Origin of the sequence: Candidatus Rickettsia barbarica (genome assembly GCF_041477405.1) — a bacterium.
GTDB classification, from domain to species: domain Bacteria; phylum Pseudomonadota; class Alphaproteobacteria; order Rickettsiales; family Rickettsiaceae; genus Rickettsia; species Rickettsia rickettsii.
Genome location: NZ_JBEWYL010000003.1, coordinates 1 through 230,686 on the forward strand (window position 1 = coordinate 1; position 230,686 = coordinate 230,686).

The window sequence follows — 230,686 nt, forward strand, 5'->3', positions numbered from 1 at the left end:
CAATAACGACTCAGTATCCACACAACAATGCCAAGTGGGAATGACATAGAACAAGAACAGTCCGGTACTAAGATTTTACGTACATTCCTTTTTATTGCAAAAGATAAGTATAATAGGGCTTTTTTTTAATCTTTATTAATCGTTATTAAGCTCTCGCGGCATTTAGATTTATAATTGAGATTAATATGAATTTCAGCTTTCTCACAATGATTATCTTTATTAATGACAATTTTTTGTCCGTAGTTGGTTAAAAAATATTATTCTCTAAAGGTAACACCATACTATCTTTTTGTCCAAACCAATTAGCCCAGTAAGTTCTATTGAAAGCAGGTATTTTATCAGCATGTATTACTAGTTTTTTTTCTCTATCTTTAACGCCTACCGCCATATGATTTGCATCAAATATTAATTCCGGCTTTGGGGAGTAGGACATAAATTGAAATTATATGCCAAATAATTTGAAAGATTTAATAAAAATCTTGTAGTAAGGAAAATAATCATCACAACTAAAGATAGATGCAATCCTGAAACACAAAGCACGTGTGATATACCGGTTTTGCCTCATATCCTGCATTATTTGCCTGTTTAAACCTTTTGTCTTGCCAAGTAATATTGCAGCTGCAAAATTCCCTTTATCTTTTCTATTAAATTATTATAAATATAGGAACGCACTCTATAAATAAAACTATCAAAATTTGTTTCATTACGTTCTATAATTTGCGGCTCAGACATCGCATAGTCGTTTGCTCCAATATCCGATAGATAAGCGTAAAAACCAAAATCATAACCCTCGGGTAGTATACTATTTTGCGGCTTATAGAGCTTAGCAAGCAAAGTAATTCGGTTATTTACCCTAATTTCTTGTATATATTTTTTCGGTATACTAATTTTTTAACTTTTTGTAAGTTACGATTAATTTTTTCTATCTTTATGCGACTTAATACTACTTATCCTCCTATAATAGTCGGTTTTATCGATTCTATTTTACCTCTAATTTTAGTGATGATAGCTTTATAAAGCATTTTGCTATATAAATTTGTTACACGATATTTAGAGATGAATATGCCAAAAATAAAAGCAATAATCATTCAGTAAGTAAACTGTAAAAATATATTAGAATTTCTAGTAAAGGTTAATATTAAAAAACACAAAAAATGAAAAAAATTGTTGTAAATGAAAGCTCAAAATCAAGCGAAAAATAAACAATAATACCGTAAATAAAACTAACAAAATACCAAATATTTAAATTATTATACTCTGTTTCCAAAGTTATTTTAAAATATCTCAGTGTTTTCTATCAAAAGTTAAAAATCATTATACGTTATATCTGTTATATTTTCAATAATTAAAACAAAATTCTCTTATAATTATAAGTTAAGATAAATTAACTTATATATTGCTTTTTATTAACTTATTTGTTATAATGCCCAACGTTATGTATATGAAATTTTAATTTAAATTGAGATATTTGTAATGAATAAGTTAACAGAACAACATTTACATTTACTAAAAAAATCAAGATTTTTAAAATATTCTCTGCTTGCCTCTATTTCAGTAGGAACTGCAATACCTTTTGAGGGTATGGCGATGAGTAAAGAAGCATTTCGTATCGATCTCAGTAATAAATTGTTGAATCACGTGTCACAATTAAACGGACACAAAGATACGACAAGTACCCCGCAACAACAGGCAGTGCAATCTAGCTCACAGGTTAAATCAGAAGTTCCTCCGAAGCCGACATTTGTACCGTTGCCTATAAAAAAAAGCAGTACTGAAATTGTAGCAGGAAGGGTAAGTAATATATCACGAGTTAATGAGATGATAGGAATCAAGTTAGCTGAAGTAACACAGGCTATTAAAGATACCACAGATAAAAAAGATAAAAAACGATTGCAGAAGTTGTATACGCAGCTAACTTCAACACAAGAAACAACAGAAAAACTCAAGTCAAAAGTTGAAGAGATAGAAACAAAAATCAAAATAGGTGAAAATAAAGATGAAATAAAGAAACTTAAAGAAAAGTTAACAAGTAAAAACAATAAAGCAGATAGATTATTTCAGAAAATAGAAAAAATAGATATTCCAGCAAATAAAGTTTCGATAAAATCGCAGGAAACAGTTCCGGTTACAACGGCATCAACCGAAGTTAGTGCGTTTCAAGCACAGCAAGCAAGAATTAATGAGGCTCGGCAAAGTGTATTTAATAAAAATAAATCAAGCGGAGCTAATGCAAGAAAAAGTAGTGCTGGAACAAAAGGAGAAAAGAAAAAACAAGAAGCACAAAAGCAGTTATTAGAAATAAAGAAACAAGAAAAAGCTATAAAAACGGCATCAGATAAAGCTAAAGAAGTAGCTGCTAGTGCGAAAAAAGAAACAAGTAGAACGGTATTACGAGCCATGCAAGATAAAATGAATGGTGATTCTGAACAATTAAATAAGATAGAGGAAAATCTAAAGTTATTAACTCCTGTTGTTTATAATAGTTCTACCGGTCCTACTTATAAGCAGTTGCCAAAAGCAAAGCCAACTATACCATTAAGTCAGGGGGTTCAGAGAATTTTAGGTGAACAACCAGAGGATGAAGGGAGGTACTTAGTGCCAATAAAAGTTCAGCAGCAACCTTATCAAGAAATAGAGGACCCTATTCCAAGTCATTCAAAAGATATTTATGAGGATAAGGTTTCACAATACATTAATTATTTGAATAGCATACAGCCAAATCAGTCAAATCAAGCTCAAATAGATAGTGTAATAGATAGTTTAGCAACAGAAATGAGAAAGTTTAGTGCGGATCAATTTAGTCAAAAATTAGGTGCGATTGCACATCTTGCCAGTATAAAGACATATGAAGATTTGTTCGAGAAGTTATATGAAATTCAGCAAGCTAAAATTCTAGACACTCAAAAAGTATATGAGCAAGCGGAAATATCTCAGTCTTATGCAGAGTATGAAGAGAATTCAAGAAAAAGCAGTACTCCAGTATTATCACGCTCGTCTTCAGCTAAAAGTGTAAATTTTGAAGAAAAATCAGCATTATTACAAACCACAACTACAGATGAAAGCTTGAGATCTGACAACAATTGGAAAAATTCTGCACCATATTCTTCAAGTCCAAAGCTTGATAAAAGAGGATTAGAATATTTAGATTTAGCTGGCGACGCGTTCGTTCAGAATCTAAAACAACCTGATACGTTAACCATAGAAACTCTTGGTTTAATAACGCCAACACAAAATACAACTGTTGCTAGAAGTGACTCATCGAGGAAAAATAATGTAAGCAGAGCAGATAAACACTTTAATAATATAGAAATAGATGTAGATGTTGGATTTAATCCAAATGGGGGAAATAGTCATTCTATGCCGACTGCTAATATGGATAGCTTACCAAAAAATTTAGCTGTAACCCCACCTATAAATGTAGGGTCACTATATAACTCTCCGCAAGCTCAACAATTTCGAGAAGATCATAAAAATATTATAATAAATGATAGATCACAAGGTAGACTAAATTTGGTTGATAGTACTATTAAAAAAGGTACACAGCCATTATCTAATTTATCTACTATACATGAGTCGGTTAGTTATGAGAATTTAGCATCAGAAACAATATATAAGACAGAGCAACCTAAGCCATCTATAAGTTACACGAATACTAGTAAACGAAAATTACCTATACCATTATTCAGAAGTGCCGAGCTTGACAAGAAATTAGAGTATTTGGATTTAGAAGATAAACTATTAGAAGTAGAGGCAGCTAGAATAGTTCAGGAAAAACAAACTATTGCCAAATTGAATCAATATCAAGATTCAGAAAACCTAGAATTTAAGCGGTTAGCTATGGAAGCACTAGACTTATCTTCAAAAGAATCACAATTAAAACAAAAAAGGAAAGCCATAGAAGCAGAATTTTCTTTAAATGAAAAGTCTTCAAGCACAGATGTATCAATATTACGTTCCTGTTCAATTGATGACATAAGCGGTGTACTTAGTGATGCAGAATCAAATCTATCCCGTTCACCTTCGGTTAGTGGCTTAGAGGATTTAAATAATTCTAATGTTATGCAATTAGGGGAATTAAAATCTAAACATGAAAAAATAGCCAATGAAAAAATAGCCAATGATTATAATAAGGAATTGGAGTTAGATACTTTAAATAAAGAAAAGATTTTGTTAGAAGGGAAGATAAAGCATCTAGATACTGAATCTAAACCTAAGGTAACTGAGAGTAAGCCGGTATTTTCATGTTCATCTTCAGTTGGTAGCATAAACAGCTTCTCTAATGATGATGATTTGAGTAGTCGTGATGTTGTAACTCCGGTAGATACTCTAAATATAGAAATTAATAAAGATTATGTAGATACCTATATAAGAGTATTAAGCAATAAAATACAAAAAATAGAAGAATTGTCTGGCTCAAATTCTAGAAGTGAGGAACTTAATCATATTAAAGAAGCAATGGCTTATATAAGTAATCGTATACAGGATGTAGAGGAATTAGATGAAAAAATGCTTTTAGCAATAAATGCACAATTACAAGAACATGATGAAAAAATTTCTTCGTTACTTCGCGAAGGAGCTATAGATATTCTTGCTCAGTTATTGCTACAAGAAATGTTAGTGTCGGATGGTAAATCAGAATCTACCTTACCTGCAGGAGATGAAGAACAAGAAGATACAGAAGTAAGTAGACAATTATCTTCATTACCTGCACTTGCATCAAGTAATGAGAGTGCATTAGCATTAAGTGACGATAGAGAAAAGGAATGTTTAGTATTAGGCGATAGTAGCGAAGATGAAGAAAGTTATGATTCAGAGTTTGAAGAGGAAGAAGAAACAATAGGGCAATTATCCGATTCCGATGGGGGTAATCTTAAAATAACGGAAGTTGATATGGTTATTCCTCTTGAACAGGAAGCAAAAAAAGAAATGCAAACGCAAATTTCAGAAAACGCTCCTACTTTAAATCAAGTGAAAGTTGTTAATACTATTGTAAATAATATGATTCGTAACAGATTAGATGCATCTATGAATATGTCTAATAATATGGTATCAGTGGGAGCCGGTGATGAAGAAGAGTCTCATATAAAAAGAGGTTTGTGGATGCGTGGTATGTACGGCACTAGTAATCATGGACGCGTTGAGAATATGACCGGTTATAGAGGTACTAACAAAGGTGCTACTATCGGGTTCGATGCTGAAATCGACAATAATATCGTAGGTATAGCTTATAGTAATGTTCATTCAGTATTTAAATTTAAAAATAGTAAAAATAATGATAAAGAACTTATTAATAGTCATGTGGTTTCTATTTACGGACAAAAAGAATTACCGAAGAATTTTGCACTACAAGCTTTAGTATCTGCTTCTAAAAACTTTATTAAAGATAAAACAACTTATTCATATGGTGATACTAAAATTAAAAGTAATGTAACACATCGTAATCATAGTTATAATGTGGAAGCATTACTGCATTATAATTATCTTTTGCAGAGCAGGTTCGTTATTACCCCGAATATCGGCTTAAGATACGGGAAGTCACGAGACGGGGTATATAATGAAACCGGTGTTAACGTACAAGAAATAGCTCTTACAATGAAAGAGAATAATATATTGTCCGGAATTGTCGGTATTAAAGTCACAGTACCTTTAAAAGACGCTCTAAAATTTAATAATTTAGGTCTAACATTCCAAGGAGCGGTAGAACATAATTTTAAAGAGACAACCCAAAGAATAAATAGAGTTGTTAAAATATTTGATAATACATTCAAACATAATTATCTAATACCGAAGCAACCGAAAACATCCTATAATTTAGGAACGGGTATTATAGGCAGTATCAAAAATACTACTATTTCGTTGGATTATAATTATTATCTAAATAAACATTATAGAAGTCATCAAGGTAGTGTTAAGCTTAAGGTAAACCTATAATTTTTATACTTGCAATATTTGCAAAGGTGTTATATAAAACTTCTAACTTAATGTCATGCTGTGGTCATAGCCACGGTATGACTAACTATAGTGCTTACTTTAAAATTAAGGCCCCTTCGTCTAGCGGTTAGGACACCACCCTTTCACGGTGGGAACACGGGTTCAAGTCCCGTAGGGGTCACCATTCTATATTTTCCTATAATATAAGATCTTAAATAATCAAAACTATAAAGCACCACCCTACCGACTTTATCCATGGGTTATTTAGTTTACGTGCTTATATGGATTCTACGGAAAATTATATTGTAGAGTTTGCTGTAGAAAAAGAAAATAATGAAAAGGTCAAAACCCGAAATGAACAATTAAAAGACTGGAGCCTGAAATAGGTAGATATTACGCAGTAGCATATGTAAATGAAAAAGTAAAACAAATTGTACTTACCTATCGAGGTACTACATTTGAAAAATTAGATTTGCTCAAAACTAATTCACCGTTTAAAGCTCATTTTAAAAGTATTTTAGGTGGACAGATAGTGGCACAGCGGCCGCATATGAAGCTACAAAGGAGATTACCAAATATGCTGAAGAGAATAATTATAATTTATCTTTCACAGGTCATTCTTTAGGTGTATGGCTCGCAGAGCTTAGTGTATATTTTGCTCATAGAGATTTTCATTATCCAAAAGCAAAGGTAATCACATTCGATAGCCCGGATTTAGCTACAGAAAATCTTTAGCCGCAGATGTATAGCCATGAAACTTACCTTTGATGTAAAAATTTTAAATATAACAACTTATTTATCAGCTCCAAATTTTGTAAATGTCTGTAATCCGCATATTAATAAAAGCACTTGATATTTATTACCCTTAGCAAGTAATCTAATATATAAAAATGCTACTGCAACGACATTTGGAAGCTTCTTAGAGGTAATCGATCAGCCTATAAGCGGGGTAATATTGCAACCGGACAATTTTTAGAGGTTTATAAGCATTTAGAAAATAATGCCGCACAAGGTTGCCCATCAAAAGAGATCATAACCCCTGAGGGAACATTTGAATTTTCTTACAAAGGTCATTATCGTATAAAAGAAGTAAATTTGTCTGTAGATATAGCAAATACAAATAATAAGGGCAGTAGTGATTGGTATCTAGCACAGTTGAGCAAATTGAGTATAGATAAAAAAGAAATACCACATTTAATAAAACAATAGTTAAAAGTAATAAAAAAACTATATGAACCTCAATATGGCAAATATATCTTTACAAACTTACCTAAAGTTAAAGTAGATGATTTAAGAGAGCAAATTTTAAGGTTAATTGAAGTAAGTTTATCAACTTATAATTTGATTGTCCATAATGAAATATTACAACAAATAGAAGAAACTTTAAACGAAAAACGATTTGTAACAATTAGTGCTTTCGCTGGAGCCGGTAAAACCACTCTAGCTATAAAATATGGAGATAGACAAACACAAGCGAAAAAGAAAATAGTACGTTTTATTAACGTAGATTCTGCAGACAAAGTCCTTGAAGCATATAGACAACTTTACTATTTACGTAATAGATGAAAAGGAAGAAAACATAATAAGATTAGTCCATGAAAGGATTGCTAATTTAAATTCAGCTATATTATTTATTTTTGATAATGTTGAAGATCATAAAGATATAGAGCCTTATCTTAACAGTATAATTAATATACTTAATGATAAGGCACAAGTGATAATTACTACTAAAAATAATAATTTAGTGATGATATAGAAAATATTATATTAGTAGAGTCTTTTAGTAAAAAAGAAGCGATATTATATTTAAAGAAATCTCTAAAAAATAGATTAAACAAGAAAGATATTGATAAATTAGTAGAAGACTTTGGTAGTAACGATGCTGCATCACCTTATAGGCTATCTAAAGCAGTAGCATATTTAAAAGCAAATAAATTACTTAAAGTAAATGATTAACATTAATTACTTTAAAAATAGCAAAGATGATCATATAGAAACCGTTTTATTACTACAATTATTAGAAAAATCACCTTTAGCTTGGCAGATATTTTACAATATTCTGCAGATTTAGACCCTGAGTTTATCAGTATAGAGATTTTCGAAGAATTATTTTTAATAGATGAAGAAAAGCTACAAGAACCTATAAAAAGGTTATAGAAGCATTATCGGTAATGAATCTAACATACCAAAATAGACAAGCCGGCTTACAATTACATAGATTAATGCAATTTATAACAAAGCAATATATAAATAAAATAAAGAACATGCAATAGATAAAAAAGAGATTTATACAAGACTAGCAGAAATCTTAGATGATTTATTTCCAATATTAACAGATGTTCCAAGTGAAGACTGGGAAAATTCTAAAATATTTTATCCCCATGTAGTAAAAATATTAAATGATGATATTGAAATGGATAAATGTAGAAAGGCAAATTTATATCAAAAAATGGGTTATTATAATGAATATATTATGTAAATTTGAAGAATCGTTAAAATATTATAAGAAAGCTTTAAAAATCGATCAAGAATTAGTTCATCCTTCTTTTATTGCTAGCTCTCTTAATAATATCGGAGTGATTTATGAAAATTAGATAATACATACGAAGCTATAGAGTTCTATGAACAATCTTATTTAATGTACGTCAAACTTTAGGTTTAGGCCACTACAAGGCTAAAAACTTATCTCAAAAAAATTGCACCAGAATTTATAAAAAATAATGAAACTAGGGAGTTTATATTATAAAGAGGCGATTTTGAGGAAATTACATTAGAAATTAAACAAAAAATACAAAAGAATGTTTTAAATAAAATATATATTAATGTTGCTAAAGATAAGTGGAATAATAAGTTCTCAATCTTAGGAAATTGGGGGTGCAAGGCTATTTAGGTGATAGATATTTATAGCAAAACAACTAGGAGTTTTATCTGACCTTAAAAATACAGAAATAGCTAAAATGTTATGTTTTGAAGCGATTTGCTTAGGAGCGATTAACAACTCTAGTAAAAACTTCACTTGTGTAAAAGAATTTGTTAGAGCCTATCCTGAATTAACAAATAAGATAACAAATGAACATCCTGAATATTTTATTGATGGCTCAATATTACGGGTATGTGTTAATGATGAAGCAATTTTAAATAAATTGCTAGCTAGTGGTTAGTGTGGCTATGTAGCTTTACCCTCATCCTGAGGAAAATCAGATTTATCCATTAAATTTTTAGCAATGTTGCTTTCTGAAAGCTTAACTGATTGAAAATATTCGGATACAAGTTTTATCACTTCATCACAAAATTCATCGTGTAGCTTTTTACTTGCGGTTGATTTTTGGTTTTGCATTAACTGTATAGCATCAGATTTTTTATGCTCTAAAAATTCTTCAATTTCTTTAGTTTTTTCTTGAATGATTTTCTTGGTAACTTCATTACTGTCTTCTATAATTTGAGAGCGTAAAGTTTCTAATTTCTTTATTTGTGCGTTGGTGTGTTTAAAGAGCAAAGCAGCATCTTCTTTTAACTTTTCAGCTTGTAGAACTTTTTCTTGGACTTCTAAAATCTTAGTATCTAAAGAATTTAAAATGGCTTTTTTTGCCGGTCTATAAACTAAATATAAAAAAATTACAAAACTAACGGCAAGCCAGAAGCTCTCATCTAGGAAATTCATTATTTTACTTTTATATTTTGTAGTAAATTCATATCTGCTTTAGTGCCAGCTATTTTTTCAATAATATTAACTGCAAGCTTTATGATTGCTGCGCTTTTATTAGTTCTAAATTGCTTAGCAGCTAAATTTATATCTTCAATGTTTTGATTTATAGCGTTTTTTAAATCTTGCTCTAGATTCTTTTTTTTTATTAAAAATTCTGATTCTAAAGAGTCTATTTTTTCTTTTTTTAGTCTATCTATTTCAGCATTTGTTTTGTCTATTTCCTCGTTATAATATTTATTTAGCTTTTCTACTTCTATGGTCAATGTATCGGCTTGCGTAATATTATCTTGAATATATGTCTGTCTATTATTAAAAATTTCTTCAGCTTTTGGAGTTATAAATTTATAAACAAAGATATACAATAAGCCGAAAGTAATGATAAGCCAAAAAATTTGTGAATAATAGGTAGCAATATCAAATTGAGGCATCTTATTTAAAAATGAATTTTAAGAAAAAATAAGTAACATAGCAATTACAAAGGAAAAAAGTCCCATTGCTTCAGCAAGACCTGCACCGATCAGAGCCATTCTTTGTAAGTTTTCTGTAGCCGAAGGGTTTCGTGCTATTGAACTAAGTAGAGAGCTAAATATATTACTAACGCCTAAAGCTGCACCGTACATGCCGATAGCCATAAGTCCTGTACCAATAAATTTTAAAGAAACCATGTCCATAAAAAAACTCACTTTTAATTAATCAAAAAATTTTATCTAATTATCTGTATAATAGGCTTTTTGCACAACGAAGCTAATAAAGAGGAATTTGCAGGAAACACGAAGCACAGAACTGCAGAGTACAAAAAAGTACGTGAGGATTCAAGCATCGGATTGACGTACAAATTATCTTTAGAAGCAAGTTGTGCAAAAAGCCTAGTGTAAATTAATAACATCATTAAGATACATACAAGATAAAATAGTAAAAATATAAGCTTGAAGTATTGCAACAAAAATTTCAAACCCAATTAGTATCACCATAATAGGGATTGGCAGAAATTTCAAGTAAATCATTAATGACACGGTAAAACCGGCTATTACTTTTAATAAAACATGTCCTGCCATCATATTAGCGGCAAGTCGCAATGATAAACTAACCGGTCTTGCTAAATATGTAAATAGTTCAATTACTATCATCAACGGTGCTAACCATAAAGGAGTACCATGCGGTAAAAAAAGGGTTAAAAAACGTAAGCCGTGTTTTACAAAACCGACTATAGTTACCATTAAAAATACTAGAATTGCCAAGGTAAAAGTAACGATAATATGACTAGTAGTAGTAAAGCTATAAGGTGTCATACCAAGTAAATTACAGAATAAAATGAAAATAAATAAACTAAAAATTAACGGAATAAAGTTACGTCCGTTTACTCCTATATTCTGATTTAACATATCAGCTACAAGATTATAAACTATTTCAGCACTCACTTGTAATCTAGAAGGTACTAATTTCCGGTTATGAAAAGCTAAGTAAAAATAAGTTAGAGCTAAGATGCTAGCAAGTAACATATAGATACTCGAATTAGTAAAGCTGACGTCAAAACCGAACATTTTGATGTCTATTAATTTTTTGATATCAAATTGTGCTAAAGGGCTATGAGTCATTTCCTTACTTTTTATTATTTACTTTTTTCCTTATAATGTTAAAGCCGGCAATCATTCCTATTGTTGTAAATATAATAAGAAATAAAGGTTTAGAATTAAAAATTTTATCCGTAAATATTCCAATTACGACACCTACCATTGTACCTGAAACTAAATCTACAGCGATAGTGAAGGGGCTAATTTCTTGCCGAATTTTAGGATTAGAAAACTTAGGGGTTGTTAAGTCTTTAATTCTGGCTTTGATATCTTTTAGTTTTTCCGTATTCATTAGTTTATCTCCGTCATTGCAAGAAGACGCCATAGCCGCCGACGAAGCAATCTCAGGATATTTAACGAGATTGCCGCACAGTCTACGACTGCTCGCAATGACGATCTAAATTACAAGCTCATTTCATTTTTTGCTTTTTCTTTCTGCTCCTCTAAAGCTTTATCAACTGCTGTGGAAATAGTATCTATGCTATAACTTCCTGTTTGTACTCCGTTAACGAAGAAAGAAGGAGTACCTATAAATTGGGGTGCTTTTGCTACAAAATTGGTATTAGCAATTAGTATTGCAGTAATTTTATCATTATTTAAACATTGTTTATATTCTTCCGGAGAAATACCGCCAAGTTGTCCTATATCAGTTAATAATTCTCTGTATTTATTGCTATATGCCCACTTATCTTGTTGTATTAATATGATATTATGAAGTTGTGTAAAACTATTTGTATCCCCCTTGCAGCGGGCTAAAATTGCAGCATCTAAATCTTGTTTAGTAGCAATAAATTCACGAACCACATATGCAATTTTGTTAGTATCAATATATTTTTTCTTAAGTTCCGGAAAAATTGTTTGATGATAATAAGCACAATGCGGACAGGTAGGAGAAAAATACTCGACTACTATAACATTTGATTTTTTGTTACCAAGAACCATATCATTATCATCAACTTTAAAAGTGACTTTAACAGGTTTTGTTGCAGGATTTTTTTGTTTTTGTGAAGCCGGCGTTGATACTTCATCAGTCTGATTATTATCATTAGCAGGAACTATTGATTCAGCCGTATTTTCAGAATTTACGGCTTCCTGATTCGTTGCTTTAGAAGTTTCGTTATTTTGAGTTTCGTGCTCTATTATTTGTTTTTCCTTATGGTTCTTATCTTGTGCTTTTTCTTCTGAACAGCTACTCAAAAATAATAAAAATATTAGTATAATAAAAATACTTCGCATATTTATTCCTTTAACTTATTAATATTATCTACAATAAGATCGTATCAATTTTATTTCAATAAAAATCTCTACTTTATAATAAAAGCAAAATGTGCTATGCTATAGAAAATAATAGTCTAACATTAAGTTCTTAGGCACTAAAACCACTACGGAGGAATTAATAATGGCAAATACAACACAATCCGAACAAAAATCTGAGTTTAAAATAGGGCAGAGAATCGTCTATCCTGCACATGGAGTTGGTGAAATAACAAATATAGAATATCATACTATTGTAGGTACTAAAATTAAAGTATACGTAATTTCCTTTTCGCAGGATAAAATGACATTAAAAGTGCCTGTTAGTAGAGCTACGGTTGTTGGTCTTAGAGCGGTTGCAAGCAGAAAAGATTTAGATGTCATATATTCAACTCTTCAAGGTAAACCAAAACAAGGAAATAGAATGTGGAGTAGAAGAGCCCAAGAATATGAAGGCAAAATTAACTCAGGTAATATTGTAGCTATAGCCGAAGTATTACGGGACTTACATAAAAATGTTGATAATGATCGTTCTTACAGTGAAAGAACACTCTACGAATCAGCTTTAAATAGACTTGCAGGCGAGCTTGCTATCCTTGAAAACATCCACCCAACCGAAGCAATTAATAAGTTAGTTGAAGTATTGCGTGAAAAATTAGTAGCATAGTTATACTCGTTCAACTTGAAAAATTGACTGTGTCGTCTTTGTAAGTCCTCGGATGCTCACGTATTAAAAGTATACGCTCTGCTCCTCGGCTTACAGGCTCCTTGCTCTTTTCCAAGTTGAGCTTCGTATAGCTTATCCTTCATTTACTCGGATTATATTTTTATGGATTGGCTGTAGTCTACGACTACTCGCAATAACGACAAAGCTGATCCATGCAATAAAGCAGACTTGATCACGAACATTTTAATTACTCTACTAACAGATAATTTATCCGGAATTTCTCAAGGGATGTATTAACTACATAGTCAACAAATTCTTTTAATAATTTTGGATCTGTTACTTCCTGTCCTTTATCGTCACGAGCAGTTAAAAGTTTTGAATTAATTTTTTCAAGAACACCTTTCTTAATATCATCAATATTATGCGTACCGTCTAACATTTCTAAAATATATTTTTCATGTATCGGTATACCTACCATATCGTTAAGTCTATTAGTGACGCTAAACACGCTAGTTACATTATTAAAATATGCTTGTTTTGCTTGGTATCTTGCAAATTCGCTAGTTTTAGGTTTTTCGGTGATAGTTGCTATAGCATGAGGTTTTGTCTCAAATATTTTGAGATAACCTTGAAAAATGAATATGATAAAATGCTGTTCTAATGCTGCTAAGAAATTTTGTAATTGATATTTACCAAGCTTTTTAAAAGCTTCTGTTGCTACTTGTTCTAAGCTTATCGGATTGCTAATATTTTCGGCATATACATATAAAATAGCTTTCATGATCGGTGAAGTGGTTGAAATAAAAGGCTCAGGTAAATTTTCGTAATAGAAGCTAACATTTTCCTGTTCGTTAGTTAAATCAACAGCTTTTTCTAGAATTACCGGTCTAATATTAAGGCTAGTAAAAAACTCTTTTAAATTATTAAATTCAATTTTTCTGTTTATAGGTATGTTTTGATGACATAATAATGTCGAGCGGAACTTTCTATTAGTGATAAAATCCATATATTGCTCAGTACGAACAATATCATTAACGGCTTGTAGCTTTTCTGCTGCCTGAGTAGGTAAATTACCGATAAACATTGCAGTAAGCGACGTATCACCTAAGTAATTTAGATGATTTTTTTGAGCTTTTTCTATGAATTGGTGAAAATATATACCTGTATTAATTTCGCCTAAATATTCATGTAATACATATGAGTCCGTATATGCAGATAATAATTTTGTTTCATCTCGTAAGAAATTAGAATAAGGCGTTGTGGAGCTTTCTAATGAGTCATTGATGAACTTTAAAAGTAATTTAGCTTGCTGTAATTTATCATGGCTAGTATTAAATAGCTCTGAATGGAACATAATCATTTCACGTATTGTTCTCTGCATATTCCAGCCCGGGAGCGTATTATAGCTTACAAAAGCTATGCCGTTCGGATTTAGCAGTTTATTACAGACTTTGAGTATTTTATCTTGTACTTCTTCAGGTACCCATGAATATACGCCGTGACAAACTATGTAATCAAACTTACCGTATGACTCATCAAGGTCCAATATAGATAATGCCTTTAGTTCGGCATTTTTTATTTTCAAATCACTGATAATTTTTTTACCTAATTCTATTTGTGTTTTGGATAAATCAACACCTAGAGATTGTGATTTAGGATATGTTTCAGCAAAGTTAAGCAGATTAACACCGATTCCACAACCGAGTTCAAGTATTTTAGCAGTTTCAAGAGGTGGAGGGTTTAGCCCGAATAGCTTGCCGATAGTTCTTAAATAAGGTGGGGAGGTATAACTGAAAGTAAATGGAGAATAAGGTACTTCATCATAGGATATTTTATTAGCTTGTTTTGTCATAGTATTTACATAAATTAAAAATCAATTTTAAGCAGTTTCAAAAGATTAAGCAATATATTTATATACAAAAAACTTTAAATTTAACTAATAATATGTAAGTGAAGTGTAATTTTATTTTATGAAAAATAATAATAGTTATTTTGGTTTTTTAAGAGGTGCGATAAAAATCAAGAAGGATGAAATTTTTCTTGTGAATCTGATTGGGATAGTACTTTATTGTGTGGATCAGAAAATACACTTGATGTCATTCCCGCTTTTAGCGGGCGTTGTTACATGGTGTGAGAAAAGTGTTCAATGTCATTCCTGCGAAAGCAGGAATCCAGAAAAAAAGTATTAAATACAGCAAATTTTTGAAATTAAAAGCTTGATTTATCTCGCTTTATGCTGGATTCCTGCTTTCGCAGGAATGACATTATTAAACAAACTATAACTTAATCAATTGTGCTTTAGTTGCAAAATTTTCTATTCCCTCTAGATTGGTAGTGGTAACCCATAGTTGCATGTTTAAGCCGGTCAAAAATTCGATTAAATATTGACGTCTTTTGTCGTCTAAATGCACAAAGACCTCATCTAAAAGTAAAATCGGTGCTATTTTAGTTAGCTTTATAGCATAATTCATTTCAGCAAGGATTATTGCAATTAATATAGCTTTTTGTTCACCGGTAGAACAGAATTTGGCTAAGATATTTTTCTTTTGATGCTTTACTAAAAAGTCACTTTTATGAACTCCAAAACTAGTGCGACCAAGTAGTTTATCTTTGCTTCTTGTTTGATAAAGTTCTGCAGTAATAAAACTAGCAATATTTTTTTTGCCGTTTAATATTTTTTGTTCAACAATGCCGTCAATCGATAAATCGGCTTTTGGAAATTCATTTTCAAGGTCATCTATTGCTTGCTGCATAAATTCTAAGGTTTTTAAGCGATTATTAGCAATATGGTTAGAAATATCAGCCATCTTTTCTTCAATAATTTTAAGCCAATTATCATCTCTTATATCTTCTACTAGAATTTTATTTCTCTCATGCATGTAATATTCGTATTTACTAACTAGCTCTGCATGCTTTGGATCAAAATTATAAACTATTCTATCAAGAAATTTTCTTCTATCACCGCTACCGCTTGTAAAGATTCCTTCCATGTGTGGAGTCAGCCATATCATGCTAGTGAATTTACTTAACTCATTATTGGCTATTTTACTTTCGTTATACTCAGTTATCCTTCTATTAGAACTACGTTTAAATTGGGTGGTAAATTCTGCAAGTCCTAGCTTACTTTGCAATAGAGCTTTAACTAGACAATGATCTTCTGAAGTTTTGCATACATTGGCAAGTTTTGCTGATCTCAGCCCTCTTCCTGGATAAAATAGCGATATAGCTTCTAAAATATTAGTTTTACCGCTACCGTTTTCACCTATTAAAATTATTGGTGTATTATCTGTTTTTAGTTCAAGATTTTTAAAATTACGATAATTCTCAAGACTTAAGGAATGTAGGAAGATATTTTTCATTTTATGAAAGAATAATAGTTAAATTATTGATACGTTGCATTTATACCCTCTAGAAATTGCCATAGTAGTTTTGCTCCTTGATGTGCTAATGTTTGTTCTTTTAAGCTTAAATTATTAATCAAATTTGCACATTCTTGTGTATGTCATTGATCAACTTTACTATGAACAATGAAGGACTGTAAAGTTCTGTAATCTGAATTTCCATAAAATTTTTGTAATCCTTGAATTTTAGAGTCAGATACTTTAGGAGTCTGACACTCATAAGCATAAAGTACTCCAAGACCTATAGAAAAAGATTCCTCTGTTAATTTAATAACCTTGAACAAGTTTTTGAGTTGAGTCTAATTTAGGTTCTGAAGTGCGTTGGTTTCTTAAACATCCAAGTCCTTTAGCAAAACGTTTCCATAGTTCCGGGTGATTTTCTTCACCTTGTTCTTCTTCTATAAGATTACCAAGTAATATTTGTCTAGCTTGTATATCACTACATTTGGAATGTATTGCACTTAATATAACGTGGGAAAGCTGTAACGTGATGATAATATTCTTTTGTGTAAATTTGTAAAGTAGAATGAGTAAGTTTTCCCATATGCCATAATTGAAAAATGGATGATTTAAGAGGTTATATTGCTCAAGATTTTTATATTAAGCTGTTCTAAAAATTTCATCTTACCTCCTCTTAGTAAATTTATAAATCTGATAATTGTTTGTTTTATCTATTATTACAGAATGCCATTCTGCTAAAAGATTAAGAGGCAAAAAAGTATCTCCATCATAATTTTTATTTATTTTTGTAAGTAAAAATTCATCAATAAGATTTTGTTCTAGGAAAAGAGTTGCTATTTCTGTCCCTCCAACCATAAAAATTTTTTTATCAGTAAAAGGTTTTATTACCTGCCAAAAATCATCTAAGGATTTAATAAAAAATATATTATTATAAGATTGTAATGGTGTATTTCTTGAAAAAACAATACAAATACAATTTTTTAAAATCTTTGTAGGTATAGAGTCAAAGGTTTTTCGTCCCATGACTATAATATTATTTTTTACCGTCTGATAAAAATATTCAAACTCCTTAGTATAAGACCAAGGCATCTGACCTTTATTACCTATCACCCCTTGTGGGTCACATGCCATTATACCGATGATTTTTCTATTTTTCATAAGATATAGTTAATCATATGGTCTGCTACAAAAAATTTTTGATGCTCTATAACATTATGCACTCGTAAATAATCAACTACGTTTTCCATTAAATAGTTTGATATTGCTATTATTTCTAAGTTTCTTTCCGATGCTTTGGAATTATAAAAATCGGAAATATAAGATTTTCGTGAGTGTCCTAACAATATCTCACATCCTAGATTTTTAAATTCTTTAATATATTGTAATATATAAATTTTGATAAACGGATTTTCCAAAACCAATGCCAGGATCAAGAATGATATTTTGTCTATCAAATCCACATTTTTCTAATTTTGTTATTTCTTGCTCTGTCCATATATTTAAGTTAGCAAGCGGAGATTTATCGAAATCAAGACATTTTTGTTTTTGCGGTGGAACGGTTAATGAATGCATAGTAATAATTTTACGATTATAATCGGCAATTAATTGTAATGTATAATCATCTAGATTATTTTTAACCAAGTTGATACAGGAAATAGGGTATTTTTTTAAAACACGTTTAATTACTTCAGGAGTAAAACTATCAATACTGACTATAACTTTTTTTCCTTTATAACTTCCTTAAGCTCTTCAAGAACATTATTAAGCCTTGCATATTCTTCATCTTCATTAATAATTAAAGCAGAAGGACGTGTTGATTGTGATCCAAGCTCAATTTATTGTAGCCCCTTCATTTATCAAGCGTACAAAATTTCTAACGGCATCTTCTTTATGAAAACTCAATCCTCCATCAGAAAAAGAATCAGGAGTAATGTTTAAAATACCGACAAATTGAGGATTTAAAACAAGAGAGCGTATAACTCCTTGATGTTCAATTAAATGTGCTATTTCTGCAAAGGTTTTATTGTTGTAAAAATTATTGATCGGACATGAATAACGACATTCCAAGCTTAAACCTGCAATTAGATGAATAAGAAATGGTCTGTTTAATACTTCAGGATGCGGTATCGTTAAATCAGGTAAATCTATATGGCAATTATTCCAAAGTAGGATATCTAAGTCAATAACTCTTGGAGACCATTTATCGTAAGAGCTTGCTCGACCTAGTTGTTTTTCAATCTTTGTTAAGCTCAATTAGAAGTTTACTAGGCGTTAAAGTACTTTTGCCCTGTACCACCATATTTAAGTATGATTTATCCCAAGCTTTATCTGCATTAGGTTGTAGAATAGCTTGTGTTTCAAAAATAATAGCTTGCTTAAGCGATATAAAATTACAACTTTTTAGTGAATTTAGAGCTTTTTTAATATTTAAAAGTTTATTACCTAAATTACTGCCTATAGAAATATAAATCATGGTATCTCCTTTCCTGAATAAGAAAAAGAAACGCCGCCATGCACTCCTGAAACCGGTGATTTTAATTTAGTAACGGTTACGTTTAGAAAAATCTTTTCTAATTTAGATTCGATAAAATTTTGATAAATAATATCACATATATTTGTGCGGCTAAATACTCGATAAGATTAAAGTGATTTTCTTGAGAAAGTTTTTGTACTAGCCGTACGATTTTTGTATAACAAACAGTATCGTTTATATTATCCGTTACATAGCAAGGGGAGGAGTTGAGAGAAAGAGTTTTATGTTAATTTTTACAGGTTGAGCGTGGTGTTTTTCTTGAGTACTGCAGCCAAGATGTACCCAAGTTATTAGTTCCGCAATATTAAGTTTACATAATTTAAGTTGAAAGCTTGATACCTATCATAATATTAATGTTAGTTTAGTATAAGCTCTTTATAAAAATTTATAAAAAGATACAATAGTTAAATTGATATACCGCCACTTTTTTTAAAGCCGACATGAGCTTTTTCAAGTTTTTTAATAAGTCTAGGTGAATATGATTTAATTTCTTTTTCCTTGCCGCCTTCATATTTTTTAGCGAGTTTCATGCCCCCTTTGATCATATTATAGGCGAAGTTCATTAGCCTCGTTTCGCCTGCTATTCTTTTTGGGTTCATAAACATATAAATTTGGTAAACGGCAAAGCTTTTTAATAAACGTTTTAAGTCTATTCTAGCTTGTTTGGTTAAACCTTGTAATTTGTCTTTTGGGTTTGTAAGGTTTTTATTAGCATCTCTAACTATTTTAGAATGCTGATGCATTAAATAATTACTGACTTCGGCAACATTCTTGTTAATGAGTTGCTCATCCATTTTAAGCATTTTAAGCTTTAAGTTTTTAGTTTTACCTAAATACTTACGGATTAATAAGATAATCCGACTTTGCAGTTGAGTTAAATCCATAGTTTGTTCATTTAAGATAGAAAGCATTCGTTCCATCTCATACTCAAATTCTCCATTTTGGCTTAATTCTTCAAAAATTTCCTCTACCTCTTTACTTTCAAGTACAAGATCGTCACTAATACCCATTAATGCATCTTTTATTTGATCAGCAATTTTTTTGGTATCTTCGGAAAATTGATTATTTGTCATAATCTAATTCATCGTTAAATATAGCTATTTTTATACTAGCACCACATTTCTGCTTGTCTATAAAAATTGTATTAAGAGATAGTAAATTTTTCTCATTGAGGCTAACTCTGAGGAATTATAACAAGCACCTAACATATTGCTAGAATCTTCATTATTATCATAATATGGTCTAAATGAAGAATTAAGGTGTAAATCATCGAACTTCAGTAAAGGTTCTTTAAAGTATGAATCATGTGACCGACTTGTCGTAATATTCGTATAATTAGTTTCTAGTTTTTCTTCTTTAAATTTTTCTGTTAAATTTTTATATTTTTCAGTTTTTTGTATAAATTTAAGTTGACTACACGGTGAAGAAATTATTGATGTTAACTCTTTAGACAAATCATATAATATTCCATAAGGTTTAGGTCTTCCTTGTTCTTTTATGAGAGCTTTCGTATTAAGACAAAATACTTTTAGTGAATCTTGCAGACTTTTTTCTGATATATCTAGATTATATTGGTTATAAAAATCACCTTGGCTTGAATATAATTCAATTATTTCTGATGCTAATTTAGCTTCTTTTGCTGGATTTTCTTTTTTAGTTCTGATTCTTTTAGATGTAATAATTCATTAAAAGCTTCTTTTGCATAAGATATATGAGTAGTATTTTTAAAATATTCTAAAGCTTTTACATAATTTCTGCTCTTAAATTCAATCTTCCCAAGTTTTATATTTGCCTCTTCAGAACCAAGGTTAGCAGCGTTTTCATACAATCCTATTGAGTCTTTAGATAGTTTTGTTGAGCCATTAGGTGTACAGATTTGTCCTTGTTGACAATAAATTTTTGCTAATTGATGTTTATATAAGTTTTCGTTTTTATAACAATCATTAATAGATTTGTGAGTTTCTTTTAGTAATTTTTCTAATAAATTATAAATAGGTAGCGCTTGATCAGGTAAACACAGGCTGATGTAAAAGCTTATCACATATATTACTTTATAGAGATTTTGAGATATTTCTGTAATAGATTTAGAGGCGGTAATATACTTCCAAAGAGATTTAGCTTCTTGTTTGCTGACTGAGCCTATTAGTTTTTCTAAATTACTAATTCTATTATTTATAGTTATACCTAATATATTATTAAAATTTTTAAAGCTCTTTGTTAAAAATAATTTAATATTATCTAAATTTTCAACATCAGTGCTAGAATTGTTAATATGCTGTAAAAAGTTTTTATATATATTATTGATTGCTTTTAAGTCTAAAACATCGTTATTTTTGATATCTTCATAAAATTTTTCAATAGTCTCATTTAATTTGTTATAAAATGAATCTTTATCTTTGCATATTGTATGCTTAAATGATTCTAATAACTTTTCTTTTATATTATATGCCCCGAGGTAAATAAATCGTTAAACCATTTTGCAGAATTAAGTGTAACCAAATTTTCTTTTTCGGAAAATTTGATGCTAGATAAATATATTTAAGGTAATTTAGAAGATGCTCTAATTTATTTTCTGATTTCGGTGTTTCTAAAAGCTGATTTAATTTTTTAACGGTTTCTAAGAAATTTCCTATAGTTTTGGCATTGTCTTCTAACTGTTTATAATAATTTACTATATCTATTAATTGTTTCAATTTGTCTGTTTTAGGCAAAACATCTTCAAAACTTTAAATTATTTTCTATATATGTTTTAAGCTCATTGATACTAATTGGTACTTCTTTATTAATTATATTTATAGAATTTAAAATATATGTTAAATTTTCGCCGTCGATTGTTATTTTATTATATTCATCTAGAATGATAAAATTATCATCTCTAATATTTAATAGCTTTGTATAGTCTTTTGCTTGTTTGCTAGTTTGAAGTAAAACTAGAATCTTTTATTTTATTAATGATACTCTTTTGTTCATCGCTAAAATTACCGAGTTTTATAGTTTCATCAATAATTTTAGATATACGAGTATGATTATTGCTTGTTTGGGCTATCAGTCACTACTATAGATAAATTACCTGCATTTATATCAATATAATTTAGTAAATTGTTCAAGTATACCGACATTGGCTTTGATAAGGGAAAAGTTAGAATTTTTTGTAGGAAAAATTTGTCAATAGTAGATTCAGAGGATGAATTAGCCGCATCCAAATAAGAACTGTTATATATTAAATATTTTGCGTTTTTTATATAAAAACTATCTAAAATATTTGAACTTGTGGTTAGACTTTTTTTGAGCAGTCCCAATCTCCATACTCATTACTTTCTAATATTAATTCACCGTCTTTAAGAAAATTAGCTATGAGCTTTAAATCTTCTTTCTCTTGCCCTAATATAATTATAGCTTTATTACTCCTATCAATAATAGATTCATATTTCTCATTATCTTTATTAATTAAGTCGATAAAATTTTTATCCTTTACATATTGGATATAAAATGTTCCATTTCTGCTTCCTTTATTTCTTCTTTTTTCAACATCATTATATCCCTCATATTTTCTGCTTTATTGTGTTCAATATTATTTGTTATTTCAAACGAATTTTGATTTAGGAGTGTGTTTGTATCGGTTGAGTTGCATTGTTGTTGTCATTTAGTATTTGAAATAGTACTATCTACTATTTCCGTATGTTCTTGTTTTTTAAATTTATCATTTAAACGTTTTACATAAACGGTATAATTGTACATAATTAATCCGTTTCTTAGTTGTTATTTATTTAATAATCTTAACTCAAAAAATTTCAATTTAGTTAATAAATTAATTAATTTAACTAAAAATATCACAATTTAGATGTTACGATATTTAAATATACTGAAAGATGATTTTTATTGCATATATGATAAGAATAAGTTTTATTATAAATGAATATTAATAATAAAACTTATGGTTATGAGAAATAATAAAAACCAAATGTATATTATAAAAATTTTTATAGCCCTAGCTATGATTACGGGCATAATATTTTTATGTTTATTGTATTCTTCATTAACTCCGTCTAAGCTTAAGATTGGTGCGAAAACTAGTAATATGGACGATTCGCCTAAAATTAAGTTTACTCTTATAGATCAAGAAGGAAAGAAATTTGATAGTACCCATTTGCAAGGTCATTTAAGTTTGATTTATTTTGGTACTACCTATTCCTTATATGACAATCAAACACTAAAAAGAGTAGAAGATATTATTAAGATTTTGAAGAAAGAGAATATTTTAGTACAAGTAGTTTTTATTACTCTAGATTCTGAGCATGATACAAGTGAAGTATTAAAAAAATATTTAGAAAAAATAGATGATAATTTTATAGGTTTAACAGGGAGAGCCCAAGATGTTGAACAATTAGCAGATCAATTTAAGGTCTTCTATACATCCAAAATATTTGATGTAAAAACAAACAAATATGAATTACAACATTCTAATTTTGTGTATTTAATTAGCAGTCAGGGAAAATTTTTAAAGCATTATTACTTAGGCTTACCGAAAAATGGTTAACAGATAATCTCTAAGCATTGCCTATTTGTGATGAGAAATGTATTTCATCAATGCCTAAGTGTTTTAATGCATTATGCCATTTACTTTCAGGATTATCGGCAAAAATAAATTCTTTATTACAATCCATAACCAGCCATAGATTTGTCTCTAATTCTTCTTCAAGCTGCCCTGGTTTCCATGCTGTATAACCGACAATGAATAAGCTATTTTTAGGTCCTTTACCGCAAGCTATATCTTCTGAAATTTCTAAATTAGAGCTTACTGCTAAATCATTATGGAAATCCAATAACAAGTTTTTATTATAATCGTTAGAATGAAGAAAAAACCCTTTTTCATGTTCTACGGGTCCGCCAAGATATATAGGAACCATAACCGGGGTTGTTATTTTGTCATTTTTTATTTTAAAAAACGATTTTAAATCTATATGATTTACTAAGTGGTTAAATATTAATCCTATTGCTCCTTCTTCCGTGTGTGATAACATATAAATTAAGGATTTATGGTAAATGCCTTTTGTAATTACATGCGGTGTAGCAACTAGTGTTTTACCGGATAAGTTATGAAAAATTTTATCGCCCATAAATTAAACTTTAATTATATAATATATAAGATTTAAACCCAATTATTCAATAGAAGTTAACAATAATGATCACATTTTTTGATATTACTATTTTTGCTATTATTACTCTTTTCTCATTTTTCGGCTTATATCAAGGCATAATCGGGTTTACAACTAGAATACTCGGTTTTATTACTTCTATAATGTTAGGATATTTTTTATATCCATATATTTCTGACCTAATCGGGAAATATATGGATAATGAGGTTATAAGAATAATTATTGCCGGTGTTATATCTTATGTTATTGCTTTAATTTTATGTGTTTTTATAGTTTATAAATTTCTTGCTATAATTTCATTTATGAGAAACGGTTTTATTGACAGATTCTTAGGGCTATTAGCAGGATTTGCCGTAGGTACTACTATCTCGTTAGTACTATTTTTTATAACAATGATCTTTACTTCTGAAAACTATTTTAAAAGTAAATCTTTAAAAGATTTTGTAGTAAGTAGCAAACAGAGCAAATATGGAGGAGTACTGAAAGTGGCCGTTACCACTGATTATTTAGATGAATTAAGTAAAAATATTATAGTTATAATTCCAAACGAGACTTTAAAATCTATTGAAATATTTGAAAATAAAGACCTAAATAATTTCAAAAACTCTCTTAAGAAATCGAATGATTCTAACGATGATGAGGATGTATTTTCTCGAGAATTACAAGATGAGCTTTGTAATATAGATGATGAATAGGATGTTATTTTGACGTCATTGCGAGGAAATTACGACATTAATTGTGCGAATTGAAAAACACACTCGGTGTCATCCCGTGGTCAAACCACGGGGATGACAACGGAAAACTGATCCACACGGGCAATGCCTGCTCGTAATGATGATTACCTACCAAACAAACACCATAACCCCTACCTTTCATTAAACCAGCCTATTTCCCTTAAATTTCATAAATCACGCCATCGTAAATAATTAATAAATATTAACTAATAGTAAATTTATTCATTAATTATTGTGTGTTGTAAATAAACAGTGTATAATGACCGATAAGTTAAGTAGTAAAATCATTAAAAGCAATAAGTTATAGGGGAAATTATAACTAATAAGAACAAAATTTTTTTTAATAAACTTTTACTAGCAACCAGTAGTATTATTGGGCTGCTTGCAAGCATGGGAGGCTTTGCAGCGGATATTATTCCCGGCGGGAAATCCATCTTCTAATATAGGTACGATGAATGATTGAAGATATAATCACAACTGTTATCTTCCACAAGATAATGACAATATTATTATCGCAGAAAATAACCATATGGTTAATTTTGCCCAAAAATTAATATTATTAATATTAATCTTTATGGTTTTAATGGGGTATTTACTATTATTGAAGGCAATCCAACTACAAGAGTTAGTATTAACAATATAACTAACGTTGACAATCTCTAAACTCAAAGGGCAGTTCAAAATGCTTTAGGAGCACCTCTTGCATATGGCGCCAATAATAATGCAAAAGCAAAGCTAAAGCTTATAAGCAGTAATGGAACAGGTTCTGAGCTAACCATTACCGGTAATGATATTAGTGCCGTTGAATCTATTAAGCTTGTATTTAAAGAAAAAGTTGATATGAAACATCGCAACGGCAGTGTAATAGATACAGGGAATTTAGAGTTTATAAGTTTTGGGAAGGTAAGGGTTAATAAAGGTTTTACCGGTAATATTACTAATACTAAAACTATGAGAGGAGAGGTAACTTTCGTAAAGATTCCTGATATTTATGAAATCGGCTCACAAACCAAACAAGTTTCTAAAGTGATGTTTGAAGGTAATCATGAACACAAATTGCATAATGATATTCATTCTAGACAAACTAATTTTGATTCGGGAACTTATAATATTTGCACGCAGGACATTACAATTAACGGTAACGTTAATGGCTCGACATTCGATCTTAGACGTAACGTAATTCTTACCGGTGATGTAGTACTTGAAGGTAATATTACTATAAATGCTTTAGGAGAAAGCGATATAGTTTTTCAAAATCTTCCTACGGTATTCGGTACAAATATTGTGATTAATATTAATAGGGTTCACACGGCGAATGATGTAGCCGCCCTATCAATTTTGAGGATGAGTAATGGAGATGGATTTGTTCCTAATGGATATACTTATACTGCAGCAAACCGGTACAGGTGTGAATAATATGTATGTCGCTGGTAAGTCCGGTAACTTAACTACAGGGATTGCAGGCATAAAATTAACCGCTCCTAAGAGATTATCAAACGATACTCAAAATAGTACCGGGACTACATGCTTCTGTAGAAAATAGCTTTAGCAATAAGCAACCTAAGGTGAAAGCTAGATTTATTTGGGCAGATAATTACTTTGAGAACACTACAAGTAGCAGCACACCGAAAGTCGGCTATAATGTAGGTGCAAGTTTACTTACCGCTCATTAGAATATTGAGCTATTTGCAACGTATAACTGTAATTTACACAGCAAATATACTAGCCACTAAAGGTTCATAAAGTTAAAGATATTGTTCTAAAAATATCATTCCTGTGTGGGATACCAAATCGTCATTGTGAGCAGCCGTAGGCTGCGTGGCAATCTCATGAAATAATAACAAACTCCTGAGATTGCTTCGTCAAATTACTTTGTAATTTTCCTTGCAATGACGAAAAAACAATATCTACGCAGCAATGCCTCATCGCCTTGTGAATTCCTTGCTCTTTTTGAAGTTAATCTTCGTCTACCATTCTTCATTTCACATCAGTATACTCATAATTCCCTAACCGGTTTTAGTACTAACTTTTTGTTACTAAAGATATTGATTTTAGAAAAGAAATTACTTTTTGGCTTTTTAAAATCACGTTGATAATTTTCACCGGTGATAGCATTATAGCTAGTAATTAAAGAAGGTATAACCTCGTTATAATATATTTTATAAAGGTCATGCATAGTTTCTTTGGTAGTTAAATATCCCCATTTTACGGTTTGTTGCGGTACTCTTGCTAAGGCTTCAATGCAGGCTATCGCTTCTTCAATTTCAGGGTTTTTATTTTTATACACGTCAGCTGCCGGTGATAAATTAGCTTGCATATCTTTAAACATAGCATCAATCATTAATGCCATATATTCATCGGTTTTAAATTTTCTTACAAATATTAGATTATTCCTACTGCTATAATTTAGAAGCTGAAATTTATATATAAAAATCATGAATTTTATAGCATAAACTTTTAAGCCGCTAACTTTATTTGCATTATAAAATTTAAGTTTCGTTTCATAATCTAATTGCTTTTTCATACCTGCTTTAAGGAGCTTACTCAGCAAATTATGACAATGTATTATGTCATTTTTTCTAGCAATTCGTACTTTATCGGTAGCTTTAGTACCGGAAAAATTAGCCGAATGGCGAGTTATTTGCCTGCCTTTATCATCTCTCTTTATATCGGCAAAATGCCCAAGCTCTTGGGCTGCGATAATCTGAAGTCTTGCTGCCGCAGCAAAGCCGTTGCCGTAAGTCGGATGATCTTTATTGTTTTCAGCAAAAGGATTACCGCCGCATGAAACAAAAATAGCTACGTCCTTGCCGTTAGTGCTTTGCATACCGCTATTACCGCCTACTCGTTGCCAGCTAACCATATCCATCATATCGCCGATATTATGTGAGTAGGTAAGAAATACTTCCGTCTTATTAAGAAGAAGCCACCTTATTACGATCGGATGAGCCGACTGAACAAAAATACGTGCTAGCATTTCGGTTACTTCTTTCTTAACCGGCTGTAGCTTTTGTATTTGCTTTTTTAAATTATCGAAAATTGATTTTATTTTCTGATCTGAAGCGGAATTTTTGTATAAATTTTGAAAAAGCTTGGTAGTTTCAGGGATTAAATGCGGGCTTGTTAGCTCTTCTTGACTAACCATTAAGCTTATATTAAGAGCAGGTTCGGTAAACCTTGCAAAATTGCAGCAATCATCGGTATCTATCCGTAATTTACCGGACTTAATTAATTGCATAGCCAAATGCTCATACTCTATTTCCATGTCCTGCTTATAAATAGCAGGAACACGGTCAAGAATGTGATATATGCTAGTCATTTTAAAAATTTAGTGGTTATTTTCTACATTACTTGTTGGTAGTACATCATCATTTTCGTCTATATTTAAAAGTATGAGCTCTAAGTTAATACAAGCTCAGGTTCATTAGGTACGTGCTTCGGTTTAGGTTCTTCTTCAAATATGAGGTTTACAACAATATCTACCTTAGGGAATACTGTATCAAAGCAATCTTTAAAAAATTTATTTGACGATTTTAACTTTATTGCATCTAATGCTTTTTGTCTACCATCTTTATTTTTAATACATATGTTAATTGCCTCTCTCCTAAAAAATAAATGAGGATAATCATCGAAAATTTTTGTAATTAGCTCCGGCTGTTGCTCGCTAAAATATTTGAGACATACCTTATTACCATATCTAAATATTTTATATGCTAAGAATAAGACAAAACAACCTTGTTCTTCTTCAGTAAATTTATCAGCAAAATATTTTTGATTAAGAAAATCTTCAACTCCTCTTCTGATACCGGTTGAAGAAATCGCTATTTTTTTAAAGTGGTTTTGAGCAATCAACCGAAAAGCAAGATATCTTTATACTTCGCAGCTGTCCGCTTTTTGCTTTCTCAGTTATTATTTCAGATTCAGGTACTTGCTTTTCCATTTGCCATAAATCGTACTCTACATTGCCGGAAGTAGTTTTCTTTATATCATTCCATGATGTGCTTAATCCTTCTTTTGTAGTAGTTAAAATTTGATTTAACAACGATTTAGAACTCTTTAATATATCCTCTGCATGATGATCCATATAACTAATCAAAGAAATAGAATCTTGAAACGCTAATTTTTCCATAGGATTACTATTCATTTCTTTGATATTATTTGGTATCATAACGAAAAAATTTATTGTGCATTGGCAATTTAGTCGTAAAGAAATTACTGAAATCTGTCTCATTATTTTTTTGATTTCTACACTCCTTAAATTAGCAAAAAGTAAAGCTAATCTCTGTAGATCTTGTCCTACAGGTACGGTTATATCAGATTGTTTATTAATCATTTTACAAAATTTAGTAAGTACATCTACTAGCTTTTTTCCTTAGAGTTAAACATATTATCACCGGCATCATGCAGAACTGCTATTAGAGCAGTGGCAATAGAATTTAAAAAACCGGACGCTGCTATGTCGCCAAGATAACAAACCCATTTTATAAGAGAAGAGGCACTCACACGTTAAATGCCCTGCATCAGGAACTACTAGACCGCTACTTACAGCACTAGCAGCAATACATACATTGTTGTAAAGCCATATTAAAACATTTATAATATTCTTCTAATTTAGGGTTAATGATTTTCAATTCTTTAATTTGGTTGTTTATATCTGCAGTATACCCAACATTTGCAGATTGTAACATTTTTTTATGTCTGCAATTGCTTGCGCATGTCGAGCTATATCGTGGTCATGTTTAGCTATTATGCTTATTAATGCATTTAATGTTTGACTCACTTCTATTATATCATGCGAATCTTTATTATTAAACGAAGTTACTTGACTACTATCTCTCGATAACATCGGTGAATTATTAGTTTTATTAAGTTCTGGAGTTATTCGACTGAGAATTTCCTGAAATTCTTCCTCATTCTCTGGACAAGATATATATATTTGTTAAGTACAGTACCAGCTTCGCTTAATTTGCCTGCTTTATAAAAAGCTTTTCCTAATAAAATATCAGTATCTTATAGAGCTGTTTGTCGTAATGAAGCTACTGCCTTAAGGTAAAGGTCTGTTTGTTCAACATTATTATAATACTCTCCCCAACACAAGTAAGTGATGTCTTCGTAATAATAGATATGTAGAAAACCTTTATATTGTTTAATTTAAGGTAAATATATTAAGTGCTTCTTTATATTCATTTTTACTTAAAAATTCTCTTCCTTTAGAGATTAATTGGTTTACGATCTCTTTCATATTCTAATCTATTATTAGTTAATTGTTTAAATCATATTATGGCCGCTGTTGATAGAAATAGTCTCACCTGTGATAAATCCGGCATTTTTATCAACTAAAAATGCCACGGCTCTAGCTATTTCTTCCGGCTGTCCTAGTCTTTTTTTGGGGATACTATTAACGATTTTAACAAGCACGTCTTCGGGTACTGCTCCTACCATTTCGGTTGCAATATACCCTGGAGCTATACAGTTAATGGTGATATTTTTAGAAGTAGTTTCACGGGCAAGGGCCTTAGTAAAGCTGATAATTCCAGCTTTAGCAGCAGAGTAATTAGTCTGCCCAACCTGTTTTGCTTGAGCATTAATTGAACTGATATTTATTATACGACCGTAATCTTGGTTTCGTATCTGCTCCATTACGCTACTAGACATATTAAAGCAAGAATTGAGATTAATGTTAATCACATCATTCCAATCTTGATGACTTGTTCTATGTAGCATTTTATCTTTGGTAATACCGGCATTATTTACAAAAATACTTACCGGTTTTTTAAACTCCTCTTCAATTTCCTTTACTGCTTTTCTACATTCTTCAAAATCCGCAATATTCCAGCGTTTGGTTTTTATACCGTATTTTTCTTCTATTTCTTTAGCAGTGTCGTAATTGCTGAAAAAATTAGCAACTACCGGTAAGACCCTTATTTTTTAATTCTAAAGCGGTAGTTTTACCTATTCTTCTAATACCACCTGTTACAATTGTAAGTTCTGACATTATTTCTCCATACCTATATTTTGACTTTTATTAAATTTAACCGGTGGGGTTATACTTAGTTTAAGCTGTGATACCGATTTAGTTAACGGTTTAACAACTTTCCTATCACTGCGTATTGCGATAGATTCTCTAGGGTGATTTTTTTCATATTCTGCATCTATCTTTTATCCATTTTTTTTTGTCTGCAATTTTATTAGTTTTAGCAGTTAATGCCATTATAGCAGCAAGTGTTTCTTTTCTACTTTTTGGAATGACTCTTTTATTTTCTTTTTTATAGTGCCGTAACAACCTATTGTTGCACCGCCTGCATAAATACTACATCTTTACCGCTGGCACACATTGTGCATATTTCTTCCTGAGGTAAATTTATTAAACTAGTGGTTTTAGTTTCTTGTTTATTTTGTCTTATTTTCGCTGTTAAATTACTTAAGACATCTGATATATTTAGATTAATATTTTCTTTATCAAAAGATATAAAAGGAAGTTTTGTCTCGAAGGATACTCTAAAAGGAATATCTGCTTGTTCAATATTTTTTCTTAATGTTACAGCTTTTTTTAATATTTCTTTTTCCTGATCCGTTAAATTTGCATTGTTAATTGTTTCTGCTGCATTTCCTTTAGGTTTATTTATCCTAAAAAAATGTTCAAATTTGCTTCTCGGTTTAATATGTGCTGTTAATTCATCAATTCCTTTTTCAGTCGGTAAATTTTTTGCTATTTTGTTTAAAGTATCACTCACTCCTGCAAAGTTATTTGTTACTCCTATAAGCCTAAATAAATTAAGAGGAGTATTAGTATTTTTCCCACCGACATTTTCCATAGATTTTTTTGTCTGATCAGCAATTGTGGGATCATTGCTAGCTCCTATAGGACCTGAGTTTAATGTATTAGTATGAAGAATAACGCCGTCTTCAAGCCATTCTTGAGCTTGGCGTGCATTTAATTTGGTAATTTTTTGTCTAGAATCTATATCATTTGAAATCGAAGCTAATGTACCTGCATGTTTAGATGTAAGCAATGTTTCAAAATTTTTACCGTCTTTGTTGGTTATTGCCCCAATTTTCTCAAAGGCGTTTTTCATGCCAACAATTTGTCGTAACTGGGTTGGGATAACATGCCTACCGTTTTAAATTGTATCAGTATACTGATCAACAAGCTTCCTCTCGCATGCAGGCATTACATTATACCAGTTTTTACCGTCTCTATTTTGATATTCTTGCTTTTGTTCTTCTGTCAAGTCTTTAAAAGCTACTTCCGCTTCAACTACAATATGCTCTTTTCCCTCATCATTGATGACTTTTGACAAAGTGACTATATTACAATGCTCATCATTGAAATTTTGAAAATCTTTAGCAACATTTAATTTTTTATAAGCATTTTTAATATCATTTTTTCCTAGCAATTCAGCAACACTGTCAATTTCAGCTTGCCTATTTTTGATATGTTTTCTTGTGATTTTTCCATATTCAAAGCATTAAAACTATTAATAAATTTTACTGTTTTTTTATTTAATTTCAGCACAAGCTCAGGTTTATTTTTGCCCTTTGCTATGTTTATCGCTCCTCTGATAGCATTTAAATATTGCATTTCAAAAGCTTTAGTGCCTAAAACAATTTTTTCGTTGGGATTGTTACGACCGTCACGTATTAATATTGGAGTTTCACCGTTTTTTCCTTCAATTTTCGCTCTATTTGTTTCTAAAGTAACGCCTACTCCGGGTGTGGTTAAAAATTCTTTTGTATGATTTAATAAAAACTCCTTATCGTTATCAAATTGTTTTTTTTATGATGAAAGCATTATAAAATTCTATATATAGTTGTACATCTCTTGTTATTTTAATTAAAAATTATTATATAAAAATAGTCTAGTTAAAAATATTTAACTTTATTAATTAAAATATATTATTTATATGAATATTGATAAATTTACTGCACATGCTAAATCAGTGATAGCTAGTAGCCAATCACTTGCTGCTAAAAATGATCATCAGCAAATATTACCTTTGCATTTATTATCTAGTCTTTTAAGTGAAGAAACAGGTATAATTCAAACCCTTATTAATAATACTGGCGGTAATATAAACTTATTAAAAGATCAAGTTCAGCTAGAACTAAATAAAATCCCAAAAGTTCAGGTTGAGGGAGGGGGACAAGTTTATTCTTCTGCTGAAGCTCTTAAAGTTTTAGAAAAAGCTAGTAGCATTGCTAAAGACAGTGGGGATAGCTTTGTAACCATAGAGCGTATATTTGAAGCATTAACGTATGATAATACTATAGCCGGTAAAATTTTAACGAATAATGGAATTAATAATAAAAAAATAGCAACAGCTATTGTACAGTTTCGTAAAGGCAAAAAAGCAGATACCGAATCGGCAGAAAATAGTTACGATGCTTTAAAGAAATACGGCAGAGACGTAACAGAGCTTGCCGAAAGCGGTAAGCTTGATCCGATAATCGGACGTGATGAAGAAATAAGAAGAACGGTGCAGGTACTATCACGACGTATGAAAAATAATCCTGTATTGATTGGAGAACCTGGAGTCGGTAAAACTGCTATAATAGAGGGGCTTGCACAACGAATATTTAGTAAGGACGTACCTGAATCGCTTATTAATTGCCGTATTATTGAGCTTGATATGGGAGCTTTAATAGCGGGAGCTAAATATCGAGGCGAATTTGAAGAACGTCTTAAAGCAGTGCTTAGCGAAATCAAAGAATCAAGCGGTGAAATTATTTTATTTATCGATGAATTGCATCTATTAGTCGGTACGGGAAAAACCGACGGTGCTATGGATGCCTCGAATTTACTAAAGCCGATGCTTGCTCGTGGTGAGCTGCATTGTATCGGTGCTACTACTCTAGATGAATATCGTAAATATATCGAGAAAGATGCGGCACTTGCTCGTCGTTTTCAGCCTGTTTACGTGAGTGAGCCGACGGTTGAGGATACTATATCAATACTTAGAGGAATTAAAGAAAAATATGAGCTGCATCATGCAGTGCGAATTTCCGATAGTGCAATAGTTGCAGCAGCGACGTTATCAAACCGTTATATTACCGATCGTTATTTACCTGATAAAGCTATTGATTTGATTGATGAAGCTTGTAGCCGTATGAAAATAGAGCTATCAAGTAAACCAGAAGAGCTTGATGAGCTGGACCGTCGTATTATTCAGATAAAAGTAGAGCTTGCAGCACTTAAAAAAGAAAATGACGAGCATTCTAAAAAGAAAATAGAGCATTTAACTACAGCATTAGAAAAATTAGAGTCTCAATCCTATGATATGGGAGCTAAATGGCAAGCTGAAAAGTCTAAACTACAGCAAACACAAAAGCTCAAAGAAGAACTAGACCGTAGCCGAAACGAGCTTGAACGTGCCGAACGTGATGCTAATCTCGCTAAAGCTAGTGAGCTAAAATACGGAATTATACCTGAGATTATGAAAAAGATTCAGGAAGCCGAAAGTAAGGATAATAAAGGGCTGTTAAAAGAAATTGTATCGGAAAGCGATATAGCAAGTATTATCTTTCGTATTACTGGTATTCCAATTGATACGATGCTATCAAGTGAACGTGAGCGTCTGCTTGTGATGGAGCAGAAATTACGAGAATCGGTAATAGGGCAGGATAAGGCAATTAAAGGTGTTAGTGATGCGGTAAGAAGATCACGTGCAGGGATTCAAGATATTAACCGCCCGCTTGGTTCGTTCTTATTCTTAGGACCGACCGGAGTCGGTAAAACCGAGCTTACCAAAGCCTTAGCTGGTTTTCTTTTTGATGACCGTAATGCAATACTTCGTATAGATATGTCGGAATATATGGAGAAGCACGCTATTTCTCGCCTGATAGGAGCTCCTCCCGGCTATATCGGATATGATCAAGGCGGAGTGTTGACGGAGGCAGTAAGACGCCGTCCTTATCAGGTAATATTATTTGATGAGGTTGAAAAAGCCCATCCCGACATATTTAATATTATGCTGCAAATATTTGATGAGGGAAGATTAACAGATAGTCAAGGTATAACGGTTGATTTTAAGAATACTATAATAGTTTTAACGTCTAATTTAGGTGCTGAGATACTCGTTAATCAGAAAGAGGACGAAGATACATATAAAGTAAAGGATGAGGTTATGGAATATGTAAAAGCAGTATTTAAACCTGAGTTTTTAAACAGACTAGACGAGATTATATTATTCCATCGCCTAAATCGTAATAATATTCATGATATAGTTAAGATACAGCTTGAAAGTTTAAAGAAAATTTTACTAGCACAAAATATTATTCTTGAATTTGATGAATCTGCATTAAATTATTTAGCCGAAAAAGGTTATGATCCAAGCTTTGGAGCAAGACCCTTAAAACGTCTTATCCAGCGGGAAATACAAAATAATTTAGCCAAAATGATTTTAGCAGGCGAAATAAGTAGCGGTAAAACGGTTAAAATAAATTCAAAGGATAAAGAATTGAAGGTAACAATGAGTTGATTAATTTTTTCCGAATAACGAATTATCGCATAATCCACTATTCTTGTTAAAGGCACTGTTTAATAATTATTGATTTTGTCATTGCGAGCTATTAAAAGATTTGTTACATAGCTCAAAAAACGCGTTTGATGTCATTCCTGCAGGAGCGGGAATGACACAAAACGAAAATTCTATAAATTAGTATTAATAATATTCAATTTCAGCTAATGTTATACTTTCAGTACCTGATAATTTATAATAATCACTACTAGTAGAGTTAGGAATTTGTAAGTCAAATAATAGTGCGTTTTCTTCTTTATACGGATCAACTAAGTAAGAATTTGTAATATCTGTAACTATTGGTGATAAATAGGTTGTTGTTTCAATAAGCTTATCAATAGCATTCTGTCCGTCTTTTAATATTTTATCGACTAGTTTTTTATCTTTATAAAAAGTATTTACGGCCCCTATTAAGGCTGTTGATATATCATATATAATAACACCGTTTTTAATTATATTGGTTATATTAGCGTCTAATGTTGCTGTTTTAGAAAAAATTAAAGAAATAACAGTAGGATATTTATTAACTACATTAGGTAGTTCTAAAAAAGTATTTACAGCTGAATAGGCAGAATTGGTTGCTTCTGAAAAACAATAAAATGCTTTATATATGTTTTCATAATTGCTATTGCTCATAAACTTACCTCTTTTTTATATATGTAATTGCCATGTTTCATGGTAATTACATATCATACTACTAAATTAAGAAGTGTCAATATTAAAAAATTATATTTCTTCTTAGAGGATATTAGTAAATAAAATTTATTTACTAATATCCTCTAAACTCCACCTAGCTTTTGGACAGAAATTCAAAGGAGTAAATAACTTATTATTGTAACGCTCAAGTCCTGCATATGCAATCATTGCAGCATTATCGGTGCATAAGTGGATAGGTGGATAAATAAGCCGATAACCATATGTTTTAGCACAGCTACTTAATATTTTTTGTAAATATTTATTAGCAGCGACACCGCCGGCAATAACTATATTCTTCTTATCAAAATTATTTGTTATTTGTTCGTATGCTCTAATAGCATCTTGTACCTTACTACTTAGAATTTCTCCTATAGTAAATTGAAAACTTGCTGCTATATCATTGATTACAGTGTCATTAATTTCCTTTAAATTCATTATTAAAGTACGCACGGCAGTTTTAAGTCCTGAAAAGGACATATTGCAATTACCGCTGTTAATTATAGGTTTTGGAAATTTATATTTATGAGGATCGCCAAGTTTTGCTCTTTTCTCAATTTCAGGTCCTCCGGGAAAAGCTAAGTTTAGCATTTTCGCTACCTTGTCAAAGGCTTCGCCTACAGCATCATCTATAGTAGATCCTAGTATTTTATATTTTCCGAGACCTAAAACTGCTACAAATTGGCAATGTCCGCCCGAAGCTAACAAGAGTAAATAAGGATAAGGAATATTATCGGTTAGTCTTGCAGTTAAAGCATGACCTTCTAAATGATTAATTGCAATAAAGGGTGTTTTTAAAGCACTGCTTAGTGATCTTGCAAACATTGAGCCAACTATAACACCGCCGATTAAACCTGGACCGGAAGTTGCAGCAATTGTACTAATGTCCGTTAATTTAGTGTTGCTTTCTTTTAAAACATTTTTTAATGCTTTATCTAGATGCGATAAGTGAGAACGTGCAGCAATTTCAGGTACTACCCCTCCAAAAACTGCATGTTCTGTATTTTGTGAAATGATTATATTAGATAAGATTTCTCGATTTTTGGTGATTATAGAAACAGCTGTATCATCACAGCTTGATTCTATACCTAAAATTTTTATCATTCAAATTGAAACTAATTAGAGGAGTTGTTAAGTAAAAAATGATAGTTTGCGTCATTGTGAGAAGGTGTTGTCCACGTGGATACCGATGTCATTCCCGCGTAGGCGGGCATGACATAACAGGATCCATGTGACAACACCAACACCCGCTTGCAATCACGATATCTATCTTTATTTAATAATGCCTAATTAGATACCTTTAAGGTATTTAATTGATTATACAGCTTATAAATAGATTGTTCGGTATCAATAATTTTTTTATTAACTATTTTTAATAGTTTTTCCGAAGATTTTTCTGTTATTTGCGTTGCAGCACTTACTTGCTCCGCTAAATTTTTAAGTGATTCTTGTATTTCTACAAAAGATTTTTTAAATTGTTCTTTGATAGTAATAGATGATTCTTCAAGCTCTTTAATTTTTAAGCATAGATTTTCTAATAAATGATCTATTTTAGTTTGCATTAAAGTCAATTTTTGCTTTTGTTTTTCACTAAGATAGCTTAAAGTTTCTTGCATTTTTGCCTGTATACGTACTTTTGTAGTACGTTCAAGTTCTGAAGCTAAACCGATTTTACTCATTAAAAATATTATCCATTTGTGAACGTCCAAATGATACCATTTTGCACCGTTACGATAATCTGAAGGAAAAGCATGATGGTAATTATGCCAATTTTCACCGAGTAAGAATAATGCCATCCACCAAATATCTCCAGCAGTGCCTTTGTAATATTTTTTACTACCGGCAAAGTGGCATAAAGAATTAACGCAGAAGGTTGCTTGCTGCTGTAGGAATCTACCGAGCCCCATAAATAAAAATCCTGCATATGCCGATTGCATAGTACCACCGACTAAGTAACCGATAAATAAAGGTACGATAATATTCATAAAACCTGCTGTTTGCCAATAATATTTTAGCTGCCATTTTAATAAATTGTTTTTCCCGTGCTTAGCCCAAGTAATGCGATCAATAGACTTATAGCTACCGCTTCCGACTAGCATCCATCCTATATGAGACCACATAAAGCCTAAAAATTTATTATCAAATTTTAAAGGAGTATGTGGATCTTGGTCTTGATCCGTATATCTATGATGTTTATAATGATTCGATGCCCAAGATAAAGCTGGTCCTTGTAATGTTCCTGCAGACAACATAATTAAGACAAACTCGGCATATTTATTTATTTTATAGGCATTATGAGACCATAACCTATGCAGACCGATCCCAACGGTAATATTATTAATATAATAACTAGTAATTATAAAAATAACTTCAGTTAGCCCTATTCCATAATCAAACGAATATTTAACTACAAGAGATATAATAAAAATAGGATAAAATATTAAAGTAAATAAAGCGGGCTTATTTAGTTTACTTAACATAAAATTTACAGTTTTTAGTTATAAAATATATAAATCGGCAACGAATAAAATCTTAATTATATTATACATCAATATTAATAGAGATTAACATACTTAATGCATAAATACAAAGAAAATTTTGACAATAAAATTCTAGTCATCCTTTATTTAGACAATAACCGATAAACGAATGGTTGTAATAATTAAATTGTCTTTCCCTAAGACCTCTCTAATCCTATTTATATGAACATCTATGAGATGTTCATTAAAGGTCTCTTCACTTTCTCATAAATATTTTATTTCTTGACGCAAAAATACTTCATTTGGAACCTGAAAAAAAAGTTGTAAAATTTTAAACTCAGTAGGACCTAGGGGAATATTCAGTCCGTCTTTGTATACTTTTTCAGTATTTAAATCAATATTTAGATTCTTAAATTTAATAATATTATCTTGTATAACTGACTTGAAACGTCTCAATAAGCTCTTTAAAGTACCTACTATTTGTTCAGATAAGAAGGGCTTATAAAAAAATCGTACGTTATATTTCTGTTAGTTATTTATTATTATTAAAGGATTTTCTTGTAATTCTGCACTAATAATCATGATAACAAGCAGCTGACTAAAAAAAATAAGTTAATACTTTTTCTAGAGTTGAAGCCCTCATTATATTAAATCCTGCTTTCTCTTATATCATTACTTAAAGAAATACTAACACTTTTTTATTTTTTTCTTCTATAATTAAAACTTCAGGTAATAGCTTATCAAACACTGAATTAATCTTCATTAATATTTAGTTAAATAATTAAAAATTTTTGTAATAATTTTCTAATTTATTAGGGTTTATAGCAAACTTTTTATAAAAAGAAACAAAGAAATAATAATTTTTTAAAGATAATACTTGAATTTAATAGTTTTAGTTGCTATAAATAGATTTATTTTAAAGTTTGTTTGTTGGAGATTCTTATATATCATGAGCTTTTATGAATCAGTTTTTATTATACGTCAAGACGTATCATTAAACGATATAGATAAAATCGTTGATAATTTTGCTAAAATTATTAAAGATAATAATGGCACTATCATAAAAAAAGAATATTGGGGCTTAAGAACTTTAGCTTACAAAATCGGTAATAACAAAAAAGGACATTATTATTTTTTAGGTCTAGATATTACTGGTAATGTAAAAGAAGAGCTAGAAAGAAAAATGAAGCTTAACGAAAATATCATTAGATTTCTTACAATGCAAGCAGATTCAATTAGTAGTGAACCTTCACCAATATTAAAAAATCAAAGTACAGAGAATACTCCGGTAATTGACGTAACGATTAATAATTAAATTTGTAAGAATTAAGGTTAAAGAATGTTAAAAAGTAATAATGCTAGTGAAACAGCTGCTCACAAGGTAGGAGATAAAACTGCTAAAAAAGTATTTTTTAGAAGACGTAAAGGATGCCCTCTTTCTGTGCCTAATGCACCTGTTATTGATTATAAAAACCCTGAGCTTTTAATAAAATTTGTCTCTGAAGGCGGTAGAATGTTACCAAGCAGGATCACAAATGTTTGTGCAAAGAAACAAAGAAAGCTAAATAATGCTATTAAAATTGCAAGAATTTTAGCGTTATTACCTTTTGTATTTCAAGCTAAATAAAGGCATAGTACATGGAAATTATATTAATAAAACCCGTAAGAAAATTAGGTAAGATTGGCGACATACTCAAAGTAGCAGACGGGTTTGGTCGTAATTATCTTTTACCGCAAAAATTAGCTATTAGAGCTACTGAGCCTAATAAAGAGCTAATAGTTAAACAAAAACACGAATTTGAAGCAAAAGATAAGCAAATAAGAGAAGAAGTAGAAAAAATTAAGGCTCTTATTAAAGATCAACAATTAGTTTTTATCCGTCAAACATCAAATGACGGTAAACTTTTCGGTTCGGTTACTAATAAAGAAATAGCCGATAAATTATCTGAAAATATATCTTATAATATTTCTCATTCAAATATTATTCTTGATAAACAAATTAAATCTACCGGAATTTATACAGTTGAAATCAGACTCCATGCAGAGCTTAATGCTATAGTTACGGTTATTGTTGCAAGATCAGAATCAGAAGCACAAGATTATTTACGCGAACAAAAGACTGAAACTTCAGAAGATTTAGCTGAGTCAGCATAAATTGTTTTTATCATCTAATTGTGTAGTTTTTTGTTACCATTGCAAAAGTAGAGCATTGTTGTATGGATTGAGAAACTTGCTCGATGTCATTCCCGCGTAGGCGGGCAATCCCAGCATAAAGCGAGATAAATCGAGCTTTTAATTTCAAGAATTTGCTGTATTTATACTTTTTTCTGGATTCCTGCTTTCGCAGGAATGACATAAGAGCCATGCAACAACGCCCCGCCTACGCGGAAATGACATACTACTAAGTTTGACCACAATATCCAAACACTTTACAATACTAACATTTTTCAACCATGCTATATGAAAAATTTGAGTATAATATCAATAATCTAATAGGTAATTTTGGCTTATCTAAAATATCGATTGCAGTATCTGGTGGGAGCGATTCGATAGCACTTCTTTATCTTGCTAATATTTGGGCAGAGAAAAATAATATAGAATTATTTGTTATATCGGTTGATCATAACTTACGGGAACAGTCGAAGCAAGAGACCCATTATATCCAAAATATCAGTAATAGTCTAAATCGCAAGCATTATAGTTTATCTTTTGACCATCAAAATAATTTTTCCAATTTACAAGAAAGAGCAAGAGAAGGACGCTATGATTTGATGACAAATCTATGTCTAGAACTCGATATATTAGTACTTTTAACTGCTCACCATGAAGATGATTACGTAGAAAATTTTTGTTTAAGATTAGAGCGTAATAGCGGTATATTTGGACTTAGTAACAGTAACATCAATTGGTATAATAATATACAAATAATTAGACCGCTATATAATATTCCAAAAAGTGAATTAGTAGAATATTTAGTCAGGCATAATATAAAATGGTTTGAAGATGAGTCAAATTCATCTAATAAATATAGACGAAATGTTATTAGGCAAAAATTAGCTAAAGGTGCAGATTATATTAGACATCTTTCCAAACCAGTTTATAGAGAGGAATTTAAAGGAGACACGGAACGCAGCACCGCAGCGTACACTTTAGTACGTGAGGATGCGAGTACCGGAACGGTGTCTAAATTATCTCTAGAAGCGAAGTGTGGAAAGATGTCTAAAGCCGCAATAATCTCACAACAACTTAAAACCAACAAACTTATAGAAAACGAGTTTAAGCCTGAATTAATATCGGCGATAGCTGAAGCGGTCAAGATTTTTGAATATGGCTTTGCTTTTCTTGATTTAGTTAAATTTGATAAGTTTTCAAATGAGGTGAAAGTACAAATAATTAATTTTTTACTGATAATAATTAGTGGACAATCTAGAGCAGCTCGTTTTTATTCGGTAGAACTTATTTTGAAATTAATTACTCAAGACGTAAACTTTAAGAATACACTTCATGGCTGTATAATTAAGCGCATACAAAACGAGTTACTTATATACAGGGAATTCGGTAAAAAATTGCCTGAGAGTAAAATATTACTAGATAAATCCGTTATTTGGGATAATAGATTTTGTATCACAAAAAATCAAGAAACTCCAAATTGTTTTGTAACTCATCTATCGTTAGAAAATTATAAAATAATAAAGAAACAATTAGATTTAGAACCTTTGAAAAATCTATCCTGCAAAAACCACAATGCAGTTTTATTGACCTTACCTATCATTAAAATACTTGAAAAAGTTATAGCAATACCACATATATCATATTATGATAACGACATGTGGAACTTTGAAGTATCTTTTTCTCCAAATTTTGTATCTCGTTTCACCCATTTTTGCTAACACCGGTATTTAAGAGGTTATCTGTAAATAAATTTTATCGTTAAAATTTATTTACAGATAACCTCTTATACCAATAAAAATTTTTATTAGGTTTTATATCGATGAATAATCAAGGTAGAAGTATTTTAGCTTGGGCAGCACTTTTTATTTTTGTAATATTACTTTTTAATGTGTTCCAATTTGACAGTTTACTTGGTAGAAGAAATAATATAACTTTCTCGGATTTTTTAACACGAGTTGATGAAAAGACCGTTAATTCGGTAAAAATTCAGGGTAGAGTAATTGAAGGCACTTCAAATGACGGCTCTACTTTTAATACTTATGCTCCTGATTATCCTGATTTAGTAAATCGTCTTACTAGCAATGACGTTAATATTGAAGTAGTGCCTCTTGAAACAAGAATGAATACCTTTTTAGGCTTTTTAATTTCTTGGTTTCCTATGCTTTTATTGATAGGTGTTTGGGTTTTTTTCATGCGTCAAATGCATGGAGGTGGGAAAGCCATGGGGTTTGGAAAATCTAAAGCTAGGTTGCTATCAGATAAAGGACCAAAAATTACCTTTAAAGATATAGCAGGTATCGATGAAGCAAAAGAAGAATTAACTGAAATAGTAGATTTTTTAAGGGATCCAAGCAAGTTCCAAAAGCTTGGTGGTAAAATACCGAAAGGCTGCTTACTTATAGGTCCTCCCGGAACCGGTAAGACACTTCTTGCTAAAGCAATTGCAGGTGAGGCTAATGTTCCGTTTTTTAGCATATCCGGCTCTGATTTTGTTGAAATGTTTGTAGGTGTCGGTGCAAGCCGTGTGCGTGATATGTTTGAACAGGGTAAACGTAATGCTCCTTGTATTATCTTTATCGATGAAATTGATGCGGTAGGTCGTCATAGAGGTATCGGTATGGGTGGCGGCAATGATGAACGTGAGCAAACCTTAAACCAAATGTTAGTCGAAATGGATGGATTTGAAGCAAACGAGGGAGTTGTGATCATTGCAGCTACAAACCGTCCTGACGTTCTTGATCGTGCATTACTGCGTCCCGGTAGGTTTGATCGTCAAATTGCCGTTGCAAACCCTGATATAAACGGTCGTGAGCAAATTCTAAAAGTACATTTAAAGAAAATTAAATATAATAGTACGGTACTAGCACGAATTATTGCTCGTGGTACCCCGGGCTTTTCCGGTGCTGAACTTGCTAACCTAGTTAATGAAGCTGCTCTTATTGCTGCAAGGCTTGGTAAGAAAGAAGTAGATATGCACGACATGGAGGAGGCAAAAGATAAGGTGCTGATGGGAGTTGCACGTCGCTCCATTGCAATGTCGGAGAAAGAAAAAAGGTTGACTGCATATCATGAAGGCGGACATGCATTAGTAGGACTTTATTGTCCTGCAGCATCGCCTATTCATAAGGCTACGATTATACCGCGTGGTAATGCTCTTGGGATGGTGCAAAGACTTCCTGAAACTGATGAATATTCTCAGAATCGTGAACAGATGGAATCATCTATAGCAGTTTATATGGCAGGAAGAGTAGCGGAAGAAATTATTTTCGGTAGAAATAAAGTTACCTCAGGAGCTTCGTCAGATATAAAAGGTGCAACTAATATTGCCAGAGCGATGGTTACAAAAGCAGGTTTAAGTGATTTAATAGGACCGATATTTCACGGTTCAAGTGGTGACGATATGTATGGTAGACAACCTAATAATGAAACCTCGGAAGCTACTGCAGAGTTAATTGATGCTGAAGTTAAAAGAATTATTACGCAAGGATATGAATTTGCAAAAGATATTTTAACAAAACATATAGATCAACTTCATACTTTAGCAAATGCTTTAATTGAATATGAGACATTGTCCGGTCAGCAAATTAAAAATTTACTTAGTGGTAGAGCTTTAGATTCAGAAGAGGAGAATAAATTTCCTTTTAATGATTCATCTACTATAAAAATAGATAAAGAAAAATCACCTGAGAAAACAAAAACAACTAAAGCTAAAAAAGAAAATTACGCTTCCTAAGTTTAGTAGTATAATTTATGTATAAATTTATACATTTATTTTGTGGTATCGGTGGTTTTAGAAAAGCCTTGGAAATAAAGGGTCTTGAATGTGTTTTTTCATAGACAAAGACGTACAAGAAGCATATAAAAGAAATTTCGGTGATAAGCCCATACGGTGATATTACGGGAATATCAGAAACCAAAATCCCTAAACATGATATTTTATGTGCCGGTTTTCCTTGCCAATCTTTTAGTATTTCAGGTAAGAGGCTTGGGTATAGGAGATGTAGACTTTTGTATGAAATAATCAGAATAGTACAATATCACAAACCCTATATATTATTGCTTGAGAATGTTAAACATATTCTGAATATTAATAATGGCAGTGTAATTGAAACTAAAAAATTAGATGAGATTATAAAATATATATGACTCAATAAAAGAGCAGTTTAATGGATAATGGAATATACTCGATTAACTTCAAAAATTGGCTAAGTCGTTCTACAAGTACTGCGGTACTCACGTATTAAGTATATGCTGCGTTCCTCGTCTTGTGAACTCCTGGCTCTTTTTGCAGTTGATCTTCGTATATGGATTGCTAACTATAAATATCGTCATTGTGAGTAGGCGTTGTTGCGTGGACCAGTAAATGCTTTTGATGTCATTCCCGCAGAAGCGGGAATCCAGTAAAACCTACAAAAAATTTGTTTTTTTAGTAGTACTAAGACTATTTTTTCTGGATTCCTGCTGTTGCGGGAATGACATCGGTATCCACGCTGGCAATACCTTATGAGTAACTGTAAGTAGCATGGCAACCTAGAGACATTAATGTCATCCACGTAACAGGTATGAAAGATTGTGAATTAGCTAATTATTTTGTATAGTTCTAAAAACAAATTTTAAGAGAGTACTTAAAATGGCAGAGTTAAGGTTACCGCCAAATTCAGTAGTAAAAAAAGGTAGAGAGCATAAAGAACAAGAGGAAATGCTTAAATCTAGAAAGATAAAAATTTATAGGTATGACCCTGATCTTGATAAGAATCCTACTATCGATAGTTTTGAGATAGATTTAAGCAAAACCGGACCGATGGTTTTAGATGCTTTAATTAAAATCAAAAACGAAATCGATTCTACTTTAACTTTTAGGCGTTCTTGTCGGGAAGGAATTTGCGGTAGTTGTGCAATGAATATTGACGGTACAAATACTTTAGCATGCATAAAACCAATAGAAGATATATCAGGCGATATCAAAATCTATCCGCTTCCTCATATGAAAGTAGTGAAAGATTTAGTACCTGATATGTCGCATTTTTATGCACAATACGAATCTATAGAACCTTGGCTCAAAACCGATAGCCCTACCCCTTCAAACTCTGAAAGGTTACAGTCGATTAAAGACCGAGAAAAGCTTGACGGTTTATATGAGTGTATATTATGTGCTTGTTGTTCTACTGCTTGTCCTAGCTATTGGTGGAACGGTGATAAATATCTGGGTCCTGCGATTTTACTACAAGCATATAGATGGATTGCCGATTCAAGGGATGATAATACCGGTGAACGTCTTGAAGCTTTAGAAGACCCATTTAAGCTTTACCGTTGTCATACGATTATGAACTGTACTAAGACCTGCCCGAAAGGCTTAAATCCTGCTAAAGCTATCGGTAAAATAAAAAGTTTAATTGCAGAACGTCACGGTTTGTAATTCTTAATTAATTATTTTTAAAAATGATAAAATAATTAATTAAGCAATTATTTTCTGTTGATTGTAATAATACCATGATACAAGGTGATATGAATTATTGTGTCGCTGCAGAATATAAGACAGTTGATAAGAAACTAAATCAAATATACCAAGAAATATTAAAACATATTTCAGACAAACGAGAACAAGTTAATTTACTTAAAAAATCCCCAAATTTATGGCTTAAGTACCGAGATACTGATTGTGAATTTCGAAGTTTTGGGGTTTATGGCGGTTCCGTATATCCAATGATACTTCTTATGTGTCTTACATCTTACAGGAAAAATCGAAGAGCGTATAAAAAAGAATTTGAAGCCATGCTGAAATGTGAAGAAGGGGACTTAAGTTGTCCATTTATAATCAAGACTCAGAACCTAGGTTTTTTTGTGGACATTTTTAGTTGATTTGCTATTTTGAAGTATTTTGTAACAAAAATTAATAAGATTTTTGCGGAATAGTTAGTCATATTTCAAAAAAATCTTATAATTTGCAGCAACAAATAGCCAAAATTAAATCTTTTTAGAAATGTCCACAAAACCTAAATTAATTCATAATTTGTAATACTTTAAATAATTCTCCCATTTGTTTCGGTGATAGTAGTCTTTCTACCTGTCTTTCTATTATTTGTGCCTGCTCAGACATCTTGCCAAACTCTACTTCTAGAGGTAATTTATACGTCGATCCGATACTCGCATCCTCACGTACTAAAGTGTACGCTTTGGTGCTGCGTTTCGTGTCTCCTTTAAATTCCTCTCTATAAGCGAATTTGGCAAGATGTCTATCATTAAGCTTGTCTTGCAATGTTTGTTTGCGTAATAAGATTCCATTTTCTATTAAAAAATCTCGTTGCGATATTGTATCTATTACGTTTATTTTGCTGTTTTTAGCTACCGTCTTTAATGCATAAAAATCCACATGTGCCGATAAATCAGCTTCTCCAAGATTTTCAAGGATGGGGCAATATTTATGGTTTTTAACAGCTTGTAATGTTTGATTATATTGATATCTAGTTCTACCATTCGGAGCTATATCATAGCCGTAATCTATTATTAAGCCACTGCCGCTTAGTCTTTTTAGATGCTGCGCTATAAATTTTATAATTTCTATCGATTTATAAGATTCTTCAAGTACTGCCCCGTCTTTTGCTTCAATATGAGTACACAGCAGATATTCTTGTAGTTGCTTATTAACGCTTATTTTATCGTATTTAATTCTTTCGTCTACCGGCTGCACTACAAATATTCTTTCATACCATAATTCCTTGACTTTAATATATTGCTTTATCGGTATAGCATCAAAGAATTCGTTAGCTATTATTATAGTAGGTTTTTTTGCTATGTCTTCTACAAATGATTGATGACTAATCGGTAAATTAATATCTTGTAAATTAGCCTTTTGATAAGCAATAAAATTTTTATTAATTTCTATTAGTTCAATTGATAAGGCTTTATAAAATTCCGGTACTAATTTTGCAGTACGTAGTAAATCACGCATTAATAGACCTCGACCAGGACCAAGCTCTACTAAACTAAGACTTTTTGGGCAGCCAATTCTTTGCCACTCTCTGATACACCATAAGCCGATAATTTCACCGAATAGCTGTGAAATTTCAGGAGCCGTAACAAAGTCACCTTCATTAGCTAATGATTTTACTTGCTTATAATAGGAAGTAGGATTTAAGTTTAATACCTCCTGCATGAGGACATCGCAAGTAATATAACCGTTTTGATCAATTAATTGTCTTATTTTGGATTCGATTGACATATTAAATAACCTCCTAAAAGTAACATAGGTACAGATAAAATCTGTCCCATAGTTAAGCTATCTAAAATAAACCCGATTTGTATGTCGGGTTCTCTAAATATTTCAATAGTGATTCGGAAAAGACCGTAAAATGTGAAAAATATTCCTGAGTTTAAACCGCACTTTTTAAGAGTTTTGTGCTTAAATGTTGTATATGCTAAGATACTAAATAATACTAAACCTTCAAAAAAAGCTTCATATAATTGACTAGGATGTCTTGGCATCAAATCGCTATTCGGAAAAATCATACCAAAAGAAGAATTTGTAATACGTCCGTATAGTTCGCCGTTAATAAAATTAGCGATTCTACCTAAAAATAATCCGATAGGTACTACAGGGGCTATTATATCCGTGAGACTTAAAAAATTAATTTTATATTTTCGGCAAAACAAATAAGCAGTAATAATCCCCCCTAAAGCTCCGCCATGGAAAGACATCCCACCTTCATAAGTTTTTAAGATATCTATTGGATTTGAAAAATATCTAGAAGGATTATATAATAAAACAAACCCTAGTCTGCCTCCGACTATTATGCCTATAACGGCATAAGTAATGAAATCTTCTAGATTTTTTTTGGTAATTTGAGGCTTAAATTTTTCTATAATTTTATTTGCATAGAACCAGCCTAGCAAAATTCCTATTACATATGAAAGAGAATACCAAGAGATAGCAAGTGGACCTATAGAGAAAATAATTGGATTGATATTAGGACATGTCATAGATAAATAAGTTATTTAATTCATTTAACGTCTGAGTTACGGAAAATTATGTAAGTAATTGACTAGGCAATTCAGTTTTTTATTATTTTTATAGGTTGCCGCAGCTGCTGCGTGGCTTTGCAATGACAGTATCTATATTTGCTTAGCAATACCAAATTCTTTTGAGTTAAAATTATTGATAAAAATAAAATTCTTAGTAATAATAAAAAAGATTTATATTTATAATAATAATGATAGGTAAAATATGCAATATTTAATGGATCTATATCATACCTCAAGTACTGAGTTAGTATTATTGTTTGTTATGTTAGTATCTCTTATACCGGTGATATTTCTAATTAAAAGATTAATTTTTATTCCGGTAAAAAATTATTTAACTAGACATCATTATGATGATTATGAAAGGATAAAAAAATATCCTATATTTTGTTATTTATTACATACTTTATTAGCACTTTACTTTGTATGTTGGGGAAAGATTTTTCATTCTACTTCTTTTAAAGCACATGTATTACTGGGAATCAAAGATACTATAGTAATCTTATATACTGGTATATCTGTGACGATGTTATTATTAACGCTTATAGATGCTTTTGCAGATCTGTATCACAATAGAATCAAAGCCGTTACAAAAAATGCACCGCTTAGCTTATATTTTCAAATATTAAAAATTGTTGTCATAGTTATTGCAGCAATGGTAACTATTTCATATATATTAAATATTTCGCTTAGTACATTCTTAACAAGCTTAGGTGCAGCCGCAGCTCTTTTAACATTTGTTTTCAAAGATACCGTTTTAGGATTACTTGCAAGCTTGCAACTAACTACTCAAGAAATTATTAATATTGGAGACTGGGTACGTATAGGCACAATTGAAGGAACAGTTGAAAAAATTACTATTTCCGTAGTAACAATTAGGAATTTTGACCAATCTATTTCCACAGTTCCTACTTACAGCATTTTAAATTCTAACGTAACTAATTATAGAGGAATTAGTGAATCAGGAGCAAGAAGGGTAAAGAGAGTATTTAATATTAATATGGCAACTATTAACTTCTGTGATGCTACTATTTTAAAAGCACTAAAAAAATCTCCTTATATATCAAAGGATGTAATAGATAAAATCACTCTTGATAAAGAAGAGAAAGATTTAACCAACATTAAACTATTCAAATTATATATTCAGGAATATCTAAAAAATAATCCAGCAGTTTATACCGAAGGGTTTACTTTTCTAGTAAGACAGCTTGAACCTACGATTAATGGGTTGCCTATAGAAATATATATCTTTGTTAAAGAAGTAAATTTAGTAGGTTATGAAAATATACAGGACAATATTTCTGAACATTTCATTTCCATACTTCCTGAATTTAAATTAAAAATATTTCAGAATGTAGGAGTGGTATAATATATCCGAAGTAAAATGAAAAGTAGTAAAAATAAATTAAATTTGTATCCAAGCTGGAAGTTGTCTTTCAGCTTGGATACAAATTTAATTTATTTTTACTACTTTTGAAAGCAAAGAAGTATATTATACTACTTGATTATTTGCTCTAAATGCTTTAAAACTTAAAGCTTTAAAAATATTAAAATTTAAGACCTAGGAATGAATAATAATATAATTAATTTAATAGCCGCTATTATACTGTCTTTAAGTATAATTTTCGGTTGGCAGTATTTTGTTGTAAAACCTGAACAAAAAAAACAGCAACAGCAAATAGCAGTGCAGAAAGCAGAAAATTTAAAGAAACAACAGTTAAAAGCTTTAGTCGAACCTGCAACTGGTATTGTTGTGCAAGAAGAAAGTCAAGTACAGCGTATTAAAATAGAATCTGAATCACTTACCGGTTCTATTTCATTAAAAGGACTTAGATTTGATGATTTAATATTAAAGAAATATAAACAAGATTTATCTAAAAATAGTCCTGAAGTGAGATTATTTTCACCGGCTAATACAGAAAATGCATATTTTGCTGAAGTTGGTTTAGTTAGTAATTTATCTAGTGTAAAACTCCCTAACAACGATACTATATGGAATAGTGATAGTGAAATATTAAGCCCTGAAAAACCTGTGCATTTATTTTGGGTTAATGAAGACGGAGTTAAATTTTTAGTTACTATTACTGTCGATGAAAACTATTTATTTACTATAGAGCAAACCATCGTTAATAATAGTGATAAAGAACTTCCTGTGCAATCTTACGGTTTAATAAATCGTAAATATATTGCCGTAGAGAAAGCGGTGAATATATTACATCAAGGACCTATCGGGTGTATAGACGAGAATCTTAAAGAATATTCTTATGATGATATTAAAGATAAGAAAAGTGAAAAATTTGCAGCAAGTAAGGTTGATTGGATAGGGATTACCGATAAATATTGGTTATCTTCCTTGATTCCGGATAAATCAAGTAATTACAGCTCAAATTTTAATTATGCTCTTAAGCAAGGGACTGAAAGATATCAGGTAGATTTTATTTCACCGGTACAAATAATAAAGCCTGGCGAAAATTTTTCAATTAAAAGCAGAATTTTTGCTGGAGCAAAAAAAGTAGACTTGCTTGATAAATATGAAAAGCAATATGATATTAAATTATTTGATAGAGCTATTGATTTCGGCTGGTTCTATATAATTACCAAACCGGTTTTCTACGCCATGAATTTTTTCTATGGCTATGTCGGTAATTTCGGTGTTAGTATATTAATTGTTACGGTTATAATTAAGCTATTAATGTTTACTTTAGCCAATAAGTCTTATCGTTCGATGAAAAAAATGAAAAATTTACAGCCGGAAATCGATAGGATAAAAAATTTATACAGTGATGATAAAGCACGTTTAAATCAAGAAATTATGGCTTTATATAAAAAAGAAAAAGTAAATCCGGTAGCTGGTTGTTTACCTATACTTGTTCAAATTCCGTTATTTTTCTCCATTTATAAAGTATTGTATGTAACTATTGAAATGCGGCAAGCGCCGTTTTACGGCTGGATTAAAGACTTATCTGCATCTGACCCTACTACTATTTTTAATTTATTCGGCTTATTACCGTTTTCGCCGCCGTCATTTTTAATGATTGGAGCATGGCCTATTTTAATGGCTATTACTATGTTCTTACAGCAAAAAATGAGTCCTGAACCTGCGGATCCGATGCAAGCTCAAGTAATGAAATTTATGCCGCTAATTTTTTTATTTATGTTTAGTAGTTTTCCTGTGGGACTTTTAATATATTGGTCTTGGAATAATATTCTATCCATCATTCAACAATATTATATTAATAAATTTAATTAATGAGAATAGATAAAAATTTACCTAATTATTTAACTATTGCTCGAATAATGGTAATTCCAGTTATTATACTGGTATTTTATATAAATAATTCACTTGCACGTACACTTGGGGCATTATTATTTGTTTTAGCTAGTATTACGGATTTTTTTGACGGTTATATTGCAAGAAAATATAATTTAATTACAAGTTTCGGCAAGATGTTTGACCCTATAGCAGATAAGCTACTTGTAGGTTGCGTTATTATCATGCTACTAAAAAAAGATAATGTAGATGAGATACCTTGCTTATTAATTTTAGCACGAGAATTTTTAGTTAGCGGTCTTCGGGAATTTTTAACTCTAGTAAAGGTTAGTGTGCCTGTATCGAGACTTGCTAAGGTAAAAACGTTTTTACAAATGTTTGCTTTATCGATATTGATACTAGGCTCAAAAGGTTCAGGAATTATTTATTTAGATATAGTAGGGGAAATAATTTTATGGATTGCCGCTTTTTTAACAATCATTACAGGTTATTCTTATTTTAAAGCCTGTAAGAAATATTTTTAAATAGGAGAATTTTATGATACATGTAAAATATATAATTATTAGGGTTTATTATGGTGTCTAGTTTAAATCTTTACGCTGCTAACAATGATATAATTGCCAATAAGAAAGTTGTGAAGGTAGAAGTAAGTAATGAACATTTAAAAACATTAAATGAAGCTTCTACTCTTTTAATTAGTTGTGTAGATTTTAGATTAATAGATGAAACAGATAAATTAATGAAGCAATTAGGATTAGAAGATAATTTTGATAAAGTATCACTGCCCGGTGCATCGCTTGCTCTCATTAACGACAAATATACTTATTGGGGAAAAACAATAGAAGATACTATTGAGATTTTGCAAGAATTACATAACATAAAACAAATTGTTTTTCTTGATCATAGAGAATGTGGAGCTTATAAAATACTTATAGGTCAGGAACAGCTAAATACCAAGGAAAAAGAAACGGCAGCACATGCAGCAATTTTAAACAAGGCCCGTGATATAATAAAAGAACAATTCCCCCAATTAAAAGTTTATACTTTTTTAATGGGTCTTGATGGTGTAGTAGAGCAGATTTATGAAATACCTAGCTAAAAGCGGAGTTGTTGTATGGATAGGTTTATCCGTCATTGCGAGGACATTGCGTAGCAATTGACGAAGCAATCTCAGGAGTTTGTTATTATTTCATGAGATTGCCGCCACAGCCTACGGCTGCTCGCAATGACGATTTTTGACCCGTACAATAACGGCTAAGAAAAGTAATTTATTTTATATTTTTGCTCTTATTATCATTAGAATCAGCAGTATTATTCTTTTGGTCGTTTTCTACCGATAGCTTAGAGATAGATAGTTTTTGTTTATATTTTTGTTGCTCTGCTAAAAAATTTTGAGCCTCTTTGGAAAGCCTGTTATATAGTTCACGTTTCTTCTTATTAATCTTGACTATTGCTACTCTATATTTTTGTATTTCCTTCCGTACTTCCGGTTTTATAGTACCGGCGTAAGCAGAAAAATCATCTATAATTTTTTGTGTTGTAATATCGTTAGTTTTTGCTGCATCTTTTTTTGAGCCGTCAGAAGTTGTACTATTGGCAAAGCAGCTTGTACTAAGTAAAATAGCTATTCCAAATATTATTTTTTTTATCATATAAACCTTAAGCCTTATTCTTGATAAGTAGACCATTTTTAAGTCTAATAGTCAATAGACTTCTTTTGGAACTCTACTTCTAGGGGTAATTTATACGTCAATCCGGTACTCGCATCCTCACGTACTTTTTTATACGCTGCGGTGCTGCGTTTCGTGTTTCCTCCAAATTTCTCCCTACAAGCGAGTTCGAAAAGAAGTCTATTATATAATAGAAATTATATGTGTTTTCTATTTGTATGTTATTGTTTGGTGAGTATAAATATACTAATAGTTGGGAAAAATATACAATAATAATAACGCTCAAGAGTTTTATAGCAGAACAATCAATGCAGATTTGTCTAATAACTATAAAGCATTTACTAGCTATTTACCTGAACAAGCTCATATTTTAGATGCAGGTTGCGGAGTTGGTCGTGATACACGATATTGTTTAAGTCAAAGATATCAAGTTACTGTTTTTGACGGTTCAACCGAAATGGTTAAATGAGCTACAAAAGCAACCGGAATAAGATGTACTGCACTCCACTTTTCAAGATATCGATTTTAAGGAGTCGTTTGATGGTGTTTGGGCTCAAGCAACTCTCCTTTATGTACCTTATAATGAAACAATCAATGTGTATAAAAAATTCATGCTGCATTAAAGCCGGAAGGCATTTTTTATGTTTCTTACGGATACGGTTCAGATATTATACAACGTGATGATCGTGATTTTTACAATATGCATGAAGATACAATAAAACCTTATTTTAACAGGCTTTTTGAAATAGTTAAAATATGGACGGACAAGAGTAAGAGATTCTCTCCAAGTAAAGAGGCATTATGGTTAAATTTTATAATTTTATTTCATTTCTTTTGAGAAAAATCAATAAGTTTGACTTTTCTAACATATTCTAGTATAATATTTATCTTCAAAATAAATAGAAAAATTTAATTTATGAATACTCCCAAAAATGACAATTATCTCTCGGAACTAAGCAAGGTAATTTGGCCTATAGAAAGATATGAAAATAAGAAGTTTCTTCCTATGGCGTTTATGATGTTCTGTATTTTATTAAACTACTCAACGCTTCGTTCAATTAAAGACGGGTTTGTAGTAACGGATATAGGAGCAGAAGCAATAAGTTTCTTAAAAACATATATAGTACTCCCTGCTGCCGTAATCGCTATGGTAATTTATGTTAAGCTCTGCGATATTTTAAAGCAAGAAAACGTGTTTTATGTTATTACTTCATTTTTCTTAGGGTATTTTGCATTATTTGCGTTTGTTCTTTACCCTTACCCTGATTCAGTTCATCCTGATCCTGAAACCATAGAATCTTGGAGTGTAGCTTATCCTAATTTCAAATGGTTTATAAGAATAGTTGGGAAATGGAGTTTTGCATCTTTTTATACTATGGCAGAGCTTTGGGGAACAATGATGCTTAGTTTATTATTTTGGCAATTTGCTAACCAAATTACTAAAACCGATGAAGCTAAACGTTTTTACTCAATGTTTGGTTTACTTGCTAATTTAGCATTGCCTGTAACATCCGTAATTATTGGATATTGCTTGCATGAAAAAACTCAAATAGTTGCAGAACATCTAAAATTTGTGCCTTTATTTGTTATAATGATAATAAGTAGCTTTTTGGTAATATTAACATATAGATGGATGAATAAAAACGTTCTAACCGATCCTAGACTTTATGATCCGGCATTAGTAAAAGAAAAGAAAGCTAAAGCTAAAATGTCATTAATAGACAGTTTTAAAATGATCTTTACTTCTAAGTATGTAGGTTATATTGCATTGTTACTTATTGCTTACGGTGTTTCAGTAAATTTAGTTGAAGGTGTTTGGAAATCCAAAGTAAAAGAATTATATCTGACGAAAGAGGCTTACACTATATATATGGGGAAGTTCCAATTTTATCAGGGTTGGGTTGCAATTGCTTTTATGCTTATAGGTAGTAATATTTTAAGAAAAGTATCATGGCTAACTGCAGCTATGATAACTCCATTAATGATGTTAATTACCGGTGCAGCGTTTTTTGCATTTATCTTTTTTGATAGTGTTATTGCTATGCATTTAACAGGTATTCTTGTTTCAGGTCCTTTAGCACTTGCTGTTATGATCGGTATGATTCAAAATGTTTTAAGTAAAGGTATAAAATATTCTTTATTTGATGCCACTAAAAACATGGCGTATATTCCGCTTGATAAGGATTTACGAGTAAAAGGGCAAGCTGCTGTTGAAGTTATCGGAGGAAGATTTGGTAAATCAGGTGGTGCTATTATTCAATCTACATTCTTTATTTTATTTCCTGCATTTGGTTTTGTAGAGGCAACTCCTTATTTTGCTTCTATATTCTTTGTAATAGTAATATTATGGATATATGCCGTTAAAGGTTTAAATAAAGAGTATAAAGTTTTGGTAAATAAAACCGAAAATAGAATTTGTTAAAATTTAATTTTATAAAAAAACACGCTTAAGAGTCTAGCAGAAATTTATTTACTGCTAGACTCTTAAGCTTGCTTTTTTTATAGTCGGAGAGTTTATAATATGACAAATACAAGATCCAAAATTAAAATTCCAAGATCGCCATATGTAAAAAAATATAATAGTTGGCGAGTAAGGATTTTGTATTCTATTATTATAGGTTACGCAACTTTTTATTTTTGTCGTCAGAATTTTAATATAGCAACTCCTGCTATAAGAGAATATTTTGGGGTTACTAAAACGCAAATTGGCTGGATATTAACTGCTTCATCTATTATGTATGGAGTTAGTAAAGCGTGTAACGGGTTTATTAGCGATAAAGTTAATGCTCGGATATTTATGGTTTTGGGTCTTTTATTTGTCGGGATCATTACTATGCTAATAGGTTTTTCAGATTCTTTATGGCTTATAGGAATTTTATGGATAGCCAGTAACTGGTTTCAATCTATGGGCTGGCCTCCTGCAACAAAGATGCTTACTCACTGGTTCGCTTCAAAAGAACTTGGAACTAAATGGGCTATGGGTGCAACTTCTAATCAAATAGGTGGTGCCCTTGCTATGATAAGCTGCGGTTATTTAATCGATAAATTTGATTGGAGAGCTGCCTTTTTTGTTCCAGGTGTAGTTGCTTGTGTAGTATCGCTTTTTTTATATAATAGGCTTCGTAATACTCCAAAAGAAGTAGATTTATCTACCGTAGAGGAATATAAAGAATATCCGCTTGAAGCTATAGGAGATTATGAGAAGCTATTAACTCCACAATTACTTAAAATGGTCTTTTGTAATAAGCTAATATGGTATGTTTGTTTAGCAAACATGTTTGTTTATATAATACGTTCTGGAGTAATTTATTGGGCTCCAACATTTTTAAAAGATTTACGTAATATAAGTCTTGTAAATGCAGGCTTACAAATCGGTTTATATGAAATGATAGGTATCCCAGGGGCATTAATAGCAGGTGTTTTATCTGATAAACTATTTCAAGGTCGTCGAGGTCCTGTTGCATCCATATGTATGGTATTGCTTAGCTTATTGTTAGTCTTGTTTTGGAAACTTCCTATTCACAGTGAATTATTAAGTATAGTAATTCTTTCTTTAATAGGCTTTTTTGTTTCAGGACCTCAGCTCCTTGTAGGTATAGCAGCTGCTGATTTTAGTACCCGTCAGGCTGTCGGTACGGCTAATGGATTATCAGGATTATTTGGTTATTTAGGAGCGGCTATTGCGGGAGTCGGCGTAGGATGGATTAGCGATAATTATGGTTGGAATGGGGTATTTATATTTTTCAGTATTTCTGCTCTTTTAGGAGGAGGATTATTTGCTTTAATATGGAATCATTCAGCTACAAAATATATTTAATAATTATAATAAATAGGTTACAAAATGACAATACAATATACTTTTTCAATGATTAAGCCTAATGCTATCAAAAGGAATAAAATAGGGCAAGTTAATACTTACTTAGAAAATGCCGGTTTAAAAATAGTGGCTCAGAAAATGAAATTTTTAACTAAATATGAAGCTGCATGTTTTTATGATGAGCATAGAGCAAGACCATTTTTTAAGAGCTTAGTTGAATATATTACTTCAGGAGCGGTAGTGCTTCAAGTGCTTAAGGGGGAGGATGCTATAACTTTAAACCGTACCGTTATGGGTGCAACTAATCCTGCTGAAGCTGAAGCAGGCACTATTAGAAAAGATTTAGGCGAATCAATTGAGGCTAATAGTATTCATGGTTCAGATAGTGAAAATAGTGCGAAAAGAGAAATCGAATTTTTCTTTAATAAATCTGAAATTATAGAATAATTAATGCTAAAATATGACGTAATAGTTATAGGCGGTGGACATGCAGGCGTAGAAGCAGCCGCTGCTTCTGCACGTCTTGGAGTTCCTACTCTCTTAATTACGTTAAAACCGGAAAATTTAGGCGAAATGTCTTGCAATCCAGCAATCGGTGGCATTGCAAAAGGCACATTAGTTAAAGAAATCGATGCACTTGATGGGTTAATGGGTTATGTTATAGACCAAGCCGGTATACATTATAAAATGCTGAATGAGACTAGAGGACCAGCAGTTTGGGGACCTAGAGCTCAAGCTGATCGAAAGCTTTATAAAAAAGCAATGTATCAAATATTAACAAATTATCCTAATCTAGATATATTATATGGAAAAGTGGAAGATATAGAAATTAAATCTTCTAAAATTGAAGCGGTTATTTTAAATAACGGTAGCAAAATTCTTTGTCAAAAAATTATATTAACTACAGGTACTTTCCTATCGGGTCTTATTCATATTGGACAAAAAAAAATTCCTGCAGGTAGAGTAGATGAAGAGCCTTCGTATGGATTATCAAATACATTAAAACAAATAGGTTTTAAACTGGCTCGTTTAAAAACAGGTACACCGCCTCGCATTGATGGACGTACTATTGATTATAGTAAAACAATTTTACAACCCGGTGATAAAATTCCTCGTCCTTTTTCTGAATTAACAAATATTGTTAATGTTTCTCAGATAAATTGTTTTATCACAAACACAACCTCAGAAACTCATGATATTATACGTGAGAATCTTGATAAATCCGCAATGTATTCAGGGCAAATAGAAGGAATAGGACCACGATATTGTCCTTCTATTGAAGATAAAATAGTCAGATTTAGTACAAAATCAGAACATCGTATATTTTTAGAACCTGAAGGGTTAGATGGTTATACGATTTATCCAAACGGTATTTCTACTTCTTTGCCTGAAGATGTGCAACATAAATTAATCAAAACAATACCAGGATTAGAAAATGTAAAGGTTTTACGTCCAGGTTATGCTATAGAATATGATTATGTTGATCCACGTGAAATAAGTGTTACGCTAGAGACAAAAAAAATAGCTGGATTGTATTTGGCCGGGCAAATTAACGGTACTACAGGATATGAGGAAGCCGCAGGGCAAGGTATAATAGCCGGTATAAATGCTGCTTTAGCAGTAAAAGATCAAGCACCGTTTATGTTAACAAGAGCAAACAGTTATATTGGAGTAATGATTGACGATTTAACAACATTTGGTACTATAGAACCTTATCGTATGTTTACTTCTCGCTCAGAATATAGATTATCTTTAAGAGCAGATAACTCTGATTTACGTTTAACGGAATTAGGGATGAACATTGGAGTCGTATCAGAAAAACGTAAAAAAATATTCACAAAAAAATGTGAAGACATAGAAAAAATAAAATCATTATTAAATACCTTGTCTTTAACTACTAGTAAACTTGCTAAAATGGGTATACAGGTTGCACAGGATGGTACATATAAAACAGTATTAGACTTATTTAAAATACCTAATTTTAATGTTGAACAAGCTATTAAAATTTTTCCTATGCTTAAAGAAACACAAAATAATAACATTTTGCAATTACTCTATATTGAAGCAAAATATGCTTCATATTTAACTAGACAACACGCAGATATTAATTTATTTCAAAGTGAAGAGGCGCAGTTCATACCTAAAAATATTGACTATTTTAAAATACCAAGTATATCATTAGAGATACAGGAAAAACTTTCTTCCCATAAACCTACTACTATTGGTGTAGCACGTCGAATTCCAGGGGTTACACCTGCAGCAATTACGGCTATTATAATTTATTTAAAAACTAAATATAGTGATGGAAGTTCCACGTGAAATAATTGAAAAGTTAGAAATTTTTCAACAGTTAGTTAAAAAATGGAATAAATCAATCAATCTTGTATCGGATAATACTATACATAATTTTTGGCAACGTCATATATTAGACTCATTACAATTAATACAATATATTGATAATAAAGAAATACATTTGGTTGATATAGGAAGCGGTTCCGGTTTGCCTGGTATAGTATTATCTATAGCGGGGGTAGCGCAAGTAAGTTTAATAGAAGCTGATTTACGTAAATGTATATTTTTAGAAAAAGCATCAAAGATATCAAATAATAACATACAAATAATCAATCAAAGAATAGAAAAAGTAGAAATAGATTGTAGTATATTAACTTGTAGGGCTTTCTCTAACTTAAATACAATATTTAATTGCATAAAAAATATTTCAGTACGAGGAAAATTTTTGTTATTAAAAGGAAAAAATTATTTAACTGAAATAGTAGAAGCTAAAGAGAGATGGTTATTTGGTTATTTAATACATCAAAGTATTACTTGTGAAGAAGGGAAAATTCTAGAAGTTAGTAATTTAACAAAAATGATATGAAAGTAATTGCTATTGTTAATCAAAAAGGAGGGGTAGCTAAAACTACAACTACTGTGAATTTAGCTACAGCTTTTGCTGCTGTAAATAAAAAAATTTTAGTTATAGATCTTGATCCTCAAGGGAATAGTAGTACCGGTTTTGGAATTAATCAGCAACAACGCAAAAATACTATATACCAAGTATTAACAAATTTAATAGAATTGCAAGATGCAATAATTTCTACAGATATACCAAATTTAGAAATAATTACTTCAAACACTAATCTATCTGCGGCTGAATTAGACTTAACAAAATTAAAGGACCGAGAATATATTTTAATGAGGCTATTGGCAGAAATAAAAATATTATATGATTATATAATTATTGATTGCCCTCCTTCATTAAATTTATTAACGGTAAACGCTTTAGTTGCAAGCGATGAAGTACTGATTCCAATGCAATGTGATTTTTATTCTTTAGAAGGATTAAGTCATTTGTTAAAAACAATTGAAATTGTAGAGAAAAAATTAAATCCTAAGATAAAGATTACAGGTATATTATTTACAATGTATGATAAGCGTAATCGTTTAACGGAACAAGTAGAAGATGATGTTAGAAAATGCTTAGGAGCATTAGTATTTAAAACCGTTATTCCAAGAAATATTAAACTATCTGAAGCTCCTTCATATGGAAAACCGGCTATTATATATGATTATAAATGTTCGGGAGCAGTTGCATATATAGAACTTACAAAAGAAATCTTAGAAAGATATGGCGAAAAATAAAGGACTAGGAAGAGGATTATCTTCATTACTTGGAGAAGAAGTTATTTCTATAGAATCAGAAATAGTACAAATAATAAATATTGATAAAATAAGACCAAACGAGAATCAGCCTAGAAAAAACTTTGAATATGATAAAATAAAAGAATTAGCAGATTCTATATTGAATAATGGTTTATTACAGCCTATTATTGTTGATAATAATTTCCAAATTATAGCAGGAGAGCGACGCTGGCGTGCATGTAAATTAGCAAAAGTTTTAGAGATACCGGTAATTATAAAAAATTTAGATGCTAGAGAGAGTATGGAAATAGCATTAATTGAGAACATACAAAGAACTGATTTAACAGTGATGGAAGAAGCTCGTGGCTTTAAATATTTAATAGAAAATTTTAATTATACGGCAGAAAAATTAGCTGAAAGGCTTGGTAAAAGTCGTAGTCATATAGCTAATTTATTAAGGCTTAATAATTTGCCGCAGTCTATTCAAGATAAAGTAAATGAAAATATACTAAGTATGGGTCAAGCTCGGTGTTTAATAAATCATGAACATGCAGAAGTAATAGCCGATTATATTATAAATAATGATTTAAATGTACGTCAAACAGAAGAACTAGTAAGACAATGGTATAAAAATGAGTATATAAAATCCCCGAACAATAATAACAAAATAGGAAAGCGTTTTTTAAAGGACAACGCTACGGATAATGATCTAGAATTATTAGTAAAAGCTTTATCAGAAAAATTTGGTATAAAAATAACAATAGAAAATTATCCATTAGGTGGAAAATTAATATTTCATTATAAAGATTTGGAAGAATTAGACTTGATATTGTTAAAATTAAATTAAAATGCATATGGAAAAATTATCAATAAGCTTGAACGAAAAATTATAAGTATAAAAGTATACACAATCCTCAAGCTGCTAAAATTAAAGTATATATACAGCATTTTATTTCTTAAAATAAATATCTAAACGAGAAACACAATGATAGAAATTACAATGTCTAATTTTGAATTATATGATCATAGAGCAATAAATTCATACAATACAGTAGTAAATAATTATATATCGGTGTAAAAATAATATAAGGAAATAAGTAATTTATGTCATATCAATATGTTTATGCAATGGTTGGTTTAAGCAAAATTATAAATGGTAAACGAATTTTAAAAGAAACAAATTTATCATTTTTACCAAAAGCTAAAATCGGTATAATAGGTCCAAATGGAGCAGGCAAATCGACTTTATTAAAAATAATGGCAGGTATTGATAAAGAGTTTGAAGGTAAAGCAACAGCTAAAATTGGTATAAAAGTAGGATATTTACCTCAAGAACCGTATCTTGATGCTAGTAAAAATGTTTTTGATAATATCATAGAAGGTCTTCATGAAAAGAAAAAACTTATTGATGAATTTAATTATATAAGTAACAAATTTGCTGCTGAAATCGCTGATGAAGAAATGCAAAAGCTTTTTGATAAACAAGCAGAATTGCAAGAAAAAATAAACAATTGTGATGGATGGAATCTAGAACGTGAAATAGAGATCGCAATGCTTGCTTTACGTTGCCCACCAAAAGAAGCAGATATTACAAAAATTTCCGGTGGAGAAAAAAGAAGAGTGGCTTTATGTAAATTGCTTTTAGAGAAACCTGATATGTTGTTACTTGATGAACCTACAAATCATTTGGATGCAGAATCAGTTTCTTGGCTTGAGGATTATTTAAAGCATTATGAAGGTACTGTAATAGTAATTACCCATGATCGTTATTTTTTAGATAATGTTACAGAATGGATATTAGAAATAGATCGTGGAAATTGTATACCGTGGGAATCAAATTATAGTTCTTGGCTTGAGCAGAAGCAAAAAAAATTAGCTTTAGAAAGTAAAGAAGACGATGATAGAAAAAAACAATTGAATCGTGAACTTGAATGGATTCGTCAAACTCCAAAAGCTAGACAATCAAAAAATAAAGCACGTATTACAGCATATCAAGAGTTATTAAATAAACAACAAGAACAAAAAACTGATCCTACTCAAATAATTATACCTAACGGACCTCGTTTAGGTGATTTTGTTATTGAAGCAGAACATATAGCTAAAAAATTTAATAATAAAATATTATTATCAGATTTTAGTTTTAAAGTTCCACGTGGAGCTATTGTAGGAATTATTGGACCGAATGGAGCAGGTAAGTCTACTTTGTTTAATATTATTACAGGTAAAATAATGCCAGATAGTGGTTCTATTAAAATTGGTCAAACGGTCAAATTAGGTTATGTCGATCAATCACGGGATCATTTAGATGATAATAAGACTATATGGGAAGAAATTTCAGAAGGTCTAGATGAATTACAACTTGGTAATAGAATAATTAAAAGTAGAGCTTATTGTGCAGCTTTTAATTTTAGAGGCGGTGATCAACAAAAAAAAGTTGGACAACTTTCAGGTGGAGAACGTAACAGAGTACATTTGGCAAAATTACTAAAAGCAGGAGCAAATGTTATATTATTAGATGAGCCGTCTAATGATTTAGATATTGATACGTTAAGAGCACTTGAAGATGCTATTTTAGATTTTGCAGGTTGTGTATTAGTGATTAGTCATGATAGATGGTTTTTAGATAGAATAACCACTCATATTATATCATATGATAAAGAAAATAATGCTATATGGTTTGAAGGAAATTATCAAGATTATCATGAATATATGCTAAGTACTAACGGGGAAAGTATTTTAAATCCAAAATATAAACATAAGAAATTAATATAAATATGTCTTTAACACAAATATTATTAATTTTGTTTGTAGGAATATTGGTAACAAAACCGCATGATATTTTTATAATTATTAAAGAATTAAAAAAAATAAAAGCATATTTAATTAATATTAAGTCATCTATTGTAAAAAATATAGATGAACAGTTAGAAACAGAGCAGGTAAATTTTTATTTAAACAAAATTATTAACCTAGAAGGTTATTATCATGGTAGTTATGATTTAACGACAATAAAAGAAAAATATTATACACTAATAATTAATAATGACTTAATAGAAAATGAATCAGTACCTGATATAACAGAGAAACACTAATCCGTACCTCGTTCAATTAATTAAATCTAAGAATTATGCAAAAAGTAGTAAAACTTAACAATATCAAAATAGGAAATGATTTACCGTTTGTTCTAATTACAGGGCCTTGTCAGATTGAAGGAAAAGATCATGCGTTGTTTATGGCAGAAAAACTTGTTAAATTAACTAGCAAGCTTGAGATTCCATTTATTTATAAATCTTCTTTTGATAAAGCTAATAGAACTTCCGTATATGGGATTAGAGGAGTTGGTATTGAGAAAGGTTTAGAAATTTTATCAAAAGTAAAATCTGAATTCGATTGCCCTATTGTTACTGATGTTCATTCAGAGAGTCAATGTACTGAAACAGCCGAAGTAGCAGATATTTTACAAATTCCGGCATTTTTATGTAGACAAACCGACTTGCTTCAAGCTGCAGCAAAAACAGGTAAAATAGTAAAAGTAAAAAAAGGACAGTTTCTAGCTCCGTGGGATATGAAAAATGTACAAACAAAACTAGAAGCTTTTGGAGTAAAGGATATATTATTTACAGAGCGAGGAGCATGTTTTGGCTATAATAACTTGGTATCTGATATGCGTAGTCTTGCAATAATGGCAGAGTTAAATGTACCTGTAGTTTTTGATGCCACACATTCCGTTCAGCAACCGGGCGGGCTAGGAGGCAGTACCGGCGGAGAAAGAAAATATGTAGAGTTACTTGCAAAGGCAGCAACTTCTGTAGGTATCGCCGGTATGTATATGGAAGTACATCAAGACCCCGATAACGCTCCAAGCGATGGTCCATGTATGATGAAGTTGGATAATCTAGAGTCTATTCTTATCAAACTAAAAAAATATGATAAAATTACAAAAGAAAAATAACTTCAAATTTTACCTTTCAAAATATATATAAATATCCCCCCTATTAATTCAATTTTAAAATAGAAGTAATAATTTTTTACAATATAAAAAAATAGAACTTTCTTATCGTTAGAATTTCACAAATGCGCCTTTAAATCTTTGTTGTAAATTTACTTATTTAGAATTTTTTTAAATAGTATTAATATTAATTTATTCAGCTTATAGATCAAAAATGTTTTTATTTGTATAAATGCAAATAACTTATAGGTATAATTATTATATGGAATCAAATAAAAGCAGTTGGCAGTACACTGCTTGGTAGTCCTAAACAGAAAAATATAAATGATTTTTTGACGGAGTAAATAATAATATAAAATTAAAACCTTATCAAGTAACCGATAATGTAGAATCTAATAAAGAACAAAAAAAATATTATAAAGAAGCATTAGAATAGCTTGATAAACTTACGGGATCGCAAGCTGAGCGTATTATTATATCTATAAATGAAATAAAAGCCAATGCTCATTATTATTTAGGTATGATTTATGAAAATAGTAAATCGGAATTAGATTGGTTTAGAGCAATAAGAGAATATATTAGTACTCTGGAAATTGAGAAAGATTTTAACTTTCTCTATAACCATGATACAATTCCGTACATTTTTTTAGCAATATTTGTAAAAAAATAGGTGGATTATTTTAAATTTAGGGAGATTCTATAAGGACGAAAATAAAAGCGAAATAGTAATTAAATTGCTTCTTGAAGCAATAAAATATTTCAAGGTAAGTTTAAGTATAGACCCGATAGAAGAGTATAGTTTTATTCTTAGAGAAATTTTTAACATCCCTAAGAATAAAAAAGAAGTAGAGAAGTAGCTATCTTTAAAAAAAGATCTTTATATATCTTTAGAAGAATTTTTATTTAAATTAAATTTAATATCGCTAGCTGCTTTTGAATATTTAAAGGCTGCAAGTATAGCTAGCCCTCAGGAAGAACAAAAATTATTGTTAAAAGTTCATAAAGTTTATAGTACGGAGATGGAGGAAAATACTGTTTTTATACGCTCAATGCTTGACAAAGGTAAGATGGAAGATCTGAGTATAGTTACTAAAGAGGCTGACAGAACAAAATTTTTAAGTGATACACAGACTATAATAAATGATTTTGTTTCACTGCCGGAGCTGCAAGCCAAGGAGTGGTCAGAAGTACAACAAAATCAAAATGAGCAATTGACTAATAATCAACAAGAAGTAAACAAATGCCAATTAATACAGGACATAGGCATTGGGTAAATATGAGATAATGATACAAATAAGATAATATTTACTTATAATGATCCTTTGGGCAGATCATTAAATGATCGTCCTGACTTAGTAAAACTTATTACCGAGGTTTGCTCTGATGCAGAAATAATGGATTTAAAAACTCAACAACAAGAAGAAGGAAATACTTAGGACTACGGAGTTTTGGTATGCAATGATTTAATAAGACAATCTCAAGCTGAAACATTAAAACAAAGTTTAATAGCTCTCAACAAGTCCAAGAACAACATGTTTATATTAACATTAGATAGTAATACTTCAGATAACGAAGAAGATAAAGATAATAACGTTAATAGTAATGAAGTAGAACGTCCTCCTTATGATAATAATGACGAAGTTGAGGTAGGTGGAGCAATTATGCAACTTAATGATTAACATTAAAAGTTTGACGTTGCGATGTCATTCCTGCTGTTGCAGGAATGACATCGGCATTCTAATAACAATGTCCACTCGCAATACTTGCATTTACACCGAGAAAGAATTACCGCAGCCGCATTTTGCTTTAGCTTGCGGATTACTAACGTTGAAATATGAACTGCCTAGTTCTTCTATAAAATCAAGAGTGCAATCTAGCATAAATTTTTGAGAGATAGGATCAATAATAATTGTAGCATTATGTTTAGTAATGACATAATCATCTTGCTCTATATTATCTTTTGAGACTAGTTCGTAATTATACATAAGTCCTGAGCAACCGCCGCTATCAACCGAAATGCGTAGTACTAAATTCTTATCTTTTTCTAGCTTTACTAACTCGCAAACCCGTTCAAAAGCTCTATCCGTAATTGTTATCGTCACTTAAAATTACCTTGTAAAAGTCTCATAAACTATATAGTATATCTTGATATTTTTCAAGTTGGCTTTGTTGTGTGGATACCCAATCGGCATTGCGAGCAGCCGTAGGCTGCATGGTAATCTCATGAAATAATAACAAACTCCTGAGATTGCTTAGTCAATTGCTATGCAATTTCCTCGCAATGACGAAAAGTTAGAACCACAACAACGTCTTTCAAAATAAAGGATAATGATGCTTGCTTCATACGCTTCTGATCCTCTTAAAAGTAGGGGAAGATTATATAAGGAAATCCCGACCTCTTATAGAAACGAGTTTGAACGTGATCGTGATCGTATTATACATACTAATGCATTTAGGCGTTTGCAATATAAAACTCAAGTTTTTATTAATCACGAGGGAGATCATTACAGAAATAGGCTAACTCATTCTCTAGAGGTTGCGACTGTTGCACGTTCGGTCGCTAGTACTTTAAATTTATCAAATGATTTAGCTGAGACAATAGCACTTGCTCATGATCTTGGGCATACGCCTTTCGGTCATGCGGGAGAGCGAGCTTTAAATGAATGTATGAGAGAGTATAACGGCTTTTCTCATAATGCTCAATCTTTAAAGATACTAACATTACTTGAAAAAAGATATGCGGCTTATAATGGAGTAAATTTAACATGGGAAGTTTTAGAAGGAATAGTAAAACATAACGGTCCTATACTAGGCGAGATAAATGAATATATAGCAGAGTATAATAAGCAAAATGATTTAGAACTTAGTACCTATGCATCAGCAGAGGCTCAAATAGCAGCTCTTGCCGATGATATTAGCTATATTTCGCATGATTTGGAAGATAGTATCGGTGCTAAAATTATCGATTTTCATAGTCTTGCTGAACTTAAATATATTGATCAACATGTTGTTGAACTCAAGTCAAAATTTAAAAATATTAGTTCCTCATGTCTGATTTATGAGGTAGTACGTAAGCTAATACATGAGTTAATTACCGATTTATTATGGCAAACAAAAGAAAATTTAAATAAAGAAAAAATTACTAACATAGATGAGATACGTAACTTAAATTATCAGATAGTGGATTTTACGGACAAAACTAATAAAAATATTAAGGAAACTAAGAAGTTTCTTCATGAGCGAGTTTATAAAAGTAATAAAATTACGGCCATCAGCCTTAAATGTACTAAAATCGTACAAGGGCTGTTTAAGGTTTATATGGATGATATTAATTTATTGCCGGTTAATTGGAAAATGCTAATAGACTCTAATGAAACATATAGTAAAGCTAGAGTTGTTGCTGATTATATAGCAGGGATGACTGACCGTTTTGCCATTCAGGAATATAATCAGCTCTGCTCGACTTCCTACATAACTTGCTTCTAAGGGTAATTTGTGCGTCGTTCCGGTACTCGCATCCTCACGTACTAAAGTGTACGCTGCGGTGCTGCGTTCTATGTCTCCTACAAATTCCTCCTTATTAGCAAGCGTTTGTAAGAAGTCTATTCGCTGAATTTTAATAACATTTAATAATTATGAATATATTTAATCAATTGAAACAAGATATAATTGTGGCAAGCAGGCAATTATATAATAATCAAGAAATAGCAAATACTGCTACTATTGAAATACCGAAAGATAGTTTTAACGGTGATTTATCAAGTAATATTGCAATGATTATTGCAGCTAAAGAAAGTATTGCTCCTCGGGAAGTGGCTTTAAAATTTAAAGAAGTCCTTATAACATTACCTTATATTGCAAGTATAGAAATAGCAGGACCTGGCTTTATTAATTTTACTATAAAAGCTGATAGTTGGCAGGCATCAATAAAGGATATTTTACAGCATGAAGAAAAGTTTTTTGAAATTGATATAGATAAAAGCAAAAATATTAACATCGAGTATGTTTCGGCAAATCCCACCGGTCCAATGCATATAGGGCATGCTAGGGGTGCGGTATATGGTGATGTGCTAGCAAGGATTTTGCAAAAGGTAAGTTATTCCGTTACAAAAGAATATTATGTTAATGATGCAGGCTCACAAATAAATGATTTAGTTAGTACGGTATTATTACGTTATAAAGAGGCTTTAGGTGAGCAAATTACTATCCCTGCCGGGTTATATCCGGGAGAGTATTTAATTCCGCTTGGGCAAATTTTAGCGAAAGAATATGGCAATAAATTATTAACGATGAACTATGCTGAAAGGTTCAAAATAATTAAAAGTTTTGCCGTAGAAAAAATGCTTGATTTAAATAGAAAAGATTTAGCAGATTTAGGGATTAAACATGATATATTTTTCTTTGAGCAATCATTGCATGATAAAGGTGAGATAGAGGAAACAGTTAAACTACTGGAGCGTATGGGGCTAATTTATGAAGGTACGTTACCTGCCCCTAAAGGTAAAATTCACGAAGAGTGGGATAATAGAGTTCAAAAATTATTTAAATCTACTAAGTACGGTGATAGTCAAGATCGTCCTATAGAAAAAGCTGATGGAAGTTGGTCTTATTTTGCTTCTGATCTTGCATATGCTAAGGATAAAATAGAGCGGGGAGCGAATCACTTAATTTATGTACTTGGTGCCGATCATAGTGGATATGTTAAAAGAATTGAGGCAATAGTTAAAGCTTTAGGTAAGGAGCAGGTTAAAGTGGACGTTAAAATTTGTCAATTGGTCAATTTCGTGGAAAACGGTGTGCCGGTTAAAATGTCAAAACGTCTTGGGAGCTTTGCTAGTGTGCAAGACGTAAATCATGAGGTGGGGAAAGATATCATAAGATTTATGATGTTAACTAGACAAAATGATAAGCCACTTGATTTTGATTTGGTAAAAGTGAAAGAACAATCAAGAGAGAATCCTATCTTTTATGTACAATATGCACATGTGAGAACGATATCTATTTTATCAAAAGCTAAAGAATTAATGCCTGAATCTTATAATAACTTTGAATCAGGTAAGTATGATTTATCTTTATTATCCTCTGAAGAAGAAATTGAGATTATAAAACTTTTGGTTAGCTGGACAAAAACATTAGAAGCATCTGCAAAATATTTTGAACCGCATCGCATCGCATTTTATTTAATAAATTTAGCCTCAAAATTTCATTCTATGTGGAATTTCGGTAAAGAAAATAGCGATTATAGATTTGTAATTGAGAGCAATAAAGAATTAACTCTAGCACGCCTTGCTCTTGCAAGTGCCATACAGAAAGTTATAGCTAGCGGTCTCGAAGTGATAGGTGTAGAACCAATGAACAAAATGTAGTTAGGTTTTCATCGTCATTGCAAGGAGGTATTGCTCATGTGGATACCGAGTCGTCATTGTGAGCAGCCGTAGGCTGCGTGGCAATCTCATGAAATAATACTCCTGAGAGTGCTTAGTCAAAACTTACAATTTTTCCTCGCAATGACGTTTTTCTATTATCAAATTACTAAATATGATCAATAATATTTTTATTAAAATATTTCTAGTATTTTTAGTATGTATGTCCGCTATTTATTTTGGTTATCAATATTATCAGAATAGTAAGCCGGTAATTACTATTTATCCTGATGAGCTGCCTACAAAAATAAAACCGTCTATAATAGAAAATAACCAAATAGCCGCAGTACATAGTACGATATATGAAAATCTTCTTGTTAAAGATACAAATATTAAAACCGTAAAATTGCTTCCTGACCCTGAGAAACCTATGAGTATAGATTCTCGCAACCAAAGTCAAAGCGATGAATCTTTTGATGAAATATCTAATCTTATTGCATTAATAGAACCAAATAATAACGCCAAAAATGAAACGGATTTAAATATAATAAAGCTTGAAAAAGGAAGTAAAGATAAGGTTAGTAATGCTAAAAATTGTAAAAATAATGAAAGTTATAAAGTACAACTAGGTTCGGTAAAATCTGAAGCAGAAGCAATGAAAGAAGGGGAAAGAATAAAAAAGCAATTCCCGAAAATTCTTAAAAATGTTGTTATCACAACCAAAAAAGTTAAATATGACGACGGCAAATTTTTCTATTTAATCTTAGCCGGTGATTATGGTAGTCTTAGTCAAGCTAAAGCAGTTTGTAAGAAATTAGCTTATAATAAGCAGAGTTGTGTGTTGCAGTGATATTTGTATACTCTTATGTCATTCCTGCGAAAGCAGAAATCCAGAAAAAAAGTATAAACACAGCAAATTCTTAAAATTAAAAGCTCGATTTATCTCGCTTTATGATGGATTTCTGCTTTCGCAGGAATGACATAGAGAACCACGTAACAACGACTATAAATAAAAACTAAATAACTTATGAAAGAAGCTAAAGTAGAAAATATTGACTTTGGTAATGCATTATCAGAGCGTTATCTTGCTTATGCGTTATCAACAATTATGTCACGTTCGCTTCCTGACGTACGTGACGGACTCAAGCCTGTACATCGTAGGTTATTATACGCAATGCTACAGTTAAGGCTTGAGCCGAATTCCGGCTATAAGAAATGTGCGAGGGTGGTCGGTGACGTAATAGGTAAATACCACCCGCACGGTGATGTGGCAGTGTATGATACCTTGGTACGCCTTGCTCAGCATTTTTCGTTGCGTTATCCTTTAATTGATGGGCAGGGTAATTTCGGCTCTATCGACGGTGATAATGCAGCAGCTATGCGTTATACCGAATCACGTATGACGGACATATGTACGTTATTAATGGAGGACATCGATAAAGATACGGTAGATTTTCGCCCTACTTATGATGGTTCCGATTTAGAACCGGTAATAATGCCGGCAAGTTTTCCGAATTTACTAGCTAATGGTTCTGAAGGGATAGCAGTCGGTATGGCAACCAATATACCGCCGCATAATTTACATGAGCTTTGTGATGCTCTAATACATTTAATCAACCATCCGAAAGCTGAAATTAACGATATAATAAACTTTGTCAAAGGTCCTGATTTCCCGACCGGTGGCATAATTATTGATAAAGCTGAAGTTATTAATGCTGCATATACTACTGGACGCGGTAGTCTTAGAGTAAGAAGCAGATGGGAAAAAGAGGAGCTAAGTTACGGTACATATCAGATAGTCGTAACCGAGATACCTTATCAGGTTCAGAAATCAAAACTTATAGAACAAATAGCAATATTACTAAAGGATAAAAAAATTCCCCTTGTTAGCAATATTAGAGATGAATCAACAGACATTATAAGGTTGGTTATAGAGCCGAGAGATCGGGGATGTGATCCGCAAATAGTTATGGAATCTCTATTCAAGCTAACGAATTTAGAAAGCCGCATTCAGTTAAATATGAATGTGATCGGCAGTAATAACGTGCCGAGAGTAATGAATATTTTAGAGATTTTACAAGAGTTTCTATATCATAGACAAAATATTGTTACTCGCAGATCAACTTATCTTTTAAACAAAATCAAGCATCGTTTAGAAATTCTAAAAGGGCTTAGGATAGCTTATCTAAATCTTGATGAGATAATTAAAATTATTCGTGAAGAAGATGAGCCAAAAGCGATAATGATGGACTGGTTTAAACTAACCGAAATACAAGTAGAAGCGATATTAAATACCCGTCTTCGCTCGCTTCGTAAGCTTGAAGAGCAGGAAATTATTAATGAGCATAGTAATTTGCAGAAGCAACAAGCTATATTAGAAGAAATTCTAAATAATCCTAAAGAACTATGGAAAATAGTTAAAAAAGAAATCAAAACAGTACAAACGAAATTTGGATTAAATACGGTAATAGGAGCAAGGCGTACAAGCTTTGAGGAAGTAACGCTTACGAATCAAGTAGTTGATATAACGGCTTTCATTACTAAAGAGCCGATTACTATTATCTGCTCAAAAATGGGGTGGGTGCGTTCGTTAAAAGGTCATAACACCGATTTATCGACTATCAAATATAAAGAAGGTGATGCAGAAAAATTTATTTTAGAAGCTTACACGACTGATAAAATATTAATAGTTAGTTCAGAAGGCAGATTTTTTACTTTGCTTGCCGATAATATTTCCAAAGGTAAAGGAACAGGGGAATCTATAAAACTACTTGTGGATATAGGTAATAACGATATTACGAATATTTTAGTCTATAAACCTGATCAGCTTTTATTACTTGCAAGTAGTGTAGGTAAGGGGTTTTTAGTTAATTCAAATGAAGTAATGGCTCAAACAAAAACAGGAAAGCAAATTATGAATGTACCGGATGGTCATGTATGTATAGCTTGTTTACCTGTAAACGGTGATAGTATTGCTTGTATCGGTGAAAGTCGTAAATTACTGGTATTTAATATAGATGAAATACCTGAAATGAAAAAAGGGCAAGGTGTAACGCTGCAAAAATTTAAGAATGCTAAGCTTCTAGATATTAAAATATTCAATAAAGAAGACGGCTTAGGTTGGAATAACAATGGAAAAGTAAAACTTGAGAAAAACATTGTTGCATTTTTAGGCAAAAGAGGTAGTACTGGTAAATTACCTCCTATAGGCTTCCCAAAAAATAATAGATTTTCATCATATTAATATAGGAGGGAAAAGATTTTCATTGTCCTCTGATGCTGGTTTCGATGTTCTGAGTTACATATCTTTAGAGAAGTATCCTGTTACATATTAAAAAACTTCAATGCTGTCTCAAAATCCCTGTATTTAGAAGCGGTTGCATATCTTGTAACTGCTTTTAATCTATTTACAAAGGAATATCCTGAGCTTGTAAATTGAGCATGATTCATAGTGTTACTCCTGTTTTAAAATAATAAAAATCATATATCACATGATTACCATATATTGTGGTTGCCAATATATGGTAATCAGAGAAAATCAATATCTAAAAATAAAAAAAGTAAAATATATAACTTTATTTAATCAAAAGGCAGTATAGCATAAATTTTTCAAGGTTTGGGCCGGTACCTGCAAAAGCTAAGCATAATTTGACAAGAATTAGAGCACTGTAAGCTAATAGAATGGTTTAAAGATTTAACAGAAGAGAAAACAAGATTATTACAACGATGGAACTATAAAGTTTATTGATAGTTCAATTAAAAAAAATATAATAATCAAGGCATAAGATTACTCTAAGCCTTGATTATTATATTGATGGCAATTAATTTGTAAATAATTAAAACTTAAGTTTTGTACCTATAAGGCCAACAGTACCTCGTGTTGTTTTACTAGGTGCTTCAGGGTAATATACAGGTTTACCTTTAGCTTGGAAATGAGAAATTTCAGCATATGGTAATAAACCAGGCATGATCTTATATTCAGTAGCGAGGCTTACAGCATCAACGGTGTTTTTATATCTTGAAGTTTTAAGATATTCAAGACTTGTTTTTATAGGTCCTTGTCCATAAGCAACTGCTCCATTGTAATAATAGGTATCACGACCGACTTTATAATATTCCTTAGCGGTTAAGCTTTTACCTAAATTACCGTAAGAAGCACCACAAGAGAAATTACCGTAAGTAAATACAGCTCCAAGATTATATGCTTTTAAATTAGAAAGTTTATAGGTATTAAGCACTTGAATTGTAGTTCCGTCCATTTTAGCATGAATAAGACGACGAGCAGGTTTACCGTATTCTCCGGTGACAGATAGTTTTAAGTCTGCATCTTCGCTAATTTCATGTTCATAAGTTAAGCCGGCAGAAAAAGCATCCCTAATATTCTGATTAATAGTCATGGTTTCGTTATTCTCTAATTTAACCGTCTTTATTCCAGTTTTAGAAACACTAACTCCGTTTCTGCCTGAGCTTGCAAGCGTTAAATTATTTATATCTCTATTACCGCCTGTATTAGCAGTATCGGGAGTATAAGAAACTCCGGCTTGGAAGCCTTTCATTTTAGGCGTGAAAAAATTCAATCTTCTAGCTCTCTCAGCTTTATCATTGATTTGATCAAAAGAATTAGAGTATGACTCAAGATAAAAGCTAGCATTAGTATCAAAATCCGATTTTAAACCATTATATCGCATATATTGACCGTCAAGTAGAGCATATCTAGACCATCCTCCGGTACCTGCAGTTACTTGACTACCGGTAATACGCAACTTAGCGCTTGCATCAGTAGGAGAGCCTAGTTCTACTTTACCGTAACTAGTTTCAATAAATATATGTGATCCATTATAACTTGTAGAGGTTTTTGCTCTTGTAGTAGGCTGAAGCACTATTTTAGCACCTGCTATTACATCATTGATAGTTTTAGCAATAGTGGCCGCAAACGCTGCTTCCGTGTAAAACCCTAGCTTTTTCCTGTTATCAGTTACATTTTTATCAAATAAAATTAAATGATCCTGTTTAATATAACTGTTTTCAAATAAATAGAATCCTTCTAATTTTATTTCAGTATCAGAATTAGAAATAACAGGTGTTGAATTTTCCTCGGCAAGACCAGCCGATGCAAGGCAAATAATACTTGCAGCTAATAATAATTTTTTCACTTTAATAAAGCTCCTATAAATTTAAATAAATATTTACTATACAAAGTAAATTTTTAGTATTAATAAATATAAACCAACCATGCTACAATATAATAATACTTTTCAGAATTGACAATAAAAAACTATTTTAATTTGTAATAATTTAATTTTAAGTATAGAATGTTGTATTATTATCACTATCATTATTCAAGTAGTCTCAGACTTATAAAGTAGTCTCAGACTTATAGTTTTAAAGAAAAATTTTGTATTGTAAATAATTATGAGTTAGAATCATTAGTTTATTAATTAAATCAAGTTTTGATTATGGCTATAATGTCAGATAAGTGGATAAAAGAAGCTGTTATAAATCACAGTATGATAAGGCCCTTTGCAGAAAAGCAGGTAAGAGTGCATAATAAAGAAAAGATTATTTCTTACGGCTTATCTTCTTACGGCTATGATGCTAGAGTATCTAATGAATTTAAAATATTCACCAATATAAATTCTACTACGGTTGATCCAAAAAATTTCAGTGAATATAATTTAGTTGATAGAGAAGTAGAGGTGTGTATTATCCCACCTAATAGCTTTGTCCTTGGCAGAACTATAGAATATTTTAAAATACCGCGTGATGTATTAGTTATTTGTGTCGGCAAGTCTACTTATGCAAGATGCGGTATAATAGTAAATGTGACTCCGTTAGAACCGGAGTGGGAAGGACATGTAACTTTAGAGTTTTCTAATACTACTCCATTACCTGCTAAAATATATGCAAATGAAGGAGCTTGTCAGTTTTTATTTTTAAAGAGTGATCAAATTTGTGATACTTCATATGCCGATCGCCAAGGAAAATATATGAAACAAGTAGGCGTAACTTTACCACTAACATAACTTTTTTATGTAGAAAATTATATTAAATTTTTAATAAGGATTTTTATGAGTACAATAAACACCTATACTAATGAGACAATGCCGCATATTTCCGTTAATGCACAATATGTAAAAGATTTATCTCTTGAGAACCCTTCTGCCCCGTCTTCTCTTGCGGCTTTGGATCAACGCCCTCAAATTGATTTATCTCTAGATATAAATATTACTAATTTATCGGAAGAAAATTTCTATGAAGTAGAGTTAAATATCGAGGCAATTGCAAGAAATGAGAAATATAAATTATTTCAGATAGAATTAAAATATGCTGGAGTATTTAATTTAATTAATATTGATTCTGAACAACATCCGGTTTTATTATCCGTTCATTGTCCGGCAATGATATTTCCATTTGCCAGAAAAATTATAGCTAGCTGTACTCAAGATGCAGGATTCCAGCCTTTAATGATTGATCCTATAGATTTTGGTGCCTTATATCATAAGAAAATGTCAGAGCATCAAAACTAAGAAAATCATTTAATTATTTAATAAATTTCATTTTAAACGCCATGGTTTTTAAACTACAGATAGAGCTTAATAGTAAAAATTTTATCAATTAAATATTCTTTACTTATGTTATTAATGAATGTATAAAGCACTAGATAAAAAATTATAATTTAGTTAACAATAATTAACTGTAATTAAATTATAGCACAATATAAAATTGAATTTTATGGAGAAAAATAATGAGAGTTTTGTTAATTGAAGGCGAGCCGGAAATGGCTAACTTAATTGAACTAACTTTAGCTTCAGAAGGGATAGTTTGCGATAAAGTTTCAGTTGGTGTAGAAGGTTTAAGACTTGGTAAAGTTGGTGGTTATGATCTAGTAATCTTAGACCTTATGTTACCGGATATTAATGGTTTTGAGATATTACTAAGATTGCGTGCTGCAAAAATAAAAACCCCAATCTTAATTTTATCTAGCTTAACGGATACGTATCAAAAGATTACTGGTTTCTCTTCCGGAGCCGATGATTATCTAACCAAGCCGTTTGTAAGAGAGGAATTAATTGCTAGAATTAAAGCTATAGTTAGACGTTCTAAAGGTCATGCAGCATCAGTATTTAGGTTTGATAAGGTTAGCGTAAACCTAGATACTAGAAGTGTAGAAGTTGACGGCAAAAAAGTACATTTGACGAACAAAGAATATGCTATTTTAGAGCTATTAATACTCCGAAGAGGAACTATCTTAACTAAAGAAATGTTCTTAAAGCACTTATATAGTAGTGTTGATGAACCAGAAATGAAAATTATTGACGTATTTATTTGTAAACTTCGTAAAAAGTTAAGTGATGCTGCCGGTGGTAGAGATTATATCGACACAGTATGGGGACGTGGTTATATGCTAAAAGAATATGATGAGTTACAACAAAAAGAAATTTTAGCACAAGGAGCATAATTAATGCCTTTATCTACTTCTTTACTTGGTAAAAAAAGTACTTATAAAGATAGTTATGATGTAACTTTATTATTTAAAATTCCACGTATAAATAATCGAAACGAACTTGGAATAAATAGTAATAATCTTCCGTTTTATGGTGTAGATGTTTGGAATACATATGAACTATCTTGTCTTAATAAGAACGGTAAACCATGGGTTGGAGTAGGCACTTTTTATATACCGACGGATTCTGAAAATATAGTAGAATCAAAATCATTTAAATTATATCTAAATTCTTTTAATAACTTTGTTGTTGAATCAGTAAAAGAACTAGAAAGAATTATCTTGCAGGATCTAAGTAATGTTACACACGCTAAAGTAACAGGACGTATATTTTCTATAAATACAAAAGTAGAATTTGGTGTTCCAAGCGGTAAAAATATCGATGATTTAGATATAGTATGCAATAATTACGGTGCACCCGATAATAGTTTAATTGAGTATGAAGATGTTTTGGTAGAAGAAGAGATTAATTCTAATTTACTCAAATCAAATTGCCTAGTAACCGGTCAACCGGATTGGGGTACAATCGTTATAAAATATAAAGGAAAAAAGTTAAAATATGATTCTTTTCTGAAATATTTAATATCTTTTAGAAATTGTAATGAGTTTGCAGAGCAGTGTGCTGAGCGTATTTTTACAGATATTAAAAATGCTATAAGTCCTGATTTTCTTTCTATTTATATAGTATATGCTAGGCGTGGAGGCATTGATATTTGTCCCTATCGTTCTACCGATAAAAGTTATACTTTACCTAGCGATAAACGATTTATTAGGTAATAATCACTTTTCTAATCCATAAAAAAATCCGTTTGTGCGAAAAGTATTGTCAGTGTGGATTGAAAAACGCATCCGTTGTCATTCCGTGGCTTGACACAGTGGATTTTACCGGTCTATCCAGCAATGTTCTGACTATACAGGAATGACATAAACGAGCCACGTAATAACGCTGATCAAGGTGGGGTAACAATCAAAAATAATTCACGTAAGCAAGCTTTTCACAGGATAGCAGTTAGTATAATTTTATGATTCTTTTGTAGGATTTTGTGGAGGCTTTAGGCTTTCTACTATTTTATTTAGGTCTATTTGACTACAGATCCCTAGTAATACGGGATCACGAGGACGAATAGAATTCATATTCCAATGGCTACGGGTTCTAATAGCATCTATAGTAATTTTAGTAGTACCTATTAATTTAATTATTTGATGGTCTTGGATGTTCGGATAATTAGACAATAACCAATATATAGCATCCGGTTTATCTTGACGTCTTGCTATAGGAGTGTATTTAGCACGTTTTTTTTTCTGATTTTTCATCAATTCATAAGCAGGGCTATATGAAATTTGTAAATTAGCATTAGGATCTTTACTGCAACGCTCAATTTCCTCTAAAGTTAACTGACCGTTTACAATTGGATTTAAACCGTTTATAGATTGTGCTACTTCACCGTCAGCCATACCTTTTATTTCAAATTCATGAATACCGCAAAAATCGGCAATTTGTTTAAAAGTTAAAGAAGTATTTTCAATTAACCATATAGCCGTGGCTTTTGGCAGAAGAGGTAATGTTTTTTGCGAATTCATTATAATTGTTTTTTGGCTTAATTTAAGAAATTATAACAAATAGAGTTATTTAAGTCAATCTTCATTTAGAAACTTAACTATCTCCTCAACTACTTTCTTAGCATCGCCGAATAACATAAAAGTATTATCGTGATAAAATAGCGCATTTTTTATACCTGCATATCCTGATGCCATAGAACGTTTAATAAACAAAATCGTACGTGCTTTTTCGACATCGAGTACCGGCATACCGTAAATTGGACTGTTCGGATCATTTTTAGCAGCAGGATTAGTTACGTCATTTGCACCAATCACAAGCACTACGTCAGTGGTAGCGAAATCTCTATTAATTTCTTCAAGCTCAAGTACTTTCTCATAATCTATATTAGCTTCTGCAAGTAAAACATTCATATGCCCCGGCATTCTACCTGCTACCGGATGTACGGCAAAACGTACATTAATATCTGAACGTTCTAATATATCAACCATCTCTTTTATGATATGCTGAGATTGGGCTACTGCCATACCGTAACCGGGAACAATTATCACCGATGATGTATTAAGTAGTAAATGTGCTGCATCTTCAGGGCAGCTTGTTTTTGCTATTTTATCGTCGTCTATATCCTTGTTAATTCCAGTAGGTGCAGGCAAAAATGCCCCAAAAATAACCTTAATTAATGAGCGATTCATCGCTTTGCACATTATATAGCTAAGTATAGCTCCGCTACTACCGACTAATGCTCCAGTAATAATAAGTAGGCTATTGCTAAGCGTAAAGCCTATACCTGCTGCCGCAAAACCTGAATAAGAATTTAGCATTGAGACTATAACAGGCATATCTGCACTGCCTACCGGTATTATTAGTAATACTCCGATTAACAGTGATAAAAAGACTATTAGATTAAATAAAAATATATTCTCTGAACGAATAAACGATATTACTAGAATAACCAATATTATTGCCGTTAATAAGCATATATATTGCTGACCGTAGAATTTTAACGGGCTACTTTTCATTAAGCCTTGTAGTTTTAGAAAAGCTATAATCGAACTGCTAAAAGTTAAAGCACCGATAGAGACGCCTACTGATATTTCTATTAATGCATTAATCGGTAAACTTCCTGCTATTCCTATAGAAAAATTTTCAGGAGCAAGTACTGTAGCATAAGCTACAAATACCGCAGCAAGACCGACAAAAGAGTGAAATCCCGCTACTAATTGAGGCATTGCCGTCATGGAGATTTTAAGTGCGATAATCCCGCCGATTACAGCACCTAATAATATGGTTGCTATAATGGGTAATTTATGAGTAAAATCCGGTAGGAAAAAAGTAACGATGACTGCTATCGACATCCCCAAAATACCTATGGTACTGCCTAAATGTGCTTGTTTCTGTGAGGATAAGAATTTGAGTGATAGAATAAAGCAAACAGCCGCAACTAAGTATAATAACTGGATAATTTGTAGGGACATAGGTGAATGTATGTTTATATTATTAGCTATTTAGTGTCATACCGCGGCTTGACCACGGTATCCAAAAAAAATAAAAAAACTGGATCCCGCGATATCAAGTCGCGGGATGACAAATATGCTTCAAGAACCATGCAATAAGGCTAAAAAGTAAATCCTATACCTATAGAAACTATTAAAGGATTAAGTTTAACTTTAGAGGTCATGGTTTTATTACCTACTAAATTCGATTTATACTCAAGTTTAGGATTTAAGAAAAATTGTCTTGCGTCAATATTGATTAAAGTATCGTCTTTAGCATAAAAATCTACACCTATTTGTCCTACGGCACCGTGTCCGTTTCTAATTTTAAGACCGGTAGCTTGAGTAAGCATATAAGAACCGTGGTAACCTATACCTATATATGGTCTTATTCCACCGTAAGGAGCTATATGAAATTGTCCGGTAATTGTTGCAGGAATCATATAAATAGGTTTGTTTTTTCCTAGTTTAACATTATCAACGCTATAATTATGAGCAACGGCTGCAAGGGATGTATATTTAGTGCGTAAAACATTAAAGCCAAGTGATAATTCAGTAGCTAAATAATTATTAAAGAATATAGTAGTGGACGCATCACCTCCATAACCGTTTTTTGCCACTTCTCCTACTGAAACAGGTTGAGGAGAGGTAGGAGTAGGTAATCCTTTTTGCTTAGCACTTAAAACAACACCTCCTAGACGCATCTTGAAAACTACACTGCCTTCGTTTTCGTAATACGGTGTACTATCATAGTCAGAAGCAGAGTCTACATCATCATACATGCTTTTAGCAAAACTATTAATACTTATGGTGGATACAAACAAAATTATCCCTAATTTTTTCACTATTCTTAACATATAATTATAACCTTTACTTGCTTAAAATTGATTACCGTATTATTATATAAAATTTTTGTTTATATATTTATTGTCATAAAAGATAGAATTCTTTTATGCTAAAAGTCAAGACATTTAAGTAAAATTATAGAAATTATTGGAGCATATTAATGAATGATGCATTAAAAACATATTTAACCGGTATAGGTTGGTTTTTACTTAGTTTAGTAAGTAGTAGTGCCAATGATGTAATATCTAAATATCTTGGGACTCGTTTACATAGCTTTGAAGTAGCTTTTTTCCGCTTCTTTTTCAGTAGCATAGTTTTACTACCTTTTGTTGTTTATTATGGTAAAAATACTTTAAAAACAAGTCGTCCTTTTGTACATATATTAAGAGGGTTATTATTATTTTTCGGTATGACTTCTTGGACTTACGGTCTTACCATAGCTCCCGTTACTACTGCAACAGTTGTAAGTTTTTCTATTCCTTTATTTACTTTAATACTTGCCGTATTTTTTCTGAACGAAAATATTATTTGGCCAAGATGGGTAGTTACCGTAGTAGGATTTATAGGACTTGTTGTTACTCTTAAACCGCATGCCGAGGATTTTAACCCAGAAATTTTGTATTTTGTATTAGCCGCTATTTCATTTGCTATGCTTGATATTATTAATAAAAAATTCGTAATAAAAGAATCGATGATTAGCATGCTATTTTATTCGGCAATAGTAACTGCTATAGTGTCGTTACCTGTAGCATCGCAGTATTGGCTAACTCCTAGTAGTTTTGAATTAGCTTTATTGTTTGTACTCGGTAGTAGCGGAAGCTTAATATTATTCTTCCTGCTTAAAGCTTTTTCTATGGTAGATGCAACCGCTACCGCTCCTTATAGATATTTAGAGCTGGTGATTTCGGTAATAGCGGCATATTTCATATTTAACGAATTTCCTGATAAAAGCACACTTCATGGAGCAGTAATAATAATTCCTACCACCTTGTTTATAATATATTCCGAAAAAAAAGCTATGAATAGAAAACATGAATCACAGTAAACTAGTATTTTCAAGCGGTATCGCTAACACTTTTGAATGGTATGATTATGTATTATTCAGTTATTTTGCACCCATAATAGGAACAAAATTTTTTCCAAATGATGATGCTAATACTTCTTTACTGCAGGTTTTTTTAGTATTTGCTATAGGTTATTTGGCAAGACCGTTGGGCGGCATATTTTTTGGTGTTATCGGTGATAGATTTGGACGCAAAGTAGCCTTAACTAGTGCGTTATTTTGCATGTCTGTCCCAACCGTATTAATAGGAATATTACCAACTTACCACACTATCGGTATAACTGCGACTATATTAATGATTTGTGTACGAATTCTACAAGGATTATCAATGGGGGGAGTTTTGATCGGTTCTATGTCCTTTGTTATTGAGCATACTAGCCATAAACACCAAGGCTTCACCGGTAGTATTTCAATGTCTAGTATATGCTCCGGTTTATTGTTTGGTTCTTTTGTTTCTTATATCGTTAAGAATATCCTAACAGCTTCACAATTTGATAGTTTTGGCTGGAGAATACCTTTTTTACTTGGTTTTTTTACTCTTTTTGCAGCATTTTATATTAAAAAAAATACACACGAAACACCGAATTTTAAAAATCTAAGAGAGCAGAAAAAGATTTTACAATCACCGTTAAAAAAAGTCATTACCAATTATTGGTTTGATATATTAATCTCGATTTTTATCAATGCTCCCGGTTCGATAATATTCTATCTCACTACAATTTACTTGGTATCGTTTTTAAAAATCAGCCGCAACTTTACTGAAAATGAGGTAAATAGCCTTGCTAGCGTGTGTTACGTGATTATGATAGCCGTAACTTTATTAAGTGGTTATCTATCCGATATTATAGGTCGCAGGAAAATTTTTGTAATTAATCTGATAATAATTATTGTAACAACGCCATTTTTACTTAATAATTTTGAGAATGGGGCCTTCACAAGTGTAATTATCTCACAATTGATACTTGCTATACTTGCTGCTAGCTATATCGGTCCTGAACCGGTATTACAAGCAGAATTGTATCCTACAAATATACGTAACACTGCTCTCTCTATTTCATATAACACTGCTACAAGTATTTTTGGTGGTACTACGCCTCTTGTCTTTGAATATTTACTACACAAAACAGGGCATGTAACCTCAGCAGTTTATTATGTCATATTAAGCTGTATTTTTGCATTGATTGCCTTATTTTTTTACAAAAATAGAAGTTTAGATAAAATATGACAAAAATTACAAAACCTGCAAACCTAGTTGAATTTAATAACAAAATTGTAGTCTTTAAACCTAAGAGTTATTACTATGGCGATGCTTGTGAACATAAAATAACTGAAAAGGGATTAGTCTTTGCCAGTATTTCTGAGGATACATCAATCATTTCAGAACTTTTAAAGAAGTAACTAGTGACGAAGCAATTTCAAGGATAGATCTAGACTTATTCGGTACATGTCATAGAGTTACTACGAGTGTAACGGCTGACCTTCTACAATAAGAAGAAAATGGTTGTTTGGCAATGAGGCTTGTTACTGCAGAAGAGATACCCAAATTACACAAGTTAGTACAAGATAATAAAATGATATTAGCATGCCAAACCAAAGAAAAAACACTAAAGATTTTAAGTGATTATTTACAGAAAGAATTTGGGATGCATGCTGATGAAACTACAGTAGCATCTTATGATGGGGTACATATAAGTGGAGCGAATGAAGAGATCGAATAAGAGCTTTTTTATAAAGAGTAAACGAATTTCCAAAATTTTTCTTGATTTAATGACAAATATGTGGCAAAAAGGGTTTGAAATAATCTTGCTACTATAGCTCAGGGGTAGAGCACTTCATTGGTAATGAAGAGGTCGGGGGTTCGATTCCCCCTAGTAGCACCACCACACATCCTAAGCTTTGTGAGTTTTTAACCTTTCTTGAAAAACTCATATGCTGATTTTAGTCTAGTTTCTGTCAGATACTATTATAGTATTATGTTTATTTTAAAAGCTAAGTTGCAAATAATATAAAACTAATGTATGATCTACATTTAAATACGGTAACGATTATTTTATTATATGATAGACATTCTTCTTTTTGTACATATTACTATTGCAATATTGCTAATTATAGTTATTCTGATGCAGCGTAGTGGATCGGATGGAATTAGTAGTATAAGCGGCGATAATAATATGGGAGTAGTCAGTGCTAAAACAGTCGGTAATTTTCTTACTAAAAGCACTATAATACTTACAACATTATTTTTAATAAATGCAATAGTACTTGCTAACCTTTCCTCAAAAAAGAAATCTGATTTAGTTTCTAAGATTAATGAAATTGAAGAAAATCAAGCAGAGAATAGTTTACCTATAGCTAAATAGTTACAGCTTTATCGTAGTAATATCTCTCATACTTGTCATTGTCTACCTTTGTTGGTATTGTTGTGTGGATCGGTAAAATCCACTGTGTCACCCCGTGGCTTGACCACGGGGTGACAGATAAAAGTACTGGATTCCTGCTTTTGCGGGAATGACATAACAGGAGTCATGTAACAACACCTATGGATCAATGGCATGACATCAGAGAATTTAGTATAGTTTTCAGAACTCCCAATATATATTATTAGAGTACAGCAATATTTTTGCACCTAAAATAATTTTAGAAATGTCTATAGAATTTAATATAAAAGAAAAAATTTATATCATTTTATGTACGTTTTTTACAGTCCTTATTATTATAGTAGGAAACTTAATATAGCAAAAATTTGTTTACCTTAATATTTTTAATTTTTATATTCTTGAATTATCTATAGGAGCAATTTTTTACCCGTTAACTTTTTTATTAACGGATTTAATTAGCTAAGTTTTACGGTAAAGAAAGAGCCAATTTTTGTGTAAAGCTTGCTATTATTTTTAATATAATAGTAGTTTTAATAATAAGTCTTATGGATAAATTGGAAGCTACTAATATCTTTTTTAGTATCAACTTTTGCCTGTTATATAGTTCAACTTGTTGATATTAATATCTATTTATGGATCAGAAATAATTGTAGTATGGCAATTTCTTTATTTATCGATACTTTTATTGTAATTGGTATTATGAGCTTATTTAATATTTTTCCTTTTGACCAATTAGGTCATCTTGTACTTAATAGCTATTCATTTTATTTTTTACTATATTTAGTACTCCAGTATTCTATTGCAGGAGTTTGGTTAATAAGTTTATTCATTAAGAAAGGATAAGCTCTTAGGAAAAGCTTATCCTTATTTAAATTTTCTATTGGTGATTTACAAATTGACTTTTAGTTTAATAAGTCCTTGATGGCTTTGATACTTTCTATGCGTATAATAATTATACTCAAGTAGAACATTGATATTTTTTCTACTCATAAGTAGATTACTACCAATATTATATCCAAGCTTAGGTTGTTTTAGTGTAATAATTGTTTCTTGTAATGTTTGTCCTTTAAAAGTCGCTTTTGCATTAACTTTTGTATTTTTATTATTGAAGTGATGCTCAATATTACCATACAAACTTGGTGTTAATACTATATTGTTTGTGGTCACTATAGGCTTAAACACTATTTTACCGCCAAGGCTACTTTCAAATAATTGATTTGATTTCTTCTGAATCATGAGATTTTCTATATCTACATTATACTCTTTATAGTTGCTAGCTCTTGAATAATCATATTGAAAACTGATATTAGGAATAAAATGTAAATTGTATTTTGTACAATATTTATAATTTAATAAAGTTTGAAAACTTAATTTATTGTTTTGATATTTTCCAATTATATTAATATTTTTAGATCTATTCTTAATATAATTATGACCGTAAGATGTTATAGTCTGCAATGAGAAACCTTTAATTAGTTCTTTTAGACTGTAAATGCTTAAAAGATGACCGTTAACTGTTGTTTTCCCTAGTTTTGTATTATATTTAATTTGGGATTCCAAACGGCTATAAGCTATTCCTATAACATCATGACTATTGATGAGTTCAGCATCAGTCCCGATGGTTATGCCGGTTGTACGATTTTGATATTTTGGAATATTCTTCCAAATTCTTTGTTTGTTGATGCCGTATAAGCCGCTAATCCATACCCCTCTGTTTATACTAGTTTCTTCATCACCGGCCCCTATTGCAGCAACCGTTAATCTATCATTTATATTATAGTGAACAGGTTTGTGAAGAGTTGAAGTCGCCTGAACTAATATTGCTACTTTCCCACTAGTATCATCAGATACCTGTTGTCTCTGTGTCACCTCATCTTGTTCTGTAATTGCTTCAGTTTTGAATGACACATCGATAGCTTCATCTTCGCTTTCTAAAACTACATCTTTTTTTAATTCTTCGTCAGTGGTGCTATTGCTTTCTTCTAATTCTTCTTCATCAGTTGCATACCCTGTATCGTCTTCATCACTAGATCTTAATGCTAGAAGTGATTTTTTGTCATCTGATGATTTATCATTTTTGCTATCGTTAGAACTCAATAATCTCGGTGATAAAGCGGTTTTTGAATCAGATTGCTCTGACTTTTTATTGCTATCTTCAGGTTGTGTATCATCCTTTGTTGAGGATTCATCATTTGTAGCTTCGTTTTCTTGTTTGAATGATTGTAATTTTTCCTGATCTAAACGCCCTACTTTCTTTTCATTGTTACTATTTTCTGATTGAATATCACTACCATATTTTCGTTCTAGTTCAGTAGACTCTACTAGTACTTGTTGAGTAAATAGAGACAATTCTCGATCTTTTGTTAACTCTAAAAGTTGAGAGTTATAAATATTATGTACTTCTTGCCCTGTTTCAGTGCTAGTAAAATCAGGGTTAGCAGTATTAAGTGTCTCTTTTACCACTTTACCATATTTTCGTTCTAGTTCAGTAGACTCTGCTAGTAATTGTTGAATAAATAGAGCCAATTCTTGATCTTTTGTTAACTCTAAAAGTTGAGAGTTATAAATATTATGTATTTCTTGCCCTATTTTAGTTCTAGGACCTATAAAATCAGGGTTAGCAGTATTAAATGCCTCTTTTACCGCTTCCTCTGGATATTTTGTCAATTGCTGTATATAAATATCATGTATTTTTTGTTCTAGTCCAGTTCTAGAATCTATACAATCAGAGCCAGCGGAAATAAACGCCTCCGTTAATTTTTTGCTTTTGCTAATATTATTTTCAACATATTTAATAAATTCTTTATCGTTTTTTAATTGCACAAGTTTAGAAATATAAATATTATATACTTCTTGCCCTATTTCAGTTCTATGACCTGTAAAGTTAGAGTACATAGTGTCGACTGCTTCTTGGATTTGTTTAAAATACTTATTATTTTGATGAGCTGTAGATAAATTTTTTGAATGCTCCAATACTACTGATTCCACTATAGCTTTTTGCAATAAATCGATATCGGAATATTTTGCTTTATATCCTGCTGATTTGTGTTCTGATAAAGTAAATTCTTTATATCTTAAAGCTATATCGGAACTAAATTTATAAGTTTTTGGAGTTGTTTTAAAAGTAGATGTATTTGCCTTGAATTTAGTAATCCCTAAACTTGTTAGATAAGCTAATTCCAAATTTTGTGAATTAGGCGGTGGCGGTGGCGGTGGCGGTGGCGGTGGCGGTGGCGGTGGCATGTTTCCGGTATGGATGTATTTTGTAGCTTTTTCTTGTGAGCACTCTTGAATAGCTTTTAATATTGTAGGTCTCTTTAATTTATTAGAAAGAATTTGTATTTGTTCATCGCTCATGTCTGTAAATGAAGGCAAAGCTAATCTTAATTGATTTAAATTATTATTAGTTATTGTGAGAGTAGTAGCGTTTAAAAACTCTTGTAATAATTCGGGGGCTTTTTCCTTTACTATAGCAATAAAATCATGTTGAGGTAAATTTGCTGTAATTAATTCTTCAAATTTTATTGTGCTTAAAATAGCTGTTCTTAAATCATTAAGTTTAGCCTGTGCTTGATCAGAATTAATTGTTTTTCTTAAGTTTGTATCTGCTGTTATTAAAAAAGTAGCTTGTTGTACTATAGTTAATATATTAGGGTTGTTAATTAACTCGTCGACTCTATTGCCAAATATATCTTGATCGAAGTTTTTTGCATTAATATAGGCAAATTCTAATTGTTCAAACGGATTTTTTTTGCCCTGTAACTCTCTAATCAATTCTGATTGCTTGAATTGAAATCTAATAGGTCTCTTTAATTCTTCAGATATTTTACATGACGATAATAAAATACGTTTTACTGCATCATCAGTGTCTTCATTGAAAAGATTGTTAATTATCTCTTCACTTGTTATTGTTTTCTTACCATTTACGGTTATATCTTTTATATACTGGTCTTGAGCAAGGGTGTTAAAAGCTTCTTTAGCTTTTTCTGTGATTTCAGGGGTTGAAATGCTAAATAAATTTAAAAGAGTTTTCTTGTCAGCTCCTTGGTTGGCGTATGATTCTGTTAATATTTGACGTATAACATTTGTAAGATCAGCTTGTCTTTTTATAAGCTGATCTTGTAAATCATTAGCTTTTGTACCTCCTGTCTCAGTTCTATATTTTGCATATAGTTTGGCATAAGCTGTCTCTGGCGCGCTTCTGACTGTGCTGGTTGCACTAGAAGCTGTAGGTTGAAGTGGTGCTTTAGTATTGTGAGTAAACTGAATATATAATGAATGTATGTGAGGATATTCTGTTTGTAACTGATTTAAATCAAAATGTTTAGAGTTGCTACTAAAGCCTTGAGAATGTAAGGGTGGTGGTGGCATGCTTCCGTTTAGCGGTAGAGGAGGCGGATTTGGAATACCCCCATTTAGCGGTAGAGGTGGTGGATTCGGAATGCCGCTTTGTGTTTGTTCTAAATTATTTGCATTATTACTTACTGCTAATCCTAAAATTTTATTGGTTTCATTGCTGAGTATGTTACTATCAGATAATATTACTTTAATTACTAAATTTAATGTGTGGTTATTTACTTCTTTTGCTAGTTTAATCATATAGTCTTTAGTTAAACTATCTCTTATTAGCCCTTTATTTTTTAGTTCTATATTTATTGCTTTTACTATTCCTGGTGTTAAAATATAGGCGCTGTTTACAATGTAGGGCTGCATTCTGTTTTTTAACTCTAATTGCAGAGTTAAAAAGTGTTCTACTGAACTCTTATCTTTACTTGCTGCTAGTGTGATAAGATCTAATCGTGCCTTTTCTTCAAATTGACTATTAGATATATTTCGTGTTGCATAGTCTTGAATTCTTTCAGCAAATTTAGTTTTTTCTTCAGAAGAGCTATTTTTTAGTAATTTTTGTAAAATAGGTCTATTTTTAACGTCAATATTGGTATTGAAATCTAATTGTCCCTTATCAGTGCTAAATAATACCCTTTGAATAGTATCATCATTAAAATCACTTAAGATAGTCGTGACTGCTTCTTGTTTATAACTACGATCTACTTGAAGAGTTAATGCTGTTATAGGATCTGTTTTAATAAGATTTTTAAATTCTTCAATATTTTCTTCTTGTTGTATTATGTTATTTATATTCTGTTGAGCCTTTGTTAAATTAAGCTTATTTGCTTTATTATTAAAGTGAGTTTTAAAAGTACTTATAGGATCAAAAAAATATCGTTGTTTCTTTTCTCTACCCGTGACAATCTGTGAAGATGTTCCTGTATTATGACTTTGATTTGACATATACCAATGGTCGTTTTTGCTTCCGCTCTTTTTTTGAGAGTGTCCGGTAGATGGTTTAGTAGTATCATTGTTGTTTAGACACTGGTTTGCTTCTATTCCGGTTCTTATTTGGTTTATATAAGACATTGCTTTTACTGGCCCTATCTTAAATTCATTCATTAATTCTTCAGCGTTAGGGATAATATTATTATCTATATAGTACGATTTTTTAAGCATCATCTGAGTTGCTATTGATGCGATATAGTTTGTTGCCTCACCTTTATCAGCACCAAATTTCTGCTCTAGCTCTTTTTTTGTAGGAATATGGCTATCGGCTATATATTGTGGCTTTTCTTTGTCCATAACTTTAAGTCTTATTGACTTAATATAGCTGCCTCTATTATCATCACGAGATATACCAAACTTCTTTTTTAACTCTTTTTCTGTAGGAATATGGCTATCGGCTATATATTGTCCCTTTGCGTTTTCCATAATTTCAGTTCTTATTGAAGCAACAAAAGATTGTGCATCATCTTTATTCATGTTAAGAGCAGTCCTTACTTCTTGTATTTCAGGGATAATATCATTATCAACATAATGTTTGTATTTAATACCTCTGTTTATTGAGCTGATATATAGTTCGATTGCTGCTTTTTTGTCTTTTTCTGCACTACGTACCTTTTGATCGTGTTCTACATTATTGTCTATTTTGCTAGGGTCATAACTTATTCCAAGATTTGTTGCTGCTTCTATATCTGTAGGAACTACACCTTGATTAATATATTCTTGTTTTTTTGTATCAAAATCCTGTTGTTTTACTCTTGCGATGTATAATAAAATTTCAGCTCTTGCTTGTCTTGCTGTATGTCTAGTATTACCTAAAAAACTTGATACATCTGTTTCCGTATACTTTATTCCTAGATCATTTTGTGCTTGAGTAAAACTAGGAACTAAAGCTGCTTCTTGCCATTTTTTGATTTTTTCATTTGGAGTCAAATCTTGCCAAATATTTTGTTGTTGTGTTGAATTGTACTTTTTCCATGCCGGGGTTTTACTAACTAAATCTTTAAAGCTTGCCGCTCTAGCACTTGTACTTAAAAAGCTACTAGTCAACAAACATGTTGACATGAAAAAAGTTAAAACATATTTTTTTGAGTGGGCATTTTGTAGATTCATTCAAACCTCGATTAGTTATTATTTTTTAAATACAAATGAGACGAATTATATAATTTTTGTTAACTTATTTGAACTATTAATGACTAATTTTTGTTAACCAATAAATTTTTTAGCCAAAATGTGTTTAATATATCACAAGCTAATGTATACTCCGAATTTTAAACTTTTTTCAAAAGGAGTATGTAATACTACTTTTGAAAGAAATGGACTTCAGTTTTTGGTAAATATAAAATATGCAAATTCAATTTCACTTATATAATACTCTTAGTCGTACTAAAGAGGTTTTTAATCCTCAAGATCAAGCTAACGTAAAAATGTATGTATGTGGACCGACTGTTTATTATAATCCTCATATAGGCAATAGTAGGTCGGGAGTAGTATATGATTTACTTTATCGTATAGTTATAAAAATATTCGGTGAGAAGGCAGTAAAATATGTACGTAACATTACGGATGTTGACGATAAAATTATCGATAGAGCTGCACTACTTGGTGTTACTATTGATGAGTTGACTGATAAAGTTACGAAAGAGTTTCATAAAAATATGGCATATTTAGGTTGTATGCTACCTAGTATTGAGCCGAAAGCTACAAAGCATATTGATGTAATGATCGCAATAATAGAACGCTTAATAGCAAAAGATCACGCATATATTGCTGCTGATAATCATGTTTATTTTGATGTTTTATCAGCGCCAAATTATACGGAATTATCTAACCGAAATTTAGAAGAAATGTTTGAGGGAGTGCATGTAGAAAATAGTAAAACCAAAAAAAATCCACAAGATTTTGTATTATGGAAACCGGCAAAGCAAAATGAATCGGCAAATATGAATTTTGAAAGCCCCTGGGGACTTGGTCGCCCTGGATGGCATATTGAATGTTCAGCCATGAGCTACAAATATTTAGGTGAGAATTTTGATATTCACGGCGGTGGAGCAGATTTAATCTTTCCGCATCATACCAATGAGATTGCTCAAAGTAGATGTGCTTTTCCAAGTTCTACCTATGCTAAATATTGGGTACATAATGGGTTTCTAACGGTTAACGGTGAGAAAATGAGTAAATCTCTTGGTAATTTTATTACTGTAAGGGATTTAATGGATAAACAAATTCAAGGAGAAGTAGTAAGGTTATTTTTATTAAGTAGTCACTATAGGCGTCCGCTTGATTATAATGATAAAGCTATAGAAGATGCTAAGAAAACTTTAGATTATTGGTATAGAGCTATAGAAAATATTAATGTGCAGAAAATAGATTTACCTCATGATTTCATGCAAAGCTTACTTGATGATATGAATACGCCGCTTGCCGTTAAAATCATTAATGACTACGCTAAAGGTGTTTTTATTTCTAAAACTGAAGAAGAAAGGCAGCTTAATGCCTCTGCTATTATTACTTGTGCTAATTTTATTGGTTTAATGAATAAGACTCCACACGAGTGGTTTAATAGAGGTGTGGATGAACTCTATGTAAATGAGCTTGTAAATAAGCGTTTGGAAGCAAAAAAACAAAAAAATTGGTTATTAGCCGATCAAATTCGTAACCAGTTATTAGAGAAAAAAATAATTCTAGAAGATCGACCTGATGGTACTACTATTTGGCGAAAAGAATAAAAGCTTGTAAATTACGCAATATGCGTATATAATTTCCTCGCAATGACGATTATCCAAAACTTAAGCAAAAAATTCACACGTAAGATATATGTTAGTTCATTAGAATGGACATCTTACGGAGGTATAAACTAACAATTAGGAGAATTTAAAAATGTCAAAAATACCATCTGTTAACATTAAAGCATTATTAGATGCGGGCGTGCATTTCGGTCACAAGACCTCACGCTGGAATCCTAAAATGGCATCTTATATATATGGTGAACGTGATGATATTCATATAATCGATTTAAGACAAAGTGTCGCTTTAATGAGCGTTGCTTTGAATGCAATATATGAAACTGTAAAAAAAAACGGTAAAATATTATTTGTAAGTACTAAAATACAGGCAAGCGATATTATAGCGGAATATGCCGAAAAATGCGGGCAGTATTACGTAAATCATAGATGGCTTGGTGGTATGCTAACTAACTGGAAAACTATTGCGGGTTCAATAGAAAAGCTAAATAAGTTAGACAAAACCTTAGAAAACGAAGAAGCACTTATGGGTTATACTAAGAAAGAGATACTCAATATGAGCCGTAAGAAAGATAAATTACTTCTATCTCTTGCCGGTATTAGGAATCTTAATTCTAAACCTGATCTTCTAGTAGTTATTGACACTAATAAAGAGCATATCGCAATTAATGAAGCGGTAAAGCTTAATGTTCCTATAGTTGCAGTAGTTGATACTAATTCTAATCCTGATAATGTAGATTATCCTATTCCGGGTAATGATGATTCTATAAGATCAATAAGACTTTATTGTAGTTTATTTGCAGATGCGGCATTACAAGGACTTGAAGAATCAATGAAAGCTTCAGGTGTTGATATGGGTGCTATGCAAGAGCATACAGATAAGGGGTTAACTTCTAAAAATGTTTCTAAATTAAAACAAGCTAAAAAATTCTCTAAAACGAAAAATATTGATGAAGAGACAAATACAGAATTTGAGCAAGCATTAAATGATGCCGATGAAAATAAAAATTCTGATAATGCATAAGTGTTGTTGCATGGATCGGATTTCCCATTGTCATCCCGCGACTTGATCGCGGGATCCAGCTTAAAATACTAATATTAATAATATTAGTATTTTAAATTGTTTTTATGGACCTCAGGAGCAAGCCATGGGGTGACACCGGGGTCGTCCTTCGAGCTACAACCCAAGCCAAATATAATAATTAAGAAGAAAGTAAGGTATGAGTGAAATAAATATAAGTGCTGCAGCAGTTAAAGAATTAAGAGAAAAAACCGGTGCAGGTATGATGGATTGCAAAAAAGCATTAATAGAAACCAGCGGTAATTTTGAAGAAGCCATTGATTTTCTTCGTAAGAAAGGTTTAGCTGCTGCTGCAAAGAAAGCCGGACGCATTGCTTCTGAAGGTTTAACGGCTGCAAAAGTTGATGGGCTTACCGGAGTGGTAATTGAAGTAAATTCCGAAACGGATTTTGTTGCTAGAAATGAGCAGTTTCAGGATCTAGTTAAGGATATTGCAAATCTTGCAGTAATTGCAAAAACTATAGACATGCTAAAAACATTTAAAATGCAAAGCGGTAAATCAGTTGAAGAAGAAATTATAGAAAATATCGCTACAATCGGTGAAAATTTAACATTACGTCGTATGGATATATTAGAGATATCTGAAGGAGCAATCGGTTCGTATGTGCATAATGAAGTTGTACCGAATTTAGGAAAAATTTCCGTATTAGTAGGTCTTGCGTCTAACGCAAAAGATAAAGCAAAACTAGAAGCTTTAGCTAAACAAATTGCTGTTCATGTAGCAGGAAATAACCCGCAAAGTATAGATGATTCAAGCTTGGATCAAGCACTCGTAGAGCGTGAGAGAAAAGTATTTTTTGAAAAATCTAAAGAAGAAGGAAAGCCTGATAATATTATAGCAAAAATGGTAGAAGGTAGAATACGTAAATTCTTCTCGGAAGTTGTATTACTTCAGCAAAATTTCTTATTTGAACCTAAACTTACCGTTGCGGAAGTAATGAAAAATGCTGAAAAAGAACTCGGTGCAGAAATTAAAATTGCCAAATTTATTAGATACGAACTTGGTGAAGGTATAGAACACGAAGAAAAAAACTTTGCCAATGAAGTAGCTGCCATTACGCAAGGTTAATGGGCTTGTTTCATAGCTTCAATGTCATTCCCGCGTGGATACCAAATCGTCATTGTGAGCATGCGTTGTTGTGCAGACACAATTCTATCCTGTCATCCCGCGACTTGATCGCGGGATCCAGTAAAAATATAAAAACACCTAATACTAGTTATTTTTATGAATACCGTGGTCAAACCACGGTATGACACCGAATACGTTTTTCTATCGACGCAATAATACCTTCCCATGGTCAATTGAACTAGGTGACAGTAAAAAACTCGTGAATACTCACTCACACCTTTTCAAAGCAAACAAAGGCGAATTTAGGATAAGTGCTTATTCTAAACTCGTATTTATAATATCTCTCTCACTACAAAACTATCTATTAATAAATAATTTTCGGTTTTTTACTTTATAATAAAAGATTTATATTGACTTAATCATAGAAAATCATACATTAATTGTTATTATTAGTTTAAATGAAGAGCATTTTATGTCAAGGACACAAGAGGAATATGCTACACAAATTTATGCTGCCGAAGAGCATCATAGGAGACAAGCTAATTATAGTGATAATGATGCCGAATTGCTTGAAGTTATTATAGTATGTGCCGGTTATGCATGTTATAAAGCAGTAGAAGGGGCAGTAAAAGTTACCGTCACAGGAAGTAAAATTATAGAAAACGCCTATAAGATAGGAAGTGGACAAATAGCAGTACTCGGTACTGATGCTGAAAGTAAAATAACTTATATAACAAAGCATCCTTCGTCTCGAGGTAATACGAGTACTCCCACTCAGTCGATGACAACTAATCGTGTAGATCCTTTAGAGCAAACTTCCCCTAATACTCCTACCTCTAAAAGAGAAAAGGCTAAAATATACGGAAAAAAACTGGTAGATAGTGCAAAGATTGGAGCTAAAACCCTTTCAAACGCTTATAAAGTGACAATCGGTACAATAGAAGTCGTCGGTCCAGGAAGTGATTTTTAACAGCACCGGTAAGGAAAAATTTATATTTTCTGAACCTACTAAGCTTAAAGTTGTTCAAAAAGAATTTAAAACCGAAAACGGTTATAAGTGCGGTATTGTGTTGGAAGAGACAATTGAAGCTTCCTTAACATTAAGATTAAATAACAAGCGTATAGTTAAGATTAAAGAATTTAGAAGCATGATTGTCCCTGATACTACAGAAGATACAGGAGAAACTTTTGATATTTCGCTAATTTTAAAATATTCTGATGGCGCAAATATGCCTAAAGCAGATCCTGTTTTTTTAAAGATACATTACGGTAGGGACGGAAAATTAAATAAGTTATCGTTGCCAAACCCACCTATAATTTTTCATAACCAAAATGGTATCCGGCCTTAACCGTTTATAAAGGTGAATGATGTTCTTTGCCTATAAATAGTGGGTATTATAGGTATTTGAATAAGAAAATACTAGAAAATAACGGAAGTATAGAAATCAGTCACGTAGATCCTGAATTTACTATAGAGCTTTTAGGAGAATAAGAGTTTTTAGTTAAATTCTATCAAAGAAACTTCGTAATTACGTTTAAATATTCATCTAGGACTTTTTGGTTGTCCTTAATAAATTTTAAAGCATTTTCGCGGTAAGCTGTAAGTTCTAGAGCATTATTAGAGCTGAGTAGATATGTTAGTTTAGTTAGTAAATCTTCACCGTTTTTGATTTGGATAGCTGCTTCATTTTGCAGTACGCCTTTAGCGATATCGGTGTTTTTGCTCATATCGGGACCGAATATAATACAATTAGAGAAATATGCTGCTTCTAAAATATTATGCCCGCCTTGTTTAAAAGAACCGCCGATAAAAGAAATTGTAGCTACAGAAAAAAATAGTCCCATTTCGCCGAACCTATCAACTATATAAAGATCATCGCTTAAAACAGGTAAATCATTCTGCGACTTAGCGGTAGCGGATAAATTATGTGACTTACAATTATCGATAATTGATTTAACTCGCTCAGGATGTCTTGGAATTAAGATAATATAGCAGTCTAAAAACTGCTCTTTTAGGTTTTTGATTATAGGCAAAATCACCTCTTCATCTTCGGGGTGAGTGCTGGTAAATAGCACGACTCGCTTATTGTCTAAATGTAAGCTTAATTTTGATAACTCTTCTTGATTAACCGGAAGTTTTTCGTTGGCAAATTTAATATTGCCTAAATTCACTGCATCTGATACGCCAAGTTCATTGAATTTTTGTAAGTCACATTCGCTTTGCACGATAATTTTACTGCAATTTTTGAGAATAAGCTGAAAAAAGCTTTTTCTTTGTAGCCAAGCTTTAAACGATTTATCGGAAATACGAGCATTAACTAGTAGTAATTTACACTGCTTTGCTCCCTCATTAATAGTACACGGCCATAATTCCGATTCTATAAAAATGCCTAAATCAGGTTGCCAATTTCTTAAAAATTTTCGAGTAAAAATAATATTATCTATCGGTAAAAATTGGTGAACTGCTATTTTAGGTAATTTGGCAGTTAATATTTTAGCGGAGCTGTTAGTCCAAGAAGTTACTAGAAAACGAACTTTAGGATAGCGTTTACTTATATTATGTATTAATGTTAAAGCTACCATAGACTCGCCAATGCTTGCTGCATTAATCCATATCAGCCTTTGTGCATCACTTGCTTCTAAAGGTAATTTATACGTTGATCCTAACCCTTCATCCTCACGTATTAGTGTATACGCTGTGGTTCGCAGTGAAGTGTCTCCTTTAAATTCCTCTTTATTAGCGGACGTTTGCATGGAATCGTCTTGTCTGTGTTTGCCAATAGCAAAACGCTCTTGGATGCGTCTTATATCTTCTTTACCTATTAATAAACGTATAAGAATTATGATAAAATAAACAGGTAATAATATAAAGCTTAAAGCATAATATAATAACATCATTTCTTTAAACTTTCTGTTAAGCTTGCTAATTGTTTTTCAAGGTTTATATGGTTTTGTATTTTATCATTTGTGAGTTCTAAAGGCGAGCCAACTATGATTTTAATGGTACCAAACGGTAGGGGTATTATTAATTTATCCCAACTTTTTAATCTGAAACATCTAGAAGTGGAGCTGACTATAGTAATAAGTTTTGTGTTGTATCTATAGGCAATTTCGGTAATACCGCTATTTACTTTATATACCGGTCCTTTAGGACCGTCCGGCGTGACTATTATATTTGCACCTTGAGATAACTTACCTATAATATTACGTAAAGCTCCAATTGGATTTTTATTAGTAGAACCTACTATCACTCTGCAACCGAATTTTCCTACTAGATCGTTTAAAATTTTTCCGTCTAAATGCGGTGATATTAAAGCATAGATATTTCTATGTCCTATAAACATAGACGGACTTAAGGCAAGCATATTATGCCAAAATGCAAAGATTACCCCTTGTTCGTTTAGGAATTTTTCCTTATTGCCGTTATCGTAAAATATAAATTTCTGCTTTGAAGTAAAGTAAACAAAACGCAAATACCAATATAGTAAAATAGTAATTATACTAAGTACGTATTTATTATTTTTTAAAAATTTTTTAAAAACTTTCCGCATTATTTTTTTGTTGGTTTAGGTGGCTTTTTAACTTTTCCGTCATTGCGAGGAAATTACGAAGTAAGTGACGAAGCAATCTCAGGATATTTGACGAAATTGTCACGCAGCCTATGGCTGCTCGCAATGACGATTTGGTATCCATGCAAAGCCTTAAGCAGGAATGACATCAATTGTTCTCTCAATTCTAATACAAGCTTTTTCTAGCTCTTCCATAGAGGTAGCATAAGAGATTCTAAAATATCCCTCTAAGCCGAAAGCGATACCAGGTACTACGGCAACTTTTGCTTCTTCAAGTAAATATTCGGCAAAATCATTACTATTTGCAATAATTGTTCCTGATTTAGTTTTATGCCCAAATATTTTATCGCATTTAACAAATAAGTAAAACGCCCCTTCCGGCTTATAGCATTCAAAATATTTTACTCTTTTCAAAATTGATAAAGCAAGATCACGCTTTTTTTGACAATTTAAAGCATTAGGCTTTATATAATCTTGAGGACCGTTTAATGCTTCAATAGCAGCCATTTGACTTATTGAACAAGGGTTTGAAGTACTTTGCGACTGAATAATAGTCATTGCTTTAATCAAAGTTTTAGAGCCTGCACCGTAGCCTATACGCCAACCCGTCATAGAATAAGCTTTAGATACTCCGTTTACGGTAAAGATTCTCTTTTTTAAATCAGGTGCTATTTGGGCTAATGTATAAAATTTAAAATCATCAAAAGTAATGTGCTCGTAAATATCATCGGACATTACGTTTACATGTGAATATTTTCTTAAAACTTTAGCAATATTTTCTAGTTCTTCAAAATTATAGCTTGCACCTGTTGGATTACTAGGTGAGTTAATAATAAGCCACTTAGTTTTATCCGTAATTGAACGTTCTAAAGCTTCTGCACTTAATTTAAAGCTATGTTCAATTCCGCAATTTACAAAAACAGGTGTTCCTGCGCTAAGTGCAACCATATCAGGATATGAAACCCAATAGGGTGCTGGAATAATTACCTCATCCCCTTGGTCTAAAGATGCCATAAACAAATTATATATAACTTGTTTACCGCCGGTGCTTACTATTATTTCATCAAGTTCGTAATCTATATTATTTTCACGTTTGAATTTGTCTTTTATTGCTTGCTTTAAAAGAGGCATACCCTCAACGTTAGTATATTTAGTAAAGTCGTCTTTAATCGCTTTAATCGCCGCTTCCTTAATATTGTCAGGCGTATCAAAATCAGGCTCACCGGCACCGAGTGTGATAATATCAACTCCCGCTTTTTTAAGTTCAAGAGTGTTTTTAACGACTGCAAGGGTCGGCGACGGTTTTATAGAACTTAGCCTCGTAGAAATAATTGACATAATTTGAGTCCGTATTAAATGAAAGTTACAATTATATATTATAATTTGTTTAGTATTGACAGAAATATATTAGTCTATGTTCGTGGTTAATTCTACGTGACCATAAACCTGATAATATATGTTTTAAAGATTCGGGCTTACCTATACCTGTAACCGGTGCTTCTTGGATATTTTTTATTAGAAGTTTAATACGTTCATATTTGTTAATATCGTATTTTTTCCAATACGCTAAATCCTCCGCTGCTTCTAGTATCTACTCAATCTCAATCATCTAAATTAACTTTAGCAAACTCTCCTCTTTTTGCTTGTTCGATAGATTTTTTTATTCGATTCGCATTAGCCCCAGATTAGATAATAAATATAATGTTTCTTTTGTAGATTCATATTCTTCTTCGGTTAAAAAAATAATATTATTATGATTCTTTCTTTTAATTAAGATAAGGGGCATGATCGTTTTCTACGGTATTTAGTACAGAGCTTAAGTTTTTTCTAAATGAAGTGCTGCTAATTGAGTTCAGGAGCTACCTACTGATGTACATATAATAACATGTACATCCTAGCTTCAATACCATTAATTCACAAGTAAAAGTATTATTTTATTTAAAAATTTATCAAGATATGCTTTATTATAGTAAGTAATATTAATTTAGTAATTAAACTATGCGCGGTAAAATAAAAGACAAAATCAAACATTATTGCTTAACTATAATAAATGTACCGAATTTTATTAAGAATAAAATTTTAGAATTTAAAAATTATATAAGTGATTGTAAATATAAATTTTCTCATTTAACCGAAACTAATTATCAACTTGGACTCGATCATTTATATAGAGGTAATTTAAATGATGCATTACTTAGGTTTAAACTAGTCGATAAATTTTTTAATCCTAATGATTCTAAAGTATATTCTCAACTCGGATGGGTTTATTTTTTAAAAAATAATTACAGGCAAGCTATAGAATATTTAGAAAAATCTAATGAAAAATATAAACCTATATTTATAAATTTTTTGAAAAATTATAAGGGTATTACTGAAATACCTCAAGAAATTTGTGGAAAATATCGTGATTTAACTGCACAATATTATCCTACTATTTTTAATAACGATAAAGATATCCATCTTCCGTATATGTTTGTTAATGAAGCACTTAAGCAGATATCTGATTTACCGGATAATTACTCTATTTTGGAACTGGGAAGTAATATAGGGCTTGTAGGTTATGAAATACAAAAACGTTTTCCGGAACGTTTGACTTTAACCGGTGTAGAAGTTTCTGCTTTAATGAATAAGTTACAAGCAACATATTACCCGAACACTAAAATTTACGATCAAATATATAATATTGCTATCGATGAATTTTTAAAACAAAACTCTAATAAATTTGATATTATTTTTAGTTTTTGCGGATTATCGTTTACTAACAATTTAATAGAATATTTTAATTTAATATACTCATCTCTTAATAAACAAGGGTATTTTGCCCTTTGTTTACCGAATGCGACGAAGACACAATTTTCAGTAAAACGCAAAGAATTTATTTTTAACTTGAATGAAATAAATAATTTTTTACAAAAAAATAATTTTACTATATTAACTTCGGAAGAAATAATACTAGCGGAAAACAATAAATATAGTATTATTGTTTGTAAGAAAACAGCATAAATCAATGAGAATATTAATTATATTATCCATTATTTTATGTTCATTATCGATAAGAGCTGATCTTGAATATGTTGATAATGAAATATATAACTATAATGGTGGAAGCAATGAAAACGGTTGCGTGGAAGTTTATGATCCATATGAGAAATTTAACCGTAAAGTGTTTGTATTTAATTCTGTGTTAGATTATATAATATTGCGTCCTTTAGCGATAAGTTATAAGAACATCACGAATGATTACGTAAAAGCACGCGTTAATACTTTTGTCAGTAATGTCGATACACCGCTTACGGCGGTAAATTACGGGCTTCAGTTAAATTACGATAAAACTATGAAAAGCGTTTGGCGGTTTCTCATTAACACGACGCTTGGCATAGGCGGTTTATTTGACGTGGCAGGTAAAGTAGGTTTGCCGTCTGATCGTCAAACTTTCGGTAGTACCCTCGCACATTATGGAGTTGTCCCAGGTCCTTATTTAGTATTGCCGATAATCGGTAGTACTAACGCAAGAGATATGATGGATTCGGTAATTACTAATTATGCTCTTAATCCATTAATGTACTACACTCATAATGATTTTGACTTAGGAGTACTAGCAGTTAGTAAAATAAACGATCGATATGTTGTATTACCGTTTAGTGATTATGTGATGAAGAATTCTACCGATCCTTATGTGGCTATTAGATCAGCATTACATCGTGTTCGTGAAGCATCGGTTCAATATCCTGAAAATTTTAAATGTCCTAAACCCAAGAATTAATGAAATTAAAGAGGATTATATGCAAAAAATTATTACAGGTTTATTTTTATTAGTTATGACGTTTTACGCTTATTCTAATGAAAAAGTGCCTGCCGGTTTGAACAGTTACGTTACTAATTTAGTAAATGAAACTTCTAGTATATTAAACGATAGTAAGTTATCTGAGCGAGTAAAAATTGCTAAAGCACGTGAGTTAATGTCTCAGAACCTAGATTTTGATTGGATGGCTAAATATACATTAGGCAGAAATGGGATAAAAACTTTATCAGGTGGGCAGGTTCAGGAATTCATCAAAGTTTACTCTAAATATGTTACTAAATCTTATACTGATTTAATAAAAGATTATAAAGGCAAACAGCCTAAAATAGTAGGAGTTCGTCCTTTAAGCTCAACCGATTTTATGGTTGCTATGAATATCATTAGTAATAAAGAGCAAGACCCTATTAAAGTAGAATATCTTGTACGTGAAATGAAAGGAAACGGAAAAGACGTTTTTAAAGTTTCTGATATAATTACGGAAGGTGTAAGTCTTATTGGAGCTCAACAAGACGAGTTTACTGATACTTTAAAACATCAAGGCTTTAAGGCACTAATACAAAAATTAGAAAGTCGTTCTTAAGCTTATTTCACTTTCATCTTAAATCGTCATTGTGAGGAGGTATTGTTGCGTAGACACCTCGTCGTCATTGCAAGGAAATTGCGTAGCAATTGACGAAGCAATCTCAGGAGTTTGTTATTATTGCATGAGATTGCCACGCAGTCTACGACTGCTCGCAATGACGATTAGATATCCACGCAACAAAGCCCGCTCGCTAATAGCGTTAAACAACATAAATCACTCACATGAAAATCTTAGCAGGCAAGTAGTAATAAGTTACTTGCAACGTGTTTAGCTATAGCATTAAATATTAAATATATTGAGCCGAAAATTACCTATTTCAATGATTCCGAAATAAAAGTAGAAATTCAAAAATCGTTTCATAATGAAGATATAATCATAGTACAATCCACATCAAAACCCGTTAATGATCGCTTAATTGAGTTGTTTTTGCTAGTAGATGCAGCAAAACAAGTGGGAGCACAAATCGAATAATTTTAGTAATGCCTTATTTTGGTTATGCAAGGCAAGATAATATAAATTCTCAAAATATAATTCCTGCTAAGTTAATAGCAGATTTTTTAGAGAAGCTCGGAGTAAACCATGTAATTACTATTGATTTACACTCCGATAAAATAGAGAAATTTTTTAATATTCCTGTTTCTAATCTTGAACCTATAAATTTATATATCCCGTTTTTAAGCACTTATAGCAATTTCGTTATAGTTACACCTGATAAAGGAAGTATCAATCGAGTTCAAAAAATTAGTAATTTACTAAATATAGATTCAGCTTATATAAACAAAGAAAGGGATATAAATAATAATTGCGAGATTGATATCAATCACAAGTAGTGTAGAGGGCAAAAATTGCATATTAATTGATGATATTATAGATAGTGGAGAAACAATCGTAAAAGCAGCGAGATTTTTAAAAGAACATTCGGCTTTATCGGTTAGTGCTTTTATAACTCATGCAGTGTTTTCTGCCGGCCGGTTCTAAAAATTCGATAATAGACCTCTTGGAGAACGAAGCTAATAAAAGAGGAGTTTATAGGAAACACGGAACGCAGCACCGCAGTGTACACTTTAGTACGTGAGGATGTGAGTACTGGATTGACGTACAAATTACCTTTAGAAGCAAGTTATGCAAGAGGTCTAATAGACAATATTTTTATCACGGATACTAAAAACAAGTGACTTATCTACAAAATTTCATATAATACCCGTATTGTCTATCATCGTAAAGGAGTTAATAAATATACTATGAGCTTGTGTACTGTAGAAATAAATCTATCTACAATAAAAAATAATTACCTTTTATTACAAGATATTTGTAAAACCTCATTAGTCGGTGCTGCTGTTAAAGCTAACGGTTACGGTCTTGGAGCAGTACAAATTTCTAAAGCTTTAATAGAAGAAAATTGTAGGCATTTTTTTGTGGCCTCAAGTGAAGAAGGAATGAATTTACGCAACGCTTTAGGATTAGATGTTAATATTTTAGTTCTTAACGGCGTTTTTGAACATGATGCTTTAGAGCTGATAGAATATAATTTAACACCTGTCCTAAATAACTTAAAACAAATAGAAACTTGGCAAAAATTTAGTAATTTGAAAAACCGATTATTGTCTTGTTATTTACATTTCAATACGGGGATTAATCGTCTTGGCTTAAGCTCTGATGAGATAGAGCAACTCATTAATGATCGTGATTTGTTAAAAGGGCTAGATTTACAATATATTATAAGCCATCTAGCTATATCCGAGGAAATAGATAATCCTTATAATCTAAAACAATTAAACAGATTTAAAGCTTATTTACAATATTTCCCAAACGTCAAAGCAAGCCTTGCTAATTCCGGCGGCATATTTTTAGGACAGGATTACCATTTTGATTTAGCAAGACCAGGGGCAGCCTTATATGGTCTTAATCCCTTAACAAAGAATCCCGTAACCTTAAAAGCTCCTATAATTCACTTACAGAATTTGACACTAGATAGCCATATCGGTTATAATATGACTTTTACAACTAAGCGTGATAGTATCATTGCAACGTTACCGCTTGGTTATGCCGATGGGTTTAGTCGTAATTTTAGCAATCAAGGCGAAGTATTTATTAACAGTCGCAGCGTTTCTATAGTAGGGCGAGTATCGATGGATTTAATAAATATCGATGTTACCGATCTACCACCATCCGAGATTTTTCTAGGGCAGGAAGCAGAAATTATCGGAAATTATTGCACGCCCGATAAAATAGCGAGTATTATAGGTACTATCGGGTATGAGGTATTAACTAACCTTGGTAGTAGATATAAAAGAAAGTATATCGGGTAGATATCTGTGTCATACCATGGCTTGACCACGGTATCCAGAAAAAAATTAAAAAAGACTGGATCCCGCGATCAAGTCGCGGGATGACATTAGAGGTTACTGGATTCCTGCTTGCGCAGAAATGACATAGCGTGCAGAAATGACATAGCGTACTTAAATTAAATAGAAAAAATACAAATGTTATTCAATATAGCTAATTCGGTCGGTAAACGTACTGTAAAGTTTGCACAAAGTGTAGGTAGTTTTTCTCTATTTAGCTTTGTTGCCGTTAGCAGTATCATAAGACCGCCTTTATATTTGAGTTTAATTATCAGACAATTATTATTTATCGGGTTTCACTCGCTTCCGGTTGTTGCGATGACGACTTTTTTCTCAGGGGCGGTACTTGCATTACAGAGCTATATCGGTTTTTCCCGTTTCTCAGCTGAAAGCTCTATTGCAACGGTAGTAGTATTGTCGCTGACTAGAGAGCTTGGACCTGTCTTAGCTGGACTAATGGTAGCGGGAAGAGTTGGGGCATCAATCGCCGCCGAAATAGCCACAATGAGAGTAACGGAGCAGATAGATGCTTTATATACTTTATCTACCGATCCTATTAAATATTTAGTTTTTCCAAGAGTAATAACAGCTATTATTACAATGCCTTGTCTTGTTTTAATCGGGGATATAATTGGTGTTATGGGCGGTTATTTGGTAGGGGTATGTAAACTTGATTTTAATAGTGCAGCTTATTTAACCAGTACTTTTCAGTATTTAGAACCGATTGACGTAATTTCCGGTCTTGTTAAAGCGGGAGTTTTTGGGTTTATTATTTCTATAATAAGTTGCTATAGCGGCTATTATTCAGGTAAAGGGGCTAAGGGAGTTGGAAGAGCAACTACCTCGGCAGTAGTGAATTCTTCTATCCTTATCTTAATCAGTAATTATTTAATAACCGAATTATTTTTTAAAGTATAGGTGTATACTCGTTTGATTTGAAAAATTGGTTTTGTTGTTTTATATTTTTTGATCCTCACGTACGTTTATGTACGCTGCAGTCAAAAAATATAAAACAACAAAACCAATTTTTCAAATCAAACGAGTATACAGTTTTTTTGTTTATTTGGAGTATGCATGAGTGTAGAAGAATTTAAAATTAAAATTCGGTCATTATATAAATCATTTGCTAATCATAAGGTGTTAGACGGAATAGATTTGGATGTAAAAAAGGGCAGTTCATTAGTGATTTTAGGTGGTTCTGGTAGTGGCAAATCAGTTCTAATTAAAAATATAGTAGGATTGATTAAACCTGATAAAGGTAAAATTTTTATTGATAATGTAGAAATCCAAGATATCTCAAGTAAACAAAAATTTGAGATTATGGATGGTATAGGTTTTTTATTCCAAGGCGGAGCATTATTTGACTCCTTAAATATACGTGATAATATTACTTTCGAGACTAAAAAATTATCTAAGAAAGAAAAAAACGACCTGGCCGGTGCAAAGCTTAATGCCGTTGGTTTATCTCCTAGAATACTCGAGCTTTACCCTGTCGAATTATCGGGAGGAATGCAAAAAAGAGTAGCCCTTGCTAGGGCTATTTGTAGTACACCGTCGATTTTATTTCTTGATGAACCGACCACAGGGCTTGATCCTATCATGGCAAATGTTATCAACGAATTAATTATAAAAATCCAAGAAGAGTTAGAGGCAACTACGATTACTATAACTCATGATATGATTAGTGCCGCAAAAATAGCTAAAGAAGTAGCTATGATTTATCAAGGAAAAATTAAATGGTACGGTAGTAAAGATGAAATGCGTAATAGTGATAATCCTTATTTAAAACAATTTATAAATGGATTAACTACTGGGCCTATTATAGAGGTATAAAATGTTTAAGAACTTATTATGTATAATAATATTTCTAGGTATAAATCTCAATGTTTATGCTATAAATGCTAGCTCTTATACGACAGATGATATAATAAAAATAGTAATTATTCTTGGAATAGTTATTTTAATTTTTAGTCCTGCAAAATTCCGTATAATCGTTATCGGTACTATGTTAGGCTTGTCTTGTGCCTATTTCACGTATAAATACATCGTACCTATCTTTATTTCTTTACTAAATGGACCATAAAGATAAATATTGCTATTAGTGACGCCCCACATCTCAGCTATTTTCTCTTCTAATAGTATCAATTTAATATTCTACAATTAATCTAAAGCTCTAACTCCCCCGTGATAGCCATCTAATTCAAAAGAATTGGGATATATGTTTTTATATGCATCTAAACCTATTATATTAATAATATTAGTATTATTATCAATACCATTTAAAGTAGTACGAATATCTTCCAAGTATTTAGATGATTCAGGCGAATCATTACCTCCAATTATTCGTACTTTTATTAAATCTTGTTCTATCAATTCATTCTGATTAAAGTCAGTAATTAATTGCTCTAACTGTTGTGAATTAATATTTCTAGCTAATGCTATTTTATTGCATTTTACGGAAAAGAAACTACAGGCAATCTCTTCATTTAAATCTTTAGTATAAATTACTAAATCATCATTTATATAAAAAATTTTATATTCTTGTGAGTTAATTTCAATTTGCATAGTTTATTTACTTTGTTGATTATTTTTGTGTAAAGCAATATTTTTATTGGGAAGAGTATAGCTAGGTGCAGCTATTTTTGTCTTAGTACTTATATTTTTTTAATATCTTATCACTTGTTAAGTTTAATTTTGGTTCATTTTTTGTTTTATTACTACTAAAAATATTTATGAACAAATCTTTTATTTTTTGTACACTTTTTTGTATCCAGGATTTTTTAATATTACTATCTTGTTGGTAGGTAGAATGAATAAGTGCTAATGTTTTATTAATTTCTGAACGTACACTTTCCAACGGATTTAAATTGTTAGATAATAAATAATCAGTTTTAGCTATTAAATTATTTACAATTTTTGTTTGTTCTTGATCCTTTAGATTCAATTCGTGAACTCAATGACTAATATTTTTAGTTACTACATTTTTTACTAATTTTGGATTAGTTTTTTGAATTTCCTCTGCTATTTTAGTAAGTGGTCTTGATATTTGATTAGATTGCCATGTGTCCATAGAATTAGGATTTTGATTAGATCCTAATAAATATTGCTGAATAATATGTTTTTGTTGAATTTCATTTAAAGAGCGATTAGGCATATTTTTATTTTTAGTAAAATCAAAAGCTTTATAAAGTACAGGAGTATTACTTCCTATACTTAAATGTACTTGTCTAGCAGTGGTTGTTTTATCCTCTCTATCCGGAACAGTTACCTGTTATTGGATCAAATATAATTCCTAATGGGGCTCCCTTGTCTTCTATATCTGCAGATTTTATATTTACGTTAAAGTGGTTAGTTAATTCTTGTGTTACTTTACGAATATTACCATCTGATACCGAAATTGATACTGCAGATCTATCACGCCCTCCTACTAAATAAGCTTCTAATTGAGTATTAGGAGGAAAGTTGCTTATTACATCATGTGTTAAAGAACCAGCATCAGTAAACCTGTCAACATAGGCTAATGCAGTTTTTTTAGTTAATGGATCATGTAAAATTATAGCAACGCATTGTTGAATGTTATCAGTGCCTATCTTTTCTTTATTAGAAAAACCAACTTTATGCTGTTCCACACGAACAGCTTCATAATCAACTATACCTTGCTGTAATGAGTAAGCATATGCATACTGCGCTATTGAATTTTCTTTACGGTTTTGAGTTTTATAAGCAGCTCCTAAAGCTAATCTTGCCATTAATTCTTTAGTTTGGCTAATGTTCCTTGTGGTTGATGTGCAGTGACTAATTCTTTGTATGAATTTTCGACATTATAATATTGTTTTGCTTCAAAAGAATTCTCTATGCTATCTTGAAATTGTTGAATAGCATTATCAAACAGTCCTAGCTGTTGATAGCTACGTCCTATCATAGTGTTAATATAGGAAAGTAGGAAAGAAAATTACTGTCAGTTTGACCTATAGCAATTTGTTCAGCTTGTTATAGTTGTTTAAGAGCAACAAGATGATTATCTATATAATTTTAATCCTTCATTATACAAAAAGCTGCTTGATTATGATCAATTTGCTCCTTTGTACTTAATGGTTTTGGATTAAGATTACTAATATATTCAGGAAAACTTGAAGGCAACTCGCCTAATTTTTTAATTAGTCCGGTGATATTACCTTGAACTGGCTTCCCATTAATAAGCATAGATTTATAATAGTTTAATTAATTTATATTTTTATATAAAACTCTGTTATTTAATAAAAATCAAGCATTAGCTAATACTTAGCTACAAAATAATTATCTCTTGACACTGGGGGAGTATTGCTTTATATTCTTTATCTATTGTATATACTGGGTGAACTTCAAAATTGGCTACGTCGTTCTACAAGATCTGCGGTGCTCACTTGTTAAGTATAAGCTCCGCTTCTCGGTGTGTGAACTCTTAGCTCTTTTTGAAGTTGATCTTCGTATATGACTCTTTATTTACTTGAAGTATATTTTATAAGTTTTAAGGTATTTAGCTTATGTCTCGTAAGTGCGAACTCACAGGTGTGGGTGTTTTATACGGCAACAATGTATCACATTCTCAGCGTAAAACTAGAAGACGTTTTGAACCTAACCTAAGATCGGTTAAGTTTACAAGTGATATAACAGCTGGGGAATATAGATTATCGGTTAATGCTAGATGTATTAGTTCAGTGGAAAAAGCCGGGGGTTTTGATGCATATATTCTAAAAGCCGATGATAATGTTTTATCAAGTAACGCTAGAGCTATTAAGAAAAAAATAATTCAGACTAAAACAGCAAAATCATTATGAAAAGCGGTATACATCCAGAATATAAAAAGTTTTTGATTAAAGTAGGAAGTGATGTTTTTGAAACAATGTCTACTCATCCTACAGGTGAAATTTTAATGGATGTTGATTTTAGGAAGCATCCGGCATGGAATAAAGATTCCGGAAATGTAGTAAATCAATCGAACAAAAGTGTTAGCGATTTCAATAAAAGATTCTCAGGTCTTTCTTTCGGTAGTAAGAAAGAAGCTAGCTAGGCTTTATTTGTGGATAACAAATCGTCATTGCGAGGAAATTGCATAGCAATTGACGAAGCAATCCAGTAAACAATTTTGATTTATAGAATTTTTTTATTATTTTTTCTGGGTTGCCGTGCAGTCTACGACTACTCGGTATTTACGCAAGAATGACACTAACAATAAAATATAACACAGATAAATCGTCAATTCTCAATTATTGCGGGGTGGAGCAGCTCGGTAGCTCGTCAGGCTCATAACCTGAAGGTCGTTGGTTCAAATCCAGCCCCCGCTACCATATTTTTTAATGTTATGCTAGCTCACTTATAGCGTTATTGAAGTCTGCTGATGCCATTCCTAACTCAGTGTTGTTGCATGGTTTGGTTTTCCTGTCATTGAGAGAAGGCATTCACACAGGCAATGCCTTACATCCAATACGAAAGCAAATTATGACTACTCAGAAAATAGTGCCTACAAAATCAACTGATGGCAGTAAGCTTTTTCGTCATCAAGCTAAATTTGTAGCCGGTGCTATGAATATAAATCAAATCCCCAATTTTTCATTACCGGAAATTGCTTTTGTCGGTAAGTCAAATGTCGGCAAATCAAGCCTAATAAACACGATATGTAGTAATAAAAATCTTGCTAAAGTTTCTAATACTCCAGGGCGTACTAGGCAAATCAATTTCTTTAACCTTGCAGATAAACTTATTATAGTTGACCTTCCCGGTTATGGTTTTGCTAATGTTCCTATATCAGTCAAAGAGCAGTGGGGAGTGTTAATTAGTTATTATTTACGAAATAGTTATAATTTAAGGTTAGTTAACTTATTGATTGATTCAAGAAGGGGTATAAAAGAAAATGATAAGAAAGTAGCTGATCTATTACTTGCAAATAAAAGAGAATTTCAAATTATTTTCACAAAATCCGATAAAGTTACGGATCATAAAAACCTTCACGATGAAGCACAGAATTTTCTTGCAACTTTAAACTACTCATGTAATGTTATGTATGTAAGCAATAGGAGTAAAGAAGGTGCAAGAGAACTTAAAGCTAGTTTGGCAAAATGCATCAAACCTCAAAAATAAAGAGGTAGATAGTATTTCTTCATTAAATAACATTGCTATAATTAAGAATATAATAAAGTGTAGTAGTGAGTTGAAGAATCAAGCAATAGTTCTAAAATTACCTGCTACTATTATTATTGACGATAAATTATTTACGGCTTTTATTGAATCTGTTAGATTGCTTGAGATGTGCGGTACTAAAATATATATAGTACATGATCATATTGATTTACGAAGTTCGTCTTTAATATCACAAATAGATGAAAATTTTAGTCAAAAAATTAGTAAAATAAGCGACTATAATTCTCTAAATAATCCTATTATTATGGAAACTTTATCCAGTTACGTTAACAAGCTTATAGTAACAAAGTTAAGTAGTATAGGTTGTTATGCAGTTGGTATTTCAGGTAAGGATGCTAATTTACTGCAAGCAAAAAAAGCAAAACTATCTTACCGAAAAATTGTAAATCAGGATGTTATAAATATTGGTTTTTTAAGCGAGCCTATTATGATTAATCCAGAAATTTTATTAAATTTTGCAGATAATAATATTATATCCGTGATAGCACCGTTTGCGAGCGACGATCAGGAGAAAACGCATTTATTAAATGTTAACTTAACGTTAGCAACAATTGCTTCTGCATTAAGTGCAGAACATTTAATATTGCCATATGAGATATTACAGGTATCCGAGACGTTTCCGTATAATATAAAAATACGAGATATTAACTTGTTGAAATCAATGTTAGATGATAGTAATAATTTCATCGAAGAAGCATTAATTAAGATAGCAGTTAATGTCCTTGAAAATAATAATGGTTACGTACATTTTGTGAATAGTGAAGCACCGAATTCAATATTGTCAACTATATTTGATATTAATATAAATTAATAGAGGTTTTTTATGGCAGGAACATTAGCATCCGATCTTTTATTTGTAGGGTTAACTAGACCGCCGATGATATTTGGAGTAAGTATTAAGTTTGCTGCATTAAATATGATAATGACGATGCTAGTATTTATTTGGAATAACGGCATTATGATTTTATTCATTGCAGCTGCTTTGCATTTGGTAGCTTATATTATATGTTTTAAAGAACCGAGATTCATAGAGCTATATTTAAATAAAATGTCAAGAACTAACCAATGTCCTAATAAATTTTACTACGGAGCAAATTCGTATAATATTTGAGTTTTATGTCATTCCCGCCTTACGCGGGAATGACATAAAAAGAGGTATAACTGACAAAATAAATCAAAATAGTTAAATCAGGTGAGGTAATGAAATTATTTAGAACTAGAGCCGCTAAAGAATTAAGGTCTAAACAAGAAAGACCCACTTCGCATTTTATTCCTTATAAATGTCATTGGGATAGTAATACTATTTTAACAAAAGATAATTCTTTATTACAAGTTATTAAAATGAATGGATTTTCTTTTGAAACTGCTGATGATGAAGATCTAGACATTAAAAAGAATATCAGAAATGCCTTACTTAAAAATATGGCCTCGGGAAATATCGTTATGTATTTCCATACTATTAGAAGACGTAAAGCAGTAATATTTGACGATACAGAATTTACTTATGATCCTACCGTAAAAGTCCCTAATGATTTTATTACTTATTTAGGTGCAGAATGGCGTAAGAAACATGCTGGGGCTAGGTCGTTTTTTAATGAATTATATGTTAGTATTTTATATAAGCCCGATACTGGCGGTGTTGCTATAGTTGAGTATTTTCTAAAGAAGCTTAGACAGAAATCTAATAAAACCGTTTGGGAAAACGACATGAAAGAGATGAAAGAAAATCTTCAAGAAATGTCAACTAGAGTGATTAATACATTCAGAAGTTACGGAGCAAGATTACTTGGAGTTCGTCAAACGCAGTCAGGTAGTTATTGTGAAATTTTAGAATTCCTTTCATCGTTAATCAATTGCGGCGATTCACCGGGTCCTATAGCATTACCGCGTGGTACTATTGACGAGTATTTACCGACTCATCGCTTATTTTTTGATTCTCGTACTATTGAAGTAAGAAGTCCGCTTGGCAAGAAATATGCTGGAATGATCAGTATACTTGAATACGGTCCTAATACTTCGGCAGGAATTTTTGACGGATTCCTGCAAATGCCTTTTGAATTTGTTATGACGCAAAGCTTTGTCTTTGTTAATAGAACAGTAGCGATCGGTAAAATGCAATTACAGCAAAATAGAATGATACAATCCGGTGATAAAGCTACTTCACAAATTGCTGAAATTAATACGGCCCTTGATATGGCCACCAGCGGTGATATCGCTTTCGGTGAGCATCATTTATCGCTTTTATGTTCCGCAAATAATATTAAAGCTTTGGAAGATATATTGTCAATGGCAGCAGTTGAGCTTTCTAATTCAGGAATTCAGCCGGTTAGAGAAAAAGTTAACATGGAACCTAGCTATTGGGGACAGTTGCCGGGAAGTATGAATTATATAGTGCGTAAATCCACTATAAATACTCTTAATATGGCTAGCTTTGCCTCACAACATAATTATCCGCTCGGTAAAATTAGAGATAACCATTGGGGAGAATATGTCACAGTACTTGATACTACTTCAGGTACACCGTTTTATTTTAATTTCCATGTAAGGGATGTTGGACATACTCTCATTATCGGTCCAACCGGTGCCGGTAAAACAGTTCTTATGAATTTCTTATGTGCTGAAGCACAAAAATTCAAACCTCGTATGTTCTTTTTTGATAAAGATCGAGGAGCAGAAATATTTATACGTGCTTTAAACGGAGTTTATACAGTAATTGATCCGGGTTTAAAATGCAACTTTAACCCTTTACAGCTTGAAGATACTAGTGAGAATAGAACGTTTATTTTAGAGTGGTTTCGTGTGCTTGTAACTTCTAACGGTGAAAGTTTAACTGCACAAGATAATAAAATCTTATCTCAAGCGGTAAGCGGTAATTTTAGATTAGCAAAACAAGATAGAAGGCTTAGTAATGTTATAGCATTTCTTGGTATTGATACACCAAATAGTTTGGCAAGTAGGATTGCAATGTGGGTTGGTAGAGGTTCACACGCTAAGATATTTGACAATGAAATAGATGATATTGATTTACAAAAAGTAAGAGTATTCGGTTTTGATATGACTGAATTACTTAAAGATCCTGTAAGTCTTGCACCGGTATTACTATATATTTTCCATCGTATTAATATCTCTTTAGATGGGCAGAAAACTATGATAGTACTTGATGAAGCATGGGCTTTAATCGATAATCCGGTATTTGCACCTAAGATCAAAGATTGGTTAAAAGTGTTGAGAAAATTAAATACTTTTGTTATATTTGCTACGCAGAGTGTCGAAGATGCTGCAAAAAGTAGAATTAGTGATACGTTGATTCAACAAACAGCTACGCAGATTTTTTTACCTAATTTGAAAGCTACGGATATTTATCGTAGTGCATTTATGTTAAGTCAACGAGAATATATTTTAATTAAAACTACTGACCCTACTACACGTTATTTTTTAATAAAACAAGGAATAGATGCCGTAGTGGCAAAAGTTAGCTTAGATGGTATGGATAACATAATCAGTGTTTTATCCGGTAGAGTTGAGACTGTAATATTGCTCGATCAAATTAGAGAGAAACACGGCAATGATCCGGATAAATGGTTACCTATATTTTATGCAGCAGTTAAAACATTATAAATGCCTGTCTGTCATCCCACGGCTTGACCGCGGGATCTTGTCTCACAGACTGTATTCTGAGATCCCGTGGACAAGCCACGGGATGACATTTTTACAATGTGAGGCAAGTAACTAGTTATGAAATTATTTCCTCGTAGTATACTTATAACATTAGTATTAAGCTTTGCCCTAAATTTAGGGATAGTTACTAAAGCTCATGCTAAAGATACTCTTGATAGCATTGTAGATGTTTTGAGTGGCTTAACTTGCGAAACCCAAGGCGTAGGCGATTTGCTGCGTACTGAATTTTCTCATACATGTATTGTTGCTCCGTTCTTTACTTTTGCGGTAATGAATCTTGTCTCTTCCGTTTTATACATGAATACGTTTTTAAAGCTTAAAATAAACGACAGTGATTTATTTAACGATAGTAACTTTGGGAATTTTCCTGGAGGTCAATGTACTCGTGAAAACAGAATTGATCCTAAAAATCCAGAATTACGCTTTGCTTTATGTAATAATGCTAAATTAAGTGTATCTCGGGCAAAATCTGTTGCAGAATCGGCACTTGCTATTGCTAAAGCCGTCTTAACAGGGAGCGATCCTTGGGATGATATAAAGACAGCGTGGGCAAATAAAAAAAAGGAATATCATGTTCCATATAGTGGTAAGCCCGGTGATGACGGTTTTGCATTTGATTTAGGCTTTCCTGTAATATATTGGAAAGTTATTCAAGATAAAGATAGAATATGCGTATCGACAAAAGGATTTACAGGAGACGTTCCCGTTGGCTGTAAATATATGAAAGAGCCGTTTCCAAAATCCATGTATAATAGCTTTATGGATGTAGCAGATAAGGATTTTATTGAGGATCCAAATAAAACTCCTACCGATCCTTTAGCTCTAGTTTCCTGTAGTGCAGTGGGTGATGGATGTTATCAAAAAGCTTATAATGCTTCAAAAACTGCAGTAGTCATGACTTCTCCTCTTATAGAATGTATGAGGCAAATGATTGCTAGATTACTAATTAGTAAAGATGTTTGTAGTTTTGATAATGTAAGCCAAGTGGTTAATTTGGTTTCAAGGCAAGATAGTGTATTCTTTCAGTTTCAAGTAGGAATGTATAAAATAGTTACGGCTTTTCTAACTTTATATGTTATGTTTTTTGGCTTTAAACTATTACTTGCAGGTGAAGTGCCGCCAAAAAGTGAGTATATAAATTTTATATTGAAAATTATATTCGTAACTTATTTTTCAATAGGAATTAATATAACCCCTGGTAATGGTTCTCCGTATGACCGGTTGGACGGCATGATTCAGTGGGCGTTTCCTTTCTTACTTGACGGTATAAACGGTTTAGCAAGTTGGGTTATGAAGGCTGCTCCGTCCGGTTTATGTAAATTTAACAATCTTTCTTATGACGGTACCGTTTCTTATATTGCATTATGGGATGCATTAGATTGTAGGGTAGCTCATTATTTAGGGCTTGATATATTATCTACGTTACTTGTCGAAAATGCTTATCGCAGTCATGATTTTTTAAATTTTGATTTCTTTAGTTTTAGTGCTCCACCATATATTTATTTGCTAATTCCGGCGATAATCTCCGGTAATATGATGTTGGTGTCACTCGCTCTTGCTTATCCGTTACTTGTGATTTCGGTTGCTGCCTTTATGGTTAATGCAACGATTATGTGTATGATATCTATAGTAATACTCGGTATTTTGGCTCCTCTTTTTGTACCTATGTTTTTATTCGCATATACAAGAAATTATTTTGAGAGCTGGGTTAAACTAATGATCTCGTTCTTGCTACAACCTATGGTGGTAGTTACTTTTATGATTACGATGTTTTCGGTATATGATTATGGTTTCTACGGTAAATGTCAATATAAGAGCAAGTTAATTCACAATAGTATAGAAGACAAAATTCAAGGTGGCATTACTTCTAAGAGGGATGTTTTAATATTTTACATTAATAATAATTGGGATGATACGTCACAGTATCCTGATAAAGATGCTGTAGAAAGCTGTCAAAATAGTTTAGGTTATATGTTAAATAACCCTATTACCACGGTATTTAACTTTACAAAAGATAGTGTAAGTGAAATTATCGATAGTAAACCGGGTAATACCCCTACCGATAAATTTCTTGCTAAATTCCAGTTTTTATCAGGAGTAGTTTTAGAGCCCGGAATGTTTTTCATGTTTCCAAAAATGCTTTTTGAGAAAATTAAAAATATTTTGCTTGCGTTAGTTATGGCATGTTTTACATTGTATTTGATGTATAATTTTAGTAGTCAGTTAGCTGAATTTGCTGCAGATATGACGGAAGGAGTAGCTCTTAATAATGTTGCTATAAAACCGCAAGCAATATTTAAGGCAGCTATGGCAGTACTTGCTACTGCGGGTGCTGCAACTAAGGGGGGCGATCAGATAGCAAGTAGAGGAGGAGTTGGTGATTTAAAAGCTGGTCAAGGTGGAGGAGCAAGTGATTTAGAGGTAGGGAAAGGCGGACTACCAAATGATAATATTGCTGCAAGCGGAGGTACGTCGGCACCTGCGGTAACAACGCCGACAGCTTCGTCTTCTGTAGCAACTTCTAGCCCAAAAACTGTAAGTAGTGAAGCAAGATCAGATGTTGTTACTCCTCCTGCTCCTACAGAAGCTGTTTCACCACCGTCTGCTAGTATTAGAACTTCTATTTCTACACCTGCACCACGTGTTGGAAAAATCATAAGAGATAATAATCAAGAAAGTAAAAAAGAGATTGATAATACTCCGCCTTCACAGGAAAAAGTTGATAATGCAGCTCCACAAGAAAAAGTTGACAGCACAAGTAAAGGTACAGGAGTAATTGATTATAGTTTTAACTTAAAGGAACATGATAATCCGACAGGCGTAAAACAGATACGGGAAAATGCAGAGATTCGAGATAAACGTGTAAAAGTAGAAAAAGTATGGAATGAACTAGTAGCAAGTGGAAGAGGAAGAGTAAGAGAACAAGAAGGAGGAGAAATATCAGAACGGCGTGCAAATGCTGAAAAGGCATGGGATGAGTTAGTAAAAAGCGGCGTAGTAACAGAAAAAAAAGATAATAGTTCTAATGAAAACTCTTAAAACCTTAAAGATATTTATTACAGTTTGTATAGCGTCTGTAAGCTTAGCTAGCTTTGCCGGCTTTGGAGAATCATGTTCTAGTTTACCGACTACTTCAGATGGGTATTTAGAAACGGACACGGCATATGGCTATATAATTCGTAATATTGATATGAAGGATCCGAGAGGTAATTGTAACTCAGTTGCGTCTAGTATAACGTTTTGTTTTAAAAATGTAGAAGGTAGTAGTAGCCCTTGCACCATGTATACTTTAAATGAAGGTGACTCTAAAAAGATTAGTGATTTAAGTACCGATAATAATCCTGATCTTGGAGCAAATCCTGTATTAAAGAATATCGTTTTAACGGTTAAAAAATGGGATAATAATCTATGTTTAGTTATGTCTACGTCAAGGGGACCGATGCCGGTAGCATGTAAATCTTTGAGTGCTATACCGACTCCACCTCCTTCTGAGGATGAGAATTGTAATATAGGAAAAAGTTGTTATACGGGAGCAAATTATAGTCAATCGTTAATTAATTTTTCCGGTCTTGCAGTTCAGTGTTTGAGTGAAACGCTTAATAAAATATTTTTTGCTGGAAAGAGTTGTAGTGCTCAAGATCAAAATTCTAGAATAACTAATCTTGCTGCTTTTTCTACGTTTCAAGGTTATTTAAAGAGAATTATAGGTGCGGCATTAATTCTTTATACTATGTTTTTTGCCTTTAATATGGCTCTAAATACAGAATATGCAAGTACTGAAAAAATAGCTCTTTTTGTAATAAAATTCTTATTTGTTGCTTATTTTTCTATCGGTCTTGGACCTTTAGATTTTAGCGGCGGTCAGCCGACAAAAGAAAACGGTATGTTAAAATATGGATTACCTCTTTTGATAGGAGCAGCACCGGACTTTGCACAGATGATCTTTAATGCAGCAGGTTCTAGAGGATTATGTCAATTTGATAATTCAAAGTATAAGGACGGTTATAAATTTTACGGTTTATGGGACACGATTGATTGCCGTATAGGTTATTATCTTGGCTTGGATTTACTTTATAATATAGATAAGAATGGAGTGTTAGGGAATGTGGTCGGCAATGGTCCCCGTGGTAATAATACACCTATACCTAATTTTGATCCTGAAGGCAAAAATGACAGACCGAATGATTTAAGTAAAGTAGGAGCACTTAGATTTTTTACCGTTATGTTTGGATTCTTTATGGCCGGAAATGTTATTATACTTGCAGCAGGTTTAGTATTTTCTGTAATATTTTTATCTATACTTTTATATTTTATTACGCATTATTTAGTTTGCATGATTACTATTTACGTTATGACATATATTTCTCCTATATTCATTCCTATGGCTCTATTTACTCGTACAAAAGCTTATTTTGACGGGTGGCTAAAAGTATGTATTTCATGTGCATTGCAGCCGGCAGTAGTAGCAGGTTTTATAGCTTTATTAATAACTATGTATGATTCCGCAATATTTAAAAATTGTGAATTCCTTAGATATGATTATGAAAAAGGGGATATTAGATTTAGTACTTTTGAGTTAAGGCTTCCTGTTGGCGGGGCAGATCAATGTCAGGAAAGTTTTGGATATAAAATGTTAGAATATTATGCAGGTAAAGGTTGGGAAGAGCATTTATTGATACTTTTTCCAATAAAATCAATTGTTAGAGATGTTGTATCTATTTTAGCAGAACTTTTATGCGTATTAGTATTTTCGGTTATTTTTTATTACTTCTCTAAATCTATAGGGCGATTTGCTTCTGATTTAACTAATGGTCCTAATATGGATGCAGTAACGGCAAGTCCCACTAAAATCGTTGGTTTAGTAAAGAAAGGAGCAGCTTTTCTTAAGGATGCTGCTATGGCTTTGCAAGGTAAGCCGCTGGTAGGAGATAAGCCGGGTGTTGGAGGTAAGCGTAAAGATGGAGAGCAGCAAGGCGGGGATTTAGCAAGCGGTTCGGGTGGAGGTAAATGATAGAATATGCAGGGTAACTTATTAAAAGTTTTAGGAGTACTTGCTATAGTAGCAATGTTAGTTTGCTTTATTTTTGCAGCACTTGGTATGATAGGAGCAGTAAAAGTCGGTGACAGCTGCTACATGAGATATACGTCGGACGGTCAAGGAGGAGCGGATTCAATAACCGGTACTATAACCCTTAATGCTAATGCTAATTATGTAAACACTACTAAGATGTTGTCCGACGGCACGACTCTGCTTGTTCCTGATCCTACTCGTTACGGTGAATGGCTAAATACTCAGGTGCTAGTAGAAAACAGCCAACCGGTGAATTTACAAGTGGTTGGTCAGGTTAGTTTGTGTTTAGCTTATATACCGAAAGATAATTTACAACGTACAGGGGCTGGATCTAATTTAGATGATAACGGTCAAATGATCCCGATTCCTCGTATTAACGATACAAATAATCCACCTGTCTCTCTAATAATGGATGCAAAAAATAATGAATGGCGTAATATTGCCGAATTATACGCCAATGATAGAGTTTTAGTTTCCGTATCTCCTAATTTTGCCAATACGGATGCGACAGTTAAAGATGCTTTTAAAGGTGCTGAAGTTACGCAAGATTGTTCAGAGAATAAAACTACTTATAATCCAATTTGTGGAAAATATTCTGTTTATTCAGGTAAGTATGTCAATGCTTGCGAGTTAAAAGAGAAGTATTGGAATTGTCAAGTCACATGGAGGTGCCCTAACTGGTATGAGCAAGTAGGTTGCAACTGGGGAGCATTGGGCTGTATTGCGTCTTGTCCAAAGATACCAGAATGTACAACGAAATGTATGGCTTGGGTTAATATAACGAGACCAGCACCAGAAAACTACCTAGATGATGAGAGTTTTACATTTTCGTGGTCTGACAACACAGGTAAATTATTTATCGACTATTCAGCCCTTCAATGTTCTTATAATGCTAATATTCCTCCAGTTGATCAATGTCCTGATCCTGTTCACGATCGTCGTACAAAAGATAAAGATTATATTGGAGGTGTACATTGTACTTCGGGCATATGTAGCGATGGAGATTTTCAAAAGAATCGGAGATTTTGGTATACGGTGGACGGTAAAGGAGGCAAAGGACCAACTGGATTAATATATCAAATGAATGATGCGGGTTCTGTAAGTCAAGCTCTGCCTTCTAAGCTAGAATTTGCTAAATTTGTTGCAGATACAGATCAACCGCCTGACTATAAAGATAAAGACGGTAAATATTTATATAAAGTTATATATAATATACCTTTTAACAGTAATATTGCAAAAAGTTATTTACAATATAGGCTGTGGTCGCCTACCTCACAAGATAGTAGTAAGAATACGGGAGGATACGTTTTAAATATTAAACAGACTAAATGCTATAGAGAAAACGGTAATAGTTTTAACGATACTTTTGATGATCGAGGACGAGTGCAATACATCATAGTAAAGCCTTCGGAAAACCCGAATACTAGCGGTAAAACCTATTCACCTCAAGGAATGAGCGTTGATAGTGAAGGTAAATATAGCTTTAACGCAAATGAGGTGGGTTATATATGGATGAAAATTCTAAATGATCCTGGTAATAATTTAAGGGACTATAAAGATAGTGAAGGTAGCTATAAAGTACATTTCTCAACATCCTTAAAAGTAGGAAGTTTTACTATTAAAGTAATGAATCCGTTACTTCAGTTATTTAAAACTAAAGTGCAAGGGGCTGCTACTTCTATTTTTAAAAATATGGTATGTTATAAAGCTAATGATAGTTCGTCCTGTACTAACTTTTTTACCTATATTAAAGCAATTTTAATTCTGTATGTGATGACTTACGGAGCAATGTTTTTACTTGGTTTTGCTAAGATAAACCAAAAAGAGCTAGTAATTAGAATAGCAAAAATCGGGGTAGTTAGCGGACTGATGAACGGTAATACCTTTGAATTTTTCAATAACTATCTTTTTGATGCAATTACCAATTTTTCAGACTCAATTATTGCTAATATGAGTGGATATAGTTTGTTTACTTCTACTAATACTATTTCTAATCCTTTCATGTTTTTAGATGCAGTAATGAGTAAAATATTTTTTAGTCAAACCTTTATCGCTCAATTACTTGCACTTCTTTCTCTTGGGCTTAGCGGTATTATATATTTTATAATTACTTTTATTGCGGTTTGTATAGTAATTATTACGGCGCTTAGAGCTGTTGCCGTTTATATTATGGCATTTATGGCAACTTGTATATTAATCGGTATAGCCCCTTTATTTATTAGTTTCTTATTATTTGATTTTACTAGGTATTTATTTGATAATTGGGTGAGGTTTACGATCCGCTATATGATGGAACCGGTAGTTATGATGGCAGGTATTATAGTGCTAACACAACTATTTACCATTTATCTAGATTTTGTTTTAGGTTATAGCGTGTGTTGGAAATGTGCTTTACCGATAAAAATTCCGTTTATCGGTACTATTTTACCTATTGCCTTGCTGAATGTACCTATCTTCTGTATTAATTGGTTTGCCCCTTGGGGAATGGATTATATGTCGGGTATGATGGGAGTAAATATGCAAAATATCGTAGCTCTAGTTATTATTGCTTACGGTATGTACGGTTATGTCGAATTTTCAGGACATATGGTAGTAAAATTAACTAGTGCTGTTGGGCCTTCGGCTACTGAAATTGGTGGTAAAATGTCTCATGATGCAGGACAAAAAGCATTAAGTTCAATAGGAATGGATGATAAAACAAGACAAGGTATTACCGGCAGAGCAGAAGCACGATTAAAACAACGCAATAAGACATTAGATCAGGCTGAGAAAAATAGGAAAAATACGCCAAAAGAAGGGGGCGAGAAGACAAATGAAGAACCACCTAAACCTGAAACACCGAAATAGAGGGTGAATCGAAAATCGTCATTGCGAGGAAATTATGAAATAATTGACAAAGCAATCTCAGGAGTTATTTCATGAGATTGCCGAGCAGCTATACAGCTGCTCGCAATGACGGGTTTACTATTTAATACTATGGACAAGCCACGGTATGACGTGTTGGATAACAATTTAAAATTATGAAAATTCTTAAGAGTTTAGTTTTATTAGTTTTGTTTATGGCGATGCCAGCTAAAGCTGATGATGCTTTTTCATGGATGTCAACCAGTTTTGGCGGGTTAAAAAGTTTATTCGGTTGTTTAGAAGTGCCTGGATTTACAAGTTTTCAAGAGGGTAATATAGGAATTAGTTTATCTACAGCCGGACTTTGGCAATCAACAGGTAATACTGTTCAGAAAGGTAAATTGTTAAAAATAAATTGGTCTACTTCAGGTATTACTCTTGAACCTAGAAAATATCTAGTATTATATAGAATTGATCCAAGGTTTAGTATGCCGCAAGTTTTCATTAAAACTTATAATTATTCTAAATTACAATTTGAAGCTTTAGGATTTCCTCGTTTTGTTACGGACAATAACAGTGAAACACCGGGGACTATACCGCCTGATAAAGACCTTGATGCACTTTCATTTACTAAAATGTCTGATTTTGTTAAATATTTTAACTATTCTAACGGTAATTCAAGAATTGAAGTTAAGGCCGGCGATGTAGTAAATATTAGTTTAGTTGGTAAAGATAATTTTTTTAGCCCTAATACTCTAAAACTTCCTAATACCGTAGATAATATTTTAACACAGGAACTTGATAGCTCGATATTCGCTGCTTCTGCACTTTATACTCAAAGTAACCTTGGAGATTTTGATAATAGAATAATTTACTCTTCTGCAGAGCAGGTGTGTAATATGATAGATAAGGAAAGAAAAAGTGTATGTAGCGGCACGGGTACTGCTACAAAGTATAAAAATACCGATAATGGAGTAATAGTCGGTAAGCCTATGATAACGGGAGCGGTACAGTATTTCATGGGCTTAATTAAGGCTTGTCCTGCTAATGCCGGTATAAATACTAGCCCTGCTTGCTATTACGATCAAGGTAGAGGGATGATAATTAAAGTAGGCGGGCAGGTTATTAAGGGACAAGATCAGAGTTTTGTAAATTCAGGCAGTACTCAAAGTAGCTTTATATATTATCAAGCCACTAGCGGTGGTACTATGGATTTTACTAGCGATTGGCAAGTTAGTAACATGTTTAGTAATTCAGTTTTAATGAGTGATTGGAGCCGAAATTTTTCAAATTATGCTAGTTTTGTAGATTATATAAATAAGAATGATTGGTCAGCTAATTTTTTATATTTTGGTTGTTATTCGATGATTGTTGAAATAGGTAATGGGGCAAATTTAATTAATCCTGATGATCAACAAAATATAAAGTTAGAATATTTAATAACGTCTGATGGTACATTACCTGATCCATCTGTTCGTGGTATGCCGGTAGATTATAACTTTGCGACTGATGCCCCGCACGATGGATATTTATGGTTAAGGGTGGTAAATCCTAATAGTAATATACAAGGGGTAGTTAGTGTAAATTATGCTAATTATACCGGTACAACTTGGTTTTCTGATATAATATATAATGGTGCTATTAAACCTATTACCGATCAGTTTAGAACTTTTAGTCAAGACTTTTATATTAAGTTAGTTAAAAATTCTGCAGTGCAGAATTTAGCTAAAACTGCATTAACCCTTTATGTTATTATATTTGGGCTAATGTTCGTTACAGGAGCATTAAAATTAACTGCCGTAGAAGTAATAACACGTATATGCAAAATAGCTATAGTAGCTTTTTTAATTAGAGAAGAAAGTTGGAGTTTCTTTAATACATACTTCTTTAGTGCATTTACTGACGGTATTGATTTCTTTGTAACTAACGTAGTAGGTGCTACAAGCTCTAGATCTAATATTTTTGGTTTTATTGATCCTATATTTGATAAATATACTAACGGTAGGATTTGGAGATTACTATTTATTGAATTATTACAAATACATAATGGTTTAGCATTTATCGCTATTATAACCATTTATTCACTTATTACTTATTTTAGAGCTATTTTAGAAGTTATAATAGGTTATGTGATTGCATTCATAGGGGTAACTGTTATGATTTCATTGGCACCGTTTTTTATAATATTAATGTTATTTGAAAAAACTAAAAGTTTATTTGATAATTGGATATCGACATTGCTTAGTTATGTAGTGCAGCCGACAATATTATTGATTTTCTTTTTATTGATAGATCAGGTTTTATCTGAGCAGCTTTTAAAAGTGGTAGTTAGAGCCTGTTGGGATACTCTTATACCAATAAAAATAGGGCTTGATTTAACACATCTTGGTATTCCGAGTCATTTCTCTTTTACATTACCGTTCTTACCCGGAATACCTTTCTATGTACCGGATGTTCCAGAAATTAGTAGCTCGAATATTCTAACGAACAATGCTAATACGTTCTTAGTATTATGTACTACGGCTTTATTATTTTATTCATATTGCTTGATGTCATATAGTTTAGTAACTTTTGTAAATATAGTAGTTGGAATGCTTACAAATGTTACACCAGCACGAATATCAGGAAATTATCAAGAACGTTCTGATCCTGTGGGAGCCGTTATGCAGGATATAGATTCAGTAACAAAACCGATTAAAAAGGCTGCAATGGCTCCGGCTAGAGTTTTCAAAGACAAGATAATTGATCAAAATTATAAAGCTAGAAAACCGGAAGTAGGTGGTGAATTTACAAATAAATTTCTTGCTGAGCGTAATGATGTGAAGAAAGAGGCAGGAGAGAAGAAAGAATAATTGTAAATATTTTCACCGTCATTGCGAGGAAATTGCATAGCAATTGACAAAGCAATCTCAGGAATTTAGTACTGCTTCATGAGATTGCCACGCTCCCTATGGTCGCTCGCAATGACATTGAAATTAAGACATATGGAAATAACACATAATAAATGAACAAAAATAGTTTTATTACATTATTAATATCGCTATTGCTGCTTTCTGGTTGTACCGGCGATACTTGTATTGACCCTGATGATTTCGGTTTTATCAAATTCAATATCTCTGCTAGATATGATCCGGAAGAAATTACTTCAAGACAGGAAGGTAATCAGGTAGCACCATGGCGTGATAGTGCTTATAAAGTAAACGGCTATCCTTTAACCATTATGGTAAGACCGTGGAGTTATATACTTGGCGATAAAAATACTTCAGGTCAGTTATCTGCATGGTGTCCATGGTATGGTCAAAAAAATAACACAACTACTTTGGCTGCTTTTTGCGTTAAGCTACAACCGTGTACTTTTTGGGATAATACTAGACTTGATATGTGTACTCCTAATCCCGCGAATCAAAATGATGCAATGATTAGTAATGCTCCATGTATAATGACAAACGGTGTCGGGCTTTATTTTCTTATTGCCGCTAAAAATACCGATCCCAATATTTCACCGGACTCACAGAGTAAACCGCAAGGTATAACTCAGCATTTAGGAGAGGAGCTTACTTCGGGCTATGAATTTTATAGTACTAGTAGTACAGGACAATTCTTGAAAGCCGGCGGTATAAATTATCAATATAAAGGTGAAGATAAGTCAAAATATGCTCAATCTCCTCTTTATTTTAAGATTATAGATAAATTTTATAATGATAATAGCGGGCAATATAGATTAGTAATAAAGTCTGGAGTTACTGATACTAGACCCGATCCGCTACAATTTTTAACGGATTTAATAAAAGGAGTATTATTTGGTAAGGATGGGATTATAAAGAAAACTTATCAACAAATAATTGATACGTCGGGTTATAGGATGAGTGTCTCGGCTATTTTAACTCTATACATAATGTTTACAGGTTTTTCCTTTTTAATAGGTACTATAAACCTTACTTATGTCGAACTTATAGTTAGAATATTAAAAGTTAGTATAGTCTCAATATTATTAAGTACTGATAAAGCTTGGACATTTTTTCATGATTATTTATTCGTATTTTTTATTGATGGGGTTCAGCAAATACTGCAAATAATTAATGAAGCTTCGGCTACCGGTCCCGGTTCTCAAAGCTTGCTTGGGTTACTTATTTCTCCTCAAACTTTATCTAAATTATTTTCTTTACTATTTGTTGATTGGCTTGGTTTTATATATATCATTCTATATTTAATAGCCTTATATTTTATTTTCTTTCTTATATTTAAAGCCACTATTATCTATCTAACCGCTCTTATAACTATCGGTATGATTATAATTATGGGACCGATATTTATTTGTTTCATGTTGTTTAATATAACTCGTTCGTTATTTGAGAATTGGTTAAGACAATTAATATCATATGCATTACAGCCTATAATTTTATTTACCGGTATCGCTTTTATTTCAATGATCATCAGAACCGAAATATATTCAACGCTTGGTTTTGCAGTATGTAAACATGATTTTCCTAATTTAGGTCCGATAAATGAAATATTCGGTAGCTTCCTTGAGGATATAGATCCAAGCCTGGGTCATTCAATATTTTATTGGTGGTTCCCAGTACCGATGAAAGGCGGTATAAATAATTTCCACAAAGCAAATATATTAGTTCCTAAAGATCATATAATAGTAGATGATTCTTGTAAGAATGACCCTGATAAATGTAAGCATTGTGCTGCGTATGAGTGTATAGATGAACGCTATATTGAATTACCGTTTTTAGATTTAGTTAAAGATGCAAAAAGAATTAGTAATTTTATAAATGGGAAATTTGTCCAACTTGACGGGATATTACTAATTTTTGTGTCTATTTATTTGCTAAGTAAATTTAACGATACTGCTATATCGACGGCACAATTTATTGCTGGTACTTCAGGTAATGTAACAGAAATACAAAAAGTTAATCAGCAATCTTATGAATCTGCAGCGAAACAAATGAATAGACCGCTAAATTATGTGGCTAAGACGGTAAGTGCACCTGTAACTAGCCGTGTAAGTGCAGGGAAAGAGCAAGTTCGTATGTTTTTTGCCGAGAAATTTGAAAATATGATGATGGGAAGGCTTGAAAAGCAAGCTCTCGGTTCTTCAGCAAATAAAACCGTACAAAATGAGGTTAAGAGAAAATACGGTATAGATTCTAAAGATGTAAAAATGAATGCTATTACGGATTATGAAAACGGTATTGCAGGATTATTAAAGAATTTACCTAAGGGGAATGAATTAAAAGCAAAAGAACTATCGCAAATGAAGTTTACTCAGCTTCGAGATAAAATTGCTGCAAATAAATATGGAGTGAAAGATTACGCTGCTTTAAGTAAAGAACAAAAAGCTGAGCTTGATAAGTCATTAAAAGATGCTAACTTACGTGAACTCGCTAGCGATGCAAACTTTACTAGAGATTATCAAGATGCTTATAAAAATGCTCACCAAGAAATGTCCGGGCGAGGTGTTGGTCTGTTCGGTAAGAATATAGGAGTGCTTAGAAGTTGGCAAGAGATAAAGCATCGTGTTGATACAAAACGTAAATTAAAAGAAGAAAAGCGTGTAGGTATAGGCGAAAAAATATATGCAGGTTATACAGGAATAAAAAGAGGAGCTTTAACTGCAATAGTCGGTAAAGATTTACGTGATGCTTATGAGGGTAATCTAACCAGTGCCGAATGGCATGATTTTGAATATAACGATCCACGGCTTAGAACTTATAGCGAAAAATTAAAAGATGATGAAAAAGCACGAGAACATGAAGAGCTCCAAATGCATATTAATAAGGAGGCGCTAGCTGCTCAAGCAGATATATTATCACCGGAATATCTAGTAAGACTAGAAAAAGCAGGTAGACATAGTGATGTGGAATATTATCAAGAATTAGCTCAAAGAAAGCTTATTCATGAGGTGCATGGTAGGTTATTTGAGGAAGGTGAACCGGTAATGATGGGCGACAGATTTATGCGTGAGAAAGCTACTGATTCTCAGATGCGCGATATGATAGATAATGCTCATAGAAAATATGCAGAATTTATAGATGGAGATCGATATATTCGTCGCCAAGAGCATTATGATATTATGCACGAGAAAGCCCAGGAAAATTTAGAGCAAACTTATAAAGAGCTTAAAGATCATTTCAAAAGAGATGATATCAAGATCGAAGAAATGCCGGCATTAATAGCACAAAAAGTTAAAGATACCGCCGAGGGAGCTGCAATAGACCAAAAGATTACAGAAGAGCTTAATAACTTTAATGCTGATGTTAAAAATTATGAATATAGTACTGAAGTATTAAATAAAATAGAGGATAGAAAGCAAGTCATTACCGATGAAGTCAATGCTCAGATCGATAAGATTAATAAATATAGAGAAAATGCCAAAATGCAAACCTATGTAAAGCCTATAGTAAACGAGGGTAGAAAGCTAAGAAAATTAGAAGATCATTTAAGAAATATGAAGTAGAATAACTAATAATTGTTTTTTTAAACAATTACAGTATATAGAATATGTAAAAACAAACATATTGATGAACGATCAAACTAAAAATGGTTCTGAAGAACTCAAGTATTTATCATCAGATAAAAGCTTAAAACCGCAAAAAGTTGGGAAGAACTATTTACAGAACTAAGCTCAAATCCTACTAATGATTTTTTTCTGAAGGAAGAGAAGATTCTCCACCGCAAGAACGAAATTGGAAATTATTTAAATGATTGATATGTGGCTCTTATGTAATTCCTGCGAAAGCAGGAATCCAGAAAAATAACTTCAATATTGATATGGAAGTTACATATTTGATAAAATAAGCATATAAAAAACAAGTTTTTTTATGCTTGACTGGATTCTCATTTCTGCGGGAATGACATTATAAGGGTATTTGCCGAACTACGTAACAATGCCTACACGGAATTCGAATATACACTGTTGCGTTAATAGCATTTAAGAAATGCCCGCTAAAAACAATAATTAGTTGTCCCTTTATTAATTAACTTATATACGATCTAATTAAGTTAGTGATTAATTTATTAAGGGGTTTATGAAGAAGCAACATATAATAAACGAGACTTTTTTAGATGCCATTCTAGCTAAGAAATTAGGTACTACTTATACTCCTCCAAAAGAAATCAATGATCCTTGATGAAGCAGCAAAGCATTTCATCGATCTATTACTTAGAGCCGACGGCTTTAAGCCTGTTAAAACTGCAGTAGTTCATCTGATCGATACAGAATCATTACTTGGTGCAGTTAGAGCGGCACAATTTAATGTAATAAAACCGGTCTTGATTGGTCCACAACATAAAATTGAATCAGTAGCAAAAGTTAATAATGTCGATCTTGAGGCTTATCAAGTAATTAATGTTGAGCATAGCCACGAAGCAGCAAAAAAAGCCGTAGAGCTTGCGAAGAAAAGGGAAGTTGTGGCTATTATGCCAAGGGGAGCGCTTCATACTGATAAGCTTATGTCTGTGGTAGTTTATAAGGAGAATGGACTCTACGTACTGAACTTCGTATAAGCCATGCTTTCTTAATGGCAGTTGCTACATTTCCAAAACCGTTCATTATTACCGATGCTGCTATTAATATTCGTCCTATTCTAGAAGATAAGCGTGATATAGTGCAGAATGCTATTGATTTAATGCATATGATCAGAGAAGACACGCAGAGGTTAGAGTTGCGGTATTATTGGTAGTTGAGACGGTAACTTCTGCAATCCCTACAACCCTTGATGCTGCTGCTTTATCGCAAATGGTAGATAGAGGGCAAATTACGAATGCTATAGTTGATGGACCGCTTGCGTTTGATAATGCTATTTCTTTATTTGCTGCAGAAGCAAAATGCATTAGCTCTTCAGTTTCAGGAAATGCTGATATATTAGTAGTACCTGATCTTGAATCAGGCAATATGCTTGCAAAGCAGCTAAAATATTTGGGTCAAGTGGTTATGGCGGGTATCGTTCTTGGAGCCCGTGTGCCTATTATTTTAACAAGTAGAGCCGATCTTATGGATATGCGTATTATTTCCTGTGTACTTGCTTCATTTATTTATAATCACACTAAGGCGAAGCTACATATCCAAGCAGGTAAATAATGAAAAATGTTATTTTAATAGCTAATGCCGGCTCATCTAGTTTGAAAATTTCTATTTTTGAAATTCAGAATGAAAAAGTTAAGGATAAAATTTATAATATTTTTTTAGAAAAAATGATAATAAAATATTATTTCATATAAATAAAACACAGGCATCTGCTACCGACATTAAAGATGATGCTATTGAAATGATTATTGATCTTTTTGAAGATTGGTGGAAAAAACAACAAAATCTCAAGTTAATGGCAACCGGTTGCTGTATTGTCCATGGCGAGAAAATTTTTAATAAACTGGTTATTGTTAATGAAAAAGTTAGTGAAGATTTAAGACCATTAATACCTCTAAGCCCCTTGCATCAACCTTATAATTTGCAGGTACTGGCTTTATTTCTTCAAAAATATAAAGAAATCTCACATATAGCTTGTTTTGATACGTCGTTTCATTTTACCAATCCTCCTATTACAAAAGCTTTCGGTTTACCGAAAAAATATTATGATAAAGGGATAATTCGTTACGGTTTTCATGGGTTATCATATAAATATGTTAGTAGCCATTTTAACGAAATGACAAAGGAAGATTTACCTACAAAGACTATTATAGCTCATTTAGGACGCAAGTAGTAGTCTATGTGCTATTAAAAACGGTCTTAGTTTAACAAGTTCCATCGGCTTTAGCATACTTGACGGTATTATGATGGGTACAAGGACAGGTAACCTTGATCCTGGAGTAGTGTTATATCTTATCGATCATGAGTAAATGACTACGAAAGCGGTAACCGAGTTACTATATAAGAAATCAGGATTACTCGGTATGTCCAGTGAAAGCTCCGATATGCGTACTTTGCTTGCCAGTAACTCACCTGATGCTAAATTTGCTATAGATTTATTTGTGTATCGCATTGTACTTGAAATAGGTAAGCTAACTGCTGCACTTGAGGGAGTTGATTGTCTAATTTTTACTGCCGGTGTTGGACAGAATTCCGCTGTAATACGAGAAATGATTACTGAAAAACTTTTTATGGCTAGGCATTAAAATAGATGATACAAAAAACCAAAAAAATGAGCATCTAATAAGTGCTGAAAGCAGTAAGGTTAAAGTTTTCGCTGTGCCGACAAACGAAGAGCTAATCATCGCTGAGGAAGTGATGAAGTTTTTATAACACAAATTGGTTAATTTTTAATTACTTATACCTCTATTTTTCTTTATTAACTTTTTTTGAAATATATGCAACTATAGATATATTTTTAACTTAAATTTTGGGGGAAGTTATGCCAGAAGATTTTTTGATAAAAAGAAAGCAGAAAAACAAATAAAGGATATTAAAAATAATAAGATAAATCCATATAATGATGCAATGAAGAAAGATTCTAGCAAAGTGGGTTGATGCAGAGGCAAGTTATAGCTAAAAACGCAGCAGCAGGTTATAAGACAGAATTAAAAATAAAGCAGCAAGCAAAAGAAGCAGGTATTAGTTTAGATAAAGATGCTATGAGACGCTTAGAGAAAATAACAAGTCCATTAATATAGAAGCTGCTAAGAAAGCAGAATTTCAAAAATTTCAAAGTGATCAAGCTCATAAAACGCATCAACAAAAAGCTGAAGCATTTAGGAGTGGTACAACAGCTGCTGCTAAAAAACAAAGAAAAGAAGATTATAGGACAGGTGGGTGGGATAAATAATTAAATTATAATTTTATTGCGTTAATTGGTACTGTCTACTATTTTAAACGTATGTCTATACTTCATGCCACAATCTTAACCGTTTTTCCTGAAATGTTTCCTGGAACTCTAGGACATTCTTTAGCAGGACAAGCACTAAATAAAAATATTTGGTCATATGACGTTATTAATATTCGAGATTTCGGTTTAACTAAGCATAAAAATATTGATGATGAGGCTTATGGCGGTGGTAACGGGCTTATAATGCGTCCTGATGTTCTAGGCAGTAGCATAGATCATGCTCTTGCTTTAAATCCTAATGCTGAAATGTACTATCCTTCACCTCGCGGTAGAGTCTTTACCCAAAGCTTTGCTAAAGAGATGTTAAAAAATAAAAACCTCATATTCTTATGTGGACGTTACGAAGGGATTGACGAACGTGTAATTGAAGAGTATAATGTTAAAGAAATTAGTGTAGGCGACTACATTTTATCCGGCGGAGAAATACCTACCCTCACCATTCTCGATTGCTTAATTAGACTACTGCCAGGTGTTTTAATGAACCAAAATACCTTATCTTCTGAGTCTTTTGAAGAAGACGGGGAATTTAAGGGCAGGCTTGAATGCAGCCTATATACAAGACCTGAAATTTGGCGTGATCGAGCTGTACCGAGTGTTTTGTTATCCGGTAACCACAGGCTAATTAATGAATGGAAAAAAGAGCAATCACATATGATTACTAAATTACGCCGTCCGGAGTTACTTAAAGATTTATAGAGTTAAGGAGTTAAAAAATGAATATTATTGACCGCTTTGAACAGGAAAATATTTCAAAGCGTATTGCAAATAAAAAAATTCCTGATTTTGAAGCCGGCGATACAGTTAAGGTAACTGTTAAAATTATTGATAGATCGATTGAGAAAGACGGTAAGGAAAAATTAACGGAAAGATTTCAAGCTTATGAAGGTGTAGTTATCGCAAAAAGAAATCGTGGTATTACTTCATCTTTCTTAGTACGTAAAATTAGCCACGGTGAAGGAGTCGAAAGACGCTTTATGACTTACTCGCCGATAGTACACTCTATTGATGTAGTAAAATACGGAGTAGTTCGTCGTGCTAAACTTTATTATTTAAGAAATAGAAGCGGTAAGTCGGCTAGAATTAAAGAGAGACATATCCCTATTGCTAAAACTAAGGCAGCAAAAGCTTAAATATATTTGTATCTCTTATGTCATTACTGCGAAAGAGTGCATTGCTACGTGAATACTAAATACATCATTGCAAGCAGCCGTAGGCTGCATGGCAATCTCATGAAATAATAACAAACTCCTTAGATTACTTCGTAATTTCTTCGCAATGATGTATGCCTCAAATCCCTAAAGTATCTCTATAAAGCTCAAGCATAGCGTCCTGCTCGGCAAGTTTATCTTTATCCAATTTCTTTAGTTTCAATATAGATTTCATAGTTTTAACATCAAATCCATGTGAAGAAGCATCTTGGAAGATATCTTTTACTTCTTGAGATAAATCAGCTTTTTCTTGTTCTAATCTTTCTATTTTGCTTATATATTGCTCTAATTGTTCTTTTACTACTACTTCTGACATAAAAAATCATTTAACCTTTTTGAATTTACTATATAATACAAATATAATCCTTATTCAACAAAATATATAATAATGCAAATTTATCCTTTAAGACTTTTACCTAATAAAATCGATTTTGATTTTATGAATTTTAAAAAAGTTAGTTACACTTTCTCAATTATTTTATCACTCATTAGCTTTATTTGGATCGGTATATATAAATTTAATTTCGGTATTGATTTTGCCGGCGGTATAGTTATTGAAGTAAGGCTTGATCAAGCTCCTGATTTGCCAAAAATGCGTGGGGTTCTAGGCAAGCTTGGAATAGGTGAGGTGGTCTTACAGAATTTCGGTAGTGAGCGTGATTTATCGATTAGATTCGGTAGTAGTAGTGAAGAAAATCTCATGAAAAATATTGAGTTAATTAAAGGATTTTTGCAAAGTAATTTTCCGTATAAGTTTGAATATCGTAAGGTAGATTTTGTAGGTCCGCAAGTCGGTAGGCAGCTAATAGAAGCGGGGGCTATGGCGATGCTATTCTCTTTCTTAGCGATTATGGTTTATATTTGGGTGCGTTTTGAGTGGTATTTTGGTCTTGGTATACTTATCGCCTTAGTGCATGACGTAATACTCGCTCTTGGGTTTATGAGTATGACAAAGCTTGATTTTAACTTAAGTACTATTGCTGCAGTGTTAACTATTATAGGTTATTCCGTTAATGATTCGGTAGTAATATATGATAGGATTAGAGAAAATTTACGTAAATATCATAAAAAAAATATCACGGAAATTATAAATTTAAGTATTAATGAGACTTTATCAAGAACTATTTTAACTGTCATTACCACGTTACTTGCCAATTTAGCCCTTATTCTTTTTGGCGGTGAGGCAATCCGTAGTTTTAGCGTACTTGTATTTTTTGGGATAATAGCCGGTACTTATTCCTCAATTTTTATCTCTGCTCCGATACTTACAATGTTTGTTAATAGGAAGTTTAATAAAAAAGTAATAGAAAGGTAAAGAATCATCATTGCGAGCAGGCATTGTTGCTTGGGCCGGCTTTATTGTCATTGCGAGTGGCCATAGCCTGCATGACAATCTCAGGATTTTGGCACGAGGTTGCTTCGTCAAAATTTTCAATTTTTCCTCGCAATGACGTTTTTAAGCCATAACGAGAATAGTTTATGCTAAAAGAAGAAGACAAAATTTTTACTAACCTGTATGGGCAGCAAAGCCATGATTTGAAATCTAGCAAGAAGCGAGGCGATTGGGAGAATACTAAAGCTTTGCTTGATAAAGGTAGAGATTTCATCGTTGAAGAGGTTAAGAAATCAGGGCTTAGAGGGCGAGGAGGTGCTGGATTTTCTACCGGTATGAAATGGTCATTTATGCCTAAAAATTTAGAGAAGTCTTGCTATTTAGTAGTAAATGCCGACGAGTCTGAGCCTGGTACTTGTAAGGATCGTGATATATTAAGGTTTGAGCCGCACAAATTAATAGAAGGTTGCTTGCTTGCAAGCTTTGCTATAGGAGCGAATAATTGTTATATCTATATTAGAGGTGAGTTTTATAATGAAGCCTCTAATATTCAGCGTGCCTTAGATGAAGCCTATAAAGAAGGGTTAATAGGAAAGAATTCTTGCGGTTCGGGCTTTGATTGTAATATTTATTTACATCGTGGGGCGGGTGCTTATATTTGTGGCGAAGAAACGGCATTGCTTGAAAGCTTAGAAGGCAAAAAAGGTATGCCTCGTTTAAAGCCGCCTTTTCCTGCCGGCTTTGGGTTATATGGCTGTCCGACTACTATAAATAATGTTGAGTCTATCGCAGTAGTGCCAACCATTTTAAGACGAGGAGCTAGCTGGTTTGCTGGTATAGGTAAACCTAACAATACGGGCACTAAGATTTTCTGCATATCAGGGCATGTTAACAAGCCTTGTAATGTTGAGGAAGCAATGGGTGTTTCGTTAAAAGAATTGATTGAGAAATATGCGGGTGGTGTTCGTGGTGGATGGGATAATCTTAAAGCCATAATCCCGGGCGGTTCTTCCGTGCCTTTACTTCCTAAGTCATTATGTGAAGTGGATATGGATTTTGATAGTTTAAGAACAGCAGGTTCTGGACTTGGTACAGGAGGTATTATAGTTATGGATCAATCTACCGATATTATTTATGCAATAGCAAGGCTTAGTAAATTTTACATGCATGAATCTTGCGGGCAATGTACTCCTTGCCGTGAGGGTACGGGCTGGATGTGGCGAGTTATGATGCGACTAGTTAAAGGTAATGTCAAAAAATCTGAGATAGACGAACTCCTTAACGTTACGAAAGAAATAGAGGGGCATACTATCTGTGCTTTAGGTGATGCAGCAGCTTGGCCGATTCAAGGGCTGATACGCCATTTTAGAAGCGAGATTGAGGCAAGGATAAAGAGTGATAGTGTGGTTTGACTTTTTATCGTCATTGTGAGGAGATATTGCCTGCGTGGATACTAAGCCGTCATTGCGAGCGACTGAAAGGAGAAAGGAGCGTGGTAATCTCATGAAATAATAACAAACTCCTGAGATTATTTCGTCAATTACTTTGTAATTTCCTCGCAATGACGATTCCAATTTATAAATAATTAAGAGATTATGCAAACAGATAATACAAAATCAAACACTAATAAAACAGCTAAGCAAGAGTGGGGGTCTTTTGCTTTTGTAATATGTATCGCTTTACTTATTAGAATACTTATTATGGAGCCGTTTACCGTGCCGACCGGGTCTATGAAAGCAACCCTACTTGAGAATGATTATATATTTTCTACGAAATATAGTTATGGTTATAGTAATTATTCTTTATCTTTTTTTGATTTTATTCCTCTTTTTAAAGGGCGCATATTTGCTCGTGAACCGGATCGTGGCGATATTGTAGTTTTTCGTCCGCCTAACGATATGAGTGTTAGATATATAAAGCGTTTAATAGGGCTACCCGGTGATAAAATTCAATTGATTGATGACGTAATATATATTAACGACAAAAAAATAGAACGCACGGAAGTTGGAACTTATATAAGCGAAGAGGGAATAAAATATTTAAAGTTTAAAGAAACACTGCCAAACGGTAGAACATATTTTTCTTATAAGCTTGCTCCTATTTATGGCGTTATATATAATGATAGATACGGTAATACGGATGTTTTTTATGTACCTGAAGGGCAATATTTCTTTTTAGGGGATAATAGAGATCAGTCAAATGATAGTAGAGTAAATCTTGGATTTGTACCGTTTGAAAATTTTATTGCTAAAGCACAATTTATTTGGTTCTCAACAAAAATAACTTGGTGGGATAATGATATAGGAGTTATTAATCTAGTACTAAAGTTAAAGTCATGGATTGAATCTGTTAGGTTAAATCGAATTTTCAGAAATCTTTATAACACGGATGCGTAATGGAATCATTTGAGAAGTTAGAAAAGCTACTTAGCTATAGTTTCAAAAATAAAGAGCTTTTAATAGAGGCGTTGAGTCACCCGTCTTTAAGGCAACATCACGAGTACAAGGATAATAAAGATTATGAACGATTAGAATTTCTAGGTGATGCTGTATTAAATTTAGTAATCACAGAAATTTTATTTAGAAATTTTGCAAATTATAATGAGGGGAATTTAGCTAAAATTAGATCATATTTGGTTTGCAAAGAAACAATATGCATGGTTGGAGCTAAACTTACTTTAAAAAATTATATAATTATGACTCATGGCGAAGAAGTAGCAGGCGGGCGTGATAATCTTAATAATATAGAAAATGCCACGGAAGCTTTAATTGCAGCTATATATCTTGATAGCAATATTGAAACAACCCATGATATTATCGAGAAGTTATGGGCAGAATTTATAAAAGTTCAGAATTTAACGGATTATGACCCAAAAACTGCTTTACAAGAATGGGCTCAAGCTAGTGATCATCACCTACCTATATATCGTCTGATAAAAAGCGAAGGAGCCTCCCATTCATCGACTTTTACGGTTCTTGTAAAAGTAAAAGATTATGAACAAACAGGCACTGGTCACGCAATAAAAGAAGCAGAGAAAAACGCAGCACGCAGCTTATTGCATAGACTTAAAAATGACTAATAGACATCTTGCCAAATTCGCTTATAGAGAGGAATTTAAAGGAGACACGGAAGCACTTGCCGCCGCAGTACGCGAGGATGTGAGTACTGGATCGACGTCTCAATTACCTCTAGAAGTGCAGTTTGGGAAGATGTCTAATCAGAAAACGGTATCGGTTTGTATAATCGGGCGACCTAATAGCGGAAAATCAACTTTATTAAACAGAATAATCGGTGAGAAGCTTTCAATTGTTACCCCAAAAGTTCAAACTACTAGGTCAATTATTACCGGTATTATTACCTTAAAAGATACACAGGTAATTTTATACGATACGCCCGGTATATTTGAGCCGAAAGGGCGCTTAGAGAAAGCAATGGTAAGATGTGCGTGGTCTAGTTTGCATAGTGCGGATTTAGTTCTGTTAATTATTGATAGTCTAAAGTCGTTGGATGATATAACGCATAATATTGTAGATAAGCTTCGCTCACTTAATATTGTTCCGATATTTTTATTGAACAAAATAGACATCGAATCAAAATATCTAAATGACATTAAAGCTTTTTTAACAGAAAATCATCCTGATAGCTTGCTTTTTCCTATATCTGCTTTATCAGGCAAAAATATTGATGGATTACTTGAATATATAACAAGTAAGGCCAAAATTTCTCCTTGGCTTTATGCGGAAGACGACATAACGGATTTACCTATGCGTTTTATTGCAGCAGAAATTACAAGAGAGCAGTTATTTTTAAATTTGCAGAAAGAACTCCCTTATAAATTAACTGTACAAACCGAAAAATGGGAAGATCTTAAAGACAAATCCGTAAAGATTAATCAAGTTATAGTAGTTTCAAGAGAGAGCTATAAAACTATAATACTCGGTAAAAATGGCTCTAAAATCAAAGCAATAGGAGCAAAATCCCGAATGCAAATGGAGAGATTTTTTGGATTTCCTGTTCATTTATTTTTATTCGTTAAGGTGCGTGAGCTGTGGGAGAATAATCAAGAATTTTATCAGTATATGAAGATATAAAGCTGTCACCCTGTGGCTTGACAGGTTTTGTTGGATCGTTTTCGATGTCATTCCCCCGAAAGCGGGAATGACATAAAAGCCATATAATAATGCCAATAAAAATAACATTAAATAATCATGATAATACTTGGGATTGATCCGGCACTTGGGAGTCTTGGATGGGCAGTAGTGGCAAAGGAGACCGCACAGTTGAAATATTTAGCTAGTGGTATTATTAGAACAAATAGTAAGGATGCAATTCATCATAGACTTGCTTTTATTAATAGTACATTAGAAAAAGTAATATTAGAATATCAACCAAATATGGCAGCGATTGAAGAAACATTTGTTAATACTAATAGCGTGACTTCTTTAAAGCTTGGATATGCTAGAGGGGCGATAATGTCGCTGATCGGTAGATATAATTTGGACATGCGAGAGTTTAAGCCAAATACGGTAAAAAAAACCGTAACAGGATATGGGCATGCAGAGAAAGACCAAATGTTGCATATGATAAAGCTTTTGCTGTCTGGCACTGCCTTAATTACCAATTCTGATGAAGCTGACGCCGTAGCGATTGCCTATACCTGCTTAGTTACAAAAAATTATTAAGATGAATCCAATAATAATATTAGTTGCCCCGCAAATGGGTGCGAATATCGGTGCTACTGCAAGAGCAATGAAGAATTTTGGCTTAAATGAGCTTAGAATCGTGGCTCCAAGAGACGGCGGGCCTAATGAGCAAGCACGTAGTAATGCAGTCGGAGCGGTTAATATTATAGATCATGCAAAAATTTTTGATAGCCTAGAGGATAGCATTAAAGACCTTGAATATTTATATGCTACTACTTGCATTAAAAGGGCTATGAATAAAGATTATGTATTTTCACAAAATTGACCTTTAGATTATCCAAATTCTGAAAAAGTCGGGATAATATTCGGACGGGAAAATAATGGGCTTAGCAACGAAGAAATCGCATTTGCTAATAAGATTATCACTATTAATACAACCGAATTTAGCTCATTAAACATTGCTCAAGCGGTTATTATTATATGCTATGAGTTGTTGCGTAATTCTACGCCCAGAGAGGATGTACATAAATTCAAAAATTAGCTACTAAAGAAGCAATAGAGCATTTTTTAGTAAATTTATTCGGCAAACTCGATAAAGCTGGATTCTTCAAGGCTCCCGACAAAAAAACTGCTATGCAACACAATATCACTAATATATTTACACGTATAAATAGTCTCTCTTCCCCTGAAGTCCAAACTCTGCAGGGTATTATTAAATCTTTAAGTCAATGATATTTAATAATTTCTTAAGTTCAGGAACATAATTTCTTATTCGGTTATATATTTCATCAGCAAGCTTTTTATCGTAAGTATAAGATATCATATTACTACGATCAGTAAGCATATAAATCCATAAACTCTCATCATTTATAATACCGGCAACAAAAGCTTCCTTTATTACTTCTTTAGGATAGTGAAGAAATGTGCCTTTTTGAGAAAAATATTCTTTTAAAAACTTCCAAGCGAGTTCAAAAGTAAATTCAAATCTTTGTATAGTAGCATCAATATAAGCCGCCCTATCTTCTGTTGTCGGTTTTAAATAAATATCTTTAAGCGTCATAAAAGCTTTACGAAATTTTTCAAGTTTAAGGTTTATTTTTGACATATATAATTTTTTTTCTTTTAATATATTTTTATAAAGTTCAGAGCTTATTTTAGTACTTTCAAACCTTACACAATCTATTTTTAAAAGCGTGTCGGCATTCTCTATAATAGAAATAACTGCTAGCCATTCTTGATTTTGGAATATTAGGGCAGATACAGAATGCTCATCGTTATCCCCTCTAGCACGAGAAACCAAAAAGCCATATTTCGTTGACAAACGGTAAAGATTTTAGCTTATTAATGAATATATATGATTGTATATATTTATCCATATAATTACCAGTTTTTGATTAAAGATTTAATAATTTCAGCTACTCTTTCTGCTTCATTTAGGGGTTTGTAGCTATATTCTTCTAGAGCAATAGCCGACTTATCAAAAATTCTTGCTATCTTCTGTTCTACTAACTGCTTTATAAAAATCTTATGTTTTGACGAATTAAAGTTTGGTGGGCAGAATATATAAAGAGGCTTGCCGCTTGAAGCTGCTTCACTGCACATTGAGATTGAGTCGGCCGTAGAGATTATATATTTTGCCTTGGAGAGCATAGCTATATAAGGATTATAGCCTGCGTCTTCGTTCGGGTAATAAATAATTGTGGAGGACGGCATATTATTTTTAATAATTGATTTTACAGTGTGTGGTGTACGTCTACTAAAACTAATGAAAAAGGGTATTTTTTGATTAGTATATATTTTATTTAATAATGAAGCAAATAAAACTGCTTCATCTTCATGGAAATTAAATTTTTTATTATTCCCACCGATTATCACTGCAATAAACTGTTTAAGATTAGGATAATGTTTTTGGAGTTCCAAGTTCGCTGCGGCGAACTGTTCAGTTACGTTGTTGATAGCTCCGTTGATGGGGATGATGTTTTTAAAGTCGTCATTGCGAGGAAATACGAAGTATTGACGAAGCAATCTAGTAAAAAAGCCCTGAGATTGCTTCAGCCACTTTGTGGCTTCGTAATGACGTTGGTCATGATAAGGCAGAATAACGGCATCAAATGCATTGTAAGGAAGATTAGGCTGCATTATTTGTATTAACTTGATATCTTTAAAGTTCTTTTTTAAATAAAATGCTAGTACTGCCGTTCTTCTTCCAGCGGTAATTATCATATCAGGCGGGGACTTATCCAAAAGATACTGCAATAGCTCACTTTTTATATGAATAGGATAATATTTTAGTAAAAAGTTCGGTAGCTTAGCTAAGCAATTATATTCAAGCTTAATTGTTGTATATTCTTCCGTTAATTTTTCAGCAAGTGCAATAGCCTGATGGGTGTTGCCTGTTCTATCATCCTCCAATACGTGTATTTTCATTGTAAATACTTCTCTAAAGGTAATGTTAATAAGTGTGTTAGAGGTAGTGATTTATCGCAAGCCTCGGCTATTTGTGGTGTGATCGGAATTTGAGCGATTAGTGGTATATTATATTTTTGTGATAAATGTCCGCCACTATTATTTTTAAGCATATAGCTCATATTCTCAATTATTCCCAAAATAGGTAAATTTAGTTTTTGATATAAATCTATAGAACGTATTACGTCTATTTCTGATATTTTTTGTGGTGTAGTTACGATTATTACGCCGTCTAAATGATAATTTTCTAGTATACTTAAATGAATATCACCTGTTCCCGGCGGCATATCGATAATTAAATAATCTAAATTATCCCATTTTGTTACCGATAATAATTGATAAATAGTCTTACTCGCCATAGGACCACGCCAAATAATTGCTGAGTGGTCTTTAACGAAGAAGCCTATAGATATAATTTCGATGGTTTGAGCAAGTACCGGTATTATTCGTCCATCTTTCGTTTGCGGTACTTCGTTAATGCCGAATATATGCGGAATTGATGGACCGTAAATATCCGCATCTACTATCCCGACTCGGTAATTTGCTAGACTTAACTGCTGAGCGATAAGAGCCGATATTGTAGATTTTCCGACTCCGCCTTTACCTGACGCTACTAAGATAATTTTTTTTACATTTTCTACAAAATGTTTTGGTTTTTGAACTTTTTTCTCCATCGGTTTACTTTCGGTAAAAACAATTGTTATTTTATTTACTTCCGAAATCTCGTTAAGTTTATTAATTGCCTTAAGTCTAATTTCTTCGACTTCTAACTTGTTTTTACCTGATATATCTATTGAGAAACCGATATTATTACCTTTAATTATAATATCCGATATAACTTCATTTAAAAAAGTACCGTCTTTAAAGGTAATATGCTGAATTTGATCTATAATTTGTCGTTGGTGTAAATTCGCCATATTAAATTTCCTTTTTAAAGCTGTTTAAGCTCGTAACTTGACGTTATATACTATAATATATATAATTATCTCATCTTTAAAAATAATATAAAACAATAAAACAATAAAGCAAATGCTTAATAAAAAACATATCTCAATTTTAAAAAAATCCCCATGGAAAGATTTTGATTCTGATAAAGAAGATAACATATTCACAAGACCGCGTAAAAATCAATTTAATTTTGATCAATTTCAATTCCCGTTTAATTTCAATGCTAAAACAATAATTTTAGCTGTTGTTGCAGTGGTTGCTTTATGGCTCGCTTCGGGTATTTATGAAATAAAAGAAGGCGAAGAAGCAGCGGTAATAAGATTTGGGCGTTTTGTGCGTAAGGGCTACCCCGGGCTTAATTATCATTTACCGGCACCTTTTGAAAAGATAATAGTTGAGAAAGTTAAACAATCACGTCGGATTGAGATTGGTTATCGTACAAATAGCTCTCTGCGTAGCGGTGGTGATAATACTAAAAATATTGCCGGTGAAAGTATAATGCTCACCGGTGATGAAAATATCATTGCTTTAAATTGTGATGTAATGTGGCATATTAATAATCTTGAAGATTTTATTTTTAACGTACAAAGACCTGCAGAAACAGTAAAAGCAACAGTCGAGAGTGCCGTTAGGGAAGTCATAGGCAATACTCCTATTTCTTGGGTATTATCCGATCAAAAGCAGGAAATTACTTATAAAATAGAGAAATTAGCACAGAAGATATTGGATAGTTATAATGCCGGCGTTATGATTGAGAAAGTACAATTATTAAAAGCCGAGCCGCCTGCCGAAGTAATAGACGCTTATAGAGACGTGCAAACTTCAAAAGCAGATAAAGAAAAAGAAATAAATCAAGCTCAAGCCTATAATAATAAGATTTTGCCGGAAGCTAGAGGAGCGGCTGCAAAGATTATACAAGAAGCAGAAGGTTATAGAGCAGAAGTTATATCGAAAGCAGAAGGTGATAGCCAAAGATTTAATGCTATTTATAAACAATATGCTGCAGGTAGGCAAGTAACTAGAGATAGATTATATTTAGAAGTAGTCGAAGAGATATTAGGCGGTTCAAATAAAACGATTATTAATAATGCACTACTGCCGCACATGGCTATTAAACCATAGGGGGGCTATGTCATTCCCGCAAAAGTGGGAATGACATCAAGCGTGTTCTTCACGCTATACACAAATGACATCTAAACAACAAGGAATATTAAATGCAACAAAAGATTTATTATATAATTTTTACAATTGTTTTTGGGCTGATACTGATTTCTAGCTCCTTATTTTCAGTTGACCAACGCCAATCTGCAGTAGTATTCCAGTTTGGTGAGGCAGTTAGGACTATAGAAAATCCAGGACTGAATATTAAAATCCCGTTTATTCAAAATGTTGAATTTTTTGATAAGCGTCTTTTAGATGTTGAGGTTGAGGTAAAAGAATTAACGGCTGCTGACGGTAAACGAGTTATTGTTGATGCCTACGCCAAATTCCAAATTAATAATCCCGTAATGTTTTATAAAACGGTACATGATTATCAAGGTGTGAAAATTAGGCTGACTCGTAATCTTGAATCGTCAATGCGTAAGGTGATAGGTAAAATCTCGCTAAGTAGCCTTTTAAGTCAGGAACGTAGTAATGTAATGTTAAATATCTTAAATCAAGTGGACGGTGAAGCTAAAAGCTTCGGTATTGATGTTGTAGATGTTAGAATTTTAAGAGCAGACTTACCAAAAGAAAATAGTGCGGCTATTTATCGTCGTATGCAAACGGCACGTGAAAAAGAAGCAACCCAAATTAGAGCGGAAGGACAAGAAGAAAGCATGCGTATTCGTTCAAAAGCAGATAAAGAAAGTAAAATAATACTTGCTAAAGCTTATCGAGATGCACAAATTATTAAAGGTGACGGCGATGAGAAGGCGGCAAAAATATATAATTCTGCTTATTCAGTTGATCCGGAATTTTATAAATTTTATAGATCACTTTTAGTATATAAAAATTCTTTAAAGAAAGAGAATACTAATTTTGTAATTTCACCGGATGCTGAAGTTTTAAAATATCTAAATCTCACTAAGTAGTATACTAGTCTATCTACTTTTTATTTACTTGGAGTATATGGTTAATCTGAAAATAGTTATTGTTATAATAGTTTTAATATCAAGTAACGTTGTTCTAGCAAAAGAAAATAGTAGGTCTTTAAAAGTAGCAGCTCAAGAAGAGAATAAATTTACGGAAATAAATTCTGCTCCTTTAAAAGTAAGTGAAGCCGCTCGTTATAGCTTTGCCGATATAGTTGAACCGTTAATTCCTGCAGTCGTTAATATTTCAACAATAGAATATGTTAATAGTAAATCGGAAAACGCCGAGAAAGATCCTCTGCAAGAAAAAGTTAATGATTTTTTAGAAAAGCTTAATATACCGCTGAATTTGGAAGAGGTTGATCAAACTCCGAAAAGTGTCCCGCTTGGTTCAGGATTTATTATTGAACCTAACGGCTTAATAGTGACAAACTATCATGTAATTGCAAATGTTGATAAAATTAATATAAAACTTGCAGATAATACCGAATTATCGGCTAAATTAATAGGTAACGATACTAAAACCGATTTAGCTCTCTTAAAAATAGATAGCGAGGAACCTCTACCTTTTGTTGAGTTTGGAGATTCAAATGATGCAAGAGTAGGAGATTGGGTTATTGCGATCGGTAATCCGTTCGGTAATCTAGGTGGTACGGTGACAAGTGGTATTATTTCTTCTAAAGGGCGGGATATCGATATAGATACGGACAATATAGTCGATAATTTTATTCAAACGGATGCTGCAATTAATAACGGTAATTCCGGTGGTCCTATGTTTAATTTGGATCAGAAAGTAATCGGCGTAAATACGGCAATTTTTTCACCGCTCGGTACTAATATAGGTATCGGTTTTGCAATACCGTCAAATACTGCAAAGCCTATAATCGAACGTCTTAAGAAAGATGGAAAAGTAAGTAGAGGGCGCCTTGGAGTAACAATACAAGATTTAACCGAGGAAATTTCTGAAGGGCTAGGACTTAAAAATACTAGAGGGGTGTTAGTAGCTAAAGTACAAGAAGACGGTCCAGGTGATAAAGCGGGAATTAAAACAGGTGATATAATAATAGAGTTTGCAGATATACCGGTTAAAAATACTAAAAAATTACGTGTAATTATTGCAGATGCTCCTATTGATCAGGAAGTAAAAGTAAAAATACTTCGCGATAAAAAGGAGCTTGAGTTACCTATTAAAATTACTTCGGATAATGAAGAGGTTACCAAAGATTCTACAGAAGAGACCAATAAGAAAGAAATAACAAATAAAGAAGAAAATAATTTATCTATTACTAAAAATAATATTACTTTTGGTAATTTGACTGAAGAACTAAGACAAAAATATACTATTCCTCAAGATAAAATGGGAATAGTGATAACCAATATTAATCAGAAAAGCATAGACGATATAAGTAAGCTAGAAGAATTATATGAAAATGCTAAAAAATCAGATAAGCAAAATATTTTGCTCTTGATTGAAATGGGGAGTAGTAATATGTTCGTACCATTGCAGGTTATGTAGTTTTCTATGTCATTCCCGCGAAGACGGGAATGACATAGAATGTAAAAATAATACTTAAATAATTTATGTATGAATGAAAAAATAGCAATTTTAAGTGCATATAGTTTTGTTAATATAGAGGAACCGGCGAATTTGATACCGAAACTTTTGCTTATAGGTAAAAGAAAATATGTTAGAGGTACTATTTTATTAGCTAATGAAGGTTTTAACGGTTTTTTTTCAGGTTCATATGAAAATGTAAATCTTGTACTTGAAGAATTGATAAAGCTGACCGGTCCCAAAGATGTTAACGTTAAAATAAATTATAGTGATGTTCATCTTTTTCAGAAATTGAAAGTCAGACTGAAGAAAGAGAGCGTAGCAATGAACGTTGATGGTTTAAATGTTGATTTGTTTAAAGGCGAATATATAGAGCCGAAAGATTGGGGTGAATTTATCACAAAACAAGATGTTATAGTAATAGATACTCGAAATGATTATGAAGTAGAGGTTGGTACATTTAAATCAGCAATTAATCCTAATACCAAAACATTTAAACAATTTCCTGCTTGGGTTCAGCAGAATCAAGAATTGCTCAAAGGTAAGAAAATTGCTATGGTTTGTACAGGTGGTATCAGGTGTGAAAAATCCACCAGCTTACTTAAAAGCATAGGTTATGATGAGGTATATCATTTAAAGGGTGGAATACTGCAATATCTAGAAGATACACAAAACAATAACAATTTATGGCAAGGTGAATGTTTTGTCTTCGATGATAGGAGAGCAGTGACAGATGATTTATCGCCTGTAGAAAGACATTGGTTGCAGAGATAGATGTCGTTGACCGATTGAAACGTGTAGTATATCATTCCCGTGAAAACGGGAATCCAGAAAAAAGAGAGCTTTTAATTTTAAAAATTCAGTATATTTGTATTTTTTAATTACTGGATTCCTGCTTCCGCGGGAATGACATAACCCTTTGTTTATTTATTAGAAATATATGACTAAAACCAAACAAGAAATTTATAATAAGCGTCCAACTTCACCGCATTTAACTATATATAAGCCGCAAATAAGTTCTACATTATCAATTTTGTATCGTATGACCGGCGTAGCTTTGTTTTTTGCGGTGTCAATCTTGGTGTGGTGGTTGATTTTTAGTACATATGACAATAATTATTTACAGCTTGCTGAATGCTGTATTATAAAAATATGCTTAGTAGCTGTTAGCTACGCTTGGTTTTATCATTTATGTAATGGCATTCGGCATTTATTTTGGGATATCGGTTACGGTTTTTCTATAAAATTGGTTAATATCACCGGTTGGTGTGTAGTGGTAGGATCTGTATTATTAACGGTATTGTTATGGGTGTAGTAATTAAAAATGTCATTGCGAGGAGATGCGTAGCATCGACGTGGCAATCTCAGAAATAATAACAAATGCCTGAGATTGTTTCGTCAATTGCTATGCAATTTCCTCACAATGACGAAAAGCTAAAACAAATAATAGAGAAAATTAATGGTATATGATTTTAAAGCAGAAATTGTAAAAGCAAAAAATAGCGGTTCTGCTAAAAGCGGTTCGCATCATTGGTTATTGCAAAGAGTAACGGGGATTATATTAGCTTTATGTTCTGTGTGGCTAATATATTTTACGTTAACCAACAAAAATAATGATATAAATATTATTATGTTGTGGGAACTTAAAAAGCCTTTTAATGTAGTAGCTTTGTTAATTACGGTGGTTATTTCGTTGTATCATGCGATGCTTGGTATGCGTGTAGTAATTGAAGATTATATAAGTTATCACAAATTACGTAATACATTGATTATAATAGTGCAATTATTTTGCATTGTTACTATTGTAGCTTTTGTAGTAGTGCTGTTTTATAAAGGATAAAAATTGTCATACCGCGGCTTGACCGCGGTATCCAGAAAACAATATTGTGTATTGAATTACTGGACCCCGTGGTCAAGCCATGGGGTGACAGAGGTAGACAATTCACGTATCAAAATAGTAAAAAATTAATTTAATGACCAAAGCGTATAATATCATTCATCATAAATTTGACGTAGTAGTTGTAGGTGCAGGCGGAGCAGGTCTTCGTTCTGCATTCGGTATGGCTAAAGAAGGGCTAAATACCGCTTGTATAACTAAGCTGTTCCCAACCCGTAGTCATACTGTGGCTGCTCAGGGCGGAATTAGTGCGGCTCTTGGGAATATGGGCGAAGATGATTGGCGTTGGCATATGTATGATACGGTCAAAGGTTCTGATTGGTTAGGCGATCAGGATGCCATTGAGTATATGTGCAAAAACGCTTCCGATGCGATTTTAGAGCTAGAGCATTACGGCGTACCTTTCTCAAGAACTGAAGAGGGAAAAATTTATCAGCGTTCTTTTGGAGGCATGACAACAGAGTACGGCAAAGGAAAAGCAGCTCAGCGTACATGTGCTGCGGCAGATCGTACAGGGCATGCCATACTGCATACTTTATATCAACAGTCACTAAAACATAAAGTACAGTTTTTCGTTGAGTATTTTGCTATTGATTTATTGATGGAAGATGGTGAATGTAGAGGTATAGTTGTGTGGAATTTAGATGACGGTAGTCTGCATTGTTTTAGAGCGCATAATGTAGTGCTTGCAACGGGCGGATATGGGCGTGCTTATTTTTCGGCGACGTCTGCTCATACTTGTACTGGTGATGGGGGCGGCATGGCGATTAGAGCCGGTCTTCCACTGCAAGATATGGAATTTGTACAGTTCCATCCGACAGGTATATATTCGGCCGGCTGTCTTATTACCGAGGGGGCAAGAGGCGAAGGGGGATATCTCGTTAATGCAAACGGTGAGCGTTTTATGGAGCGTTATGCTCCTGCTGCAAAGGATTTAGCTTCAAGAGATGTAGTTTCAAGAGCAATGACTATAGAAATCAGAGAGGGGCGAGGAGTCGGCGAGCATAAAGATCATGTATTTTTGCATTTAAATCATTTATCGCCGGAGATTTTACATAGTCGTTTGCCCGGTATCTCTGAGACGGCTAAAATTTTTGCCGGTGTTGACGTGACTAAAGAGCCGATACCGGTACTTCCTACGGTACATTATAATATGGGCGGGATACCGACGAATTATCACGGTCAAGTCATAATTAAAGACGGTAAAAATCATAATAGCGTAGTAAAAGGGCTTATGGCAATTGGTGAAGCGGCTTGCGTATCGGTACACGGTGCTAACCGATTAGGATCAAATTCTTTGCTTGATTTAGTAGTATTTGGTAGAAGTTCTGCATTAAAAGCAGCCGAGCTTATTAAGCCTGCGAGTCCCCACAAGTCTATAAAAGAAGAAAGCCTTGAAAAAATTATAAATAGATTTGATAAAGTCCGTCACGCTAACGGTAATATTTTAGTTGCAGAGTTAAGGCTTAAAATGCAAAGAACTATGCAAAGCCATGCTTCGGTATTTAGAACTCAAGAGGTACTAGATGAAGGGGCAGGAATGATTAGCGAAATAAGAAGCGGCTATAAAGATATAAAAATTAACGATAAATCTTTAATTTGGAATAGCGATTTGGTGGAAGCCTTAGAGCTAGATAATCTACTTGATCAAGCTTTAGTAACGGTATATTCGGCAGCTGCAAGAAAAGAAAGCAGAGGAGCTCATGCACGTGAAGATTATCCTGATCGTAATGATGAGGATTGGATGAAGCATACTCTTAGCTCTATCGATGAAGCAGGTAAAGTAGTTCTTGATTATAAACCTGTGACTTTAACTACTTTAACCGATGAAGTAACAGCAGTCCCACCGGTGAAGAGAGTGTACTGATTAATGTTCTTATGTCATTCATGCAAAAGCAGGAATCTAGAAACCTTTAATGTTATCGCGCGATTAAATCGCGGGATCCAAAAATGCTTATTTTTTAGATATCGCGGTCAAGTCGCGGTATGACAGAAAAAAATATATATAAAATATGTGTGAGTATTTAATAAAATTCTGTCCAAAAATCTTTTTTATTGTAGAGGGAACTTTGGTAACTTTAAAATATAGCGTTATTGCCGTTATATTCGGTTTAGTAATAGGGATGCTGCTCGCTATTTGTAAGGTAAATAAAAATCGTGCTTTAAGGCTTTTTGCAAATTTCTATACTTCTATTTTCAGAGGAACGCCTTTATTAATTCAATTAAGTATTATTTATTTTGCTTCACCTTATATCATAGGCATTAAATTTAGTGTGTTTATGGCGGGAGCTATTGCTTTTTCTCTTAATTCGGGAGCATATGTTTCCGAAGTAATCAGGGCAGGGATTAATGCAGTTGATAAAGGGCAGTTTGAAGCGGCTGAAGCTCTTGCTATTCCAAAGTTTTTAATAACGAAAGATATAATGCTGCCGCAAGCAGTTAAAAATATTTTTCCGTCATTAGTAAATGAGCTTGTAAATTTGATTAAAGAATCAGCCATTATTTCTATGCTTGGAGAAATGGATTTAATGCGTAGAGCACAAATTGTATCAATTGAAACATATAATTATTTTTTTCCAATGCTTATTGCTGCGTGCTGTTACTATATTTTAGTGATGTTAATCAGCTTTATAGCAAAAATAATTGAGAAAAAAATGATTGTTAATTAAAACATACTTGCTTTTATGGAAAAAGTAATTATAATTTAAATTTAGTGTAATTTACAAATTCTTATAATTTGTATTTAGAAATGATTGAAAATAAAGGGTGGAAGTATTTTGCATCCTTTAATTATCGTATATATCAGTTTTTTTTGGAGTATTTTTTTTAATGCCGACATATAATCAATTAGTACGTTTTGGGAGAAAGTCAAAAACTCGTAAGACCAAATCTCCTGCCTTAGAATCTAATCCTTTTAAAAGCGGTGTTTGCCTAGTTGTAAAAACCGTTACCCCTAAAAAGCCTAACTCTGCACTTCGTAAGATTGCAACGGTGCGTTTAAGTAATAAAAGAACCGTAAATGCATATATTCCTGGTGAAAAGCATAGTGTAAAGGAACATGATAGGGTGTTAGTAAGAGGCGGTCAGGTTCCTGATCTTCCGGGGGTGAAATATCATATCGTACTCGGTGCTTATGATATTGCCGGAGTTAAAGGACGTAAGCAAGGTCGGTCACGTTACGGTGCTCCTCGTAAACAAGTTGCAGTTACAAAAAAATAAATTATTAGTTAGAGAGAAAAAATAAAATGTCACGTCGTCATGCCGCAGAGAAGCGAGTAATTTTACCTGATATGAAATATAACAGTATTTTACTGTCAAGATTTATCAATAATATTATGAAAGAAGGGAAGAAAGCCCTTGCAGAGAAAATTGTTTATTCAGCCTTTAATAAAATTGAAAAGAAGCATAGAGTTGATCCGTATCAAACCTTTAATAATGCTATGCATAACGTAAAGCCGCATTTAGAAGTAACTTCGGTTAGGGTTGGAGGAGCTAATTATCAAGTTCCGACGCATGTTGATGAAAGAAGAGGATATGCCCTTGCTAGCCGTTGGATTATTAATGCTGCGTCAAAACGTTCTGAAAAAATGATGATTGATAAACTTGCCGAAGAGCTGTTTGAAGCTTCTAATAATAGAGGTGTTGCCATTAAGAAGAAAGAAGATACTCATAAAATGGCCGAAGCTAATAAAGCTTTCTCTCATTTTAGCCCTAAAAAAATGAAATAAGGTAGGGTATAATGAGTAAAATAAATAAACTTGAGCATATTCGTAATATCGGTATATGTGCTCACATTGATGCCGGTAAAACCACAACTACCGAACGTATTTTATATTATACCGGTAAATCGCATAAAATAGGTGAAGTTCATGAGGGCGGTGCTACCATGGATTGGATGGAACAAGAACAAGAACGTGGTATAACCATTACCTCAGCTGCTACTACTTGTAGATGGCAAGATAAAATAATTAATATTATCGATACTCCTGGACACGTTGACTTTACTATCGAAGTAGAGCGTTCGCTTCGTGTTCTTGACGGTGCGGTTGCAGTATTTGACGGTGTAGCAGGTGTTGAACCGCAGTCAGAAACGGTTTGGAGGCAAGCAGATAAATATAATGTTCCTAGAATGTGTTTTGTCAATAAAATGGACAGAATGGGAGCAGATTTTTATAGATGCGTGGAAATGCTCAAAGATCGTTTAGGAGCAAAACCGCTTGTTATTCAGTTGCCTGTAGGGATTGAAGAAAATTTTAAAGGTATTATTGATCTTATTAAAATGAAAGCAGTGATTTGGAAAGATGAAGCACTTGGAGCTGAGTATTGTGAAGAAGAGATACCTGCCGATATGAAAGATAAAGCTGAAGAATATCATGCTAAATTACTTGATATGGTTGTTGAGTTAGATGATCATGTTATGGAAAAATATTTATCAGGTGAAGAAGTAACAGCAGAAGAAATTAAAAGATTAATCAGAAAAGGTACTATTTCAGCAGCATTTTATCCGGTTTTATGCGGTAGTGCTTTTAAAAATAAAGGGGTACAGCCTTTACTTGATGCCGTAGTAGATTTCCTACCTTCGCCTATTGATATAGGTATAGTAAAAGGTATGGAAGTAAGTACTGGTGAAGAAAAAGATTTCCCTATTTCGGTAACTGAGCCTTTTGCAGCTTTAGCATTTAAAATTATGAATGACCCATTTGTCGGTTCATTAACTTTTATTAGAATATATTCAGGTAAAATTACTTCAGGAACAACTGTTATTAATACCGTAAAGAATAAAAGAGAAAAAATCGGTAGAATGCTATTAATGCATGCTAATAATCGTGAAGACGTAAAAGAAGCATCAGCAGGTGATATAGTAGCTTTAGCAGGTCTTAAAGATACTACCACAGGTGATACGTTATCTGATATTGATCAGCAAGTAATCTTAGAAAGAATGGAATTTCCAGAACCGGTAATTGAGCTTGCGGTAGAACCTAAATCAACAGCCGATCAAGAAAAAATGGGCCTCGCACTTTCTCGTTTAGCAGCTGAAGATCCATCATTTAGAGTGTCAACTGATTATGAAACAGGACAAACAGTGATAAAAGGAATGGGAGAGCTCCATTTAGAAATTATCATTGATCGTATGAGAAGAGAGTTTAAGGTCGAAGCAAATATTGGAGCTCCTCAAGTAGCATATCGTGAAACTATAACAAAAGTTTGTGAAATTGATTATACCCATAAGAAACAATCCGGCGGTGCAGGACAATTTGCTCGTGTAAAAATTATTTTTGAGCCTCTAAAAGAGGTAAAAGATCTAAAAGATGAAGATAAAAATAAAATTTTTGTCTTTGAAAGTAAAATCGTCGGCGGTGCCGTGCCTAAAGAATATATACCAGGTGTTGAAAAAGGATTAAATAATATTAGAGAAACCGGTGTTATTGCCGGTTATCCTATGATTGATTTTAAAGCAACTTTAGTTGATGGTGCGTTTCATGATGTAGATTCTAGTGTACTTGCGTTTGAAATTGCTGCAAAGGCAGCATTTAGAGAAGGGATGCCGAAAGGTAATCCTAAATTACTTGAGCCGATTATGCAAGTTGAAGTTATCACTCCTGATGAATATATGGGTGATATTATAGGCGATTTAAATAGTCGTAGAGGACAAATTCAAAGCATGGATCCAAGAGGGAATGCTCAAGTAGTTACTGCGAATGTTCCTTTAGCGGAAATGTTTGGTTATGTTAATACGCTTAGGTCTTTATCTCAAGGTAGAGCTCAGTTTAGTATGATATTCTCTCATTATGATCAAGTGCCGAGTCAAGTAGCTGATATTATTAAAGCTAAAAAATAATTTAGGGGTGAGGTGTCACGTCTTACAGAAATAAATGTTGTTTTGCCGTGGCAGCTTATAAATTAACAGTACTGTTTATTATAGTAATTTTTTAATAATAACAAATATTTTTAATAACTTTTATTGATTTTTTATTAAAAATATGATAGGAGTGTAGCTCAATTGGTAGAGCGCCGGTCTCCAAAACCGGAGGTTGCGGGTTCGATACCTGTCGCTCCTGCCATTATAGGCTTAGAGCTTTTTTGCTATAAAATATAGAATTTTTACAAAATTTGCTTATAGAGAGAAATTTGAAAGAGGTACTTCACCTCGAATCGTAGCGTACGTACATACTAGTATGTGAGAATTCCAGTGCTGGATTATTGTCTCAATTGCCTCTAGAAGTAGCATGTTCTAATAAATTACCTAACAAAAATATGTTTAAAGAATATAAAATTTATAAGTTTTTTGAACAAGTTAAACAAGAAACTTATAAGGTAGTGTGGCCAACTAGAAAAGAGCTTGTTGCTTCAACATTAGTAGTGGTAGTAGCAGTTTTTATTTTTAGCCTAATTTGTTTGGTACTTGATTATAGTATACATAACATAATGCAGCTTTTGCTTAATATCGGCAAATAGTATAAGGAATAAATTGTGACAGCACAGAGTATAGATAATATATTGCCTTCTTCTAAAAAAAATGTAAAGCAGTGGTATGTAGTACATACGGTATCAGGAGCAGAGAAACGCATTAAAGAAGATGTGCTTAGAAAAATCGCTAAACAGAACATGACGGATTTTTTTGAAGATATATTAATACCTGTTTTTGGAGTTTCTGAAGTTAAACGCGGTAAAAATGTCAAGGTAGAAAAAAAACTAATGCCGAGTTATATCTTGATAAAGATGAATATGACTGATAAATCTTGGCATTTAGTAAAAAATATATCTGGAGTAACCGGCTTTTTAGGAAGCAAAACCACGCCAAAAGCTCTTACAGAAAGTGAAATACAAAATATTTTTAATAATTTGGAAGCAGAAGCTAAAGAAGCAAAGAATTCTAAATTGTATGAAGTTGGTGAAATAGTGACTGTTACAGACGGTCCTTTTGAAACTTTCATGGGTACAGTAGAAGAAATAGATCAAGAAAAAAATAGGTTAAAAGTTTCAGTTGCAATATTTGGTAAAGCAACTCCAATAGAACTAAATTTTAATCAAGTAAAGAAAAATGATTAAAAGTTGGACTAAATACGGTTTATTAATTACTTAAGCTGTATTGTACGAATGTTCAGGATGTCATTGTTGCGGGATAGTGCATCGTCATTGCAAGCAGTCGTAGGCTGCGTGGCAATTTAGGAGAAATAATAAAAAACTTCTGATTTACAGAATTTTTTTCTTCCTTGTTTTGTCAAAACTTACAGCTTTTCCTTGCAATGATGGGAAACAAGATCCATGCAATTGTTACAAAGTAATATTAATTTAAGAGAAAAATAAGGATATTTATAAATGTCTCAGAAAGCAATAAAAGCTTATATTAACTTGATAATTCCAGCTGCTGGAGCCACTCCTGCACCTCCTATAGGACCGGCCCTAGGACAAAGAAAAGTTAATATTGCAGCATTTTGTAAAGATTTTAATGATGCTACGCAAGGTATGGAAAAAGGAATACCTCTGCCAACCGTAATTACCGTTTATGAAGATAGTAGTTTTTCTTTTAAAATAAAAACTCCTCCTGCTTCTTACTTTTTAAAGAAATATGCTAAAATTACTAAAGGTTCTAGTGCTACTAAAAAAGAAGCCGTAGTAGGTGAAGTTACTATGGATGATTGTCGTGAAATTGCAAAGTTAAAAATGCCTGATTTAAATACAAAAAATATTGAAGCAGCAACAAAAATTATTTGTGGTAGTGCTGCATCTATGGGACTTGAAGTAGTAGGGAATTAATTATTATGTCAAATAAGAAAGATGTTGCTGTAAAAATTAGCGGCGGTAAAAAAATAAGAGAAGCTAGAGAAAAAGTAAAATCAGATACTTTATATAATTTAACAAATGCAGTTGAACGATTAAAATCAGCATCATATGTTAAATTTGATCCAACCTTAGAAATAGTTATGAAGCTTGGAATTGATTCTAGGTATTCCGATCAAATGGTACGTGGTGTGGTTAATTTACCTGCCGGTACAGGCAAAACCGTAAGAGTTGCCGTTATTTGTAAAGAAGAAAGAGAAGAAGAAGCTAAAAGTGTCGGAGCAGATTTAGTAGGTTCAACAAATATTATTGATGAAATTAAAGCAGGGAAAATTAATTTTGATGTATGTATAGCTACTCCCGATATGATGGTAGCTATAGGTTCAGTTGCAAGAATTTTAGGACCAAAAGGTTTAATGCCTAACCCTAAACTTGGTACCGTAACTTTAGATATTAAAAATGCTATTAAAAATGCTAAAAGCGGTCAGGTAGAATATAGAGCAGAGAAAGCAGGTATAATTCATGCAGGGCTTGGAAAATTATCTTTTTCAGACCAAGATTTATTAAAAAATTTAAATGCGTTTATTGAGGCAGTAATTAAAGCAAAACCTGCCGGATTAAAAGGAAGTTATTTAAAAGCAATGTATTTATCTTCTACTATGGGAGCATCGGTACAAATAGATTTAACTAGTATAGCATAATTTTTATAGCTGTTTAACGGTAGTATAGTAATAATAAAAAAATTTTGTTATTTTAAGCATTTGTATCAGTTTAAATATATTAAACTGTATTATAAAAGGAGAATTAAAAGGTGTTAAGATCAGAAAAACCGCTAGCAGTAGAGGATATTGTAAATATTTATAAAGAATCGCCCTCTATAATTATTACTCATTATCACGGGTTAACCGTTAGTCAAGTGAGTTCGCTTAGAGAATTACTTAAATCTAAAGAAGCAGGTTTTAAAGTAGTTAAAAATACTTTAGCAAAAATAGCTGCAAATCAAACAGGGCTTAATAGTATTGTTAATTTATTTGCGGGTCCTACTGCTATCGTTTATTCTAAAGAACCGGTTGAGATGGCAAAATTAGTAGTTAATTTTGCTAAGGCTAATGATAATCTTAAGATTATTGGTGGAATAGTAGATAATCACGTATTAGCTGAACATTCAATAAAAGAACTTTCTAAGCTACCTACACTTAATGAGCTTAGGGGTAAAATTGTTGGGTTGTTACAAGCACCGGCTACTAAGGTTGTAGGTGTTTTACAAGCCCCATCTTCGAGTATGGCGAGAGTAATACAAGCACATGCTAGTAAAAATTAACTTAAAGGTTACTGCATTAGGTATTTTAATTGATAATTAAAGAGCTGTTATAGTGAAAATTAATAAGGTTTTTTATAGGATATTATTCTTATTTTAAAAAAGTCTTATAATTTGAAGCACAAAAGAATTTAATTAACTTTAAAATGCCTGATGTAGTAATCTCTCAATATAAAAAAAGTAAAAAGGAAAAAATTATGGCAGATTTAGCTAAAATTGAAGAACAATTATCATCATTAACGTTAATGCAAGCAGCTGAGCTTGTGAAAATGCTAGAAGAAAAATGGGGTGTATTTGCAGCAGCTCCTGTAGCTGTAGCAGCTGCCGGTGCAGCAGCTCCTGCAGCTGAAGCAGTAGCTGAAAAAACTGAGTTTGAAGTAGTTTTAACAGCTGCCGGTGATAAGAAAGTTGAAGTAATTAAAGTTGTGAAAGATATCACAGGTCTTGGTTTAATTGAGGCTAAGAAATTAGTTGATGAAGCTCCAAAGCCGATTAAAAGCAATGTGAAAAAAGCAGAAGCAGACGAAATCAAAGGTAAGTTAGAAGCTGCTGGAGCAAAAGTTGAATTAAAATAATTATTTCTGCACTAGGTTCTGTAAAGAAAAGTTGAATTATTCGTATTTTAGATAGTTTTAAGTAAAAATTAATAAGATTCTTGTTGAAACAGTTGTTTTTATTCCAAGAAAAATCTTATAATTTTCAATCAAAAACAACTAAGTATAGATTAATTTTTTTACAGGACCTAATGTTTTTGCATTACAGATGAAATATTTTATAGCTTTAAATTAACTTCTTAAAATCCAAAAAGCCTTATTCAAATTTAATTACTAAATAAGGCTTTTTGGATTTTAAGAAGTTAATTTAAAGCTAATGTAAGTTATTTTTTTGCAATAGGATCAAGCTATTACATTAAAAATCTTATTGATTAAAATAATTTTATTAATGTACCATACGTCTAGAAGTTTAAATTATTGAAATTTTCTAGGTTCTGTGAACATTTATAATTGATTTTTAGTGAAAATTAATGAGATTTTTGAAGGAATAGCTACCTATTTTAAAAAAATATTATAATTTGTTGCAACAAACAAATAACCAAAATCAAATCTTTTTGGAAATGTTCGTAGAGCCTACACAAGCTCTAAATAAGAAACTTACTAGGTTTCTTTAATTTAAGTTTTATGTGAAAAATTTTAAAACAGTATATTGTATTTTACTGCAAATTATAAGTATTTTATTGAAATAGGTATCTATTGCAATAAAAACTTTATTGTTTAAAATATAAATAATTTAAATTTTATATACAGAACCTAGGTTCTGAACACTTTTGATTAATGATTATTAATTAGGAGATATTTTTAAGCGAACATTAATAAGATTTTTGAGAGGAGAGTTTATTACTATTTCAAAAAAATCTTATGATTTACAGCTAAAAAGAGCCATAATTATGATTATTCTATTAAAAGTGCATAGGACCTAATCACTGTAATACGGGCAGTAATTTTATCAGTCAGGAGATTATATGGTTTCATTAAGGGATAATATAGAAGCACAACCCTTGTCACATAATAGAAGAATAAGAAAAAATTTCGGTCACATAAATTTAGTAGCAGATATACCGAATTTGATTGAAATTCAAAAAAATTCATATGAGAAAAACTTTCTACAGTTAAATATTAAAGATTCTGAAAGACAAAACAAAGGTTTACAATCTATATTAAACTCGATTTTTCCTATTTCAGATTCCTCCAATATTGCTAATTTAGAATTTGTAAAATATGAATTTGATACTCCAAAATATGATGTAGAAGAGTGCAGTCAAAGAAGTTTAAGTTATGCTGCTCCTCTTAAAGTTACTTTAAGATTAAGTATTTGGGATATAGATGAAGATACCGGTACTAGAGAAATTAAAGGGATTAAAGAGCAAGAAGTATATATGGGTGATATCCCATTAATGACTAAAAACGGTACTTTTATTATCAACGGTACGGAAAGAGTAGTTGTATCACAAATGCATCGCTCACCTGGTGTATTCTTTTATCATGATGAAGGAAAAGTCCACTCTTCCGGCAAGCTTTTATATTCTGCTCGTGTTATTCCATATAGAGGGTCTTGGCTTGATTTAGAATTCGACGCTAAGGATGTGATTTATTTCAGGATTGATAGAAAAAGAAAGCTTTATACTACTACTTTGCTTAGAGCTATAGGTATGAGTACTGAAGAAATTATAAAATTTTATTATAATTCAGTAACTTATAAGTTTGTTAAAAATAAAGGTTGGGCGGTTAAATTTATACCTCAGCATATTACTGCTCATCGTTTAACAAGTGATTTAGTAGATGCAGATACCGGAAATATTCTACTGAAAGCAGGACAAAAAATTACTCCGCGTTTGGCTAAAAAATATTTTGGGGAAGGGCTTAATAATATTTTAGTAGCTCATGAAACTTTAATCGGCAAATATCTATCCGAAGATTTAAGAGATCCTGCAAGCGATGAAGTATTAGCAAAAATCGGTGAAATGATTACTGCTGATATGCTAAATGTTATTAATGATCTTAAAATTAAAAATGTTAACGTATTAGTAATCAATCCTCAATCCGGTCCATATATAAGGAACACCTTATTTGCTGATAAAAATCAGGATCGTGAGGCAGCATTATATGATATTTTCAGAGTTCTAAGACCAGGCGAACCTGCTAATATCGAAGCGGCTGAAAGCCTGTTTTATAATTTATTCTTTGATACGGAAAGATATGATCTGTCAGAAGTCGGGCGAATAAAAATGAATTCTAGGTTAGAGCTGAATATTTCTGAAGAAGTTACGGTTTTAACAATTGATGATATTAAAAATATCGTAAGAGTTTTAGTAGAGCTTAAAGACGGTAAAGGTATCATAGACGATATTGATCATTTAGGTAATAGAAGGGTTAGATCGGTAGGTGAATTGATAGAAAATCAATTTAGAATAGGTTTAGTCCGAATGGAAAAATCTGTAATTGAAAGGATGTCGGCAGGTGATGTTGATACCGTAATGCCTCATGATTTAGTAAATTCTAAAATTTTAGTTTCAGTAGTAAAAGAATTTTTTAGTACCTCCCAATTATCCCAATTTATGGATCAAACAAATCCATTATCGGAAATAACTCATAAAAGAAGGCTGTCGGCACTCGGTCCCGGAGGTCTTAGTCGAGATCGAGCAGGTTTTGAGGTGCGTGACGTACATCCGACTCATTACGGTCGTATTTGTCCTATTGAAACACCTGAAGGTCAGAATATCGGGTTAATTAACTCTATGGCTACTTATGCTAGAATAAATAAACATGGTTTTATAGAGAGTCCGTATAGAAGAGTTAAAGATGGATGTGTAACCGATGAAGTGGTATATCTTTCTGCTATTGAAGAAGGTAAATACAAAATCGGACAAGCAAATGCTAAAATTAATAAAGACGGAAAGCTGCAAGGAGAGTTTATTAATTGCCGTGTTGAAGGTGGTAATTTTGTAATGGTAGAACCGTATGAGGTAGACTTCATTGATGTGACTCCTATGCAGGTAGTATCGGTTGCGACTTCTCTTATACCTTTCTTAGAAAACGATGATGCTAACCGTGCTTTGATGGGTTCAAACATGCAAAGACAAGCCGTTCCTTTAATTAAAACGGATGCACCTTTTGTAGGTACCGGAGTTGAAGGGGTAGTAGCTAAAGATTCCGGAGCGTCAGTGCTTGCATTACATGACGGTATTGTTGAGCAGGTAGATTCAAATAGAATCGTGATTAGAACTCTAGAACAAAAAGTTGACGGTTCTCCTTCGGTTGATATTTATAACTTACTAAAATTCCAAAAATCCAATCATAATACTTGTATAAATCAAAAGCCTTTAGTTAAGGTCGGTCATTACGTTAAGAAAAACGATATTATAGCTGACGGTCCTAGTACGGATAACGGTGAAATTGCTTTAGGTCGAAACGTACTTGTGGCTTTCTTACCTTGGAACGGTTATAATTTTGAAGATTCCATTTTAATATCCGAACGTATAGTAAAAGAGGATGTATTTACATCTATTCATATTGAAGAGTTTGAAGTAATAGCTAGAGATACACGCCTTGGTCCAGAAGAAATTACCCGTGATATACCGAATGTAAGTGAAGAAGCGTTGCGTCATCTTGATGAGGTCGGAATAATTTATATAGGTGCAGAAGTAAAAGCCGGTGATATTTTAGTTGGAAAAGTAACACCAAAAAGTGAATCGCCTATTACTCCTGAAGAGAAGCTACTACGTGCTATTTTCGGGGAAAAAGCTTTTGACGTAAAAGATTCATCGCTGCATGTACCTTCCGGAGTGAGCGGAACTGTAGTAGAAGTAAGGATATTTTCTCGTAGAGGTGTAGAAAAAGACCAGCGAGCTATTGCTATTGAAAAACAACAAATTGAAAAATTCGCAAAAGACAGAGACGATGAATTAGAAATTATTGAGCATTTTGTGTTTAGTTGGCTTGCAAAGCTTTTAGTAGGGCAGGTGATTATTAACGGTCCTAAGCAAGTAAAAGTAGGACAAACTATTACTACTGAAATGCTAAAAGGCTTATCTAAAGGGCAATTTTGGCAGATTATCGTGGAAGATGCAAATGTAATGAATGAAATAGAGCAGATAAAGACTCATTATGATGAGAAAAAAGAGGCTCTTGATAAAAGATTTGCTACTAAGGTAGAGAAATTGCAAAGTGGTGATGATTTACCTCAGGGAGCTTTAAAAGTAGTAAAAGTATTTATTGCAACTAAGCATAAATTACAACCCGGGGATAAAATGGCAGGAAGACACGGAAATAAAGGTGTTATTTCACGTATCGTACCTGAAGAAGATATGCCGTTTTTAGAAGATGGGACTGTGGTAGATATCGTTCTTAACCCTCTAGGTCTTCCGTCCCGTATGAATATAGGACAGATTTTAGAAACGCATCTTGGGTGGGCATCAATAAATTTAGCAAAAAAAATATCTACCTTAGTAAAGGAATATAAAAATAAACATATAGGTATTGAGCAGATTAAGAAATTCTTAATTGAACTGTATGGAGAAAATATTAATTCTATACTTGAAAGACCGGAAGAAGAGATTATCTCTTTTTGTAAGAAAGTAAGTAAAGGCGTACATTTTGCAACTCCTGTATTTGACGGAGCAAAAGTTCAGGACGTTAAAGATATGCTAAAGCTTGCCAGTCAAGACCCTTCAGGACAAGTGAAATTAATTGACGGTAGAACCGGTGAATATTTTGACCGTCTAGTAACCGTCGGACAGAAATATTTGCTGAAACTGCATCATTTAGTCGATAATAAAATTCACTCCCGTTCTATAGGACCTTATAGCTTAGTAACGCAGCAACCGCTTGGAGGTAAGTCTCATTTCGGCGGACAGCGTTTCGGAGAAATGGAATGCTGGGCATTACAAGCTTACGGTGCAGCTTATACGTTACAGGAAATGTTAACGGTTAAGTCGGATGATGTAAACGGTAGGATCAAAACTTATGATTCTATAGTACGTGGTGAAAATAATTTTGAATCAGGCATTCCTGAATCATTTAATGTTATGATAAAAGAATTTAGATCTTTATGTCTTAACGTAAAACTTGAAGTCACTTCAAGTTAAGAAAGACAGGTCATTTAAACAGATAAAAAACTTGTTTTTTATCTGTTTTACTAGATTCCCGCTTTTGCGGGAATAACATATAGGGTGCAATAAGAACTTTGGGTAGACGAAGGTCAATTTCAAAAAGAGCAAGGAATCCACAAGGCGAGGAGCGGAGCGTATACTTAATACGTGAGCACCGCAGAACTTGTAGAACGACAATGCCAATTTTTGAAATTCACTGAGTATATACGAGTAATTTTTAAGGAAAAGTATTTATGAGCGTAGTAAGTTTTTACGGACAATTAAGTAATACTCAACAATTTGATCAGATAAGGATTAATATAGCAAGTCCCGATCAGGTACGTTCGTGGTCTTTCGGTGAAGTAACAAAACCTGAAACAATTAACTATAGAACTTTTAAGCCTGAGAAAGATGGTTTATTTTGTGCAAGAATTTTTGGTCCGGTAAAAGATTATGAATGTCTCTGCGGTAAATATAAGCGGATGAAAAACCGTGGCATTACGTGTGAGAAATGCGGCGTTGAAGTTACGGTTTCTAGAGTAAGACGTGAAAGAATGGGGCATATTGAACTTGCAGCTCCCGTTGCGCATATTTGGTTTTTAAAGTCGCTACCTTCAAGAATTAGTACACTTCTTGATATGACAATGCGAGATGTAGAAAAGATTCTTTATTTTGAAAATTATGTAGTAGTTGACCCAGGGCTATCGATTTTACAAAAAGGCGAACTCTTAACAGAGGAAGAATTACAGAAAGCAAAAGATAAGTACGGTGAAGATGCATTTACTGCCTCTATAGGTGCAGAAGTAATACAACAAATGCTTAAAGAGCTTGATTTTTCAAAGTTAAAGCAAGAGTTATACGAGGAATTACAAACCACTTCTTCAGAAGTCAAAAAGAAAAAATTAGTAAAGCGTTTAAAATTAGTAGAGAATTTTTTAGAGTCGGAAAACAAGCCGGAATGGATGATTATGGATGTTTTACCGGTTATTCCTCCTGAAATTAGACCGCTTGTTATGCTTGACGGCGGAAGATTTGCTACTTCAGACTTAAATGAACTTTATAGAAGAGTAATTAATAGAAATAATCGTTTAAAGAAATTAATAGAGTCAAAAGCTCCTGATATAATAGTCAGAAACGAAAAAAGAATGTTACAAGAAGCGGTGGATGCGTTATTTGATAACGGTCGTCGCGGTAGAGCAGCGAAAAATGCTAATAAGCGTCCATTTAAGTCATTAAGTGATATGCTTAAAGGTAAGCAGGGGCGTTTCCGTCAGAACTTGCTAGGTAAGAGGGTTGATTACTCAGGACGTTCGGTTATCGTGGTAGGACCTGAGCTTAAACTTCACCAGTGCGGTTTACCTAAAAAAATGGCTCTGGAGTTATTTAAGCCGTTTATTTATTCTAAGCTTGAGTTGTACGGCATCGCTACAACTATTAAAGCCGCTAAAAGAATGGTGGAAGCTGAAAAATCCGAAGTGTGGGACGTGCTTGAAGAGGTAATTAGAGAGCATCCGGTTTTACTGAATAGGGCTCCGACGTTACATAGGCTTGGTATTCAAGCATTTGAACCGCTATTAATTGAAGGTAAAGCGATCCAGCTTCATCCGCTTGTGTGTGCTGCGTTCAATGCGGATTTTGATGGTGATCAGATGGCAGTACATATCCCGTTATCGATTGAAGCACAGCTTGAAGCTAGGGTATTTATGATGTCTACAAATAATATCTTAAGCCCTGCAAACGGTCGTCCTATCATTGTACCGGATAAAGATATAGTGCTTGGTTTATATTATCTAACCCTTGCATTTGATAATGAAGTAGGTGCAGGGATGATGTTCTCAGATTTAGCTGAGATGGAACATGCTTTATATAATAAATTTATAACTATTCATACAAAGATAAAATATCGCAGAAATCAGTTAAATGCCGAAGGTAAAATGCTCCCTGTTATCATTGATACTACTTACGGTAGGTTAATGGTCGGTGAGTTATTGCCTTCTAACCCTAATATAGAATTCAAGTGTATTAATAAACAACTAACTAAAAAAGACATATCATTAGTTATAGATTTAGTTTATCGTCACTGCGGTCAAAAAGCTACGGTAATTTTTGCCGATCAGCTAATGAAACTAGGTTTTAAATATGCTTGTTCTTCAGGTATTTCTTTTGGAATGGACGATATGGTAGTACCGGAATCTAAGAGTACTCATATTAACGAAACTCAGCTTGAAATAAAAGAATTTGAACAACAATATTCAAACGGTTTAATTACTTACGGAGAGAAATATAATAAAGTAGTCGATGCTTGGTCAAGATGTACCGATAGAGTAGCAAACGACATGATGAAAGAGATTGCTATGCCGCCGGTTAATGATGCTCCAAATCATCAGAAAATAAATGCTATATATATGATGGCTATTTCCGGAGCAAGAGGTTCTTTCCAGCAAATTAAGCAGCTAGGTGGTATGCGAGGTTTAATGACCAAATCAAACGGTCAAATTATACAAACTCCTATTATCTCTAACTTTAAGGAAGGATTAACTGAATTTGAGTGTTTTAATTCTGCTAACGGAATGCGTAAAGGGCAAATAGATACGGCTTTAAAAACGGCAAGCTCAGGTTACTTAACAAGAAAATTAGTAGATGTTGCACAAGATTGTATTATTACTGAAAAAGATTGTGGAACTGATAAAGGAATTGAAGTTAAGAGTGTTATTGAAGGTGGAGAAGTTATAGTACCTTTAGCAGAAAAGATTTTAGGTCGTACTGCTGCTATTGATATATTTCATCCGGTAACTAGTGATCGAATTCTCAATAAAGGCGAGCTTATTAATGAAGCAAAGTTAGAGCAGATTGAGTCGGCAGGATTCGACAGAATTATGATAAAATCCGTATTAACCTGTAAAAGTACTACCGGTATATGTAGCATATGTTACGGTAGGGATCTTGCTACCGGTACATTAGTATCGGAGGGTGAAGCAATCGGGGTTATTGCTGCTCAATCTATCGGTGAACCGGGTACGCAGCTTACAATGAGAACTTTCCATATTGGAGGAGCGGCAACAAAAGGTGCTGAGGTTTCTTCCGTAGACGCTTCCTATGACGCAAAAGTGAAAATTATAAGTCGTAACGTTGTGACTAATTCTGAAGAACGCAAAATTGTTATGAGCCGAAATTGTGAATTATTATTGCTTGATAATAACGGTAATGAAAAGGCTCGTCATAAAATTCCATACGGTGCTAGATTACTTGTTGATGACGGTGATATGGTGATTAAAACTCAAAAACTAGCAGAATGGGATCCTTATACTATACCGATTATCACGGAGAAGTCAGGTAAAGTTTTATTCAAAGATATGGTTGAGGGTATTTCTATTCGTGACGTAACTGATGAAGCTACCGGAATACCGAGTAAAGTTATTATTGAATCAAAGCAATATTCACGCGGTGCAGAATTACGTCCGCGTATACAGCTTGTAGATGCTAAAGGTGAAGTTATCACCTTATCAAACGGTTTAGAAGCTAGATATTACTTGCCGGTTGGAGTAGTTTTAAGCGTAGAAGACGGAGTACAAATATCGGTAGGTGATATCATTGCACGTATACCGAAAGAATCAACCACTACTAAAGATATTACAGGTGGTTTACCAAGAGTTGCCGAGCTTGTAGAAGCAAGACGCCCTAAAGATCATGCAGTTATTGCTGAAATTGACGGTAGAGTAGAATTCGGTAAAGACTATAAATCTAAAAGACGTATTATTATACATCCGATTGATAAAACAATGTCTATTGAGTATATGGTACCAAAAGGCAAGCATGTTGTAGTTAACGAAGGTGACTTTGTTAAAAAAGGTGATTTATTGATTGACGGTAATCCGGTACTTCAAGATATTTTAAAAGTAATGGGCGTAGAGGTTCTTGCAAATTATATTGTTAATGAGGTTCAAGCCGTTTATCGTCTACAAGGTGTAAAGATTGATGATAAGCACATAGAAGTTATTATCCGTCAGATGTTACAAAAAGTAGAGGTTACGGATTCAGGCGGAACTACGTTATTAGTAGGTGAAAAAATAGATAGACATGAATTTGATGAGATAAATGAAAAAGCTATGAAAAATGGTTTAAAACCTGCTGAAGCACAATTAATATTACAAGGTATTACTAAAGCTTCTCTGCAAACTAGATCGTTTATCTCCGCGGCATCATTCCAAGAGACTACTAGAGTTTTAACTGAAGCAGCTATTGCTGGTAAAGTAGATAAGTTGCGAGGACTAAAAGAAAACGTGATAGTTGGACGATTAGTACCTGCTGGAACCGGTTACTTTATGGATAAAATGCGTAAAGCAGCCGCAAAGCTTGATGAAGAGAATGTATAAATATACTAAGATAGAACTTGAAAAATTGGCTGTGTCGTCTTTGTAAGTCGTAGGATGCTGAACGTTTTATATACGCTCCGCTCCTTGATTTACAGACCTTTTGTTCTTTTCCAAGTTGATCTTCGTATGTACCGGATAGTTTATAAAAAACCCGTCATTGCAAGCCAACATTTATGCTGGCGTGGCAATCTCATGAAATAATAACAAACTCCCCTGAGCTGGCTTCGTCAATTACACTTTGTAATGTCCTTGCAATGACGAGGTGGTATCCACGCAACAATGCCTTCCTAGCAGAAGCGGGAATCCAGAAAAATAACCTTACTACGCATTATTGACAAAAAAGCCTATAAAAAACCAAGTTTTTTATAGGCTTTTTCTTTTATTGCCCACTTGCAGAAATGACGCTTTAATAACAAGCAATCGGTGCTGTTAAATGCTCGTAGGTTTGACCTAAATAAGATACTGGTTGTTCAAAGATATACGTATTATTGTTATCATAATTACCGTATAATTGTAATTTTGCTAGAGAATCGTCATATTGGAAGTTTTTAAGTGTTTCTTGATTTTTAGATATCTGAATTTTTGCTAAACAATGTTCAACATAAGTTTTCAGTACTTCTTGACGAATTGCATCATGTAAAGCTTGTAACATGAGTAAGTTTACTAATGGGTTAATACTATTATTTGCATTAGTAGTAATCGTAGCTTCTTCGTGTTTTTGATCAATAGACATCTTTCCAAACTTCACTTCTAGAGGTAATTTAGACGTCGATCCGGTACTTGCATCCTCACGTATGTCTATATACGCTGCGGTGCTGTGTTCCGTATCTCTTTTAAATTCCTCTCTATAAGTTGGTTTAGAAAGATGTCTAACAAGCAATTCAGAAATTAAAGACTCTTCATTGCTTACTTCTACCTTCTCTGTTTCAAGATTTGCTGATGCAGTATTGACTTTTTCTTCAAAATTTATCTCTGGGAAAAGTGCTATCACATCCGTTATTTCAAGTTTTCCTCCTTTTTTACCTACTTCATAAGCTTTAGTAATAATGTGTTTATAAATAACGTCAATTAATGCTCGTTTTGTTTGTATTTCATCAGAATAGTTAATTCCTCCTTCATTCCAAAACTTTACTATTCTAGACAAAGCAGGAATATATTTACTGGCCTTTGCTAAAAATTTTTGTATAAATGTAGGTTCAATAATAGGGGTTAATGTAGGATTTTCTTCATATTGTCTAAATACATGCTCAACAATTTTAGGTATATTTTGATCTGGTTCTACTTCGTCAGGTAAGCCGTGTAGTATTTTTTTTGCTGTTGCTTGACCAATCTTCTCATGCAAAATATTAACCCCGATCCATGTCCATGACGGATTAGCCGTAAAACAAAGCTTTGTTATATAAAATGCTAGCGATATAGGTAGAGATAATAACTTTAAATAGTTAAGGCAATTATATCGTATTGGATGAGGAGTGAGACTATAAATCTTACCCATATCTTGGTTTAACTCACATGATGTTTTAATCATTGTATACTTCTGCTTAATTAAATGAGAAGTGATGTCACATACTGGCATATTATTACTTAAATTTAACTAATTCGTCAGTAGGATATAAAAAACGTTAACATTTGTCAAGTGCTATTTAATGAGATTTTATTTTAAACCAATATATAATACTTGCAAAGTTTTATCAAGATAAATAGAATGATCCAAAGTCACAAATAATATAAGGAGTAAATATGCTTAGCGTAAATTTTGTGAATGAAGAATCATCTACTAATCAAGGTCTAGTAGTTTTTATTGATGAACAGTTAAAGCTTGATAGTAATTTAATAGGACTTGATCAACAACATCATGGATTAATTTCTAAAACTATTCAGAATAAACTGCAATTTACCGGTAAATATGGACAGCTCACGGTTATTCCGTCCGTCATTAAATCAGGCGAGGTTAGATATTTGATAATAGTAGGTCTTGGGAATGAAGAAAAATTAACTGAAGCAAAAATTGAAGAGTTAGGCGGCAAAATCTTACAGCATGCAACCAGTTGTAAAATTTCTACTATTGGCTTGAAACTTACAAATAGAATTAGTAGGTTTACAGCTCAAACATTTGCATCTTTAGTTGCTAGCGGTGCGTTTCTTGCTTCTTACAGATTTGATAAATATAGAACTACCTTAAAAGAAGCAGAGAAGTTCGCAGTAGAGTCAATTGAAATTTTTACTGATAATAACACTGAAACGGCAAAATTATTTGAAATCAAAAAATTAATTGCTGAAGCAGTATTTTTTACAAGAGATATAAGTAATGAACCGTCAAATATTAAAACTCCTCAAGTTTATGCCGAAAGAATAGTTGATAGACTTGAACCGCTAGGGGTAGATGTTGATGTTATCGGTGAACGTGAGATGAAAAACCTTGGTATGGGAGCGTTACTTGGTGTAGGGCAAGGTTCACAAAACGAGTCAAAGTTAGTGGTGATGAAATATAAAGGTGGCAGTAAAGATGCTCCGACTATTGCTTTGGTCGGTAAAGGAGTGATTTTTGATACAGGCGGTATTTCATTAAAACCGTCAAGTGATATGCACTTAATGCGATACGATATGGGAGGTTCTGCAGCAGTTGTGGGTACCATCATTGCGGTTGCTGGTCAAAAATTACCTATAAATATAGTCGGTGTTGTAGGGCTTGTCGAAAATATGCCGTCCGGTAATGCACAGCGTCCAGGGGATGTAGTAACTACCATGTCAGGGCAAACTGCCGAAGTTTTAAATACCGATGCAGAAGGGCGGTTAGTACTTGCTGATGCTGTTTGGTATGCACAAGAAAAATTTAAGCCTAAATGCGTGATTGACGTTGCAACTCTAACAGGAGCAATAACCATAGCACTTGGTAATACATATGCTGGTTGTTTTTCCAATAATGATGAGTTAGCTGATAAGTTAATAAAAGTAGGGGAAGAAGTTAATGAAAAACTTTGGAGAATGCCGCTGCATGATGAGTACGATGCAATGATTAACTCCGACATAGCCGATATGGCAAATATCGGGAACGTACCGAGAGCTGCCGGAAGCTGCATAGCTGCACATTTCATTAAACGTTTCATTAAAGATGGAGTAGATTGGGCTCATTTAGATATAGCAGGCGTTGCAAATAGTAATAAAGCTTCAGCACTTGGTCCTAAGGGAGCAGTAGGATACGGCGTGAGATTACTAGAGAAATTTATCAAAGAATATATTTAAATGCTATTCTTGCGTTGCATTGCCTGCATGGATACCGAGTCGTCATTGCGAGCAGCCTTAGGCTGCGTGGCAATCTCGTCAAATATCCTGAGATTGCTTCATCAATTACTTACGTCATTTTCTTGCAATGACGGAAAAAACTATCCACATGTGTAATACTGAGCTAAGAATGACATTAAACTTTGTCTATTTACTATTCGTTTATTCTGAATATAATTATGAACACAATAAATAAACCTTATATATTTGTTATAGGTAATGAGAAAGGCGGAGCAGGTAAAACTACCTGTTCTATGCATCTAATAATTGCTCTACTTTATCAAAATTATTCGGTAGTAAGTATAGATACCGATTCACGTCAAAGTTCGTTAACGCATTATTTAAAAAATCGAGATTTATATAATAAACACAATCCTGATAAACCTGTATTAGTACCGAAACATTTTCATATATCGGAAAGCAAAGTAGAAGAGCAAGCAAAGAGTTTTGAGCCGATACTCAAAAATAATCAGGATGTCGATTATATAGTGATTGATACCCCAGGCAGTCATACTCCTTTATCAAGGGTTGTTCATTCTTACGCCGATACAATTATTACACCGATTAATGATAGCTTTCTAGATTTAGACGTAATAGCAAAAGTCGATAGCAAGGATGAAATTATTAGCCCATCAATATATAGTCAAATGATTTGGGAGCAGAAAATGGAACGTGCTAGTCGTGATAGAATTAGTATAGATTGGGTCATACTTCGTAATCGTTTAAGTAATCTTGATGCATTAAATAAAAGACGCGTAGGCAATGTATTAGCTAAACTTGCTAAAAGAATTAACTTTAAACTCGCAGAAGGATTTAGTGAACGTGTAATATATAGGGAGTTATTTTTACAAGGTCTAACATTACTTGATCTAAAAACTGCAAAATATGATAGAGCATTTAATAGCTCACACGTGCTTGCACGTCAAGAATTACGAAATTTTTTAGACTTTCTAGGTATTAAGGCTGCGTTCAAAGGTTAATTTCTATTAAAGTTTTTCTTGTATAAAAAATATATATAATGTAAATTAATATGTTTTAACTTTATAAGAGAAGAGAAACAAATGTCAAATGTTGCTGAAAATATTTCAAAACTACCGGAAGCACAAGAAAAAGTTAATAAGCTTGTTGATCAATATAAAAATTTAACTCCGGAAGAACAAAAAATTGTTGATAGAAAACTTAAGTCACATTTTACAAAAGAAGAGCTAGCACAAGATGAGCTTAAATCAAGAATGAATAGGATACGTAGTAATTTGTCTAAGCAAGACCAAGAAAAACTACAAGCAGGTAATCATTCTATAGGTGAAATAGCAAAAGATGTATTCTCGTTAGTTAAAGGAATAATAAATCTAGTCGAAAATGTTGCAGAGATAATTAAAAATCCTAAGAAAGCAATATATGAATGGATTAAAGGTGAGTTAAATCAAGTAAAACCCCAACAACAAAATTATCAGCAACGCCCATCAAAGCCAAAAGCTGCTGCAATATCAAGATAAAACTTTGGCAAGATAAATTTTTAGTTTTTATTTGCGAAAATTTGTGATTTTATGTATATAATGGGGAAATCGTATAATAAAAAAATAAAAATGCATAAATACAGAACTCATAATTGTAACGAATTACAAATATCCGATGTAGAAACAGAAGTTAAGCTATCCGGTTGGGTATATAGAAGAAGAGATCACGGGAATCTAGTTTTTATAGATTTACGTGATCATTACGGTATAACTCAAATCGTGTTTACCGATCAAAATCCTCAGCTTATGGAGGATGCAAGTCGTTTGCGTTATGAGTCGGTAATTACGGTAAGGGGTACAGTTGTAGCAAGATCAGAGGACACGATTAATAATACGCTTCCGACAGGTCATGTTGAAGTGCTAGCTGTGGAATTTAGTGTTGAGTCAGCTGCGGACACTCTACCTTTTGTTATTAATACTGAAAAAGACGCTCCCGAAGAGTCTAGGCTTAAACATCGCTTTTTAGATCTTAGGCGTGAGAAATTACATAATAATATAATACTCCGCTCACAAATTATTTCTCATATTCGTCATTTGATGACGGCAAGCGGTTTTACCGAATTTCAAACTCCGATTTTAACAGCAAGCTCACCTGAGGGGGCTAGGGATTTTTTAGTACCTAGTAGAATGCATCCGGGTAAGTTCTATGCATTACCGCAAGCACCTCAGCAATTCAAGCAGTTATTGATGGTATCAGGCTTTGATCGTTATTTCCAAATTGCTCCTTGTTTTCGGGATGAAGATGCAAGAGCCGATAGATCACCCGGCGAGTTTTATCAGCTAGATGTAGAAATGTCGTTTGTTACACAGGAAGACGTATTTAGTACTATTGAGTCTGTGATGTATGATTTATTCACTAAATTCACGGATAAGAAAGTATCAGAGACTCCTTTTGTTTGTATTCCATATAATGAATCTATGCTAAAATACGGTTCTGATAAGCCTGATTTACGTAACCCTATTATAATTGCCGATGTAACTGAGATATTTAGAGATTCTGATTTTACAATCTTTAGAGAGAATATTAAAAAAGGTAGCATAGTGCGTGCAATTCCTGCACCTAAGGCAGCTGCACTGCCTCGTAGTTTCTTCGATAAAATGATAGAGTTTGCGGTATCAGAAGGAGCAGGTGGACTTGGCTATATTCAGTTTAGTGAAACCGGTGAAGCAAAGGGACCGGTAGTAAAATTCTTAAGCCCGCAGCAATTAGAGAGTCTAAAAGCTACAGCTAGTATTAGTAACGGTGATGCTGTATTTTTCGCTAGCGATAAGAAAGAGAAAGCTGCTAAACTTGCCGGTAAGGTTAGAATAAGACTTGGTGAAGAGCTTGATTTACTTGAAAAAGATTGTTTTAAATTCTGCTGGATTACCGATTTTCCATTCTATGAGTTAAATGAAGAAACAGGAAAAGTTGATTTTAGCCATAATCCGTTTTCTATGCCACAGGGCGGAATAGATGCTTTAGAGCAAGCTAAAACCACTGAAGCGTTATTAGAACTTACCGCATACCAATATGATATTGTTTGTAACGGTATTGAACTGTCCAGCGGTGCTATTAGAAACCATAAGCCGGAAATTATGTATAAAGCATTTTCCATAGCAGGTTATAGTGAAGAGGAAGTTGATAAGAGATTTGGAGGGATGATTAGAGCATTTAAGTTTGGAGCTCCACCACATGGTGGAATAGCCCCCGGTATTGACCGAATCGTTATGCTGCTTGCGGAAGCAACAAATATAAGGGAAATAATTGCGTTTCCTTTAAACCAGCAGGCTGAAGATTTACTAATGAACGCCCCAAGCTATGTAGAGGATAAAGCTCTAAAAGAGCTAAGCATTATGCTCTCACCGTCTGCTAGAAAAAATGCAGAAAAAGAATAAGAATTTATAGTTGTTGTATGTTATTATGTCATACCGCAACTTGGCCTATAGTATGTCATTTCTAGCTAAAAGCGGAAATCCAGTACTTTTCGCTGTCATACCGTGGCTTGACCACGGTATCGAGAAAAAAATTTAAAAAAGACTAGATCCTGCGATCAAGTCGCAGGATGAGATTAATAGTTACTGGCTTTCCGCTTTTAGCTAGAAATGACATTAGGACTATGCAACGACTCTGTGACTGCTCGCAATGACGTTTAAGGCATATACTCAACAATGCTTATCTTTGTTGATATTTTTCCTTCCTAGCTTGTAATTGAGAGAATGCGATTTCTTTTACCGTTTCTACTCTTTTTGTTTGGAGTCTTTCTTGTTTCTTCTGTTGTAGTATATTACCAATTTTTATACTTTCTGCTATAAGTTTTTCTGTATTATGAATTTTATTTAAATTCTCAGGAGCAATTTGTTTCATAAAATAATTTGAGATACTAGGTAAACCTCTCTTTTCACAAAAAATTCCTACCTTGTAGTATATAGTATCTCTAGAATTTAACTTGAAAGATTTAGCATTTAATAAGTTGGTCGTGTTTTCGATGTTATCCTGATATTTTAAATTTTTCTTTATACCCTTAATATCTTGCTCGGTAAGATAATTTTCTTTTTTTAGCACTTTCATTATATTGTCGTAGAATTTTGCTACTGCTTTATCGGTTACGTTTTTAGTTGTTGCCTGCTTTGTAAAATCAACAATTAGTGATGCCAATTTTTCGCCTGTAGATTTGTCTTGTATACGCATTGATTTTGCAGGATCAGAAATTTGTACTTCTACTTTATCTGTCTTAACCTTAACTTCTTGTTCTTTCCATTTTCCGTCCAAATCTTTACTCCATTGTTGTTCCTTGATTGTTTCTTTTTTCAAGCCTATAGAAATTTTAATTTGGTAATTATTTTCATACGCCCACTCTTTAGCATCTTTACCTTCAATTGTAATGTTATTATCTATTGCATAGAGTACCGGGTCTTTTACAGGTGAATTAGCGAAAGCCTCTAACCAACCACCATTTTTAAATTCAGGTGAAACATTACTGAATTTTGTTACTATCTCAGCTCCTTTGGCCACTTCTTGCATATTAACAAGATTTTCTTTTATACTGCTTTTATAGTGTTTTCTCAAATCATCAAAATTTTGAATATTAGTGGATAACATAATATTTTTTGGATCAAACCCAGCTTTTTTTAATTCATCAATTTTTTGATCAACTATTGCTTCCATCTGTTTCTCATCAAATTGACTTATCATTTGATTTAATGATTCGCTATATTTATCGATACTAAATGAGAAATTACCTGCTTTAATAGCAGCACTGTAGCCAACACCAGGATGTGTAAACATTTTAGCTGTTGATTGAATCATACTGCTAAAATTCTTATGAAATGCTAAAAAAGAGCGACCATGATCAATTTTGGTTATTGTTTTACCATCCTGTACCATTAAATTACCAGCATGATAATCTACTTCCCCTAGCATATGACAAGCAGCTATGGCTTTTTCAAATCCTTCCAACTTTTTTAAATTTTGATCATTATCTCTGACTCTAGTTTCACCTGATAAACCGGAAAATTCTGTTAGTGTTACAGCATTATCAAAAAATTTAGAACGTACATAAAGTGAATCAGGGTGTTGTTCATCCGCTGTTACCAGCCCTTCTTTTGGTGCGCGATCATGTAATAAAAATTGATACATGGTAGAGCCTATTAATTCTTGTACTCCGTCTCTTCGGTCAGCCATAGCCTGTCTTTGTGTATGATTACCTTGTATTTGTTGGCATGCAGCATGAGTTTTATAAAAATGTTTTAAAATAAAAGTATTACCGGCGTTATCTTTAGCAACATAACCGGCTGAGACGCCTGCTACCTTTTTTCCTTTCTCCTCAAACTCAGCTTGCTGTGCCACCCTCTTATCACGTAGCATAGCATCAATTACTTTTTTAGGGTCATTAGGATTTCTTATTTCTTCAAGTTTTCTGTAATCTGCGTTATATCGGCTATCATCTAATCCAACCTGTCGTTCAATTGCCTCTATCATAACTAAGTGCTCTAAAAGAGGTGCATCGATTATTTCCCTTAATTTCTTGTTTTTATCTCCTGGAAATGAGTTTTTTATTATTGTTGTAACTTTAGCTAAATCCTTAGTGTTTAAATCGGCTAGGGCCATATAGCTAATATATAGGCTTTCAGCAGTAGGAGATTGGTCATTAGAAAGGTCAATAACAGATTCGGCAATGCCTTTGCAGGTTCTAGATATGTTGGCATTCAATTCTGTATCATTAGTTTTCAGGGCTTTAAAAAGTTGCTCTTGTAATAATAATTCTTGTTGAGTTTTCTCTTTAGACATAAAAATAACATGCTTAATATTAACTAATAGTGAAAAAGTGTTGTTGCGTGGGTCAAAATCCTCATCATTGTGAGGAAACAACGCAGCAATTGATTAAGCAATCCAGTAAACATTTCGATTTACAGAATTTTTTTATTATTTTTTCTGGATTGCCGAGTTCGCTGCGGCCGTTTGCAATGATGATTCGGTATCCACGCAACAATGCCACGTGGGAATGACATTGAATAAGTTTTTGAAGCCGTGCAACAAAGCCCCCGCTTTTGCGGGAATATGACATCCAGGTCTTTTTAAAAACTATTCAGTACTATAGATTTGATCGTGATATAACAATGAAAAAACCGAAGCAATGAAATAAAATCATGACTTTGCAAGAATGATACCGATTAATCTCTTCTCTTGCCTAAAAATCTCATTAAATGTAGGAAAAGATTTATAAAATCTAAATATAAAGTAAAGGCTGCCATAATAGAAAGCTTTTGTCCTGCTTCATCGTTTCCTGCCATGTAATACATAGACTTAATCTTTTGAGTATCCCAAGCAATTAATCCCATAAATATTACTATTCCAATAAGAGAAGTAGCAAAAGAAAGAGCCGAGCTTTTTAGAAACAAGTTGACTAATGAAGCAATGATAAGACCTATAAGACCCATTGCAAAAAATGAACCCATAGATGTTAAATCTCTACTTGTGCTATAACCGTATAAACTCATTGCTCCAAAAACGGAAGAGCAAATAAAGAAAGTACGAGCTATTGATGCACTGGTATAAATAAGAGCTAAATATGCAAGCGACATACCGGTTAAACCGGCATAAACCCAAAATAATATTTGTGCCGTTGGCAGGTTCATTTGTCCGAAGCCCATAAAGAAATATAAAGCAATACCGAGCGGAGCAAACATTATAATAGTACCGAAACCTGTTTGAAACATTAAATTATAAATAGGCTCAACTGATATAGTCGTTACGGCTGCTACACCGGTTAGTAAAAGTGCTAAAGCCATATAATTATATACTTTAAGCATGTATTGTCTTAAGCCTTCATCAAAAGTTTTATTTTTTGAGGCGGCAGTTAAAGTTTTTGTATAATCGATCATAAGTAACCTTAGGATTATGTTATTTACATAATAAAATATAGCCTCTTAAAGGTATTTTTTCAAGCTATATTAATTATATTTTATAAATATCTTGCATTGAATATAAAGCAGAAGGTTTATCTTGTAGCCAAATAGCGGCTTTAATTGCACCAATAGAAAAAGAATTTTTATTCAGAGCTTCGTGTTTTAAGGTGATTATTTCATCGTCACCTAGGAAAGATATTTCATGTATACCGTGAACATTTCCACCACGAAGCGAGGAAATACCTATTTCTTTTTCGCTTCTTAGTCTATTACCACGATTAAATGTTATATTTAATCCTTTTTTGCTGGCAATTGTTTCAGCAAGCATAACAGCAGTTCCTGAGGGTGAATCTTTTTTATTACGGTGATGCGTTTCTAGAATTTCAACATCGTAATCATCTAGTATTTTTGTTACTTCTTTAGCTAGATAGCTAAGCAAATTAGCTCCTATACTCATATTTGCAGAATATAAAACAGGTAAAGTTTGAGCTGCTTTTTCTAAAAGCTTAAAATGTTGAGGTTGGAGACCTGTGGTTCCGATTACTAATTTTGTATTATGTTTTAATGCATAATTAATTAATTTTTCTAATATTTCAGGGGTAGAAAAATCGATGATCACATGAGAATTTTTACAAAAATTATCTAAATCATCTAAATTATTAGTACTATTAAATTTTGCTGCAATTTTGCAATCTTTAAATTTATCTATTCTCTCTAGAATGGTTTCTCCCATTTTACCGGTAGAACCACTAAGACCGATATTTAACATATTGGCAATGTATACTCCTAATTAAATCTTTGTATACGATTTATGAAAATATAATAGAGGCTTTAAATCATTTTTAATAGCGGTATTTATTACTTCACCGATAAATATAACATGATCACCGGCATCGTAAGAAGCATATTTATTACACTCTATATGATAAGTTGCACCGTTTATTAAAGGGCAATCAGTTTTATTACCAAGCTCATAATCAATTTTTGTAAATTTATTAGATTGTGATTTAGCAAAATGTTTTGAGATATCAATTTGATTCTCTGCTAAAATACTAATTGCAAACTTATCACTTTTTTGAAAACTGTTGATACTAAAAGAGTTTTTATTAAGGCAAAATAATATTAACGGCGGTTTTAAAGATACGGAAGTAAGAGAACTAGCAGTAAAGCCAAAAAGTTCGTTATTGCAATTTGTTGTTATAATAGTCACTCCCTGAGGGAATCGGCTCATAGCATCTTTAAATTGACTTTCTGTTACTGTCCCAGCCATTTTTTCATAATTTTGTTAATGGTTCCGTCTTTTTTTAATGAATCGATTGCCTCATTAATTTCATTAATTAGTCCTGAGTTTTTAGACATGCCTATAGCAAAATCGGATGAAAAGTCTTCTAAAGTACTGCTTTCTAAATTTGAATTATTTTCTTTTAATTTTTTGCCTTGAAATTCCTCAGAAATAATAGCATCTATGACTCTGGCTTTTAATTCTTCAACCAACATTAAATGATTTGCTAAAGAATGAACTTTAATATTTATCGTCTGTGATAGATCGTGTGCTTTTTTTTCTAAAACACTACCGAGCTGTACCCCTACTATTTTATTTTCTAGATCTTTGCTATTTTGTATATTATCACCTGTTCTATATATTATGGCAAATCTTGCAGTAGCATAATTATCGGAAAAGCTGATATATTCAGCACGCTCCGGTGTTACGGAAAGCTCCGCCACCGCAACATCAATATTTTCACTAACCAAAGCTGCAAGTAAACCGTTAAAGTCGAAGTTTTTTATGATAACTTTTTTATTTAGACGTTCGCTTATTGCTTTGATAATATCAATATCAATCCCAACAATCTCTCCGTCTTGGATAAATTCATAAGGAGGATTATCTGCGGCAGTACCGACTATTAAAGTTTTTCCCGTTTCTTGTTTTTCACAAGAAACTAGTAAGCAAGATAGTAAAAATATTTTCAGAAATTTCATAAAAATAATGTTTTAAGTTTGAGTATGTTCTGTGTCATCCTACGAGGCATTACCCTTGTTGTACGGATATCAAATCGTCATTGCGAGGAAAATTACGTAGTAATTGACGAAGCAATCTCAGGATATTTGGCGAGATTACCATGTAGCCTACGGCTGCTCGCAATGACAGAAAAATCTATCCACTTGAGCAATATCTTCAAAGGAATAGCATCAAGAACTCAATTTCTCCTTTAAAAGGTGATTCACAAGCGTCGGATTAGCCTTACCGCCGGTTTTTTTCATTACCTGTCCTACAAAGAAACCGAATAATTTATCCTTACCACTGCTATAACCCTCTACTGATTCAGGATTTTCAGCTATTACCTCGTCAATTACCGTGTTTAGCATGTTATTATCCGAAACTTGTACAAGTCCTTTTTCTTCTACTATTTTATCAGGTGCTTTACCGGTTTCAAACATAATTTCAAAAACGGTTTTTGCAATTTTACCGGAAATAGTATCATTTTCTATTAATTTTACCAGTTTTGCAAAGTTACTGGGGGTAATTTTGCATTCATTTATTCCTATCGATGTTTTATTTAATTGGCCAAATAATTCACTAGTTAGCCAATTAGTAAGCATTTTAGGGTTACATTCATTTGCTGCTTTCTCAAAATACTCAGCAACCGATTCATCGGCTACTATTACTTCGGCATCATATTTACTTAAGCTAAATTCCTTCGTATATTTTTCAATCTTTTGATCAGGTAGCTCAGGTAAATTTGCTTTTAGCTCATTTATTAACTCATCAGAAATAACAAGCGGTAATAAATCGGGATCAGGAAAATATCTATAATCAAGTGCTTCTTCTTTTAAACGCATAGTTCTTGTTTCGCCGCTATCGGCATTAAATAGGCGTGTTTCTTGAATTATTTCTTCACCGCTTTCAAGCAAGTCAACTTGTCTTTTAGCTTCAAATTCTATTGCTTTAATGATGTTACGAATTGAATTAATATTTTTAATTTCGCATCTTGTGCCGAGTGGTTCGCCGCTACGTCTTACTGAAATATTAGCATCGCAACGCATCGAGCCTTTTTCCATATCACCGTCACAGCTGCCAATATAACGTAACAAGTTTCTTAGCTTTTTTACAAATTCAGCTGCTTCTTCCGGTGATGATATATCAGGTTCGGTCACAATTTCCATAAGTCCAATACCGGCACGATTCAAATCGATAAAGCTGTAATGTGGTGATTGATCATGCATAGATTTACCCGCATCTTGCTCTAAATGCAAACGGTTAATACGAATAGTTTTAAGATCGCCGGTACTAGTCGGTATTTCCATAGTGCCGTTTTGTACTATAGGATAGTAAAATTGTGAAATTTGGTAACCTTGCGGCAGATCGGCATAAAAATAATTTTTACGGTCAAATACCGAATATTTATTTATTTTAGCTTTAAGCCCAAGCCCTGTTTTAATTGCTTGGTGTACACAATGCTTATTTAATACTGGTAACATCCCGGGCATTGCTGCATCGACATAGGAAACCTGCGAATTTGGATTTGCTGCAAAAATAGTACTACTGCCTGAAAAAAGCTTAGATTTTGAGGAAATTTGAGCATGGATTTCAAGCCCTATTACATATTCCCATTTCCCCGTATTACCTTCAATATATGCCATAATTAAAAACCCTTTGGTTCAAATTTAATATGTTTTACACCTGACTCAATTGTCGATGCTACTTGCAAAACAGTATATTCGTCTAATTGTTTACCTATAATCTGTATCCCAAGAGGTAAACCGCGTGCCGATAATCCAGCAGGAACCGATGCACAAGGTAAACCGGCTAAATTTGCAGGAATAGTAAATAAATCGTTTAAATACATAATAGTCGGATCATTTTGTTTTTCACCAATCTTAAAAGCTGCAGTCGGGGCAGCCGGTAATAAAATGGCATCAACTTTTGCAAAAGCATTATTAAAATCGTTTGCAACTAAACGACGTACTTTTTGAGCTTTTAGATAATATGCATCCATACCACTAGATGATAGCACATATGTTCCAATCATAATACGACGTTTTACTTCCTCCCCAAATCCAGTTGATCTAGTCATTTCATACATTTCGTCAAGCGTCATATTTTCACGTTCTACTCGAAGACCGTATCTAACGCCGTCATATCTAGATAAATTTGAAGAAGCTTCAGCCGGGGCTATTACGTAATAAACAGCAACACCGTATTTAGCATGCGGCAAAGTAATATCAACTATTTCAGCACCGGCGTTTTTAAGTAGTTCTATGGTGTCCTGCCACATTTTCATAATATCAGGTTCAATAATACTGCCCTCACCAAGGCTAAGAGGTACGCCTATCTTCATATTTTTCATAGAACTTCCGATAGCGGATTGTAGCTCTGGAACTTCTGCTTTAATCGAAGTAGAATCTTTTTCGTCAAACCCCATCATCGCTTCAAGCATAATGCTAATGTCTAAAACGCTTCTAGTAAATATTCCTGCTTGATCAAGAGAGCTAGCAAACGATATCATTCCGTATCTTGAGCAACGACCATATGTCGGTTTAAAACCGACTAAACCGGTAAAGCTTGCAGGTTGACGTACCGAGCCGCCCGTATCGCTACCAAGAGCAGCAGATGCCATAAATCCGCTAACTGCTGCAGCTGAACCGCCTGAAGAACCGCCTGGAACTAAATCAGCATTATCATCATTTGCTTTCCAAGGGTTAATTACATTTCCAAAACAACTAGTGATATTTGCTGAACCCATAGCAAACTCATCCATATTGGTTTTGCCGAGCATCACACCGCCCTTATCAAAAATATTTTGTGTAACACTTGATTCATAATTAGGTATAAAATTTTTCAGTATATTAGAACATGCCGTAGTTCTAATTCCTTTCGTGCAGAAAAGATCTTTAGCGGCAAACGGGATACCCTCAAGGGTTCTTGCGTTATTTTGAGCATAATTTTGATCGGCTGCTTCAGCCTGTTTTAAAGCTAAGTCAAAAGTGTCGGTAACATAAGCATTTAGGTTTCTATGCTTCTCTATTTGTTTAATATGTGCACCTATTAATTCCGTACTTGTAAAATCTTTATTTTTTAGACCTTTTATACTGTCTGCTACTGTTAGTTTGTTTAGTTCCGTCATAATTATTCAACAACCTTTGGAGTGATAAAATATTTTACTTCTTTAGCCAGCTGAGCACTATTTCCACTTACATTATCAAATAACTCACTTGATAAATCAGAACTTGTAACGGCGTCCTCTCGCATTCTAGCATTCATATTACAAACCGAAGTTAAAGGCTCTATATCTTTGCAATCTATTTCATTTAAAATATCGATCATATCCATAATAGTACTAAGCTGAGTAAAAAATTTTTCTACAGTATCTTCTTCAAATTTTAATCTAGCTAATTTTGCTATTTTCTGTGCTTCTTCTTTTGTTATCATAGTTTTATTATTTTGAGTGTGGTATAGTCTGATGTTATTCCTGTGAAGGCTTGCCTGTTTGTAACGGTATTTCTGTCGTCCTGCGACTTGTGAGCTAGATCCTGGATACAGCCTGTGATATACAAGGTTCTATAGCCGATTTTATTGCATGACTCATTTATTTTATTAAGGCAAAAAAGCTAATTAGTTATTTTTTCTAAAATTATCTTATTATCAAAATCACCATTAACTTTCTTTTTTTGTTTTTTAATTTTTAATATATCTTTTAGTTTATAGCCATTAATATTACAGATTGTTTCAAGTATTTCTAATATATCGGCAACTTCTCCATATACTCATCTTGTAAAATTTCCTCTACTTCTTCTAGTAGTTTATTTTTTAATAATTCTTTATACTCATATGATTCAGCAATATGAGTAACTGGTATCCTGCCTGATTTTAAGATAATTTCTGGAACTAAATCTCTAACTAATTTTGTCATTTTATTTTGTCAGTATAGATTCAATGTATGTCATTCTCGCGTAGCATTGTTGCATGGATCGATTTTTCTGGATTACCACGTCGCTTTTCTCCTCGCAAGGTATTGTTGCGTGGATCAATTCCACTGCTGTCATTCCGCGACTTGATTGTGGGATCCAGTTATAAAATTATTAGTATGTTTTATTGTTTTTATAGACCCTGTGGTCAAGCCACGGGGTGACACAGTGGATTTTACCGGTCCACGCAACAATGGCCTCCTCGCAATGATGATTTAGTATCCATGAAACAAATCTAAAGCAGGAATGACATAGAAAATCAAACAGTCATTATTTCTTGTTCTTTTTGTTTTATTACCGAGTCAACTTTACTACTATAATCATCGGTTAGCTTTTGTACTTGTTCAGATAAGCTATGATGCTCATCTTTTGCGATAACGTTATCCTTTTCTAGCTTTTTAAGTGCTTCATTGCCATCTCTTCTAATATTACGTAATGAAATTTTAGTATCTTCACCGTATTTATGAGCAAGTTTTACCAGTTCTGTACGTCTTTCTTCAGTTAAAGCCGGTATCGGCAGTCTGATTAATTGACCGTCCGTTGCAGGAGTTAAGCCAAGATTTGCTATCGTAATTCCTTTCTCTATCGATGATACCATAGATTTATCCCAAACCTGTACGTTAATTGTTCGTGCATCAGGGGTGGATAGAGAAGCAACTTGTGAAAGCGGCATTTTACTCCCGTAAGCTTCCACGGTTACGCTATCAAGTAAATTCACTGAAGCTCTACCGGTACGTAGCCCTTTAAGCTCATGATCTAAAACTTTTAGAGCTTTCTCCATCTTTTCTTGTAAGTTTTTCTTTAAATGCTCTTTATCCATCTTTATTTATCCATATATTATTAGTACGCGAATTGAGACATTGTTATATGTATTAGGAAATGTCCCCGATGTAATTCCCGCGTAGATTGGTTTTTCCGTCATTGCAAGGACAAACTATAAGTTTTGACGAAGCAATATAGTAAAAAATTCTGATTTACAGAATTTTTTACTATTTTTTCTAGATTGCCACGCAGCCTACGGCTGCTCGCAATGACGATTTAGTCTCTACGCAACAACACCTATGCGGCAATGACATAAAAATCATACAACAATTCACACTACAATATATTATTCCTCAATTGTCGTATATTCCCCTTTATCTTGTATTACTCTAGCAAAATTTCCCTGTTCTTTTATCGAAAATACCCTTATAGGTAATTTATTTTCTCTTGCAACTGCAATAGCTGCCGTATCCATGACTTGCAGGTTATTAGTTATAACATCTTTATAGCTAATAGTGAAATATTTTTTAGCATCCGGATTTTTTTTAGGGTCGGAATCATATACACCATCAACCTGAGTTGCTTTTAATAAAATATCGCAATTCATTTCGATTGCGCGAAGTACTGCGGCACTATCGGTTGTACAAAACGGGTTACCCGTACCGCCGGCAAAAATTACTACACGCTTTTTTTCCATATGTCTTTTAGCTTTGCGGCGAATATAAGGTTCGCACACGCTCATCATAGGAATAGCCGATAGAACTCTTGTATAGATATTGAGGCTTTCCATAACGTTTTGTAAAGTTAAAGCATTAATCACCGTTGCAAGCATACCTATATAATCCGCGGAAGCTTGGTCCATACCGACAAGTGCTGCATTAATCCCGCGGTAAATATTTCCACCGCCGACTACAATAGCGATTTCTACTCCTAAATCGATAACTTCTTTAATATCGATGGCAATCTTTTTTATTACGTCATATTCATGCCCAAATTGCTTATCTCCCATTAAAGCTTCCCCTGACACTTTAAGTAAAACTTTTTTATACTTTAGAGCGTTTATATCTGATATCATTTTCTGCTTCAAGTTGTTTTTAATATCTGCTTAATTTTTTTAATCATTATACCTCTTTGTAGGTCGGTAATTGATGACTTATTGAGTGCATGTACTAATAACATATTATTATTTATATCAAGTGTTACTGTACCTGGAGTTAGAGTAATCGAATTACCATAAATTATTTCGCCTATTTCTTCTAGCCCTTCTGCGTCAACCCATTCAAAAACTGGTTCTATTCCTATCTTTCTTTGCCAAATTATTTTAATAACCGCGAAAGCCGATTTCCATATTTCTAATAATAACCAAGGAAAATATAATATAAATTTAATTTTAGTGAGCATTAACATTTTCGGTTAATTTGATATTTGAAGTAAAAGGTATTAGTAGCATTATAAATACAAATAACAGCCCTATCATATTAAATATATTATTTATTGCAATTACAAAAGCATCATGATTTAATTTGTTTGCTAATAACAAATATGATGCTTTTTCGTGATTTAAAACTTTTCCGCTTAATAATTCAGTATAAGAATCTAGTGGTTCTAATGCCATTATAGAAGTAGACGAGATATTTTCCGATAAATATTGCATAAAGGTTTTAGTATCATTAGTAAGTATAGTACTGATTATTGCAAGCCCTACCGCTCCTCCTAAATTACGAGTAAGATTATAAAGCCCGCTAGCGTTACCTACTCTTTCTTTCGGTATATTGCCAAGAGCTATATTATTAGTCGGTATAAAACAAAACATTAATGCAAGCCCTCTAACAAATTGAGGAAGCACAAATGCAGCAAATTTAGAATCAGGCGTTAGAAAACTATTTAAATGACATCCAAGAGCAAACCCTCCAAGACCTATAATAAGCATCAGGCGTAAATCTACCCCTAACCCTAACATTCTACCGGTGAGTGGTGCAGATAAAAATTGTGCTCCGCCCGTCACCATCATAGTAGCCCCGATTTGTAATGTATCATATCCGGCAATAGTAAAGAGAAATAGCGGTAATATATATACTACCCCGTATAATCCGATACCCATAACGAACGAATAAAGGCAACCAAAAGTAAAGTCTTTATAAAGAAATGTTTTTAAGTCTAAAATTGGATTAATAAAGGTTAGTTCTCTAATGATTAATAAAATAAAACCTAAAACTACTGTAATACTTAAGAATAATATTAAATTATCCTCAAGCCAATCTTTTTTGTTTCCTTCTTCTAACACATACTGTAATAAGCCAAGCGTTAAAGCCATTAATAATATACCGAGAAAATCAAAATTTTTCAGTAATTTATAATTTGGTTTATCAAAATCCCCATATAAAAAAACTACCGTACATACGAAAATACCGGGTATGATGTTTAATAAAAACATAAAATGCCATGATAAAATCTCCGTAATATATCCACCGAGTGTAGGTCCTAAAGTAGGGGCAACAGTTACGACAAGTCCAATTAAGATAGTAACGATAGGACGTTGCGATGCAGGAAAAAGTATAAAAACGGTACTAAAGACCGTCGGTATCATAGCACCGCCAAAAAAGCCTTGTAATGCTCTAAAGATAATCATGGATTCAATATTAGTTGCAAGCGAACATAATACGCTCATAACCGTAAACCCTAAAGCTGCAATAAAATAAGAAATTCTAGTAGTAAGTAACCTTGCTAAAAAGCCGGTAATAGGCATAATGATAACTTCAGCTATTAAGTACGATGTTTGAACCCAAGAAAGTTCATCGCTTGAAGCGGCAAGACCGGCAGCTATTACGGATAATGAGCTAGCGACAATTTGAATATCAAGTACCGACATAAACATGCCGACAACCATACCAAAAAAAGCAAATAATTGCTTTTTAGAAAGAGCAGGCGGTTGTAAATTATCATTTGACATAATTAAATTATACAGTTTAAATTAAATAAAGTTAATAAGTGACATATATGTTTAAAATAAAAAATCATCGTACAACTTTTAATTTTTAATTAAACTATTGATTAGGATATAAGTAGACAAGACATAATATATGGTAATCATTTTATTTATATTTAGCAAATAATAAATATATGATTGATTTATTAAAAATATTTACTATAATATAAATCAACTATAATTGATTTATCAATATGCAAAACCCAGTACAAAAAGTTATATCTTTTTCAGAGCATAAATCTGATATAGAACGCATAAAGAAATCAATAGAAGAGGGGTGGGCGATAGTAAAGCTAGTACCTAATAACGACCGTTTTATCGGACTTTTAGAAAAGATTTCGCATGCTGAAGATGAAACAATCTATATTCCTCCAAGAAAAAAGATAATAGTTAATTAACACAAATAGCGCATTATTACATAATCTGCTATTCGGCTTAAGAAGTTGAATATAAAAGGTGACAATGGGCTTTCACTTTTTATATAAAGCTAAGTATATATTATTTTTTAGCAACAACTTATAATTCTTTACAAAATATAATGGAATTACCTAAAAAATGTAGTTTTGTTTTACCCCATGCTTAAAAAGACCTTATTGTCATTTCCGTGTAGCATTGGTGTTGTTGCATGGATTAATTCCACCCTGTCATCCTAGCTCATTTGTAGCGAGATCCAGTTTAAAATACTCAGGTGACCTTGCGGTTAATAAAGTGCATTACCGCAGTTGCTGCAATCTGGCCTATAGGGAATCACGAATGGCGTCATATTCTCTTGTTACCGTCCTGCTCTAAACGACTGTAAGCACTTAGCAATATCCCGTTATTAGAATTTAAAGTTGGAGTAACGCTCCCCGCTATTTTATTCTCTATCTTCTGCCCTAAACCAGATAGTGCGTTGTTATTTACAGCATTTACTGCAAGTTCCGTTACTTTCTCTATCGCTATCATCTTTGTCAGCTGTACTCCCGATGCTTTCGCTAGCTCTATGATGGTCTTAAAAAAGTTTTCCACTTCAATCTTTCAAGCATTTTGATAGTTCAATACTCATAGGTCTTATTGGTAAAGGTTTATTTTCTACTATAGCTTGCTGACGTTCTTTCGTGATTGTTTCCCAGCATCTGTAATTTTCATCTTGTCTTTTCATTAAATCAAATTGGGCAAGGTAAGTATTTAGCTTTTCTTGAGCCTTTGTCACTTCTCCATCTTTAGCGTGTAAAAATTCTATTAAATGCGGGACATCTTCTGGAAATAGTCTTGGATTACACATTTGTATATAAGTTACTATCAATAACCAACCTAAATTACGTCTATCCTATTTAGAATATTTAGGATAATGTATATATTTTTCATCATCCATAAAAACATAATCGAAATATTCTTCTAATATTTCTCCAGTATCATATAATGCGCCTAAAAAATGATATTGTTGATAATGTTTTAACATTACTTCTAAAAATTCACCTAAATTTTCTAAGGTTATATCTTCTACTGCTTTAAATTCTACAGAATCAAAGAAATATAAATCTATATATTCTTGAAGTGTTTTTCTGATATATGCATCTTCTTCATTTATTTTTGCATACCATAATTTATCTGTCATTGTTTATTTCATTTTGTTATTCTAATAATTTATACCGCTTCGAGGTTTCATTAAAGTTTTGATTACCTTATTTGCATATTTTTGTTGTGATTAGGTTATTTTTTAAAACAGCATCTCTCTCTATTTCTTGATATGTCCTTACATGAGCTACATTACCACTTGTATTATCAAATATTACAAACTGGTCATTTTTTATATCAACAGCAATAAGTTTTTCAGTATCATTACTTATTTTATAAGCATTTTTTAAAACCGCTTTAGGTTCTTTAGATGCTGGACTTTTTGACCACTTGAATTGAGGGTGATAATAAATGATTAGTATTTTAAGTTATTTTTTTGGATATCGTGGTCAAGCCACGGTATGACACGAAAGCGTTTTTCTACACATTATTAGTATATCAGGTTCTACCACGCCTATCACAAATAGGGCTATAGTTTTATTTAGAAGATGGTGCCAATGTGGGGATTTGAACCCCAGACCTACGCATTACGAATGCGCCGCTCTACCAGCTGAGCTACATCGGCTGAAATATGATTATATTATGCTGAGATATGGATTCCTACGAGACATATTTCGTCATTGCGAGCGACGATTGACAAGAAGCGTGGCAATCCAATAAAAAATTTTAAAATGCTAAAAGACTAGCATCCTTAATTGGATCCCGTGGTCAAGCCACGGGGTGACAATGAGACATCTTTATAAATGCGTCGAAAATCTTAAATGGAAATGCTGCGTATCGTCATATTTCTTCTTCTTAACCGGGAAACCCCAATCCATTCTGATTGGTGCAAAACGTGTTACCCAAATAAAGCCGAAACCAATGGAAGCTCTAAGAGATTTATCGTTATAAAAACCGTTTGGAGTTTGATATTGTTTCTTATTTAGGCCTACTCCCCAAACGCTTCCTAAATCCATAAAGACTGTACCGGTTAAATTAAATTCCTCAGGTATAGGTGTTGGGAAATTAAGCTCTGTTGAGAATGTGTAATATCGCTCACCACCAAGTCCTTCGTTAGTGACCTTTTCACGAGGTCCTACACCACCGCTTGCAAAGCCTCTTAAACTATAATCACCTAAATTAAAGCGATCGGAAATTCTAATAATTTTTCCTCCAAGGCCTGCAATATCGCCTCCGGAAGCAGATAATTTTAAAGTAAGCTTGTTATGCATGAAAGATTTATAATATTTACCGTCAACTTCATGCTTTATATATTTGTTATCACCTCCAACGCCGGCAAATTCTTGTGTGCCACTTACTAAATAACCGTTCTTTGGAACAATTTTATTATCGGTTTGATCATAAGTAATAGTATGTCCTATAGCAGAAGTAATGAATCTTCCCATTTGCTCCTTTAAGAATATTGAGCTTGATGGAGTTGGAGCACTTAAAATATCACGTTTGATTAAATAATCTATTTCGTGACCTAAATCCTCTTTAATTTCATAACCAAGAGAAGTTTTGACTCCTATAGAGTGTAACTTATAGCTTTGATCAGTTGTATTTAATACACTAGCACCGCGTCCGGTATAGTTTCTAAATGTGTTTACGCCAAGTGATAAATCACGATCTAAAAAGTGCGGTGCGGTAATACCACCGTAATAGCTTGTAGTGTTTTTACTTATTTGCACACCGGCATTAAGCAGGTTCCCGGTACCGACTAAATTACGCTCTAAGAAAGAGAAACGTCCGAATAAACCGCCGGCAGTATTATATCCTAAATCAAAACCTATAGAGGAAGTAGATTTTTCATCAACTTCAACGTTAACATCATATTTATCTTTAGCTTTAGTTGGAGCTAAGCTAATTGCTACTTTCTCAAAATAATCTAAATTTCTAAGATTACGCTCACCTTTTTCAATATATGAACGATTAATTATATCACCTTCTTCTATTTTAAATTCTCTTCTTATAACAGGGTCTTCGGTTTTAAGGTTATTAATAATATTAATTTTATTAATATAAACCTTATCGGCTTTTTCAATAATAAATTTAATATCTGCAGTATGATTAGCATTTTTCATTATATCCGGATAAACATTTACCGCAGGGTAACCGTTCGCTGTAAAATATTCTCCGATTTTTTCAGCTATATCATCAACCTTTTTCATATTGAAAACCTTGCCTTGCTTAATATTAACAATTTTATTAAGCGGTGTTATATCTATATTAGTTAATTTATTGTCTATTGTAATATTACCGAAGCTATATTTTTCTCCCTCTTCAATGGAATAGGTAAGGGTGAAATATTCTTTAGTATTATTGAGTTCTGCCGATGCCGAAATTACTCTAAAATCTGCAAAACCTACAGATTGATAAAACCCTCTCAGTAATTCTTTATCATACTCCATTCTATCAGGATCGTAAGTATCGTTACTTTCTAAAAAACGAAACCAACGAGATTCTTTAGTTAAAACAATAGATTTAAGTTCTGAATCACTATAATTTTCATTACCGCTAAAATAAATATAGTTAATACCGGTTTTTGGTCCTTCTGCTATATCAAAAATAACCTTAACTCTGTTGTTTTCTAAATTTTCGATTTTAGGTGTTACCGTAGTAGCAAAACGTCCGCTACGTTTATAAATTTCTAATATTTTCTTTACATCTAATTCAATTTTAGCTTGGCTAAGAGATTCACCCGACATTGTGTAAATTTCTTTAGCGAGCATATTAGTTTTGATTTTAGAATTACCGCTAAATACTACACTACTTATAAAAGGCGTTTCAGTAACGTTAACTATTAAATTACCATCATTTGTTATATGCATATTTATATTTCTAAAAAGTGAGGTGGCATATAAACGTTTTATTACCTCATCTTCTTTAGAAGTATTATAGGTTTCTCCTACCTTAAGCTTTAAATAGCTCTCAATAGTAGAACACTCAACCCTATGATTACCTTCGATAGTTATTTTACGAATTACAGAGTCAGCTAATGAAATATGATAATAAAAAATCGTTAATAATAAAATTGTTAACTTACTAATTGATCTGATTGTCACCTAAAACCTTCTTTAAGATTTAATTTAAATTTCTTTGTTTAAACCCAATGTCATCCCGTGGCTTGACCACGGTAAAAATAATAAATTAGATACCGCGTTCAAGTCGCGGTATGACAAAGAACTGGATTTCCGCTTTTAGCTAAGAATAATACAAAGTTCTCCTAACTAATGCATTCAAACATAATTAATGTACTCCACTATAGTAGATAATATAAACGAGAGCAAGCAAATCTATAATTTAGGAAAACAAATTTTGTATATCGTTGGAAACAGCAATTATAATAAGAAAAATTATGATTATTGCTCCTAATTGTAACAAAATATTTTTAGTCTTAGGATGCGGTAATTTACCTGTAATTGCTTCATATAATATAAATACTAAATGTCCGCCGTCAAGCACCGGTATAGGTAGTAAGTTAAGTAACCCTAAATTAACGGAAAGCATTGCTATAAATAACAGATACATTTGGGTTCCACCAGCTATAGATTTGCCTGACTCTTTAGCAATAGCTATCGGCCCTCCTATCGCATCGAATGAACGTTTTCCTACAATCATTTGCGATATTGCGTTTAGAGTTAAAGCAGATATATCTATAGTAGTATTAATAGCTTCCCATAATCCTCCTAAAATTCCTATTTTAGTATGAATAGGTTCATTTTTAGCTATAATACCGATGCGAAGAGTTTTCTTAACTTGCTTTTCTTCGGGAGGTGATATAATTATTTCTTGAGGCATTATATTAACGATAAATTCCTCACTTTTGCTTTCTATAGTTAAAGTAGAAGAGCTAAAACCGTTAATTAATATCTCTCTTTGCACGTCCCCGAAATCTTTAACAGGTTTATCGTTAACCTTAACAATTTTATCTCCTGCTCTTAAGGCTGCTCTCTCTGCCGGTGATGAAGCTACTACATTACCTATTATAGGAGGAATCTCTGTTTTTCCAAAGTAACAATAAAAACCTGCAAATATTATTATGGCAAGTAAATAATTAATTAACGGACCTGCTGCAACGATTAAAAAACGTTCTAAACAAGATTTAGCATCAAAAGCTACTTTTTCGTTAACTTCTTTAGTCTTATCCATAAGGTTGCGATCATAGCCGTAAATCTTGACATAACCGCCAAGCGGTATAAGGCAAATCTTCCACCTAACTCCTTTTTTATCGGTAATGCCTATTAGTGTTTTACCGAAACCTATCGAGAACTCCTCAACTTTTACATTAAAATATCTAGCAATACAATAATGTCCAAATTCATGGATAAATACCAAGATACTAATTGTTATAATGAATCCTATTATAGAGAGCATAAAAATTTTATAAGTTTACTAATAAATTATTTTAAGGTATACATTGTAAGGTTATAGATATCATTTCGTCGTTGTGAGTGGACGTTGCTCCTTAGTTTCCGATGTCATTCCCGCGAAAGCGGGAATCCACAGAAAAAAAATGAAGTAATCACAAATGTATTAGTTTTAAAAACTAATAGTATTTATGTTTTTGAATTACTGGATTCCCGCTTTCGCGGGAATGACATCACGCCATATCACCTTACGCATTGACGAAAATTAAATTTTAAATTTCTTTTCTCTATGAGTTCAAATAAAATTAATAAAAAGTCGATTGCACGTATTGCAGCAGTGCAAGCTATTTATCAAAACATATTGCAAAATAACGACGATATGGATGATATCATGCAAAATGTACTTTCTTTTTATCAAAATAATAATTCTATAACAGATTTACCTGAGAATTTAAAAATATCATTAAGTATAAGTCATTTTAAAATGCTGGTAAAGTCAGTATTTGAAAATATTCATAAACTAGACGAAATTATCGACAATCATTTAACAAATGATAAAGATCCTGCACATATGCCGATCTTACTCCGAGCTTTATTGCGTGTTAGTATATGTGAGCTATTGTTTTGCCCTACTACGCCTGCTAAAGTAGTAATCAACGAATATACGGACATAGCAAATGATATGTTAAATGAGCATGAAATTGGTTTTGTTAATTCTGTATTAGATAAAATAGCAAAAGAGCATATTCGTTTAATTTGAAAAATTGGCTATAAGTACTGTGGTACTCAAGTATTATTAACGGCTTTCGTGCCTCATCTTGTGGATTCCTTGCTCTTTTCCAGATTAAACTTCGTCTACTTATTCTTCATTTATTTATAAGTATAAAAGATTTTATGACAAATAATTTAAGCGGTTATAGAAATAAATTCGTTAGAGTTAAGACTTCTAAAAAACGCACCATCTCTTCTAGTAATTGGCTTAGACGCCAATTAAACGATCCGTATGTTGCAAAAGCACGTATAGACGGTTTTAGGTCGAGAGCTGCATATAAACTACTTGAAATTCATGAAAAATTTAAACTTTTTACTCCTAACATGAAAATTGTTGATCTAGGAGCAGCTCCTGGGGGATGGAGTCAAGTAGCTTCCAAGCTGATTAAAGCTTCGGATAATAACCTAAATAATAAAATAATCTCTATCGATGTGTTAGAAATTGAACATGTTGCTGGAGTTGAATTTGTTCAAAAGGACTTTTTTGAAGCAGATACGGAAGAATTAATTATTCAGGCTTTAGACGGTAGAGCTGATATAGTAATGAGTGATATGGCATCAAATACCATAGGTCATAAAGCTACAGACCATATAAGAACCTTACTTTTATGTGAGCAAGCTTTTGAATTTGCTTTAAAAGTACTAAAACCCTCCGGTCATTTTGTTGCTAAAATTTTTCGTGGCGGTGCAGAAAATGAATTATTACATAAAGTAAAGTGTGAATTTAAAACAGTGAAACATTTTAAACCTTCATCCAGCCGCAGTGAATCTACGGAAATCTATTTAGTTGCTCTAAATAAGAAATAATGAATATGAAAGGCGAAAGGTGATTTCTGCCTATAAATTTATTTTTTTATTTAACATATTAGAGGATATAGATGATAATTACTTATATCTCCTGTTGTTTGGACTTCCTGAGCATATTCTTGATTGCAGCTTTGAAAATTATTATACATCCCAACTAAATTAGCTCCGGTTTCAGTTTCAACTATTTGATTATATAAATTATTTTTTAAATTTAGAGTATTTTTAGCATATTTTGGTGTTGCTGCTTCCCAATCATCTATGGTTAAAGTAATATTCTGTTTCAAATCAGAAAAATTAACAAGTCCATGTTTACTGATTCCGGCTATGATTTCTTCAAAGCCTGCGACTATTCCATTAATTCCTAGATATTTTGTAACTTTTTGTTTGGCAAAATTATATAAATATGATGCCCATTCTTCTGATTGTGATAGTGTTGTTTTTTTACCCGGAAGTACCATTGTTGTTTGTCCAAAATGCTTATTAGTAATATTAATAAGATTATGTTGTGCATTATATATCTTAGAATGGGTAGCTAGCTCTTTTATTGGAGTTGTTACTTTTCCGGTAAATAAATTTTTTTCTATGCCTCTTTCAATTATCGGTTTTGAGCCAGGGCTGTCAAAAGTTGTAGATTTATTAAAATGTAGGTTGCGAGAATGTATTTCTACTAAGGTTAAATCTGCAATGATTGCTCCAAGTGAATGACCGCTAGTATTAAAACTATATTCTGTGGCTTTACTTAAGCCGCCTAATTTGTTAATTATTTCATTAACAAAAGCCTGAATTGGAGTTAGTTTAGTAGGTAAGTAGTGCAGCGCGATAAGCAAGTCGTCTAATAAATCATATATATTGAATTTTGTGCCGGCACTAGCAATATGAACTTCTTTAGTGTCTTTATTTATAAATGCGACGGCTTTATAAGCATATTTAGCAGTGTTGATATTATCACATGAAGCAGTCAGTATTTCCCAGCCGCTATCTGTTAATTGTTCATTGACCTTTGATGCTTTTAGCTTATAAATATTTAAATCATCTGTTTTATATGCGAGGTCTAAACCTATATAAGCAAGCTTTTTAGTGCTAATATGTTTAGAATTTTTGTACGTATGCATATCTACCTCTTTTTGATCAAAGTTACCATAAAATATGGTTTTTTCTAAAAAATGTCAAGTCAAAGATTAATCTATTATTAAATAAAGGATTGATATTTGATTACTTTTGTTTTATAGTGCATTTACAACCATGAAATATGGTGATTTAAATTAGGAGATAGAATATGTTGAAATTATTAATACAAAACTTATTCGGAAGTAATAAACCGATTACTTACTTATCTTTAATAGAAAAAGCAAAAGCAGATTATAGTTTTTATATAAAATTAGCATCAGGAAGCTTTTTTGTAGGAGTAAGTAGTTTGTTTTCATTTAGTAGTTGGTTAAGCAAAATACCTTTAATAACATGGGGTGTTTTTGGTACTAGTTATGGGGCAAAAGGCATTATGGAGAGTAATGAACAAATAAAGCTTTTTACTCAAGCTCATGAAGCAACTAAAGTTGAAGAGTATTTGGCTACTTCGGGGTTAGGAAGTTTTGTATACGGTACTGCTATAGATAAAAACGGTATAGATAAATTTACCGGTAAATATATTGAAGGAACAAACGCTAAGATAATATCTAATGCAATAACTCGCGTACCAACCTTAAGTTTAACAAGAGACGGCGTTGGTTACAAATATAATGGTGGCTATGAAATAGTAGAATCAACAGATCATGTGTTATATCAGGCAATACCTGGCGTGAAAGGACAATATACAAATAAATTAGTTCTAGATACTAGTATTCTTCCTTTACATGATTGTATTATTCAGCAGCTAATACAAAATGGCTATTCAAGTGACGATATTGAAAAAGCTTTAAGTTTAGGAACTGTTGCAAAGAGAGAAAGTTACAAAAATAACCAATTAGCAGAATACAAGCCAAATTTTATAAGTAAGTTATGGCATGGTACAGAAAAAGCTATACAAAATAAAGTAGTAGAACTTTCAAAAGAAATACAGAAATATGCTGAAATAAATGAAGCTTATGAAGAATTATTTAATTATCATATTTCCAGTACTAGTGAAGAACAAGAAGAGCAGTTTTATAGCCTTGATTATAATCATCTTAATGGTGATCAAACTCAAATCTTAGGAGATGAGGGAGATGCAGGATATATATCTGATATTGCCTAGTAACTAAATACAAAACTTTCTAAAGAGTAAGGTTATAGATCTATAACCTTACTCTTTTTTATTTAATAACCTCTTTAGCTCTCCTTTCGAAAGCTATAATCATTTTTTCGGTTGCTTTGGTAAAATAAGTGCCAATTAATTTATCCAGTATTACGGATTTCATTTTAAAATCAATAAAGAATTTTAATGCAGTTCCTGCCGTGCATGGAACAAATTGCCAAGTACTTTTGAAATATTCAAAAGGTCCTGAAATAGCTACCGTATTAATCAAATATATTCCATTATCTGTTATTTCGCTTGTAACTCGTGAGTTATATTTTTCTGAAAAGCCTTTTAACTGAATTACTAATTCAGCAATAACCTCTTGATTATTTTCTGAAATAATTCTAGAAGCAGAACACCAAGGCAGGAATTTAGGATAAGATTTTACATCCCAGACCAAATCAAACACTTCTTGCGGTTTATAGGGTAAAATTTTAGTGTGTTGAAGGCAAGGCATTAGAAATCTGTGACTTTACCTTTATGCTGCCAGTCCCCGTATCTTGTCGGTTCTAGACCTTTAACACCGCCAATTTCTTTTTCTTTTGGTAAATTTTCTTTTTCTGATATATTATTAGATATCTTTACAAACTTCGCTTCTAGAGGTAATTTAGACGTCGATCCGGTACTCACATCCTCACGTATGTCCATATACGCTGTAGTGCTGCATTCCGTGTCTCCTGTACATTCCTCTCTATAAGCTGGTTTGGAAAGATGTCTATTATCTTTTTTATCGTCCATAGTACTAAATATATGAAATATAACCGTATTTATATTAATAGTCGTTTAGCTGAAAATAGCAAGATAGAATTAGCAAGTGATCATCATGTTCATTATGTCAAAACGGTGCTACGTCTTAAAGTAAATGATGGCTTACGTCTCTTTAACGGTACGGATGGAGAATTTCTAGCACAAATTAACGATATAGGTAAAAATAACCTATCGGTTAGACTTAAAGAACAGTTAAAAAAGCCTTATACAGAATCTACGTTAACTCTTGCTGTTGCTATAATAAAGCAAGATAAATTAATGCTTGCAATAAATATGGCTACGCAACTCGGTATAACTAAAATTATTCCGTTAATTACTAGGTGGTGTCAATTTAGATCGGTAAATATCGAACGTTTAACAAAATGTGTTATTGAGGCAACAGAGCAATCAGAACGTCTTACTCCCCCGATAATTGAAAAAGCTATCACAATACAAGATTACCTAAAAAAGAATAATAATTTGATGTTATATGCTAATGAACATGAAAAAGAAGAAAATTCTATATTACGCATTTCATCATCACTTAGTAATAGTGATATAACTATTATTGTAGGACCGGAGGGAGGCTTTACTAATGATGAGCTGGAACTTCTTGCCTCATATAAGAATACAAAATCTATAAGTTTAGGAAGGAATATATTACGTGCTGAAACAGCAGCAATAACTGCTATAGCACAAGTGAGGTTGTGAGGTAGTCATTGCGAGGAAATTGCATAGCAATTGACGAAGCAATCTCAGGAGTTTGTTATGATTTCATGAGATTGTCACGCAGCCTACGGCTGCTCGCAATGACGAAAAGGTAGAGTTACTTCGCCTTTTCTATTCCGGGTTTACAAAATAGCTTACCTAAACAAAGGAAAGAACATACACCACAAAAGCCTATAATTATATAAAGTATTGTAACAATAATTGGAAATGAGCCAAATAAAAGTGTGACTAAATTAAAATTAAATAATCCGACTAAGCCCCAATTTATAGCACCTATAGAAGATAATAAATGTACAGTAGTAATAAGTGGATTATTAGAAGTATTTATTAACATATTTAATCTCCTTTTAGTTAAACGTAAAAGACCTTGTTGTGTGGCTCATGCCTCTGTCATCTCACAACTTGATAGCGGGGTCCAGTTAAAATACTAAAATTACACTAGTATTATGAGTTACATTTTTGGATTCCGTGGCGAGGCCTCGGGATGACACTACATGCGTTTTCCGAACCATGCAACAAAACTAACGTAAAATAATCATTCCTCATTTTGAGCTATATGTCTACTAAATTTTATAATTCTATAATTTATTAACCCTTCTTAAAAGTGTGATATATTACAGGTATAACAAAAATTGTAAATATAGTACCGATGCTTAATCCTCCAACTATTACAAAGCCTATAGAATTACGAGCAGCAGCACTGGCTCCGTCTGCAAAAACTAGAGGTAAAGCTCCGACTACGGCAGCAAGAGTAGTCATAAGAATTGGACGCAAGCGAAGTTTTGAGGATTCTATTATAGCTTCTTGAACCTTTACTCCTTTTGCTCTTAGCTGATTAGCAAATTCTACTATCATAATAGAATTTTTAGTAATTAATCCAATTAAAGTAATAAGTCCGATATTACTATACATATTAAGGCTATTACCGGCAAGCCAGAGAGCAAGTACACCACCGGTTATTGAGAAAGGTACGGCGAGTAATATTAATAAAGGGTCAGTAAAGCTTTCAAATTGAGCTGCAAGCACTAAATAGATAAATATAAGAGCAAACACAAATGTTATAAGCATATTACTGTCTGCCTCTCTCATTTGTTTAATTTCTCCGATATATTCAATTATAGTATTACTAGGATCAAGTAACTTAGCGGCTATTTTATTGATTTCATTAATTGCATCATCAATTTTCCTGTCAGGAGCAAGATCGGAAGAAATAGTAACGGATTTTGAATTATTATAATGACTATATGATTTTACTGATATTTTTTCCGTAATATTGGCTATCGATTCAAGCGGTAACATATTATTATTTTTTGCTCTGATTAAAATTTTACTAAAATCGCTAATATCTTTTCGATCTTTTTGATTAAATTGTAATATAACGTCATATAAATCATTACTCATTCTAAAATGCCCGATTTGTTGACCTGCAAGTAAATATTGTACCGTTTTACCTATATTTGCCAAATCCATTCCGTATAAATAAGCCTTATCACGGTTAACTTCTATACTTATAGTCGGCATTGCCGATTGTAAATTTCTATTGACGTTTAAGAAAATAGGATTTGTTTTCATTATATCAATAAATTGTTGTGATATTTTATCTAGATCATCATATTCAAGGTTCGTTTGAATAGTAAACTCGATAGGGCTACTTGCATTCCCGCTAACCATTGAACGTGGATCCATAGCGTAAATCGACATGCCCGGTATTTCAGAAAACTGCTTATTTAACATATTCTTAATAGTTTCTTGGGAACAAGAACGCTCACCCCAATTTTTTAGAGGAATGAATCCAAAAACGTTATCGCTACCGCCTGCACCTATTACCATCAGATAACCTAATATAGCTTTATAATTAGCAAGGATTTTTTCGGCTTCTTTCACTACTTTAGTAGAAGATTCTAAATTAGAACCTTCAGGACCTTTAAGAGAAACTTGTAAGAATCCATCATCTTCGTGGGGTACGAAAATTTTTTGAGTAAATTTAAAACTAATAATCAGCACTATAAATGATGATGCAATAATGATGACAAATTTCTTTTGATTGTCAAAAGTTAGCTTTAGATAGTAAATATATTTATTTTGAATAAATTGTAGAATGTCGTTAAACTTTACTAAGAATTTCGGTAAGTCCGTATTATGTCTTGTAACCATACGACTTGACATCATAGGAGTTAAAGTTAAAGCAACAAATCCTGAGAACAAAACACAAAATGCTAAAGTCCAAGCAAATTCAATAAATAATTTCCCGATAAAACCCTCTATAAAACCCACGGGTAAAAATACGGCAGCAAGCGTAATAGTCATAGCAATGATTGCAAAGCCGATTTCTTTAGAAGCAAGCATAGCCGCTTCCATGGGTTTATGCCCCATTTCATTATATCTAAAAATGTTTTCAAGCATAACTATCGCATCATCGACCACTAAACCTATAGCAAGTATCATAGCAAGGAGCGTAAATATATTAATAGAAAATCCAAAAGCATACATTACGCTAAAAGTACCGATCAACGATACCGGAATCGTTACAAACGGAATTAAGGTAATTTTAGCAGAAGCAAGAAATAAATAAGTGACTAAAACTACTAATATTAAAGCTTCAAAAATTGTTTGAAATACTGCATAAATTGATGCTTTTACAGGTGTTGCTGCATCATATGCGATACCCATGCTTATTCCTTTGGGCATGGATTCTTTAATTCTTTCTAGTGCTTTAGTTACTTCATGTGATAAATCTATGACGTTAGCTTTTGATTCTTTTATAAGACCAAGGGCAATGGAGCTTTTGCCGTTATATCTAAAAATTATGTCCTCATCGGGAGAAGTTAAAGATATTTTTGCTATATCTCGTAATTTTATGATACCTCCGTTTTGTACTTTTAGAATAATATTACCGAATTCTTCCGGTGTAGATAAAGAACCTGCAAGAGTTACTATAAAATTATTGCTTTTTGTTTTAATCGTACCTGCGGGATAATCTTTGTTTTGCTCTTTTATTGCGGATTCAATCTCCAATAAAGAAATTTTATGTTGATATAATTTTTTAGAATCGGGTTCTATTCTCATTATATATTCCCGACCGCCGTAAATTTGTGACTGTCCTACGCTTTCAAGTTTATCTAACGGTGTTTGTAGATTATCTTCGACGATCTTTGTTAATTCTAAATCGCTATATTGATCACTTTCAATGCTTATGAAGAGGCTTGGGAAACTATCGGCATCAAGTTTTGTAACTGACGGGGTTTTCATATCTTGCGGGAACATATAAGTGATATCCGATATTTTGGCGCGGACATCGTTTAGTGCTACTTCAATATCGGTAGATAATAGAAACGATAAAGTAATACTACTTTCGCCGGTAGAACTTTGAGAAGTTATATAATCTAAATTTTTAACCGTCTTTAAAGCTTTTTCTATACGTGTCGTTATTTCTTGCTCCATATATAAGGCATCGGCACCTGCATAATGAGCTTCGACATTTATAATAGGAACTGAAATATCCGGAGTACCTCTAATTTGTAGTTTGGTAAAAAAAATTGCTCCAAGAGCTACGATAACCAAATTCAAAACTGTAGCAAAGACAGGGCGTTTAATACAAATTTTAGACAATAACATTGGATTAAAAATTTTATTCTAAATTAATGTGCATAGTGAATTATTACATAATCTGCTAGTCGGTTAGAAATATTCTATATAAAAGATGAAAGACAGTTTCCACTTTTTATGTAAATTAAGTATATATTGTTTTTTATTAAAAATAATTTTTTATAGAGTAGAAAATTAATTTTTGTAATTTACTACTGATAATAAATTAGGGTTTTAACGATAAATTTTCACTTTAATTACTTGATTAAGACAGTTTTAACAGTATAACTGATGTAAAATGGCTACATTTTTCTATAAATTAATATAATAACGTATATATTTTAAATTTTGTAAATAACTGGCATTTGCAGTATGTGGGTAGTTTGTTATAATTAACTCACATAAAAAATATATTGATGTATATTATTGCCAGTTGTATATATTGTTTTATAAAAAAACATCAATACATATTAACCTATCAAAGGAGAATTGATTTTATTATGAGTACACATAACACAAAAGAACCAAAAAAAATGAATAAAACCGAGTTTATAGCATTTATGACCGACCATGGTCATAATCATAAACATGCTTCACATAAAACATTAACAAAAGCTGAAGCCGAGAAAGCACTGAATTTAGTTCTTGATAGTGTGATTAGTGCTATAAAGAGCCACCATAATATTAATATAACAGGTTTCGGTTCATTTGAAATACATCATAGAAAAGCACGTGAGGGTCGTAACCCAAAAACCGGAGCAAAAATGAAAATAGATGCTTACAATCAACCTACTTTTAGAGCCGGCAGAAAAATGAAAGAAGCTTGTAATTAAAGGAAGTAACGTATTTACAGTACTAATAATTTCCGAACCCCGTTACACGCTTGCGGGGTGACACTAGAAAAACCAGCTCATGCAATAATGCTCTGCAAAAGCCGGAATGATATAGAATACTTCTTAAGTACAATTCATAATGATATTACAACCATTGATAATTGAACGCCTAGAGTTTAACTTAAAACATAATAAGCTATACAATAGTTGGCTTATCGAAGCCGAAAATATAGAGCAAGCTTTAAAAGATTTAGAAGAGTTTATATATATTAAGCTTTTTAAGAATAGCATTCCTCTTGACAACAATCCTGATTATCATTTCATCGCTAGGGAAACTTCAGCTACATCTAATGCTAAAAATATTTCTATTGAACAAATAAGAAAATTACAAGACTTCTTAAGTAAAACTTCTGCAATTTCAGGTTATAAAGTTGCAATAATTTATTCGGCAGAGCTTATGAATTTGAATGCAGCGAATTCATGCTTAAAAATTCTTGAAGATGCACCAAAGAATAGTTACATTTTTTTAATTACTTCAAGAGCTGCAAGTATTATTTCTACAATTAGATCAAGATGTTTTAAAATTAATGTTAGATCATCTATCCATCATACTAAAAACGAATTATATTCCGAGTTTATTCAGTCGATAGCAGATAACAAAACGTTAGATTTTATTCATCGCTTTACTACTAAAGACCGAGAATTATGGCTAGATTTTATTGATAATTTATTATTATTAATGAATAGAATCCTTAAAAAATCTGCCAACGTTAATATTGAACTTCTAGATTTGGAAAATAAGATTTTTAATAAACTATCAAATAGACACCCTTCATATTTACTGCAAAAATTTACCGACATAAAAAAGTTAATATATAATACCATTGATTATGATTTGGACTTAAAAACAAGTTATATATTAGTGGTGAATGAGTTTTCTAGTAATTAATACGATATCACTACGTTCCTTTCTATGTTATCCATAAAACAACAAAATATATTGAGATACTCCTTTTTTTTAATAGTTAATAGATATTCAAGATAGAAAGCGGCTTTCCTCTAGAATATAAATTTAATTTATGTTTTATTTTGACTATTGTTCATTTACTCGTAGTATATATTAGGTTTTAGGAACTTTATAAATTAAATTATTTGCATGTTTAAAACTTTAACACAAAATTTAACGAAGATTTTTGATAAGCTAGTTAGCTCAGGCATTTTGACGGAAGCCCAAATAGATGCTGCTATGCGGGATATAAGAGTGGCTCTTTTAGAGTCAGATGTTGCATTACCGGTGATAAAAGATTTTATAGCGGAAGTTAAACAGAAAGCTTTAGGGCAGGAGGTTATTAAGTCTGTTTCACCTGGACAGATGATAATTAAAATTATCCATGAAGAGATGATCAATCTCTTAGCTTCAAGTAAAAGTGAGACAAAGCTAAATTTAAATTCAAAGCCGCCCGTAAATGTCCTAATGGTAGGGCTGCAAGGGAGTGGTAAAACTACGGCGAGTAGTAAGCTTGCTTTACGGCTTAGAAATCAAAATAAGAAAGTTTTACTTGTTTCTTTGGATACGTATAGACCGGCCGCACAAGAGCAACTCGCTATACTTGCAAACTCAGTACAGATTAATTCATTACCTATTGTGCAAGGTGAGAAACCCCTCGATATTGTCAAAAGAGCTATTGCCGAGGCTAAAATTTCTGCTTATGATGTCGTAATTTATGATACGGCAGGTCGTACACAAATTGATAAAGCGATGATGGAGGAAGCGCTTGCAATAAAAAAGATAGTGGAGCCTACAGAAACTTTGTTAGTAATCGACAGTATGACAGGGCAGGATGCAGTAGTTACGGCAAGTAGTTTTAATGAAAAGTTAGCAATTTCAGGATTAATTTTATCTAGAATTGATGGCGATTCCAAGGGTGGTGCAGCACTCAGTGTAAAATATATTACTAAAAAGCCGATTAAATTTTTAAGTAGCGGTGAAAACCTAATTGATTTAGAAGAATTCGATGCTGAACGCTTAGCTTCTCGAATACTGGATATGGGTGATATTATCTCTTTTGTTGAAAAAGCAGCTAGTATTGTTGATAGAGAAGAAGCCGAAAAAACGGCAGCTAAATTAAAAAAGGGTAAGTTTGATTTAAATGATTATCTTCAGCAAATGAGAAGTATAAAAAAAATGGGAGGTTTTGGAAGTATACTTAGTATGTTACCGGGTAGTGGTAAAATTATGGATCAAATAGATCAATCAAAATTAAATAGTAAAATAATTGAACATCAAGAAGCAATTATTTTATCTATGACGCCAAAAGAACGTAAAAATCCCGATATAATTAATGCTTCTCGTAGGAAACGTATAGCTGTTGGAGCAGGCACTACGGTACAAAAGGTAAATATTTTGCTAAAGCAATATAAACAAATAAGCGAGATAATGAAAAAAGCCAGTAAAATGAATCCTAAAAATCTATTACGTAGCGGAATTGGAAAATTGTTTTCTTGAATTTATATTATATCTACATTATGTCATTCCTGCGAAGCGGAAATTCAGTCAAGCATATAAAAACAAGTGTTTGTATGGTTATTTTATCAAGTATGTAACTTCTGTAGCAATATTGAGGTTATTTTTCTGGATTCCCGCCTATGCGGGCATGACATCGAGTAGGTTTTCCGATCCATGCAACAATGCCGACTTGATTGCGGGATCCAGTTAAAAATACTAAAATTATATGGATCCTGTGGTCAAGCCACGGGGTGACCTTTTCCTTAAGTTGACACCCATGCGTCTTCGCAGGAATGACATCGACGGTTTTTTTTAAACTATCCAGTAGTATAATAAGTAACACATATTGACCTAGTATTAAATTTAATTAATTTTTAATTTCAAAGCATTTGCAAAAAATGTATAAATATTGATCAAATAATTGGCACTATCTTTTAAATCACTCCCACTACCATGCCCACTATCTACACTTCCTAGAAAGTAAGTTTTAGTATTTGGGTTTTTCTCAAGCACATACTCAAAAATTCTTCCATGTCATGGGTGTACACGCTGCTCTAATACTGAAATCTGTAATTAACACAGCTTGGTATTTTTGCGTTAAAGATAAATTCTCTAGCGGTGCATATTTTTTGATATGTACTAAATCTTCTACTTTGGATCACTATATTCTCTGTACCCCATGAATGTTCTGCTCCAAATTCTTTATATCGTATCGTATCAAGTATCGGCACTTCACATGCTATAGCTCCAAATAAATCAGGACGCTGTGTCATTGCAACACTTACTAGCAATCCGCCGTTATTTCCTCCTTTAATTCCTAAATACTCAGGACTAGTAATATTTTGCTTTATTAAATCCTCTGCTACTGCAATAAAATCATTCAAGCCGGTTTGACGTTTTATGCCTTGAGTCGTCTTATGCCACTCAGGACCAAACTCGCCGCCACCTCTAATATTAGCAAGAACACTAACCCCGCCATGTTTAACCCATACTTCATTTTCCATGCGAGAGAAATATGGAGAGTTGATTACTTGAAAACCGCTGCATGCTTCAAGTAATGTTGGATTCTTACAATCTTTGTACCTTTTTTATAGACAATAAAATATGGTATTTTAACTCCATCCGAGCTTGTAGCTTCCTTTTGATCTACAACATAATTTTTGCTATCAAACGGATATAAAGGCTTTCTAATAACTTTTAATTCATGAGTTTTATCCCATAAATAGATAGTGGGAGGAACTATAGAATTTTCTATAGTAATTAATGCATCTTCTTCCTCATCATCAGACAACATACCAAAAATTGTATTTTCATAAGACAGTAAAGTTACCGGTTTTGTCCATTCATGATTTTCTAATGTAAATGTTACTACTTTTGAAAATAACATTCTCATAGCTAGTTAAAAATACCGTATCTTTAGTCATTCCTACGAGATACAATACTTCCCTCTCTGTTGGGGTAAATAATATTTTTAAGCTAGCTTTATCGCTCTCTTCTTTTAGAAGATCAGCGTAGTGTATGGCAACAAGTGAACCTGCTCTATATTACTATCTTTAAATTGCCAATCGGAATGCAGTAGCCAAAATACATATGCTTTAAAAGAACCTTCAGGTATTGCATCTGATGGCATATTTATTTTTTGTAATTTTAAGCTCTCATCTTTAGTATCTAAAATATAATTATCGTAATTATAAAAAGCCTTATTTGCAGATATAAATATTAAAGATGAAGAAATATTATTGGTAAAAGCTTACTGGCTGATACACGTATATAATTCTTTGGTATTTCAAATAGTTTTTTGGCTTTCTCTATAGGTTCTCCTCGCTTCCATATGTAGAGCAAGCTAGGATATAAAGAGTCAGTCACTTCCTCTTGATGCAAAACTGGATAAATATAATAGTATCTTGATCAACCCAAGTATGGACAGTAAATTTACCTTCTAGTAATTTCCTGCTACTTGTTTTTGGTTCAAAACCATTGTTTACAAAATCTTTTTCTCTAAATCCCATGCTCTAAAAAACATCTCATCCTTACCGCCAAATGACATGGTAATTAAGAAACGATTAGGATTTTGAAAACAATCACTCCCACCTCTATACATTACTTTTTTACCGAGTTTTTTGGATAATTTATCAAAATCGATTAGAACTTCCCACTTTGGTTTATCTTTCGAGTAATTCTCAACCAATGTCCTACGCCATAACCCTTGCGGGTTTTTATAATCCATCCAAAAATTATACACGTAACCTTTACGTATAGCACCAAAAGGAGTGTTTCTTTGATCATAGCAAACAGATTCTAGTTCTTTCTTAACTACCTTATAAGTAGGCATAGATTGGCAAGCCTTTGCTGTTTTATCAGTACGCTCTTTTGCCCATTTTAGAGCTTCAGTTTCTTCTAGAAATTTAGTGTTTTTTGGGTTATATATTTGTTCATTATTACTTCCCATAGCTTGAACACAAAAAATTATAAAATAGTGGGTAATTTTTTTTATTATTTTAATAATATCTATTAAATTAAAAGCTTTATTTAAAGTTTTCTTTGAATTAGAATAGTATTTTATCATACACCTTGAATAACATCAAAGAAAATGCTAGGTTTTGTGGACATTGCTAAAAAGATTTAATTTTGGTTATTTTTTGCTACAAATTATAACCAAAATTAAATCTTTTTAGCAATGTCCACAAAACCTAAGTTAACACTAGCAAAAATACAAAATATGAGAGTTATGGCTAATGATTTAAGTATTTATATTCATTGGCCTTTTTGTTTGTCCAAATGTCCGTATTGTGATTTTAATTCTCATGTAGCAAGTACTATAGATCATAATCAGTGGCTTAAATCTTATGAAACTGAAATCGAATATTTTAAGGATATTATTCAAAATAAATATATAAAATCTATTTTTTTTGGGGGCGGTACTCCCTCTTTAATGAATCCTGTAATAGTTGAAGGAATAATAAATAAAATCAGTAATCTAGCAATTATTGATAATCAAACCGAGATAACTCTAGAAACTAATCCCACATCATTTGAAACTGAAAAATTTAAAGCATTCAAAGCCGCCGGAATTAATCGTATTTCAATAGGAGTGCAATCCTTAAAAGAGGACGATTTAAAAAAATTAGGTAGAACTCATGATTGTATGCAGGCCATTAAAACAATTGAGGCGGCAAATATGATTTTTCTACGAGTGTCATTTGATTTAATATATGCACGTAGCGGTCAGACATTAAAAGACTGGCAAGAAGAATTAAAACAAGCTATGCAGCTCGCTACCTCACATATTTCTCTTTATCAATTGACTATCGAAAAAGGTACGCCGTGTTATAAATTATTTAAGGAGGGTAATCTGATTTTGCCGCATTCAGATGCGGCAGCTGAAATGTATGAATGGACTAATCATTATCTAGAATCTAAAAAGTATTTTAGATATGAAATATCCAATTATGCTATGATAGGGTATGAATGTTTGCATAATTTAACTTATTGGAATTATAATAGCTATTTAGGTATAGGCCCCGGAGCTCATAGTAGAATCATTGAATCTTCAAGTTCGGTATCGGCAATTATGATGTGGCATAAACCTGAAAAATGGTTAGATGCGGTTAAAACAAAAAATGTTGGTATTCAAACTAATACTAAGTTAACACATCAAGAGATTATTGAAGAAATGCTAATGATGGGTTTACGCCTTAGCAAAGGTATAAATATTTCTACATTAGAGCAGAAATTAAACACGAAATTAGAGAATATTTTAGATATGAATAATCTTAAGCATTATCAAGCGTTAGACTTAATTAGACTAGATGAAAATATCTATCTTACCGACAAAGGTTTAATGCTGTATAGCTACATAGTACCTAGATTGATTATATGAAAATTATTCAAGTAATTTTAAAGTTTATAATTATTTTTATTATTGCTTCTATTCATGTGATGGAATGTAAACTTGAGTTTAAAAAAGATATATGTGAATGGTGTTGAGTATGATTAAAAAGTCGAAAATCCAATTACACCGATAGCAAATGCTATTAAAGCAGATAATATTGATGAAGTAAAAAAATATTAGATTAGGGATATGGAGTAAATCAACCATACTTGGGCTGGACTCCTTTAGATTATGCTATATCGAATAATAATATAAAAATTGCCGATTTTTTATTAAAGTGTGGTGCACTTATGAATTTAATCCATATAAATATAGGATTTATGAAGCCGGAAATTGCCAAACTTTTAATTAATCAGGGAATAAGTCCTAATTTAAGATATGAAGACGGTATTACCGGAATGATGCTACTAGCCGCAGAAAGAAATAATATTGATTTAATAAAACTTTTGCTTAAGTTAGGTGTTAATCCTAATGTTCAAAATTCTAAAACCGGAATGACTTCCCTTACATCATCATATCTTAATGTTGAACCTACTCGTATTTTATTAGAATATGGAGCGGATCAAAAAATTAAAGATTGCAAAGGGAAAAGAGCTTGAGATTAGATAGCGGTGGATGCTAATAGAACTTTACATGTTTCTGACGTAGAATACTATACTGCTTTATTTGTTGCTCCATTTAAAACTAAACTGAAAATTATAAAAGAAAGAAATAGCATAAAGACTCAAAACAAAGAAAAGCAATAAAAAAGCTTCTCAATTCTCACCGTTAAATTTTTGTAGCGTTTCTATTTATACTTCACAAGTTAGAATAAAAACCTATCTTAATTTTCTGCCTTATGTTCTATCTCTGTCATTGCAAGAAAATTGCATAGCAATTGACGAAGTAAGGAAGAGAAAAAATTCTGATTTACAGAATTTTTTTTATTATTTTTTGGGGAGTGCCATGCAGTCTACGACTGCGATGTTGTTAGCCCGATTAAGATATCTTGGTAGCTCAATTGATTTAATATATCTTTAAGGCTAATATATACTATAGGTAGATTCTCATGTCCTTTATGTACAATCCCCCAAATTAAGTAGTCAACTATAGGAGATAAGTTATCACTCTTCTTGGTCATTTGGACGGTATGCAGCATTTACATGCCAATCTCAATCATTATACGGTGTTGAGAGCTATGTTCATTATGCGAATTACGTCTTGGTGCTACTGCTCTAATAATATTCTTATCTTCTTTATATAATATAGGCAAACTACCAATTATCCCTATTACTCCATACATATGACAAATTAATTCTTCTATTCCGCTAATCTGTACCTCACCCGTCATAGGGAGTCATTATATTATAATTTTTTTGATCGATATTTTTTATATGTATAATTTCTGCATTATTATTTACGGCATCTTTAATTTCTTTTGTATAATTTACATATTTTGTATCTACTAAATATAAATCTTTGTTTTCTTTCAACCAGCTAGTTAATCTAACGATTTTATTGTTTAAATTTTCTAATGTTGCTATACAAGTTTTTTCATCTGAAATTTTCCTCCAAACATCATAGCACGCATTATTATAGTCAATATTAGTATCTTCAATGATGAAATAATCCCCTTCTTCAAAAATATTCTAAAATACCTATAGTATTGATATGAGTATCTTCTATTCAAAGTATAGGATGTACTATTTCAGATATTTTTTCTTTTGGGAATATTGCCTCTACTTTATTAGAATCACCTTGTAAAAATTCTATGCTATTATCTTCTTTTTGATAACTATATTTTAATTTCGCTTTTCCTTGGATTCCCGCTTTCGCGGGAATGACATAAAACGCATTTTTCAATTCAGACAACAATGCTTATAGTTGCTCGCAATGACAATGTCTGGTCTTAGTTAGCAATATCATTAAGATAAATATACTTCCTTATCTAAAGTATCTTCGCTGTTATCTATAATCATAGTAATTGTTGCATCGCCGGTAATATTGATAGTAGTACGTAGCATATCAAGTATTCGGTCAATACCAGCAATAATTGCTACTCCCTCTATAGGTAAGTGAACCGAAGAAAGAACCATAGGAAGCATTATCAAAGAGGCACCGGGAATACCGGCACCACCGATAGATCCAAGTGTTGAGGTGAGAATAATGACTAAATAGTCGTGAGGAGCAAGCGTTACTCCCATCATCTGAGCAAAAAATATGGTGGTAAGAGATAAATTTATAGCAAAGCCGTCCATATTAATTGACGCACCTATCGGAAGTACGAACGAAGTACTAGACTCTGAAATGCCAAGCTTTGCACGACAAACTTGCATAGTAGTTGCAAGAGTTGCCTTACTGCTTGAAGTAGAAAAAGCAAGTATCTGATACTCAAAACTTTTCTTATAAAAAGGTATAGGTGAAACACGACAGAATACACATATAAGTAAGCCAAAAACTAGATATTGGAATGTCATCGCCACAACTACCGCTACAACAAGTTTTGATAAACTAATCATTACCTCAACTCCCTGCATGCCTACAATCCAGCCTGTTAAAGCGAAAGCACCGTAAGGGGATAATTGAATAACAAACGATATCATTTTTAATATTAATTTTGACATTACATGCATTAAATCAGTAATAGGTTCACCGATAGATTTCATTTTGTTTAAGGTAATTCCAACAAAAATAGCAAAAAATACAACTTGTAAGACATCACCGTTTGCAAAAGCCCCAACAGCATTATCAGGGACGATATTTACAAAAAAATCAATTATATTAAATGAAGTTCTGTTTGTCGTTCCTGAAGAGGTGAAATCTATATGTACGCCTACTCCTGGCTTTAATACTAAGGCAACAGTGAGTCCAAAAACCGTGGCAAAAAAAGTAGTACCTAAAAAAGCGGCTACCGCTTTCATGCCCACTCTACCAAGGGCAGAATTATCATTTATACTAGTGATACCGGAAACCAAACTGAAGAAAATTAAAGGAGTAATGATCATTTTTATCAAACGTAAGAAAATATCACCGATAGGTTTAATATAATTAACATATTGTGGTAAGTATATACCAAATATAATACCTAAGATTAACCCTAAGGTAACTTTTTGCCATAATTTCATAATTTACTTACTTAATTTTTAAATTTACTCAACTATAAGTTTATTTATTATTTTGATTAATCCACTTTAAGTACTTTTGAAAGCCATAGTCAATATTTATTTTTATTATTTGTGGTAATTCATAATTATGAATTTCAAGGAGTTTATTTTCAATTTCATTATAATTAGAAGATTTTGTTTTAATTACAAGTCTATATTCAGTTTCTAAAGTTACTCTACCATTCCATCTAAAGTAACTTTTGACATCGTCAATTTGAATGCAGGCAGTAAGATTTAATTCTAACAAAACAGATGCTATTTTCTCGGCAATTTGGAAATCATTAGTAGTAGTTAAAATTAAACAGCAATCTTGCATGCCTAAACCTCAACAAAACAATTCGGTGTTTCATATAGTTTGAGGCTAGTTACGAAGCAGTTTTGACTTACGAAAAGTTTAGGAAAAATTTCATTCTTTAAATGCATCGCTATATTTTCTGCAGTCGGGTTATTTTGCATGTAATATATTTTTTGACCGGTACAATTTTCTATTTGCTGCCCCATTTCCTTATCGTCTTGATGTAGGATTAAGCTATGATCAAAATTTTCATCAATCCATTTTTTAGCTAAATCCTTAATTAAACCAAAATCGATTACCATACCAAGTTTATCGGTTTTGTTTGCGGCTATAGCGATTTCAAGAACATAGCGATGACCATGCAGGAATTGACATTTATTTTGATGTTCTATAATTCTATGTCCTGCATCGAACTCAATACGACGAGTACATTTTATCATTATTATATACTTCCTTTCTTTGAATGATTTTTCTTTTTTTTCAAAGAGTAAAAACGGGACCACGTCATTGTGAGGAAAATTACGAAGTAATTGACAAAGCAATCTCAGGAGTTTGTTATGATTTCATGAGATTGCCACGCAGCCTACAGCTGCTCGCAATGACAATTTTTTACAAATTTAACAATAACTTTTCAGGATTCTCAATAAGCTGCTTAATTTTTACCAAGAACGATACTCCTTCTTTCCCGTCAATTATACGATGATCGTAAGATAAAGCTATATACATCATCGGACGTATTTCAATTTTACCGTCTATAACTACAGCTCTTTCCTCGGTTTTATGTAAGCCTAGAATACCTGATTGAGGAGGATTAATAATTGGTGTAGATAATAATGAGCCATATACGCCTCCATTAGAAATCGAGAATGTCCCACCTGACAAATCAGCCATAGAAAGCTTACCCTCACGAGCTTGTTTAGCCAAAATTCCTATAGTTTTCTCCACTGCGGCAAATCCCATTTTATCGGCATCCCTAACAACCGGTACAACAAGCCCTTGCTCTGTTCCGACAGCTACACCTATATCATAGTAATTTTTATATACTAAATCATCGCCATCTATTTCAGCATTTACCGACGGAATAAGCTTTAAAGCTTCAATTGTTGCTTTAACAAAGAAAGACATAAACCCAAGTTTCACAGCGTGCTTTTTCTCAAACTCTTCTTTATATTGATTACGCAAAGCAATTACTTTTGACATATCGATTTCATTAAAAGTAGTCAAAATAGCTGCTGTATTTTGTGAATCTTTTAAACGCTGTGCAATAGTTTTACGCAAGCGTGACATACGAACACGCTGCACTCTTTCTTCATTAGATTTACTGATTGCAGGAGCAGAAGTAGTCGTAGTGTTTATTGTTGCAAGCACGTCACCTTTGGTAATTCTACCGTCTCTACCTGTTCCTTTTATATTATTGGGGTCAAGCTTATTTTCGGTAACTAATTTTTGTACAGAAGGAGCAAGAGTATTATTAGCCACGGCAGGTTTTTCTGAAGTATGTTGTGTTACTGCTTGAGCTTTAGCAGATGCATTATTAGTACCGGTAGTATTTGCAGATGCTCCTTCATTTATTTCACCTATTTCTTCGCCAACTGTTACATTTGCACCGTCAGTTTTCGATATTTTACCTATAGTACCATTGCAAGGAGCATGAACTTCTAAAGTCACTTTTTCGGTTTCGATTTCTAACAGTAATTCATCAGTTTTAACCGAATCGCCTTCTTTCTTATACCATTTGGCAATAGTTGCTTCCGTTATGGACTCCCCAAGCGACGGTACTATAATTTTAACTCTCATAATTTATTTTACTCCTATATTTGTATAGCATCGCCCTGTATAGTTTTATCGTCATTGCGAGAAGACGCTATAAGCGTCGACGAAGCAATCTCAGGCAAATTCCTGAGATTGCCACGCTTCTTTTAGTCGCTCGCAATGATGATTATTAGGCAATACCCTAAGAATCATATTCCCAATGCTGTCATTAATAGCTTCTTTTGCTGTTTATTATGTGCTTGCAGCGAGCCTACTGCTGGAGAGGCTGATTCCTCTCTACCTACATATTTGAATTCATTTTTAATTCCTGCTTCTTTTAAAGCATCCTTTAAGTGAGCAACTATATAACACCAAGTTCCCATATTCTTTGGTTCTTCCTGACACCAAATAAATTCCTGCGTCCTATTATATTTTTTTAATAGTGATGCTACAAGTTTTTTTTCAAAAGGGTATAATTGCTCAAGCCTAATAATCGCTATATTACTGTTATTGCCACGCATTTCAAATAGATCGTAATATACCTTACCGCTGCATAAAATTACTTTAGTAATATTGTTTGTATCTACTTTAGTTACTTCATCTAAAACTGGTAAGAAAGTAGTATTTTCACCTAGTTCGTCAAGTTTAGATACGGCATATTTATGACGTAATAATGATTTCGGCGACATTACGATTAACGGTTTACGGGTATCATCAAGTATTTGGCGACGTAGCAGATGGAAAATCGAAGCAGGGGTAGTAGGGTATGTAACATACATATTATTCTCAGCCGCCAGTTGTAAGAATCTCTCAAGTCTTGCCGAACTATGCTCCGGTCCTTGTCCCTCAAATGCATGAGGTAACAAAACCACAAGCCCGCTCATACGAAGCCATTTAGTTTCGCTGCTTGAAATAAACTGGTCAAAAATAATCTGAGCTCCATTAGCAAAATCACCGAATTGTGCTTCCCATAAAACTAAATTTTTTGGGTTTGCGAGTGAATAACCATACTCAAAACCAAGCACCGCATATTCAGATAAATTACTATCGGCTACCTCGTATTTTGCTTGTTCTTTAGATAAATTATTTAGAGGTATATAGGTAGTACCATCAATTTGGTTGTGCAATACTGAATGACGATGCGAGAAAGTACCGCGTCCCGAATCTTGTCCGGTTAGCCTTATATTTGTGCCTGAAGCAAGTAAGCTTGCAAAAGCTAGCTGCTCTGCCGTCGCCCAATCAATAGGTTGATCAGCTGTTAGAGTGGCTTTTCGAGCTTCAAATAGTTTTACAAGTTTTGGATTAACGGCAAAATCTTTCGGTATTTCGCATAGTTTAGTGCCTAAATCGTGTAATGTTTTTTTACTGATACCCGTTATTGTAGCTTGTGTACGAGTACGAGAAATACCTTGCCATAATCCGCCTAAGAAATGTGCTTCTTGCTTATAACTTTTTGCCTGCTCATATTCCTTATCTAGTTTTGCTTTAAATTCTTCTTTTAACTTAGCAAAATAATTATTGTCGATTACACCGCTTTTTACTAACTCATTTGCGTAAATATTTCCAGGGGTCAGTTTGTTTTTAATAATGTTATACATCTTGCCTTGAGTATACATCGGCTCATCGCCCTCATTATGCCCATATTTACGGTAACAAATAATTTCTACTACAACATCCTTACCAAATTTCTGCCTGTATTCTACCGCAATATTGGTGGCTTTTAACACTGCTTCTATATCGTCACCGTTAACGTGTAAAATCGGGGCAGCTATGATTTTAGCAAACTTCGTAGAATATCTACTAGCTCTAGTATCTGCAGCGTTAGCCGTAAAACCTAACTGATTATTAATGACGAAATGCAATATCCCGCCGATATCATAAGCAGCTAAAGGTGACATTGATAGACTCTCGGCAACCACGCCCTGACCGCAAAAAGCAGCATCGCCATGCACTAAAATAGCTTTGACTTTGCTGCGTTTAGTATCTCCAAGAATATCTTGCTTTGCTCTTACTTTTCCTGCAACTATAGGATTTACCGCTTCTAAATGTGAAGGGTTATCGGCTAGCGACAAGTGTATTTTCTTATCCTCTAGAGTTCTATCGGACGAATAGCCTAAATGGTATTTTACATCGCCTGAAACATTTAGCTCATCAGGAAATACGCTGCCGCTTATGAAGCCAGCAATAACGGCTTTATATGGCTTACCTACTACTTTAGTTAGAGTGTTTAATCTCCCTCGATGTGCCATACCGATAATGATTTCTGAGACGCCCTGATGCATGGAGAAATCTATAGCTTTACTCATAGCAACTATAGAAGCATCACCACCCTCAATGGAAAAACGCTTAGCTCCGGGAAATTTTGTATGTAAATACTGCTCAAACCCTTCTACTTCTACTAAATCGTTTAAAATAGTTTTTTTGTCTTCAGAAGAAAAGGTAACTTCGCTTTCTAGCTTATTATATAACCAGTTTTTTCCTGCTACATTTTCTATTTGCTCAAACTCTACACCTATAGAACCTGTATAAACTTTATCGAACTTGGTCACTAATTCAGATAATTTACAGTTCCAAGTACCGACAAATTCATCCGTAATGTTGATATTTGCTTCTAGCTGACTGCTATCAAGACCAAAAGTTTCTATATTAAGCTTTAAATCATTTTTTGTTTTACGTATCTCAAGACCAAGCGGATCAAGATTTGCTAAATAGTGAGCATGCTTGCGATAAGCATTGATCATTTCCTTAGCTTTTAAACTATTTAAGTCTTCAGAAGATAAATTATTATTTAACGATTCTTTTTTTATTTCATCAGGGATAATTATTTTTGCCGTACTTTTATTGAGTAAAGTATTATTATCCTTAATGCCGGCAAAAAATTCTTGCCAAGTTTGATCAACCGAGGCAGGGTTGGCTAGATATTGCTTATATAGCTCTTCAACAAAAACAGCATTCCCGCCAAATAAATAATCTGTTGTTTTAAAGTCTTCTTCCATATTATTATTTGTATTGTTTAGTTGTTGTCATAAGCCGTCATTGCAAGCGACTGCAAGGAGCGTGGCAATTTCAGCAATTCTTCCGAGATTGCTGCGTCAATTACTGCGTAATTTCCTCGTAACGATTTTATTACTATAAATACTTCCCTTCTAAATATCTTATATACACCTCAGGGCTGATTTTTTCCTCACCACTAGCACTTTTTAATAAATCGGCTGAATTTTTTAACGAACCGAGATTTCTAAAATTCTTATTTAGATAATTATTTAGATTACTAAAATCACCCTTTAATATATCATCTTTTATATTTGAATGCATCTCGTTTACTTTTTTCATCACCATTGATGCGATAATTGCACCGTTTGTATAGGCGGGAAAGTAACCGAAATTTCCGTGTGACCAATGAATATCTTGAAGACAGCCGTTACTAAAACTTACCGGTTTAACACCTAAATATTCCTGCATCTTACTATCCCAACAGTTTGGTAATTCATCGAGATTCAAGTCGCCATTGATAAGCATTTCCTCTATCTCAAAACGTAATATTACGTGCATCGGATAAGTTACTTCATCTGCATCTACTCTTATAAAATCAGGCGTCACTCTTGTAATTTTTCTATATAAACTTGCTGCTGAATATTCTTCGCTTTTAACAGCAAATTCGTCTCTAAGTAGTTTAGCTAAAAATTCGGTAAATTCTCTTGATCTACCTACTTGCATTTCCATAAATAAAGATTGGCTTTCATGGAATGCCATACCTTTAGCAAGCCCGACAGGCTGCCCTTTATACATTTCCGGTAGATTCTGCTCATATAAAGCATGTCCTGTTTCGTGAATAATTCCCATTAAACCGCTTATGAAATTATCTTTATCATACCTAGTAGTTAAACGTATATCGTTTGGAGTTCCACCGCAAAAAGGATGCGTCGATTCGTCTAATCGTCCTTTTGTTAGATCAAACTGCATAATTCCTATAATGCGTTTTCCGATACGCTTTTGCATTGCAGGAGCTAGTTTGCTGTGTTTTACTAGTTCTTTCTCGGTTTTCTGTTTGTCTAAAACTTTATTTATGAGCTGCGGGAGTTCTTTTTTAAGTACTGAAAAAACTTGTTTGATCTCGCTACTTTTTCTGTTTGGATCAAACATATCTATTAATGAGTCGTATAATCCGCAATTAAAAGCATCTGCTCGTACTTTAGCAACTTCTTTCGTATAATCTAAGACTTTTTGTAAGTGTGATTTGAATAAATTATAGTCGTTATGTTTTCTTGCTTCTCGCCAAACAAGTGCGGCTTTAGTAGTAGCTGCTACCAATTTCTTTTGTAGCTGTTCGTCAATACAATTTGCATCTGTTACTTTTCTCTCAATCTCTCTAATATTACCATTCTGCCATTCATCAAGGTTCTTTGATTCTTCTTTTGCCTTGCTAAGTAGCTCGTTTAGAATAGGAGATTTGAGCATAGAATGCACTAGCGACGTTAAAGTTACTATTTCGTTTGTCCTACTCTCACCTGAACCCATAGGCATATTTACGTCAACATCCCAGTATAATATGCTCAAGATATTATTAAAATGTGAGATGGTTGCAAATTCGTTTTCTAATTTTGTGTAGTTGTTGTTCATATGTTCCCTATTATGTCATTCCTGCGAAAGCGAGAATCCAGTAAAACCTATTACCGCCAGTGCCTATTACAAATGCAACAACTCCTTTGCTGCTTTTAAACTTGCTTTGGTGATTGTTTTACCTGAAATCATGCGGGCGAGTTCTTCCTGTCTTTCAGCTAAATTTAAAGCTTTTACCATTACTTTCGTTTCTTTCTCTAGCTGTGTTTTCTCGATTTTTATATGCAAATCCGCTTTACCTGCTACTTGCGGCTGGTGCGTAATAACTATTACTTGAGTAACACTACTAAGTTTTTTTAATCGCTCACCTACTTTATCTGCAACCTCTCCGCCAATCCCGACATCTATTTCATCAAATATAATAGATGGTTTTACCATTTTATCAAACAAAGAAGTTTTTAAAGCTAACATGAATCTTGATAATTCACCGCCGGAAGCGATTTTATTAATTGCTGCAGCTGCCGTTCCCGGGTTAGTAGACGCTTTAAACACAATATCGTCATTACCGTCGGCTGTTGGTGCTTTAGCATTTATCTCAATCTCAAAAATTGCTTTCGCCATTTTAAGCTGCTTTAGCTCCTGATGCAACGATTCTTCTAGATGTTTTGCAACAATAAGACGCTTTACAGATAAATTACTCGCTAGTTCATAATATTTTTTCTGCAGTAGTATTTCTTGAGCTTTCAACTCATTACTATTTGTTATTTTGTTGTTTAATATACTGAGCTGCTCTAAAGATTTATCTAAAAATACACCTAACGCATCAGCAGGAACATTATATTTACGGCTAATAGCTTTTATTAAAAATAATCTTTCTTCTGTTTCTTCAAGATTATATTCCTCATAATTGAAACTATCTAACAGATTTGATAATTCTTGGCGTGCTTCTTCTAGATTATTATAGGCTTCCTCTAAACTTGTAATGATAGCTTCAAAACGCTCATTGTTGCCTTGCCTTGCTAATAATTTCTTTGCTCTATTAATCGATGTATTTATTTCAGGGTTATTAATCTGTTCTAGAATATCTTTTATTAGCTGTAAATCCTTATCTTTATTTTGCAAATCTTTTCGTAGATTTGCTAATTGTTCTTCTTCACCTGTTTGAATGTTCAGTGTAGTTAATTCTTCCGTTGCAAAGCGCAAATAATCAATTTCTTGTTCTATAGAATTTTGCTTAAGTGTTATTTCGGCTATTTCTTTCCGAGTATTTTGCCAAGCCTGATAGCATTTGGAAAGCTCCGCTCGAAAGTCCAAAAGATTTCCATAACTATCTAAAATATCACGCTGCGTATTTGCTTCTAGAAGAGAAATATTATTATTTTGTCCATGAAGCTCGAATAAATAAGTAGCTAATTGCTGCATAAGAGCTTTAGTAACCACTTGATTATTAATGAAAAAATTTTTTCGTCCTTCGGCTTTTTGCAGACACTTTACAAACAATAACTCTTCAGGTTCAATAAAATTTTGAACCAGAAAATTTTTTATTTCTTCATTTAAAGAGAATAGTATATTAACAACAGCGTAATCTTTTCCATGCTTTATTATATTATTTGAAGTTTTATAACCTAAGCAAAATAAAATAGCATCAAGTAAAATAGATTTACCAGCTCCCGTTTCACCGGTAATAACACATAAACCTTTATTAAACTCAATTTCCAGCTCATCTATCAGAATGAAGTTTTTAACTGAGAGACTGTAGAACATATACCGCTTAATTTTGGTGGTTCTGAACTAGCATGTACGCATAACTATACCATTGACTATCAGGATAGTTGTAACCTAGCACTGAGGCATATTTTTTTGCTTCATCCGGAAGTCCAAGCATCATATAACTCTCGGCTAAACGGTAAAGAGCTTCTACCGAGTGAGAAGTAGTTTGATAATTATCAATTACCTCTTCAAATCTATTTATAGCTGCCATCGGATTCTTTTTCTTTAAGTAAAAGCGACCTACCATCATCGCTTTACCTGCTAAATGATCGTTTACTAGATCAATTTTTAAAGATGAATCAATAGCATATTTAGTATTTGGGAATTTTGCTATTATGTCTTCAAAACTATCTTTAGCTAGGAAAGTTCTAGATTGATCATGATTTACGTCTGAAATTAACATATAATATGATAATGCTTTAAGGTAATATGCATAAGCAATGTCAACATTTGCAGGGTGCAACTTAATGAACATATCAAGCACATCAACCGCTTCTTCATATTGAGCGGCGAGAAATAAAGAATAAGCCTGCATCAATTCGGCTTGCGGCGTCATTTCATTACCTGGATGCTGGTACAATACTCTTCCGAATTCTTCTGCAGCGTTCTTATATTTTTTCTTTGCCAATAAGGTAATACCTTCATTATAAAGGGTAGCGATAGGGACTACTATGTCATTACTGTTTTTTTTGTTTTTGCACCCGCCTAAAACTAACCCTATAACTAAAAGGGTACTCAATAATTTTGTTAATTTCATAAGAACTTAAATTCAGTTAATAACTAAATATACATATAGGCTTACAGAATTTCAAGGATTCAATTTAAAATCTCACAAACTTATAGATTAGACCTATTCAGAAACTCGTTTATAGGGAGGAATTTAAGGGAAACACAGCATGCAGAATCGCAGCGTACACTTGTACGTAAGGATTCGAATACCGGATCGACGTACAAATTACCCCTAGAAGAATAGGTCTATATTCTTGGACTTATTTCTCTACCCAATGTCCTTTATCATTTTTAGGGTATTTTTTTTCTACGGCCGACCATGCTACTTTATGTGCAACTGTCTCTCTAGAGTCATTTCCACGTCTTTTATCGGCATCCTTATATGGTTCAAATGCCATGAGTAAAAGCTTCGCGATAAATATCCTTAGCATGGCTCGGAAGATGATTTTTAACTGAATCAGGTAAATCGTTATTATTCTTATAAGGCATAAAAACCTCCGGTAATATTATGCAAATAATATTTTATAATATTGGAGGTTTCATTGCTATAGGAAAGGTAAATAAAATTTACGACCACAGACTTTTCATTTTATTAAAAAAGCTGCCGTCATTTTCTTTTTCATGTATGGATTCTTTTTTGAATTCTTCTAGTAATTCACGTTGTCTTTTAGATAAATTTTTAGGTACTTCGACATGAATATGCGTAAGCATATCACCCCTAATAGTTGATCTCATTTTAGACATACCTTTGCTGCGTAGCCTTAATTGATCACCGTTTTGTGTGCCTGCAGGAATTGTTAAGTTTACTTTTCCACCTTCAATTACCGGTACTTCTATCTCTCCTCCAAGAGCAGCATTCACAAAACTAATAGGTAGTTTACAATGTAGATTTGCTCCGTCTACTTTATAAATATCATGTGGTTTTATTGTTATATCAACGTATAAATCACCGCTATTACCGCCTCTAATACCTGCTTCCCCTTCTCCGGTATGTCTTATTCTAGTACCGTTTTCAACACCGGCAGGAATGTTTACCGATAAATTTCGTTGTTTATGGTAACGTCCCATGCCATGACATTTCTTGCAAGGATTTTTTATAATGTGTCCGTTACCTTGGCATTTATGACAAGCTTGTTCGATCGTAAAGAATCCTTGCTGCATTCTAGTCGCTCCAATACCGCTGCAAGCATCGCAAGTAGTTACGGTTTCACCTTTTTCAGAACCGCTACCATGACAAGTATCGCATTTTACTGCGCTAGAAAAGCTAATATTTTTTTCTATACCGTGAAATGCTTCCTCTAGGTTAATTTTCAGATTATATTTTAAATCTGAGCCTCTAACTTTAGCTGAAGTTGGGCGTGATGATCTTCTGCTGCCTCCCATAAAGTCGCTAAAGAAGTCACCGAATATGTCGTTAATGTCAGGGTGAAAACCGCCATGATTTCCTCCTCCCCCTCGTGATTGTTGATTTTGAAAAGCATCGTGTCCCAAACGGTCATAAGCAGCTCTTTTTTGCTCATCTTTTAGAACATCATAAGCGGCATTGATTTCTTTAAATTTCTTTTCAGCATCTTTAGCATCAGTAGTATCAGGGTGATATTGCTTGGCTAGCTTGAGGTAGGCTTTTTTAAGGTCAGCTTGGCTAGCTGTTTTACTAACCCCTAGTATTTGGTAATAATTTTGTGACATAAGTTAATTTATAAAATGAGATTGTAACGTCATTACGAGGAAAATTACATAGTAATTTGACAAAGCAATCTCAGGATATTTAACGAGATTGCCACATCGCTTCGCTCCTTGCAATGACGAAATTACTTCTACTTCTTCTCTACATCTTGAAAGTCGGCATCTACTATTTTTTCATCATTAGTGGCACTTTCTGCAGCAGGTTGGCTCTCGCTTTGTGCTTTATACATCGCTTCACCGATTTTCATGCTAGCTGCAGTTAAACTTTCGGTCTTTTCTTTAATCAAAGCAGTATCTTCCGATTTAAGCACGGCTTTTAAAGCGGCTAGTGCTTCTTCAACAGCTCCTTTATCGTCTGATGATAATTTATCGCCATATTCTGTAAGAGTTTTTTCAGTAGAATAAACTAAACTATCGGCAGCATTTTTTGCTTCAATAAGTTCCTTACGCTTTTTGTCTTCATCAGCATTTTGTTCGGCATCTTTAACCATTTGTTCAATTTCCGCATCGCTAAGACCACCGGAAGCTTGAATAGTGACTTTCTGCTCTTTACCGCTTGCTTTATCTTTAGCTGAAACATGCACTATTCCGTTAGCATCAATGTCAAACGTTACTTCTATTTGTGGCAAACCTCTTGGTGCAAGAGGTATACCTTCGAGATTAAACTGACCAAGTAATTTATTATCTTTTGCCATTTCACGTTCACCTTGGAATACTCTAATAGTTACGGCATGCTGGTTATCATCAGCAGTTGAGAATATCTGACTTTTCTTAGTAGGTATAGTAGTATTACGATCAATTAATCTTGTAAATACGCCGCCAAGAGTTTCAATGCCAAGGGATAGAGGTGTAACGTCTAATAATAATATATCCGTTACTTCTTTATTAAGTACTCCGCCTTGAATAGCAGCACCGAGAGCTACAACCTCATCGGGATTTACGCCTTTATGCGGCTCACGTCCGAAGAATTTTTTTACGGCTTCTTGTACTTTTGGCATTCTAGTCATACCGCCTACTAATATTACTTCTTGAATATCAGAAGCTTTAAAACCTGCATCCTGTAGTGCTTTACGGCAAGGCTCAATTGTTTTTTCAACTAAATCATCTACTAATTTTTCTAGTTCAGCTCTAGTAAATTTAATATTTAAGTGTTTTGGACCGTTACTATCAGCCGTAATATAAGGTAAATTAATATCGGTAGTTACTGCAGAAGATAGCTCTTTCTTAGCTTTTTCCGCAGCTTCTTTCAAACGTTGAAGTGCTAAAGGATCTTTACTTAAATCTATACCGTTTTCTTTTTTGAATACATCTATTAAATGGTTTAATATTCTTGTATCGAAATCTTCGCCGCCAAGGAATGTATCGCCGTTTGTTGATTTCACTTCAAAAACACCGTCAGCGATCTCAAGAATTGAAACATCGAATGTTCCGCCGCCAAGATCGTATACTGCAATAGTTTTACTTGCCGATTTCTCGAAACCGTAAGCAAGAGCTGCAGCAGTCGGCTCGTTGATTATTCTAAGGACCTCAAGACCTGCTATTTTACCGGCGTCTTTCGTTGCTTGACGCTGTGCATCATTAAAATAAGCAGGTACGGTAATTACTGCTTGTATCACTTTGTCTCCTAAATAATTCTCAGCAGTTTCTTTCATTTTTTGTAAAATGAATGCACTAATTTGACTTGGTGAATATTTATTATTATCCGCTTCGACCCATGCATCCCCGTTATCGGCTTTAACTATATTATACGGTACAATACCTTGGTCTTTCCTAACCATAGGATCGATAAAATTTCTACCGATTAATCGCTTTACCGCATATATAGTATTGCGAGGGTTAGTTACTGCTTGCCTCTTAGCAGATTGCCCGACTAATTTTTCGCCGTTTGCAAAAGCTATTATTGACGGCGTAGTTCTTTCACCTTCTGCATTTTCTATTACCTTTGGTTCTTTACCTTCCATGACCGCAACACAAGAGTTGGTAGTCCCAAGGTCGATACCTATTACTTTTCCCATAAGATTCCTCGTTTTCTTTTTTTTATTTTATTATGACTTTTGATTTGATATAGTGCGGCTTAAATGATTTTACAAGAGATAACAATGAAAAAACTACCGATTTTACTAAAACTTTTATTTATTATTAATTTAGTTTTCCTAAATAATATTATAGTTTTAGCATCTAGCGAAACAAGCACTAGTATATTTGAAAAAGCAAAGAAAGCAATCGTAACGATCGATACTAGAATTGCCGTATCGGCATATGACGATACAAGTAGTTGGACTGGAACGGGATTTATCAACAATAAGAACAACGGTTATATAATTACTAATACTCATGTTGTCGGCGGTGCGTCTATCGGAACTTATTTTGTTACTTTTTATAACGGTGAGCAGGCAGAAGCAAAACTTATCTATTACGATATTTGGCAAGATTATGCCGTTTTAAAAGTAGAGAGTAAAGATATACCGGCATCAGCAACGCAAATATCTTTTGCAAGCGAATTGCCAAAATTAAATCAAAAGGTTTTTGTAGTCGGTAACACAGAAGCAAAAGGTTTTTCTTTCCATACCGGTTATTTGTCTGATCTTTATAATATTGAAGGTTTAATGCCGCAATGTACTTATGTTATTAATTTAAATACTACAGGAGGTGCTAGCGGTTCACCGGTATTAAATGATAAGATTGAGGCTATAGGCGTATTATATGGTGGCGGTAAAACTCATTCTCTAGCACTGCACGGTGATTATGTAGCTCGCACTTTAGAAAGTTTAAAGAATAATAAACAACCAGGCAGAAAACATATAGGAATAATAAGCGAGTTATATTCTTTAAATAAAGCAGTGAGACATCACAATTTCCCTAAAGAAGAAATGGATAAATATATAAAGAAATTTCCTGATAGTAGAAATAGAGTGATAAGTATTAAGGCAGTTCTAGCCGGATCACCTGCCGCAAAATCTTTAAAAGCCGGTGATATTATTTGGGCAGTTAATGATAAGGAACTCGGCGGCAATCTAGCATTATTTGATAGAGAAATGGATAATTTCAAAGGAATAGCTATTAAACTTACTATATTTCGTGACGGAAAAAAGCTAGAACAAGTAGTAGATTTATATGATGTGAACAATAATAAAATCGCTAAAATGATAAATTTCGGCGGTGCAGTATTTTTTGAAGCCGATGATTATTTTAGTAATAAATCAGGTATTCCTCTTAAAGCTCTAAGTATAGCTTCCGTTCAATCCGGTAGTAGCTTTAGCTCTATACCAACGTTTTTTACTAAAGATTATAAAAATGTTTATAGATTGCAAATTTTTGAGATGAAAGCTTTAGCTTTAAGTAATCTTGATGATTTGGTGAAATTCTTGCCTGCTATTACTAAAGAGAAGTTTATAACGGTTAGATTTAGAAATTATCAACCTTATTATGCTAATTTCGGTTATAATGAACTTATCTCGTCGCATGATGATATGATTGCTGATGTAACTCTAGATTCTATAGATACTAAGCCTTATATATTAAAGTATAATACTATTTCTCATGATTGGGATATGGAAAATATAAAACTTCAGTAACTAATGATATTGTGATAAATTAACAATTCTTAATCGATAAAGTAATATATAATTCAACTTGGTTTGTTGCGTTATTATTCTTAAATTTATAATCTTATATTTTAGGAGAATTGCAAATTAGCTCAGAGTAGTTCGCCAACTAGGTCATTTTTGAGTGGATTGATAAATATTCTTTATGTTATTCCTGCAAAAGCGAGACAGCATTGTTGCGTGGATACATACTAAAACCGTCATTGCGAGCAGCCGTAGGCTGCGTGACAATCTCATGAAATAATAACAAACTCTCCTGAGATTTTGCTTCGTCAATTGCTATGCAATTTCCTCGCAATGACAGAAAAAGCGCCCCTTACTCACCACCTAAGAAACATAGCTAATTAACAATTTCTCCTAAAATAATTAATAAATTTAGGAAAATTAATGACTAAAGAACAAATACCTACAGTAGATAAAACAAAAAACATCTTTTTTTAAGTTTTTTACAAAAAATACTAATAACTCTAATACTCAGAATTCACTAACATCACCACGTTCAGATGATGATATAGAGAGGAATGTTTCTAAAAAAGAAGCTTCTTAAGAAAATTCAAAGCATTAATAGACAAGAATGATGAAGCTGCTGCACTATACTTCTATTTGATAAAAATAATAAGTATATCTTACATGATGCGGTTGAGGATAAAACATTAGTTGAAAAAATATTAGAATTAGCTAAATACGTAACAAAGATAACCTATAACGATTCAACAGTATTACATTCAGCAGTTACAGGAATTGCTAACAAAGAGATTATCAAAACTTAAAAAATCCTTATTTAGTAATGATCAAAGATGCTTCAGGTCTTACTCCATCATATTATAATACTAGTAAAGAAATATTAGAAATATTGCAAAATTGTGAACGAGATATTATAGACCTGCTTAATATAGAACCATGGTATGGTTGGGCAGAAGATAAAATATTTTAGAGATGATATGTCTATAATCGGAAAAAATAAGCATACAATAATGGAGCTTGTATAAAAATTTTGTAAATTATCGGACAAGCATCTTCCTTATAAATTTAACATAGAGTATTAGATTTGCAAGGAAGATATAGAGAGTTCTTTAATAAAAAACGGTAAGTATATAAAACTTACCGATTAAATTTAAAGCTTAAAAGATTATAATTCGGTTATAGGGATATAATTGATATTTCCATCTTCTCCTATCAATGGGTAATACTCTGTTTGAGGGTTATAAGCATCATAACTAATTGATGTTTGTAATGATAGTTTTTGTGCTAATAGTATCAATTTTTCTTCATGTAACTCAAAAGATTTTTTTAAATCCTCTTTTGTAATCTTTACAGTGTTAGCTTCATCTGTATTTACTTTGAGCGTTTCAATATTTTCTGTTAAGTTATATTTTGTTAAAGTTACTTTTTCTAGTAGGAGAAAATATGCGCTTATTTTTACCAATGCTGTGTGCATGTGTATTGGAATACTTAGAACAAGTTTAGGTAATAACATCTAATGCCTTAAAAATTTTGAAGTGACAGCATACAAGCCTCACTTATTAATGTCAACATAAATTAACATATTATTATAAATATTAATAAATGCTCATTATTATAATTTTCTTTCACAAAATCGAAATAAACTGTTATTAATATAAAAACACCAATCTTAATCTAATATATGCGTTCTTTATTTGTAATAATTATATTCTTTCTAATGAGCAGTTGTAATTTAAAACCGGTATATAGTGAAAAATACAGTAGAAATAATGATTTAGAAGCTATTGAAGTTGAACCAATTCGAACAATTGAAGGGGCTGAGTTTTATCATCGTTTAACTAGTATTTTACCTCAGAAAGCACAAGCAAAATACCTGCTTAAAGTAAAGCTTATCGCAACAACTATGCCTGCTACTATTGAAAAAAACTCCAATGTTTTAAGGGAATATATTAATCAATTAGTTAGATATAAATTAATTGATATAGAAAGCCAAAAGGTTTTAATTGAAGAGAAGTTTTACCAAAACACGTCATATAATGCTATTTTTACACCATATGCGACAAATGTTGAAAGAGATAAAACAGGAATAGACTTGGCATATCAAGCAGCAGAAGAAATGCGTAGCAGATTAATTTTATATTTTACACGGAAATAGTTAAGTTATGAAATTTTATTTTTCACAAATAGGTAGATTATTTGAACTAATAACATCCGGAAAGATTAGAGCTCTTTTACTATATGGTCCTGATAAAGGTTATATAGAAAAAATTTGTAAGCATTTAGTACAAAGCTTAAATATGCTACAAACTTCTATAGAATACGCAGATCTTAATATTTCATCTTTAGAAATATTACTTAATTCGTCTAATTTTTTTGGTCAAAAAGAATTAATTAAAATTAGATCGGTTGGGAATTCAATCGATCAGAATTTAAAAACAATGCTCAACAGTGATTATATAAATTTTCCTGTATTTATAGGTGAAGAAATAACTTCTAGTGGGAGCATTAGAAAGTTTTTTG

At 32.7% G+C, this 230,686-nt stretch carries 205 protein-coding genes, 5 tRNA genes and 24 pseudogenes (1 of these 234 cut by a window edge); 133 read left to right on the forward strand and 101 right to left on the reverse strand.

Features of this window, described 5'->3' with window-relative positions; all coding sequences use genetic code 11:
* Positions 1–247 precede the first annotated feature (247 nt).
* The 4 genes and pseudogenes from ABVF33_RS04610 to ABVF33_RS04625 all read right to left on the reverse strand — a co-directional run bounded on the left by ABVF33_RS04610 (position 248) and on the right by ABVF33_RS04625 (position 1,088).
* The gene (locus ABVF33_RS04610; protein WP_499706451.1) at positions 248–433 is read right to left on the reverse strand and encodes a hypothetical protein; all 186 of its coding nucleotides are present in this window, start codon (positions 431–433) and stop codon (positions 248–250) included.
* A pseudogene (locus tag ABVF33_RS04615) lies at positions 433–565 on the reverse strand (ComEC/Rec2 family competence protein); the annotation flags it as partial. The gene ABVF33_RS04610 and the pseudogene ABVF33_RS04615, both read right to left, overlap by 1 nt.
* Positions 566–585: 20 nt before the next feature.
* The gene (locus ABVF33_RS04620; RefSeq protein WP_014410260.1) at positions 586–834 is read right to left on the reverse strand and encodes a hypothetical protein; all 249 of its coding nucleotides are present in this window, start codon (positions 832–834) and stop codon (positions 586–588) included.
* A gap of 113 nt (positions 835–947) precedes the next feature.
* Positions 948–1,088: a hypothetical protein gene (locus tag ABVF33_RS04625; protein WP_499706452.1), complete on the reverse strand. Its 141-nt coding sequence runs from the start codon at positions 1,086–1,088 to the stop codon at positions 948–950.
* A gap of 385 nt (positions 1,089–1,473) precedes the next feature.
* Between ABVF33_RS04625 and ABVF33_RS04630 the strand changes: the two genes are divergently transcribed.
* The 7 genes and pseudogenes from ABVF33_RS04630 to ABVF33_RS04660 all read left to right on the forward strand — a co-directional run bounded on the left by ABVF33_RS04630 (position 1,474) and on the right by ABVF33_RS04660 (position 9,092).
* The gene (locus tag ABVF33_RS04630) at positions 1,474–5,931 is read left to right on the forward strand and encodes an autotransporter outer membrane beta-barrel domain-containing protein (RefSeq protein WP_499706453.1); all 4,458 of its coding nucleotides are present in this window, start codon (positions 1,474–1,476) and stop codon (positions 5,929–5,931) included.
* 109 nt (positions 5,932–6,040) lie between these two features.
* Positions 6,041–6,115 (forward strand) — tRNA-Glu (locus tag ABVF33_RS04635).
* A 383-nt stretch (positions 6,116–6,498) separates the two neighbouring features.
* Complete coding sequence (locus ABVF33_RS04640) at positions 6,499–6,666, forward strand: lipase family protein (protein ID WP_499706642.1); 168 nt, start codon at positions 6,499–6,501, stop codon at positions 6,664–6,666.
* A gap of 606 nt (positions 6,667–7,272) precedes the next feature.
* Positions 7,273–7,497, forward strand: a complete 225-nt coding sequence (locus ABVF33_RS04645) for an nSTAND3 domain-containing NTPase (protein ID WP_499706454.1) — start codon at positions 7,273–7,275, stop codon at positions 7,495–7,497.
* Complete coding sequence (locus ABVF33_RS04650) at positions 7,457–7,687, forward strand: hypothetical protein (RefSeq protein WP_499706455.1); 231 nt, start codon at positions 7,457–7,459, stop codon at positions 7,685–7,687. The genes ABVF33_RS04645 and ABVF33_RS04650 overlap by 41 nt, the downstream gene beginning before the upstream one ends.
* Before the next feature lie 657 nt (positions 7,688–8,344).
* Positions 8,345–8,525 (forward strand): annotated as a pseudogene (locus tag ABVF33_RS04655) (tetratricopeptide repeat protein).
* 363 nt (positions 8,526–8,888) lie between these two features.
* Positions 8,889–9,092 carry a hypothetical protein gene (locus ABVF33_RS04660; RefSeq protein ID WP_499706456.1) on the forward strand — a complete coding sequence of 68 codons (204 nt, stop codon included), beginning with the start codon at positions 8,889–8,891 and terminating at the stop codon, positions 9,090–9,092.
* Positions 9,093–9,097: 5 nt separating this feature from the next.
* Here ABVF33_RS04660 and ABVF33_RS04665 read toward each other — a convergent pair whose 3' ends face one another.
* From ABVF33_RS04665 to ABVF33_RS04675, 3 genes are read right to left on the reverse strand one after another with little or no spacing between them, the layout of a single operon-like run.
* Entirely contained in the window at positions 9,098–9,592 is a 495-nt protein-coding gene (locus ABVF33_RS04665; RefSeq protein WP_499706457.1) for a F0F1 ATP synthase subunit B, read from the reverse strand.
* Positions 9,592–10,065 carry a F0F1 ATP synthase subunit B family protein gene (locus ABVF33_RS04670; protein WP_499706458.1) on the reverse strand — a complete coding sequence of 158 codons (474 nt, stop codon included), beginning with the start codon at positions 10,063–10,065 and terminating at the stop codon, positions 9,592–9,594. Before ABVF33_RS04670 ends, ABVF33_RS04665 begins: the two co-directional genes overlap by 1 nt.
* 18 nt (positions 10,066–10,083) lie before the next feature.
* On the reverse strand, positions 10,084–10,308 hold the full coding sequence (locus ABVF33_RS04675) for a F0F1 ATP synthase subunit C (protein WP_010976714.1): 225 nt from the start codon (positions 10,306–10,308) through the stop codon (positions 10,084–10,086).
* Between the two features lie 21 nt (positions 10,309–10,329).
* Between ABVF33_RS04675 and ABVF33_RS04680 the strand changes: the two are divergent.
* Positions 10,330–10,509, forward strand: a pseudogene (locus ABVF33_RS04680) (palindromic element RPE1 domain-containing protein); the annotation flags it as partial.
* Here the strand turns inward: ABVF33_RS04680 and ABVF33_RS04685 are convergent.
* From ABVF33_RS04685 to ABVF33_RS04695, 3 genes are all read right to left on the reverse strand, one after another.
* A complete protein-coding gene (locus tag ABVF33_RS04685) occupies positions 10,504–11,232 on the reverse strand; it encodes a F0F1 ATP synthase subunit A (protein WP_499706459.1) in 729 nt (242 codons plus the stop codon). The pseudogene ABVF33_RS04680 and the gene ABVF33_RS04685 sit on opposite strands and share 6 nt — an antisense overlap.
* A 4-nt stretch (positions 11,233–11,236) precedes the next feature.
* The gene (locus tag ABVF33_RS04690; RefSeq protein ID WP_499706460.1) at positions 11,237–11,500 is read right to left on the reverse strand and encodes an AtpZ/AtpI family protein; all 264 of its coding nucleotides are present in this window, start codon (positions 11,498–11,500) and stop codon (positions 11,237–11,239) included.
* A gap of 110 nt (positions 11,501–11,610) precedes the next feature.
* The gene (locus ABVF33_RS04695) at positions 11,611–12,444 is read right to left on the reverse strand and encodes a DsbA family protein (protein WP_499706461.1); all 834 of its coding nucleotides are present in this window, start codon (positions 12,442–12,444) and stop codon (positions 11,611–11,613) included.
* Between the two features lie 163 nt (positions 12,445–12,607).
* On the opposite strand from ABVF33_RS04695, the gene ABVF33_RS04700 reads away from it, so the two are divergent.
* The gene (locus ABVF33_RS04700) at positions 12,608–13,129 is read left to right on the forward strand and encodes a CarD family transcriptional regulator (RefSeq protein ID WP_499706462.1); all 522 of its coding nucleotides are present in this window, start codon (positions 12,608–12,610) and stop codon (positions 13,127–13,129) included.
* Between the two features lie 247 nt (positions 13,130–13,376).
* Here the strand turns inward: ABVF33_RS04700 and ABVF33_RS04705 are convergent, their stop codons facing one another.
* From ABVF33_RS04705 to ABVF33_RS04760, 12 genes and pseudogenes are all read right to left on the reverse strand, one after another.
* Entirely contained in the window at positions 13,377–14,981 is a 1,605-nt protein-coding gene (locus tag ABVF33_RS04705; protein WP_499706463.1) for a methyltransferase regulatory domain-containing protein, read from the reverse strand.
* A 424-nt stretch (positions 14,982–15,405) separates the two neighbouring features.
* Complete coding sequence (recF, locus tag ABVF33_RS04710; protein WP_499706464.1) at positions 15,406–16,488, reverse strand: DNA replication/repair protein RecF; 1,083 nt, start codon at positions 16,486–16,488, stop codon at positions 15,406–15,408.
* Positions 16,489–16,511: 23 nt separating this feature from the next.
* A pseudogene (locus ABVF33_RS04715) lies at positions 16,512–16,814 on the reverse strand (iron-containing redox enzyme family protein).
* Entirely contained in the window at positions 16,798–17,076 is a 279-nt protein-coding gene (locus ABVF33_RS04720) for an iron-containing redox enzyme family protein (protein WP_081463643.1), read from the reverse strand. The pseudogene ABVF33_RS04715 and the gene ABVF33_RS04720 overlap by 17 nt, the downstream one beginning before the upstream one ends.
* A gap of 78 nt (positions 17,077–17,154) precedes the next feature.
* Entirely contained in the window at positions 17,155–17,649 is a 495-nt protein-coding gene (locus ABVF33_RS04725) for a dihydrofolate reductase (protein ID WP_004996932.1), read from the reverse strand.
* A pseudogene (locus ABVF33_RS04730) lies at positions 17,646–18,744 on the reverse strand (dihydropteroate synthase). The gene ABVF33_RS04725 and the pseudogene ABVF33_RS04730 overlap by 4 nt, the downstream one beginning before the upstream one ends.
* Positions 18,725–18,964, reverse strand: coding sequence for a 2-amino-4-hydroxy-6-hydroxymethyldihydropteridine diphosphokinase (locus ABVF33_RS04735; protein ID WP_010976725.1), 240 nt, complete (start codon positions 18,962–18,964; stop codon positions 18,725–18,727). Before ABVF33_RS04735 ends, ABVF33_RS04730 begins: the two are co-directional and overlap by 20 nt.
* 97 nt (positions 18,965–19,061) lie before the next feature.
* Positions 19,062–19,202 (reverse strand): hypothetical protein, encoded by a 141-nt coding sequence (locus ABVF33_RS04740; RefSeq protein WP_499706643.1) that lies wholly within the window; start codon positions 19,200–19,202, stop codon positions 19,062–19,064.
* A 226-nt stretch (positions 19,203–19,428) separates the two neighbouring features.
* Entirely contained in the window at positions 19,429–20,097 is a 669-nt protein-coding gene (locus tag ABVF33_RS04745) for a DUF5394 family protein (protein WP_499706465.1), read from the reverse strand.
* A 57-nt stretch (positions 20,098–20,154) separates the two neighbouring features.
* Positions 20,155–20,478 carry a hypothetical protein gene (locus ABVF33_RS04750; protein ID WP_012719321.1) on the reverse strand — a complete coding sequence of 108 codons (324 nt, stop codon included), beginning with the start codon at positions 20,476–20,478 and terminating at the stop codon, positions 20,155–20,157.
* A gap of 167 nt (positions 20,479–20,645) precedes the next feature.
* Complete coding sequence (locus ABVF33_RS04755; protein WP_499706466.1) at positions 20,646–21,065, reverse strand: hypothetical protein; 420 nt, start codon at positions 21,063–21,065, stop codon at positions 20,646–20,648.
* A 400-nt stretch (positions 21,066–21,465) separates the two neighbouring features.
* Positions 21,466–21,735, reverse strand: coding sequence for a hypothetical protein (locus ABVF33_RS04760; protein ID WP_499706467.1), 270 nt, complete (start codon positions 21,733–21,735; stop codon positions 21,466–21,468).
* A gap of 1,229 nt (positions 21,736–22,964) precedes the next feature.
* Here ABVF33_RS04760 and ABVF33_RS04765 point away from each other — a divergent pair.
* Complete coding sequence (locus ABVF33_RS04765) at positions 22,965–23,561, forward strand: SCO family protein (protein WP_499706468.1); 597 nt, start codon at positions 22,965–22,967, stop codon at positions 23,559–23,561.
* Between the two features lie 10 nt (positions 23,562–23,571).
* On the opposite strand, the gene ABVF33_RS04770 is transcribed toward ABVF33_RS04765, so the two are convergent.
* On the reverse strand, positions 23,572–24,141 hold the full coding sequence (locus tag ABVF33_RS04770) for a YqgE/AlgH family protein (RefSeq protein ID WP_499706469.1): 570 nt from the start codon (positions 24,139–24,141) through the stop codon (positions 23,572–23,574).
* Positions 24,142–24,206: 65 nt separating this feature from the next.
* Here ABVF33_RS04770 and ABVF33_RS04775 point away from each other — a divergent pair, with 65 nt between their 5' ends.
* The 3 genes and pseudogenes from ABVF33_RS04775 to ABVF33_RS04785 all read left to right on the forward strand — a co-directional run bounded on the left by ABVF33_RS04775 (position 24,207) and on the right by ABVF33_RS04785 (position 26,647).
* Positions 24,207–24,875, forward strand: coding sequence for a CvpA family protein (locus ABVF33_RS04775; protein WP_499706470.1), 669 nt, complete (start codon positions 24,207–24,209; stop codon positions 24,873–24,875).
* Positions 24,876–25,443: 568 nt separating this feature from the next.
* A pseudogene (locus tag ABVF33_RS04780) lies at positions 25,444–26,330 on the forward strand (hypothetical protein).
* Positions 26,287–26,647, forward strand: a pseudogene (locus ABVF33_RS04785) (autotransporter domain-containing protein). Before ABVF33_RS04780 ends, ABVF33_RS04785 begins: the two co-directional pseudogenes overlap by 44 nt.
* Positions 26,648–26,910: 263 nt before the next feature.
* On the opposite strand, the gene ABVF33_RS04790 reads toward ABVF33_RS04785, so the two are convergent.
* From ABVF33_RS04790 to ABVF33_RS04830, 9 genes and pseudogenes are all read right to left on the reverse strand, one after another.
* Entirely contained in the window at positions 26,911–28,233 is a 1,323-nt protein-coding gene (locus tag ABVF33_RS04790; protein ID WP_010976735.1) for a DUF2748 family protein, read from the reverse strand.
* A gap of 9 nt (positions 28,234–28,242) precedes the next feature.
* Positions 28,243–28,766, reverse strand: a pseudogene (locus ABVF33_RS04795) (hypothetical protein).
* Positions 28,744–29,247, reverse strand: a complete 504-nt coding sequence (locus tag ABVF33_RS04800; RefSeq protein WP_499706471.1) for a hypothetical protein — start codon at positions 29,245–29,247, stop codon at positions 28,744–28,746. Before ABVF33_RS04800 ends, ABVF33_RS04795 begins: the two are co-directional and overlap by 23 nt.
* A gap of 26 nt (positions 29,248–29,273) precedes the next feature.
* Entirely contained in the window at positions 29,274–29,417 is a 144-nt protein-coding gene (locus tag ABVF33_RS04805) for a hypothetical protein (protein ID WP_499706472.1), read from the reverse strand.
* 145 nt (positions 29,418–29,562) lie between these two features.
* Positions 29,563–29,760, reverse strand: a complete 198-nt coding sequence (locus tag ABVF33_RS04810) for a hypothetical protein (RefSeq protein ID WP_499706473.1) — start codon at positions 29,758–29,760, stop codon at positions 29,563–29,565.
* Between the two features lie 32 nt (positions 29,761–29,792).
* Positions 29,793–30,011 (reverse strand): annotated as a pseudogene (locus ABVF33_RS04815) (hypothetical protein).
* Between the two features lie 171 nt (positions 30,012–30,182).
* Positions 30,183–30,909, reverse strand: a pseudogene (locus ABVF33_RS04820) (SDR family oxidoreductase).
* A gap of 289 nt (positions 30,910–31,198) precedes the next feature.
* Entirely contained in the window at positions 31,199–31,990 is a 792-nt protein-coding gene (locus ABVF33_RS04825; RefSeq protein ID WP_499706474.1) for a hypothetical protein, read from the reverse strand.
* A 45-nt stretch (positions 31,991–32,035) separates the two neighbouring features.
* Entirely contained in the window at positions 32,036–32,311 is a 276-nt protein-coding gene (locus ABVF33_RS04830; RefSeq protein WP_499706475.1) for a hypothetical protein, read from the reverse strand.
* A 39-nt stretch (positions 32,312–32,350) separates the two neighbouring features.
* Between ABVF33_RS04830 and ABVF33_RS04835 the strand changes: the two genes are divergently transcribed.
* Together ABVF33_RS04835 and clpB are read left to right on the forward strand one after the other, a co-directional pair.
* The gene (locus ABVF33_RS04835) at positions 32,351–32,653 is read left to right on the forward strand and encodes a hypothetical protein (protein WP_016925898.1); all 303 of its coding nucleotides are present in this window, start codon (positions 32,351–32,353) and stop codon (positions 32,651–32,653) included.
* Between the two features lie 165 nt (positions 32,654–32,818).
* Positions 32,819–35,392, forward strand: coding sequence for an ATP-dependent chaperone ClpB (gene clpB / locus ABVF33_RS04840; protein ID WP_499706476.1), 2,574 nt, complete (start codon positions 32,819–32,821; stop codon positions 35,390–35,392).
* A 183-nt stretch (positions 35,393–35,575) separates the two neighbouring features.
* Here clpB and ABVF33_RS04845 read toward each other — a convergent pair whose 3' ends face one another.
* The 3 genes from ABVF33_RS04845 to ABVF33_RS04855 all read right to left on the reverse strand — a co-directional run bounded on the left by ABVF33_RS04845 (position 35,576) and on the right by ABVF33_RS04855 (position 38,604).
* Positions 35,576–36,067 carry a DUF5424 family protein gene (locus tag ABVF33_RS04845; RefSeq protein ID WP_499706477.1) on the reverse strand — a complete coding sequence of 164 codons (492 nt, stop codon included), beginning with the start codon at positions 36,065–36,067 and terminating at the stop codon, positions 35,576–35,578.
* 126 nt (positions 36,068–36,193) lie between these two features.
* Positions 36,194–37,228, reverse strand: coding sequence for a tRNA (adenosine(37)-N6)-threonylcarbamoyltransferase complex transferase subunit TsaD (gene tsaD / locus ABVF33_RS04850; protein ID WP_499706478.1), 1,035 nt, complete (start codon positions 37,226–37,228; stop codon positions 36,194–36,196).
* A gap of 182 nt (positions 37,229–37,410) precedes the next feature.
* A complete protein-coding gene (locus ABVF33_RS04855) occupies positions 37,411–38,604 on the reverse strand; it encodes a fatty acid desaturase (protein ID WP_499706479.1) in 1,194 nt (397 codons plus the stop codon).
* A gap of 949 nt (positions 38,605–39,553) precedes the next feature.
* Between ABVF33_RS04855 and rpsF the strand changes: the two genes are divergently transcribed.
* The 8 genes and pseudogenes from rpsF to ABVF33_RS04895 all read left to right on the forward strand — a co-directional run bounded on the left by rpsF (position 39,554) and on the right by ABVF33_RS04895 (position 46,635).
* Entirely contained in the window at positions 39,554–39,919 is a 366-nt protein-coding gene (gene rpsF, locus ABVF33_RS04860; RefSeq protein ID WP_499706480.1) for a 30S ribosomal protein S6, read from the forward strand.
* Between the two features lie 24 nt (positions 39,920–39,943).
* Positions 39,944–40,231, forward strand: a complete 288-nt coding sequence (gene rpsR / locus ABVF33_RS04865) for a 30S ribosomal protein S18 (protein WP_004996865.1) — start codon at positions 39,944–39,946, stop codon at positions 40,229–40,231.
* An 11-nt stretch (positions 40,232–40,242) separates the two neighbouring features.
* Entirely contained in the window at positions 40,243–40,758 is a 516-nt protein-coding gene (gene rplI / locus ABVF33_RS04870; protein WP_499706481.1) for a 50S ribosomal protein L9, read from the forward strand.
* A 299-nt stretch (positions 40,759–41,057) separates the two neighbouring features.
* Positions 41,058–42,494, forward strand: coding sequence for a tRNA lysidine(34) synthetase TilS (gene tilS / locus ABVF33_RS04875; protein WP_499706482.1), 1,437 nt, complete (start codon positions 41,058–41,060; stop codon positions 42,492–42,494).
* Between the two features lie 101 nt (positions 42,495–42,595).
* A complete protein-coding gene (gene ftsH / locus ABVF33_RS04880) occupies positions 42,596–44,509 on the forward strand; it encodes an ATP-dependent zinc metalloprotease FtsH (RefSeq protein WP_499706483.1) in 1,914 nt (637 codons plus the stop codon).
* Positions 44,510–44,526: 17 nt separating this feature from the next.
* Positions 44,527–44,922: pseudogene (locus ABVF33_RS04885) on the forward strand (DNA cytosine methyltransferase).
* A 484-nt stretch (positions 44,923–45,406) separates the two neighbouring features.
* The gene (locus ABVF33_RS04890) at positions 45,407–46,192 is read left to right on the forward strand and encodes a succinate dehydrogenase iron-sulfur subunit (RefSeq protein WP_499706484.1); all 786 of its coding nucleotides are present in this window, start codon (positions 45,407–45,409) and stop codon (positions 46,190–46,192) included.
* A 74-nt stretch (positions 46,193–46,266) separates the two neighbouring features.
* The gene (locus tag ABVF33_RS04895; protein ID WP_499706485.1) at positions 46,267–46,635 is read left to right on the forward strand and encodes a lysozyme inhibitor LprI family protein; all 369 of its coding nucleotides are present in this window, start codon (positions 46,267–46,269) and stop codon (positions 46,633–46,635) included.
* Between the two features lie 139 nt (positions 46,636–46,774).
* Here the strand turns inward: ABVF33_RS04895 and ABVF33_RS04900 are convergent, their stop codons facing one another.
* On the reverse strand, positions 46,775–47,995 hold the full coding sequence (locus tag ABVF33_RS04900) for an SAM-dependent methyltransferase (protein WP_499706486.1): 1,221 nt from the start codon (positions 47,993–47,995) through the stop codon (positions 46,775–46,777).
* Entirely contained in the window at positions 47,974–48,753 is a 780-nt protein-coding gene (gene lgt / locus ABVF33_RS04905; RefSeq protein ID WP_499706487.1) for a prolipoprotein diacylglyceryl transferase, read from the reverse strand. The genes ABVF33_RS04900 and lgt overlap by 22 nt, the downstream gene beginning before the upstream one ends.
* A gap of 244 nt (positions 48,754–48,997) precedes the next feature.
* Between lgt and ABVF33_RS04910 the strand changes: the two genes are divergently transcribed.
* The 4 genes and pseudogenes from ABVF33_RS04910 to ABVF33_RS04925 all read left to right on the forward strand — a co-directional run bounded on the left by ABVF33_RS04910 (position 48,998) and on the right by ABVF33_RS04925 (position 53,162).
* Positions 48,998–50,161 carry a mechanosensitive ion channel family protein gene (locus ABVF33_RS04910; protein ID WP_499706488.1) on the forward strand — a complete coding sequence of 388 codons (1,164 nt, stop codon included), beginning with the start codon at positions 48,998–49,000 and terminating at the stop codon, positions 50,159–50,161.
* A 198-nt stretch (positions 50,162–50,359) separates the two neighbouring features.
* Positions 50,360–52,042 carry a membrane protein insertase YidC gene (gene yidC / locus ABVF33_RS04915; RefSeq protein ID WP_499706489.1) on the forward strand — a complete coding sequence of 561 codons (1,683 nt, stop codon included), beginning with the start codon at positions 50,360–50,362 and terminating at the stop codon, positions 52,040–52,042.
* Complete coding sequence (pgsA, locus tag ABVF33_RS04920) at positions 52,042–52,587, forward strand: CDP-diacylglycerol--glycerol-3-phosphate 3-phosphatidyltransferase (protein WP_499706490.1); 546 nt, start codon at positions 52,042–52,044, stop codon at positions 52,585–52,587. Before yidC ends, pgsA begins: the two co-directional genes overlap by 1 nt.
* Positions 52,588–52,600: 13 nt before the next feature.
* Positions 52,601–53,162 (forward strand): annotated as a pseudogene (locus tag ABVF33_RS04925) (carbonic anhydrase).
* A gap of 169 nt (positions 53,163–53,331) precedes the next feature.
* On the opposite strand, the gene ABVF33_RS04930 reads toward ABVF33_RS04925, so the two are convergent.
* Together ABVF33_RS04930 and ABVF33_RS04935 are read right to left on the reverse strand one after the other, a co-directional pair.
* On the reverse strand, positions 53,332–53,715 hold the full coding sequence (locus tag ABVF33_RS04930; protein WP_499706491.1) for a hypothetical protein: 384 nt from the start codon (positions 53,713–53,715) through the stop codon (positions 53,332–53,334).
* A 50-nt stretch (positions 53,716–53,765) separates the two neighbouring features.
* A pseudogene (locus tag ABVF33_RS04935) lies at positions 53,766–53,915 on the reverse strand (palindromic element RPE1 domain-containing protein); the annotation flags it as partial.
* A gap of 71 nt (positions 53,916–53,986) precedes the next feature.
* On the opposite strand from ABVF33_RS04935, the gene ABVF33_RS04940 reads away from it, so the two are divergent.
* The 14 genes and pseudogenes from ABVF33_RS04940 to ABVF33_RS05005 all read left to right on the forward strand — a co-directional run bounded on the left by ABVF33_RS04940 (position 53,987) and on the right by ABVF33_RS05005 (position 66,820).
* A complete protein-coding gene (locus ABVF33_RS04940; protein ID WP_499706492.1) occupies positions 53,987–54,202 on the forward strand; it encodes a class I SAM-dependent methyltransferase in 216 nt (71 codons plus the stop codon).
* Positions 54,203–54,649: 447 nt separating this feature from the next.
* Positions 54,650–56,155, forward strand: a complete 1,506-nt coding sequence (gene tlc1, locus ABVF33_RS04945) for an ATP/ADP exchange transporter Tlc1 (RefSeq protein ID WP_499706493.1) — start codon at positions 54,650–54,652, stop codon at positions 56,153–56,155.
* A 99-nt stretch (positions 56,156–56,254) separates the two neighbouring features.
* Positions 56,255–57,550: an MFS transporter gene (locus ABVF33_RS04950; protein WP_499706494.1), complete on the forward strand. Its 1,296-nt coding sequence runs from the start codon at positions 56,255–56,257 to the stop codon at positions 57,548–57,550.
* Between the two features lie 24 nt (positions 57,551–57,574).
* Positions 57,575–57,997: a nucleoside-diphosphate kinase gene (gene ndk, locus ABVF33_RS04955; protein ID WP_499706495.1), complete on the forward strand. Its 423-nt coding sequence runs from the start codon at positions 57,575–57,577 to the stop codon at positions 57,995–57,997.
* A gap of 3 nt (positions 57,998–58,000) precedes the next feature.
* Positions 58,001–59,869: a tRNA uridine-5-carboxymethylaminomethyl(34) synthesis enzyme MnmG gene (gene mnmG / locus ABVF33_RS04960; protein WP_499706496.1), complete on the forward strand. Its 1,869-nt coding sequence runs from the start codon at positions 58,001–58,003 to the stop codon at positions 59,867–59,869.
* Entirely contained in the window at positions 59,850–60,428 is a 579-nt protein-coding gene (gene rsmG, locus ABVF33_RS04965; protein WP_499706497.1) for a 16S rRNA (guanine(527)-N(7))-methyltransferase RsmG, read from the forward strand. Before mnmG ends, rsmG begins: the two co-directional genes overlap by 20 nt.
* Positions 60,425–61,192, forward strand: coding sequence for a ParA family protein (locus ABVF33_RS04970; RefSeq protein ID WP_499706498.1), 768 nt, complete (start codon positions 60,425–60,427; stop codon positions 61,190–61,192). Before rsmG ends, ABVF33_RS04970 begins: the two co-directional genes overlap by 4 nt.
* A complete protein-coding gene (locus tag ABVF33_RS04975) occupies positions 61,179–62,039 on the forward strand; it encodes a ParB/RepB/Spo0J family partition protein (protein ID WP_499706499.1) in 861 nt (286 codons plus the stop codon). The genes ABVF33_RS04970 and ABVF33_RS04975 overlap by 14 nt, the downstream gene beginning before the upstream one ends.
* A gap of 257 nt (positions 62,040–62,296) precedes the next feature.
* Entirely contained in the window at positions 62,297–63,964 is a 1,668-nt protein-coding gene (gene ettA, locus ABVF33_RS04980) for an energy-dependent translational throttle protein EttA (protein ID WP_499706500.1), read from the forward strand.
* 2 nt (positions 63,965–63,966) lie between these two features.
* Positions 63,967–64,284: a DUF2672 domain-containing protein gene (locus ABVF33_RS04985; RefSeq protein WP_499706501.1), complete on the forward strand. Its 318-nt coding sequence runs from the start codon at positions 63,967–63,969 to the stop codon at positions 64,282–64,284.
* 35 nt (positions 64,285–64,319) lie between these two features.
* Complete coding sequence (gene kdsA, locus ABVF33_RS04990; RefSeq protein ID WP_499706502.1) at positions 64,320–65,144, forward strand: 3-deoxy-8-phosphooctulonate synthase; 825 nt, start codon at positions 64,320–64,322, stop codon at positions 65,142–65,144.
* Positions 65,145–65,875: 731 nt separating this feature from the next.
* Positions 65,876–66,415 (forward strand): annotated as a pseudogene (locus ABVF33_RS04995) (hypothetical protein).
* Between the two features lie 48 nt (positions 66,416–66,463).
* Positions 66,464–66,577, forward strand: a complete 114-nt coding sequence (locus tag ABVF33_RS05000; protein WP_016769836.1) for a hypothetical protein — start codon at positions 66,464–66,466, stop codon at positions 66,575–66,577.
* Between the two features lie 96 nt (positions 66,578–66,673).
* Entirely contained in the window at positions 66,674–66,820 is a 147-nt protein-coding gene (locus ABVF33_RS05005) for a hypothetical protein (protein WP_499706503.1), read from the forward strand.
* Positions 66,821–66,910: 90 nt separating this feature from the next.
* Here the strand turns inward: ABVF33_RS05005 and ABVF33_RS05010 are convergent, their stop codons facing one another.
* On the reverse strand, positions 66,911–67,243 hold the full coding sequence (locus ABVF33_RS05010; protein ID WP_012719360.1) for an iron-sulfur cluster assembly accessory protein: 333 nt from the start codon (positions 67,241–67,243) through the stop codon (positions 66,911–66,913).
* 229 nt (positions 67,244–67,472) lie between these two features.
* On the opposite strand from ABVF33_RS05010, the gene ABVF33_RS05015 reads away from it, so the two are divergent.
* On the forward strand, positions 67,473–68,627 hold the full coding sequence (locus tag ABVF33_RS05015) for a deoxyguanosinetriphosphate triphosphohydrolase (protein ID WP_499706644.1): 1,155 nt from the start codon (positions 67,473–67,475) through the stop codon (positions 68,625–68,627).
* Here ABVF33_RS05015 and ABVF33_RS05020 read toward each other — a convergent pair.
* Positions 68,541–68,747, reverse strand: a pseudogene (locus tag ABVF33_RS05020) (palindromic element RPE1 domain-containing protein); the annotation flags it as partial. The gene ABVF33_RS05015 and the pseudogene ABVF33_RS05020 overlap by 87 nt on opposite strands.
* Before the next feature lie 29 nt (positions 68,748–68,776).
* On the opposite strand from ABVF33_RS05020, the gene argS reads away from it, so the two are divergent.
* From argS to parC, 3 genes are all read left to right on the forward strand, one after another.
* Positions 68,777–70,507: an arginine--tRNA ligase gene (gene argS / locus ABVF33_RS05025; RefSeq protein WP_499706504.1), complete on the forward strand. Its 1,731-nt coding sequence runs from the start codon at positions 68,777–68,779 to the stop codon at positions 70,505–70,507.
* Between the two features lie 172 nt (positions 70,508–70,679).
* Positions 70,680–71,354, forward strand: a complete 675-nt coding sequence (locus tag ABVF33_RS05030; RefSeq protein WP_499706505.1) for an SPOR domain-containing protein — start codon at positions 70,680–70,682, stop codon at positions 71,352–71,354.
* 177 nt (positions 71,355–71,531) lie between these two features.
* The gene (parC, locus tag ABVF33_RS05035; RefSeq protein WP_499706506.1) at positions 71,532–73,748 is read left to right on the forward strand and encodes a DNA topoisomerase IV subunit A; all 2,217 of its coding nucleotides are present in this window, start codon (positions 71,532–71,534) and stop codon (positions 73,746–73,748) included.
* 592 nt (positions 73,749–74,340) lie between these two features.
* Here parC and ABVF33_RS05040 read toward each other — a convergent pair.
* On the reverse strand, positions 74,341–75,657 hold the full coding sequence (locus ABVF33_RS05040) for a porin (RefSeq protein ID WP_499706507.1): 1,317 nt from the start codon (positions 75,655–75,657) through the stop codon (positions 74,341–74,343).
* Between the two features lie 303 nt (positions 75,658–75,960).
* Between ABVF33_RS05040 and dcd the strand changes: the two genes are divergently transcribed.
* The 4 genes from dcd (at position 75,961) to queF (ending at position 78,785) form a co-directional block, all read left to right on the forward strand.
* Positions 75,961–76,527, forward strand: a complete 567-nt coding sequence (dcd, locus tag ABVF33_RS05045) for a dCTP deaminase (protein WP_499706508.1) — start codon at positions 75,961–75,963, stop codon at positions 76,525–76,527.
* Positions 76,528–76,572: 45 nt separating this feature from the next.
* On the forward strand, positions 76,573–77,031 hold the full coding sequence (secB, locus tag ABVF33_RS05050) for a protein-export chaperone SecB (protein ID WP_499706509.1): 459 nt from the start codon (positions 76,573–76,575) through the stop codon (positions 77,029–77,031).
* Between the two features lie 218 nt (positions 77,032–77,249).
* Entirely contained in the window at positions 77,250–77,963 is a 714-nt protein-coding gene (gene ctrA, locus ABVF33_RS05055; protein WP_499706510.1) for a response regulator transcription factor CtrA, read from the forward strand.
* A gap of 3 nt (positions 77,964–77,966) precedes the next feature.
* Positions 77,967–78,785 carry an NADPH-dependent 7-cyano-7-deazaguanine reductase QueF gene (gene queF, locus ABVF33_RS05060; protein WP_499706511.1) on the forward strand — a complete coding sequence of 273 codons (819 nt, stop codon included), beginning with the start codon at positions 77,967–77,969 and terminating at the stop codon, positions 78,783–78,785.
* Positions 78,786–79,028: 243 nt separating this feature from the next.
* Here queF and ABVF33_RS05065 read toward each other — a convergent pair whose 3' ends face one another.
* The 3 genes from ABVF33_RS05065 to ABVF33_RS05075 all read right to left on the reverse strand — a co-directional run bounded on the left by ABVF33_RS05065 (position 79,029) and on the right by ABVF33_RS05075 (position 81,916).
* Positions 79,029–79,589, reverse strand: coding sequence for a cell cycle transcriptional regulator TrcR (locus ABVF33_RS05065; RefSeq protein ID WP_499706512.1), 561 nt, complete (start codon positions 79,587–79,589; stop codon positions 79,029–79,031).
* Positions 79,590–79,643: 54 nt separating this feature from the next.
* Positions 79,644–81,041 carry an NAD(P)(+) transhydrogenase (Re/Si-specific) subunit beta gene (locus ABVF33_RS05070; protein WP_499706513.1) on the reverse strand — a complete coding sequence of 466 codons (1,398 nt, stop codon included), beginning with the start codon at positions 81,039–81,041 and terminating at the stop codon, positions 79,644–79,646.
* A 140-nt stretch (positions 81,042–81,181) separates the two neighbouring features.
* Entirely contained in the window at positions 81,182–81,916 is a 735-nt protein-coding gene (locus ABVF33_RS05075) for an OmpW family outer membrane protein (protein ID WP_499706514.1), read from the reverse strand.
* 149 nt (positions 81,917–82,065) lie between these two features.
* Here ABVF33_RS05075 and ABVF33_RS05080 point away from each other — a divergent pair, with 149 nt between their 5' ends.
* The 6 genes and pseudogenes from ABVF33_RS05080 (at position 82,066) to ABVF33_RS05105 (ending at position 86,189) form a co-directional block, all read left to right on the forward strand.
* The gene (locus ABVF33_RS05080) at positions 82,066–82,950 is read left to right on the forward strand and encodes a DMT family transporter (RefSeq protein WP_004996775.1); all 885 of its coding nucleotides are present in this window, start codon (positions 82,066–82,068) and stop codon (positions 82,948–82,950) included.
* On the forward strand, positions 82,937–84,193 hold the full coding sequence (locus tag ABVF33_RS05085) for an MFS transporter (protein ID WP_499706515.1): 1,257 nt from the start codon (positions 82,937–82,939) through the stop codon (positions 84,191–84,193). Before ABVF33_RS05080 ends, ABVF33_RS05085 begins: the two co-directional genes overlap by 14 nt.
* Positions 84,194–84,473: 280 nt before the next feature.
* Positions 84,474–84,686, forward strand: a complete 213-nt coding sequence (locus tag ABVF33_RS05090) for a hypothetical protein (RefSeq protein WP_499706516.1) — start codon at positions 84,474–84,476, stop codon at positions 84,684–84,686.
* Positions 84,687–84,773: 87 nt separating this feature from the next.
* A tRNA-Thr gene (locus ABVF33_RS05095) sits at positions 84,774–84,848 on the forward strand.
* A gap of 177 nt (positions 84,849–85,025) precedes the next feature.
* The gene (secG, locus tag ABVF33_RS05100) at positions 85,026–85,328 is read left to right on the forward strand and encodes a preprotein translocase subunit SecG (protein WP_499706517.1); all 303 of its coding nucleotides are present in this window, start codon (positions 85,026–85,028) and stop codon (positions 85,326–85,328) included.
* 283 nt (positions 85,329–85,611) lie between these two features.
* A pseudogene (locus ABVF33_RS05105) lies at positions 85,612–86,189 on the forward strand (queuosine precursor transporter).
* Between the two features lie 45 nt (positions 86,190–86,234).
* Here the strand turns inward: ABVF33_RS05105 and ABVF33_RS05110 are convergent.
* Positions 86,235–91,793: an autotransporter outer membrane beta-barrel domain-containing protein gene (locus ABVF33_RS05110; RefSeq protein WP_499706518.1), complete on the reverse strand. Its 5,559-nt coding sequence runs from the start codon at positions 91,791–91,793 to the stop codon at positions 86,235–86,237.
* 233 nt (positions 91,794–92,026) lie between these two features.
* Here ABVF33_RS05110 and cysS point away from each other — a divergent pair, with 233 nt between their 5' ends.
* From cysS to ABVF33_RS05135, 5 genes are all read left to right on the forward strand, one after another.
* Positions 92,027–93,409, forward strand: coding sequence for a cysteine--tRNA ligase (gene cysS, locus ABVF33_RS05115; RefSeq protein ID WP_499706519.1), 1,383 nt, complete (start codon positions 92,027–92,029; stop codon positions 93,407–93,409).
* 151 nt (positions 93,410–93,560) lie between these two features.
* The gene (rpsB, locus tag ABVF33_RS05120; RefSeq protein ID WP_499706520.1) at positions 93,561–94,448 is read left to right on the forward strand and encodes a 30S ribosomal protein S2; all 888 of its coding nucleotides are present in this window, start codon (positions 93,561–93,563) and stop codon (positions 94,446–94,448) included.
* A 196-nt stretch (positions 94,449–94,644) separates the two neighbouring features.
* On the forward strand, positions 94,645–95,574 hold the full coding sequence (gene tsf / locus ABVF33_RS05125) for a translation elongation factor Ts (RefSeq protein ID WP_499706522.1): 930 nt from the start codon (positions 94,645–94,647) through the stop codon (positions 95,572–95,574).
* A 472-nt stretch (positions 95,575–96,046) separates the two neighbouring features.
* On the forward strand, positions 96,047–96,544 hold the full coding sequence (locus tag ABVF33_RS05130) for a hypothetical protein (RefSeq protein ID WP_499706523.1): 498 nt from the start codon (positions 96,047–96,049) through the stop codon (positions 96,542–96,544).
* Positions 96,534–96,923 (forward strand): hypothetical protein, encoded by a 390-nt coding sequence (locus ABVF33_RS05135; RefSeq protein WP_499706524.1) that lies wholly within the window; start codon positions 96,534–96,536, stop codon positions 96,921–96,923. Before ABVF33_RS05130 ends, ABVF33_RS05135 begins: the two co-directional genes overlap by 11 nt.
* Before the next feature lie 163 nt (positions 96,924–97,086).
* Here the strand turns inward: ABVF33_RS05135 and waaA are convergent, their stop codons facing one another.
* From waaA to ABVF33_RS05155, 4 genes are all read right to left on the reverse strand, one after another.
* Positions 97,087–98,472 (reverse strand): lipid IV(A) 3-deoxy-D-manno-octulosonic acid transferase, encoded by a 1,386-nt coding sequence (gene waaA, locus ABVF33_RS05140; RefSeq protein ID WP_499706525.1) that lies wholly within the window; start codon positions 98,470–98,472, stop codon positions 97,087–97,089.
* Positions 98,469–99,125, reverse strand: a complete 657-nt coding sequence (locus tag ABVF33_RS05145; protein ID WP_004996752.1) for a lysophospholipid acyltransferase family protein — start codon at positions 99,123–99,125, stop codon at positions 98,469–98,471. Before ABVF33_RS05145 ends, waaA begins: the two co-directional genes overlap by 4 nt.
* Before the next feature lie 150 nt (positions 99,126–99,275).
* Positions 99,276–100,481 (reverse strand): pyridoxal phosphate-dependent aminotransferase, encoded by a 1,206-nt coding sequence (locus tag ABVF33_RS05150; RefSeq protein ID WP_499706526.1) that lies wholly within the window; start codon positions 100,479–100,481, stop codon positions 99,276–99,278.
* 49 nt (positions 100,482–100,530) lie between these two features.
* A complete protein-coding gene (locus ABVF33_RS05155) occupies positions 100,531–100,734 on the reverse strand; it encodes a Txe/YoeB family addiction module toxin (RefSeq protein WP_499706645.1) in 204 nt (67 codons plus the stop codon).
* A gap of 407 nt (positions 100,735–101,141) precedes the next feature.
* Between ABVF33_RS05155 and ABVF33_RS05160 the strand changes: the two genes are divergently transcribed.
* From ABVF33_RS05160 to ABVF33_RS05210, 11 genes and pseudogenes are all read left to right on the forward strand, one after another.
* Entirely contained in the window at positions 101,142–102,146 is a 1,005-nt protein-coding gene (locus tag ABVF33_RS05160) for a methyltransferase domain-containing protein (protein ID WP_499706527.1), read from the forward strand.
* Between the two features lie 4 nt (positions 102,147–102,150).
* Complete coding sequence (locus ABVF33_RS05165) at positions 102,151–102,906, forward strand: MlaA family lipoprotein (RefSeq protein WP_499706528.1); 756 nt, start codon at positions 102,151–102,153, stop codon at positions 102,904–102,906.
* A 19-nt stretch (positions 102,907–102,925) separates the two neighbouring features.
* On the forward strand, positions 102,926–103,525 hold the full coding sequence (locus tag ABVF33_RS05170) for an MlaC/ttg2D family ABC transporter substrate-binding protein (protein WP_499706529.1): 600 nt from the start codon (positions 102,926–102,928) through the stop codon (positions 103,523–103,525).
* 297 nt (positions 103,526–103,822) lie between these two features.
* On the forward strand, positions 103,823–103,999 hold the full coding sequence (locus tag ABVF33_RS05175) for a ribose-phosphate pyrophosphokinase-like domain-containing protein (protein WP_499706646.1): 177 nt from the start codon (positions 103,823–103,825) through the stop codon (positions 103,997–103,999).
* Between the two features lie 8 nt (positions 104,000–104,007).
* The gene (prs, locus tag ABVF33_RS05180) at positions 104,008–104,358 is read left to right on the forward strand and encodes a ribose-phosphate diphosphokinase (protein WP_146708811.1); all 351 of its coding nucleotides are present in this window, start codon (positions 104,008–104,010) and stop codon (positions 104,356–104,358) included.
* Positions 104,339–104,506, forward strand: coding sequence for a phosphoribosyltransferase family protein (locus ABVF33_RS05185; RefSeq protein ID WP_026054928.1), 168 nt, complete (start codon positions 104,339–104,341; stop codon positions 104,504–104,506). Before prs ends, ABVF33_RS05185 begins: the two co-directional genes overlap by 20 nt.
* Positions 104,507–104,513: 7 nt before the next feature.
* Positions 104,514–104,658: pseudogene (locus ABVF33_RS05190) on the forward strand (palindromic element RPE1 domain-containing protein); the annotation flags it as partial.
* Between the two features lie 111 nt (positions 104,659–104,769).
* Positions 104,770–105,837 (forward strand): alanine racemase, encoded by a 1,068-nt coding sequence (locus tag ABVF33_RS05195; protein WP_499706530.1) that lies wholly within the window; start codon positions 104,770–104,772, stop codon positions 105,835–105,837.
* 174 nt (positions 105,838–106,011) lie between these two features.
* Positions 106,012–106,791 (forward strand): MlaE family ABC transporter permease, encoded by a 780-nt coding sequence (locus ABVF33_RS05200; protein ID WP_499706531.1) that lies wholly within the window; start codon positions 106,012–106,014, stop codon positions 106,789–106,791.
* A 156-nt stretch (positions 106,792–106,947) separates the two neighbouring features.
* Positions 106,948–107,706 (forward strand): ABC transporter ATP-binding protein, encoded by a 759-nt coding sequence (locus ABVF33_RS05205; protein WP_499706532.1) that lies wholly within the window; start codon positions 106,948–106,950, stop codon positions 107,704–107,706.
* 1 nt (position 107,707) lies between these two features.
* Complete coding sequence (locus tag ABVF33_RS05210; RefSeq protein ID WP_499706533.1) at positions 107,708–107,956, forward strand: DUF5510 family protein; 249 nt, start codon at positions 107,708–107,710, stop codon at positions 107,954–107,956.
* Positions 107,957–108,033: 77 nt separating this feature from the next.
* Here ABVF33_RS05210 and ABVF33_RS05215 read toward each other — a convergent pair whose 3' ends face one another.
* From ABVF33_RS05215 to ABVF33_RS05240, 6 genes are all read right to left on the reverse strand, one after another.
* Positions 108,034–108,246 carry a hypothetical protein gene (locus tag ABVF33_RS05215; protein ID WP_499706647.1) on the reverse strand — a complete coding sequence of 71 codons (213 nt, stop codon included), beginning with the start codon at positions 108,244–108,246 and terminating at the stop codon, positions 108,034–108,036.
* 274 nt (positions 108,247–108,520) lie between these two features.
* Complete coding sequence (locus ABVF33_RS05220) at positions 108,521–108,817, reverse strand: hypothetical protein (protein WP_499706534.1); 297 nt, start codon at positions 108,815–108,817, stop codon at positions 108,521–108,523.
* Positions 108,818–108,826: 9 nt separating this feature from the next.
* Positions 108,827–109,027 (reverse strand): hypothetical protein, encoded by a 201-nt coding sequence (locus ABVF33_RS05225; RefSeq protein WP_499706535.1) that lies wholly within the window; start codon positions 109,025–109,027, stop codon positions 108,827–108,829.
* Between the two features lie 97 nt (positions 109,028–109,124).
* On the reverse strand, positions 109,125–109,622 hold the full coding sequence (locus ABVF33_RS05230) for a hypothetical protein (RefSeq protein WP_499706536.1): 498 nt from the start codon (positions 109,620–109,622) through the stop codon (positions 109,125–109,127).
* Positions 109,622–109,795 carry a hypothetical protein gene (locus ABVF33_RS05235; protein WP_016769858.1) on the reverse strand — a complete coding sequence of 58 codons (174 nt, stop codon included), beginning with the start codon at positions 109,793–109,795 and terminating at the stop codon, positions 109,622–109,624. Before ABVF33_RS05235 ends, ABVF33_RS05230 begins: the two co-directional genes overlap by 1 nt.
* A 110-nt stretch (positions 109,796–109,905) precedes the next feature.
* The gene (locus ABVF33_RS05240) at positions 109,906–110,076 is read right to left on the reverse strand and encodes a hypothetical protein (RefSeq protein ID WP_014410348.1); all 171 of its coding nucleotides are present in this window, start codon (positions 110,074–110,076) and stop codon (positions 109,906–109,908) included.
* 320 nt (positions 110,077–110,396) lie between these two features.
* On the opposite strand from ABVF33_RS05240, the gene rpmB reads away from it, so the two are divergent.
* The 17 genes and pseudogenes from rpmB (at position 110,397) to rplS (ending at position 134,600) form a co-directional block, all read left to right on the forward strand.
* Positions 110,397–110,690 carry a 50S ribosomal protein L28 gene (rpmB, locus tag ABVF33_RS05245; RefSeq protein WP_004996729.1) on the forward strand — a complete coding sequence of 98 codons (294 nt, stop codon included), beginning with the start codon at positions 110,397–110,399 and terminating at the stop codon, positions 110,688–110,690.
* Positions 110,687–110,923, forward strand: coding sequence for a 50S ribosomal protein L31 (gene rpmE / locus ABVF33_RS05250; RefSeq protein WP_004996719.1), 237 nt, complete (start codon positions 110,687–110,689; stop codon positions 110,921–110,923). The genes rpmB and rpmE overlap by 4 nt, the downstream gene beginning before the upstream one ends.
* 200 nt (positions 110,924–111,123) lie before the next feature.
* Positions 111,124–111,200: transfer RNA gene (locus ABVF33_RS05255), tRNA-Met, on the forward strand.
* Between the two features lie 151 nt (positions 111,201–111,351).
* Positions 111,352–111,990, forward strand: coding sequence for a ribosome biogenesis GTP-binding protein YihA/YsxC (gene yihA / locus ABVF33_RS05260; protein WP_012719386.1), 639 nt, complete (start codon positions 111,352–111,354; stop codon positions 111,988–111,990).
* Positions 111,938–112,861: an amino acid kinase family protein gene (locus ABVF33_RS05265; protein ID WP_499706537.1), complete on the forward strand. Its 924-nt coding sequence runs from the start codon at positions 111,938–111,940 to the stop codon at positions 112,859–112,861. The genes yihA and ABVF33_RS05265 overlap by 53 nt, the downstream gene beginning before the upstream one ends.
* A gap of 12 nt (positions 112,862–112,873) precedes the next feature.
* Positions 112,874–113,161, forward strand: coding sequence for a type IV secretion system protein VirB3 (locus ABVF33_RS05270; RefSeq protein ID WP_499706538.1), 288 nt, complete (start codon positions 112,874–112,876; stop codon positions 113,159–113,161).
* Between the two features lie 89 nt (positions 113,162–113,250).
* Positions 113,251–115,668, forward strand: a complete 2,418-nt coding sequence (locus ABVF33_RS05275) for a VirB4 family type IV secretion/conjugal transfer ATPase (RefSeq protein WP_499706539.1) — start codon at positions 113,251–113,253, stop codon at positions 115,666–115,668.
* 117 nt (positions 115,669–115,785) lie between these two features.
* Entirely contained in the window at positions 115,786–118,767 is a 2,982-nt protein-coding gene (locus ABVF33_RS05280) for a TrbL/VirB6 family protein (protein WP_499706540.1), read from the forward strand.
* Positions 118,754–120,739, forward strand: a complete 1,986-nt coding sequence (locus tag ABVF33_RS05285; RefSeq protein WP_499706541.1) for a TrbL/VirB6 family protein — start codon at positions 118,754–118,756, stop codon at positions 120,737–120,739. The genes ABVF33_RS05280 and ABVF33_RS05285 overlap by 14 nt, the downstream gene beginning before the upstream one ends.
* 6 nt (positions 120,740–120,745) lie before the next feature.
* Positions 120,746–123,646 carry a TrbL/VirB6 family protein gene (locus tag ABVF33_RS05290; protein ID WP_499706543.1) on the forward strand — a complete coding sequence of 967 codons (2,901 nt, stop codon included), beginning with the start codon at positions 120,746–120,748 and terminating at the stop codon, positions 123,644–123,646.
* Between the two features lie 173 nt (positions 123,647–123,819).
* Positions 123,820–126,495, forward strand: a complete 2,676-nt coding sequence (locus ABVF33_RS05295; RefSeq protein ID WP_499706544.1) for a TrbL/VirB6 family protein — start codon at positions 123,820–123,822, stop codon at positions 126,493–126,495.
* A gap of 152 nt (positions 126,496–126,647) precedes the next feature.
* Entirely contained in the window at positions 126,648–130,109 is a 3,462-nt protein-coding gene (locus ABVF33_RS05300) for a TrbL/VirB6 family protein (RefSeq protein WP_499706545.1), read from the forward strand.
* Between the two features lie 571 nt (positions 130,110–130,680).
* A pseudogene (locus ABVF33_RS05305) lies at positions 130,681–131,732 on the forward strand (phosphate acetyltransferase).
* Positions 131,732–132,890 (forward strand): annotated as a pseudogene (locus ABVF33_RS05310) (acetate/propionate family kinase). The pseudogenes ABVF33_RS05305 and ABVF33_RS05310 overlap by 1 nt, the downstream one beginning before the upstream one ends.
* A gap of 224 nt (positions 132,891–133,114) precedes the next feature.
* On the forward strand, positions 133,115–133,258 hold the full coding sequence (locus ABVF33_RS05315) for a hypothetical protein (protein WP_499706546.1): 144 nt from the start codon (positions 133,115–133,117) through the stop codon (positions 133,256–133,258).
* 203 nt (positions 133,259–133,461) lie between these two features.
* Positions 133,462–134,166 carry a tRNA (guanosine(37)-N1)-methyltransferase TrmD gene (gene trmD, locus ABVF33_RS05320; RefSeq protein ID WP_499706547.1) on the forward strand — a complete coding sequence of 235 codons (705 nt, stop codon included), beginning with the start codon at positions 133,462–133,464 and terminating at the stop codon, positions 134,164–134,166.
* A 17-nt stretch (positions 134,167–134,183) separates the two neighbouring features.
* Complete coding sequence (rplS, locus tag ABVF33_RS05325; RefSeq protein WP_499706548.1) at positions 134,184–134,600, forward strand: 50S ribosomal protein L19; 417 nt, start codon at positions 134,184–134,186, stop codon at positions 134,598–134,600.
* 157 nt (positions 134,601–134,757) lie between these two features.
* Here the strand turns inward: rplS and ABVF33_RS05330 are convergent, their stop codons facing one another.
* Positions 134,758–134,994 (reverse strand): DUF2312 domain-containing protein, encoded by a 237-nt coding sequence (locus ABVF33_RS05330; RefSeq protein WP_499706549.1) that lies wholly within the window; start codon positions 134,992–134,994, stop codon positions 134,758–134,760.
* Between the two features lie 72 nt (positions 134,995–135,066).
* Between ABVF33_RS05330 and secF the strand changes: the two genes are divergently transcribed.
* The 7 genes and pseudogenes from secF to ABVF33_RS05365 all read left to right on the forward strand — a co-directional run bounded on the left by secF (position 135,067) and on the right by ABVF33_RS05365 (position 141,386).
* Positions 135,067–135,993, forward strand: coding sequence for a protein translocase subunit SecF (gene secF, locus ABVF33_RS05335; RefSeq protein ID WP_010976830.1), 927 nt, complete (start codon positions 135,067–135,069; stop codon positions 135,991–135,993).
* Positions 135,994–136,157: 164 nt separating this feature from the next.
* A complete protein-coding gene (nuoF, locus tag ABVF33_RS05340; protein ID WP_499706550.1) occupies positions 136,158–137,423 on the forward strand; it encodes an NADH-quinone oxidoreductase subunit NuoF in 1,266 nt (421 codons plus the stop codon).
* Between the two features lie 183 nt (positions 137,424–137,606).
* Positions 137,607–138,407, forward strand: coding sequence for a signal peptidase I (gene lepB / locus ABVF33_RS05345; protein ID WP_499706551.1), 801 nt, complete (start codon positions 137,607–137,609; stop codon positions 138,405–138,407).
* Positions 138,407–139,090 carry a ribonuclease III gene (gene rnc / locus ABVF33_RS05350; RefSeq protein ID WP_499706552.1) on the forward strand — a complete coding sequence of 228 codons (684 nt, stop codon included), beginning with the start codon at positions 138,407–138,409 and terminating at the stop codon, positions 139,088–139,090. Before lepB ends, rnc begins: the two co-directional genes overlap by 1 nt.
* Positions 139,083–140,102 carry a GTPase Era gene (gene era / locus ABVF33_RS05355; RefSeq protein WP_499706553.1) on the forward strand — a complete coding sequence of 340 codons (1,020 nt, stop codon included), beginning with the start codon at positions 139,083–139,085 and terminating at the stop codon, positions 140,100–140,102. Before rnc ends, era begins: the two co-directional genes overlap by 8 nt.
* Positions 140,103–140,219: 117 nt before the next feature.
* Positions 140,220–140,693, forward strand: coding sequence for a crossover junction endodeoxyribonuclease RuvC (gene ruvC / locus ABVF33_RS05360; RefSeq protein ID WP_004996663.1), 474 nt, complete (start codon positions 140,220–140,222; stop codon positions 140,691–140,693).
* Position 140,694: 1 nt separating this feature from the next.
* A pseudogene (locus tag ABVF33_RS05365) lies at positions 140,695–141,386 on the forward strand (RNA methyltransferase).
* On the opposite strand, the gene ABVF33_RS05370 reads toward ABVF33_RS05365, so the two are convergent.
* Genes ABVF33_RS05370 through ABVF33_RS05380 form a run of 3 tightly spaced genes read right to left on the reverse strand, consistent with a single transcriptional unit; the run spans position 141,367 to position 144,037 of the window.
* A complete protein-coding gene (locus ABVF33_RS05370; RefSeq protein WP_499706554.1) occupies positions 141,367–141,975 on the reverse strand; it encodes a nucleotidyltransferase substrate binding protein in 609 nt (202 codons plus the stop codon). The pseudogene ABVF33_RS05365 and the gene ABVF33_RS05370 sit on opposite strands and share 20 nt — an antisense overlap.
* 59 nt (positions 141,976–142,034) lie before the next feature.
* Positions 142,035–143,081, reverse strand: a complete 1,047-nt coding sequence (locus ABVF33_RS05375; protein WP_499706555.1) for a mitochondrial fission ELM1 family protein — start codon at positions 143,079–143,081, stop codon at positions 142,035–142,037.
* Positions 143,078–144,037, reverse strand: coding sequence for an Mrp/NBP35 family ATP-binding protein (locus ABVF33_RS05380; protein WP_499706556.1), 960 nt, complete (start codon positions 144,035–144,037; stop codon positions 143,078–143,080). Before ABVF33_RS05380 ends, ABVF33_RS05375 begins: the two co-directional genes overlap by 4 nt.
* Before the next feature lie 112 nt (positions 144,038–144,149).
* Between ABVF33_RS05380 and hflK the strand changes: the two genes are divergently transcribed.
* The 20 genes from hflK (at position 144,150) to rpoC (ending at position 168,712) form a co-directional block, all read left to right on the forward strand.
* Positions 144,150–145,190, forward strand: coding sequence for an FtsH protease activity modulator HflK (gene hflK, locus ABVF33_RS05385; protein ID WP_499706557.1), 1,041 nt, complete (start codon positions 144,150–144,152; stop codon positions 145,188–145,190).
* 92 nt (positions 145,191–145,282) lie between these two features.
* Positions 145,283–146,143 (forward strand): protease modulator HflC, encoded by an 861-nt coding sequence (gene hflC, locus ABVF33_RS05390; RefSeq protein ID WP_499706558.1) that lies wholly within the window; start codon positions 145,283–145,285, stop codon positions 146,141–146,143.
* A gap of 37 nt (positions 146,144–146,180) precedes the next feature.
* A complete protein-coding gene (locus tag ABVF33_RS05395) occupies positions 146,181–147,659 on the forward strand; it encodes a Do family serine endopeptidase (protein ID WP_499706559.1) in 1,479 nt (492 codons plus the stop codon).
* 69 nt (positions 147,660–147,728) lie between these two features.
* Positions 147,729–148,472: an oxygen-dependent tRNA uridine(34) hydroxylase TrhO gene (gene trhO / locus ABVF33_RS05400; RefSeq protein ID WP_499706560.1), complete on the forward strand. Its 744-nt coding sequence runs from the start codon at positions 147,729–147,731 to the stop codon at positions 148,470–148,472.
* Positions 148,473–148,638: 166 nt separating this feature from the next.
* Positions 148,639–149,013 carry a succinate dehydrogenase, cytochrome b556 subunit gene (gene sdhC / locus ABVF33_RS05405; protein ID WP_499706561.1) on the forward strand — a complete coding sequence of 125 codons (375 nt, stop codon included), beginning with the start codon at positions 148,639–148,641 and terminating at the stop codon, positions 149,011–149,013.
* A 144-nt stretch (positions 149,014–149,157) separates the two neighbouring features.
* Positions 149,158–149,538 carry a succinate dehydrogenase, hydrophobic membrane anchor protein gene (sdhD, locus tag ABVF33_RS05410; protein ID WP_004996650.1) on the forward strand — a complete coding sequence of 127 codons (381 nt, stop codon included), beginning with the start codon at positions 149,158–149,160 and terminating at the stop codon, positions 149,536–149,538.
* Positions 149,539–149,671: 133 nt separating this feature from the next.
* Positions 149,672–151,462, forward strand: a complete 1,791-nt coding sequence (gene sdhA / locus ABVF33_RS05415) for a succinate dehydrogenase flavoprotein subunit (protein ID WP_499706562.1) — start codon at positions 149,672–149,674, stop codon at positions 151,460–151,462.
* Between the two features lie 145 nt (positions 151,463–151,607).
* Entirely contained in the window at positions 151,608–152,264 is a 657-nt protein-coding gene (locus ABVF33_RS05420) for an amino acid ABC transporter permease (protein WP_499706563.1), read from the forward strand.
* Positions 152,265–152,424: 160 nt separating this feature from the next.
* On the forward strand, positions 152,425–152,814 hold the full coding sequence (gene rpsL, locus ABVF33_RS05425; RefSeq protein ID WP_004996647.1) for a 30S ribosomal protein S12: 390 nt from the start codon (positions 152,425–152,427) through the stop codon (positions 152,812–152,814).
* 26 nt (positions 152,815–152,840) lie between these two features.
* Positions 152,841–153,323: a 30S ribosomal protein S7 gene (gene rpsG / locus ABVF33_RS05430; RefSeq protein ID WP_004996646.1), complete on the forward strand. Its 483-nt coding sequence runs from the start codon at positions 152,841–152,843 to the stop codon at positions 153,321–153,323.
* An 11-nt stretch (positions 153,324–153,334) separates the two neighbouring features.
* The gene (gene fusA / locus ABVF33_RS05435) at positions 153,335–155,434 is read left to right on the forward strand and encodes an elongation factor G (protein WP_499706564.1); all 2,100 of its coding nucleotides are present in this window, start codon (positions 153,335–153,337) and stop codon (positions 155,432–155,434) included.
* A gap of 147 nt (positions 155,435–155,581) precedes the next feature.
* Positions 155,582–155,657 (forward strand) — tRNA-Trp (locus ABVF33_RS05440).
* Positions 155,658–155,850: 193 nt separating this feature from the next.
* On the forward strand, positions 155,851–156,051 hold the full coding sequence (secE, locus tag ABVF33_RS05445) for a preprotein translocase subunit SecE (protein WP_004996644.1): 201 nt from the start codon (positions 155,851–155,853) through the stop codon (positions 156,049–156,051).
* A gap of 15 nt (positions 156,052–156,066) precedes the next feature.
* Entirely contained in the window at positions 156,067–156,645 is a 579-nt protein-coding gene (nusG, locus tag ABVF33_RS05450) for a transcription termination/antitermination protein NusG (protein ID WP_499706565.1), read from the forward strand.
* Positions 156,646–156,915: 270 nt separating this feature from the next.
* Entirely contained in the window at positions 156,916–157,353 is a 438-nt protein-coding gene (gene rplK / locus ABVF33_RS05455) for a 50S ribosomal protein L11 (RefSeq protein ID WP_499706566.1), read from the forward strand.
* Between the two features lie 5 nt (positions 157,354–157,358).
* On the forward strand, positions 157,359–158,078 hold the full coding sequence (rplA, locus tag ABVF33_RS05460; protein ID WP_499706567.1) for a 50S ribosomal protein L1: 720 nt from the start codon (positions 157,359–157,361) through the stop codon (positions 158,076–158,078).
* 110 nt (positions 158,079–158,188) lie between these two features.
* Positions 158,189–158,698 carry a 50S ribosomal protein L10 gene (rplJ, locus tag ABVF33_RS05465; RefSeq protein ID WP_499706568.1) on the forward strand — a complete coding sequence of 170 codons (510 nt, stop codon included), beginning with the start codon at positions 158,189–158,191 and terminating at the stop codon, positions 158,696–158,698.
* 194 nt (positions 158,699–158,892) lie between these two features.
* Positions 158,893–159,270 (forward strand): 50S ribosomal protein L7/L12, encoded by a 378-nt coding sequence (gene rplL / locus ABVF33_RS05470; protein ID WP_499706569.1) that lies wholly within the window; start codon positions 158,893–158,895, stop codon positions 159,268–159,270.
* Between the two features lie 944 nt (positions 159,271–160,214).
* Positions 160,215–164,336, forward strand: a complete 4,122-nt coding sequence (gene rpoB / locus ABVF33_RS05475; protein WP_499706570.1) for a DNA-directed RNA polymerase subunit beta — start codon at positions 160,215–160,217, stop codon at positions 164,334–164,336.
* Between the two features lie 257 nt (positions 164,337–164,593).
* Positions 164,594–168,712, forward strand: coding sequence for a DNA-directed RNA polymerase subunit beta' (rpoC, locus tag ABVF33_RS05480; protein ID WP_499706571.1), 4,119 nt, complete (start codon positions 164,594–164,596; stop codon positions 168,710–168,712).
* Positions 168,713–169,118: 406 nt separating this feature from the next.
* Here rpoC and ABVF33_RS05485 read toward each other — a convergent pair whose 3' ends face one another.
* Positions 169,119–170,288 carry a palindromic element RPE1 domain-containing protein gene (locus ABVF33_RS05485; RefSeq protein ID WP_499706572.1) on the reverse strand — a complete coding sequence of 390 codons (1,170 nt, stop codon included), beginning with the start codon at positions 170,286–170,288 and terminating at the stop codon, positions 169,119–169,121.
* A 164-nt stretch (positions 170,289–170,452) separates the two neighbouring features.
* Here ABVF33_RS05485 and ABVF33_RS05490 point away from each other — a divergent pair, with 164 nt between their 5' ends.
* From ABVF33_RS05490 to aspS, 4 genes are all read left to right on the forward strand, one after another.
* Positions 170,453–171,955, forward strand: coding sequence for a leucyl aminopeptidase (locus ABVF33_RS05490; protein WP_499706573.1), 1,503 nt, complete (start codon positions 170,453–170,455; stop codon positions 171,953–171,955).
* A 218-nt stretch (positions 171,956–172,173) separates the two neighbouring features.
* On the forward strand, positions 172,174–172,974 hold the full coding sequence (locus tag ABVF33_RS05495; RefSeq protein WP_499706574.1) for a division plane positioning ATPase MipZ: 801 nt from the start codon (positions 172,174–172,176) through the stop codon (positions 172,972–172,974).
* 81 nt (positions 172,975–173,055) lie between these two features.
* On the forward strand, positions 173,056–173,490 hold the full coding sequence (locus tag ABVF33_RS05500) for a DUF3106 domain-containing protein (RefSeq protein WP_499706575.1): 435 nt from the start codon (positions 173,056–173,058) through the stop codon (positions 173,488–173,490).
* A gap of 90 nt (positions 173,491–173,580) precedes the next feature.
* Positions 173,581–175,389: an aspartate--tRNA ligase gene (aspS, locus tag ABVF33_RS05505; protein WP_499706576.1), complete on the forward strand. Its 1,809-nt coding sequence runs from the start codon at positions 173,581–173,583 to the stop codon at positions 175,387–175,389.
* A 277-nt stretch (positions 175,390–175,666) separates the two neighbouring features.
* On the opposite strand, the gene risK1 is transcribed toward aspS, so the two are convergent.
* The 13 genes from risK1 to ABVF33_RS05570 all read right to left on the reverse strand — a co-directional run bounded on the left by risK1 (position 175,667) and on the right by ABVF33_RS05570 (position 188,578).
* Positions 175,667–177,781, reverse strand: a complete 2,115-nt coding sequence (gene risK1 / locus ABVF33_RS05510) for a T4SS effector phosphatidylinositol 3-Kinase RisK1 (protein WP_499706577.1) — start codon at positions 177,779–177,781, stop codon at positions 175,667–175,669.
* Positions 177,782–178,164: 383 nt separating this feature from the next.
* Positions 178,165–178,875, reverse strand: coding sequence for a Bax inhibitor-1/YccA family protein (locus ABVF33_RS05515; protein ID WP_499706578.1), 711 nt, complete (start codon positions 178,873–178,875; stop codon positions 178,165–178,167).
* 73 nt (positions 178,876–178,948) lie between these two features.
* A complete protein-coding gene (gene dapB, locus ABVF33_RS05520) occupies positions 178,949–179,668 on the reverse strand; it encodes a 4-hydroxy-tetrahydrodipicolinate reductase (RefSeq protein WP_499706579.1) in 720 nt (239 codons plus the stop codon).
* Positions 179,669–179,689: 21 nt separating this feature from the next.
* On the reverse strand, positions 179,690–180,169 hold the full coding sequence (locus ABVF33_RS05525; RefSeq protein ID WP_010976860.1) for a flavin reductase family protein: 480 nt from the start codon (positions 180,167–180,169) through the stop codon (positions 179,690–179,692).
* A complete protein-coding gene (locus ABVF33_RS05530) occupies positions 180,154–180,879 on the reverse strand; it encodes an ABC transporter substrate-binding protein (protein ID WP_499706580.1) in 726 nt (241 codons plus the stop codon). Before ABVF33_RS05530 ends, ABVF33_RS05525 begins: the two co-directional genes overlap by 16 nt.
* A 210-nt stretch (positions 180,880–181,089) precedes the next feature.
* Positions 181,090–182,541, reverse strand: a complete 1,452-nt coding sequence (gene gatB, locus ABVF33_RS05535; protein ID WP_499706581.1) for an Asp-tRNA(Asn)/Glu-tRNA(Gln) amidotransferase subunit GatB — start codon at positions 182,539–182,541, stop codon at positions 181,090–181,092.
* 2 nt (positions 182,542–182,543) lie between these two features.
* On the reverse strand, positions 182,544–184,025 hold the full coding sequence (gatA, locus tag ABVF33_RS05540; protein WP_499706582.1) for an Asp-tRNA(Asn)/Glu-tRNA(Gln) amidotransferase subunit GatA: 1,482 nt from the start codon (positions 184,023–184,025) through the stop codon (positions 182,544–182,546).
* 2 nt (positions 184,026–184,027) lie between these two features.
* Entirely contained in the window at positions 184,028–184,330 is a 303-nt protein-coding gene (gatC, locus tag ABVF33_RS05545; RefSeq protein ID WP_014410388.1) for an Asp-tRNA(Asn)/Glu-tRNA(Gln) amidotransferase subunit GatC, read from the reverse strand.
* Between the two features lie 307 nt (positions 184,331–184,637).
* A complete protein-coding gene (locus ABVF33_RS05550; protein WP_499706583.1) occupies positions 184,638–184,811 on the reverse strand; it encodes a nucleoside triphosphate pyrophosphohydrolase family protein in 174 nt (57 codons plus the stop codon).
* Between the two features lie 314 nt (positions 184,812–185,125).
* Positions 185,126–185,686 carry a ribosome recycling factor gene (frr, locus tag ABVF33_RS05555; protein ID WP_499706584.1) on the reverse strand — a complete coding sequence of 187 codons (561 nt, stop codon included), beginning with the start codon at positions 185,684–185,686 and terminating at the stop codon, positions 185,126–185,128.
* Between the two features lie 288 nt (positions 185,687–185,974).
* A complete protein-coding gene (gene pyrH / locus ABVF33_RS05560; RefSeq protein ID WP_499706585.1) occupies positions 185,975–186,703 on the reverse strand; it encodes a UMP kinase in 729 nt (242 codons plus the stop codon).
* 8 nt (positions 186,704–186,711) lie between these two features.
* Positions 186,712–187,035, reverse strand: coding sequence for a monovalent cation/H+ antiporter subunit E (locus ABVF33_RS05565; RefSeq protein ID WP_004996606.1), 324 nt, complete (start codon positions 187,033–187,035; stop codon positions 186,712–186,714).
* Positions 187,019–188,578 carry a DHA2 family efflux MFS transporter permease subunit gene (locus tag ABVF33_RS05570; protein ID WP_499706586.1) on the reverse strand — a complete coding sequence of 520 codons (1,560 nt, stop codon included), beginning with the start codon at positions 188,576–188,578 and terminating at the stop codon, positions 187,019–187,021. Before ABVF33_RS05570 ends, ABVF33_RS05565 begins: the two co-directional genes overlap by 17 nt.
* A 230-nt stretch (positions 188,579–188,808) precedes the next feature.
* Between ABVF33_RS05570 and ABVF33_RS05575 the strand changes: the two genes are divergently transcribed.
* A complete protein-coding gene (locus tag ABVF33_RS05575; protein WP_499706587.1) occupies positions 188,809–189,012 on the forward strand; it encodes a DUF2674 domain-containing protein in 204 nt (67 codons plus the stop codon).
* 361 nt (positions 189,013–189,373) lie between these two features.
* Here the strand turns inward: ABVF33_RS05575 and ABVF33_RS05580 are convergent, their stop codons facing one another.
* From ABVF33_RS05580 to rseP, 5 genes and pseudogenes are all read right to left on the reverse strand, one after another.
* Positions 189,374–189,559, reverse strand: coding sequence for a hypothetical protein (locus tag ABVF33_RS05580; RefSeq protein ID WP_014273210.1), 186 nt, complete (start codon positions 189,557–189,559; stop codon positions 189,374–189,376).
* Between the two features lie 64 nt (positions 189,560–189,623).
* Positions 189,624–190,211 (reverse strand): annotated as a pseudogene (locus ABVF33_RS05585) (hypothetical protein).
* 449 nt (positions 190,212–190,660) lie between these two features.
* Positions 190,661–190,736: transfer RNA gene (locus ABVF33_RS05590), tRNA-Thr, on the reverse strand.
* A gap of 172 nt (positions 190,737–190,908) precedes the next feature.
* Positions 190,909–193,215: an outer membrane protein assembly factor BamA gene (bamA, locus tag ABVF33_RS05595; RefSeq protein WP_499706588.1), complete on the reverse strand. Its 2,307-nt coding sequence runs from the start codon at positions 193,213–193,215 to the stop codon at positions 190,909–190,911.
* A gap of 238 nt (positions 193,216–193,453) precedes the next feature.
* Complete coding sequence (gene rseP, locus ABVF33_RS05600; RefSeq protein ID WP_499706589.1) at positions 193,454–194,527, reverse strand: RIP metalloprotease RseP; 1,074 nt, start codon at positions 194,525–194,527, stop codon at positions 193,454–193,456.
* A gap of 282 nt (positions 194,528–194,809) precedes the next feature.
* Here rseP and nusB point away from each other — a divergent pair, with 282 nt between their 5' ends.
* Together nusB and ABVF33_RS05610 are read left to right on the forward strand one after the other, a co-directional pair.
* Positions 194,810–195,280 carry a transcription antitermination factor NusB gene (nusB, locus tag ABVF33_RS05605; protein WP_004996600.1) on the forward strand — a complete coding sequence of 157 codons (471 nt, stop codon included), beginning with the start codon at positions 194,810–194,812 and terminating at the stop codon, positions 195,278–195,280.
* A gap of 134 nt (positions 195,281–195,414) precedes the next feature.
* Positions 195,415–196,098 (forward strand): RlmE family RNA methyltransferase, encoded by a 684-nt coding sequence (locus ABVF33_RS05610; protein ID WP_499706590.1) that lies wholly within the window; start codon positions 195,415–195,417, stop codon positions 196,096–196,098.
* A gap of 50 nt (positions 196,099–196,148) precedes the next feature.
* On the opposite strand, the gene rlip is transcribed toward ABVF33_RS05610, so the two are convergent.
* Positions 196,149–197,210 (reverse strand): secreted effector lipase Rlip, encoded by a 1,062-nt coding sequence (gene rlip, locus ABVF33_RS05615; protein WP_499706591.1) that lies wholly within the window; start codon positions 197,208–197,210, stop codon positions 196,149–196,151.
* Positions 197,211–197,374: 164 nt separating this feature from the next.
* Between rlip and srfB the strand changes: the two genes are divergently transcribed.
* Entirely contained in the window at positions 197,375–198,328 is a 954-nt protein-coding gene (srfB, locus tag ABVF33_RS05620) for an effector protein SrfB (protein ID WP_499706592.1), read from the forward strand.
* 58 nt (positions 198,329–198,386) lie between these two features.
* Here srfB and ABVF33_RS05625 read toward each other — a convergent pair whose 3' ends face one another.
* Positions 198,387–198,827: a type II toxin-antitoxin system RatA family toxin gene (locus ABVF33_RS05625; RefSeq protein ID WP_499706593.1), complete on the reverse strand. Its 441-nt coding sequence runs from the start codon at positions 198,825–198,827 to the stop codon at positions 198,387–198,389.
* Positions 198,827–199,108 (reverse strand): DUF1674 domain-containing protein, encoded by a 282-nt coding sequence (locus ABVF33_RS05630; protein ID WP_499706594.1) that lies wholly within the window; start codon positions 199,106–199,108, stop codon positions 198,827–198,829. The genes ABVF33_RS05625 and ABVF33_RS05630 overlap by 1 nt, the downstream gene beginning before the upstream one ends.
* Before the next feature lie 12 nt (positions 199,109–199,120).
* Between ABVF33_RS05630 and ABVF33_RS05635 the strand changes: the two genes are divergently transcribed.
* A complete protein-coding gene (locus ABVF33_RS05635) occupies positions 199,121–199,828 on the forward strand; it encodes a 16S rRNA (uracil(1498)-N(3))-methyltransferase (RefSeq protein ID WP_499706595.1) in 708 nt (235 codons plus the stop codon).
* A 115-nt stretch (positions 199,829–199,943) separates the two neighbouring features.
* Here the strand turns inward: ABVF33_RS05635 and ABVF33_RS05640 are convergent, their stop codons facing one another.
* Together ABVF33_RS05640 and ABVF33_RS05645 are read right to left on the reverse strand one after the other, a co-directional pair.
* Positions 199,944–200,180, reverse strand: a complete 237-nt coding sequence (locus ABVF33_RS05640) for a DUF378 domain-containing protein (RefSeq protein WP_499706596.1) — start codon at positions 200,178–200,180, stop codon at positions 199,944–199,946.
* Positions 200,181–200,434: 254 nt separating this feature from the next.
* Positions 200,435–203,461 (reverse strand): efflux RND transporter permease subunit, encoded by a 3,027-nt coding sequence (locus tag ABVF33_RS05645; protein ID WP_499706597.1) that lies wholly within the window; start codon positions 203,459–203,461, stop codon positions 200,435–200,437.
* Between the two features lie 470 nt (positions 203,462–203,931).
* Here ABVF33_RS05645 and ABVF33_RS05650 point away from each other — a divergent pair, with 470 nt between their 5' ends.
* The 3 genes from ABVF33_RS05650 (at position 203,932) to ffh (ending at position 206,770) form a co-directional block, all read left to right on the forward strand.
* Positions 203,932–204,264, forward strand: coding sequence for an HU family DNA-binding protein (locus ABVF33_RS05650; protein ID WP_004996579.1), 333 nt, complete (start codon positions 203,932–203,934; stop codon positions 204,262–204,264).
* Positions 204,265–204,403: 139 nt separating this feature from the next.
* On the forward strand, positions 204,404–205,213 hold the full coding sequence (locus ABVF33_RS05655; RefSeq protein WP_010976879.1) for a DNA polymerase III delta subunit-related protein: 810 nt from the start codon (positions 204,404–204,406) through the stop codon (positions 205,211–205,213).
* A 207-nt stretch (positions 205,214–205,420) separates the two neighbouring features.
* Positions 205,421–206,770 (forward strand): signal recognition particle protein, encoded by a 1,350-nt coding sequence (ffh, locus tag ABVF33_RS05660; protein WP_499706598.1) that lies wholly within the window; start codon positions 205,421–205,423, stop codon positions 206,768–206,770.
* Positions 206,771–207,133: 363 nt separating this feature from the next.
* Here ffh and ABVF33_RS05665 read toward each other — a convergent pair.
* Positions 207,134–209,264 (reverse strand): annotated as a pseudogene (locus tag ABVF33_RS05665) (prolyl oligopeptidase family serine peptidase).
* Positions 209,265–209,447: 183 nt separating this feature from the next.
* On the opposite strand from ABVF33_RS05665, the gene hemW reads away from it, so the two are divergent.
* Positions 209,448–210,650 (forward strand): radical SAM family heme chaperone HemW, encoded by a 1,203-nt coding sequence (hemW, locus tag ABVF33_RS05670; RefSeq protein WP_499706599.1) that lies wholly within the window; start codon positions 209,448–209,450, stop codon positions 210,648–210,650.
* Between the two features lie 221 nt (positions 210,651–210,871).
* The gene (locus ABVF33_RS05675; RefSeq protein WP_499706600.1) at positions 210,872–211,261 is read left to right on the forward strand and encodes an ankyrin repeat domain-containing protein; all 390 of its coding nucleotides are present in this window, start codon (positions 210,872–210,874) and stop codon (positions 211,259–211,261) included.
* Between the two features lie 353 nt (positions 211,262–211,614).
* On the opposite strand, the gene ABVF33_RS05680 is transcribed toward ABVF33_RS05675, so the two are convergent.
* The 15 genes and pseudogenes from ABVF33_RS05680 to dnaK all read right to left on the reverse strand — a co-directional run bounded on the left by ABVF33_RS05680 (position 211,615) and on the right by dnaK (position 226,612).
* Complete coding sequence (locus ABVF33_RS05680) at positions 211,615–211,782, reverse strand: hypothetical protein (protein ID WP_227780008.1); 168 nt, start codon at positions 211,780–211,782, stop codon at positions 211,615–211,617.
* A gap of 31 nt (positions 211,783–211,813) precedes the next feature.
* Positions 211,814–212,002, reverse strand: a pseudogene (locus ABVF33_RS05685) (hypothetical protein).
* A 325-nt stretch (positions 212,003–212,327) separates the two neighbouring features.
* Positions 212,328–212,513: a hypothetical protein gene (locus tag ABVF33_RS05690; RefSeq protein ID WP_499706601.1), complete on the reverse strand. Its 186-nt coding sequence runs from the start codon at positions 212,511–212,513 to the stop codon at positions 212,328–212,330.
* A gap of 53 nt (positions 212,514–212,566) precedes the next feature.
* Positions 212,567–213,766 (reverse strand): dicarboxylate/amino acid:cation symporter, encoded by a 1,200-nt coding sequence (locus ABVF33_RS05695; protein WP_499706602.1) that lies wholly within the window; start codon positions 213,764–213,766, stop codon positions 212,567–212,569.
* A gap of 40 nt (positions 213,767–213,806) precedes the next feature.
* Positions 213,807–214,121 (reverse strand): divalent-cation tolerance protein CutA, encoded by a 315-nt coding sequence (cutA, locus tag ABVF33_RS05700; RefSeq protein WP_499706603.1) that lies wholly within the window; start codon positions 214,119–214,121, stop codon positions 213,807–213,809.
* 2 nt (positions 214,122–214,123) lie between these two features.
* On the reverse strand, positions 214,124–214,540 hold the full coding sequence (locus ABVF33_RS05705; protein WP_499706604.1) for a 6-pyruvoyl trahydropterin synthase family protein: 417 nt from the start codon (positions 214,538–214,540) through the stop codon (positions 214,124–214,126).
* Between the two features lie 169 nt (positions 214,541–214,709).
* Entirely contained in the window at positions 214,710–215,897 is a 1,188-nt protein-coding gene (gene odhB, locus ABVF33_RS05710; RefSeq protein ID WP_499706605.1) for a 2-oxoglutarate dehydrogenase complex dihydrolipoyllysine-residue succinyltransferase, read from the reverse strand.
* 164 nt (positions 215,898–216,061) lie between these two features.
* Positions 216,062–218,848 carry a 2-oxoglutarate dehydrogenase E1 component gene (locus tag ABVF33_RS05715; RefSeq protein WP_499706606.1) on the reverse strand — a complete coding sequence of 929 codons (2,787 nt, stop codon included), beginning with the start codon at positions 218,846–218,848 and terminating at the stop codon, positions 216,062–216,064.
* A gap of 133 nt (positions 218,849–218,981) precedes the next feature.
* Positions 218,982–220,472, reverse strand: coding sequence for a carboxypeptidase M32 (locus ABVF33_RS05720; protein ID WP_499706607.1), 1,491 nt, complete (start codon positions 220,470–220,472; stop codon positions 218,982–218,984).
* Between the two features lie 66 nt (positions 220,473–220,538).
* Entirely contained in the window at positions 220,539–222,176 is a 1,638-nt protein-coding gene (recN, locus tag ABVF33_RS05725; RefSeq protein ID WP_499706608.1) for a DNA repair protein RecN, read from the reverse strand.
* 7 nt (positions 222,177–222,183) lie between these two features.
* The gene (locus tag ABVF33_RS05730; RefSeq protein ID WP_499706609.1) at positions 222,184–222,939 is read right to left on the reverse strand and encodes an outer membrane protein assembly factor BamD; all 756 of its coding nucleotides are present in this window, start codon (positions 222,937–222,939) and stop codon (positions 222,184–222,186) included.
* A gap of 232 nt (positions 222,940–223,171) precedes the next feature.
* On the reverse strand, positions 223,172–223,309 hold the full coding sequence (locus tag ABVF33_RS05735) for a ChaB family protein (protein ID WP_499706610.1): 138 nt from the start codon (positions 223,307–223,309) through the stop codon (positions 223,172–223,174).
* On the reverse strand, positions 223,299–223,400 hold the full coding sequence (locus ABVF33_RS05740; RefSeq protein WP_499706611.1) for a ChaB family protein: 102 nt from the start codon (positions 223,398–223,400) through the stop codon (positions 223,299–223,301). The genes ABVF33_RS05735 and ABVF33_RS05740 overlap by 11 nt, the downstream gene beginning before the upstream one ends.
* 78 nt (positions 223,401–223,478) lie before the next feature.
* A complete protein-coding gene (gene dnaJ, locus ABVF33_RS05745) occupies positions 223,479–224,600 on the reverse strand; it encodes a molecular chaperone DnaJ (protein WP_499706612.1) in 1,122 nt (373 codons plus the stop codon).
* A gap of 128 nt (positions 224,601–224,728) precedes the next feature.
* The gene (gene dnaK, locus ABVF33_RS05750) at positions 224,729–226,612 is read right to left on the reverse strand and encodes a molecular chaperone DnaK (protein ID WP_499706613.1); all 1,884 of its coding nucleotides are present in this window, start codon (positions 226,610–226,612) and stop codon (positions 224,729–224,731) included.
* Between the two features lie 63 nt (positions 226,613–226,675).
* On the opposite strand from dnaK, the gene ABVF33_RS05755 reads away from it, so the two are divergent.
* Both ABVF33_RS05755 and ABVF33_RS05760 read left to right on the forward strand, forming a co-directional pair.
* A complete protein-coding gene (locus tag ABVF33_RS05755; RefSeq protein ID WP_499706614.1) occupies positions 226,676–228,172 on the forward strand; it encodes a S1C family serine protease in 1,497 nt (498 codons plus the stop codon).
* A 725-nt stretch (positions 228,173–228,897) separates the two neighbouring features.
* Positions 228,898–229,191 (forward strand): annotated as a pseudogene (locus tag ABVF33_RS05760) (hypothetical protein).
* Positions 229,192–229,331: 140 nt separating this feature from the next.
* On the opposite strand, the gene ABVF33_RS05765 reads toward ABVF33_RS05760, so the two are convergent.
* Positions 229,332–229,679, reverse strand: coding sequence for a hypothetical protein (locus ABVF33_RS05765; protein ID WP_499706615.1), 348 nt, complete (start codon positions 229,677–229,679; stop codon positions 229,332–229,334).
* A 168-nt stretch (positions 229,680–229,847) separates the two neighbouring features.
* Between ABVF33_RS05765 and ABVF33_RS05770 the strand changes: the two genes are divergently transcribed.
* A complete protein-coding gene (locus tag ABVF33_RS05770; RefSeq protein ID WP_499706616.1) occupies positions 229,848–230,321 on the forward strand; it encodes a hypothetical protein in 474 nt (157 codons plus the stop codon).
* Positions 230,322–230,328: 7 nt separating this feature from the next.
* On the forward strand, positions 230,329–230,686 hold the start of the coding sequence (gene holA / locus ABVF33_RS05775) for a DNA polymerase III subunit delta (RefSeq protein WP_499706617.1). 617 nt of this gene lie beyond the right edge of the window; 358 of the gene's 975 nt are visible here — the first part of the coding sequence; the start codon lies at positions 230,329–230,331; its stop codon lies beyond the right edge, outside the window.

Coding starts and splice junctions, on each gene's coding strand:
- ABVF33_RS04845 (WP_499706477.1), bottom strand. CDS start 36,067: ATGAGCAATAGCAATTATGAAAACATATATAAAGCATTTTATTGTTTT.
- cysS (WP_499706519.1), top strand. CDS start 92,027: ATGCAAATTCAATTTCACTTATATAATACTCTTAGTCGTACTAAAGAG.
- ABVF33_RS04745 (WP_499706465.1), bottom strand. CDS start 20,097: ATGACAAATAATCAATTTTCCGAAGATACCAAAAAAATTGCTGATCAA.
- ABVF33_RS05485 (WP_499706572.1), bottom strand. CDS start 170,288: ATGCCAGTATGTGACATCACTTCTCATTTAATTAAGCAGAAGTATACA.
- ABVF33_RS05770 (WP_499706616.1), top strand. CDS start 229,848: ATGCGTTCTTTATTTGTAATAATTATATTCTTTCTAATGAGCAGTTGT.
- pyrH (WP_499706585.1), bottom strand. CDS start 186,703: ATGATATCAGATATAAACGCTCTAAAGTATAAAAAAGTTTTACTTAAA.
- nuoF (WP_499706550.1), top strand. CDS start 136,158: ATGCTAAAAGAAGAAGACAAAATTTTTACTAACCTGTATGGGCAGCAA.
- ABVF33_RS05515 (WP_499706578.1), bottom strand. CDS start 178,875: ATGATCGATTATACAAAAACTTTAACTGCCGCCTCAAAAAATAAAACT.
- ABVF33_RS05030 (WP_499706505.1), top strand. CDS start 70,680: ATGATCAATAATATTTTTATTAAAATATTTCTAGTATTTTTAGTATGT.
- ABVF33_RS04930 (WP_499706491.1), bottom strand. CDS start 53,715: ATGATAAAAAAAATAATATTTGGAATAGCTATTTTACTTAGTACAAGC.
- ABVF33_RS05065 (WP_499706512.1), bottom strand. CDS start 79,589: ATGAATTCGCAAAAAACATTACCTCTTCTGCCAAAAGCCACGGCTATA.
- hemW (WP_499706599.1), top strand. CDS start 209,448: ATGTCCACAAAACCTAAGTTAACACTAGCAAAAATACAAAATATGAGA.
- ABVF33_RS05695 (WP_499706602.1), bottom strand. CDS start 213,766: ATGAAATTATGGCAAAAAGTTACCTTAGGGTTAATCTTAGGTATTATA.
- ABVF33_RS05075 (WP_499706514.1), bottom strand. CDS start 81,916: ATGTTAAGAATAGTGAAAAAATTAGGGATAATTTTGTTTGTATCCACC.
- odhB (WP_499706605.1), bottom strand. CDS start 215,897: ATGAGAGTTAAAATTATAGTACCGTCGCTTGGGGAGTCCATAACGGAA.
- dcd (WP_499706508.1), top strand. CDS start 75,961: ATGGCTATAATGTCAGATAAGTGGATAAAAGAAGCTGTTATAAATCAC.
- ABVF33_RS05085 (WP_499706515.1), top strand. CDS start 82,937: ATGAATCACAGTAAACTAGTATTTTCAAGCGGTATCGCTAACACTTTT.
- ABVF33_RS04890 (WP_499706484.1), top strand. CDS start 45,407: ATGGCAGAGTTAAGGTTACCGCCAAATTCAGTAGTAAAAAAAGGTAGA.
- ABVF33_RS04725 (WP_004996932.1), bottom strand. CDS start 17,649: ATGAAAAATAGAAAAATCATCGGTATAATGGCATGTGACCCACAAGGG.
- ABVF33_RS05225 (WP_499706535.1), bottom strand. CDS start 109,027: ATGCCTAATCGCTCTTTAAATGAAATTCAACAAAAACATATTATTCAG.
- pgsA (WP_499706490.1), top strand. CDS start 52,042: ATGAGAATAGATAAAAATTTACCTAATTATTTAACTATTGCTCGAATA.
- cutA (WP_499706603.1), bottom strand. CDS start 214,121: ATGCAAGATTGCTGTTTAATTTTAACTACTACTAATGATTTCCAAATT.
- sdhD (WP_004996650.1), top strand. CDS start 149,158: ATGGTATATGATTTTAAAGCAGAAATTGTAAAAGCAAAAAATAGCGGT.
- ruvC (WP_004996663.1), top strand. CDS start 140,220: ATGATAATACTTGGGATTGATCCGGCACTTGGGAGTCTTGGATGGGCA.
- ABVF33_RS04630 (WP_499706453.1), top strand. CDS start 1,474: ATGAATAAGTTAACAGAACAACATTTACATTTACTAAAAAAATCAAGA.
- rplL (WP_499706569.1), top strand. CDS start 158,893: ATGGCAGATTTAGCTAAAATTGAAGAACAATTATCATCATTAACGTTA.
- dapB (WP_499706579.1), bottom strand. CDS start 179,668: ATGTTAAATATCGGTCTTAGTGGTTCTACCGGTAAAATGGGAGAAACC.
- tsaD (WP_499706478.1), bottom strand. CDS start 37,228: ATGATAAAAATTTTAGGTATAGAATCAAGCTGTGATGATACAGCTGTT.
- ABVF33_RS05530 (WP_499706580.1), bottom strand. CDS start 180,879: ATGAAATTTCTGAAAATATTTTTACTATCTTGCTTACTAGTTTCTTGT.
- rplI (WP_499706481.1), top strand. CDS start 40,243: ATGGAAATTATATTAATAAAACCCGTAAGAAAATTAGGTAAGATTGGC.
- srfB (WP_499706592.1), top strand. CDS start 197,375: ATGTTGAAATTATTAATACAAAACTTATTCGGAAGTAATAAACCGATT.
- ABVF33_RS05300 (WP_499706545.1), top strand. CDS start 126,648: ATGAACAAAAATAGTTTTATTACATTATTAATATCGCTATTGCTGCTT.
- ABVF33_RS05500 (WP_499706575.1), top strand. CDS start 173,056: ATGTCAAATGTTGCTGAAAATATTTCAAAACTACCGGAAGCACAAGAA.
- ABVF33_RS05195 (WP_499706530.1), top strand. CDS start 104,770: ATGAGCTTGTGTACTGTAGAAATAAATCTATCTACAATAAAAAATAAT.
- tsf (WP_499706522.1), top strand. CDS start 94,645: ATGAGTGAAATAAATATAAGTGCTGCAGCAGTTAAAGAATTAAGAGAA.
- ABVF33_RS05290 (WP_499706543.1), top strand. CDS start 120,746: ATGCAGGGTAACTTATTAAAAGTTTTAGGAGTACTTGCTATAGTAGCA.
- ABVF33_RS04975 (WP_499706499.1), top strand. CDS start 61,179: ATGGCGAAAAATAAAGGACTAGGAAGAGGATTATCTTCATTACTTGGA.
- rpsB (WP_499706520.1), top strand. CDS start 93,561: ATGTCAAAAATACCATCTGTTAACATTAAAGCATTATTAGATGCGGGC.
- ctrA (WP_499706510.1), top strand. CDS start 77,250: ATGAGAGTTTTGTTAATTGAAGGCGAGCCGGAAATGGCTAACTTAATT.
- ABVF33_RS04985 (WP_499706501.1), top strand. CDS start 63,967: ATGTCTTTAACACAAATATTATTAATTTTGTTTGTAGGAATATTGGTA.
- ABVF33_RS05145 (WP_004996752.1), bottom strand. CDS start 99,125: ATGCGGAAAGTTTTTAAAAAATTTTTAAAAAATAATAAATACGTACTT.
- rpsR (WP_004996865.1), top strand. CDS start 39,944: ATGTTAAAAAGTAATAATGCTAGTGAAACAGCTGCTCACAAGGTAGGA.
- hflC (WP_499706558.1), top strand. CDS start 145,283: ATGCAACAAAAGATTTATTATATAATTTTTACAATTGTTTTTGGGCTG.
- rplA (WP_499706567.1), top strand. CDS start 157,359: ATGTCAAATAAGAAAGATGTTGCTGTAAAAATTAGCGGCGGTAAAAAA.
- rplS (WP_499706548.1), top strand. CDS start 134,184: ATGAATATTATTGACCGCTTTGAACAGGAAAATATTTCAAAGCGTATT.
- rpsL (WP_004996647.1), top strand. CDS start 152,425: ATGCCGACATATAATCAATTAGTACGTTTTGGGAGAAAGTCAAAAACT.
- ettA (WP_499706500.1), top strand. CDS start 62,297: ATGTCATATCAATATGTTTATGCAATGGTTGGTTTAAGCAAAATTATA.
- secG (WP_499706517.1), top strand. CDS start 85,026: ATGATAGACATTCTTCTTTTTGTACATATTACTATTGCAATATTGCTA.
- ABVF33_RS05730 (WP_499706609.1), bottom strand. CDS start 222,939: ATGAAATTAACAAAATTATTGAGTACCCTTTTAGTTATAGGGTTAGTT.
- sdhA (WP_499706562.1), top strand. CDS start 149,672: ATGACCAAAGCGTATAATATCATTCATCATAAATTTGACGTAGTAGTT.
- recF (WP_499706464.1), bottom strand. CDS start 16,488: ATGAAAAATATCTTCCTACATTCCTTAAGTCTTGAGAATTATCGTAAT.
- rpoB (WP_499706570.1), top strand. CDS start 160,215: ATGGTTTCATTAAGGGATAATATAGAAGCACAACCCTTGTCACATAAT.
- ABVF33_RS04775 (WP_499706470.1), top strand. CDS start 24,207: ATGATCACATTTTTTGATATTACTATTTTTGCTATTATTACTCTTTTC.
- trhO (WP_499706560.1), top strand. CDS start 147,729: ATGAATGAAAAAATAGCAATTTTAAGTGCATATAGTTTTGTTAATATA.
- recN (WP_499706608.1), bottom strand. CDS start 222,176: ATGTTCTACAGTCTCTCAGTTAAAAACTTCATTCTGATAGATGAGCTG.
- rnc (WP_499706552.1), top strand. CDS start 138,407: ATGGAATCATTTGAGAAGTTAGAAAAGCTACTTAGCTATAGTTTCAAA.
- ABVF33_RS05080 (WP_004996775.1), top strand. CDS start 82,066: ATGAATGATGCATTAAAAACATATTTAACCGGTATAGGTTGGTTTTTA.
- ABVF33_RS04765 (WP_499706468.1), top strand. CDS start 22,965: ATGAGAAATAATAAAAACCAAATGTATATTATAAAAATTTTTATAGCC.
- ABVF33_RS05395 (WP_499706559.1), top strand. CDS start 146,181: ATGGTTAATCTGAAAATAGTTATTGTTATAATAGTTTTAATATCAAGT.
- dnaK (WP_499706613.1), bottom strand. CDS start 226,612: ATGGGAAAAGTAATAGGTATCGACCTTGGGACTACCAACTCTTGTGTT.
- rplK (WP_499706566.1), top strand. CDS start 156,916: ATGTCTCAGAAAGCAATAAAAGCTTATATTAACTTGATAATTCCAGCT.
- ABVF33_RS05315 (WP_499706546.1), top strand. CDS start 133,115: ATGCAGAGGCAAGTTATAGCTAAAAACGCAGCAGCAGGTTATAAGACA.
- ABVF33_RS04690 (WP_499706460.1), bottom strand. CDS start 11,500: ATGAATACGGAAAAACTAAAAGATATCAAAGCCAGAATTAAAGACTTA.
- ABVF33_RS05170 (WP_499706529.1), top strand. CDS start 102,926: ATGCAAAAAATTATTACAGGTTTATTTTTATTAGTTATGACGTTTTAC.
- tilS (WP_499706482.1), top strand. CDS start 41,058: ATGCTATATGAAAAATTTGAGTATAATATCAATAATCTAATAGGTAAT.
- ABVF33_RS05070 (WP_499706513.1), bottom strand. CDS start 81,041: ATGTCCCTACAAATTATCCAGTTATTATACTTAGTTGCGGCTGTTTGC.
- ABVF33_RS04800 (WP_499706471.1), bottom strand. CDS start 29,247: ATGATTAATAAACAATCTGATATAACCGTACCTGTAGGACAAGATCTA.
- ABVF33_RS05765 (WP_499706615.1), bottom strand. CDS start 229,679: ATGTTATTACCTAAACTTGTTCTAAGTATTCCAATACACATGCACACA.
- ABVF33_RS04910 (WP_499706488.1), top strand. CDS start 48,998: ATGCAATATTTAATGGATCTATATCATACCTCAAGTACTGAGTTAGTA.
- ffh (WP_499706598.1), top strand. CDS start 205,421: ATGTTTAAAACTTTAACACAAAATTTAACGAAGATTTTTGATAAGCTA.
- ABVF33_RS05740 (WP_499706611.1), bottom strand. CDS start 223,400: ATGCCTTATAAGAATAATAACGATTTACCTGATTCAGTTAAAAATCAT.
- ABVF33_RS05490 (WP_499706573.1), top strand. CDS start 170,453: ATGCTTAGCGTAAATTTTGTGAATGAAGAATCATCTACTAATCAAGGT.
- gatB (WP_499706581.1), bottom strand. CDS start 182,541: ATGGCATATATTGAAGGTAATACGGGGAAATGGGAATATGTAATAGGG.
- clpB (WP_499706476.1), top strand. CDS start 32,819: ATGAATATTGATAAATTTACTGCACATGCTAAATCAGTGATAGCTAGT.
- ABVF33_RS04685 (WP_499706459.1), bottom strand. CDS start 11,232: ATGACTCATAGCCCTTTAGCACAATTTGATATCAAAAAATTAATAGAC.
- sdhC (WP_499706561.1), top strand. CDS start 148,639: ATGACTAAAACCAAACAAGAAATTTATAATAAGCGTCCAACTTCACCG.
- ABVF33_RS05635 (WP_499706595.1), top strand. CDS start 199,121: ATGAAATATAACCGTATTTATATTAATAGTCGTTTAGCTGAAAATAGC.
- ABVF33_RS05110 (WP_499706518.1), bottom strand. CDS start 91,793: ATGAATCTACAAAATGCCCACTCAAAAAAATATGTTTTAACTTTTTTC.
- parC (WP_499706506.1), top strand. CDS start 71,532: ATGAAAGAAGCTAAAGTAGAAAATATTGACTTTGGTAATGCATTATCA.
- ABVF33_RS05280 (WP_499706540.1), top strand. CDS start 115,786: ATGAAATTATTTCCTCGTAGTATACTTATAACATTAGTATTAAGCTTT.
- yidC (WP_499706489.1), top strand. CDS start 50,360: ATGAATAATAATATAATTAATTTAATAGCCGCTATTATACTGTCTTTA.
- ABVF33_RS05230 (WP_499706536.1), bottom strand. CDS start 109,622: ATGGCAAGATTAGCTTTAGGAGCTGCTTATAAAACTCAAAACCGTAAA.
- ABVF33_RS05550 (WP_499706583.1), bottom strand. CDS start 184,811: ATGACAAAATTAGTTAGAGATTTAGTTCCAGAAATTATCTTAAAATCA.
- ABVF33_RS04855 (WP_499706479.1), bottom strand. CDS start 38,604: ATGTTAAGTAAACTAAATAAGCCCGCTTTATTTACTTTAATATTTTAT.
- ABVF33_RS04825 (WP_499706474.1), bottom strand. CDS start 31,990: ATGAAAAACGCCTTTGAGAAAATTGGGGCAATAACCAACAAAGACGGT.
- ABVF33_RS05735 (WP_499706610.1), bottom strand. CDS start 223,309: ATGGCATTTGAACCATATAAGGATGCCGATAAAAGACGTGGAAATGAC.
- ABVF33_RS05295 (WP_499706544.1), top strand. CDS start 123,820: ATGAAAATTCTTAAGAGTTTAGTTTTATTAGTTTTGTTTATGGCGATG.
- ABVF33_RS05235 (WP_016769858.1), bottom strand. CDS start 109,795: ATGATAGGACGTAGCTATCAACAGCTAGGACTGTTTGATAATGCTATT.
- ABVF33_RS04970 (WP_499706498.1), top strand. CDS start 60,425: ATGAAAGTAATTGCTATTGTTAATCAAAAAGGAGGGGTAGCTAAAACT.
- rpoC (WP_499706571.1), top strand. CDS start 164,594: ATGAGCGTAGTAAGTTTTTACGGACAATTAAGTAATACTCAACAATTT.
- argS (WP_499706504.1), top strand. CDS start 68,777: ATGAATATATTTAATCAATTGAAACAAGATATAATTGTGGCAAGCAGG.
- ABVF33_RS05380 (WP_499706556.1), bottom strand. CDS start 144,037: ATGGCGAATTTACACCAACGACAAATTATAGATCAAATTCAGCATATT.
- ABVF33_RS04695 (WP_499706461.1), bottom strand. CDS start 12,444: ATGCGAAGTATTTTTATTATACTAATATTTTTATTATTTTTGAGTAGC.
- ABVF33_RS04950 (WP_499706494.1), top strand. CDS start 56,255: ATGACAAATACAAGATCCAAAATTAAAATTCCAAGATCGCCATATGTA.
- nusB (WP_004996600.1), top strand. CDS start 194,810: ATGAGTTCAAATAAAATTAATAAAAAGTCGATTGCACGTATTGCAGCA.
- gatA (WP_499706582.1), bottom strand. CDS start 184,025: ATGACGGAACTAAACAAACTAACAGTAGCAGACAGTATAAAAGGTCTA.
- ABVF33_RS04610 (WP_499706451.1), bottom strand. CDS start 433: ATGTCCTACTCCCCAAAGCCGGAATTAATATTTGATGCAAATCATATG.
- ABVF33_RS05375 (WP_499706555.1), bottom strand. CDS start 143,081: ATGAAAATACACGTATTGGAGGATGATAGAACAGGCAACACCCATCAG.
- ABVF33_RS04895 (WP_499706485.1), top strand. CDS start 46,267: ATGATACAAGGTGATATGAATTATTGTGTCGCTGCAGAATATAAGACA.
- ftsH (WP_499706483.1), top strand. CDS start 42,596: ATGAATAATCAAGGTAGAAGTATTTTAGCTTGGGCAGCACTTTTTATT.
- ABVF33_RS04665 (WP_499706457.1), bottom strand. CDS start 9,592: ATGAATTTCCTAGATGAGAGCTTCTGGCTTGCCGTTAGTTTTGTAATT.
- ABVF33_RS05720 (WP_499706607.1), bottom strand. CDS start 220,472: ATGAACAACAACTACACAAAATTAGAAAACGAATTTGCAACCATCTCA.
- gatC (WP_014410388.1), bottom strand. CDS start 184,330: ATGATAACAAAAGAAGAAGCACAGAAAATAGCAAAATTAGCTAGATTA.
- ABVF33_RS04660 (WP_499706456.1), top strand. CDS start 8,889: ATGTTATGTTTTGAAGCGATTTGCTTAGGAGCGATTAACAACTCTAGT.
- mnmG (WP_499706496.1), top strand. CDS start 58,001: ATGCTAAAATATGACGTAATAGTTATAGGCGGTGGACATGCAGGCGTA.
- frr (WP_499706584.1), bottom strand. CDS start 185,686: ATGGATAAAGAGCATTTAAAGAAAAACTTACAAGAAAAGATGGAGAAA.
- ABVF33_RS05130 (WP_499706523.1), top strand. CDS start 96,047: ATGTCAAGGACACAAGAGGAATATGCTACACAAATTTATGCTGCCGAA.
- tlc1 (WP_499706493.1), top strand. CDS start 54,650: ATGAATACTCCCAAAAATGACAATTATCTCTCGGAACTAAGCAAGGTA.
- rlip (WP_499706591.1), bottom strand. CDS start 197,210: ATGCATACGTACAAAAATTCTAAACATATTAGCACTAAAAAGCTTGCT.
- rpsG (WP_004996646.1), top strand. CDS start 152,841: ATGTCACGTCGTCATGCCGCAGAGAAGCGAGTAATTTTACCTGATATG.
- kdsA (WP_499706502.1), top strand. CDS start 64,320: ATGCAAAAAGTAGTAAAACTTAACAATATCAAAATAGGAAATGATTTA.
- ABVF33_RS05640 (WP_499706596.1), bottom strand. CDS start 200,180: ATGTTAATAAATACTTCTAATAATCCACTTATTACTACTGTACATTTA.
- ABVF33_RS05210 (WP_499706533.1), top strand. CDS start 107,708: ATGTTTAAGAACTTATTATGTATAATAATATTTCTAGGTATAAATCTC.
- ndk (WP_499706495.1), top strand. CDS start 57,575: ATGACAATACAATATACTTTTTCAATGATTAAGCCTAATGCTATCAAA.
- ABVF33_RS05420 (WP_499706563.1), top strand. CDS start 151,608: ATGTGTGAGTATTTAATAAAATTCTGTCCAAAAATCTTTTTTATTGTA.
- ABVF33_RS05165 (WP_499706528.1), top strand. CDS start 102,151: ATGAGAATATTAATTATATTATCCATTATTTTATGTTCATTATCGATA.
- secE (WP_004996644.1), top strand. CDS start 155,851: ATGTTTAAAGAATATAAAATTTATAAGTTTTTTGAACAAGTTAAACAA.
- ABVF33_RS04900 (WP_499706486.1), bottom strand. CDS start 47,995: ATGTCAATCGAATCCAAAATAAGACAATTAATTGATCAAAACGGTTAT.
- era (WP_499706553.1), top strand. CDS start 139,083: ATGACTAATAGACATCTTGCCAAATTCGCTTATAGAGAGGAATTTAAA.
- ABVF33_RS05705 (WP_499706604.1), bottom strand. CDS start 214,540: ATGATAAAATGTACTCGTCGTATTGAGTTCGATGCAGGACATAGAATT.
- lgt (WP_499706487.1), bottom strand. CDS start 48,753: ATGACATGTCCTAATATCAATCCAATTATTTTCTCTATAGGTCCACTT.
- queF (WP_499706511.1), top strand. CDS start 77,967: ATGCCTTTATCTACTTCTTTACTTGGTAAAAAAAGTACTTATAAAGAT.
- ABVF33_RS05150 (WP_499706526.1), bottom strand. CDS start 100,481: ATGTCAATTATTTCTACGAGGCTAAGTTCTATAAAACCGTCGCCGACC.
- aspS (WP_499706576.1), top strand. CDS start 173,581: ATGCATAAATACAGAACTCATAATTGTAACGAATTACAAATATCCGAT.
- trmD (WP_499706547.1), top strand. CDS start 133,462: ATGTCTATACTTCATGCCACAATCTTAACCGTTTTTCCTGAAATGTTT.
- ABVF33_RS04835 (WP_016925898.1), top strand. CDS start 32,351: ATGTTTTCTTGTGATTTTTCCATATTCAAAGCATTAAAACTATTAATA.
- secF (WP_010976830.1), top strand. CDS start 135,067: ATGCAAATTTATCCTTTAAGACTTTTACCTAATAAAATCGATTTTGAT.
- ABVF33_RS05525 (WP_010976860.1), bottom strand. CDS start 180,169: ATGGCTGGGACAGTAACAGAAAGTCAATTTAAAGATGCTATGAGCCGA.
- ABVF33_RS05270 (WP_499706538.1), top strand. CDS start 112,874: ATGGCAGGAACATTAGCATCCGATCTTTTATTTGTAGGGTTAACTAGA.
- rseP (WP_499706589.1), bottom strand. CDS start 194,527: ATGCTCTCTATAATAGGATTCATTATAACAATTAGTATCTTGGTATTT.
- ABVF33_RS05330 (WP_499706549.1), bottom strand. CDS start 134,994: ATGTCAGAAGTAGTAGTAAAAGAACAATTAGAGCAATATATAAGCAAA.
- ABVF33_RS05625 (WP_499706593.1), bottom strand. CDS start 198,827: ATGCCTTGCCTTCAACACACTAAAATTTTACCCTATAAACCGCAAGAA.
- rpmB (WP_004996729.1), top strand. CDS start 110,397: ATGTCTCGTAAGTGCGAACTCACAGGTGTGGGTGTTTTATACGGCAAC.
- prs (WP_146708811.1), top strand. CDS start 104,008: ATGCCTTATTTTGGTTATGCAAGGCAAGATAATATAAATTCTCAAAAT.
- secB (WP_499706509.1), top strand. CDS start 76,573: ATGAGTACAATAAACACCTATACTAATGAGACAATGCCGCATATTTCC.
- ABVF33_RS05755 (WP_499706614.1), top strand. CDS start 226,676: ATGATTTTACAAGAGATAACAATGAAAAAACTACCGATTTTACTAAAA.
- fusA (WP_499706564.1), top strand. CDS start 153,335: ATGAGTAAAATAAATAAACTTGAGCATATTCGTAATATCGGTATATGT.
- ABVF33_RS05495 (WP_499706574.1), top strand. CDS start 172,174: ATGAACACAATAAATAAACCTTATATATTTGTTATAGGTAATGAGAAA.
- yihA (WP_012719386.1), top strand. CDS start 111,352: ATGACTACTCAGAAAATAGTGCCTACAAAATCAACTGATGGCAGTAAG.
- ABVF33_RS04735 (WP_010976725.1), bottom strand. CDS start 18,964: ATGATTTATATTTCTATAGGCAGTAATTTAGGTAATAAACTTTTAAAT.
- ABVF33_RS05715 (WP_499706606.1), bottom strand. CDS start 218,848: ATGGAAGAAGACTTTAAAACAACAGATTATTTATTTGGCGGGAATGCT.
- ABVF33_RS04790 (WP_010976735.1), bottom strand. CDS start 28,233: ATGACTAGCATATATCACATTCTTGACCGTGTTCCTGCTATTTATAAG.
- ABVF33_RS05240 (WP_014410348.1), bottom strand. CDS start 110,076: ATGCTTATTAATGGGAAGCCAGTTCAAGGTAATATCACCGGACTAATT.
- ABVF33_RS05565 (WP_004996606.1), bottom strand. CDS start 187,035: ATGTTAATGCTCACTAAAATTAAATTTATATTATATTTTCCTTGGTTA.
- risK1 (WP_499706577.1), bottom strand. CDS start 177,781: ATGTCTAAAGAGAAAACTCAACAAGAATTATTATTACAAGAGCAACTT.
- ABVF33_RS05160 (WP_499706527.1), top strand. CDS start 101,142: ATGCGCGGTAAAATAAAAGACAAAATCAAACATTATTGCTTAACTATA.
- ABVF33_RS05610 (WP_499706590.1), top strand. CDS start 195,415: ATGACAAATAATTTAAGCGGTTATAGAAATAAATTCGTTAGAGTTAAG.
- rpmE (WP_004996719.1), top strand. CDS start 110,687: ATGAAAAGCGGTATACATCCAGAATATAAAAAGTTTTTGATTAAAGTA.
- ABVF33_RS05630 (WP_499706594.1), bottom strand. CDS start 199,108: ATGGACGATAAAAAAGATAATAGACATCTTTCCAAACCAGCTTATAGA.
- hflK (WP_499706557.1), top strand. CDS start 144,150: ATGCTTAATAAAAAACATATCTCAATTTTAAAAAAATCCCCATGGAAA.
- ABVF33_RS05200 (WP_499706531.1), top strand. CDS start 106,012: ATGTTATTCAATATAGCTAATTCGGTCGGTAAACGTACTGTAAAGTTT.
- ABVF33_RS05575 (WP_499706587.1), top strand. CDS start 188,809: ATGCAAAACCCAGTACAAAAAGTTATATCTTTTTCAGAGCATAAATCT.
- ABVF33_RS04770 (WP_499706469.1), bottom strand. CDS start 24,141: ATGGGCGATAAAATTTTTCATAACTTATCCGGTAAAACACTAGTTGCT.
- ABVF33_RS05680 (WP_227780008.1), bottom strand. CDS start 211,782: ATGACCAAGAAGAGTGATAACTTATCTCCTATAGTTGACTACTTAATT.
- ABVF33_RS05205 (WP_499706532.1), top strand. CDS start 106,948: ATGAGTGTAGAAGAATTTAAAATTAAAATTCGGTCATTATATAAATCA.
- ABVF33_RS05570 (WP_499706586.1), bottom strand. CDS start 188,578: ATGTCAAATGATAATTTACAACCGCCTGCTCTTTCTAAAAAGCAATTA.
- ABVF33_RS05005 (WP_499706503.1), top strand. CDS start 66,674: ATGTTTATATTAACATTAGATAGTAATACTTCAGATAACGAAGAAGAT.
- ABVF33_RS05655 (WP_010976879.1), top strand. CDS start 204,404: ATGATATTACAACCATTGATAATTGAACGCCTAGAGTTTAACTTAAAA.
- ABVF33_RS05580 (WP_014273210.1), bottom strand. CDS start 189,559: ATGATAGCGATAGAGAAAGTAACGGAACTTGCAGTAAATGCTGTAAAT.
- dnaJ (WP_499706612.1), bottom strand. CDS start 224,600: ATGTCACAAAATTATTACCAAATACTAGGGGTTAGTAAAACAGCTAGC.
- lepB (WP_499706551.1), top strand. CDS start 137,607: ATGCAAACAGATAATACAAAATCAAACACTAATAAAACAGCTAAGCAA.
- ABVF33_RS04625 (WP_499706452.1), bottom strand. CDS start 1,088: ATGATTATTGCTTTTATTTTTGGCATATTCATCTCTAAATATCGTGTA.
- ABVF33_RS04675 (WP_010976714.1), bottom strand. CDS start 10,308: ATGGACATGGTTTCTTTAAAATTTATTGGTACAGGACTTATGGCTATC.
- ABVF33_RS04705 (WP_499706463.1), bottom strand. CDS start 14,981: ATGACAAAACAAGCTAATAAAATATCCTATGATGAAGTACCTTATTCT.
- ABVF33_RS04670 (WP_499706458.1), bottom strand. CDS start 10,065: ATGCCTCAATTTGATATTGCTACCTATTATTCACAAATTTTTTGGCTT.
- ABVF33_RS05015 (WP_499706644.1), top strand. CDS start 67,473: ATGCTTGCTTCATACGCTTCTGATCCTCTTAAAAGTAGGGGAAGATTA.
- ABVF33_RS04700 (WP_499706462.1), top strand. CDS start 12,608: ATGGCAAATACAACACAATCCGAACAAAAATCTGAGTTTAAAATAGGG.
- waaA (WP_499706525.1), bottom strand. CDS start 98,472: ATGATGTTATTATATTATGCTTTAAGCTTTATATTATTACCTGTTTAT.
- ABVF33_RS05645 (WP_499706597.1), bottom strand. CDS start 203,461: ATGTTATTGTCTAAAATTTGTATTAAACGCCCTGTCTTTGCTACAGTT.
- ABVF33_RS04810 (WP_499706473.1), bottom strand. CDS start 29,760: ATGTTATCGAGAGATAGTAGTCAAGTAACTTCGTTTAATAATAAAGAT.
- ABVF33_RS05650 (WP_004996579.1), top strand. CDS start 203,932: ATGAGTACACATAACACAAAAGAACCAAAAAAAATGAATAAAACCGAG.
- rpsF (WP_499706480.1), top strand. CDS start 39,554: ATGAGCTTTTATGAATCAGTTTTTATTATACGTCAAGACGTATCATTA.
- ABVF33_RS05285 (WP_499706541.1), top strand. CDS start 118,754: ATGAAAACTCTTAAAACCTTAAAGATATTTATTACAGTTTGTATAGCG.
- ABVF33_RS05275 (WP_499706539.1), top strand. CDS start 113,251: ATGAAATTATTTAGAACTAGAGCCGCTAAAGAATTAAGGTCTAAACAA.